197 protein-coding genes, 4 tRNA genes and 1 riboswitch (1 of these 202 cut by a window edge) are annotated in these 230,686 nt (G+C 38.8%); of the genes, 139 read left to right on the top strand and 62 right to left on the bottom strand.

Annotation, left to right across the window (positions count from 1 at the left end; translation table 11 throughout):
- From polA to L659_RS0105845, 3 genes are all read left to right on the top strand, one after another.
- Positions 1-280, top strand: the 3' portion of a protein-coding gene (gene polA / locus L659_RS0105855; RefSeq protein ID WP_024589911.1) for a DNA polymerase I. 2,456 nt of this gene lie to the left of the window's left edge; only the last 280 of its 2,736 coding nucleotides appear in the window; its start codon lies beyond the left edge, outside the window; its stop codon occupies positions 278-280.
- Between the two features lie 490 nt (positions 281-770).
- Positions 771-1,358 carry a YceI family protein gene (locus L659_RS0105850; protein WP_007582084.1) on the top strand — a complete coding sequence of 196 codons (588 nt, stop codon included), beginning with the start codon at positions 771-773 and terminating at the stop codon, positions 1,356-1,358.
- On the top strand, positions 1,355-1,873 hold the full coding sequence (locus L659_RS0105845; protein WP_024589910.1) for a DUF1285 domain-containing protein: 519 nt from the start codon (positions 1,355-1,357) through the stop codon (positions 1,871-1,873). Before L659_RS0105850 ends, L659_RS0105845 begins: the two co-directional genes overlap by 4 nt.
- Positions 1,874-1,882: 9 nt before the next feature.
- On the opposite strand, the gene yihA is transcribed toward L659_RS0105845, so the two are convergent.
- Positions 1,883-2,551 carry a ribosome biogenesis GTP-binding protein YihA/YsxC gene (gene yihA, locus L659_RS0105840; RefSeq protein ID WP_007377272.1) on the bottom strand — a complete coding sequence of 223 codons (669 nt, stop codon included), beginning with the start codon at positions 2,549-2,551 and terminating at the stop codon, positions 1,883-1,885.
- A 281-nt stretch (positions 2,552-2,832) separates the two neighbouring features.
- Between yihA and L659_RS0105835 the strand changes: the two genes are divergently transcribed.
- The 3 genes from L659_RS0105835 (at position 2,833) to L659_RS0105825 (ending at position 5,342) form a co-directional block, all read left to right on the top strand.
- On the top strand, positions 2,833-3,465 hold the full coding sequence (locus tag L659_RS0105835; protein WP_024589909.1) for a c-type cytochrome: 633 nt from the start codon (positions 2,833-2,835) through the stop codon (positions 3,463-3,465).
- A 752-nt stretch (positions 3,466-4,217) separates the two neighbouring features.
- A complete protein-coding gene (gene yihI, locus L659_RS0105830; RefSeq protein ID WP_024589908.1) occupies positions 4,218-4,814 on the top strand; it encodes a Der GTPase-activating protein YihI in 597 nt (198 codons plus the stop codon).
- 12 nt (positions 4,815-4,826) lie between these two features.
- Entirely contained in the window at positions 4,827-5,342 is a 516-nt protein-coding gene (locus L659_RS0105825; RefSeq protein ID WP_024589907.1) for a DUF2489 domain-containing protein, read from the top strand.
- A 94-nt stretch (positions 5,343-5,436) separates the two neighbouring features.
- Here the strand turns inward: L659_RS0105825 and hemN are convergent, their stop codons facing one another.
- Positions 5,437-6,810: an oxygen-independent coproporphyrinogen III oxidase gene (hemN, locus tag L659_RS0105820; RefSeq protein ID WP_024589906.1), complete on the bottom strand. Its 1,374-nt coding sequence runs from the start codon at positions 6,808-6,810 to the stop codon at positions 5,437-5,439.
- A 124-nt stretch (positions 6,811-6,934) separates the two neighbouring features.
- Positions 6,935-7,468: a ribosome biogenesis factor YjgA gene (gene yjgA / locus L659_RS0105815; RefSeq protein ID WP_007582068.1), complete on the bottom strand. Its 534-nt coding sequence runs from the start codon at positions 7,466-7,468 to the stop codon at positions 6,935-6,937.
- Between the two features lie 144 nt (positions 7,469-7,612).
- Here yjgA and pmbA point away from each other — a divergent pair, with 144 nt between their 5' ends.
- The 3 genes from pmbA to L659_RS0105800 all read left to right on the top strand — a co-directional run bounded on the left by pmbA (position 7,613) and on the right by L659_RS0105800 (position 12,011).
- Complete coding sequence (gene pmbA, locus L659_RS0105810) at positions 7,613-8,962, top strand: metalloprotease PmbA (protein ID WP_024589905.1); 1,350 nt, start codon at positions 7,613-7,615, stop codon at positions 8,960-8,962.
- A gap of 72 nt (positions 8,963-9,034) precedes the next feature.
- Positions 9,035-9,520: a DUF721 domain-containing protein gene (locus L659_RS0105805; RefSeq protein ID WP_024589904.1), complete on the top strand. Its 486-nt coding sequence runs from the start codon at positions 9,035-9,037 to the stop codon at positions 9,518-9,520.
- Between the two features lie 415 nt (positions 9,521-9,935).
- The gene (locus L659_RS0105800) at positions 9,936-12,011 is read left to right on the top strand and encodes a M13 family metallopeptidase (protein WP_010553817.1); all 2,076 of its coding nucleotides are present in this window, start codon (positions 9,936-9,938) and stop codon (positions 12,009-12,011) included.
- A gap of 75 nt (positions 12,012-12,086) precedes the next feature.
- Here L659_RS0105800 and L659_RS0105795 read toward each other — a convergent pair whose 3' ends face one another.
- The 4 genes from L659_RS0105795 to L659_RS0105780 all read right to left on the bottom strand — a co-directional run bounded on the left by L659_RS0105795 (position 12,087) and on the right by L659_RS0105780 (position 18,758).
- Entirely contained in the window at positions 12,087-13,154 is a 1,068-nt protein-coding gene (locus L659_RS0105795) for a phosphotransferase enzyme family protein (RefSeq protein WP_024589903.1), read from the bottom strand.
- 23 nt (positions 13,155-13,177) lie between these two features.
- On the bottom strand, positions 13,178-13,576 hold the full coding sequence (gene mutT / locus L659_RS0105790) for an 8-oxo-dGTP diphosphatase MutT (protein WP_007582062.1): 399 nt from the start codon (positions 13,574-13,576) through the stop codon (positions 13,178-13,180).
- A 68-nt stretch (positions 13,577-13,644) separates the two neighbouring features.
- A complete protein-coding gene (gene secA, locus L659_RS0105785; RefSeq protein ID WP_007582061.1) occupies positions 13,645-16,359 on the bottom strand; it encodes a preprotein translocase subunit SecA in 2,715 nt (904 codons plus the stop codon).
- 371 nt (positions 16,360-16,730) lie between these two features.
- Positions 16,731-18,758, bottom strand: a complete 2,028-nt coding sequence (locus L659_RS0105780) for a methyl-accepting chemotaxis protein (RefSeq protein WP_024589902.1) — start codon at positions 18,756-18,758, stop codon at positions 16,731-16,733.
- A 116-nt stretch (positions 18,759-18,874) separates the two neighbouring features.
- Between L659_RS0105780 and L659_RS0105775 the strand changes: the two genes are divergently transcribed.
- Complete coding sequence (locus L659_RS0105775; RefSeq protein ID WP_008137681.1) at positions 18,875-19,645, top strand: NADP-binding protein; 771 nt, start codon at positions 18,875-18,877, stop codon at positions 19,643-19,645.
- Here the strand turns inward: L659_RS0105775 and hutH are convergent.
- The 3 genes from hutH to hutC all read right to left on the bottom strand — a co-directional run bounded on the left by hutH (position 19,642) and on the right by hutC (position 23,627).
- Positions 19,642-21,177 (bottom strand): histidine ammonia-lyase, encoded by a 1,536-nt coding sequence (gene hutH, locus L659_RS0105770; protein ID WP_024589901.1) that lies wholly within the window; start codon positions 21,175-21,177, stop codon positions 19,642-19,644. The two genes, L659_RS0105775 and hutH, sit on opposite strands and share 4 nt — an antisense overlap.
- A 2-nt stretch (positions 21,178-21,179) precedes the next feature.
- Positions 21,180-22,853 (bottom strand): urocanate hydratase, encoded by a 1,674-nt coding sequence (gene hutU, locus L659_RS0105765; protein ID WP_024589900.1) that lies wholly within the window; start codon positions 22,851-22,853, stop codon positions 21,180-21,182.
- Between the two features lie 66 nt (positions 22,854-22,919).
- The gene (hutC, locus tag L659_RS0105760; RefSeq protein ID WP_007582045.1) at positions 22,920-23,627 is read right to left on the bottom strand and encodes a histidine utilization repressor; all 708 of its coding nucleotides are present in this window, start codon (positions 23,625-23,627) and stop codon (positions 22,920-22,922) included.
- A gap of 119 nt (positions 23,628-23,746) precedes the next feature.
- On the opposite strand from hutC, the gene hutI reads away from it, so the two are divergent.
- The gene (gene hutI / locus L659_RS0105755; RefSeq protein ID WP_024589899.1) at positions 23,747-24,994 is read left to right on the top strand and encodes an imidazolonepropionase; all 1,248 of its coding nucleotides are present in this window, start codon (positions 23,747-23,749) and stop codon (positions 24,992-24,994) included.
- A 120-nt stretch (positions 24,995-25,114) separates the two neighbouring features.
- Positions 25,115-26,779, top strand: a complete 1,665-nt coding sequence (locus tag L659_RS0105750) for a bifunctional diguanylate cyclase/phosphodiesterase (protein ID WP_024589898.1) — start codon at positions 25,115-25,117, stop codon at positions 26,777-26,779.
- On the opposite strand, the gene L659_RS0105745 is transcribed toward L659_RS0105750, so the two are convergent.
- Entirely contained in the window at positions 26,776-27,825 is a 1,050-nt protein-coding gene (locus tag L659_RS0105745) for a formimidoylglutamase (RefSeq protein WP_024589897.1), read from the bottom strand. The genes L659_RS0105750 and L659_RS0105745 overlap by 4 nt on opposite strands.
- 1 nt (position 27,826) lies before the next feature.
- Positions 27,827-28,324: a ribonuclease E activity regulator RraA gene (gene rraA, locus L659_RS0105740; protein WP_002959955.1), complete on the bottom strand. Its 498-nt coding sequence runs from the start codon at positions 28,322-28,324 to the stop codon at positions 27,827-27,829.
- Positions 28,325-28,525: 201 nt separating this feature from the next.
- On the opposite strand from rraA, the gene L659_RS0105735 reads away from it, so the two are divergent.
- The 3 genes from L659_RS0105735 (at position 28,526) to L659_RS0105725 (ending at position 32,083) form a co-directional block, all read left to right on the top strand.
- Complete coding sequence (locus tag L659_RS0105735) at positions 28,526-29,065, top strand: phosphatase PAP2 family protein (protein WP_024589896.1); 540 nt, start codon at positions 28,526-28,528, stop codon at positions 29,063-29,065.
- Positions 29,062-30,093 carry an MJ1255/VC2487 family glycosyltransferase gene (locus L659_RS0105730; protein WP_002958362.1) on the top strand — a complete coding sequence of 344 codons (1,032 nt, stop codon included), beginning with the start codon at positions 29,062-29,064 and terminating at the stop codon, positions 30,091-30,093. The genes L659_RS0105735 and L659_RS0105730 overlap by 4 nt, the downstream gene beginning before the upstream one ends.
- A gap of 109 nt (positions 30,094-30,202) precedes the next feature.
- Positions 30,203-32,083: a methyl-accepting chemotaxis protein gene (locus L659_RS0105725; RefSeq protein ID WP_024589895.1), complete on the top strand. Its 1,881-nt coding sequence runs from the start codon at positions 30,203-30,205 to the stop codon at positions 32,081-32,083.
- A gap of 29 nt (positions 32,084-32,112) precedes the next feature.
- Here the strand turns inward: L659_RS0105725 and L659_RS0105720 are convergent, their stop codons facing one another.
- The 5 genes from L659_RS0105720 to priA all read right to left on the bottom strand — a co-directional run bounded on the left by L659_RS0105720 (position 32,113) and on the right by priA (position 37,222).
- Positions 32,113-32,487, bottom strand: a complete 375-nt coding sequence (locus L659_RS0105720; protein WP_002958364.1) for a gamma-butyrobetaine hydroxylase-like domain-containing protein — start codon at positions 32,485-32,487, stop codon at positions 32,113-32,115.
- A 62-nt stretch (positions 32,488-32,549) separates the two neighbouring features.
- Positions 32,550-33,878, bottom strand: a complete 1,329-nt coding sequence (gene hslU, locus L659_RS0105715; protein WP_024589894.1) for an HslU--HslV peptidase ATPase subunit — start codon at positions 33,876-33,878, stop codon at positions 32,550-32,552.
- Between the two features lie 11 nt (positions 33,879-33,889).
- Complete coding sequence (hslV, locus tag L659_RS0105710; RefSeq protein ID WP_002958366.1) at positions 33,890-34,408, bottom strand: ATP-dependent protease subunit HslV; 519 nt, start codon at positions 34,406-34,408, stop codon at positions 33,890-33,892.
- A gap of 79 nt (positions 34,409-34,487) precedes the next feature.
- Complete coding sequence (locus L659_RS0105705) at positions 34,488-35,015, bottom strand: SPOR domain-containing protein (protein ID WP_007582031.1); 528 nt, start codon at positions 35,013-35,015, stop codon at positions 34,488-34,490.
- 20 nt (positions 35,016-35,035) lie between these two features.
- Positions 35,036-37,222: a primosomal protein N' gene (gene priA / locus L659_RS0105700; protein WP_007582030.1), complete on the bottom strand. Its 2,187-nt coding sequence runs from the start codon at positions 37,220-37,222 to the stop codon at positions 35,036-35,038.
- A gap of 230 nt (positions 37,223-37,452) precedes the next feature.
- Here priA and rpmE point away from each other — a divergent pair, with 230 nt between their 5' ends.
- Positions 37,453-37,668, top strand: a complete 216-nt coding sequence (rpmE, locus tag L659_RS0105695) for a 50S ribosomal protein L31 (RefSeq protein WP_007582029.1) — start codon at positions 37,453-37,455, stop codon at positions 37,666-37,668.
- A 688-nt stretch (positions 37,669-38,356) separates the two neighbouring features.
- The gene (locus L659_RS0105690; protein ID WP_007582028.1) at positions 38,357-39,598 is read left to right on the top strand and encodes a malic enzyme-like NAD(P)-binding protein; all 1,242 of its coding nucleotides are present in this window, start codon (positions 38,357-38,359) and stop codon (positions 39,596-39,598) included.
- Between the two features lie 82 nt (positions 39,599-39,680).
- On the opposite strand, the gene metJ is transcribed toward L659_RS0105690, so the two are convergent.
- A complete protein-coding gene (gene metJ, locus L659_RS0105685) occupies positions 39,681-40,001 on the bottom strand; it encodes a met regulon transcriptional regulator MetJ (protein ID WP_007586263.1) in 321 nt (106 codons plus the stop codon).
- 289 nt (positions 40,002-40,290) lie between these two features.
- On the opposite strand from metJ, the gene metB reads away from it, so the two are divergent.
- Both metB and metL read left to right on the top strand, forming a co-directional pair.
- Positions 40,291-41,538, top strand: coding sequence for a cystathionine gamma-synthase (gene metB / locus L659_RS0105680; RefSeq protein WP_010553801.1), 1,248 nt, complete (start codon positions 40,291-40,293; stop codon positions 41,536-41,538).
- A gap of 5 nt (positions 41,539-41,543) precedes the next feature.
- The gene (metL, locus tag L659_RS0105675; protein WP_024589893.1) at positions 41,544-43,889 is read left to right on the top strand and encodes a bifunctional aspartate kinase/homoserine dehydrogenase II; all 2,346 of its coding nucleotides are present in this window, start codon (positions 41,544-41,546) and stop codon (positions 43,887-43,889) included.
- 64 nt (positions 43,890-43,953) lie between these two features.
- Here metL and L659_RS0105670 read toward each other — a convergent pair whose 3' ends face one another.
- Positions 43,954-46,446, bottom strand: coding sequence for a penicillin-binding protein 1A (locus L659_RS0105670; protein ID WP_024589892.1), 2,493 nt, complete (start codon positions 46,444-46,446; stop codon positions 43,954-43,956).
- Between the two features lie 130 nt (positions 46,447-46,576).
- Here L659_RS0105670 and L659_RS0105665 point away from each other — a divergent pair, with 130 nt between their 5' ends.
- From L659_RS0105665 to L659_RS0105625, 9 genes are all read left to right on the top strand, one after another.
- The gene (locus L659_RS0105665; RefSeq protein WP_024589891.1) at positions 46,577-47,656 is read left to right on the top strand and encodes a pilus assembly protein PilM; all 1,080 of its coding nucleotides are present in this window, start codon (positions 46,577-46,579) and stop codon (positions 47,654-47,656) included.
- Positions 47,644-48,216, top strand: a complete 573-nt coding sequence (locus tag L659_RS0105660; RefSeq protein WP_007586268.1) for a PilN domain-containing protein — start codon at positions 47,644-47,646, stop codon at positions 48,214-48,216. Before L659_RS0105665 ends, L659_RS0105660 begins: the two co-directional genes overlap by 13 nt.
- Positions 48,206-48,811, top strand: coding sequence for a type 4a pilus biogenesis protein PilO (locus L659_RS0105655; protein ID WP_007586270.1), 606 nt, complete (start codon positions 48,206-48,208; stop codon positions 48,809-48,811). The genes L659_RS0105660 and L659_RS0105655 overlap by 11 nt, the downstream gene beginning before the upstream one ends.
- Positions 48,808-49,347 (top strand): pilus assembly protein PilP, encoded by a 540-nt coding sequence (locus L659_RS0105650; protein WP_007586272.1) that lies wholly within the window; start codon positions 48,808-48,810, stop codon positions 49,345-49,347. Before L659_RS0105655 ends, L659_RS0105650 begins: the two co-directional genes overlap by 4 nt.
- Entirely contained in the window at positions 49,334-51,439 is a 2,106-nt protein-coding gene (locus tag L659_RS0105645; RefSeq protein WP_024589890.1) for a type IV pilus secretin PilQ, read from the top strand. Before L659_RS0105650 ends, L659_RS0105645 begins: the two co-directional genes overlap by 14 nt.
- 184 nt (positions 51,440-51,623) lie before the next feature.
- Positions 51,624-52,142: a shikimate kinase AroK gene (aroK, locus tag L659_RS0105640; RefSeq protein ID WP_004589350.1), complete on the top strand. Its 519-nt coding sequence runs from the start codon at positions 51,624-51,626 to the stop codon at positions 52,140-52,142.
- A gap of 27 nt (positions 52,143-52,169) precedes the next feature.
- Positions 52,170-53,240 (top strand): 3-dehydroquinate synthase, encoded by a 1,071-nt coding sequence (gene aroB, locus L659_RS0105635; RefSeq protein WP_010553793.1) that lies wholly within the window; start codon positions 52,170-52,172, stop codon positions 53,238-53,240.
- Complete coding sequence (locus L659_RS0105630; protein ID WP_024589889.1) at positions 53,241-54,584, top strand: AAA family ATPase; 1,344 nt, start codon at positions 53,241-53,243, stop codon at positions 54,582-54,584.
- A gap of 53 nt (positions 54,585-54,637) precedes the next feature.
- The gene (locus L659_RS0105625) at positions 54,638-55,495 is read left to right on the top strand and encodes a Dam family site-specific DNA-(adenine-N6)-methyltransferase (RefSeq protein WP_024589888.1); all 858 of its coding nucleotides are present in this window, start codon (positions 54,638-54,640) and stop codon (positions 55,493-55,495) included.
- On the opposite strand, the gene L659_RS1000000123370 is transcribed toward L659_RS0105625, so the two are convergent.
- Entirely contained in the window at positions 55,452-55,637 is a 186-nt protein-coding gene (locus L659_RS1000000123370) for a DUF2970 domain-containing protein (RefSeq protein ID WP_081709141.1), read from the bottom strand. The genes L659_RS0105625 and L659_RS1000000123370 overlap by 44 nt on opposite strands.
- Positions 55,638-55,640: 3 nt before the next feature.
- Positions 55,641-55,943 carry a hypothetical protein gene (locus tag L659_RS0105620; protein WP_024589887.1) on the bottom strand — a complete coding sequence of 101 codons (303 nt, stop codon included), beginning with the start codon at positions 55,941-55,943 and terminating at the stop codon, positions 55,641-55,643.
- A 161-nt stretch (positions 55,944-56,104) separates the two neighbouring features.
- Between L659_RS0105620 and rpe the strand changes: the two genes are divergently transcribed.
- The 3 genes from rpe to trpS are packed head-to-tail and all read left to right on the top strand — an operon-like array spanning position 56,105 to position 58,490.
- Positions 56,105-56,788, top strand: a complete 684-nt coding sequence (gene rpe, locus L659_RS0105615) for a ribulose-phosphate 3-epimerase (protein WP_024589886.1) — start codon at positions 56,105-56,107, stop codon at positions 56,786-56,788.
- The gene (locus L659_RS0105610) at positions 56,788-57,453 is read left to right on the top strand and encodes a phosphoglycolate phosphatase (protein WP_024589885.1); all 666 of its coding nucleotides are present in this window, start codon (positions 56,788-56,790) and stop codon (positions 57,451-57,453) included. Before rpe ends, L659_RS0105610 begins: the two co-directional genes overlap by 1 nt.
- Positions 57,454-57,485: 32 nt before the next feature.
- A complete protein-coding gene (gene trpS / locus L659_RS0105605) occupies positions 57,486-58,490 on the top strand; it encodes a tryptophan--tRNA ligase (RefSeq protein WP_024589884.1) in 1,005 nt (334 codons plus the stop codon).
- A 115-nt stretch (positions 58,491-58,605) separates the two neighbouring features.
- Here the strand turns inward: trpS and L659_RS0105600 are convergent, their stop codons facing one another.
- Together L659_RS0105600 and L659_RS0105595 are read right to left on the bottom strand one after the other, a co-directional pair.
- Positions 58,606-59,526, bottom strand: a complete 921-nt coding sequence (locus tag L659_RS0105600) for a TraB/GumN family protein (protein WP_024589883.1) — start codon at positions 59,524-59,526, stop codon at positions 58,606-58,608.
- A 36-nt stretch (positions 59,527-59,562) separates the two neighbouring features.
- Entirely contained in the window at positions 59,563-59,928 is a 366-nt protein-coding gene (locus tag L659_RS0105595) for a hypothetical protein (protein ID WP_024589882.1), read from the bottom strand.
- A 288-nt stretch (positions 59,929-60,216) separates the two neighbouring features.
- Here L659_RS0105595 and L659_RS0105590 point away from each other — a divergent pair, with 288 nt between their 5' ends.
- Positions 60,217-62,358, top strand: a complete 2,142-nt coding sequence (locus tag L659_RS0105590; RefSeq protein ID WP_024589881.1) for a winged helix family transcriptional regulator — start codon at positions 60,217-60,219, stop codon at positions 62,356-62,358.
- A gap of 405 nt (positions 62,359-62,763) precedes the next feature.
- Here the strand turns inward: L659_RS0105590 and uvrA are convergent, their stop codons facing one another.
- On the bottom strand, positions 62,764-65,589 hold the full coding sequence (gene uvrA / locus L659_RS0105585) for an excinuclease ABC subunit UvrA (RefSeq protein ID WP_024589880.1): 2,826 nt from the start codon (positions 65,587-65,589) through the stop codon (positions 62,764-62,766).
- 162 nt (positions 65,590-65,751) lie between these two features.
- Between uvrA and L659_RS0105580 the strand changes: the two genes are divergently transcribed.
- The 3 genes from L659_RS0105580 (at position 65,752) to L659_RS0105570 (ending at position 70,832) form a co-directional block, all read left to right on the top strand.
- Positions 65,752-67,119: an MFS transporter gene (locus L659_RS0105580; protein ID WP_010553785.1), complete on the top strand. Its 1,368-nt coding sequence runs from the start codon at positions 65,752-65,754 to the stop codon at positions 67,117-67,119.
- Positions 67,120-67,139: 20 nt separating this feature from the next.
- The gene (ssb, locus tag L659_RS0105575; protein WP_007586300.1) at positions 67,140-67,862 is read left to right on the top strand and encodes a single-stranded DNA-binding protein; all 723 of its coding nucleotides are present in this window, start codon (positions 67,140-67,142) and stop codon (positions 67,860-67,862) included.
- Positions 67,863-68,102: 240 nt separating this feature from the next.
- Positions 68,103-70,832, top strand: coding sequence for a response regulator (locus L659_RS0105570; RefSeq protein WP_024589879.1), 2,730 nt, complete (start codon positions 68,103-68,105; stop codon positions 70,830-70,832).
- Between the two features lie 228 nt (positions 70,833-71,060).
- Here L659_RS0105570 and pntB read toward each other — a convergent pair whose 3' ends face one another.
- The 4 genes from pntB to L659_RS0105550 form a co-directional block, all read right to left on the bottom strand.
- On the bottom strand, positions 71,061-72,455 hold the full coding sequence (gene pntB / locus L659_RS0105565; RefSeq protein ID WP_024589878.1) for a Re/Si-specific NAD(P)(+) transhydrogenase subunit beta: 1,395 nt from the start codon (positions 72,453-72,455) through the stop codon (positions 71,061-71,063).
- 10 nt (positions 72,456-72,465) lie between these two features.
- Entirely contained in the window at positions 72,466-74,004 is a 1,539-nt protein-coding gene (locus tag L659_RS0105560; protein ID WP_024589877.1) for a Re/Si-specific NAD(P)(+) transhydrogenase subunit alpha, read from the bottom strand.
- 118 nt (positions 74,005-74,122) lie between these two features.
- A complete protein-coding gene (gene adhP / locus L659_RS0105555; RefSeq protein ID WP_196812465.1) occupies positions 74,123-75,142 on the bottom strand; it encodes an alcohol dehydrogenase AdhP in 1,020 nt (339 codons plus the stop codon).
- A 58-nt stretch (positions 75,143-75,200) separates the two neighbouring features.
- The gene (locus tag L659_RS0105550; RefSeq protein ID WP_024589875.1) at positions 75,201-76,592 is read right to left on the bottom strand and encodes an NAD-dependent succinate-semialdehyde dehydrogenase; all 1,392 of its coding nucleotides are present in this window, start codon (positions 76,590-76,592) and stop codon (positions 75,201-75,203) included.
- A 386-nt stretch (positions 76,593-76,978) separates the two neighbouring features.
- Between L659_RS0105550 and L659_RS0105545 the strand changes: the two genes are divergently transcribed.
- From L659_RS0105545 to L659_RS0105535, 3 genes are all read left to right on the top strand, one after another.
- On the top strand, positions 76,979-79,270 hold the full coding sequence (locus L659_RS0105545) for a PAS domain S-box protein (RefSeq protein WP_081709140.1): 2,292 nt from the start codon (positions 76,979-76,981) through the stop codon (positions 79,268-79,270).
- Positions 79,260-79,874: a response regulator transcription factor gene (locus tag L659_RS0105540; RefSeq protein ID WP_024589873.1), complete on the top strand. Its 615-nt coding sequence runs from the start codon at positions 79,260-79,262 to the stop codon at positions 79,872-79,874. The genes L659_RS0105545 and L659_RS0105540 overlap by 11 nt, the downstream gene beginning before the upstream one ends.
- Positions 79,875-80,095: 221 nt before the next feature.
- Positions 80,096-81,778, top strand: coding sequence for an EAL domain-containing protein (locus tag L659_RS0105535; RefSeq protein ID WP_024589872.1), 1,683 nt, complete (start codon positions 80,096-80,098; stop codon positions 81,776-81,778).
- Here the strand turns inward: L659_RS0105535 and L659_RS0105530 are convergent.
- Positions 81,775-82,683, bottom strand: a complete 909-nt coding sequence (locus tag L659_RS0105530; protein ID WP_024589871.1) for a 1-aminocyclopropane-1-carboxylate deaminase/D-cysteine desulfhydrase — start codon at positions 82,681-82,683, stop codon at positions 81,775-81,777. The genes L659_RS0105535 and L659_RS0105530 overlap by 4 nt on opposite strands.
- Before the next feature lie 76 nt (positions 82,684-82,759).
- On the opposite strand from L659_RS0105530, the gene L659_RS0105525 reads away from it, so the two are divergent.
- The 25 genes from L659_RS0105525 (at position 82,760) to tldD (ending at position 111,953) form a co-directional block, all read left to right on the top strand.
- Positions 82,760-83,683: a hypothetical protein gene (locus tag L659_RS0105525; RefSeq protein ID WP_024589870.1), complete on the top strand. Its 924-nt coding sequence runs from the start codon at positions 82,760-82,762 to the stop codon at positions 83,681-83,683.
- Positions 83,680-84,279 carry a PilN domain-containing protein gene (locus L659_RS0105520; RefSeq protein ID WP_225305713.1) on the top strand — a complete coding sequence of 200 codons (600 nt, stop codon included), beginning with the start codon at positions 83,680-83,682 and terminating at the stop codon, positions 84,277-84,279. The genes L659_RS0105525 and L659_RS0105520 overlap by 4 nt, the downstream gene beginning before the upstream one ends.
- The gene (locus L659_RS0105515) at positions 84,276-84,971 is read left to right on the top strand and encodes a hypothetical protein (protein ID WP_010553778.1); all 696 of its coding nucleotides are present in this window, start codon (positions 84,276-84,278) and stop codon (positions 84,969-84,971) included. Before L659_RS0105520 ends, L659_RS0105515 begins: the two co-directional genes overlap by 4 nt.
- Entirely contained in the window at positions 84,949-85,272 is a 324-nt protein-coding gene (locus tag L659_RS0105510) for a hypothetical protein (RefSeq protein WP_007586318.1), read from the top strand. The genes L659_RS0105515 and L659_RS0105510 overlap by 23 nt, the downstream gene beginning before the upstream one ends.
- Positions 85,256-86,914, top strand: coding sequence for a pilus (MSHA type) biogenesis protein MshL (gene mshL / locus L659_RS0105505; RefSeq protein ID WP_024589868.1), 1,659 nt, complete (start codon positions 85,256-85,258; stop codon positions 86,912-86,914). Before L659_RS0105510 ends, mshL begins: the two co-directional genes overlap by 17 nt.
- A gap of 2 nt (positions 86,915-86,916) precedes the next feature.
- Positions 86,917-87,819, top strand: a complete 903-nt coding sequence (locus L659_RS0105500; protein ID WP_007586321.1) for an ExeA family protein — start codon at positions 86,917-86,919, stop codon at positions 87,817-87,819.
- Complete coding sequence (locus L659_RS0105495) at positions 87,816-88,958, top strand: tetratricopeptide repeat protein (RefSeq protein WP_024589867.1); 1,143 nt, start codon at positions 87,816-87,818, stop codon at positions 88,956-88,958. Before L659_RS0105500 ends, L659_RS0105495 begins: the two co-directional genes overlap by 4 nt.
- Positions 88,955-90,682 carry a GspE/PulE family protein gene (locus tag L659_RS0105490; protein ID WP_024589866.1) on the top strand — a complete coding sequence of 576 codons (1,728 nt, stop codon included), beginning with the start codon at positions 88,955-88,957 and terminating at the stop codon, positions 90,680-90,682. Before L659_RS0105495 ends, L659_RS0105490 begins: the two co-directional genes overlap by 4 nt.
- Entirely contained in the window at positions 90,669-91,889 is a 1,221-nt protein-coding gene (locus L659_RS0105485; RefSeq protein ID WP_024589865.1) for a type II secretion system F family protein, read from the top strand. The genes L659_RS0105490 and L659_RS0105485 overlap by 14 nt, the downstream gene beginning before the upstream one ends.
- A gap of 1 nt (position 91,890) precedes the next feature.
- On the top strand, positions 91,891-92,475 hold the full coding sequence (locus L659_RS0105480; protein ID WP_024589864.1) for a pilus assembly FimT family protein: 585 nt from the start codon (positions 91,891-91,893) through the stop codon (positions 92,473-92,475).
- Positions 92,476-92,497: 22 nt separating this feature from the next.
- The gene (locus tag L659_RS0105475; RefSeq protein WP_024589863.1) at positions 92,498-93,025 is read left to right on the top strand and encodes a prepilin-type N-terminal cleavage/methylation domain-containing protein; all 528 of its coding nucleotides are present in this window, start codon (positions 92,498-92,500) and stop codon (positions 93,023-93,025) included.
- A gap of 10 nt (positions 93,026-93,035) precedes the next feature.
- The gene (locus L659_RS0105470; protein WP_024589862.1) at positions 93,036-93,524 is read left to right on the top strand and encodes a pilus assembly FimT family protein; all 489 of its coding nucleotides are present in this window, start codon (positions 93,036-93,038) and stop codon (positions 93,522-93,524) included.
- Complete coding sequence (locus tag L659_RS0105465) at positions 93,511-94,062, top strand: type II secretion system protein (RefSeq protein WP_024589861.1); 552 nt, start codon at positions 93,511-93,513, stop codon at positions 94,060-94,062. Before L659_RS0105470 ends, L659_RS0105465 begins: the two co-directional genes overlap by 14 nt.
- Positions 94,062-94,901 (top strand): PulJ/GspJ family protein, encoded by an 840-nt coding sequence (locus tag L659_RS0105460; RefSeq protein WP_024589860.1) that lies wholly within the window; start codon positions 94,062-94,064, stop codon positions 94,899-94,901. The genes L659_RS0105465 and L659_RS0105460 overlap by 1 nt, the downstream gene beginning before the upstream one ends.
- Complete coding sequence (locus L659_RS0105455) at positions 94,891-95,382, top strand: hypothetical protein (protein WP_024589859.1); 492 nt, start codon at positions 94,891-94,893, stop codon at positions 95,380-95,382. The genes L659_RS0105460 and L659_RS0105455 overlap by 11 nt, the downstream gene beginning before the upstream one ends.
- Positions 95,379-99,119: an H-type lectin domain-containing protein gene (locus L659_RS0105450; protein WP_024589858.1), complete on the top strand. Its 3,741-nt coding sequence runs from the start codon at positions 95,379-95,381 to the stop codon at positions 99,117-99,119. The genes L659_RS0105455 and L659_RS0105450 overlap by 4 nt, the downstream gene beginning before the upstream one ends.
- A gap of 121 nt (positions 99,120-99,240) precedes the next feature.
- Positions 99,241-101,289 carry an SUMF1/EgtB/PvdO family nonheme iron enzyme gene (locus L659_RS0105445; RefSeq protein ID WP_007586336.1) on the top strand — a complete coding sequence of 683 codons (2,049 nt, stop codon included), beginning with the start codon at positions 99,241-99,243 and terminating at the stop codon, positions 101,287-101,289.
- Positions 101,290-101,423: 134 nt separating this feature from the next.
- Positions 101,424-102,467, top strand: coding sequence for a rod shape-determining protein (locus L659_RS0105440; RefSeq protein ID WP_007586338.1), 1,044 nt, complete (start codon positions 101,424-101,426; stop codon positions 102,465-102,467).
- Positions 102,467-103,309: a rod shape-determining protein MreC gene (mreC, locus tag L659_RS0105435; protein ID WP_010553767.1), complete on the top strand. Its 843-nt coding sequence runs from the start codon at positions 102,467-102,469 to the stop codon at positions 103,307-103,309. The genes L659_RS0105440 and mreC overlap by 1 nt, the downstream gene beginning before the upstream one ends.
- Positions 103,302-103,781, top strand: a complete 480-nt coding sequence (mreD, locus tag L659_RS0105430; protein WP_007586341.1) for a rod shape-determining protein MreD — start codon at positions 103,302-103,304, stop codon at positions 103,779-103,781. Before mreC ends, mreD begins: the two co-directional genes overlap by 8 nt.
- Positions 103,781-104,350, top strand: coding sequence for a Maf family protein (locus L659_RS0105425; RefSeq protein ID WP_007586343.1), 570 nt, complete (start codon positions 103,781-103,783; stop codon positions 104,348-104,350). Before mreD ends, L659_RS0105425 begins: the two co-directional genes overlap by 1 nt.
- Before the next feature lies 1 nt (position 104,351).
- Positions 104,352-105,824, top strand: a complete 1,473-nt coding sequence (gene rng / locus L659_RS0105420) for a ribonuclease G (RefSeq protein ID WP_007586345.1) — start codon at positions 104,352-104,354, stop codon at positions 105,822-105,824.
- A complete protein-coding gene (locus L659_RS0105415; RefSeq protein WP_024589856.1) occupies positions 105,824-109,681 on the top strand; it encodes a YhdP family protein in 3,858 nt (1,285 codons plus the stop codon). Before rng ends, L659_RS0105415 begins: the two co-directional genes overlap by 1 nt.
- Complete coding sequence (locus L659_RS0105410) at positions 109,678-110,517, top strand: carbon-nitrogen hydrolase family protein (RefSeq protein WP_024589855.1); 840 nt, start codon at positions 109,678-109,680, stop codon at positions 110,515-110,517. The genes L659_RS0105415 and L659_RS0105410 overlap by 4 nt, the downstream gene beginning before the upstream one ends.
- A complete protein-coding gene (tldD, locus tag L659_RS0105405; RefSeq protein ID WP_024589854.1) occupies positions 110,514-111,953 on the top strand; it encodes a metalloprotease TldD in 1,440 nt (479 codons plus the stop codon). The genes L659_RS0105410 and tldD overlap by 4 nt, the downstream gene beginning before the upstream one ends.
- Positions 111,954-112,285: 332 nt before the next feature.
- On the opposite strand, the gene L659_RS0105400 is transcribed toward tldD, so the two are convergent.
- The 3 genes from L659_RS0105400 to gorA form a co-directional block, all read right to left on the bottom strand.
- Entirely contained in the window at positions 112,286-113,122 is an 837-nt protein-coding gene (locus L659_RS0105400; protein ID WP_024589853.1) for a mechanosensitive ion channel family protein, read from the bottom strand.
- Positions 113,123-113,228: 106 nt separating this feature from the next.
- Positions 113,229-113,861 (bottom strand): hypothetical protein, encoded by a 633-nt coding sequence (locus tag L659_RS0105395; RefSeq protein ID WP_024589852.1) that lies wholly within the window; start codon positions 113,859-113,861, stop codon positions 113,229-113,231.
- Positions 113,862-114,125: 264 nt separating this feature from the next.
- Positions 114,126-115,487: a glutathione-disulfide reductase gene (gene gorA / locus L659_RS0105390; protein WP_024589851.1), complete on the bottom strand. Its 1,362-nt coding sequence runs from the start codon at positions 115,485-115,487 to the stop codon at positions 114,126-114,128.
- A gap of 78 nt (positions 115,488-115,565) precedes the next feature.
- On the opposite strand from gorA, the gene L659_RS0105385 reads away from it, so the two are divergent.
- The 13 genes from L659_RS0105385 to L659_RS0105325 all read left to right on the top strand — a co-directional run bounded on the left by L659_RS0105385 (position 115,566) and on the right by L659_RS0105325 (position 128,651).
- Positions 115,566-116,240, top strand: a complete 675-nt coding sequence (locus L659_RS0105385) for a DUF2461 domain-containing protein (protein WP_024589850.1) — start codon at positions 115,566-115,568, stop codon at positions 116,238-116,240.
- Between the two features lie 86 nt (positions 116,241-116,326).
- A complete protein-coding gene (gene prlC / locus L659_RS0105380; protein WP_024589849.1) occupies positions 116,327-118,366 on the top strand; it encodes an oligopeptidase A in 2,040 nt (679 codons plus the stop codon).
- Positions 118,367-118,505: 139 nt separating this feature from the next.
- Entirely contained in the window at positions 118,506-119,684 is a 1,179-nt protein-coding gene (locus tag L659_RS0105375; RefSeq protein ID WP_024589848.1) for a response regulator transcription factor, read from the top strand.
- 57 nt (positions 119,685-119,741) lie between these two features.
- Positions 119,742-120,497 carry a class I SAM-dependent methyltransferase gene (locus L659_RS0105370; RefSeq protein WP_024589847.1) on the top strand — a complete coding sequence of 252 codons (756 nt, stop codon included), beginning with the start codon at positions 119,742-119,744 and terminating at the stop codon, positions 120,495-120,497.
- Between the two features lie 157 nt (positions 120,498-120,654).
- Positions 120,655-121,380 (top strand): tRNA (cytosine(32)/uridine(32)-2'-O)-methyltransferase TrmJ, encoded by a 726-nt coding sequence (gene trmJ, locus L659_RS0105365; RefSeq protein ID WP_024589846.1) that lies wholly within the window; start codon positions 120,655-120,657, stop codon positions 121,378-121,380.
- Between the two features lie 236 nt (positions 121,381-121,616).
- Positions 121,617-122,108, top strand: a complete 492-nt coding sequence (gene iscR, locus L659_RS0105360) for a Fe-S cluster assembly transcriptional regulator IscR (protein WP_007586371.1) — start codon at positions 121,617-121,619, stop codon at positions 122,106-122,108.
- Positions 122,109-122,132: 24 nt separating this feature from the next.
- Entirely contained in the window at positions 122,133-123,350 is a 1,218-nt protein-coding gene (locus L659_RS0105355; RefSeq protein ID WP_002958425.1) for an IscS subfamily cysteine desulfurase, read from the top strand.
- Between the two features lie 41 nt (positions 123,351-123,391).
- Positions 123,392-123,775, top strand: a complete 384-nt coding sequence (gene iscU, locus L659_RS0105350) for a Fe-S cluster assembly scaffold IscU (protein ID WP_007377675.1) — start codon at positions 123,392-123,394, stop codon at positions 123,773-123,775.
- 12 nt (positions 123,776-123,787) lie between these two features.
- Positions 123,788-124,111 carry an iron-sulfur cluster assembly protein IscA gene (gene iscA, locus L659_RS0105345; protein WP_007377674.1) on the top strand — a complete coding sequence of 108 codons (324 nt, stop codon included), beginning with the start codon at positions 123,788-123,790 and terminating at the stop codon, positions 124,109-124,111.
- A gap of 82 nt (positions 124,112-124,193) precedes the next feature.
- Complete coding sequence (hscB, locus tag L659_RS0105340) at positions 124,194-124,721, top strand: co-chaperone HscB (RefSeq protein WP_007586374.1); 528 nt, start codon at positions 124,194-124,196, stop codon at positions 124,719-124,721.
- A gap of 41 nt (positions 124,722-124,762) precedes the next feature.
- The gene (gene hscA, locus L659_RS0105335; RefSeq protein WP_024589845.1) at positions 124,763-126,625 is read left to right on the top strand and encodes a Fe-S protein assembly chaperone HscA; all 1,863 of its coding nucleotides are present in this window, start codon (positions 124,763-124,765) and stop codon (positions 126,623-126,625) included.
- An 11-nt stretch (positions 126,626-126,636) separates the two neighbouring features.
- A complete protein-coding gene (fdx, locus tag L659_RS0105330) occupies positions 126,637-126,975 on the top strand; it encodes an ISC system 2Fe-2S type ferredoxin (protein WP_007586379.1) in 339 nt (112 codons plus the stop codon).
- Positions 126,976-127,223: 248 nt separating this feature from the next.
- Positions 127,224-128,651 (top strand): NAD-dependent succinate-semialdehyde dehydrogenase, encoded by a 1,428-nt coding sequence (locus L659_RS0105325; RefSeq protein WP_024589844.1) that lies wholly within the window; start codon positions 127,224-127,226, stop codon positions 128,649-128,651.
- A 648-nt stretch (positions 128,652-129,299) separates the two neighbouring features.
- Here L659_RS0105325 and L659_RS0105320 read toward each other — a convergent pair.
- Positions 129,300-129,375, bottom strand: a tRNA-His gene (locus L659_RS0105320).
- 284 nt (positions 129,376-129,659) lie between these two features.
- Here L659_RS0105320 and L659_RS0105315 point away from each other — a divergent pair.
- The 16 genes from L659_RS0105315 (at position 129,660) to L659_RS0105240 (ending at position 148,266) form a co-directional block, all read left to right on the top strand.
- Positions 129,660-130,478, top strand: a complete 819-nt coding sequence (locus L659_RS0105315; RefSeq protein ID WP_024589843.1) for a mechanosensitive ion channel family protein — start codon at positions 129,660-129,662, stop codon at positions 130,476-130,478.
- A gap of 185 nt (positions 130,479-130,663) precedes the next feature.
- A complete protein-coding gene (locus tag L659_RS0105310; RefSeq protein WP_007582317.1) occupies positions 130,664-131,446 on the top strand; it encodes a DUF481 domain-containing protein in 783 nt (260 codons plus the stop codon).
- 122 nt (positions 131,447-131,568) lie between these two features.
- Positions 131,569-134,247: an SLBB domain-containing protein gene (locus L659_RS0105305; protein ID WP_024589842.1), complete on the top strand. Its 2,679-nt coding sequence runs from the start codon at positions 131,569-131,571 to the stop codon at positions 134,245-134,247.
- A gap of 7 nt (positions 134,248-134,254) precedes the next feature.
- Positions 134,255-135,175 carry a Wzz/FepE/Etk N-terminal domain-containing protein gene (locus L659_RS0105300; RefSeq protein ID WP_024589841.1) on the top strand — a complete coding sequence of 307 codons (921 nt, stop codon included), beginning with the start codon at positions 134,255-134,257 and terminating at the stop codon, positions 135,173-135,175.
- Between the two features lie 74 nt (positions 135,176-135,249).
- Positions 135,250-136,458 (top strand): oligosaccharide flippase family protein, encoded by a 1,209-nt coding sequence (locus L659_RS0105295; protein WP_165721195.1) that lies wholly within the window; start codon positions 135,250-135,252, stop codon positions 136,456-136,458.
- Positions 136,459-137,331: a hypothetical protein gene (locus tag L659_RS0105290; protein WP_024589839.1), complete on the top strand. Its 873-nt coding sequence runs from the start codon at positions 136,459-136,461 to the stop codon at positions 137,329-137,331.
- Between the two features lie 61 nt (positions 137,332-137,392).
- Positions 137,393-138,463: an EpsG family protein gene (locus tag L659_RS0105285; protein ID WP_024589838.1), complete on the top strand. Its 1,071-nt coding sequence runs from the start codon at positions 137,393-137,395 to the stop codon at positions 138,461-138,463.
- 1 nt (position 138,464) lies between these two features.
- Positions 138,465-139,250 carry a glycosyltransferase family A protein gene (locus L659_RS0105280; protein ID WP_024589837.1) on the top strand — a complete coding sequence of 262 codons (786 nt, stop codon included), beginning with the start codon at positions 138,465-138,467 and terminating at the stop codon, positions 139,248-139,250.
- Complete coding sequence (locus L659_RS0105275; RefSeq protein WP_024589836.1) at positions 139,247-140,506, top strand: protoporphyrinogen/coproporphyrinogen oxidase; 1,260 nt, start codon at positions 139,247-139,249, stop codon at positions 140,504-140,506. The genes L659_RS0105280 and L659_RS0105275 overlap by 4 nt, the downstream gene beginning before the upstream one ends.
- Positions 140,506-141,261: a glycosyltransferase family 2 protein gene (locus L659_RS0105270; RefSeq protein ID WP_024589835.1), complete on the top strand. Its 756-nt coding sequence runs from the start codon at positions 140,506-140,508 to the stop codon at positions 141,259-141,261. The genes L659_RS0105275 and L659_RS0105270 overlap by 1 nt, the downstream gene beginning before the upstream one ends.
- Before the next feature lie 77 nt (positions 141,262-141,338).
- The gene (gene pseB / locus L659_RS0105265; RefSeq protein WP_024589834.1) at positions 141,339-142,352 is read left to right on the top strand and encodes a UDP-N-acetylglucosamine 4,6-dehydratase (inverting); all 1,014 of its coding nucleotides are present in this window, start codon (positions 141,339-141,341) and stop codon (positions 142,350-142,352) included.
- Between the two features lie 10 nt (positions 142,353-142,362).
- A complete protein-coding gene (gene pseC / locus L659_RS0105260) occupies positions 142,363-143,523 on the top strand; it encodes a UDP-4-amino-4,6-dideoxy-N-acetyl-beta-L-altrosamine transaminase (RefSeq protein WP_024589833.1) in 1,161 nt (386 codons plus the stop codon).
- 2 nt (positions 143,524-143,525) lie between these two features.
- Positions 143,526-144,212 carry a pseudaminic acid cytidylyltransferase gene (gene pseF, locus L659_RS0105255; protein WP_024589832.1) on the top strand — a complete coding sequence of 229 codons (687 nt, stop codon included), beginning with the start codon at positions 143,526-143,528 and terminating at the stop codon, positions 144,210-144,212.
- Entirely contained in the window at positions 144,206-145,729 is a 1,524-nt protein-coding gene (gene pseG, locus L659_RS0105250; RefSeq protein ID WP_024589831.1) for a UDP-2,4-diacetamido-2,4,6-trideoxy-beta-L-altropyranose hydrolase, read from the top strand. Before pseF ends, pseG begins: the two co-directional genes overlap by 7 nt.
- Positions 145,730-145,736: 7 nt before the next feature.
- Positions 145,737-146,798, top strand: coding sequence for a pseudaminic acid synthase (pseI, locus tag L659_RS0105245; RefSeq protein ID WP_024589830.1), 1,062 nt, complete (start codon positions 145,737-145,739; stop codon positions 146,796-146,798).
- A 241-nt stretch (positions 146,799-147,039) separates the two neighbouring features.
- Positions 147,040-148,266 carry an exopolysaccharide biosynthesis polyprenyl glycosylphosphotransferase gene (locus tag L659_RS0105240; RefSeq protein WP_024589829.1) on the top strand — a complete coding sequence of 409 codons (1,227 nt, stop codon included), beginning with the start codon at positions 147,040-147,042 and terminating at the stop codon, positions 148,264-148,266.
- A gap of 780 nt (positions 148,267-149,046) precedes the next feature.
- On the opposite strand, the gene L659_RS0105235 is transcribed toward L659_RS0105240, so the two are convergent.
- A complete protein-coding gene (locus tag L659_RS0105235; protein WP_024589828.1) occupies positions 149,047-150,417 on the bottom strand; it encodes an MBL fold metallo-hydrolase RNA specificity domain-containing protein in 1,371 nt (456 codons plus the stop codon).
- Positions 150,418-151,507: 1,090 nt separating this feature from the next.
- Between L659_RS0105235 and rfaH the strand changes: the two genes are divergently transcribed.
- The 22 genes from rfaH (at position 151,508) to L659_RS0105120 (ending at position 179,621) form a co-directional block, all read left to right on the top strand.
- Positions 151,508-151,993, top strand: a complete 486-nt coding sequence (gene rfaH / locus L659_RS0105230; protein WP_024589827.1) for a transcription/translation regulatory transformer protein RfaH — start codon at positions 151,508-151,510, stop codon at positions 151,991-151,993.
- A gap of 659 nt (positions 151,994-152,652) precedes the next feature.
- Positions 152,653-153,768: a polysaccharide export protein gene (locus L659_RS0105220; RefSeq protein ID WP_024589826.1), complete on the top strand. Its 1,116-nt coding sequence runs from the start codon at positions 152,653-152,655 to the stop codon at positions 153,766-153,768.
- Positions 153,769-153,780: 12 nt separating this feature from the next.
- Complete coding sequence (locus L659_RS0105215) at positions 153,781-154,215, top strand: low molecular weight protein-tyrosine-phosphatase (RefSeq protein ID WP_024589825.1); 435 nt, start codon at positions 153,781-153,783, stop codon at positions 154,213-154,215.
- A 15-nt stretch (positions 154,216-154,230) separates the two neighbouring features.
- On the top strand, positions 154,231-156,480 hold the full coding sequence (locus tag L659_RS0105210; protein ID WP_024589824.1) for a polysaccharide biosynthesis tyrosine autokinase: 2,250 nt from the start codon (positions 154,231-154,233) through the stop codon (positions 156,478-156,480).
- A gap of 305 nt (positions 156,481-156,785) precedes the next feature.
- The gene (gene wecB / locus L659_RS0105205; RefSeq protein ID WP_024589823.1) at positions 156,786-157,904 is read left to right on the top strand and encodes a non-hydrolyzing UDP-N-acetylglucosamine 2-epimerase; all 1,119 of its coding nucleotides are present in this window, start codon (positions 156,786-156,788) and stop codon (positions 157,902-157,904) included.
- Between the two features lie 128 nt (positions 157,905-158,032).
- The gene (gene wecC / locus L659_RS0105200) at positions 158,033-159,304 is read left to right on the top strand and encodes a UDP-N-acetyl-D-mannosamine dehydrogenase (protein ID WP_024589822.1); all 1,272 of its coding nucleotides are present in this window, start codon (positions 158,033-158,035) and stop codon (positions 159,302-159,304) included.
- Positions 159,297-160,691, top strand: a complete 1,395-nt coding sequence (locus L659_RS0105195; protein ID WP_024589821.1) for an O-antigen polymerase — start codon at positions 159,297-159,299, stop codon at positions 160,689-160,691. The genes wecC and L659_RS0105195 overlap by 8 nt, the downstream gene beginning before the upstream one ends.
- Entirely contained in the window at positions 160,681-161,868 is a 1,188-nt protein-coding gene (locus L659_RS0105190) for a lipopolysaccharide biosynthesis protein (protein ID WP_024589820.1), read from the top strand. The genes L659_RS0105195 and L659_RS0105190 overlap by 11 nt, the downstream gene beginning before the upstream one ends.
- Entirely contained in the window at positions 161,861-162,967 is a 1,107-nt protein-coding gene (locus tag L659_RS0105185) for a polysaccharide pyruvyl transferase family protein (protein WP_024589819.1), read from the top strand. Before L659_RS0105190 ends, L659_RS0105185 begins: the two co-directional genes overlap by 8 nt.
- Positions 162,964-164,139: a glycosyltransferase gene (locus L659_RS0105180; protein WP_024589818.1), complete on the top strand. Its 1,176-nt coding sequence runs from the start codon at positions 162,964-162,966 to the stop codon at positions 164,137-164,139. Before L659_RS0105185 ends, L659_RS0105180 begins: the two co-directional genes overlap by 4 nt.
- Entirely contained in the window at positions 164,126-165,274 is a 1,149-nt protein-coding gene (locus tag L659_RS0105175) for a glycosyltransferase (RefSeq protein ID WP_024589817.1), read from the top strand. The genes L659_RS0105180 and L659_RS0105175 overlap by 14 nt, the downstream gene beginning before the upstream one ends.
- Positions 165,271-165,783 (top strand): acyltransferase, encoded by a 513-nt coding sequence (locus tag L659_RS1000000124035; protein ID WP_024589816.1) that lies wholly within the window; start codon positions 165,271-165,273, stop codon positions 165,781-165,783. Before L659_RS0105175 ends, L659_RS1000000124035 begins: the two co-directional genes overlap by 4 nt.
- Position 165,784: 1 nt before the next feature.
- On the top strand, positions 165,785-167,200 hold the full coding sequence (locus L659_RS0105165) for a mannose-1-phosphate guanylyltransferase/mannose-6-phosphate isomerase (protein ID WP_024589815.1): 1,416 nt from the start codon (positions 165,785-165,787) through the stop codon (positions 167,198-167,200).
- Positions 167,201-167,207: 7 nt separating this feature from the next.
- Positions 167,208-168,617 (top strand): phosphomannomutase, encoded by a 1,410-nt coding sequence (locus L659_RS0105160; protein WP_024589814.1) that lies wholly within the window; start codon positions 167,208-167,210, stop codon positions 168,615-168,617.
- A 37-nt stretch (positions 168,618-168,654) separates the two neighbouring features.
- Entirely contained in the window at positions 168,655-170,793 is a 2,139-nt protein-coding gene (locus tag L659_RS0105155; RefSeq protein ID WP_024589813.1) for a bi-domain-containing oxidoreductase, read from the top strand.
- Positions 170,790-172,427 (top strand): heparinase II/III family protein, encoded by a 1,638-nt coding sequence (locus L659_RS0105150; RefSeq protein ID WP_024589812.1) that lies wholly within the window; start codon positions 170,790-170,792, stop codon positions 172,425-172,427. Before L659_RS0105155 ends, L659_RS0105150 begins: the two co-directional genes overlap by 4 nt.
- Before the next feature lie 2 nt (positions 172,428-172,429).
- Positions 172,430-173,599, top strand: a complete 1,170-nt coding sequence (locus tag L659_RS0105145) for a glycosyltransferase family 4 protein (protein WP_024589811.1) — start codon at positions 172,430-172,432, stop codon at positions 173,597-173,599.
- Positions 173,596-174,537: a UDP-glucose 4-epimerase family protein gene (locus L659_RS0105140; protein ID WP_024589810.1), complete on the top strand. Its 942-nt coding sequence runs from the start codon at positions 173,596-173,598 to the stop codon at positions 174,535-174,537. Before L659_RS0105145 ends, L659_RS0105140 begins: the two co-directional genes overlap by 4 nt.
- A gap of 11 nt (positions 174,538-174,548) precedes the next feature.
- A complete protein-coding gene (locus L659_RS0105135) occupies positions 174,549-175,097 on the top strand; it encodes a sugar transferase (RefSeq protein WP_024589809.1) in 549 nt (182 codons plus the stop codon).
- Positions 175,098-175,406: 309 nt separating this feature from the next.
- The gene (locus tag L659_RS0105130; RefSeq protein WP_024589808.1) at positions 175,407-177,353 is read left to right on the top strand and encodes a polysaccharide biosynthesis protein; all 1,947 of its coding nucleotides are present in this window, start codon (positions 175,407-175,409) and stop codon (positions 177,351-177,353) included.
- A 266-nt stretch (positions 177,354-177,619) separates the two neighbouring features.
- The gene (gene glmM, locus L659_RS0105125) at positions 177,620-178,975 is read left to right on the top strand and encodes a phosphoglucosamine mutase (RefSeq protein WP_024589807.1); all 1,356 of its coding nucleotides are present in this window, start codon (positions 177,620-177,622) and stop codon (positions 178,973-178,975) included.
- A gap of 361 nt (positions 178,976-179,336) precedes the next feature.
- Positions 179,337-179,621: a hypothetical protein gene (locus L659_RS0105120; RefSeq protein ID WP_024589806.1), complete on the top strand. Its 285-nt coding sequence runs from the start codon at positions 179,337-179,339 to the stop codon at positions 179,619-179,621.
- Positions 179,622-179,963: 342 nt separating this feature from the next.
- On the opposite strand, the gene L659_RS0105115 is transcribed toward L659_RS0105120, so the two are convergent.
- Complete coding sequence (locus L659_RS0105115) at positions 179,964-181,406, bottom strand: capsule assembly Wzi family protein (RefSeq protein ID WP_024589805.1); 1,443 nt, start codon at positions 181,404-181,406, stop codon at positions 179,964-179,966.
- A 93-nt stretch (positions 181,407-181,499) separates the two neighbouring features.
- Here L659_RS0105115 and L659_RS0105110 point away from each other — a divergent pair, with 93 nt between their 5' ends.
- Positions 181,500-181,904: a hypothetical protein gene (locus L659_RS0105110; RefSeq protein WP_024589804.1), complete on the top strand. Its 405-nt coding sequence runs from the start codon at positions 181,500-181,502 to the stop codon at positions 181,902-181,904.
- 150 nt (positions 181,905-182,054) lie between these two features.
- Here the strand turns inward: L659_RS0105110 and L659_RS0105105 are convergent, their stop codons facing one another.
- The 8 genes from L659_RS0105105 to lptD all read right to left on the bottom strand — a co-directional run bounded on the left by L659_RS0105105 (position 182,055) and on the right by lptD (position 191,774).
- Positions 182,055-182,507, bottom strand: a complete 453-nt coding sequence (locus L659_RS0105105; RefSeq protein ID WP_024589803.1) for an REP-associated tyrosine transposase — start codon at positions 182,505-182,507, stop codon at positions 182,055-182,057.
- A 528-nt stretch (positions 182,508-183,035) separates the two neighbouring features.
- Positions 183,036-185,051, bottom strand: a complete 2,016-nt coding sequence (locus tag L659_RS0105095; RefSeq protein ID WP_024589802.1) for a methyl-accepting chemotaxis protein — start codon at positions 185,049-185,051, stop codon at positions 183,036-183,038.
- A 137-nt stretch (positions 185,052-185,188) separates the two neighbouring features.
- Entirely contained in the window at positions 185,189-186,007 is an 819-nt protein-coding gene (locus L659_RS0105090) for a symmetrical bis(5'-nucleosyl)-tetraphosphatase (protein WP_024589801.1), read from the bottom strand.
- Positions 186,008-186,015: 8 nt separating this feature from the next.
- Positions 186,016-186,405: a Co2+/Mg2+ efflux protein ApaG gene (gene apaG, locus L659_RS0105085; RefSeq protein WP_002960839.1), complete on the bottom strand. Its 390-nt coding sequence runs from the start codon at positions 186,403-186,405 to the stop codon at positions 186,016-186,018.
- Entirely contained in the window at positions 186,389-187,195 is an 807-nt protein-coding gene (gene rsmA / locus L659_RS0105080) for a 16S rRNA (adenine(1518)-N(6)/adenine(1519)-N(6))-dimethyltransferase RsmA (RefSeq protein WP_002960838.1), read from the bottom strand. The genes apaG and rsmA overlap by 17 nt, the downstream gene beginning before the upstream one ends.
- Positions 187,192-188,184 carry a 4-hydroxythreonine-4-phosphate dehydrogenase PdxA gene (pdxA, locus tag L659_RS0105075; RefSeq protein WP_024589800.1) on the bottom strand — a complete coding sequence of 331 codons (993 nt, stop codon included), beginning with the start codon at positions 188,182-188,184 and terminating at the stop codon, positions 187,192-187,194. The genes rsmA and pdxA overlap by 4 nt, the downstream gene beginning before the upstream one ends.
- 2 nt (positions 188,185-188,186) lie before the next feature.
- Entirely contained in the window at positions 188,187-189,482 is a 1,296-nt protein-coding gene (surA, locus tag L659_RS0105070) for a peptidylprolyl isomerase SurA (RefSeq protein WP_024589799.1), read from the bottom strand.
- A 39-nt stretch (positions 189,483-189,521) separates the two neighbouring features.
- The gene (gene lptD / locus L659_RS0105065) at positions 189,522-191,774 is read right to left on the bottom strand and encodes an LPS assembly protein LptD (RefSeq protein ID WP_024589798.1); all 2,253 of its coding nucleotides are present in this window, start codon (positions 191,772-191,774) and stop codon (positions 189,522-189,524) included.
- Positions 191,775-191,885: 111 nt separating this feature from the next.
- On the opposite strand from lptD, the gene L659_RS0105060 reads away from it, so the two are divergent.
- Genes L659_RS0105060 through djlA form a run of 3 tightly spaced genes read left to right on the top strand, consistent with a single transcriptional unit; the run spans position 191,886 to position 194,438 of the window.
- Positions 191,886-192,887: an aminoglycoside phosphotransferase family protein gene (locus L659_RS0105060; protein WP_024589797.1), complete on the top strand. Its 1,002-nt coding sequence runs from the start codon at positions 191,886-191,888 to the stop codon at positions 192,885-192,887.
- Positions 192,884-193,540 (top strand): N-acetylmuramate alpha-1-phosphate uridylyltransferase MurU, encoded by a 657-nt coding sequence (gene murU, locus L659_RS0105055; RefSeq protein ID WP_024589796.1) that lies wholly within the window; start codon positions 192,884-192,886, stop codon positions 193,538-193,540. The genes L659_RS0105060 and murU overlap by 4 nt, the downstream gene beginning before the upstream one ends.
- Positions 193,541-193,571: 31 nt before the next feature.
- Positions 193,572-194,438 carry a co-chaperone DjlA gene (gene djlA, locus L659_RS0105050; protein ID WP_024589795.1) on the top strand — a complete coding sequence of 289 codons (867 nt, stop codon included), beginning with the start codon at positions 193,572-193,574 and terminating at the stop codon, positions 194,436-194,438.
- On the opposite strand, the gene L659_RS0105045 is transcribed toward djlA, so the two are convergent.
- From L659_RS0105045 to rsuA, 3 genes are all read right to left on the bottom strand, one after another.
- Positions 194,421-195,368, bottom strand: coding sequence for a DUF3530 family protein (locus L659_RS0105045; RefSeq protein WP_024589794.1), 948 nt, complete (start codon positions 195,366-195,368; stop codon positions 194,421-194,423). The two genes, djlA and L659_RS0105045, sit on opposite strands and share 18 nt — an antisense overlap.
- Positions 195,369-195,460: 92 nt before the next feature.
- Positions 195,461-196,114 carry a bifunctional tRNA pseudouridine(32) synthase/23S rRNA pseudouridine(746) synthase RluA gene (rluA, locus tag L659_RS0105040; protein WP_024589793.1) on the bottom strand — a complete coding sequence of 218 codons (654 nt, stop codon included), beginning with the start codon at positions 196,112-196,114 and terminating at the stop codon, positions 195,461-195,463.
- 119 nt (positions 196,115-196,233) lie between these two features.
- Positions 196,234-196,932 carry a 16S rRNA pseudouridine(516) synthase RsuA gene (gene rsuA / locus L659_RS0105035; RefSeq protein WP_024589792.1) on the bottom strand — a complete coding sequence of 233 codons (699 nt, stop codon included), beginning with the start codon at positions 196,930-196,932 and terminating at the stop codon, positions 196,234-196,236.
- A gap of 59 nt (positions 196,933-196,991) precedes the next feature.
- On the opposite strand from rsuA, the gene zapE reads away from it, so the two are divergent.
- Entirely contained in the window at positions 196,992-198,101 is a 1,110-nt protein-coding gene (gene zapE, locus L659_RS0105030; protein WP_024589791.1) for a cell division protein ZapE, read from the top strand.
- A gap of 513 nt (positions 198,102-198,614) precedes the next feature.
- Here zapE and L659_RS0105025 read toward each other — a convergent pair.
- Genes L659_RS0105025 through L659_RS0105000 form a run of 6 tightly spaced genes read right to left on the bottom strand, consistent with a single transcriptional unit; the run spans position 198,615 to position 203,585 of the window.
- Positions 198,615-200,027, bottom strand: coding sequence for a tetratricopeptide repeat protein (locus tag L659_RS0105025; RefSeq protein WP_024589790.1), 1,413 nt, complete (start codon positions 200,025-200,027; stop codon positions 198,615-198,617).
- 19 nt (positions 200,028-200,046) lie between these two features.
- Positions 200,047-200,703 carry an energy transducer TonB gene (locus L659_RS0105020; protein ID WP_010555258.1) on the bottom strand — a complete coding sequence of 219 codons (657 nt, stop codon included), beginning with the start codon at positions 200,701-200,703 and terminating at the stop codon, positions 200,047-200,049.
- A gap of 1 nt (position 200,704) precedes the next feature.
- Positions 200,705-201,109 carry an ExbD/TolR family protein gene (locus L659_RS0105015; RefSeq protein ID WP_024589789.1) on the bottom strand — a complete coding sequence of 135 codons (405 nt, stop codon included), beginning with the start codon at positions 201,107-201,109 and terminating at the stop codon, positions 200,705-200,707.
- Between the two features lie 4 nt (positions 201,110-201,113).
- Positions 201,114-201,494 carry a MotA/TolQ/ExbB proton channel family protein gene (locus tag L659_RS0105010; RefSeq protein ID WP_002960812.1) on the bottom strand — a complete coding sequence of 127 codons (381 nt, stop codon included), beginning with the start codon at positions 201,492-201,494 and terminating at the stop codon, positions 201,114-201,116.
- Positions 201,487-202,812: a MotA/TolQ/ExbB proton channel family protein gene (locus L659_RS0105005; RefSeq protein ID WP_024589788.1), complete on the bottom strand. Its 1,326-nt coding sequence runs from the start codon at positions 202,810-202,812 to the stop codon at positions 201,487-201,489. Before L659_RS0105005 ends, L659_RS0105010 begins: the two co-directional genes overlap by 8 nt.
- The gene (locus L659_RS0105000; protein WP_024589787.1) at positions 202,812-203,585 is read right to left on the bottom strand and encodes a DUF3450 family protein; all 774 of its coding nucleotides are present in this window, start codon (positions 203,583-203,585) and stop codon (positions 202,812-202,814) included. The genes L659_RS0105005 and L659_RS0105000 overlap by 1 nt, the downstream gene beginning before the upstream one ends.
- Positions 203,586-203,802: 217 nt before the next feature.
- Here L659_RS0105000 and L659_RS0104995 point away from each other — a divergent pair, with 217 nt between their 5' ends.
- Together L659_RS0104995 and L659_RS0104990 are read left to right on the top strand one after the other, a co-directional pair.
- Positions 203,803-205,983 carry a TonB-dependent receptor gene (locus L659_RS0104995; protein ID WP_024589786.1) on the top strand — a complete coding sequence of 727 codons (2,181 nt, stop codon included), beginning with the start codon at positions 203,803-203,805 and terminating at the stop codon, positions 205,981-205,983.
- A 77-nt stretch (positions 205,984-206,060) separates the two neighbouring features.
- On the top strand, positions 206,061-206,741 hold the full coding sequence (locus L659_RS0104990) for a Fe2+-dependent dioxygenase (protein WP_007585050.1): 681 nt from the start codon (positions 206,061-206,063) through the stop codon (positions 206,739-206,741).
- A gap of 190 nt (positions 206,742-206,931) precedes the next feature.
- Here L659_RS0104990 and galE read toward each other — a convergent pair whose 3' ends face one another.
- On the bottom strand, positions 206,932-207,948 hold the full coding sequence (galE, locus tag L659_RS0104985; RefSeq protein ID WP_024589785.1) for a UDP-glucose 4-epimerase GalE: 1,017 nt from the start codon (positions 207,946-207,948) through the stop codon (positions 206,932-206,934).
- Between the two features lie 279 nt (positions 207,949-208,227).
- Between galE and L659_RS0104980 the strand changes: the two genes are divergently transcribed.
- Positions 208,228-208,719 (top strand): DUF3016 domain-containing protein, encoded by a 492-nt coding sequence (locus L659_RS0104980; RefSeq protein ID WP_010555263.1) that lies wholly within the window; start codon positions 208,228-208,230, stop codon positions 208,717-208,719.
- A gap of 55 nt (positions 208,720-208,774) precedes the next feature.
- On the opposite strand, the gene L659_RS0104975 is transcribed toward L659_RS0104980, so the two are convergent.
- The gene (locus tag L659_RS0104975) at positions 208,775-209,065 is read right to left on the bottom strand and encodes a hypothetical protein (protein WP_007585044.1); all 291 of its coding nucleotides are present in this window, start codon (positions 209,063-209,065) and stop codon (positions 208,775-208,777) included.
- 71 nt (positions 209,066-209,136) lie between these two features.
- On the opposite strand from L659_RS0104975, the gene L659_RS0104970 reads away from it, so the two are divergent.
- Positions 209,137-209,346 carry a hypothetical protein gene (locus L659_RS0104970; RefSeq protein WP_002960797.1) on the top strand — a complete coding sequence of 70 codons (210 nt, stop codon included), beginning with the start codon at positions 209,137-209,139 and terminating at the stop codon, positions 209,344-209,346.
- Between the two features lie 8 nt (positions 209,347-209,354).
- On the opposite strand, the gene epmB is transcribed toward L659_RS0104970, so the two are convergent.
- A complete protein-coding gene (gene epmB / locus L659_RS0104965) occupies positions 209,355-210,368 on the bottom strand; it encodes an EF-P beta-lysylation protein EpmB (protein WP_024589784.1) in 1,014 nt (337 codons plus the stop codon).
- A 41-nt stretch (positions 210,369-210,409) separates the two neighbouring features.
- Between epmB and efp the strand changes: the two genes are divergently transcribed.
- Positions 210,410-210,976 carry an elongation factor P gene (gene efp / locus L659_RS0104960; protein WP_010555265.1) on the top strand — a complete coding sequence of 189 codons (567 nt, stop codon included), beginning with the start codon at positions 210,410-210,412 and terminating at the stop codon, positions 210,974-210,976.
- A gap of 56 nt (positions 210,977-211,032) precedes the next feature.
- Entirely contained in the window at positions 211,033-212,007 is a 975-nt protein-coding gene (gene epmA, locus L659_RS0104955) for an elongation factor P--(R)-beta-lysine ligase (RefSeq protein ID WP_024589783.1), read from the top strand.
- 480 nt (positions 212,008-212,487) lie between these two features.
- Here epmA and L659_RS0104945 read toward each other — a convergent pair whose 3' ends face one another.
- Positions 212,488-214,605: a TonB-dependent receptor gene (locus L659_RS0104945; protein ID WP_196812462.1), complete on the bottom strand. Its 2,118-nt coding sequence runs from the start codon at positions 214,603-214,605 to the stop codon at positions 212,488-212,490.
- 84 nt (positions 214,606-214,689) lie between these two features.
- Here L659_RS0104945 and L659_RS0104940 point away from each other — a divergent pair, with 84 nt between their 5' ends.
- The 8 genes from L659_RS0104940 (at position 214,690) to L659_RS0104905 (ending at position 222,372) form a co-directional block, all read left to right on the top strand.
- Positions 214,690-215,088 (top strand): acyl-CoA thioesterase, encoded by a 399-nt coding sequence (locus L659_RS0104940; protein ID WP_010555268.1) that lies wholly within the window; start codon positions 214,690-214,692, stop codon positions 215,086-215,088.
- A gap of 126 nt (positions 215,089-215,214) precedes the next feature.
- Entirely contained in the window at positions 215,215-215,613 is a 399-nt protein-coding gene (locus L659_RS0104935; protein ID WP_032826923.1) for an META domain-containing protein, read from the top strand.
- A gap of 107 nt (positions 215,614-215,720) precedes the next feature.
- Positions 215,721-215,835: riboswitch (TPP riboswitch) on the top strand.
- A gap of 140 nt (positions 215,836-215,975) precedes the next feature.
- Positions 215,976-217,928 carry a phosphomethylpyrimidine synthase ThiC gene (gene thiC, locus L659_RS0104930; protein WP_024589780.1) on the top strand — a complete coding sequence of 651 codons (1,953 nt, stop codon included), beginning with the start codon at positions 215,976-215,978 and terminating at the stop codon, positions 217,926-217,928.
- 118 nt (positions 217,929-218,046) lie between these two features.
- Complete coding sequence (locus tag L659_RS0104925; RefSeq protein ID WP_024589779.1) at positions 218,047-219,057, top strand: FAD-dependent oxidoreductase; 1,011 nt, start codon at positions 218,047-218,049, stop codon at positions 219,055-219,057.
- A 7-nt stretch (positions 219,058-219,064) separates the two neighbouring features.
- Complete coding sequence (gene thiS, locus L659_RS0104920; protein ID WP_002960781.1) at positions 219,065-219,259, top strand: sulfur carrier protein ThiS; 195 nt, start codon at positions 219,065-219,067, stop codon at positions 219,257-219,259.
- A 5-nt stretch (positions 219,260-219,264) separates the two neighbouring features.
- Positions 219,265-220,056, top strand: a complete 792-nt coding sequence (locus tag L659_RS0104915; protein WP_024589778.1) for a thiazole synthase — start codon at positions 219,265-219,267, stop codon at positions 220,054-220,056.
- 10 nt (positions 220,057-220,066) lie between these two features.
- Positions 220,067-221,602 carry a thiamine phosphate synthase gene (gene thiE, locus L659_RS0104910; RefSeq protein WP_024589777.1) on the top strand — a complete coding sequence of 512 codons (1,536 nt, stop codon included), beginning with the start codon at positions 220,067-220,069 and terminating at the stop codon, positions 221,600-221,602.
- 20 nt (positions 221,603-221,622) lie between these two features.
- Positions 221,623-222,372, top strand: a complete 750-nt coding sequence (locus L659_RS0104905; RefSeq protein ID WP_024589776.1) for a HesA/MoeB/ThiF family protein — start codon at positions 221,623-221,625, stop codon at positions 222,370-222,372.
- A 394-nt stretch (positions 222,373-222,766) separates the two neighbouring features.
- On the opposite strand, the gene asd is transcribed toward L659_RS0104905, so the two are convergent.
- Complete coding sequence (gene asd / locus L659_RS0104900; protein ID WP_024589775.1) at positions 222,767-223,633, bottom strand: archaetidylserine decarboxylase; 867 nt, start codon at positions 223,631-223,633, stop codon at positions 222,767-222,769.
- A 15-nt stretch (positions 223,634-223,648) separates the two neighbouring features.
- On the bottom strand, positions 223,649-224,707 hold the full coding sequence (rsgA, locus tag L659_RS0104895; RefSeq protein ID WP_024589774.1) for a small ribosomal subunit biogenesis GTPase RsgA: 1,059 nt from the start codon (positions 224,705-224,707) through the stop codon (positions 223,649-223,651).
- A 121-nt stretch (positions 224,708-224,828) separates the two neighbouring features.
- On the opposite strand from rsgA, the gene orn reads away from it, so the two are divergent.
- From orn to L659_RS0104875, 4 genes are all read left to right on the top strand, one after another.
- Positions 224,829-225,374 carry an oligoribonuclease gene (orn, locus tag L659_RS0104890; RefSeq protein WP_024589773.1) on the top strand — a complete coding sequence of 182 codons (546 nt, stop codon included), beginning with the start codon at positions 224,829-224,831 and terminating at the stop codon, positions 225,372-225,374.
- A gap of 183 nt (positions 225,375-225,557) precedes the next feature.
- Positions 225,558-225,633: transfer RNA gene (locus L659_RS0104885), tRNA-Gly, on the top strand.
- Between the two features lie 96 nt (positions 225,634-225,729).
- Positions 225,730-225,805: transfer RNA gene (locus L659_RS0104880), tRNA-Gly, on the top strand.
- Between the two features lie 43 nt (positions 225,806-225,848).
- Positions 225,849-225,924: transfer RNA gene (locus L659_RS0104875), tRNA-Gly, on the top strand.
- 231 nt (positions 225,925-226,155) lie between these two features.
- Here L659_RS0104875 and L659_RS0104870 read toward each other — a convergent pair.
- From L659_RS0104870 to L659_RS0104860, 3 genes are all read right to left on the bottom strand, one after another.
- Entirely contained in the window at positions 226,156-226,584 is a 429-nt protein-coding gene (locus L659_RS0104870; protein ID WP_024589772.1) for a secondary thiamine-phosphate synthase enzyme YjbQ, read from the bottom strand.
- Positions 226,581-227,048, bottom strand: coding sequence for a chemotaxis protein CheX (locus L659_RS0104865; protein WP_007580265.1), 468 nt, complete (start codon positions 227,046-227,048; stop codon positions 226,581-226,583). Before L659_RS0104865 ends, L659_RS0104870 begins: the two co-directional genes overlap by 4 nt.
- Positions 227,049-227,123: 75 nt before the next feature.
- Positions 227,124-227,561: a transcriptional repressor gene (locus L659_RS0104860; RefSeq protein WP_007580267.1), complete on the bottom strand. Its 438-nt coding sequence runs from the start codon at positions 227,559-227,561 to the stop codon at positions 227,124-227,126.
- A 95-nt stretch (positions 227,562-227,656) separates the two neighbouring features.
- Here L659_RS0104860 and L659_RS0104855 point away from each other — a divergent pair, with 95 nt between their 5' ends.
- Together L659_RS0104855 and dusA are read left to right on the top strand one after the other, a co-directional pair.
- On the top strand, positions 227,657-228,277 hold the full coding sequence (locus L659_RS0104855; RefSeq protein ID WP_024589771.1) for a MarC family protein: 621 nt from the start codon (positions 227,657-227,659) through the stop codon (positions 228,275-228,277).
- A gap of 123 nt (positions 228,278-228,400) precedes the next feature.
- Positions 228,401-229,333, top strand: a complete 933-nt coding sequence (dusA, locus tag L659_RS0104850) for a tRNA dihydrouridine(20/20a) synthase DusA (protein WP_024589770.1) — start codon at positions 228,401-228,403, stop codon at positions 229,331-229,333.
- Positions 229,334-229,387: 54 nt separating this feature from the next.
- Here dusA and L659_RS0104845 read toward each other — a convergent pair whose 3' ends face one another.
- Positions 229,388-230,683, bottom strand: coding sequence for an IS4 family transposase (locus tag L659_RS0104845; RefSeq protein WP_032826755.1), 1,296 nt, complete (start codon positions 230,681-230,683; stop codon positions 229,388-229,390).
- Positions 230,684-230,686 lie beyond the last annotated feature (3 nt).

Raw genomic sequence — 230,686 nt, 5'->3', positions numbered from 1 at the left:
AGGAGCCGAACGTGCTGCTATAAACGCACCAATGCAAGGTACTGCCGCCGATATTATTAAAAAGGCAATGCTGAGCGTTAACCGCTGGGTACACGAACAAGCGCCAAATACAATTAAGCTGCTTATGCAAGTGCACGATGAATTAGTATTTGAAATCAAAACAGACTGCGCACCACAGTACACAAAACACATCTGTGAACTGATGTCGCAAGCTGCTGCGCTAGATGTACCACTTATAGTTGAAGCTGATGAAGGTGACAACTGGGAACAAGCTCATTAATGCAATTTGAGCATTTTAATTAAAGCGCCTTTTGGCGCTTTTTTTATGTTTAATAAAAATGGCGAATAACAGCGATTCAATCAGGTATATGCAAGCTTTAGTTAAAATAAGGTTAATTTAAGCAACTATTTGTATTAAATAGTTATATGTTCGTCAATTCGAGCTGTTTTACAGGAATATGATTGTATTTTAATGCGTGCTTTTGTTAAAGTCCCGCCTGTCCTATCCTGTAGGACATCCTGTTGATGATGCATCTGAAAGGGTGCAACAAATTGATAGCTTCTCCCCAGTTTGCTATACCGGCCTACCAACTTGTTTGGTGGGCCGTTTTTTGTTTTACGCCTGAAAATCCTATCTAATTAATTCTTTATTGCGCTATATCAATTGTATTATTCATTCGTCATTTCGAGGTGGTTTGGGTACATCGCAGGTGATACCATCGAAGTGATATTATTTTTATTCTTTTCATTTTATTACTAAGGAGTGCGTTATGTTTAAAGCATTAGCTATTGCAGGTTTTTCTTTATCAAGTTTAGTTATTTCTAATGTTGCTCAGGCCAATTGGCAGCTAGTGAATGATAAAAGCCAACTAAGCTTTGTTTCAATTAAAAAAGATTCGATTGCTGAAGCTCACCATTTTACTAACCTTGAAGGTATGCTTTCTGATAAAGGCGAGTTTAGCGTTAATGTTGATTTAACATCAGCCGAAACTCTAATTCCTATTCGTAATGAGCGTTTAACGACATTTTTATTCGAAGCGGCTAAATTTCCAAATGCTGTTTTAACTGCAAATTTAACTAAAGAACTGAGCAATATTAAAAAGCCTGGTCAATATGTATTGAAGGGTATTAAAGCTGAGCTTGATTTTCACGGTAATAAAAAGCCATTGGCAATTGATGTACTCGTTAACAGCACGCAAAGTGGTGATTTAACGGTATCATCATTAACACCTATTATTATTAATAGTGATGATTTTGGTGTAACTGAAGGCGTTAAAAAGCTGCAAGAGCTAGCGGGCTTACCTTCAATTGCAACAGCAGTGCCTGTTACATTTGCAATTACACTTAAAAAACAGTGATTTCTTTAAGTGAGCTTAGCAAGCAATTAAGCGAGCCAAGCAAACCTTTTGATAGTTGGCAGCCTAATCATTGTGGTGAACTGCCAATTGTCATTAATCATGAGGGGAAATGGTTTTACGATGGCAGCGAAATAACACGCCCAGCCATGGTGAAGCTGTTTGCTTCTGTTCTATGTAAAAAAGGTGAGCAATTTTATTTAAAAACACCTGTCGAAAAAATAACAATAACGGTTGAGGACGCGCCGTTTATTATTGTTGATTGGCGTTTTGAAAATACAGTGCAAGGGCAGGTGTTGTGTTGTATTGATAATTTAGCTAGGCAGTGGTTGGTGAGCGCTCAGCAGCCTTTAGTTATAAAAGATTATAAAGGGTCAAAAGTGCCTTATCTAAAGCTACCTTATGGCTGTAGTGCGCGTGTTGCGCGAAGCGTATTTTATCAGTGGGCTGAAAAAGCCGAGTCTGATAAGCTCGGCTATTTTATTAAATCTGCAGGAAAGCAGTTTTATTTATCGTAACGCCAGCGTTTAAGCCTCTGGGTTTGTTTCGTCTGTGATTGTTTCATCGGTAGGTGGTACAGCAATAACAGGACCTAAAAACCATTCATCTAGTTTTTTAGCTACTTCTGGTAAACCCGTGCCTTTTAATGATGAAAATGCATGAACTGTAATATCCCCATCAAGCGTGCTTAATTCACGACGAACTTGCAGTACTTGTGATTTACGAGGGCCTTGCTTTAATTTATCGGCTTTAGTTAATAGTGCCAATACTGGAATTTCACTACCAATAGCCCAATTAATTAAATCGCGGTCTAAATCTTTTAATGGATGACGAATATCCATTAAAATAACAATACCTTTTAAGCTTTGACGCTTTTGTAGGTATTCGCCTAGCGATTTTTGCCATTTCTTTTTCATTTCGATTGGTACTTTAGCAAAACCATAGCCTGGTAAATCGATAAGGCGCATATCGTCAACATCAGCTAAATCGAATGTATTGATTAGCTGAGTACGCCCAGGTGTTTTACTTGTACGTGCTAGCTTCTGATCGGTTAATGCATTTAATGCACTCGACTTACCTGCGTTGGAACGACCGGCAAACGCAACTTCAATTCCCGTATCAGCAGGTAATTTAGTAATGTCGGGAGCGCTTGTTACGAAAGACGCAGTATTATATTTGATACGAGATTTGAGCACAGGCTCTCCTAAAACTTAAATAAATAACGTTGAGTAAACCAAATTCACTCAGGGCGCGTATTTTATACTATAAAGGATGTATTAAAAAGCGTATTTAACCACCTAAAAACAGCACCTATGGTACATTTAAAACATGTTAAAGCTTAATCTAAGTCAAAACCCTGTAAATTATAAGCTTAATATGTGTAGAAAACGTGCCAGAGAATTTATTATCGTGTAGAATATATGTATTACAACATCACGATTGTAGATGATACAGGGTCGGAAACAGAGAATTCACCATGAAAAAAATAGCACTATCTTTAACAATATTGCTTGGTGCGTTGTCAGCAAGCAACGCAACAGCATTTGATGGCGATGTAAACGCAGGTAAAGAAAAATCAGCAACGTGTGCGGCTTGTCACGGCCCAGACGGTAATGCGCCGGTTAATATTTACCCTAAAATTGCAGGTCAACATCCAGATTATATCCTTAAGCAACTTCAGGATTTAAAATTAGGTATGACGTCAGGCGGCAAAGAAGGGCGTATGGATCCAGTAATGAGCGCTATGGCTATGCCACTTAGCGAGCAAGACATGAAAGATCTAGCTGCTTATTTTTCTTCAATGAACATGTCTGAAGGTGCTACACCTAAAGATGTTGTTGAAGTTGGCGAGATGCTTTTTAAAGCAGGCGATGCAGAACGTGGAATTCCATCATGTGCAGCATGTCATGGCCCACGTGGTAATGGCTCGTCACTTGCTAAGTTTCCAAAAATTTCTTTTCAGCATCCAGGATATATCAAGGCTCAACTTGAAAAATTCCGTGATGGTACTCGTCATAATGACTTAAATGGCATGATGGGCGATATTGCAAAAAAATTAACAGATAAAGACATCGAAGTACTTTCTCAGTATTTAGGTGGCTTACACTAAAGTCGTATTTATTTAGCAGTTAATAATAAATAAACTACAATGTGTTAAAAAAAGCAGCCCAGGCTGCTTTTTTTGTGTCAAAAATTAACGACATCGTCCGTTTCAATGTAAGACATTGACCATATCTGGTTGTAGGAAAAGTCTTCTTTTTATTTTTGATTATAGATTAACTTATTGTAATTTATGTTTATTTTAATACCTAGATGTAATAAATATAATAAAAGTTATATAAACCAGTTGTAACAAAATCATTAACGAGTAAATTAACCACTGTCGTAAAACAACAATAACAAAACGGAAATAACTATCAAGGAAAGTAACGCGACATGACTACATAGCACAAGATTAGTGCTACTAAAGGAAATAATAAAAAAGTGTCAGGATGACCGAAAATAATAAAAAACTCATGGAAGTTTAATAATAAAAACAAAATGGAATGTAACAAGGAACGTAAAAATAATAACAATACGGACTGATAATAATAAAAATAATAAAGACTAAAAAAAGTCGAAGGGAGAAGTGTCCAGATAATGGCGCTCAGATTAGCAGGCGGTAGAGATGTTTTCTCTACCGCCTTTTTATTTGTCCTGTTACAATACCCACCGTTTAAAATTAGCGATTAATTAGCTAAGGCGCTTTTAAATGAGAGACCCAACCTCTAAGCGCAAACTGAATTCTTCTGGCTAGGCCAGCACTGCGATGCCCATTAATTTGCGCTTCGCTCAAAACCTCTTAAGTGAGATGATCAAGATATGAGTAGAACTAAAAAGTCACGCAAAAGCCCAGCAAACGGACCTGTTCGTTTAAGCCAAGATAAGCTTAAAGAAATGCGCGCATTAAAAGAGCAGCGAGTTAAAAAAACCAAAGGCGCTAAGCCAGGTTCTCGTAACGCGCCAGATTTACTAGATAGCGAAAGCCATAATGGTGGTCACGCGCCTAAAGATAAGCGTGTAGGCAGTAAAAAGCCGGTACCATTAATTGCAACTGCGCCTGAACCTAAAGTTGAAATGAAACGCAACTTAAAGCCAACTATTGAGCTGAAAAAGGTAATCGAGCCTGAATTTACACCTGAACAAGAGCTAGAAGCACTTGAGAATGACGAGCGTTTACTTAAATTAGTAGAGCGTCATGAAGAAGGTGAAATGCTAACTGGTAAAGATGCTAAGTACTTTAATAGCCGTATTGCTCGCCATCAGGCGTTATGTGAAATTCTTGGTATTGAAGACGAGGATGAAGACGAATTTGAAGATGACCTTGACGATGATATTGAAAGCAAAGGCAATTCTGATTTCGATCAATACTTATCTGACGATTTAGCCAACGAATGGTTAGATGAAGACGACAAATAGTAAGGATAAATAATGAGTACCGCGGTAATTTTAGCCTTACTTTTAGGCGCTGCTATAATAGTTGGTCTGGCATTTTATGCGGGTCAGTTGCTGTATAAGTTAAATGCGCAAAAAAAGTTAATTGCTAAAACGCAGGCTGAACAAAAGCAAAAGCTTGAGAAGTCGCGTTTAAAGCGAAATGCCAAACTAGCCGATAGTATTCATTTAATTGCGCGTGCAATGAATGAAGAGCAGTGTGAGTTTTCTGAAGGCTGTTTACGTATTTGGGTACTTATGTCTCAATATGGCTTTGAGAGCGAGCGTGATTTAACGACACAATATCCTGGCATTTATAAAATGTACCAGGTAGTTAAAGAAATGCCGACACACGATGCACGTAAAAAATATGCTAAAAAAGAGATTTTCAAGCTAGATAAGGCTCGTTGGCAAGCTGAAGAAACACTTAAAGATGAAGTTAAAGTCGATTGCGCTAAAATTATCATCGAGTTTAAAGCCGCTCCTGGCAGCGATAAAGTGGTTTTTAATTAGCTTTAATTTATCGAGTACTCAAAAAAAGCAGACCTTGGTCTGCTTTTTTTATGCGTAAAAATTTTCATACTAATTGCAATAAATTAGTGATCTGCTAAATCACTCGTGAAAAACGCGTCGCATTTATTTGTTTTTGTAAATGAGCGTCAAAGCACATGCAAATAATACGAATGAATAAGTTGCCGCGTGGTGTTACGCTAATTCTATTATTAATTATAGTGACTAGTTCATCTTTTATAAGTGGCGCGAGCGCAATTAACGCATCCTCAAAGTAGTCATTAAATATAAGCGCATGCTTTTCGCTAAAGTCTTGTATATCTAATTCAAACTGGCAAATGAGTTGCTTAATTGCATCAGCACGAATTACATCATCATGTGTTAAGTGCATACCTTTATTAAGTGCGCAGCCGCTTTGTGTTTCTACGCTGTGGTAATAATGTTTTAATTCTTTTTGATTTTGTAAAATAGCAGTGCCAATTTGCGAAATTGATGACACGCCTAAGCCTAATAAATCACAATTTCCATGGGTTGTATAACCTTGAAAATTACGATGTAACTTGCCTTCATTTTGCGCAATAGCTAGTTCGTTATCGGTTTTTGCAAAGTGGTCCATACCAATAAATTGATAGCCTGCTTGCGTCATCTGCTCCAGCGTGTTTTTAAACATAGTGAGTTTGTTATGTGCACTGGGTAAATCTGCATCTTTAATCTTACGCTGTGCGGCAAAGCGCTCTGGTAAATGCGCGTAGTTAAACACCGATACTCGGTCAGGGCTTAACTCAATAAGTTGCTCTATAGTTTGCTTAAAGCTCTCTGGCGTTTGCAGAGGAAGCCCGTAAATCATATCTGTATTAATAGATTGAAATCCCAGCTCGCGAGCTTGTGTAATTAATTGCTTAACCGTATCTGCATTTTGCGGGCGATTAACAGCAAGTTGCACGTCGTCGTTAAAGTCTTGAATCCCAAATGAGACACGGTTAAAGCCAAGCATTCTTAAATCAACAAGCATATTATCGGCAAGTGAGCGTGGGTCTATTTCAATGCCGCGCTCTGTTGTGCTTGTAAAATTAAAGTGCTGCTCTAAAAGCTTAATTAGACGAGTCATTTGTTTTGCGGTTAAAAAGGTGGGAGTACCGCCACCTAAATGTAATTGCTCAACCGTGTAGTTTTTAAATAAATGAGCTTGGGCAGTAATTTCTTTTGCTAAAAAGTCGAGGTACGTATCTGCCTTAGATTGATGGCGGGTAATTATTTTATTACAACCACAGTAGTAGCAAAGCTGGCTACAAAACGGGATATGAATATATAGAGAAAGTGAACGACTCGTTGACGATTCTACAGCGCTTAGTAGGTCTTGTTGTTGATATCCATCACGCAGTGATAGAGCTGTGGGATACGAGGTATAACGCGGGCCAGACACATTATATTTGTTTATTAGGGTTTGATCCCATTGTGGAAGTTTAATCATCACGCGCACCTAAGTATTTATTTAGGGAGTGATTATAAAAAAGTACGCAGTGAGGCGGTTTGATCTGTAACAAAAAAGGTGCCGAAGCACCTTTTTTAATAAAATATCAATTAATGCGGTCTAATTAATACGTAACGGTATGGGCATCTTTGAGATATTGAAATAACTCTTTATAACCTTTACCCGGCTTTTCAGCTTTCGCTTCTTTTGCCGCATTACGAACCAATTGACGCATTTGCTGACGATCAAGAGACGGAAACTGTTCAATAGTCTCATTGATAAGGTCATCACCTTGTTCAATTAGGTCTGAACGTAATTGCTCAATTTTTTTGACCAATACTTCAGCTTGGTTATTTTTATTAAGCATTACATCGATAATCGCTCTAATAGCGTCAATGTTTTCTACAGTACGCAACGTTTTAGCGATGTAGTTTAAGTGACGGCGGTACGCGTCACTTTTATTACTTATTTTATCAGCAACAACCATTGCCGCTTTTAAATCGTCATTTAATGGCAGGCGTTCGCGCTGTTTTTTACCCATTTTGGCAATTTCAGTACCTAACTGATGAAACTCTTGCGCTTCGCGTTTAAGCTCCGTTCTTGATACATATTCAATTTCTTCTTCAATTTCAGCAGGCTTGCCTTTTTTCTTTGCCATGGGGTGCTCTTAAATAAAAATAACTTTTGCCATTATACATGAATATGATACTTAGGAATATTAGCTGATGTGATGCATTGAGTGTGTTAGCATTTAAATATAAGAAATGCGTGCATTATGCCTCTAAGGCTCAGGACTTAATTTATGAAAAGCCAACAAAACGATCCAATTTATTCTCAAATATCGCAAGTTAAAGATGCGGTAGCAGAAGTACTCGAACATGCTAAAAAATTAGGCGCTACAGCTGCAGAAGCTGCCATGTCTAGCACGTCTGGTTTATCGGTTAGTACACGAATGGGTGAAGTAGAAACCATTGAGTTTAACCAAGACGGCGGCTTAGGCATTAGTGTATATGTTGGTAATAATAAAGGCTCAGCATCGACAGCTGATTTAAATCCAAAAACATTGCGCACGGTAGTCGAAAAAGCGATTGATATAGCCAAATTTACATCGGATGACCCATTTAACGGCGTTGCTGATAAAGAATTGCTTGAATTTAATCCTAAAGATTTAGATTTATATCATCCTTGGGATGTAAGCCCTGAGGAAGGTATTGAGCTTTGTCATGCTGCTGAGCAAGCTGCATTAAATGCAGATGAGCGTATTGTTAACTCAGATGGTGCGAGCTTTTCATCGCATCAGGGGCTACGTGTTTATGGTAACAGCCATGGTTTGATAACCGGTTTTCCACGTACTCGTCATAGCATTAGCACTATGGTAATAGGTCAAGATGGCGAACACATGCAACGCGACTCTGCTTATACTGTTGCACGCGATCAAGCGGGTTTAAATGACGCAGCGGCAGTTGGGCTTGAAGCAGCAGCTGAAACATTAGCTAAATTAAATAGCCAAAAGTTAGGCACAATGAAAGTGCCTGTTATTTTTAGAGCCGATATTGCAAATTCATTGTTTGGTCACTTAGTGTCGGCAATTGGTGGTGGCGCACTTTATCGTAAATCAAGTTTTTTACTTGATAGCTTAGGCACACAAGTATTTAGTAATTGTGTAAATATTGCTGAGCGCCCACATATTTTAAAAGGGTTGGCATCATCACCGTTTGATAGCGAAGGTGTTAAAACATTCGATAGAGAAATTATTCAAGGCGGCGAGCTACAAACTTATTTATTAGCAAGTTATGCCGCGCGTAAAATGAATATGACCCCAACAGGGCATGCTGGCGGTATACATAACTGGCTTGTTGAGCAAACTCATAACGATTTAACTGCACTATTAAAAACGATGGGCACCGGCTTATTAGTTACAGAGCTAATGGGGCAGGGCGTAAATACCGTAACGGGTGATTACTCTCGTGGTGCTGCTGGTTTTTGGGTTGAAAATGGTGAAATCCAATATCCTGTAAGCGAAATTACCATTGCTGGTAATTTAAAAGATATGTTTAAAGGCATATCTGCTATTGGTGGTGACATAGAACGCCGTGGTGGTATTCAAACTGGCTCAGTATTAATAGAGCAAATGCAAATAGCCGGCGCGTAGTATTAATACGCAGTGTATACTTAGACCTAGAGTATTATCTCTGGGTCTAAGTGAGCTTTTACAAGGTGTAAAATGGCTAAAGATAGATATGCACCAAAACCGCTAACCGATATTATGGCGGGGTTAAATAATCGTTTATCAGCTTATGCAGGCAAAAGCCAAGCACTTGATACACAGCAAACCCTATTAAAAGATTTTTTGGGTCCTAAGTTGGGTGATAAATGCCGAGTCAGTAATTACCGAGACGGCACGCTAATGATAGAGGCGGTATCTGCACCTATCGCGCTTAGGCTTAATTATTTAAAAATGGATATGCTTTCACATTTTAGAGCTGCCGGAATGGCAGAGCTCGGGCAAATAAAAATAACTGCAAATCCTCAAGCAACTCAGAGATTAAGTACAGCGAATAAGTCGGGCAGTCCTGCAGTTACCAACTCACGTAAAATGAGTGAGCAAACAGCTGATTACTTAAACGCGATAGCATCTTCTGCACCCCCTTCTTTAAAAGAAAAACTAGAGCGTTTAGCGCTTCACGGAAAAAATAAAAGTAAGTCTTAACTACCCACCATCTTGTTATTGGTGGGGCTAATTTGGCAGCTCACCGCATTCAAAATACTTTGTTACATATTCCATTTTATTGTTGGCTTAATGAGGTTTATGATACTGCGTGGGCTTTATATTGATCGAAAGCTCTTTGATACCCATTCCATTAAGTAAAAGCGTGTAGGCAGTGCTATTTTTACTCCTGCTATATTCAAGAATTTAATGGAGTTGGTATGTGATACCAACCTGCATAAGTCTTTGATCAATTTAACGAATTAAATTGCACTATAACGTTGTTAAAAATTTTTTATTTAGAGCAACTAGATACAAAAACCTTTGCCTGGTTCTAGCGTAATTTTCTTAACGTTAAATAGACCCCATATATAAGCAGATTGGTATGATTCAATTCTAACTAACAAACGGAATAATTATGAATAAAGTAACAATGGCTGCTGCAAGTATCGCACTTGCGCTTGGCTTGGTAGGTTGTGGTGAAAAACAACAAGAAACTAAAGTAACCGACACTCCAGTAGTAACAGCACCCGCTGAAAAACCACTAGAGCTTGGTATTGAATTAGCTAATATGGATAGTTCAGTACGCGCACAAGACGATTTTTACTACCATGTAAATGGTCAGTGGTTAGCTAAAACTGAAATACCAGGTGATAAATCTAACTACGGTTCTTTTTCGCAGTTATATGATGAGTCGCAAAAAGCGATGAAAATAGCCCTTGAAAGTGCAGCCGCAAACAAAGCCGCTAAAAAAGGCAGTGATGAGTATAAAATTGGTGCATTTTATAAAAGCTATATGAATAAAGATGCGCGTAATGAGCTAGGTATTACGCCATTACAACCGTCATTAGATACAATTGATAGCGTTAAATCTAAAGCTGATTTAGTGGGTTTAATGGCTAAAATTCAAAAACAAGGCGGTACTTTACCGTTTGGTTGGTTTGTAAATAACGATGCTAAAAACTCAAGCGAGTATGCATTGTATTTATCTCAGTCGGGTCTTGGTTTACCAGATCGTGACTATTACTTAAAAGATGACGAAAAATTCACTAAAATTCGCGCTTCTTACGAGCAATACATCACTGATGTTTTAGCAAAGTCAGGCGTTAAAAATGCAGCAGAAGCTGCTAAGAGCGTACTTGCATTTGAAAAAACACTAGCTGATGCTCAGTGGAGCCGTGTGCAAAGCCGTGATGCAACTAAATCTTATAACAAGATGACAGTAGCAGATGCAAGCAAGCTGATGGGTGACCTTGATTTAGCTGCATTCTTTAAAGATGCTGGCGTGAGTGCAAGTGACATTATTGTACGCCAACCTAGCTATTTAGAAGCACTTGCTACTATTTACAAAGACACTGATTTAGCGACGTGGAAAAACTACTTAAAATTTCATTTTGTAAGTGGTTATGCAGAGCTACTTAGTGAAGATTTAGTTAACCTTAACTTTGACTTTTACAGCACAACACTTCGTGGCGTAGAAGAACAAGCACCTCTTTGGAAGCAAGCGGTTGATGCATCTAACAGTGTACTTGGTGAAATTTTAGGTAAGGTATACGTTAAAGATAACTTCCCGCCAGAAGCTAAAGCACGCATGGAAGAATTAGTTGATAACGTAATTAAAGGTTACGGTGTTGCTATCGAAAATCTTGAGTGGATGAGCCCTGAAACAAAGCTTGCAGCGAAAGAAAAACTAGACAAATTTACGCCTAAAATTGGTTACCCAGACACGTGGAAAGATTACTCAGAGCTAGATATCAACTCAGATGAGCTAGTAGGTAACTACATTCGTTATAGCGAATGGGCATACGCAGACATGATTGCTAAATTGGGTAAACCAGTTGATCGCTCTGAGTGGCACATGACTCCGCAAACAGTAAATGCGTATTACAATCCAGTAAACAACGAAATTGTATTTCCAGCAGCTATTTTACAACCGCCATTCTTTAATTTAGAAGCGGATGATGCTGTAAACTACGGCGCAATTGGTGCAGTAATTGGGCATGAGCTTGGTCATGGTTTTGACGACCAAGGTGCTAAATACGACGGTGATGGCAACTTACGTAACTGGTGGAGTGAAACTGACCTTAAGCAATTTGAAGAGCGTACAGCGGCTTTAGTTGCACAGTATAACGAATATAAACCGTTTGAAGATGCAAGTGTTAATGGCGAGCTAACGCTTGGCGAAAACATTGGTGACTTAGGTGGCTTAACGGTTGCGCATAAAGCGTATATGCTGTCTTTAGGTGATAAAAAATCACCAGTGATTGATGGTTACACAGGCGATCAACGCTTCTTTATGGGTTGGTCACAAATTTGGCGTCGTAACTATCGCGATGAAGAGTTACGTAATCGTTTATTAACAGACCCTCATTCACCAAGTCACTACCGTGTAATCGGTATCTTGTCGAATATGCCTGAGTTTTACGAAGCGTTTGACGTAAAAGAAGGTGATAAAATGTATATCAAACCAGAAGATCGCGTAAAAATCTGGTAATTGCATATAAATAACAAAAAACCAGTAAGTTTTTAGCTTACTGGTTTTTTTGTATCTTGAATTTGTTCATTAATGCTAGCTCATTAAGCACTGGAGCATCCATTTTTCGTTACTGAGTATGTTTTTATAAAGCGCGAGTTGGCTTTGTGCTCGCTCTAAATTATGCTCTGGATGAGCCACTTTAAAGTACACATCATTATTTAAGTAATCAGTTAAAAAGCGCACACTTAACATGAGCGGCATTATTTTAGCGCCTAGCAGCAGGCTTTCTTGCTCTTTTGTACTCATGCTACTTTTTAATGGCGTTACATAGCCTTTAACAATGGCTGAAAATATATCTTTTCGAATAATAACGTTGTGTAAGTTTGTTGAATCCTCGGCTTCGGGGGAGCAGAAAGTGCGTACCATGTCGCCAAAATCATAAAGCCTAAATCCCGCCATGCAGGTATCTAAATCAATCACTGCTTTTGCTTTGTGAGTTGCACTACAAAACAGCATATTATTTATTTTTGTATCGTTATGACACACTCTAAGCGGTATCTGCTTAGCTATATTACTAAGCTCAGTAATTAAATGCTGCTGTGATAAGCAATATTCTATTTCGTCAGCGCAGTGCTTTACTCTATTTACAGAGTTATTTGTGATTGCGGTATTTAATTGCTCAAAGCGCATCGCTAAGTTATGAAAATCAGGAATTACAGTATGTAGTTGTTGTGTATCAAAATCTTGTAATGCATGAGCAAATACGCCAAAGGCGTAAGCCGCTTGCTCGCTCTGTTGCGCATTTTTAACAACGTCTTCGCTGTAACTGTCACTAATATAGTTGAGGACGCGATAATGCGCGCTATCAATTTCTATTAAGTGTTCGTTGTTTTGTATGGCTATATGCTTAACTGTTTCAAGGGGGTAATTATTTTGCAGTTGTTTAGCATTTAAATGCTGCTCAATTAGTTTTGCATTACTTACTAACTGAGCAGGGTATTTAAATACCTCAGTATTAAGTTTTTGCACAATAAACTGTTTATCAATACACGTAAGTAGCCATGTACTATTTATATGGCCGCTACCAATCACACTAACTTGAGTTAACTCAGGATTTAATGCTAATTGTTCGCTTAGCTTATTTTGTATTGAGATGTTCATTGCGCTCACTTGTACCTATTTTGTTATGCGTATCGGGCTACTATTTTCTCGATAATTTCAGCATTAGCTTCAGGAAAATCATAATTTTCTAATTCACTAATTGCTACCCATTCACTAGGTTGTCCTTCAGCGCCATGTGCTTCACCGCTAAAGTTACTCACTACGTGTACATCTAATTTAACGCACTTATCGCCGTAGTCATGTTCAATCACCATAAGTTGACTAGAGCTGTGAATTGTTAATCCAACTTCTTCAATAAGCTCGCGTTTAAGTGCAACAAAAACACTTTCACCTGCTTCTACTTTGCCACCAGGAAATTCCCATAAACCGCCTTGATGTTGTTCATCTGCACGTTTACAAATGAATATAGCGTTATTTTTCTTAATAACACCAACAGCTACATGTACAATTTCTATAGTCATTACTTTAAAACTCCATAAAAAAAAGCGACGCTAGCGCCGCTTTTTAATAAGCTAATAACAATATTGGGCTATTTTAATTTACCGCAACATTGTTTGAATTTTTGACCTGATTTACAAGGACAAGGGTCATTACGACCTACTTTTGGTTCTGTACGAGCCATTACAGTAGCTGTTTCTGGTGCTGGCGCTTCGCCACCTACTTGCTCAGCTTCTTCATGTTGGTATTCGCGAGGAGCATTTTCACTTTTACGGTGTTGCTCTTCTACTTTTTCAACATCTTCTTCTGCGCGTACTTGTACTTTACTTAGGATGCTTACAACATCTACTTTCAAGTTTTCAAGCATTTCAGAAAACAGCTCAAACGATTCACGCTTATACTCTTGCTTAGGATTCTTTTGCGCGTAACCACGTAAATGAATACCTTGACGTAAGTGATCCATAGCAGCAAGGTGATCTTTCCAATGCTGATCAAGACTTTGTAGCATAATCGCTTTTTCGAATTGACGTAAAACAGAATCGCCAACTTGCTCTTCTTTTTGCTTGTATGACTGCTCAACCGCCTGCTCAATACGCTCACGAAGTTTTTCTTCGTATAGTTTATTGTCATCTGCTAACCATTGAGTGATTGGCAACTCAAGTAAGAAGTCTTGTTTTAAACGCTCTTCAAGGCCAGGAATATCCCACATTTCAGCAAGGCTTTGCGGTGCAATGTACTGATCAATTACACTAGCAAGAACATCACCACGAATTGCTGTGATAGTCTCTGAAATATCGCCTTCTTCAAGTAGCTCATTACGTTGAGAGTAAACAACGCGACGTTGATCGTTTGCTACATCATCGTACTCAAGCAATTGCTTACGAACATCAAAGTTACGTGCTTCTACTTTACGCTGTGCATTTTCAATCGCACGGTTTACCCATGGATGTTCAATTGCTTCACCGCGTTGCATACCTAGTTTACGCATCATGTTAGTCATGCGTTCACCAGCGAAGATACGCATTAGTGCATCGTCCATCGATAGGTAGAAACGGCTAGAACCGGCGTCACCTTGACGACCAGAACGACCACGTAATTGGTTATCTATACGACGAGATTCGTGACGTTCAGTACCAATGATATGTAAACCGCCAGCATCAATTACCGCATCATGGCGAATTTTCCAAGCTGCTTTAATTTCAGCAATTTGCTCAGCAGTTGGGTTTTCAAGTTTTTCAACTTCACTGTTCCAGTTACCACCTAACACGATATCGGTACCACGACCGGCCATGTTGGTTGCAATTGTTACTGTACCTGGTAGGCCAGCATCTGAAACGATATCTGCTTCTTGCGCATGAAATTTGGCATTAAGTACGTTGTGCTTAATTTTTTCTTTGCGTAAAAACTGTGATAAATACTCAGAGCTTTCAATTGAAATAGTACCTACAAGTACCGGTTGTCCGCGGTCTTGACAGTCTTTAATGTCAATTAAAATTGCTTCGTATTTTTCTTCTTGCGTTAGGTAAACTAAGTCGGCGCGATCATCACGAACCATTGGCTTATTAGTTGGCATAACAACAGTATCTAGGCCGTAGATAGATTGAAACTCAAAAGCTTCAGTATCGGCAGTACCTGTCATACCTGCTAATGTTTCGTATAAACGGAAGTAGTTTTGGAACGTAATAGATGCAAGTGTTTGGTTTTCGTTCTGAATATTTACACCTTCTTTAGCTTCAACAGCTTGGTGTAAACCTTCTGACCAACGACGACCTTCCATTGAACGACCAGTATGCTCATCGATAATGATTACTTCGTTTTCTTTTACTACGTAATCAACATCTTTTTGGTATAGCTTGTGGGCACGAAGGGCCGCATAAACGTGACTTAGTAGCGTAATGCTTGCTGCTGAGTAAAGCGAATCGCCTTCTTCAATTAAGCCGCGTTCAGTAAGTAGCTCTTCTACTTTAATTTGACCACGTTCTGTTAAATGAACTTGCTTAGACTTTTCATCAATAGTGTAATCGCCGTCGCCTTCAACACCTTCTTCGTCTTCTTTTTCTTGAAGTTCAAGTAAAGGAACGATGGTATTTATTTCAGTGTATAGCTCAGAGCTGTCCTCAGCTGGGCCTGAAATAATAAGCGGAGTACGCGCTTCATCAATTAAGATTGAATCCACTTCATCGACTACGGCATAAAATAATGGACGCTGAACACGTTCATCAATGCTAAAAGCCATATTATCGCGAAGGTAGTCAAAACCAAATTCGTTATTTGTACCGTACGTAATGTCAGCAGTATAAGCTAGCTTCTTCTGCTGTGGCATCATACCCGGTACGTTACAGCCTACAGTAAGGCCTAAAAATTCAAATAACGCACGGTTGGTTTCAGCATCACGTTTAGCAAGGTAGTCATTCACAGTAATTACGTGAACACCTTTGCCTGTTAAGCCGTTTAAATAAGCTGGTAGGGTAGCTGTTAGTGTTTTACCTTCACCGGTACGCATTTCTGCAATGCGACCTTGATGTAAAACCATACCACCTAATAACTGCACGTCGAAATGACGCATGCCATTTACACGCTTTGACGCTTCACGTACCACAGCAAAAGCTTCAGGTAGGATATCGTCAAGGCCTTGTCCGTTATCGTAACGTTCTCTAAACTCAGCTGTTTTAGCTCTTAAATCTTCATCAGAAAGCGCTTCAAGTTGCGTTTCTAGCGCATTGATTAGCGCGACCGTCTTTCTTAAGTTTTTAATAGTGCGGTCATTGCGACTACCAAAAAGCTTGGTAAATAAATTAGATATCATGATAAAACCGTTACAATGTATTCTTTGTCAGCCGAGTATCGGCTAACCCATTTTTAACAATTGGTAATTAATATGTGCTTTTAAATAACACTTAGAACATATTAATTAGCAATATTGTATTAAACCGCTCAAAAAGCACTGTTTATTACGTGCGCTACTATACCAGACTCTGCCAAACAACAAACTATCTCAATAAAAAGATCTGTGTATAAAATCGAAAAATTTGATCTGGTTCGTAAAAATAACTTTGTATTACTCAATTACAGTAAAAATAGTAGCGAACTGTAAAGATATGGTGCTAAATAAATTAAAAACAAGGGTTATAGCTGCGCTTAAGTTTGACGCTTAAACACAGCTATTAAATGAGTGTTTTATAATTTAAATTGGTTAACCGTTTTGTTAAGTGCTGCAGCTAAATCACTTAAGTCACGAGCTTCGTCAGCGAGGGTGTGCGCATGGTCAGCGGTACTGTTCACTAAGTTATTAATTGCCGAAAGGCTCGTATTAATATCTTCAGCAACGACTGTTTGCTCCTCAGTTGACGTGGCTATTTGATGACTTTGGTCTTGTACTTTAGTGACCGACTGCGCAATATTGTGAAGTGAGCTAAGTACTTCTTTAGTTTGCAGTACTGAGCCCTCGGTTTGATCTTGTCCTTGTTGCATCATCACTGAGGCCTGTTGAGCTATTTGCTGCAAGCGCGAAATCATATTACGAATATCGTCTGTTGATTCTTGTGTGCGACTTGCTAGTGAGCGTACTTCATCAGCAACAACGGCAAAGCCTCGACCGTGTTCACCGGCACGAGCTGCCTCTATAGCCGCATTCAGTGCAAGTAAGTTGGTTTGATCGGCAATTGAATTAATTACGTCGACTAGCGCACCAATGTTATTACTTTCTTGTTCAAGGCCTGCTACCACTTTAGATGCTTCGCCAATATGCAACGCCAGCTCAGTCATTACTTTTTGCGCCTGTGTAGAACGGCTTGCACCTTCAGCTGTAATTGCCTGAACTTCTTCAGCTGCGTTATTTGTATGTTGTGCATTACGTGATATTTCAAGCACAGTAGTCGCCATTTCAGTTACCGCAGCGCTGACGCTATCAACTTGCTGCTTCTCTTGCTGAATTTCAGAATTAGTTTGCTCAGAAACATGTCTTAGCTGAGCTGCTGCATTACTTAGCTGTTCTGCTTGCGCTGCGGTTTCTAGCATCATGGCGCGTAACTTATCAATAAAAGTGTTCATATGATTGGCCAGCTGTCCCACTTCATCTTGACTATTAATATCAATTTTTTGAGTAAGGTCGCCTTCGCCCGATGCTATATCACGCATAATGTGCGTAAGTGTTGTGATGGGTTTTGAAATCATATGGGTAGCCCATAAAATCATGGCTAATATAATAATTAAGATAATAACTACTGCAGTTGTTGTTGCGGTTACTGCGGCATTTACGGGCTCTTCAATCATGCTAGTAGGAATAAGTAGACCTACATACCAATCTATATAAGGCTGCTCTAGCTGCAGACGATGGTAAACCACATAAAACTGCTCACCTTTAAAAGTAACCATTTGGCTGCCTTTAAGGTTATTTCGCATTTGTGTATTTAATTCTTTAAAGCCTGCTGTATCTGTAAACTGTTGCTCAAGCGCATCGAGTCCTTCTTTACCGTTTGCACCTTCATCTGTAATTGAAAGTTTGTGTCCTGTGGCTTTTGAAAAGTGAACTACTTTTTGATTTCCATCGAGTAAAAATCCATAACCTTGGCCGTTAAAGCGAATATTTTCGACCATGTCGTTAATTTTGTTTAGTTGTAAATCAACACCGCCCATACCAATGAGTTTACGCTGTGCGTTATAAACAGGTTGTTGTACTACTGCGGATGCTACGCCTGTGGTTAAATCAACAGAGATTGGACCTACGTAAAGTTTGTTAACTTGCATGGCTTCTTGCCACCAACCACGCTTGTAGGCGTAATAAGGCTGGCCGTTGTAGTGACTTGTACGTTCATTTTCTTTAAAGTATTCACCGGTGGTTGCTGAGGCAAAAAAGGCCGATAAAATGTTTTCGTCATTTGAGCTTAAACGGACAAAGTCTTGGTTTACTTCGTTGTAGCCAGGGGCGCTTTCAAGTGCTTGATCGCGAGTATCCCAATTTTCAAAAAAGTTGATTAAATGTGGGTTATTAACAAAGGTTGATACCATTTTTCCGTACATCGCAAAGTAACTTTGCATTGAAAGTTGCTCGGTCTGTAGATAACTTTGCGCTTCATTTTCTATGTTTTCTCTAGAGAGGTTGGCAATGTGTTTAACAAAAAATGTTGAGGCAATAATTAGTAAAACGGTAATTGTTCCACCAATCAATAATAATATTTTCTTCCGTAATGATAAATTATTTAGCATGAGTACGCATATTTTTATTATTTATGAAATTATATCTAATCATATCTTACTTAAAATCTCTATAAAGTTAGATAGAAAGAACTAATTATGCGTTTAAAATAAAGGCTTATACAAAAATGACAAATAAAAGTAATAAATTAGTAGTATTAGGTGCAGGTTGGTTAGGACATGCGTTATGCGTAAGTGCGCAAAAAGCTGATTGGCAAGTACAAGGAACGCATAGAACAGATATACACGAGTTTGACTTTGAGCGTCAGTTTACACTTGAAGATGGGCAATTAAGACATCAAGTTGATTTACAAAATGCTTATTGGGTATGTGCTATTCCACCACGTAGCAGGCACAGTGAAAGTAATTATCCTGAAACACTCACCGCAGCGCTTAAGCTTTCAAAGGAGTTAAACGCAAAGGGCTTTTTATTATGCTCGTCAACCGGGGTATACGATCAAGAGCCTGGTGTATATAGCGAAAGTTGCGATATTTCATGCACAAACGAGCGCCAAATAAAGCTCTATGAGGCAGAAGAGCAAGTACTTGAGCAAGACGGGAAAGTGCTGCGTTTAGCTGGATTACTAGGGCCTAATAGAGAACCTGGTCGTTTTGTGGCAGGCAAAGAGCTTAATACATCAAGTGAGCAAGTAGTAAATATGGTGCACCAACAAGATGTAATTAATGCTATCTTTGCGGTGATAGAGCACTGGCAAGTAGGGCAAAATATTTATAATGTTGTTAATCCTGCGCACCCGACAAAAGCTGAATACTACGCAGTGAAGTGTGCAGAACATGGTGGCGAGTTACCACGCTTTACCAGTGATGATAAAGCTGAGCGCAAAGTTATTGGCTCAGCTATTGAAGCGCTAGGCTTTACTTACCAATATGGTATTTAATATGCTGAAGGCAGGGGACTGCTCTCTATGAAGTCGCATAGCTTACCTTCACTTAGTAATGTATTAGCAGCTTCGATATCGGGAGCAAAGTAGCGGTCTTTATCATAATAACTCACATGCTCGCGTAATAACGCTTTAGCGCTTTGCACTTTATTTGATGGTTCAAGCGGCTTTCTAAATTCTAGCCCTTGAACCGATGCTAACCATTCTATTGCCAAAACACCTTGGGTATTATTGGCCATTTCATCTAAGCGCCTTGCTGCAAAGGTTGCCATAGATACATGATCTTCTTGATTTGCAGATGTAGGCAAGCTATCGACCGAAGCCGGATGTGCTAATGATTTGTTTTCTGACGCAAGCGCAGCAGCGGTTACTTGAGCAATCATAAAACCTGAATTTACCCCGCCGTTTTCAACCAAAAATGGCGGTAACTTAGATAGGTTTGAGTCAATAAGTAATGCAATTCGTCTTTCTGCTAAAGCACCAATTTCGGCAATCGCAATAGCGAGGTTATCGGCAGCCATTGCAACGGGTTCTGCATGAAAATTCCCTCCAGAAATGATGTCGCCTACATCGGCAAAAACTAGCGGATTATCGGTTACACCGTTTGACTCGCATAGCAACACTTCTGCGGCTTGGCGTATCTGAGTTAGGCAAGCACCTAGCACTTGAGGTTGGCAGCGAAGGCAGTATGGATCTTGTACTTTTTCACAATTGACGTGGGAATCACTAATTTGAGAGTGCGTATCGAGTAGCTCTCTAAATACTTGAGCGGTGTCTATTTGTCCGCGCTGACCACGAATATCATGAATACGTGCATCAAATGGCGCGCGACTGCCCATTGCAGCTTCTATGCTTATCGAGCCGATAACGCAGCTTTGTGCATATAAGTTCTCGCTTCTAAATAGGCCTTGTAGTGCAAACGCAGTTGACGCTTGTGTGCCATTTAATAATGCTAAGCCTTCTTTAGCTGCAAGGGTAAGAGGTTCAAGCCCCGCTATTTTTAACCCTTGTGCTGCACTAATTATTTTTCCTTTATGTCGCATTTGACCTTCAGCTAATAAAGGTAGGCACATATGCGCAAGAGGGGCTAAATCCCCCGATGCCCCCACGGAGCCCTTTTTAGGCACGCACGGATATACTTCGCTACTAAGCAGCTGCATAAAAAATTGGATTACTTGCAGGCGAATACCCGAGTAGCCGCGCGAAAGCGAGTTTACTTTTAAGGTGATCATTAACCTTACTGTGCTGTCATCCATGTATTCGCCAATGCCCGCAGCGTGTGAAAGCACAATGGAGCGCTGTAATAATTCAAGTTCGTCGTCGGCTATTTTGGTATTAGCTAATAACCCAAAGCCGGTGTTAATCCCGTATACAGTGCGGTGCTCATTAATAACGTTTTGAACGGTTTGTGCGCTGGCAGCTATTTGTGATTCAGCATGCTGTACAAGGCTTAACTTTACTGGTGAATTATTAATTTTTCTTAGCGTGTTTAAATTAAGTGAGCCTGGAGTGAGAGTAAGTTCGAACATGATTATTCCTTGTCTAACATTGGTAGGTCTAAATTTTGTTCTTTAGCGCAGTTCTTTGCTATGTCGTATCCAGCATCAGCATGGCGCATTACACCCGTTGCAGGGTCGTTCCAAAGTACGCGAGCAATACACTCTTTAGCTTCATTTGTACCATCGGCAACAATAACCACACCAGAGTGCTGACTAAAGCCCATACCTACACCGCCGCCATGATGAAGGGACACCCAAGTAGCGCCACTTGCTGTATTAAGCAGTGCATTGAGTAATGGCCAATCCGATACCGCATCAGAGCCATCTTTCATACTTTCTGTTTCGCGGTTAGGGCTGGCAACTGAGCCAGAGTCGAGGTGATCGCGACCAATAACGATAGGGGCTTTAAGTTCGCCATTTTTAACCATTTCGTTAAAGGCCAATGCAAGGCGTGCTCTATCTTTTAAACCTACCCAACAAATACGTGCAGGTAGCCCTTGAAATTGAATGCGTTCACGCGCCATATCAAGCCAGTTATGCAAATGTGCATCATCAGGAATAAGCTCTTTTACTTTTGCATCGGTTTTATAAATATCTTCTGGATCGCCCGATAATGCTACCCATCTAAATGGTCCAATACCTTCACAAAATAAAGGGCGAATATAGGCGGGTACAAATCCAGGAAAATCAAACGCGTTGGTAACACCTTCATCAAACGCCATTTGACGAATATTATTTCCGTAATCAGTAGTGGCGGCACCCGCTTTTTGCAGCGCCAGCATGGCTCTAACTTGGACTGCCATTGATTGTTTAGCAGCTTTTACTACCGCTTTTGGATCTTGCTCACGCATTTTTGCTGCGTGCTCCATTGTCCAGTTTTGTGGTAAGTAACCATTTAATGGATCGTGAGCTGATGTTTGATCTGTGACTACATCAGGTGTAATACCTGTTTTAACCAGTGTACTAAATACATCGGCAGCGTTACCAAGTAAGCCAACTGATAGGGCTTCACCTTTTATGCACGCGTCGGTTATTAATTGCAGTGCGTGTTCAAGGTTCGTTGCTTTTACATCAACGTAACCTGTTTTTATACGAAAATCGATACGGCTTTCATCACATTCAACAACTAGCGCACTAAACCCTGCCATTGTAGCGGCAAGTGGTTGCGCACCGCCCATACCACCAAGGCCACCCGTTAATACCCACTTGCCTTTAGCACTGCCTGAAAAATGTTGCTTTGCCATGGCTATAAAGGTCTCGTAAGTGCCTTGTACAATGCCTTGCGAGCCAATATAAATCCAAGAACCCGCTGTCATTTGTCCGTACATCATCAAGCCTTTTTTATCGAGCTCGTTAAAGTGCTCCCAATTCGCCCAGTGTGGAACAAGGTTTGAGTTGGCAATAAGTACACGAGGGGCATTACTGTGGGTTTTAAATACACCAACGGGTTTTCCTGATTGTACAAGCAGAGTTTCGTCGTTTTCGAGTCTATCGAGGGTTTCTATAATTTTGTCATAACTTGGCCAATCACGAGCTGCTCGGCCAATACCACCATATACAACAAGTGCATGAGGATGTTCTGCAACTTCAGGGTCTAGATTATTCATTAGCATGCGCTTAGCAGCTTCAGTTTGCCAGCTTTTAGCACTTATTTTATCGCCATGAGGTGCACGTATTACGCGACTTGTGTCGAGTCGGTTGTTCATGTTTTGCTCCTGTTGTATATACAAGGTGATTTGTTATAAAAAAAGCGCAGTAAGCGCTATTGTTTGTTATTTTTTAAATGTTAAGTGTCCACCTAAGCGATATTTACTGCCTGGTGATACAAGGCGCGCAAAGCTTACAATGCCGTTAATAGACCATGTGCGTCGAATAACTTGTAAGCATGGCTCTTCGTTATATAAATTTAACCATTGGCACATTTCGCTGTTTGGCATAATAGCCTCTACGGTATGCCTCGCTTGGGTAAGTGGTGCAACACTAGATAGATACTCATGAGGTGTAAGCGTGCTAAAGTCTTGTTGTAAGTAACCAGCCGCAAGCGCAGGGTTTACAAAACGCTCTTCTAGCTGCAAGGGGCTGTCGTTTTCGTTATGAACGAGTACACTTCGATATACAACACTGTCAATCTCAACACCAAGCGCAATGGCAATAGGTGCGACTGCATTTATTGATTCAAGTATAAGTACACTACAGGTGTAGTTGCCGTTACGTTCTTTTACTTCATCAGCAATGTTTTTTATTTCGAGTAACGATGACTGCGATTTAAATGTGGCTACAAATGTACCTAACCCTTGGCTGCGGGTTAAAATACCTGCCTCGGTTAACTCGCTTAGTGCTCGGCGGGCTGTCATTCTGCTGACACTAAATTGACTACTTAGTTCGTTTTCAGAGGGAACACGTTGGTTTTCTTGCCACGTACCGCTGCGAATTTTATCAACAATGAATTGTTTTATTTGCGCAAATTTAGGTGTCGTCATTAAATTTATGGTTACATTAAAAATAAACTATATAAATAAGATGACACAATTGCCTTGTATATACAAGGTGGGTTGTTAGACTATATTTTCATCACTCTCGGCGTAAAAAGGGCTGTAAAATGCAAAGCACAACAAAAAATTATGAGTTAGAAGAAATCGACTTACTTTTAACTGATGCCAATATTGCCACTATGGATAGCAATATAAATGCCCCTTATGGCGCAATCGAAAATGCTGCTATAGCTATTAAAAATGGTAAAATTGCGTGGATTGGAGAGCAAGCAACGTTGCCCAGTTTTGATGTGTTTGCAACGCCGACATTGAGTATAAAAGGGCAGTGGTTAACGCCGGGCTTAATAGATTGTCATACGCATCTAGTGTTTGCAGGTTCAAGGTCGCAAGAGTTTGAGCAGCGCTTGCAGGGTGTAAGTTATGAGCAAATTGCGGCACAAGGCGGTGGCATAGCAAGTACGGTTAAAGCGACGAGAGCAGCCGACTGTGAGCAATTATTTGTTGATGCAAAAGATCGCTTAAATACGTTGTTAAAAGAAGGTGTAACCACTGTTGAAATAAAGTCAGGCTATGGGCTAGATACTGAAAACGAGATAAAAATATTAGAAGTAGCTCGTTTATTAGGTGAGCATCATCCTATTGATATTAAAACTACTTTTTTAGGGGCGCATGCTCTACCGCCTGAATACAAAGGCCGTGCTGATGAATATATTGATTTGGTATGTACTGACATGCTTGATCAGGTAGTGGCTAATAATCTTGCTGATGCAGTCGATGTATTTTGTGAAAATGTAGGCTTTAGTTATTCGCAAACCAAACGTGTTTTTGAGGCGGCTAAAAAGCATAACCTCCCAGTAAAATGCCATGCTGAGCAGTTATCTAATCAACATGGTGCTGAGCTGGTGGCGCAGTTCAATGGCCTTTCGGCAGATCATATTGAGCATCTCGATGAAGAGGGTGTAAAAGCCATGGCAAACGCTGGGACGGTCGCGGTGTTATTGCCCGGTGCATTTTATTTTTTAAGAGAAACTAAATTCCCACCTATTGAGTTACTTAATCAATATAAAGTACCTATAGCTATTGCGAGTGATTTTAATCCTGGCACTTCACCGCTGTGCTCAGTGCACTTGATGATGAATATGGCATGCACATTGTTTAGATTAACACCCGAGCAAGCATTGGCAGGTGTTACTCGCAATGCTGCTAAAGCACTAGGGTTAGACGACCGTGGTATTTTAAAGGTTGGTGCAAGAGCTGATATTGCGCATTGGCAAATAAGTCATCCATCACAATTAAGTTACCAATTTGGCGTAAATAAACTGTTAAATTTATGGATTTTGGGTAGAATTAACTAATTTGTATTATTTTTACCCACATATAACCTGGTTTAAACTTTTTTAGCGAATACGGATGCCGTTAATTTGAACATACTAACCGACAGTAATTTCCCAATTTTTTTTAGTGGTGCACTATTGATGGCGATGATTGCCACTTTATTTGCCGTTAAAAATGCCAGTATTAAATTTAGCTATTTATGCACAGCAGCTGTTGGTTTGGCTATTTTGAGTACGGGCGCAGCTTGGCTTGCCATTTTACTTGCCTTTGGATTTTGTTTTCATTTATGGCAAGCCTTCGAGCGAAATAATTGGAGCATGATTATTACCAGCTCAATGGCTGGTCTTTTATTTGTTGTTCTATTTTCAGCTCATTTATTATTGGAAGTTCCGTTATTTTGGGTTGTGTTAGCGATATTATTATTAGCTATTGTTGGTTTTTTAAATGATGAAAGCGCTGAAATAGAAGTAGTGATAGAGCCAGAACCTACAGGTGATGCATTTATTGAAGAGTCTCCGCTTTCGGTTTTTGCAGATAGAAAACAGTTACGTCAAGGTTACTATGCATGGTGCGACAATAAGCAAGTAAGTGCAGCGTTAATCGTTATTCGTCTTGAAGGATTTGAACAAGTTAACCAGCACATTGGACGTGACTTTGGCGATATACTGTTAGCACAATCGGCTAATCGAATAAAAGAACTGCTTTCAAGTGACGAAATAGTGACTTTAGTTGGGCAAGAAAAGCTAGCCCACTTAGGGGGCCTTAACTTTGCATTTATTTGTAGTTTTGCGAATCAAAAACATTTGCATGAGTTGGTTATTGAACAAATACTGGGTGCAACGCTTAAGCCATTTAATGTTGCTAACTGCACTGTAGAGGTAAAAGCGAGGGCGAGCTATGTTGATTGTAATGAGCAAGACAATAACTTTGATAATTTAATATCGTACGCATACCTAGCACTCGATAGCCATCCAAATCGCAAGGTTGTGCCTTATCATCAACAAATGATGATTGAACTGCGAGAGCAACAAGCGCGACTAAAAGAATTGGCAAATATTGATTTTTCGAGCGAATTAGAACTCTATTTTCAACCTATAATTTGTAACGAAAACGGTCAAATTGAGTTTTTAGAATTACTACTGCGTTGGCAGCACCCTAAGCAAGGAATTTTATCTGCTAATCGTTTTATTGACGACATAAGAATAGCAGGGCTTGGTTACCCGCTTGCTAAATTTGTAATGGAGAGAGCCGCTGAGCTTGCAATGGCGCTTAGAGTAGAAGGTATTTCTATACCGCTTAGCATTAACGTATTTGGCCCTGAAATGCTAAATGAAGAGTTTGTTGAATTTGTTGATGTTGTTATAAATGAACATCACTTAGAGGCGGGAGACTTAATTGTTGAATGCCCTTTACATATTTTTGCTGGTTTAGATGACAAAGGCCGAGGCATGATCGCAAGACTTAATAACATAGGCTTAAAAGTATGTGTGGATGGACTTGGTGATAATCCAGTACTACTTTCTAAGTTACCAAGTTTAGCGGTTGAGTATATTAAGGTTTCACCTTCACTTACCGCTGACTTTAGTAATCAAAACAATATACGCAGTTTAGTTGGTGGAATGGTTGATATGCATAGCCAACAAAAAACAAAAGTAATTTTTGAAGGAGTAGAAACACTTGAACAACTTAAGTTTGTAAAAAGCTTAAAAGGTTATGCTGCACAAGGTTATTACTTTGGTCATCCGCTAAGTAGTATCGGTTTAATGAGCTGGCTAAAAGAGTGGCGATCGGTTCAACAACGTTAAGTGTTTTCTTTGGCTTGTAGGTAGCTATTTACAAGTGCACTAATCACTTGCCCTACATGGGCAGATCCGGCCTCAACTCCGTTAGGGTGCTGGCTAGGCGCTGCTTCACATAAGTGTAAGTACTTAGAGTAGCGATGGCTTGCAGCTAAATGCACAAAGTGCTCAGTGTCACTCACACTAAATCCGCAATATGTATACGCACTAACTGGCATATAAGTAATACTATCTAAATCAACTTCAACACCCAGCGGTAAATCATTAAAATTACTTAGTGCACTTTCAATTGCCTGCGTTAGTGTAATTTTTCGCTTAACTTGTATAGATTGATAGCTATCAAATTTAAAGTTAGCTTCACTCATTGCATCTATAATTGCTTGATTGTTTTTTAATTCATGTAAGCCAATAACATGGTAATTACTTAGATGTTGCTCGTTATACGCGTAGCGAAAGCCATTACCACTATGGCGACCTTCACATTCTCTAAAATCGGCATGAGGGTCAAAATTGATAGTATTAACAGGCGTGTTTTTTGACTTACTTAGCGCGCGAATAATACCTAAGCAATTATTGTGACCTCCGCCAATGACGATTGGCTCAAGCCCTGCTTTAAAAATAAGGCTTAATACTGACTCTACGCGTTCATCAAGTTGTTGGCATAAATCTCGTAATTGAGTTAACTGCTGGGCTTGCTGATTATTAAGTTGGTTGCTTTGCGCCATTAAATCATCAGTATTTACTTCACCCAATAAAAGTACTTTTTGAGTGGCAATAAATTGATTATGAGGTTGGTTTAAAAAACGTTTTAAAAAAGCAGGCCATGCTTCGTTTGCACCGCCATTTCCTAAATTGGCTTTTGGGCCAATATCTTCGCAAATACCAAGAAGTACGTAGCGAATGCCAAATTGAGCTGCGTCAATAAGTGCTTGTTGCAGGTTTACTTGAGTGTCTAGCAAGGCCATTGATTGCCATGCTTTTTTTTCATTTACGCGGTTAGAGCAAAGTGCTCTAACCGCGCTTTCATCATATACTTTTAAATGGGAGGTCACGTTATACTTCTACAACTTCCAATTCTAATTCTTCTGCAGATAAAACAATGCCAGTACTATCGGCATAAATAAAGTCATCATCAAAAAATGATACACCGGCAAAGTTAACGCCTATAGCATCCTCGCCAGCACCTTCACTGTCAGCTGCAACAGGGATAGAAGCAATTGCTTGAATGCCTAAATCAAGTTCTTCAAGCTCATCAACGTGGCGTACTGCGCCGTAAACAACAATACCATTCCAGTTATTTTCAAGTGCAAGTTCGGCCAATTCAATATCAATAAGTGCACGGCGAGTTGAGCCACCACCGTCAATAAGAAGCACTAAGTCTGTACCGTCTTGAGAAAGTAATTCGCGGATCAGTTCATTATTTTCAAAACATTTAACCGTTTTAATGCGGCCACCAAAGCTGTGTCGACCACCAAAGTTGATGAACATTGGCTCTAGCACGTCAACCACGTCAGCAAAGTGGTCGCATAAATCAGAAGTGCTGTAATCCATTATTTTATCCTCAAAAGGTACATTAATTTATATCTCAGTATACCCTCCTTATAAGCAATAACAACGACTTAATCGCAGTAAATTTAGGCAAAACAAGCGCTAAATCATTAATCGCAATAATAGTGTATTAAAAGCGTCACTCAATTGTTATTTACAACACATAAGCTAAATCGGTGTTCATATGTTATGCAATGAGGGATGGTGATGAATAATAATATGCTTAAAAAGGTAACTCAGATAGATGAGCAATTATTTTTAACTTTGTTTAATTGCAATTTACCGAGGTGGTTTAAAACAATGGCCTTTGGTTTGTCTAAAAGCGGTGATGGTGAGCTTTATATATTAATATGCTTAGCAGTGTGGTGGCTTAGTAATAATGAACAGCATCAATTATTGCCTGTTACTATATTAATTGGTTTTGCTATAGAAAGACCTATTTACCTACTAGCTAAAAATAGATTTGCTCGGATCCGTCCATGCGACTGCTTAGTAACAAATGCCTATATAGTACCAAGCGATAAATTTAGTTTACCATCGGGTCACAGTGCAGCTGCCTTTTTAGTGGCAATTATATTAAGCCATTTTTTTCCAGAATATGCGTTACTACTATTTAGTTGGGCTACCGGCGTTGCTATGTCTCGTGTGGTATTGGGTGTGCACTTTCCTGCTGATATTATAATAGGCGCAACGATTGGTAGTTTTTGTGGTTTATTTGCGTTAGCACTTGTGGTGCCTGCATGAAAATATTGTATGGAGTACAAGGTACCGGTAATGGTCATATAACGCGCGCTCGGGTTATGGCAAGCTGCTTTAATAAGCTCGGTATTGATGTTGATTATGTGTTTTCAGGGCGCGCAAATAAAGATTACTTTGATATGCACGAATTCTCAGATTATAAAGCGTATCGTGGTTTATCGTTTAGCACTGAAAATGGGCAAGTTAAAAATTTAAAAACACTTAAAAACATGCGAATTTGTAAGTTGGTGAGTGATATAAAATCGCTTGAGATAAAACAGTACGATTTTGTACTTAATGACTTTGAGCCAGTCACAGCATGGGCTGCAAAACGGGCAGGTATACCCGTTATTGGCATTAGTCACCAAGCAGCATTTTTGTCAGATAACGTACCTATGTTTGGTCGTGGCGTCCTGAGAAAATCACTTATCAAGCATTATGCACCAGCGACTACCTACTTAGGCGTGCACTGGCAACCATTTGCAAATAATATAATACCGCCTTTTATTGCTCATCATAATCACGACAACCCTGTAGCAGTAATGAACAAGGTATTGGTATATTTACCTTTCGAAAACTTAGATAGCGTTGTTGATTATTTAAAAGACTTTCCCGAAAAAGAATTTTATTGCTATCACCCAAATGCCAGCAATCAGTCTTTTGGACATATACATTTACGAGCCCCTTCACGTTCTGGCTTTTTAAACGACTTAGCAAACACAAGTGGTGTTATTGGTAACGCGGGATTTGAGCTTGCCAGTGAAGCGCTTAAGTTAGGTAAAAAGTTACTATTAAAGCCTTTAGATGGTCAGTTTGAGCAAGCAGCAAATGCACAAACTTTATTTGCCATGGGCATGGCGCATGTTATGAACTATTTAAACCCACAAGCCCTTGATGATTGGAATAGCGCGCCGCAAAACAAGCAAATAAATTACCCCAGCGATCCCGCGCCTTTAATTGATTGGTTGGTTAAACAACAATGGAATAACACACAATCGTTACATAAAGGTTTGTGGGATAGTGTCGCCTTATAGCCATCACATTTAAACTGTTTAGAATTACCAATAATAAAAAGTTAAATTAATTAGTCGCTTTTGATCTATTAGCTATAATACAAATGCATATTTAAAAAAGGCGTTAGCGATGAATTTTTTACAAAACTTAACAATTAAACGACGTTTACAACTAAACGCAGTCGTTGTTGGTTTAGCAATGGTGGTCCTTTTATGCGTGATTATTTTTGAATCACGTACAACCTTGAGCTTAAACAAGACTATTCAATTAGCAGAAGAGCTCAACGTACATGCATTAGCATTGCGTAAACATGAAAAAAACTTTTTGTTTTATAAACAAGAAGACGCGTTAACTGCATTTGAAACGGATTTTGAGCAGTTAAGTGATATAGTAAAAAAGTTACAACAGTTAATGGCTAACCAAGGTATTGCACAGGAGCAGGTCCAGCGCTTTGAGCAACTAATAAATAGCTATAATAATGATTTTGATACTGTTGTTAAGCTTCAAAAAGAGATTGGTTTAACCCCGACCGACGGGTTATATGGCAAGCTTAGAAGCTCGGTTCATGAAGTTGAGCAACTATTAAAAGAGCAGCAAAATTACCAACTGCTGTCGTCAATGCTGCAACTAAGACGCTCAGAAAAAGATTTCATGCTGAGATTTGATATTAAGTACCTAGGGCGTTTTAATGAGGGAATTAATACATTTAAGCAGCAGATAGCTGCAGCACAGCTGCCAAGCGACTATAAAGCACAAATTAATCCTTTGATTGATATATACCAAAGCGAATTTCAAACACTTGTGCAGGCGCAAACTAAGCTAGGGCTAGATCTTGAGTCAGGCGCACTTGGAGTAATGCGTGACAGTGTAGATAAAAGCGACGCCATTGTTTCTAAAATCGTTAAAGACACTAAGTTACAAGTAGAGCAAAGTGTAGAGCAGGCTCAATTTTTAGCTATTTTGGTATTTGTGATTGCAGGTGTGATTGTATTAGCGCTCGTTTATTTTACAAGCCACTCCATTATTGTACCTATTGAGCGGGTTTATCACACCATTAACGATATTCGTCGTAATAATGATTTGAGCGTGATGATAGAGCAAACTGGTAAAGACGAAATTACCACCATGACGGTCGACTTTAATAGCTTAATAGGCGATTTTAAGAACTTAATTAACGAAGTTAATGGTGCTTTAAACACGCTTAATGTAGCAACAGAGCATTTATCACAAAGTACCGCAGCAACAAGCTCTGGTATGCAAGAGCAACTACATGAAGCCGACATGGTTGCAACGGCAGCCACCGAAATGCAGGCGACGATTCAGGATATTTCACATAATACTGAAGCGGCTGCGAAAAAAGCAGAGTCAACAAATTTAAGTGCACAACAAGGGCGTAGTGAAGTAGATTCTACCGTTAAGCACATTAGGGCCCTATCTGATTCGCTGGGGAATGCATCAAATGTAGTGTCGCAACTTGAAAAAGATGGTGAAACAATTGGTTCAGTGCTTGATGTAATTCGAGGGATTGCAGATCAAACAAATTTACTTGCACTTAATGCGGCAATAGAAGCGGCCCGTGCTGGTGAGTATGGTCGTGGTTTTGCTGTTGTTGCAGATGAGGTTCGTTCATTAGCAAAGCGTACTCAAGAGTCTACAAGTGAGATTGAAGGTATTATAAGTACCTTACAGCAGCGTACTCAAGAAGTGGTGAGTATTATGCACAAATGTCGCTCTCAAGGTGATGAAAGTGCCTCGCAAGCAATTAAAGCAGGTGAGCTATTAGGCGCAATTACTGAAGATGTACAAACAATAATGGAAATGAGCTCTCAAATAGCAGTTGCTATTGATGAGCAAAGCCAAGTGGCATCAGAGGTTAATAAAAATGTAGTAAGAATTCGCGATATTGCACAAGACGCAACTGAACATGCTGCTAACAATGCGCAAACAAGTGAAGAGGTCTCTGAGCAGGCTCGCGTTCTGTTCACTGCAATTGATAAATTTAAGGTTTAATAACGCTTAATAGAACGGGCCTATAAAGTTTAAGGAACAAATTTTATAGGCACGCTATCTTTACTTTTTTCGTGTTCAGTTACCCGCGCTAAATATTCACTCCACAATGTATCTTGTTGCTGTTGTAGTTTTTCAAAGTAGCGCCAGCTAAATAGTCCGCTGTTATGGCCATCGTCAAAATCTAAACGAAGTGCGTAATGCCCAACAGGTACAATACTTTTTATTCCTACAGCTTGCTTATTAAGTACTAGCTTCATTGGGCCAGAGCCATGGCCCTGCACTTCAGCTGAAGGGGAGTGTACACGTAAAAACTCACAGCTAAATACAGCTTTACTGTCATCATCAAAGTAAACATCTAGATTTTTACTTACACTGTGGTAATGCACTTTTGTTACGTGTTTCATTTAATATATCCCATTAAAAAGCCCCCAATCTGGAGGCTTTTAGTATAACGTTTATATTCGTTTTATAGAATAAAGCGGCTTAAGTCTTCATCTTCAACAAGTGCACCTAAGTGTTTTTCAACATAAGCGGCGTCGATTACTAATGACGAGCCTGCTTTTTCAGAAGCGTCGTATGAAATTTCTTCCATCAATCTTTCCATTACAGTGTGTAGACGACGAGCACCGATGTTTTCGGTTTTCTCGTTAACTTGCCACGCTGCTTTGGCAATACGCTCAATTGCATCGTCGCTAAACTCAATCGATACCTGCTCAGTTTTAAGCAGCTCTCGTTGTTGCTCGGTAAGCGATGCATGAGGCTCTGTAAGGATGCGTTTAAAGTCATCTGCAGTAAGTGCTTCAAGTTCTACTCGAATCGGTAAGCGGCCCTGTAGCTCTGGGATCATATCTGATGGCTTTGCCATCTGAAACGCACCAGAGGCAATAAACAGCATATGGTCAGTTTTAACCATTCCGTGCTTAGTATTTACAGTGGAGCCTTCAATTAGCGGTAGTAAGTCGCGCTGAACACCTTCTCGGCTCACATCAGGGCCTGAAGAATCACCACGTTTACAAATTTTGTCTATTTCATCTATAAACACAATACCGTTTTGCTCTACTGCAAAAATAGCTTGTTCTTTTAGCTCTTCAGGGTTTACTAATTTAGCGGCTTCTTCTTCCGTTAATAGTTTGAAGGCCTCTTTAATTTTTAACTTACGTTTAGTGCGTTTATCGCCGCCCATGTTTTGAAACATGCTTTGTAACTGGTTGGTCATATCTTCCATACCAGGAGGCGCCATAATTTCTACGTTTGATTGAGCTTGCGCTAATTCAATCTCGATTTCTTTATCATCTAATTGACCTTCACGTAATTTTTTACGAAATGTTTGGCGAGTAGATGAAGTATCGTCGCGTTGGCTTTCGCCATATTGATCTTTAACCGGTGGTAAAAGTGCATCTAAAATACGCTCTTCTGCTGCTTCTTCGGCGCGATGTTTAAACTTTTTAGTTTGCTGTTCGCGAGTCATTTTAATTGAAACATCAACGAGGTCACGTATGATCGTATCTACTTCTTTACCAACATAACCAACTTCAGTAAATTTAGTCGCTTCTACTTTAATGAATGGTGCGTTAGCAAGTTTTGCTAAACGGCGGGCAATTTCTGTTTTACCTACGCCTGTTGGACCAATCATTAATATATTTTTTGGGGTTACTTCACTGCGTAAATCTTCATTTAATTGCATGCGGCGCCAGCGATTACGAAGCGCAATAGCGACTGCTTTTTTAGCTTTAGCCTGACCTATAATGTGCTGATCTAGCTCGTGAACAATTTCTCTTGGGGTCATATCAGACATAATAGTTCCTATTATAATTCTTCGATTGTTTGGAAGTTATTAGTAAATACGCAGATGTTGCCTGCAATAGTTAAGCTTTTCTCTACTATTTCACGAGCGCTTAAATCTGTATTTTCTAAAAGGGCGGTTGCAGCTGATTGCGCAAAGTTACCACCACTACCAATTGCAATTAAATCGTTTTCTGGCTGAACTACATCGCCATTACCGGTAATAATTAAAGAGGCTGTTTCGTCTGCTACAGCGAGCAGCGCTTCGAGTTTTCGAAGTGCACGGTCACTTCGCCAATCTTTAGCCATTTCTACTGCGGCTTTAGTTAGGTTACCTTGGTGCATTTCTAATTTGCTTTCAAAACGTTCGAAAAGAGTGAAGGCATCAGCAGTACCGCCGGCAAAACCAGCGATTACTTTGCCATTATAAAGACGTCGAACTTTGCGGGCGTTGCCCTTCATTACGGTGTTACCAAGTGAAACTTGGCCATCGCCGCCAATTACAACTTTGTCGCCGCGGCGAACACTTACGATAGTAGTCATGTTATTCCTCATCATCGAGCTGCAGAGGCAACTCGTAAAAAACGATTATGATGAGGTTATATGGGTGAATGGTTTATTTTCAAGTCCAGCCCCAAATTCCGCAGCCGACTATTTTTACACGTTTAAGTTTGTTTTTATCGCTTTCGGCTTGGCGTTTGGTTTTATAAGGGCCTAAACGTACTTTATACCAAGTGCCATTGCTGCCTTCAGCCTGTTTGATCTCAGAAATGAGCCCTGCAAATGCGATTTTAGCTTTTAATGATTCAGCTTGTGCATGAGTTCTGAACGAACCGCATTGCATAACATAAGGACCTTTTTGCTCAAGTTCTTTTACTTCAACTTGAATCTCGTGGTTTCTAATTTCTTTAATAAATTCCGGTGTACGTGGAATAACAACTTCTACTTTTGCGGGTGCAGTTGGGTTAGCTTGTTTTTCGACAAGCTTTGGATCGGCATTACTTTTTATAAACCATAGTGTGTAGGCAAAACCACCTACAAGTAAGATGGCTATAACGGCTAAAAGAATAGGAAATGGTTTTTTAGCGGGTGCGTTTTTTTTACTGTTTCTGCCTGCAGGCTTTTTATTAATATAATCGTGCTGTGCCATGGTGTTATTTTGGCCTTAACCTAAATCATGTCTATAGGGTCTACGTCTAAGCTCCAGCGTACTTTTTGTGCAAGTTTACTGGTACTTAAATAATCAACCATTTGCGCAAGGTACTGATGTAATATGCGACGATCTTGCGCTTGAATATGCAATTGAAAACGATACATACCTGCGACTCTTTCAAGTGGGGCAGGGATCGGACCGAGCAATTGTATACCAGATACCCCATTCACAGGAACCAAATCCGTCAAAAAATCGACGACTAGTTTAATACTATGTCCTTGTGCACGCACAATGGCCATATTTGTAATGGGCGGTAAGTCAGCATCATCGCGCTCACTAAGAGCAAAGCGGGCAAAGTCTTGGTAACCATTATTAACTAAGTCTTGCAAAAGAGGGTGTTCTGGAAAGTGTGTTTGTAATAACACTTGACCAGGCTCACCTGAACGTCCAGCACGCCCCGCTACTTGGGTGACTAATTGCGCTAAATGCTCTGTCGCTCTAAAGTCGCATGAGTATAAGCCGCTATCTACATCTAAAATTATAACAAGGCTTACATCTGCAAAGTGATGGCCTTTGGCAAGCATTTGTGTGCCCACTAAAATGCGTGCGCCGCCTAGGTTTATTTCATCAAGTGCTTTTTCAAGGCTACCTTTACGGCGAGTTGAATCGCGGTCTATACGAGTAACAGGTGTATCAGGGAATTCGGTCGATAAAAACTCTTCAATTTGCTCTGTGCCTTTACCGTTAGGAAATATTTGCGTACTTCCACAGTCAGGGCATTGGTGAGGGACAGGGTACTGGTCGCCACAGTGATGACAGATCATTTGCCCAATCGCTTTATGAAATGTAGCGCTGGTACTGCATCGTTTACACTCGCTCAACCAACCGCACTCATGGCAAATAAGGGTGGGTGAGAAACCTCGGCGATTTAAAAATACCATAACCTGTTTACCGCGATTTAAGTGCTGACGCATAGTAGCAAGACTTGCATGTGCAATACCTGCTTGGTCGGGCTGACCTTTCATATCGAGTAACTTAAACTGATTGTCAGTCGCTGTTTGCGCGCGCTCGGTTAAACTTAATAGCTGGTATTTGTTATTAATTGCTTTGTGAAGTGTTTCAAGCGCGGGTGTGGCGCTGCCTAATATAAGCGGAATTTTATGCTGAAAAGCTCTGTAAGCGGCTAAATCACGAGCATGGTAACGAAGGGTATCTTGTTGTTTAAATGATGAATCGTGTTCTTCATCAACAACAATCATACCGAGTTTTAAAAATGGCAGAAAAATACTCGAACGCGTGCCAATAACTATCGCGCAACTGCCTTTTTCGCAAAAACGCCATGTTTGTAAACGTTCGTTGTCGGTAAGTGCTGAGTGCCAAAGCATAATGGGTGTATCAGGAAAGCGGCGGCGAAAACGGTTTACGGTTTGTGGTGTTAGGCCGATTTCGGGCACGAGTACGAGGGCTTGCTCGCCACGTTTGAGTACTTCTTCTAGGCACTGTAAATACACTTCGGTTTTACCGCTGCCCGTTACGCCTTCTAATAAGAAGCTGCTAAAGCCAGTACTTTGATTTATAGCTGTGCAAGCAACCGCTTGTTCTTTATTAAGTACTGGTTTACTACCGACGGTTGGAGCAACACTTTGCCATTGGTTATCGTGCTCAATAGTTTGTGTTATGAGTTCTTTATCTATTAAGCTATCTATTGTTTTTTTACTAAAGCCCAGTGCTTTTAACTCAGTTAATGATGACTTACCTGATTGCGATAACTGCTTTAATAGGTTGAGCTGTGTTTTAGCTTTTAATGACGGTACTTTTGCACCTTTTTCTGTCAGGGCAACCATATTAATACTGGTTTTATCAGGCGATTCACCTTGGCGAAGTGCACCAGGTAGCGCTATATGAATAGTTTCGCCTAATGGATAGCAATAATAGCGGGCAGTAAAGCTAAGGAGTTCTAAATGCTGGGCACTTAAAATAGGGGCGTCGTCTATTACCTCTATAATATTTTTAATTTTATTTAAAGGGACGTCGGTACTGCTTTTAATACCCAAAACAACCGCTACTTTTTTTTGATTACCAAAAGGTACCAAAACTCGCATGCCAGGTAGTAAGGGAATTGATAAGCCACTGAGCTGTTCTTCTATTTTATAATCAAAGGTGCGTGGAAGCGGGACTTTAATAGCAACTTCAACAAAACTCATAACAACTCAACCCGTAAAATTAATGCTGTAATGTACTAAAAATAACGCTAAAAACCTACTAGCAATAGTGCTTGAGAAAGAGATTGTTCACTTTTTTGGCAAAAATATAAATAAATACTTGTGTGGGGGGAGGTTGTTGGATAAAATCCGCCACCAACAAATTTGTTTTAACGACGTATGGTGCCAAACTCCGGGTTTGGAGAGCGATGCGGCCTTAACTAGAGGTTCCTATGAAAGAAGGTATTCACCCTAAGTACGAAGTAATTTCTGCAACATGTTCATGTGGAAATAAATTCGAAACTAGCTCAACTCTTTGTAAAGACATTCACTTAGACGTATGTTCTGCGTGTCACCCGTTTTACACTGGTAAGCAAAAAGTTTTAGACACTGGCGGACGTGTTGATCGCTTCAACAAGCGCTTCGGTGCACTTGCCAGCAAGAAGTAATTATTGCTGTTTAGTTAAAAAAAGCACCTTAGGGTGCTTTTTTTGTGCCTAAAATTTGTTATTTATTATCTTAAGCCAACCTACATAAATCTTTGAGCAATTTAACGAATTAAATTGCACTATAACGTCGTTAAAATTTTTTTATTTAGAACAACTAGATACAAAAATTTTTGCCTAGTTCTAGCGTAATTTTCTTAACGTTAAATAGACCCCATATATAAGCAGATTGGTATTATTTCGTTGATTTTAACTATCCCCTCCTTTTGCATAACTATTTCCTATTCTTATTCTGAGTATGCATAATCCTTTACAGACAAATCGATAGATATTCTCTATATTTTAAATAGTACAATTTTTAACTAGGTTGATAAAAGTAGCTAACGTGGGCTTATCTGTTTTTAAAGTAGGGTAGTAGGCTGTTATTCTAAGTTTATGCTGATACTTTAAGTATACATTTTATAAGATTTTGATAGGCATAAAAGCACCTTAAAACTTACTTTTTAGGTGAATTTTTATTTATTAAATGTTGATATAATCCTGCAAAGTTACTGAAAAACCTCTTAAAATTAAAGGATATAGCATATAACAGGATAGACCTGATATTGCTTGGAATTTAAAAATAATAAGGGTATCGTACCCCAAGACTCCATCTCTCACTTTAACTTAAATTGCAGGATACCATCGCGTTATGTCTGACTTTCGTGAACAAGCACTACATTACCACTCACATCCCGTACCAGGTAAAATTAGCATTGAGCTTACAAAACCAGCTGAAACGGCTCATGATCTTGCACTTGCGTATAGCCCAGGTGTTGCCGAACCTGTACGTGAAATAGCTGCAGATCCTGCAAATGCTTATAAATATACTGGTAAAGGTAACATGGTTGCGGTTATTACTAATGGTACTGCAATTCTAGGCCTTGGTAATTTAGGTCCTTTAGCGTCTAAGCCTGTAATGGAAGGTAAAGCGCTATTGTTTAAACGTTTTGCAGGGCTTGATTCTATCGATATTGAAGTTAAGCACAAAACAACAGAAGACTTTATTAATACGGTTGCCAACATTGCCGACACATTCGGTGGTATTAACCTTGAAGATATTAAAGCACCAGAGTGTTTTGAAATAGAAAAAGCATTAATAGAGCGTTGTAGTATTCCTGTTTTTCATGATGATCAACACGGTACTGCCATTGTTACGGCTGCTGGTATGTTAAATGCGCTAGAAGTACAAGGTAAGTCAATTGAAGATGCAATTATTGTATGTTTAGGTGCAGGCGCTGCCGCTGTTGCGTGTATGGAGCTGTTAATTAAGTGTGGTGCACTGCGTGAACACATTTATATGCTTGACCGCAAAGGTGTTATTCATACCCGCCGCGATGACTTAAATGAATACAAACAGCTTTTTGCTAACAATACCGATAAGCGTACATTGCAAGATGTAATTGCAGATGCTGATGTGTTTGTGGGTGTTTCTGGCCCTAACTTATTAGCGGCTGAAGATTTAAAGCTAATGGCTGCAAAACCAGTTGTGTTTGCATGTTCAAATCCAGATCCTGAGATTGATCCTGCACTTGCGCACGGCGCACGCAACGATTTAATCATGGCAACAGGGCGCTCTGATTACCCTAACCAAGTTAATAATGTTTTATGTTTCCCGTTTATTTTCCGTGGTGCGCTTGATGTACGTGCAAGTGCTATTAACGATGAAATGAAAATTGCTGCAGTAGATGCTATTCGAAGTATTGCCAAAGAGCCAGTACCTGCAGAAGTTTTAAAAGCCGCTGGAGTAGATAAACTAGAATTTGGTGCGCAGTATATTATTCCAAAACCAATGGATCCACGTTTACTGCCGCGTATAGCAAGAGCTGTTGCACTTGCTGCTATTGAGTCAGGTGTTGCACAAATTGAGCTACCTGAAAACTATATGCAGTAAATCTATACAGTAGAGCTATGCAATAAAATTTAGACATAAAAAAACCTCAGTAATTACTGAGGTTTTTTTGTCTTTGTAATATTTATTCTTCGTTTAAAACGGGTACTTCTAGACCCATTTCTTGCATTATTTTTTTAACTTCTTCTGGCACTTTTTCGGCGTTATCTTTACGTAAGTCATCGTCATTTGGTAAAGGTTGGCCAGTAAAAGCATGCAAAAATGCCTCACATAGCAATTCACTATTTGTAGCATGGCGAAGGTTATTGATTTGACGACGTGTACGTTCGTCAGTTAATACCTTTAATACATTTAGCGGGATCGAAACGGTGATCTTTTTAACTTGCTCTGATTTTTTACCGTGTTCTGCGTATGGGTGAATATACTCACCATTCCATTTAGCCATAAGATGTATCGTTGCCTCAGATTATTAATTTCTCACACGGTATAAAAAGCGTGTAAATATGCGTGAAATTCTATCGATTTAAAAAAGATAGTCAAATAATAGATACAGATCTATCTTAATAAGCCTATTGTAGGTGTAAAGATAAGCACACTTTTGTGAGCTAAAATGTGTTATTCGCAGAGGCCTCTTCTACTTTTAGCCATCTAGAGCTTTAAAATACTTTGACTTATCAAAACGGATAACTTACTCTTTTAGACGTCTAAACATCCAAATTAATCAGGTGACGAATATGAGCGAAAAAAACAAAGCGACCATTGCTGTACGTAACGGCGTTGATGCTGATAAACATCATGGTGCGGTGGTACCGCCAATTTATTTATCGACTACTTATTCGTTTGCCGACTTTGATACTAAGCGTGAGTATGATTATGGTCGTAGCGGTAATCCTAATCGTGATATTTTAGCTGAGACGCTTGCTAAGCTTGAAGGTGGCGCTCGTGGCATAATTACAGCTACAGGCATGGCTGCCGTGCATTTAGCTACTCAGCTACTTAATAGTGACGATACGTTAGTAATTCCACATGATTGTTATGGTGGCAGCTATCGTTTATTTACATCTTTACAAAAACGCGGACTACTAAAGCTCGAAATATTAGATTTAACAAAAGAAGAAAGCCTTCAACAAATTTTAGTAATTAAACCTAAGCTTATTTGGATAGAAACCCCAAGTAACCCAGTACTTCGTTTAACAGATATTAAAGCGGTTACCGATGTTGCAAAGCAATGCGGTGCATTGGTGGCTGCAGATAACACGTTTTTGTCGCCTGCTTTACAAAACCCTATTAAGTTTGGTGTAGATATTGTGGTGCATTCAACCACTAAATACATTAACGGACACTCAGATGTAGTAGGCGGCGCTGTTATTGCCGCAACACAAGAGTTAGGCGATGAGCTTGCTTGGTGGGCTAATAACATTGGAATTACGGGTGCGCCTTTTGATAGCTATTTAACGCTTCGTGGTTTACGTACTTTAAATGTGCGCCTAAGGCAGCATCAAGAAAATGCACTGGCAATAGCTAAGTATCTTGAAAGCTCTGAATATGTAAGCCAAGTTTACTACCCAGGTCTTGAGTCACATCCTCAACATGAACTGGCTAAAGCACAGCAACTTGGTTTTGGTGGCATGGTTAGTTTTGATATTAAAGGCGATATAAATGACGCTGCGGCATTTTTAACTAGTCTTAAAACGTTTAGTTTAGCTGAGTCACTAGGTGGCGTAGAGAGCTTAATTTGTCACCCTGCAACTATGACGCACGCAGGTATGGAGGCAACAGCACGTTTAGAAGCGGGTGTGGGCGATACGCTTATTCGTATTTCGGTAGGTATTGAAGATATACACGATTTAGTCGCTGATTTTGAGCGAGTGTTTGAACTTGTAAAACCAGGGCAAAATAAAAATGTTGGCCGTGTAGGCAAAGGTGCAGGCACTTCTGGTGGGAACGTTAAATTAAGTGCAGCCCGTCCGGCGCTTTGGTGATTAATATGGTCAATTGTGTACATAAATTTGGTGGTTCAAGTTTAAGCTCAAGTGAGCGATACCAAAGCGTAGCAAAAATAATAATTACACATACTCAACCGGGTGATTGTGTGGTGGTATCGGCTGCGGGTAAGACAACCGATACGCTAGTATTACTTTGGCAAAGCTATCAAAAACAAGATACTCAAGCAGTAGCTGATATTTTACTGCAGTTAAATAACCATCAAAGTGATTTAATAAAGCAGCTATTAGAAGCCGATTTCAAACGAAGTGCACTTAAAACACTAAGTATCGAACTTAGCTATATTGCAGAACTTGCTCAAGCTGAGCAGCTAAAAGAGGCTGCATTACTTGCACATGGCGAACTGTGGTCAGCACGTTTACTCGCTACTTATTTACAGCAGCTAAATATTGAGGCATGCGCTCAAGATGCACGTACTCTTTTTACCTTAAATGATGGCGAATTAATGCATGCGCAAAATGCGCAGCAATGTGGGCAGTTAATTTTGCCTAATAAAATAAATGTTGTTACTGGGTTTATTGCCGCAGATATCAAAGGCGAGACTGTAACACTTGGCCGAAATGGCAGTGACTACAGTGCAACACTACTTGCAAATTATTGCAATGCTAAGCAAGTATGTATTTGGACTGATACACAGGGGGTGTATAGCACTGATCCTCGCAAGGTACAAAAAGCGATTAAATACGGCAAAATTTGCCGTGGGCAGGCTAATTTATTAGCTCGTTTGGGTAACCCTGTATTACATGCAAAAACACTATCGCCTCTTAAAAACACAGATATTAAGCTAGCTGTTCGCAGTAGTTTTGACGTACAAGCAAGTCCAACAGATATAGTAAAAGAAGGTTCAGCGAAGAAAAAGCGCTTTATAACTACGTTGCAAAATGTTGACCTATTAATGGTTGAAGGATTAAGTGAAGGTGAGGTTGCAAGTGTTAGTCAGCTTATTCAGCATAGCCTTCATCACTTTAACCATAATGGTGAAGTGTATTTAGTAGTACCTGCAGCACAAACTTATCTGGTTATTAATTATTTTGCGGGTAGGGCAAATATTAGCGAGTCAAATTTAAACGGTTGTGCAATTGTAGCGCCTGAGCAAGACGTTAATACATTAAGCTTACAAGCATTAGATTTATTAAAACTCCACAGCATAAAACCTCGTTTTGTCCATCAAGATACTGGCTATGCTTTATTGCTTACCGATCAATTTATAGATAGTGATATACAAAGTGACTTACACGATAAGCTAATTAATAAAGGCCAAGAAATCGCAATTATAGTTGCGGGGCTTGGTAACGTTGGCGACGTTTTCATTAAACAGTTATCGGCACAATTTGAGCGTTTATCGGATGACTTTAGTATTAAATTAGTCGGTCTAATTCGCTCTAAAAAAATGCTGTTTAATGCAAGTGGTATTAATACACAGCAATGGAAAACTCAATGGCAGCATGAGGCAAATAGCTATCAATCTGCAGATTTACTGAATGCTATAAATGAGCTCGATTACGAGCATAAAATTGTAATTGATATTACCGCAAGTGAACAATTTAGCTTGTTATATCCAGACTTTGTAGATAGAAACTGTCATTTAATTAGTGCTAATAAATACGCTGGAACAGCACCGACTACTTGGTATAAAGCACTTCGTAGTAATATTACAGAACGTAATTTACATTGGCGATATAACACCAGTGTAGGCGCTGGCTTACCTATTAACTTTGCTTTGGCTGATTTGCAAAATAGTGGCGATAAAATAACACGTATAGAAGGTGTTTTCTCAGGCACGCTTTCGTGGCTATGCAGTAAATATGATGGAACAAGGCCATTTTCTGAGTTGCTACTGGAAGCTCAGAAAATGGGATTCACAGAGCCAGACCCTCGCGAAGATTTATCTGGGCGAGATATGCAGCGTAAGCTACTTATTTTAGCCCGAGAGCTAGGTGTTGAGCTTGAACTTGACGATATTAGCTTATCAGCATTGATGCCAGATGAGCTTGCGCTGGGAAGTTGGGATGACTTTTTAAATAAAAAAGCACAGCTAGACGCGTTCATCGAAGAGCATGCAGTGACAGCAAAGTCTAAAAATTCAGTACTTAGATATACGGGCTTGTTAGAAATCACACAAGGTGAAGTAATTGCTAAAGTGGGAATAGCGTATGTGCCTAATGGCGATGCGTTAGCAAACCTTACACCTGGCGATAATATTTTTGTAATTAATAGCAAATGGTATAGCGATAATGCATTAGTGATTCAGGGGCCAGGAGCGGGTAGGGAAGTGACCGCTGCGGGTGTGCACTCTGATTTATATTGGCTTGTTCAAAACTTAAAATAAAACTTTGGTTTAAACAAAAACGGCAGCTTAAATAAGCTGCCGTTTTTGTATTACATACATATTATTAAAATAGCTCTTCTTCTGTTTTAGTGTCTTCTTCAAATATATCGTTAGGCTGAGATAGCACATACTTTGTAGGTGCAGTACCTTTTTCAAAATATTCAAATCGACTCGTGTAGTCATTTTTATGGCTTAATAAACCAGTAGCTAAATCAATACGAATAGAAACAAGTCCCTCAGGCGGCTCAATTGGGGCTTCAGGCTTGCCTTCAAGTGCCGCTTTCATAAATTCAACCCATGCTGGCTGCGCGGTTTTAGCGCCAGATTCCGCACCTGATATTTGGCTGCTATCTAGGTTGTTATTATATGTAGAGCGACCAAGAGCGTTGCCCGGATTATCAAAGCCAACCCAAACTGAGGTCATCACATTACTATTAAAGCCGCTAAACCAGGTATCTACTGAGTCATTAGTTGTGCCTGTTTTACCCGAAATATCGCGACGATCTAGCGCTTGTGCTCGCCAACCGGTTCCACTCCAACCTGTTTTATGAGCCCAGCTACCACCCCCCCAAATTGCACTATTCATAGCGTCAGCAATTAAAAATGCATTTTGCTTAGAAATAATTCTCGGCGCACATTTTTTCGTTTGCTCCATTTCATCATCACTATTATGCATCGAGAGTACATTGTGTGTTAGCAAAGGCTCTTCGTCACAGGCAAGAGCAGGGTTTGCTTTAAACAATACATTGCCGTAAGCATCTTGAATTTCTGAGATAAAGTAAGGTTCAATTAAGTGACCACCGTTGGCAAATGTGCTCATGCCTCTTGCAAGTTCAAGCGGGGTAATAGAAGCACTACCCAGTGCTAATGATTCACTACGATTAATGTCAGCGTCTTTAAAACCAAATTTTAGTAAGTGGTCAGCTGTACGTTGCAATCCAACACCACGTAGTAAGCGCACCGAAATAACGTTTTTAGACTGTGCTAAAGCACGGCGAATTCGAATAGGACCATTGTAAACAGCAGGGCTGTTTTTAGGACGCCATGCTACGCCTTGGCTCTTATCCCATTGGTTTATAGGTGCATCATTTAATATAGACGCAAGCGTGTAACCTTTTTCAAGTGCTGCCGAATATATAAAAGGTTTTATATTAGAACCCACTTGACGCTTAGCTTGTATCGCTCGGTTGTATTGACTTTGCTCAAAGCTGTAACCCCCTACAATAGCTTTTATTCTACCGTCTTGTGGATCGAGGGATACAATAGCGCTTGATGCTTCTGGTATTTGGCTTAATAAGTAGCTGTTATCTTCGTTTTGACGTACCCATATTTGCATACCTGGCGTTAAAATATCAGTAGCTGCTTTTGGAGCAAAGCTTTGGCGGTAGCGAGTAATATACTTACGCGCCCATTTTAAACTATCCCAAGTGAGGGTTGTTTGCTCACCGTTTTTAAGTAATACAGTAGCTGTTTTATTATTAACACTGAGTACTGCTGCAACTTTTAAAGTGCCTAACTCATTTACGCTCTGTAATTTACTGAGTATTTGCTGCTCAGTTAAAGCTGGTTGTGTTTCAGGATTCCATAAAACATCAGTTGGACCTCTAAAACCATGACGCATATCGTAACTGTGTAAGTTATTTACAAGTGCGTTTTGCGCTGCTTTTTGAACCTTTGACTCTACTGAGGTAAAAATTTTAAAACCTGAGTTGTAGGCTTTATCTACCCCATAGCGCGAAACCATTTCAGCGCGCACCATTTCAGAGATATACGGTGCGTATAAGTTTATTTCTGCACCGTGAAAATAAGCTGTAATAGGTTGGCTAGTTGCTTCGTTATATTGCTCTTGTGTTATATAGTCTTCGGTCAGTAAACGGCCTAAAACTACATTTCGGCGTGCTTTTGCACGCGTTGGGTTACGAATTGGGTTTAAAGCTGAAGGTGCTTTAGGTAAACCTGCAATCATCGCCATTTGTGCAAGTGTTAAATCTTTTAGCTCTTTACCGTAATAAACTTGCGCTGCTGCACCAATACCGAAAGCACGATTACCTAATTCTATTTTATTAAGATAAAGCTCTAAGATTTCGTCTTTTGTTAACACTCCTTCAATATGAAGCGCTATAAATATTTCTTTAACTTTACGGATATATGCTTTTTCGCGTGTTAAAAAGAAATTACGAGCAAGCTGCATAGTAATAGTACTTGCACCTTGTTTTTTCTCGCCAGTAGATATAAGAACAACAGCCGAACGTACTATACCAATAGGGTCTATGCCTATATGATCGTAAAATCGATTATCTTCTGTCGCTAAAAATGCATTAATGAGTGTTTGAGGAATTTCATCAATAGTCACTGGAATACGACGTTTTTCACCAAATTGATTGATTAAAAGCCCATCTTTAGTGAATACTTGCATAGGAGTTTGTAATTGCACGTCTTTTAAAACTTGCACACTGGGGATATCAGGTTTAACGTAGTAATAAAGGCTGACCAAAGTAATCAGACCAATTAACACACAAATGATAAAAAATTGTAAAGTTCGTTTTAATAAAATCACTTATATTTCCCTAAATGGACTCCCAATTGCGAGTTTTGACTGCTAGTATATATTGATTAAAAAATGAATAATATTTTTTCATATAAAAATTATAACTTGTTTATTATTAAAACAAAGGCCAAGTTGAAACATGCTAAGTCAACTATTTCAAAAACCGTCCCAAATGATGGTAGGAATTGATATTGGATCGCACTCTATTAAGGCTGTGCTTTTACGTGAAATTGAAACTGGATTTCGACTCGAAGCACTTGCAATTGAGCCGATGCCAAAAGGCGCTATGAGTGAGCGCACAATTCAAGATATTGAAGCGATTGGTAACGTAATTACAAAATTAAGAAAAAAATTACCAAAGTCGTTAAAATCTGCAGCAGTGGCTGTTTCTGGCCAAACAGTCATTACAAAAGTGATCTTCATGGATGTATCGTTAACTGATGCTGAACTTGAGTCGCAAATTGAAATTGAAGCCGATAGTTTAATTCCATATCCTCTTGATGAAGTGAGCCTCGACTTTGAGAAGCTTTCGACGAATGAGGCCGATCCTAGTAAAATGAATGTTTTGCTTTCAGCTGCTCGTACTGAGAGTGTAGAAGCGCGTGTTGGCGCTTTAGAAGCTGCAAATTTAGAAGCTAAAATAGTTGATGTAGAAAGCTATGCATTAAGTCGTGCAATGGATGTGTATTACCAACAATTACCTAGCGACGCATTTAATAAATGTGTGGCTGTGGTTGATATTGGTGCGGTTTTAATGCTCGTGAGCGTTGTTCAAGCAGGGGAAACAATTTATACACGTGACCAAGTTTTTGGTGGCGACCAATATACAAATAGTATCGTTGCTTATTATAATAAAGGATTTGATGAAGCTGAAATTGGTAAAACATCAGGTGATTTACCGCCAAACTACACCTTTGAAGTATTAGCCCCTTTTCAAACTTCGTTACTTCAACAAGTGCGACGCGCGGTGCAAATGTTTTTAACAACCAGTGGCAAAGAGCAAATCGACTATATTGTATTAACGGGTGGTACATCGATGATTAAAGGTATTGACCGATTACTCATTGAAGAACTAGGTATTCACTCTGTCGTTGCTGAGCCTTTTGAAAATATGGAAATTTCTCCAAAAGTAGATCGTAATGTAATGCAGCGTCACAAAACGCAGTTTGCAATTGCGACAGGGTTGGCATTAAGGAGCTTTTCAACATGCCACATATAAATCTACTTCCTTGGCGTGAATCGCAGCGCGAAGAATCGAAAAAGAAATTTGTAACTATACTTATTGGTGTCGTTATACTTTGTTTTGCGAGTATGTACTTATTAAGCTCTTTTTATAGTGCATTAAAAGACGGTCAAAACTTAAAGAATAACTATTTAAGCTCAGAAATTAGCATGCTAGATAAAAAAATAAGTGAAATTAGAAGTTTAGATAAAAGAAAAGAAAACTTACAACAGCGTATGAGACTCATTGAAGAATTACAAAGCAGCCGTAATTTGGGTACGCAAATAATGGATGAAGTTGCCAAAATAGTGCCGGGTGGGGTTTACTTAACAAAACTCGAGCGCAGAGGCAGCCAAATACATGTATTGGGACGCAGTGAATCTAATAACCGTTTATCAACAATGCTGCGCCAAGTACAAAGCTCATATTTACTAGAGAATCCTTCAATGCAAGGTATTGTTGCAGGCGATCAATCTTCGCGTTTACTTAGTGATTTTAATATGGAATTTTATGTAAAACCATTTGATAAAATTGGTGAGGTTAGCGATGAGCCTTGATTTTAAAGCACTGAGTGAAATTGATTGGAATGAAATAGAGCTCGATAACATTGGCGATTGGCCTATTGCAGTTAAAGCAATTTGCTGTACGTTTGTTGCCGGACTTGTATTGTTTTTTAGTTATAGCCTATTAGTTTCTGATGAAATTGATAGTTACCACAGTGCAGTTGCGAAAGAGGTCGAGTTACGCACAACTTATCGCACTAAATACGCAGTCGCGAGTAAGCTTGAGATCTACCGTCAACAAATGATTGAAATGGAAGATAAGTTTTCACAATTATTAAAACGTTTACCTACCTCTAACGAAACCCCTGGTTTACTTGATGATTTGTCGTATGTTGGCACAACAAGTGGTCTGACTTTTTTAAAAATAGGTTGGTTACCAGAAGTCGAGAAAGAATTTTATACTGAATTACCGATTAAAATAGAAGTGATAGGGACCTACCATGAATTTGGTGAGTTTGTGGGTAAAGTAGCTCAGTTACCACGAATTGTAAGCTTACATGACTTTTCTATTTTATCATCGGGCGATAAACAGTTAACATTTAGTGTTGTTGCAAAAACATATCGCTATGAAGAAGGGGTTAAAAAATGAAGCTCCTTCGCGTAGTACCTGTAGTAATGGTGTTTGTTTTGAGTGGTTGTAATGATGATACGTCTGAGCAAAAAGAATTTATTGATCAGGTAAAAGCAAGCACAACACCAAAGGTTGAATCAATTCCTGAGCTGACAAAGTTTGAAATATTTGAGTACAGTGCTGGTCAGCTACGTAGTCCGTTTGTAGCGCCTCAGCCTGAGATAATCCAAAATAAATTAACGCAAGTAAAAAACTGTTTGCACCCAGATCAAGAGCGTCGCCGCGAACCGTTAGAAAAATACCCGCTAGATAACTTAGCAATGAAAGGCACAATTGGTTCTAGTGGACAAATATGGGCATTAATAACAGCAGCTGACGCTACTTTGCATCGTGTAACGGTAGGGAATTACCTTGGTAGTTATGATGGCAAAGTAAAAACAGTAAGTAACGACTATATAGAGTTAGTGGAATTAATCCCTGATGGGTCTGGCTGTTGGAAAGAGCGCTTGACTAAATTAGAAATGTTAGAGGCGGCAACAGATGGCGCAAATTAATAATAAAAAAGGTAAAAATAGCATGCATAAGGATGTACTTTGGCTTCATCGTATTTCACGAACATTACTGGCTGCTGTTGCTTTAGTCACTGTAAATTCAGCCGTTGCAGGGCCGTTACTTTATGATGTTCGTTATAATCCATTACTTAAAGGCGAAACTGAGTTACAGCTTGTTTTTGATGAAGAGTTAACGCTTGAGCCAAAAGTTCAGGTGTTTAATAGCCCAGCCCGAATCGAAATGTTTTTTGATACCGCAGAGTTAGAGGTTGGTTTAAATGATGTTGAAGTTAATCAAGCTGGAATTAGCAGTGTTACTAATGTTTTAACTAACAGTGGTTTAAAGGTAACGGTAAACTTAGATAGATTAAAAATTTATGAAACTGAAGTTCATAACAACTTAGTATCAATACGCGTGTCTGATAATCCTCTTACAGAATCTGAAAATGAAGATGTAGCGATGGACTCAGGTGACGTAAGTGGAAATTACATCAACCGTATCCAGTCAATTGATTTTAGACGTGGTGAAAAGGGTGAAGCGAAAGTACTCGTATTTCTACAAGACACTCAAGCTGCAATTGAAGTCCATGAAAGTGGCGGGAAAATTTACGCTGACTTTCATCACACCGATATTTTAGATGACCTACTTTATGAATTAGATGTATTAGATTTTGGTACTGTTGTAAGTAATATCGAGACTTTTAAAGAAGACGGATTAAGTCGTGTCGTTATTGAGCCAAATGCTCAGTTTACATTTACGTATCAGCAAATAGATAATATTTTAACGCTGACGGTAGAAAAAGATGAAACGCAAAACGCCTATTTAGATGGTGGAGTTGAGTATCAAGGTCGCCCTATGACCTTAAATTTTCAAGATATCTCTGTGCGAGCAGCACTACAAATTATTGCGGGTTATAACGATTTTAACTTAGTAACCAGTGATTCAGTGACAGGTAATATAACACTGCGTTTAGATGGCGTACCATGGGATCAAGCGCTTGACGTAGTACTGCGTATTAAAGGGCTAGACAAACGCATGGATGGCTCTATTTTAATGGTAGCGCCTGCAGAGGAGCTTGCGGCACGTGAAGCCAAAGATTTAAAAGCTAAACAGCAAGTTGAAGACTTAGAGCCACTCTATAGTGAATACATTCGATTAAACTATGCTAAAGCCGAAAATTTTGCTGACTTATTAAAAACAGATACGAACAGCATCATAACTGCCCGTGGTAGTGTTTCGGTTGATCAGCGTACAAATACCTTATTAGTAAAAGATACTGTAAAGAGTATAGAAAACATTCGCCGGATGATAGAAACGCTCGATATTCCGGTACAGCAGGTTGTAATTGAATCTCGAATGGTAACTGTGCGCGATAACGTTACTGAAGACTTAGGCGTACGCTGGGGCTTTAGTGATCAAGGCAGTAGTGTTGGTATTTCAGGCTCCCTTGAAGGCGCAGAAGGTATTTATAATGCGACATCTACTTCAAATGCACCAAGTATTTCAGACCGATTAAATGTAAATTTACCTATTACTAACCCTGCGGCTAGCATTGGCTTACACATAGCAAAGCTGGCTAACGGTACGCTGATTGATTTAGAACTAAGTGCTCTTGAAGAAGAGAATAAAGGCGAAATTATTGCTAGCCCGCGTATCATAGCGGCTAATCAGCAAAAAGCGCGAATAGAGCAAGGTACTGAAATCCCTTACACTGAGTCAGCTTCAAGTGGTGCTACTACTGTAAGCTTTAAAAAAGCGGTACTAAGCTTAGAAGTAACACCTCATATCACACCTGATAATAAAGTAATTCTAGACTTAATTATTACTCAAGATACTCGTGGTGATACTGTACAAACGGGAACAGGTGAAGCAGTGTCTATTGATACCCAAGAGATTCAAACTCAAGTGTTAGTTGAGAATGGACAAACCGTAGTACTCGGTGGTATTTTCCAGCAGCAGATCATTAATACTACGAGTAAAGTGCCAATTTTAGGTGACATTCCTTACGTAGGAAGACTATTTAAAACCACAAGTGAGTTTAATGAAAAGCGTGAATTACTTATTTTTGTGACACCAAAAATACAAATTGATTAAAATACAGTGGTTTTATGTTAACCAACGGGTGATTATTTAGATTAATTGCTCGTTATATGGCTTTTTATGCTAATTGACTTGAAATACCCCCGCAATTACTGAGATAATCCCCTCCTTAATTTTGGGGCCAGGTCGTTAGGCGGGGTTTTATTTCAAATTTTAGAGTTTGTTTGTACTAAAAGATATGGCTGAGAAACGTAATATATTTCTAGTTGGCCCCATGGGGGCTGGCAAAAGCACGATTGGTCGTCACATCGCTGACCAATTACACCTTGAATTTGTTGATTCTGATCAAGAAATCGAACGCCGCACAGGTGCAGATATTGCATGGGTATTCGATCTTGAAGGTGAAGAAGGCTTTAGACTTCGAGAAGAGTCTGTTATTGGCGATTTAACCGAGATGCAAGGTATTGTACTTGCTACCGGTGGTGGTTCAGTAATGAGCAAAGAAGTTCGAAACAAGCTTTCGGCTCGAGGTATCGTTGTATACCTAGAGACACCTATAGAGAAGCAAGTTGCACGCACGCAACGCGACAAGCGTCGCCCATTACTGCAAACTGAAGAAGCACCTCGTAACGTACTAGAGCGCTTAGCAGAAGAACGCGAGCCACTATACAAAGAAGTTGCTGATTTTGTTGTACGTACCGATGAGCAAAGCGCTAAAGTTGTTGCTAACCAAATCATCGAGAAATTAGATTTTTAAAAACCAATAATAAAGGAATAGCCAAGCATGCTTAAATTAACTGTTAATTTGGACGAGCGAAGTTATCCTATTTATATTGGGCAATCTGCACTTCAAGATAATGGCCGCCTGGTTCACCACATTGGTGATTGTCGGCCTATCATCATTACTAATGACACAATAGCGCCTTTATATTTGCAAAGGTTACTTGATTCATTAGCTGATCTAAATCCGCTATCTTTTATTATTCCTGACGGTGAGCAATATAAATCATTGGAATGGTTTGAAAAAATATCAGCATTTTTACTACAAAATAACTGTGGCCGAGATACGTGTTTAATTGCGTTAGGTGGCGGTGTTGTAGGTGACCTAACTGGTTTTGTAGCGGCTTGTTATCAGCGCGGCGTACCGTTTATTCAAATACCAACGACAGTGCTTTCACAGGTTGATTCATCGGTAGGTGGAAAAACGGCAGTAAATCATCCGTTAGGTAAAAATATGATAGGGGCATTTTATCAGCCTCAAGCGGTTTTTATTGATACGCAAACATTACACACTCTACCTGCACGAGAGTTTGCAGCAGGTATGGCTGAGGTAATTAAGTATGGTCTGATTTACGATACCGAATTATTTGCCTATTTAGAGCGAAATGTGACTAATTTACAGCAACTAGATGAAGCATGCTTACAGCATATCATTTTTAGATGTTGTGAAATAAAAGCGCTTATAGTTGCTCAAGATGAAAAAGAACATGGCTTACGGGCTTTGTTAAACTTAGGCCATACATTTGCCCATGCAATTGAGGCACAGATGGGTTATGGCGTTTGGTTACACGGCGAAGCTGTTGCAACAGGAATGGTATTAGCAGCTAAACTTGCCAAGACACGCCAAGATTTAAGCGCAGATGAAGTTGATCGAATTATTAAGCTGCTTGAGCTATATAATTTACCAACAGAAATTCCAAAGCAAATGACTAGCGAGCAGTTTTTAACGCATATGCGTAAAGACAAAAAGAATAAAAAAGGCACTATCCGCTTTATTCTACCTACCCAATTTGGCCAGTGTGCATTAGTTGATAATGTATCTGATGATCAAGTTAGAGACTTAATCGAGCAGTAAATGCAGTCACAAATTTTACCAAGCCGTGCGGCTTTGGTGGATAGAATCGCACTGCAATTTGAGTACGGGCAAAATTTAATTGTTTTACTTGGCACTTCTGGGCTAGGTAAAAGTTATATGCTCGAAACCTTCATTACAGATAAATACAACGACTTTAATAAAGCCTTTGTGCAAGTAAGTGCACAAATGACTGACGCTCAGCTAATGAGTGAGTTATTAGAGCAAAGCTTTAACTCTCCCCTGATTGATCATAACTTAAGTTTACCTGAAAACTATTACCAATTACTGCAGCAGCAACCATGCGGGCCATGTTTATGGGTACTTGATGGCGGTAGGCAATTATCTGATGAGATGTTAATTGAGCTTGAGTTACTTTCTAAAAACAGCCCAAATACGCTATATATTATAATAGCTTCACAGTCTAAACTGGCTTTAAATAACGCTGTTGAAATTTATTTGGAGCCGCTAACGCTTCGAGAAAGCAAGATGTTATTGCAGTGGTACTTTACAGACTTACCCTATGATGAAGACCCTGTATTTAGTACTTTTTTAGCTGAGGCTCACGGTAATCCCAGCTTATTGCTTGCTTGGCAACCTAGTGAGCACATAGCCGATATTATTGTAAAAGACAAAGTGTCTTGGCGATTACACTTATTGATTTTGATGTTGCTGATTATGTTTTTAATTATTGGTCTGCTTTATAAGTCGGATATGACACAGTGGTGGCAACAGTATTATCAGCAAGAAGAAACACAAGTAATAAATACAGCAATATCTATAGAGCAAGTAAGTGAGCCGGCTATAAAGAAAAATGACTCAATAATTAACTTAAATGACCCCAAAGTTGTTGAGCCAGATATTAAAGCAGAGCGTGTACACATTAATGATGTGCCTGCCATCATGCAAAGCCTTACCGAACCTACGAATACCGTTAACGTATTAGACAATGATGTTGATGATAGTACTAATAATAAAAGCAGTGTATCAAGTGACGTTAAATCTGAAGCTCTAAAAGTAAATACAGCAGAGCAAACCCAGAGTAGCCAAAATAATATATGGTACATGCAGCAAATAGATACAAATAGTGTTATTCAATTATTAGCCGTAACTCAGCAGGAAGTTAGCGATAATTTTATTGCTCAATTCAATCTACAGCAGCAAACTCATACTTACCAAACAAAGCGAAATAATAAAATATGGTGGGTTGTTACATTTGGCAGTTTTGAAAGTATAAACGAAGCAAAATCAGCAATGGATACTTTATCTGCTGAGGTTAGAAAAAATAAACCTTTCTATAAAAAAATTAGTAAAATAAAGCAAGAAATAGCACTCGTTGATCAGTAAAACACACTGCTTTAGTGTAAAATCGCGCAACACCAGATTGAAGTAAAGAGCCAATGCAGCAAAAGAGTAGAGCCTTCCTTAAATGGGCCGGCGGAAAATACAGCCTAGTTGAAAATATTAATGCGCGATTAAACCAAGCTAGCAAGCATGCTGATACGTTGGTTGAACCTTTTGTTGGTGCAGGCTCTGTGTTTTTAAATAGTGACTTTAAACACTATATTCTCAACGATATAAATGCAGACTTAATTAACTTATACAAAGAGCTAAAAAGCTCTCCAGATGAGCTGATTAGTGACGCTAAAAAGTTATTTGTAGATTTGAATAATCACGCAGATGCTTATTACGAATATCGTGTGCAGTTTAATCAAAGTCGTGATGTATATGAACGTTCAATATTGTTTTTATACATGAACCGCCATGGTTACAACGGACTTTGTAGGTATAATTTAAAAGGTATTTTTAATGTGCCTTTTGGTAAATATAAAAAGCCTTACTTTCCTGAAAAAGAAATGTATTTTTTTGCTGAAAAAGCACAAAAAGCAACCTTTACCTGTTTAGATTACGATGACGTTTTTAAGTTAGTGCCTAACAATGCAGTTATTTATTGCGACCCACCTTATGTACCATTAAGTAAAACAGCTTCTTTTACGTCTTACGCTAAAGGGGGGTTTAATTTAGATGATCAGGCTAATTTGGCTAATCTGGCTGAGAAGGCTGCCTTTGAAAATGATACACCAGTGCTTATCTCTAATCACGATACCGTATGGACTCGAAAAATTTATAGCCAAGCATCACTTGATCAAATTCAAGTAAAGCGCACTATTAGCCCCAAAGGTGGCTCTAGAAATAAAGTTGACGAGTTGATGGCTATGTATTTAGCACCCAAGCAACCACTGCGTAAATTGCGATAACAAAAGCAATAAATAGTACAATCGCAATTAGGATGATAGAGATAGGAGAGTGTTGTTTAAAATCGACTTGGCGTTTATTTTCAGATTGAACACCAAAAAATGCTGCTAGCACACTTTGCAACGCACTAAAAAATTGCAGCATTATTTAAAATAAAGGTTTTAAAGATGGAGTGTTTTTAGAATCATCGGAGCTAGTAAGTAGCTCTAGTAAATCGAGGTAATGAAACTGAGCACTACGGCTATCGCCAGTTAACCACGAAAACCACGATGACTCTTCTTCAGCTTTAATACACGTGATTGTAGTTAATGTGTTTTGAGGACTTACCACTTGTGTATTATGACAATTACCTACTGAGCTTAATTCTTGCTCAGAGCTTGAACCAAAGCTAAACGCCCCGATAAGCAGTAATGCCGACGCAATTAATATCCCAGTTTTAAAAGCACGCATGATGAAATCCAATAATTTGTTACTTTTTTAATCATAGCAAATATTGATTAAAAATCAAACTTAAAGTTACCTGAAATAGGGGCTATTACGCCATATTACTTGGGTAACATCTTCAATTAAGTTACATTAACGCAATACACTATTTATTGATGGAGTTAATCATGTTTAACCCAGAGCAAAAATATTTAATAGCCCCTTCTATTTTGTCTGCTGATTTTGCAAAACTAGGCGAAGATGTTGATAAAGTACTCGAAGCGGGCGCTGACGTGGTTCACTTTGATGTAATGGATAATCACTATGTACCTAATCTCACAATTGGTCCTATGGTGTGTAAAGCACTAAGAGGTTACGGCATTACAGCACCTATCGACGTACATTTAATGGTTAAGCCTGTAGATAGTCTTATTCCATTGTTTGCAGAGGCTGGCGCATCAATTATTACTTTTCATCCAGAAGCTAGTGAGCACGTCGATCGTACAATACAGTTAATAAAAGATCACGGCTGTAAAGCAGGCTTAGTGTTTAACCCAGCAACAAGCCTAAGTTATTTGGACCATGTTATTGATAAGCTAGATACCATTTTACTTATGTCGGTTAACCCAGGTTTTGGCGGGCAAAGCTTTATACCTCATACGCTTGAAAAATTACGCCAAGCAAAACAGCGTATTATTGAGTCAGGCCGAGATATTCGCTTAGAGGTTGATGGGGGTATTAAAGTCGATAATATTGCTGCAGCAGCACAAGCGGGTGCTGATATGTTTGTTGCAGGCTCAGCTATTTTTAATCAACCAGATTACAAGGTTGTGATTGACCAAATGCGTAAACAGCTTGGAAGTGTAAAATAATGAAGTACGACGTCGCTTTATTTGATTTAGATGGTACTTTGGTTGATAGCGTTTACGACTTGTATATTGCTATTAATTTAACCTTGAGCAGTCTTGCTTTCCCTATTGTTAGTCAACGCTTGGTTGAAAGCTGGGTCGGTAATGGGGTTGAAGTCCTCGTTAAACGCGCTTTGAGTGGCGATATGCAAGTGAGTGCACATCTAGATGAGTCACTTAGTAGTAAAGCAATATTACAGTTTTATAAGCACTATGAACAACAAGTTGGTGAGTATAGTGTTTTGTACCAACATGTAGAAACCGGGCTTGCAGCACTTCGTGGTATGCCTAAAGCATTAATCACTAATAAGTCTCGAATATTCACAGAAAAACTACTTGATAAACTGGCACTAACGAGTCATTTTGATGTGATTGTATGCGGTGACGACATGGCAAAAAAACCATCGCCAGAGCCATTGCTATTTGCCTGCAAAAAACTAAATGCAGAGCCTAATAAAGCAATAATGATAGGTGATTCTAAAAGCGATATACTTGCAGCTAAAGCCGCTAATATAGACGTAATTGCACTTAGTTATGGCTATAACCAAGGTGAAAATCTTGAGGATTATAATCCACAGTACCTATGCGATCACTTCTTAGATATAATACCTGTTCTAACGCAGCGTTAAATATTATTAATTAAGCAAAATAAAGGAAAATCATGAGTAAACCAGTAGTTTTAAGCGGCATTCAGCCAACCGGTGGTATGACAATAGGCAACTATGTTGGCGCTATTAACCAGTGGCTAAAGTTACAGGAAGACCACGAAAGTTTCTTTATGTTAGTAGACTTACACGCTATTACGGTTCGCCAAGAGCCTGAGTTACTGCGCTCTCGAGTGTTGGATGGTATTGCTCTTTACGCGGCATGTGGCATTGATCCTGAAAAATCTGCGTTATTTGTACAATCACAAGTACCTGAGCACGCACAGTTAGCGTGGGTATTAAATTGTTACGCGCAAATGGGTGAGCTTAATCGAATGACTCAGTTTAAAGACAAGTCATCTAAGCATGCAAATAACGTAAACGTGGGCTTATTTTCATATCCGGTATTGCAAGCTGCGGATATTTTATTATACCAAGCTGATCAAGTACCCGTTGGTGAAGATCAAAAGCAACACTTAGAGCTGACTCGCGATATAGCCACACGCTTTAATAATTTATACGGCGACGTATTTAAATTACCAGAGCCGTACATTCCTGAGTTTGGTGCACGCGTAATGAGCTTGCAAGACCCACTTAAAAAGATGTCTAAGTCTGACGAAAACCCAAATGGTTATATCATGTTATTAGATGAGCCAAAGCAAATTGTGAAAAAGCTTAAAAAAGCAGTAACTGATTCAGATGAACAAGCACGTATTTATTTTGATCGCACAGAAAAGCCTGGTGTATCAAACTTGCTTACTTTATTGAGTGTTGCAACTAAGCGCTCAATAGAAGACCTAGTTCCTGAGTATGAAGATAAAATGTATGGCCATTTAAAGAAAGATACAGCAGATGCAGTTGTAAATATGATTGAGCCAATTCAAGCCCGTTTTAAAGAGATCAGAGAAGATCAAAACCTACTTAATAGCATAATGAAATCAGGTGCTGAAAAAGCAAGTGTACGTGCTGAGAAAACATTGAAATCGGTATACGATGCGCTTGGTTTTATTCCTCGCGGGTAAGTTTATTAAAATAAAAAAATGCCGCTTGTTAGCGGCATTTTTTATATAGCACATATCAACATGATAGACCCAAATAGAAACAGTAGCGATATCGCTAGTTTATCTGTTTTATCCATTATTCAGCCCCTCTTACTGTTATATCTCCCGTGCTATCAATATCAACTAGAGAAACTTTATAGCCCTTGTTTTCAAGTAAGGTAAGTAAACTATCTTGTCCTGCAAGGTGGGCAACTCCAACAAGTACAAACTCATTTTTGTCGTTGTTAAACATGGCTTCTACTTTTGGTAACCAATCATTATTTCTATCTGTAATGATTTGTTTATAGCTATTCGGATCATTTTGCTGCATATCTTCAAGTGCCACTTTATTCAGTGTGTCTGTATCACCTTTGCGCCAGGCAGCTAAAAGTCCTTTAAACATATCGCCATAGTTGTGAAGCTCGGCTAAGTTACGTTTAATGAAATCGTTTTCGTTGCCTTGACCCATTGTTTTAAAAAACTCTAACTGAAATTCGATTGTTTCTAAGTAATTTTTTGTTTTGTTATCTTCAGTCGCTTTTTTAGTAAAGTAAGCATCAACCCCTTCACCCATTAAATTTTGCTTTTGAAGCTCCATCGACATTAAGACAATACTAACCATAGCAGGGCGAAAACCGTCTAACTTAGCTAGGTTAGCGCCAAACTCGCTAAGCTTATTTTCAAGTAAAGCCTTAATCTCGGGTTCTAGCTTTTGACTCAACGTTTCGTTATTTGTATACGATAGCGCACCTAACATTTGCATTTGTGCATTGGTGTCGGCTGGGTCAGGTAACGGTGCTTCTAAAATAATTGTATCTGCTTGTTCATAAGCATGGTTAAACTCAGCGGGTAGTGGCATTTCAGCTTTAGGTAGTATGTGAACTGTACCGCCAATAAATAGTGAGTCATTACCATTGCTTACTTGCCATACAGAGCTTTGAGCCTGTGCTGTATTTGCTAAAAGGCTGCAACTAATTAATACGCTGGCAGATACTAATTTTTTTGTGAACTTTTTCATGATAATTCCTTAATGTAACTTTTAATTTTATTGTTTTTAGTTCGATAACACATTGCTGAAATATGTAGTGATTGACGATGTTACCTTTGAAAGATTTTTATCAATTTGCGAGTTTATTTTGCTCATTGAAGAGTCAAGCTCAGCTGATATTTTTTTATCTATTGAAGAAAGTAATGTCTGCTTATCAACATTACTTTTTAAAGACTCAGAAGCGTCTATTTTGTTTGTTTTTTGTAGTTTTTGATTAACAGGGTTAATTGCCTTTATGCTTTCACCAATCATGCATTTCTCAAAATTATTTTGAACGGTGTTTTGTTTAGTGTCAGCTGCAATAACTGAAGTAGTATTAAAAGCAGTTGCTAGTAGTAAAGCCGGTAGTACTTTTTTCATTGTGCTGTTCATAATTAAACCTTTTATATTTTTTGCTGCAGCCAATTTAGAATCACAAATGATTTTTTACTAAGCTGCTTGTTGATGACGGTTTAAAGAATATCGCTGAATTTATTAAGAGTCGCTTATCTAGTTATGAGCAATTAATAGATAAGGTTTTAAAGCTAAATAATTGTTTAAATTTAGTATGTTAGCTTTAAACCTTATAACGCTAATATAAGGTTTAAAATGCTTTTTCTATAAAAGAAAGTGTAGATGTGATACGGTTTATAAAAATAAAAATAAAAATACGTAAAGACTATGAATTATCAAATCGGACCTTGGCAATTTATTAGTAATCGCTGTGTGATTACTTCAAACCATTTAGAAAGGGAATTAGATCCACTTTTAGTAAAGTTATTACTCCACTTTATAGATAAGCCTCAACAAATCGTTTCCCGCCAAGAGCTTATTGAGAGTGTGTGGCAACAAAGCTTTGTTGACGATAATGCGATTAACCGTGCAATCTCAGAGTTAAGAAAGCAGCTTGCCCACCCAATTGAAAAAGCGCCGCTTTTAAAAACGCATTACCGTAAAGGATATAGCCTAACGGTAATACCTGAGCGTTTAACGCAAGCAAACGTTTCGAAAGAGCCTGCAAACATTTTGCCTGACTCACCGGGTATTTCTGCCAAAAATGAAGAGATAGCTACTGCAACTATTTCGCAACCAGTTCAAAGAACGAATAGTAAAAAGTTTTTGATTTATTCTTTATTCGCCATTATTTGCCTGTGCTTTTTAGTATGGTTTGGGTTGTTTTTTATTAATACACCTTCTAGTGAAAAGATTAAACAGATCACGGTTAATAAGGTAGCAAGCACGTGGAATATAGGCAGTGAGGTTCATCCTGAGATGTCCTCAGATAAACAATATTTAGCTTATACAAATGTTGAACCTGAAAATGACGTAATGCATGCATTTGTAAAACGACTATCTGATCAAAGGGAAGTTGAAATTACCTATCCTGGCTTTCAAGTATCCATTTTATCGTGGCAGTTAAATCAGCACTCTGTGTTGTTACAAGCGACAAACTTAAAGCAGCAAAAGTGTGAAATGGTACTGGTTGATTTAAGCCAGTTTCCTGTTATAGGAAAGGCTACATTAATTAAAAAGTGCGACCTTAGATACACAGGTTATGCGCAAGTAGACGAAAGTGGTGAGCATATTTATTACACCGAATATAAAAATGAGCATGAGGGTTCAGGTTTATATAAATATGATTTAGAACTTAAAAAAGAATTCATAGTGATCCCACCACCAGGCGTCATGTATGGCGTAATCATGCCTCGTTTATCTCATTCTGGTAGTAAAATAGCATATGTACTTAGTCAAAAGGGTAAGCCTTTTTCTGTATTTAGCTACAACTTTGAGACCCATGAAACCAAGCGGTTATTTAAAGCAAAGAAAAGCATAATTAGCTTCGCGTTTGATTGGCTTGCAGACGATAAAGGCGTGATTGTTTTTGAAGACTCTGATCTTTCAACCATTGTGTTTGATGAAAATAATATTATTAAACGCACACTAACGGTTACCCCAGCAATTTCACCTTATTATATTGCAGTTCAATCTGCTAATAGCCTTTTTTACTCAGCAAATAAAACACAAACATTTTCGTTAATTAAAGCGACTAATCTTTTTAGCGATACTCCTGAGTATGAAGCACTCTACAAAAGTGATGAAGACGACTACATCATTGCAGAAGTCATTAATGAGAAAGGGCCAGCGCATATTTTTGTATCCGAGCGCTCTGGTAGCAGTCAGTTGTGGTTATCTCAAAATGGACTTACAAAGCAACTTAGTAACTTTACTTATGAAGGTAAATCTACCTTTGCTATTGGCGGACTAAGGGTATCGAGTAAGCAAGATCGTGTTTTATTAAGAGTTAATAGTGATATTGCATTTTTTGACGTTATGTCGAACAAACTCTATACCATAGCTGAGTTTGAAGGGCGAAAAATACTAAGCTATGTATGGTCTAAAGATAATGAAAGTATAATTTATTTAGAGCGAAGTGGTTCAGAAAATCTATTTGCTCAGTTTAATTTATTAACCCGAGACACAACTATATTAGAGGATGTTAAAGCCAACAAATTAATTTCAGGCGCTGACGGTACTAATTATGCAATTACTAATAATCAGTTAATTAAATTATCAAATAAACAGAGTTGGGAATTGCCTAAAGACGCGCGACAAGCACAAGTTTTTGCCATTAATGGTAATTACCTTTACTACTCTGATGCAATTTCAAGAGTTGCTAGGCTTAATTTAGAAGATAAAACAGTAAAAGATGTGCACGTGGATTTTAAACCCATCGCATTTTTTATTAGTAATAACAATCAGATTTTATTTACAGAATCGAAATATAAAGACATGCAAATAATACAGATAAGTTGGAACGACTAGGGCGTGTCTATCTTTTTAGATTAAGTTTGTAGCAGTGTGTTGTTTTTCTTTAATAACATTTTCGATTGTTATACCAATTCGCTTAATTAAGTGATCTATTTTGAGGATGGAAAAACGTGTTGATAGCTAGGCAAAAAATTCGCTATTTAGTTGCTCTCGGCAATTGCTCCTGCATTGCTCTACCTTCTGCATCCATGCAGTCGTAAATGAGAATTTTTTAACACAGGTAGCGACACGTTTAGCCCCGCAAAATGATTAAGTATTATTGCGGATTGGTATTATGTTGATAAAAGAAAAGTTAGAGCAAAAAAATAGCGAGAAGTGAATCTTCTCGCCATTTTTAATCAAGTGTAATCTCGACAGTTAAATAACCTTAATACCGATTGATTTGTAACAACCGAACCTCTATTTATTTAATAGAGGTTTTAAGTAATGCCCAGTATGTGAACGCTCACATTCGGCTACTTCTTCTGGCGTGCCTGCAATGAGTATTTCACCACCGCCAGCTCCGCCTTCAGGTCCTAAATCGATAACCCAATCTGCTGTTTTAATTACATCGAGGTTGTGCTCAATAACAACAATTGTATTGCCGTGATCGCGCAAGCGATGAAGTACAACAAGCAGCTGTTCAATGTCAGCAAAGTGTAAGCCTGTTGTTGGCTCATCTAATATGTAGAGCGTTTTACCAGTATCACGCTTTGATAGCTCGCGTGCTAATTTTACACGTTGCGCCTCACCACCAGAGAGAGTAGTAGCGGCTTGACCTAAACGCACGTACGACAAACCAACGTCCATCAGCGTTTTAAGCTTACGCGCAATAGCCGGTATTTTATCAAAGTAATCATGCGCGTCTTCAACAGTCATCTCAAGTACTTGGTGTATGTTTTTACCTTTGTATTGTACTTCGAGTGTTTCGCGGTTATAGCGTTTGCTCTTACATACATCACACGGTACATACACATCAGGTAAAAAGTGCATTTCAACTTTAATTAAGCCGTCACCTTGGCAAGCTTCACAGCGTCCGCCTTTAACGTTAAAGCTAAAGCGACCTACTTTGTAGCCACGTGAGCGCGCTTCTTGTGTACCTGCAAATAACTCACGAATACCGGTAAATATACCTGTGTAGGTTGCCGGATTTGAACGCGGAGTACGACCAATCGGGCTTTGATCAATATCGATCACTTTATCAAAATGATCTAAACCACTAATTGATTTATACGGTGCCGCTTCGGCAGTTGTTGCGCCATTTAGCTCTGTATGAGCAAGTTTAAATAAGGTGTCGTTTATTAACGTTGATTTACCCGAGCCCGATACACCTGTCACACACGTCATTAAACCAAATGGGATTTTTAAATCCACATTTTTAAGATTATTACCCGTTGCGCCAAATAGCTCTAGCCATTTGTCGTTTGTTGGGTGACGTTCTTTTGGTATTTCTATTCTACGTACGCCTGATAAAAATTGGCCCGTAACAGACTCTTTGCTTGCTAAAATATCGTCGCGTGTACCTTGCGCAATAATATGCCCACCATGAACTCCCGCGCCTGGACCAATATCAATAATATGGTCAGCGGCACGAATAGCATCTTCATCGTGCTCTACCACAATAACGGTGTTACCTAAGTCGCGTAAATGGACCAGTGTTTGTAGTAAGCGGTCGTTATCGCGCTGATGTAGCCCAATTGATGGCTCATCTAGTACGTACATTACACCTACAAGGCCTGCACCAATTTGACTCGCTAAACGAATACGCTGAGCTTCACCACCTGATAGTGTGTCGGCGCTGCGCTCAAGTGATAAGTAATTTAGGCCAACGTTAATTAAAAACGATAAACGGTCGCGAATTTCTTTTAGTATTTTTTCAGCTATTTGGCCTTTTTGTCCGGTTAGCGTTAACCCTTCAAAAAACTCCATAGCTTCACCAATACTCATGCACGTGATTGCAGGTAAGTTGGTTTTTCCAATAAATACATTTCGAGATTCTTCGCGTAAACGCGAGCCATTACAGCTAGGACATGCTTGGCTTGTTTGGTATTTAGCAAGTTCTTCGCGTACTGAGTTTGACTCAGTTTCGCGGTAGCGGCGATTCATGTTGTTTAACACGCCTTCAAACTCATGATTGCGCGTAATTAAATCGCCACGGTCGTTACGGTAATTAAATGCAATTTTAGTGCTACCAGAGCCATCTAAAATAATTTTTTTCGAGTCGCTGTCTAAATCTTGATAAGGCACATCTAAATCAAAACTATAATGCTCAGCAACGGCTTGTAGCATTTGATAGTAATAAAAGCTGCGTTTATCCCAGCCTTTAATTGCACCGCCAGCAAGGCTTAACTCTGGGTTATGCACTACGCGATTAGGATCAAAATATTGACGTATACCTAAACCATCACAGGTTTGGCACGCACCAGCAGGGTTATTAAACGAAAACAAACGCGGTTCTAGCTCAGTCATTGCATAGCCACATGTAGGGCAGGCAAAGTTTGCTGAGAATAGAATTTCTTCAGCGCTGCTATCATCCATGTATGCTACATGTGCAACGCCGTTAGACATTTCAAGCGCGGTTTCAAACGATTCTGCTAAGCGTTGTTGTAAGCCATCTTTTACTTTAAATCTGTCTACAACAACTTCTATTGTATGTTTTTTATGAAGCTCAAGTGTTGGTGGATCAGATAAGTCACATACTTCACCGTCTATACGGGCGCGAATATAACCTTGACTTGATAGCTGCTCTAATAACTTAACATGCTCACCTTTACGCTCTTTTACTATTGGCGCAAGCAGCATTAATTTACTGCCCTCAGGCAGTGCCAAAACAGTATCTACCATTTGACTAACTGTCTGCGCAGCAAGTGGTAAATCATGTGTAGGGCATCGTGGTTCGCCAACGCGGGCAAACATAAGTCGTAAATAATCGTAAATTTCGGTAATAGTACCCACAGTTGATCGTGGATTATGAGACGTTGATTTTTGCTCAATAGAAATTGCAGGAGAGAGGCCTTCGATGTGATCTACATCAGGCTTTTCCATAAGCGATAAAAATTGTCTTGCATACGCAGAGAGTGATTCAACATACCGGCGTTGTCCTTCTGCATAAAGTGTATCAAATGCAAGTGATGACTTCCCCGAACCAGATAGACCAGTAATAACTATTAATTTATCACGTGGGATGGTTAGGCTGATGTCTTTTAAATTATGCGTACGGGCGCCTCGGACTTCAATGTTTTCCATGCTATCTCGTTTATTACCAAAATTATTTACTCAGTATCGCATAATACGAAGCAATATTAATCCTTGATCAATGAAAAATCCTTACTTATAGGCGATTAATTATTGCTACGCTTATGGTAGAATCTCAACCTCAATTTTTCATAGAGTAAGATCTCGCAGATAATGACCGCATCTTCACTTAATTCACGAGAAAAACGCGCCGCAGTATCGCTGGCGAGTGTGTTTGCATTTAGAATGCTCGGCTTGTTTATGCTGATGCCTGTATTGGCTATTTATGGACAATCGCTTGAAGGTTTTTCGCCTATTTGGATTGGTTTTGCCATTGGTGCGTATGGTTTAACGCAAGCCGTATTGCAAATACCTATGGGTCGATTATCCGATAAAATTGGTCGTAAAAAGGTTATTGTTGGTGGCTTAGTCGTATTTGCTATTGGCTCTGTAGTTGCTGCATTAGCTGACTCTATTCAAATGGTTACTGTAGGCCGCGCTCTACAAGGTATGGGTGCAATAGCCAGTGCACTACTCGCGTTTGCTTCAGATTTAAGCCGCGATGAGCAACGACCAAAGGTAATGGCCGTTATTGGTATGAGCATAGGAATGAGCTTTGCCTTTGCTATGCTACTTGGGCCAATTGTTGCAGCTTCGTGGGGTATTGCGGGTGTATTTTGGTTGACTGCTATTTTAGCTGTTTTTGGTATATTTATAGTGACTATGCTAGTGCCAAATGCGGTAAATAAAGCGCCCAAAGGCGATACATTAGCAAGCTTTAGCGACATTAAAAAACTAATTAAGCACCCTCAGTTAGCACGATTAAATGCAGGTGTATTGCTATTACACTTAACGCTAACCACAATATTTGTCGTACTGCCGAGTCAATTAATTAAAGATGGCTTAGTTGCCGACCATCACTGGTATCTATATATTCCAGTGCTATTTTTAGCATTTTTATTAATGGTACCAATAATGATTGTGGCCATTAAAAAAGAGAAAGAAAAACAAGCATTTATTGGCTCAGTAGCCTTGTTAACTATTAGCATGCTAGCAATGTCGGTATGGGTTAATAGTGTAGTAGGCATTGCTGTGTGTATGCTGCTTTATTTTGTGGCGTTTAACTTTTTAGAAGCCACTATGCCTGCGCTTGTATCGCGAATAGCACCTGCAAGCCAAAAAGGTTCAGCAATGGGTGGCTACTCATCTAGTCAGTTTTTAGGCGCCTTTTTAGGCGGTATGTTAGGTGGTTATGTAGCACAAACTACAACGACGCAAGCTGTGTTTGCGGCAGCGGCACTTGTTGGGTTAATATGGCTTATTATTGCGTGGAAAATGCAAGTCCCACCCAAAAGTAAAGTTATTAGTTTAATGACCAAATTAGATTCTGAAGAGCATGCTCAAACACTTGCTTCTCAGTTAGTTGCTTTACCAGGCGTAATAGAAGCAACTGTGGTTCGCGATGAAAGTCGCAGCTATTTAAAGATTAATGATAAAGAATTTGACCTAGACCAAGCACGTAAAGTAGCTGGTTTAATCTAACATTTATAGGAGATGGTTCCATGGCACGCGGTGTGAACAAAGTAATTTTGGTTGGTAATTTAGGGCAAGATCCTGAAGTTCGTTATATGCCTAACGGCAATGGTGTAGCAAATATTACCTTAGCAACTTCGGATAGCTATAAAGATAAAAACACTGGCCAAATGGTTGATAAAACTGAGTGGCATCGTGTTGTGTTCTTTGGCAAATTAGCTGAAATTGTTGGTGAATATTGTCGTAAAGGTTCACAAATTTATGTTGAAGGTAAACTTCAAACACGTAAGTGGACCGATCAACAAGGCCAAGAAAAATACACTACAGAAATAGTTGTAGATGGCTTTACTGGTCAAATGCAAATGTTAGGCGCACGTGGTGGCGATCAGCAAAGTGGTGGTTACCAAGGTAATCAGCCGCAAGGTGGACAACAAGGTGGTGGTTACCAAGGTAATCAGCCGCAAGGTGGTCAACAAAGCGGTGGTTACGGTCAAAATAACCAAGGCCAAGCTGCACAGCAAAGTGGCTATAATCCGCAGCAACAAGCCGCACCAGCAGCACAACCAAAACCGGCTCCAGCACCACAGCAGCAAAGTAATCAATATCAGCCGCAAGGTGGTTATGCACCACAGCAAAAAAGTGCACCACAACAGCAAGGTGGTTTCGCTCCTAAACCACAAAGTGCTCCGCAAGGTGGCGCATCAAACCCAATGGAACCAACCATTGATTTTGACGACGATATCCCGTTCTAAATGATATAAAGTTATTAGTGTAATACTCATATTAGACCTCGTTTTTACGGGGTTTTTTTATACGAGTTGTGTAGTGAGGGCAACCCAGAACTATCAATGAATATCGTCATTAAGCAATAAAATGAAATAGTATTAGTAAACATGTTAAATTATGGTGGTATTTACATTTTATTTAATTGATATATATATCGTTAACACTTACCATTAAAGGACTTTCACCTTGATTACACAATGAGAAACATGAAAACTAATATCTTATTTTTATTTCTTGTTTTTCAATTTGTGAGTCCAATTTCAAACGCTCAATCTTCTTCAAATGTTACTCATGTTTTATTTATAAATTCAACAAACCAAGATATGCCTTGGCACAAAAGTGTTGATTCTGGACTGCGTAAAAAACTTATAGAACGTTCTTTTAGTTATGAACTCTTCGTTGAAAATATGGATGTAAACCGATTCGATGAAGCAAATCAAAAACAGTTAATGAAGGACTACCTCAAACAAAAATATAAAAATAAGCACATCGATATCATTGTTACTCAGTCTCCTTCTGCTGCAGTACTTTTATCGCAATTAGATGACTTTTTTATAAATGCTCCAAGAATATATTTGGAACCAGGCGCTCAATTTAGTTTGCCTAAAAATACTAACGGAGCAGTGATCCAAGCTAAATTAGATTACGCGCAAGCAACAGCAAGCGCTGTTAATTTAATGAAGCCTAAAAAATTAATCGTTATATTAGATACAAAAAACGATATTGGAATGAGCTTTTATCGAGGGCTCTTTTCGGTTATTAACCGTGACTTTTCGTATTTAGACGTAGAGAAGTGGTTTGATCTTTCAATGCCAGAGCTGCTCACTAAAGTAAAAAATGCGCCAGATGATTCAATTATATTGTTTACTCCCATTTTCAGGCATTACGACAATAAATCCCTTAGCCCTTATCAGCTCGTAGAGCAATTAGCAAAAGCAAGTTCTGCGCCCGTTTTTAGTTATTGGGAGGTACTATTAGGCTCAGGTGTTGTTGGTGGATATGTGTTGTCGGGTGAAAAAATAGGCGAACGTATTGCCGATTCGATAATTTTATACAATGAAAATAAAAGTTTAAGTGAAATCAGTGGTGAAGGGCTAAGTGTTTACGCTTATGACTGGCGTCAATTAAACAAGTTCGATATAGCTCCACAAAGCTTGCCAGAAAAGTCGATCATATCTTATTACGAGCCAACCTATTTTGAGCAAAATAAAACATTAATTTACAGCGCTACTGCGATTATTTTTATTCTTAGCAGCTTTTTAGTTTTCGTATTGTTTTTAAATCAACGGCGCATTCAACTTTTAAAAGAGCTTGATGAAGAAAAGCAAAGATTAGAGTCTCGCGTTGATCAGCGTACTGAAGAACTGTTGCAAGGCAAAGAAGAGGCCGAAAAGCTGACATCCGCTAAGTCTGAATTTTTAGCAAATATGAGTCATGAAATTAGAACCCCTATGAGTGGGATTATTGGCTTAACCAACATTTTGCTCGAAAAAGGTTTGCCCGGGGAATATGAGCATTATTTAAATAAAATTAAATATTCTTCAGATCAACTCCTTGTAGTTATTAACGATATTTTAGACTTTTCAAAAATTGAGTCTGGAAATATTAACCTTGAGGAATTTCCTTTTTCTGTAAATTCGGTTGTTGACTACATCAAAGCAACTTTTGATGAGCTAGCTCAAAGCAAAGGGATCACATTTGATATTGTCATTGGTAAAGAGGTTAAACTCGATTTAATAGGTGATGTAGTTCGAATAAACCAAGTACTGCTAAATTTATGCTCTAACGCAATTAAATTTACTACACAGGGCTTTGTATCGGTATTAATAGAATCAAAAAGATCGTTAGCTGATCCTAAGAGCGTTTGTTTGTATTTCATTGTTAAGGATTCCGGTATTGGGATTGCCGAGCAAAGCCTTACCGATTTATTTGAATCTTTTACTCAAGCTGACAGCTCTACAACCAGGAAGTTTGGCGGCACAGGTTTAGGTTTAACTATAAGTAAGCGTTTATGCCAATCGATGGGTGGGGATATAACGGTAAAAAGTACTCAAGGTATAGGTAGTGAATTTATAGCTTCGATTAAGGTGAAATTGAATAACCAAGCGTTGATTGATAACACTCCCGACCTAACTTTTACTGATTCGTTTGAGGTATTAATTATAGATGATAATGAAGATGATCTTAAGGTAATTGAAAATCAGCTAACGGCTATGGGGCTAGTATGTACGGCCTGTCAATCTGCTAAACAAGCTATTGATATTATTGAACACAATAAAGATAAATTTAAAGTTATTATTGTCGACTGGGCAATGCCATCAATGAGTAGCGAAGCTTTTTTAATACGCATTTTCAATATTAATCCTCAACTTTATAACAACACGATTGTGCTTATAATGAGTGACGAAAGTTTACTTAATAATGCAGCCAAAAAAGTAAGTATAAAAACTATTTTGCAGAAACCTGTATACACGAGTGTTTTGTATGAGGCGATTGAAAGTAAAGTAGTAGACTCTCTTAATGAAGTTCCTATAGTAAACACCGTAAGTGAAGCGTCGCTGGCAGGTATAAAAATATTGGTTGTGGAAGATAACTCGATCAATAAACTAATCGTTACAAACATACTAGAGAAGGCTGATGCTCAAATTTACTTGGTCGACAATGGATTAGAATGTATTCAAGCCGTGAAATTACAATTGTACGATATTATTTTGATGGATATTCATATGCCTATTATGGACGGGGTTGAGGCGAGTAAAATTATTCGTAGCGATAGTGACAAAGCAATCGCAAATATTCCAATAATTGCTTTAACAGCTAATGTTATGAAAGATGATATTACACGATACTTATCCATTGGCATGAACGCCCATGTTGCAAAGCCTATTAAAGCGCAAAATCTACGTGAAACTATAATCCGCTGTTTAAATAAATAGCTGAGCCATTAAAGTGATTTAATAATTATATATATCAAATGCCTGTCGTAATATCTCCCGTTGCTTGAGCCTGTTTTGAATAACTTAAAATAGAATTTGACTCAAAGGTTTAATAGGTAGTTTAACTAGTTATAATCACGGCAATTAAGCGGATCTCAAAAATATAAAATCTAAGTAATGCAAAAATAACAAAGCCATGGAATCCTCCACGGCTTTGCAACGTTACTTTTATAGTGCAGCAACAACTTCGACTAACGTGTCTTTGGCATCTCCAAAGAGCATTTGTGTATTATCTTTAAAAAACAATGGATTTTGTACCCCAGCATAACCAGTTGCCATACTGCGCTTTAAAACGATAGACGCTTTACCATGCCAGCATTCAAGTACTGGCATGCCGGCGATAGGGCTATTTGGTTCATCAAGTGCTGACGGGTTTACAATATCGTTTGCACCAATCACAAGTGAAACATCAACTTGTGGAAAATCGTCGTTTACTTCATCCATTTCAAAAACAATGTCGTAAGGAACTTTAGCTTCAGCTAATAATACATTCATTTGTCCAGGCATTCGTCCTGCAACAGGGTGTATTGCAAAGCGCACGTTAATGTCTTTTTCACGTAATTTACTTGTGAGTTCAGAGACTATTTGCTGCGCTTTTGCAACGGCCATTCCGTATCCAGGAATAATCATTACTTCTTTTGCGCTCATGAGCAGCTCTGCTGTTTCGATTGCACTGATTGTTAGTACTTCACCTTGTTCTTGATCCCCTGCAGGTAAAGCTTTTACATTGCTACTACCGAATCCACCGGCAATGACTGATAAAAAATTTCGGTTCATAGCTTTGCACATTATATAGCTCAAAATAGCTCCGCTTGAACCAACTAATGCACCAATTACAATGAGTAAATCGTTATTTAGCATAAAGCCTGTTGCGGCAGCGGCCCAGCCTGAATAACTATTAAGCATAGATATAACAACCGGCATATCGGCACCGCCAATTGCCATCACCATATGAATACCAAAAACTAAAGCAAGCGCTATCATAATAATCAGTGGGAACATGCCGTTACCAACAGCAGACTGCACAACGAATTGCTGCCCAAGCCACGCTACAGCAACTAATAAAACAAGGTTAAATATGTGTCGCCCTGGTAGTGTTAAAGGTTTACTGCCTATTCGACCAGATAATTTACCAAAAGCGGTAATTGAACCTGAAAATGTAATAGCACCAATTAAAACACCTATATAGGTTTCAATATCGTGAATGGTCAAATCAATTCCTGAAAAATGACTAGAAGCATCCGCAAAGTTAGCATACCCAACCATTATAGCCGCGAGTCCGACTAGACTGTGCAAAATAGCAATCAGCTCTGGAATTTCAGTCATTTGCACTCGTTTTGCTACAAGTAAGCCAATACTGCCACCCACTAATAATGCAATCATCAACTCAATATAATTATTGGTAACAACACCTAAAACAGTCGCCAAAAGCGCAATAACCATGCCTGAAATACCATACCAATTACCTTTACGGGCAGTTTCTTGATTGGATAGGCCGTTTAAAGCCAAAATAAAAAGAACCATCGCAGCAATGTATGCCACGGTTACAATACCAGTACTGATCATGACAACCTCACTTACGGAACATTTTGAGCATGCGATGTGTTACAGCAAAGCCGCCAACAATATTAATACTCGCAATTAACACGGTAAAAACGGCAAACCATTTAATGGTGTCGTCTGTTGAGCTTATTTGAATTAAAGCACCGATAACAATAATGCTTGAAATGGCATTGGTTACACTCATTAAAGGCGTATGTAGTGCAGGCGATACACTCCAAATAACCATATAACCTACAAAGCAGGCTAAGACAAAAACGGTAAAATGAGACATAAAATCAGCGGGTGCAACGCCACCAAGCCCAAGCAATGCTAATGCACCGATAGCGGCGCCAATTATAGGCCCAAATACCGATTTCTTTTTCTCAACAATAGTGGGTTTAGGTTTAGGTGTAGCCGCAACCTTTTTAGGGGGGGCAGATAGTGTGGGCGCTGGTGGCGGCCAAGTTGTTTTTCCTTCAGTACATATAGTTGCACCTAAAACAACGTCGTTTGTCATATCAACAAAGAGTTTGCCGTCTTTTTCTGGGGTCATTTCGGCTAACAGGTTGTATAAGTTATTACTGTATAATTGGCTCGATTGTGCAGCAAGGCGACTTGGTAAATCGGTGTAACCAATAATCGATACACCATGGCATACGGCAACCTTACCCGGAACTGTTAATTCACAGTTTCCACCTTGTTCGGCTGCAAGATCGACTATTACGCTGCCGCTCTTCATTGATGCAACCATCTCGCTGGTGATCAACTTAGGCGCTGGTTTTCCGGGTATGAGTGCGGTAGTAACAATTATATCAACGTCTTTAGCTTGCGCTGCAAACAATGCCATTTCGGCTTCGATAAATTCATCGCTCATTACTTTAGCGTAACCGCCTTCGCCTGAGCCGTCTTCATCTTTAAAGTCGAGCATTAAAAACTCAGCGTCCATGCTTTCAATTTGCTCTTTTACTTCAGCACGCGTATCAAATGAGCGAACAATTGCGCCCATACTTTTTGCAGCCCCAATAGCGGCTAAACCAGCAACACCGGCACCAATTACAAGTACCTTGGCGGGAGCAACTCTTCCTGCCGCTGTAATTTGTCCGGTAAAAAACCGGCCAAAATGTTGAGCTGCTTCTACAATTGCACGATAGCCTGATATGTTGGACATTGAGCTGCGGGCATCCATTTTTTGTGCCCGAGAAATACGAGGAATGCTATCTATTGCAATGGCGGTGATACCACGCTGAGTTAAATCTTTTAGCATCTCTGGGTTTTGTGCCGGCCATAAAAAACAGATTAATGTTTGTCCGCTTTTTAGTAATGTATTTTCATCACCTTCAGGTGCTTGTACTTTTAGTACAATATCAGACTGTGCCCATACATCTTGTGCTGAGTTAACTATTTTACAACCAGCTTCACCATACGCATCATCGGCGTAATTAGCCGCCATTCCTGCACCAGTTTCAATGACAACATCAAAACCAAGCTTTGTTAATTTACTTACTACATCAGGGGTCGTCGCGACTCGTCGCTCGCCAGTGTGGATTTCTTTTGGAACACCAATTTTCATTGTCGAACCTCGATTTAAATGCCATGAAGAGGAATTAATATGTATCTAGGCGTTATGGAATTAGCGATACGATGAAATATGTTATTTACTAACATGAATCCACCGTATTTATTACTGTTTAAAGTGTAAAATCAATAACTACACGAGATGGTACTTTGCCATGTTCGAGTCTTTCAAATATTTCATTAATAGCGCTTAAAGGCTGTAATTCAATATCCGCCTTAACTTTGCCTTGTGCCGCAAAAGCGAGCGCTTCGGCCATATCTTTGCGGTTCCCAACAAATGATCCTTTAATAGTGATGCAATTTGCTACTACATCAAATAATGGCGTCGGAAACTCACCAGGCGGTAAGCCAACTAAAACACATGTACCGTGTTTACGGGTCATATTAACCCCTTGCTCAAATGCTGGTAGGGAAGGAGCCGTAATCAGTACGCCATGGGCGCCACCTTGCGTTATTTCTTTGACGGTGTCTGCTGCATTATCTGTTTTAGCATTTACGACTGCATCGGCGCCAAGTAAGGTTGCGTGTTCAAGCTTACCGTCATCAATATCTATAGCACACACTTTAAGACCCATCGCCTTGGCATATTGAATCGCTAAATGACCAAGTCCACCACAACCTGAAATTGCTACCCACTCACCTGGTTTAGCATCGGTTTCTTTAATACCTTTGTAAGTTGTAATACCAGCACAAATTATAGGGGCCGCTTGTACTGCTGATAAGCCATCAGGAATAAGTGCAACGTACTTAGGATCGGCAATAATATACTCGGCAAAACCACCATCTTTAGTGTAGCCACCAAACTCAGCATCAGGACATACTGGTTCATAAGCACTTAAGCAAAATTCACAGTGTCCACAAGCTGAATATAGCCACGGAACACCGACTCTATCGCCTACTTTTACGCTTGTAACACCTTCGCCAATTTTGGTAACTAGCCCAATGCCTTCATGGCCAGGAGTAAATGGTGGAGTTGGTTTTAATGGCCAATCACCGTTTGCTGCATGTAAATCTGTGTGGCATACACCGCAGGCTTCTGTTTTAACTAATATTTGCCCTGCATTAGGTGATGGAATATCTAAATCGCGTAGAACTAAAGGTTTGCCAAATTGCTCAACAACGGCTGCTTTCATTTTGTTATTCATAATCGTTCCTATTAATATTTAAGGGGTTTTTATTAAACTGCGCTATTTAAAATGGCGCATCAATGTCAACAACGTCGATTAGTTTGTGGTTAACAAACTCTTTAATACCCAAGCCAATTAGTTCACGACCATAACCAGAACGGCGAACACCACCAAATGGTAAGTCGGCTTTTACCATCGTTGGATGGTTTACAAACACCATGCCGGTAGATATTTTTTTGGCAACTTCTAAGCCATGATCAGGGTTTGACGTAAATACAGAGCCACCTAAGCCAAATGGAGAGTCGTTCGCAATTCTAATTGCGTCATCTTCATTTTTTGCACGAAATAACATAGACACAGGACCAAAGAATTCCCAGTTGCGAGCCGGATTATCTTCGCTAATATTCTTTAAAATAGTGGGTTGTACAAAGGCGCCTTGACTAGGTACTTTAGGACCCACTTCAGTGGCTGTTGCACCAAGCTTGATCGCTTCGTTAATTTTAACTTTTAGTTCATCAGCTGCACCTTGTGATGACAATGGCGCCAAAGTTGTAGTGGGATCAAGCGGATCACCTGCTTGCAACTTAGCAATACCAGCAGTATAAAGTTCAACAAACTCATCATAAACTTCATCTTCGATGATCATTCGTTTAGACGATACACATACTTGCCCACCGTTCCAGTGACGACCAAATACTGCCCAATTAACCGTTTTTTCCATTTCAGCGTCAGCAAGTACAACAAATGCATCTGCACCACCAAGCTCTAATGTAGACTTTTTAAGTGCTTTACCAGCGGTAGAAGCAACGATTGCACCAGCGCTTTCAGAACCGGTAAGTGCAACACCACGAACTAATGGATGAGAAATGATCATTTCTGTTTGGGAATGTGCGGCGTATAGGTTTTTAAAAGCGCCTTTTGGCAGACCAGCTTCGAGCATAAGTGCTTCAAATGCTGCTGCACATTGTGGAACAATACCCGCATGTTTTAGTAGCATAGTGTTACCCGCTGACAATTGCGGCGCAATAATACGAGCAACTTGATAATACGGAAAATTCCATGGCTCAATGGCAAGCAATACACCAAGTGGTTCATGGATAATAATTGCCTCGCCCTCAGCTGGATCTGCAACGGGTAATTTTTCTGATGCGAGAAGTCTCTCAGCATTATTCGCGTAGTACTCTAAAATAGCTGCGGATAATTCAACTTCAGCCTTTGCTTCTGATGTTATTTTACCCATTTCTAAAGTTAATAAGTTGGCGTAACTAACTACATCTTTACGTAATAAGTCAGCCGCTTTTTGCATTATTTTAGCGCGAGAAGAGAAAGGTGTTTTTTTCCATGATTGAAATGCAGAATCGGCATTTTCTATTGCTTGAGTAATTTCAGCATCAGTAGCATCAGGAAAAGTTTTTATAACCTCACCTGTATATGGATTTGTTGTTGCATAGCTCATGATAATATCCTCAGTTAAATTAAATAAGACTCTTATTTTAAAATTAATAACGCTTAGAAGCTGCGTGTATAATTATGGTAAAACAAGTACTAAAGTGAGGCTATTCGTGGTGTTACGTAAATACATGTGGGAATCCACATCTTGAAAGTATAACTGTTTGATTTATTTATTTTTAATCACTCAGTTAATCCTTGACGCGGATGGGAGTGATAACGGATTATAAAATAATGCAGTGCGTAGTGGGTAAACGCACTAGTTATTAATCAACGAGGCGCTAGTTTAAATTCATCATGAATTACAGTGATAAAAAATCGAAAGTATTTTCCTCATCCCAATTAGCTATTTTATTGTACGCAATAATGGTAGGAATACTGGTTACGTGTTTAATGATTTTTGTAGTATTTCATATAGATTCCCAAGAGCGAATCCATATTGAACGAGTAACGCAAAATACTGCCCAAGGTATTAAAGCACTGCTTAAAGATGATTTGGAAGGGCGAATAACATCACTGTCAGAGTTATCTAAGTTGTCTTCTATATCAAGCGATATGCCACAAGGTGATTGGGAAGTAATCAGTAAAACATTGTACGATTCGCAACATGGCTATCAAGCCATAGGTTGGATTGATAGATCATTACATGTGCGAAGAATAATACCAAAGCAAGGTAATGAGATCGCCATCGATTTTAATTTGGCATTAAATCTGCCTGCATTGTTAGCCGCAATAAAAGCACAAAATACAGAACAAGCAGTCGTCACAACACCTTTGCAATCTATTTATGGTGGAGAGGGTATCGGAATATATATTCCTGTTTTTAACACCAATAAAAAACTAGAGGGTTTTATTGCAAGTGCGTTGATTTTTGAACCTTACATTAAGACAGTTGTACCTGCATTTTTACTTAAGGAATATCATTTTACGCTGTTTATTGATGGGCAAAAAGTATATTCAGATCAAACAAATTCATTTCCTGTTACAAGCATTTGGGATAAAAAAGCATCCTATGATTTACAAGGTCATAAGTGGGAGATAAGCATATCGCCCAGTGATGAGTTTTTGTATATTGCTCACTATAAAATCATGAGAATTTTAATTTCACTTGGTATTTTTATTGCTTTTTTAATTGTGTTGGCTGCTTATACTTATTTATTTGCACGCAGTAAAATAAAAGACGGGCGTTATAAGATTGAATATTTATTAAAAAATCTTCCCGGCATGGCATATCAGTCTTTTAATACTATGAGCTGGCCTATGATACTGGTTAGTGATGGGTGCGAAAGTTTAACTGGTTATTCTCGAGCTGAGTTTAAAAAAAATAGAATGCTGTGGAGGGAAATAATACATTCAGGTGATTATGAGCGAGTACAGGCGTCACTTACAGAGGCTGTCAAAGAAAAACGCTCCTTTGAACTTGAATATAGAATTAATACCAAAAATAGTGGGATCAAATTAGTGTGGGAAAAAGGAGGACCGGTTAGTTCTATTTTTAATGGTGAAGTTATTATTGAAGGATTTATTAATGATATTACCTCTATTAAGCAGGCTGAAGCTGACCTAATTAGTAGTTATGCTTTCTCTGATGCGGTAGTAAATTCAGTTGTTGAAGCCGTTATTACCATTGATCAATACGGGCTTATACAAAGTTTTAATTTTGCTGCGCAAGCTATGTTTGGTTATGCCTCAGATGAAGTAAAAGATAAAAACGTAACAATATTAATGCCTACATCATTTAGTAAAAACCATGACCAGCATTTAGCTCAATATTTAAAAACGAAGCAGACGCATATTATTGGTGTGGGTCGTGAGCTTGTAGCTAAGCATAAAGATGGCACAACATTTCCAATTCACTTATCTGTAAGTGAAATACAGAATCATGAAAGTACAATGTTTGTAGGTTTGATTCGAGATATTACCAAGCAACGTGCGTCAGAAGACCAAGCCCGGCTTCATACTGAACAATTAGCGCATACCGAAAGGGTCAATGCATTGGGTGAAATGGCAGCAGGAATTGCACATGAAATAAATCAACCTCTGACGGCTATTTCTCTTTTCTCTCAGACGGCAAAAAACTTTTGTGAGAAAGGGAGGTTTGACAAACTCCCCTTAATATTTGAAAAACTAAGTTTACACTCTCGTCGAGCGGGAGCCGTTATTGAGCGTATGCAGTTAATGACCAAAAAAGGGCAACGATCAAAAGAAGTCATTGATTGTATATTTTTAATAAAAGAAGTAACAAACCTAGCAGAATCAGAAGCGCGACTTCGCAATATTACTGTCAGAATAATTACATGTGATGAACAAATTGATGTGTTTGTTGATCGGGTGCAAATAGAGCAGGTTATTCTTAATTTATTACGCAATGGTATGGAAGCTATGCAGTTAAATGCTTATAAAAATGATTCAAAAATAGAGCTCGAAATAAAATTGAATGAAGATAAATATGTTGAGATATCAGTGGCTGATACCGGTGTAGGGTTACCTGAAGAAATTAGAGAGAAGTTATTTAAACCATTTTCATCAACCAAAGAAAATGGCACAGGCATCGGTCTATCTATATCTAAAAGCATTGTTGAAGAACATGGTGGGCATATTCACTTTTATGACAATAAGCCAACAGGAGCTATTTTTATGTTTACTTTGCCAACACATAATAGAGGAGTCGTTTATGAGCGATAAGCAAAGCGTTTTTATAATTGATGACGATGAAGGTATTCGTGAAGGGCTTGAAATACTACTAGACTCTATTGATATTGACGCTCAGAGCTTTAGTTCAGGCGCTGCGTTTTTGGATGTATATAATGAAACCATGGCTGGTTGCTTAGTATTGGATATACGTATGCCTAAAATGAGTGGTTTAGAGCTACAACAAAAACTTAAAGATTTAAATTGCTCATTACCAATAATATTTATTACCGGGCATGGTGATATCCCGATGGCTGTAGAAGCGATGCGTTTAGGAGCAATTGATTTTATTAGAAAACCATTTAATGAACAGCACTTGATTGACCGTATTAATGAGGCATTGGTACTTGATGAAAAACAACATGAAAAATCACTCGATAAGCATAAAAATAAGATTAATGTTGAATCGTTGTCGAGTCGAGAACGTGAAGTGTTTGAACGAGTGACTGATGGGGCAATGAATAAAGTAATCGCGTGCGATCTTAGTATTAGTGAACGCACCGTTGAAGTTCATCGCTCTCATGTAATGGAAAAATTAGGTGCTAAAACACTCGCTCAATTAGTGCGAAGTAAAATTATGTATGAGCAATTAAATTAATTATCAGTCCATCTATTTAATAATGTTGAAATGACACAGACTTTTAAACAGCCCCCATGTAGGCTTTTATCTAATACCTAACTAATTTAAACTATTATGTCTCGTTTATCAGAGTGTTTTTTGTTTAGCGCTATTAATAAATGTTTAAACTTGCTTTACGACCTTGTACTTCTATAGATATTGAACAACACTTTAGTTAATAATTTAACGGGTGGCAGGCTATGCAAAAGAGTAAACTCTGGCTTTTAAAGTACTTCAAAGGTATCTTTTTTGTCTTATTTTTAATGATACTTGCTAGTTTTAATTTCGTTTTAAATGATGCATTACATCAAAAAGTTCATGCTTCTGGCCAGCAGTTCGTTAAATACGTTTACGAGCTGAATTTATCTCCTTCTATAAACAATAGAGTGTTGGCCGCATTAGCTAAAAGTGAAGGTTTTGTGTTGGAGGTGCCAGAGCCTGCAGAGCATTTTAGGCATTTAGTGAATATAGAGCGCGAAGTTTTTTCTTACAAAACATTAAGTTTGGGTCTCTATCACTATCCTGCTTGGGTAACACAAAGTTACTTATTTATATTGCTAAACTTGATTATATTAGGCGCCGCTGGCTGGTCTTATCGTTGGTGGGGCTTATTGAATGTAAGCCGTAGAATTACGCCCAAAAATACAATGATACAACCTACTAAAATTATTAAACAAAAACAAAATAAAATACGATTAATTAAACAAGTAAAAAAATGCGAATTAAGTTCGTTGTATGGGGTTAATAGAGCATCACATAGCTTATTTTTACTCATTGAATGTGACTTTGACAAGAAAACCGATAAAGAAGCTATTTTTAAAGTGTTAATCACTAGAAAATTGACTGAATTTAAAGATGTGTCGGTAAAAATACTAAATTCCAGTTACTTGGCCGTCACCTTGCCACATATACTTACTCCCGAGTTAGACAGCTACGTTGAAAAGCTCCATCAGAGCGTGTTTTTACTATGCCAAAATTATCAAAAAAGTATGACTCATAAAAACATTAAAATAGGTGCGTGCGACTATCGATTAGGCGCAGATAAAATTGCGGTTTATCAGTTAGCAAAATCAGCACTTATGCTATCGCAAAACAGCTCAGTACAGCACTCTCACCGCTTAGCGTTAAATTACTGTCAAGAAAAACCACTTTCTAGTAAGCAAGTTATCGAAAATATTAAAAAGAACAAATTTATATTATTCTTCCAGCCTTTATTTGAGCTCTCTAGCGGGGAAATTTTAGAACATGAAGCTCTTATTAGGGTTAGGCATAGCCAACTTGGTTTACTAGCTGCTCGTTATTTTATTAATCAGGTTTATAGTAATCAAGACGCTTTAATATTAGATAAAGCAGTAATAACACAAGTTAAAAAGCTAATGCTCAGTGAGTCTTCGGCTTTAACAGTTAGTGTAAATCTACACCCTAAAAATTGGTTTAATAATGTATTTTGGGAATGGTTACCTAGTCAAATAGCAGAGCTTAAATTAAGTACTAAATTACAATTTGAAATAAGTGAGACCGAATTTTTTATTCATAGAGAATCGATAACTAATGCACTAAATATAATTAAAAAAAGCCGTTCACAAGTTGTGATTGATAATGTAAAAAGTAGTGAAAAAGTAGCTGTATTAGCTAATTATAACCAAGTATGCGGGCTTAAATTATCATACGAACTAATTCATTTATTAAATGAAAAAACTCAAAATCAAAGGCAAATAAAAAAGATAGTTGAAGCCGCAAACCTTTTAAATTTACCTGTGTATGCAGTTGGCGTAGAGACTCAAAAAGAGTTGTTTACGCTTGCCAAATTGGGAGTGGTGGGAGCTCAAGGGTTTTACTTTTCAGAGCCACTTCAAGAGTTTACGCAAGCGGTATTTAATTAAATTAACCCTCTATATTTAAGTCCATTCAAGCCCTGAAGCCCGCCAGTATGAACCGCAATAATTTTACTCCCAGATGGGAAATAATCTTGCTCGATAAGTTGCCACAATGCATACATCATTTTTCCGCTATAAATAGGCTCAAGCGGTAGATTATGTGTGCGGCTCATATCTTGGCAAAACTGCCATAACTCAGGTGAAAACTTACCATAGCCACCACCATGAAACTCTGTGAGTAACTGCCAGTTGTTTTGATTATTAGCTTTAGCGCTCAGCTTTTTTATTTCTTCATTTAAATAATTAGCTTGTTTTAATACTGCTACACCAATCACTTGTGTTGTTGAAGCACTGCCTTCTATTAATCCAGCAAGCGTGCCACCACTACCGGTAGGGCACACTAAGTAGTTATGCTCAGGTAAGCTTTGTACTAACTCTTTACATCCTAATAAGGCGTGCTCGTTTGTACCACCTTCAGGAATAATATAAGCATTTGGAAAGCGCTCTTGCAGTGCATTAAGGTAATCGGTGTCGTGGCGTTTTCGATACTCTATACGATTAACTACATGTAGGTTCATACCACAATGTTTTGCAAATTGGATTGTTGGGTTGTTGTTATCCAGTTCAGGTCCGCGAATAATCGCGCGAGTTTTTATATTAAATTCTTTTCCGGCAGCTGCACAGGCGTGAATATGGTTTGAAAACGCACCACCAAAAGTCAGGAGTTCTGTTTTATTTATCTTTTGCATGTACGCTAAATTATATTTTAATTTACGCCATTTATTGCCACTTATTAGCGGATGGAGCAAATCATCACGTTTTATACCTAAATAAATATTTCTCTTTTTTAGAAACGAGCTATCTATTTGTTGAATATAGTTATTTTCATCTATTTTGAATGTTTCATGCATTTTGTTGGTTTTCAATTTGGCAAAGTAGTTAAAATGTACGACACTTATTTCATACATAATTAACAATAGTAGCTATATGAAAGAAAAGCTGTTTTCATGGTTAAATCGTAGTTTAGATCCAAATACAGCTATTGGTGTTGCAACTTACGCAGATACTGTTAACGCAGTATGTTTAAAAAAACAACGCGACCAATGGATGGTTCACAGTTCTCACAGTGTAAATGTGTCTGAGCAAACCGATTATACCGCTGCAATTGTTGCTTGTACAAATGAGGTTTCTACTGATATTTGTGCCGTTAATTTAGTCATACCGCACTACTTTTATCAAATAGTGCAAATGGATAAACCAAACCTTAGTGATGAAGAAATTATTCAGTCACTCCCTTGGACTACAAAAGATTTAGTTGATATAGCTTCTGAAAATATTGTGGCTGATTTTATCGATTATCCAATAACATTACCGATGCAAAGCAGCAAAATGAATGTGTTTATTACGAATAAGCTGCAACTACTTCCGTTTATAGACAGTTTTGAACAAACTAAACCTGTTTTGCGTGCAATGACCTCTGAAGAAATGGTTTTAGTTACCTTGTTTGGCTCATACAAAGAGGCGCATATGCTGATTGTGCAACATGCTAATCATGAACCTCGAATCTTAATTATTCGTGATGGGCAATTAGTATTAGCTAGACGATTAAATGGTTTTTTAGGTATTTCTGATAAAGATCAAAATCAAGAATTGATAGAAGCGTTAGGATTAGAAATTCAGCGTTCTATGGACTTTTTTGAAAGCCAGCTCAAGCAACCACCAATTCGCAGCATTCAGTTACAGTGCGATGATTTATCTTCATTAACTCTTAGAGCCGGGCTTGCAGAGTTTTTACAAGTAAAAGTTGTAGATTTTGAGCCTAACTTAGAATTAGCGCAGCAATTAGAGCCAAATTTTTATTATGCGCTTGGGGCAGCCTATCAATTAACAGATCCTGAGTCTGTGCTATGAAAACCCGGATTAACTTTTATCAAAAAACCTTACGCGTACGGCGAGACCCAGTCCCTTTGTCTGGAATGATTACGTTGTGGTTAGGTGCGCTATTAATTATTGCAATCACGTGGGCTTTTTACAGTTATAAAACATATTCTAGTGAGCTTGATTTAGAACAAAATAGGCAATACCTCAAACAAGGAAAAGCTCAGTTAGAAGTTGTAAAACAGCAGTTAGCAGAGAAGCAAAATAAAACACTCTTTATTAATGAGCTAAAAACACTTCAGCAAGAGGTTTTGCACAAGCAGCAAATATTTAGCTATTTAGAGCAAAGTTCAGATCAGTCTGCAACCGATTACGCACAGGTAATGCACGATTTAGCGAAGTATCATGAACCTAATATTTGGCTGACCCACATTAAGTTTGTAGGGCAAAGTGTGACGCTTCAAGGTCAAACATCGCAATCAAAATTCTTACCAATTTGGTTTGATAATTTAAAACAGTCGCCATTTTTTATTGATAAAGAGTTTTCAGTTTTAGAGTTATCTACGCAAGCAGGTGTGAGTGAATTTAATGTAGCGACAGACCTTAGTGATGAGGGCGATAAACCATGAGCCAAACAACAAGTAGCCAGAATAATAAAAATAAAGGTTGGCCATTATGGGTCAAATACCAAGCTCAGTTTGCATCGCTGCAAAAACGTGAGAAGTATTCCACCTTATTTGTTGGTTTGTTTATAGTGATTTACCTCGGTCTCTGGTTCGTTATTTTTCCACAGCAAGATGAAGTTGCCAACATACGTTCAAAGCACAATACAACGCTGCAAGAGTTACAGCAGATAAATGCGCAACTCTCCATGTTAAACCAAGCACTAAACTACGACTACACTAAGGTTTTACGCGGTCAAATTGCGCAAACCAGAGATGAATTAGCCGAAATAAATAATCAACTTAATAGTTTTAGCCAAGGCTTTGTAGCTGCTAAAAATGTACCTGCCGTTTTAAAAGATTTGCTCGTAGATAGTAGCGACGTAAAAGTGAGTAGCTTTAATGTAAAACCAGCACGGGCTATCGATGTAGAAAAACTAGGTGAACATGATACGCAAACATTATTTTTTGAGCATCAGATGGTAGTTACTTTGCAAGGTAGCTACTTTAGCTTACAAAAATATTTAGCCGCATTAAAAAATAATCAAGATAAGTTATTAATACAAGAGTTTAGTTATCAGGTACTAGAGTACCCTCAGGCTGAATTAACTTTACAAATTGCTACAGTGAGCGCTAATGAAAAATTTATCGCGTTATAGTATTTGTACTTTGGCTTTTTACATTATTGCGCCGAGTGCGCTTGCGCAACTTCGCGATCCGACTCAGCCAAATATGTTTGTGAGTAACAATAGTCCAGTTAAGCAAAGTACAGAACTTAAATTGCAATCTATTATTAAAAACAGTACAGCATTTAAGGCCATTATTTCAGGCCATATTTATCGAGTTGGTGATGCTGTAGATGATTTTCGGGTGCTAAGCATTAACTCAAAACAGGTTGTGTTAGCAAATGATGATAAACAAATAAAATTAGAATTATATGACTATGAAATTAAAAAATAATTTATCTCATCCGTGGCTTGTTCTTCTATTGTTACCTACATTTTTAACTGCGTGCCATAGCTTTAAACCAGGTAAAGAGGTTAAAAATCATATAGAGCAAGAGTTATCTGAAAGACCTACAGAGACTAAAGTAATTGTGCCTTTACAAATGCCAAGCGAACTTACACAAAGCTTATTGTCATCTATAAATAATGAGCAAACTATAAGTGATGATTTATCTATCAAGCGTTTTGATGTCGCTGCAAATGATGTTGAAATAGGCGCTTTTTTTGCAGGCTTAACAGACGATACCCCTTTTAGTGTTGCTGTGCATCCTGAGGTAAATGGCACAATTAATTTAAATCTTAAAAGCGTTACGTTTAATGAAGTCATTAATGTTATTAAGCGTATGTATCCTTTAGATATTGTTAATGAAGGACGAATTGTACAAGTACTACCAGCCAAAATGCGCACAGAAACAATACCTGTAAATTATTTAATGATGCAGCGCCATGGTCAGTCTACAGTGAGTGTTGTTGCTGGTGGGGTTAGTCAATTTGCACAAAGTGGCAGTGGTTCGAGTGGTTCAAGTTCAGGTAGTAGTAACCAGCAAAATAGTGAGTTTGGCGGCGATAATCAAAGCTTAGATTTAAACGGTTCTCGAATCCAAACAATTAATAAAAATGATTTTTGGAAAGAATTAGAAGTCGCCCTTAAGTCTTTAATTGGCGCAAGCGATGGGCGCTATGTTGTTGCAAGCCCACAAGCTAGTTTGGTAACCGTAAATGCATTACCAAGCGAAATTAGTCAGCTAAAAGAGTTTTTACGTCAAAGCCAAGAAAACCTGCAACGCCAAGTTATTCTAGAAGCGAAAATAATAGAAGTAACCTTAAAAGATGAGTACCAACAAGGTGTCAACTGGGAGCGCATAGCCAGTGGTTTAGAAGGCGGTATTTCGTTTGCTACAACAGCGGGTTCTACAATTAGTAATAGCATTTCGGCTGCCATTGGCGGAGCGTCATCGCTGACAATTCAAAAAGGTGACTTTAACGGGGTTATTAATTTGCTAGAAACCCAAGGTGATGTGCAAATGTTATCCAACCCTCGCGTTACGGCTACAAACAACCAAAAAGCAGTTATAAAAGTAGGGCAAGACGAATACTTTGTTACCAATGTATCAAGTACGACGGTAACAGGTACTGCTACAACTACCTCGCCTGAGATTGATTTAACGCCGTTCTTTTCTGGTATTGCCCTTGATGTAACGCCGCAAATTGACAAGTACGGCTCAGTTATTTTGCATGTTCACCCTTCAGTAACTGAAACAGAAGAGCAGCTAAAGGTAATTACTTTAGACGATCAACGTTTTGAGTTACCTCTAGCGCAAAGCAACATTCGAGAGTCAGATACCGTTATTCGCGCTCAAAGTGGCGAAATAGTGGTTATTGGTGGTTTGATGCAAACGTCAACACAGGATGAAGAATCAAAAACACCCGTGCTGGGTGATATCCCCATATTTGGCAACTTATTCAAAAGTATTCGTAAACGCCAAGAGAAAAAAGAACTAATTATTTTAATCAAACCAACCGTTGTTATGCCCGATACTTGGAAAAAACAACAAGGTGAAAGCCGTCAGCTTTTAAAAACATGGTATGAAAACTAACTATGTATTTAAGCTTTTTTAATTTAAGTGAAATGCCTTTCACGTTAACCCCTAACACACAATTTTTTTGTGCACTTGAACCGCACCACGAAGCGATGCAAGTGCTAACAACAGCCATTGAAATGGGTGAAGGGTTTATTAAAGTCACCGGTGAAGTTGGGACAGGTAAAACGTTGCTTTGTAGAAAGCTATTAAACCAACTTGAGCCAGATTACATTGTGGCTTATTTACCTAACTCTTATTTAAGTCCTGAAGAGCTTAGATGGGCGATTGCAATTGAACTGGGTATGGATGTAGATAAAGCATTGGATCAACAAGCACTAGGGCAGCTTATAAATCATCACTTACTCGACTTACAAGAAGATAATGAGCGCGTAGTGCTTTTGATTGATGAGGCGCAATGCTTGAGTTGGGAGACTCTAGAGGCGTTGAGATTATTTACAAACTTAGAAACAGAAAGCGAAAAGTTGATTCAAGTTGTGTTATTTGGGCAACCTGAACTTGATGAAAAACTGGCAAACAATAAAGTAAGGCAGTTACGCCAACGTATTAGTTTTTCGTATAAGTTACGGGCGATGACTGGCGCTGAGGTTGTTTATTATATTAATCATCGCTTACAAGTTGCAGGATTTAATAGGCCTCCTTTATTTAATAATAGTATGGGGCTTAAGATTGCCAGAGCAAGCCGTGGAATTCCTAGATTAGTTAATATTTTATGCCACAAAGCACTATTACAAGCGTACGGTGAAGGGTTAAATACAATAACAAATCGCCATATTCAGCTTGCCATAAAAGATACCGAAGACTGCGCAAAATATCGAACCGGTCAATATTGGAGCTACAGCGCGTTAATGTTTAGTGTTTTAGCTATTGCTGCCATATGGGTATGGAGGCAGTGGTTATGAGCGTTATAAATAATATGCTTAAAAATATTGAGCAACGTGAAGCTAAACAAGTGAATATTCAAGAAGGTATAAGCGTAAAGCCAATATATGATGTAAAAAACATTGTATTTAAAGCCGCAATTTTACTTATTATGCTAAGTGTCATTTTTTTAGCATACCTGTATTTACCGACCGCCGACAAAAAAGAAACTCAACGTGAGTCTGTGCTACCACAGCAAAAAATGGTCGCGGTTTTGAGCTCTAATTTATCTGATTCTCAAGATGAAAAAAGCACTGTAGAGCCTTTAGTTGAGCAAGAAGTTGTGAAGAAGGCTGTGCAAGTTGAGCAAATAAAACCGGAAGTGAATGATTTAGCTGAATCCAAGTTGAGTGAAGCAACATCACTGGTTTCTCAACCAACGGCTGAGCCGGTTGTAATTGCCGAGGTTAAACAAAGCCCTGCACTAGCTAAAGGTAATATGTTAGTGGCTAGCAAAGTTATTGTCAGCAAGCCAAAAGTTACTTCAGTGACTAAAACTAAGCCACAAAATACTATGATCAAAAGTGCAGCAGAAACTAAGTCACCACAGGCTTTATTAGTCGAGCAATTAGCAGCAGCTAAACAGGCAATACAGTTTGGCTTATACAACGAAGCAATTAGTGATTTAAACATTATTTTAGCGCAATCGCCTTTACATGTTGAGGCCCGAAACTTACTGGCTGCAACTTACTTTAAACAGCAAGATATAAATTCTGCGCAACAGGTTTTGCAAGCGGGTATTCGCCAAAACCCTGACGTACTTGAATGGCGTGTAATGCTAAGCAAAATACTCATTATGCAACAACAGTATGAAGGGGTATTACTACTTTTAAGTGATGAATTTGAATCCCAGGCGAATCTTGATTTTTGGGTGCTGCAAGGTACTGCTGCGCAAAGTGCGAGTAAGCACCATAAAGCACTTGAAAGCTTTAAACATCTTACACAGCTCCAGCCTAGCCAAGCCAAGTGGTGGCTTGCACTTGCAACCTCAAAAGATGCACTAGGAGAGTACCTCGATGCTAAACAGCTTTATAAAGTAGCTCTAGATTTAGGTGGGTTAAATACCGCTATGACCCAGCATGCATTACAGCGTTTAGTTGCACTAAAGGAGGCCGTATGAGACCTAGTTTAAAAATGCGCTTAGGCGATTTACTTGTCCACGAACACATGATCACTGAAGCGCAACTAAGTGAAGCATTAAATGTTCAAGCTGCAACGGGCCGTAAATTAGGTTCGACACTTATTACACTTGAGTTTATTAGTGAGCCACAATTATTACGCTTTTTAGCGCAGCAATTACAGGTACCTTTTTTAGATATATCACAGCGAAAAATATCACACGATGTGTCTAAGCTTTTATCTGAGGTATATGCGCGTCGTTACAGAGCACTAGTAATCGAAGACAATGGTGACTCTGTTTTGGTCGGGATGAGCGATCCTGCTGATTTAAGGGGGCTTGATCAACTTGCGACTATGCTTGCTCCTAAACGAATAGATTTAGCTGTTGTACAAGAAAGCCAAATCATGGCTGCATTTGATAACGTATATCGTCGTACAGATGAAATTACCAACTTTGCAGCACAACTCCATGAAGAATACCAAGACGTAGAAGAGTTTGATTTAAACTCTTTAGGTGATGAGACATCTGATGCAACCGTCGTAAAGTTACTGCAATCAATATTTGAGGATGCTGTGCAAGTTCGCGCATCTGATATTCATATTGAGCCAGATGAAGGTTTGCTTCGCATTCGTCAACGTGTAGATGGAATATTACAAGAGCACACTCTTAACCAAGTAAAAATAGCATCGGCACTAGTGCTACGTTTAAAGCTTATGTCGGGATTAGATATATCTGAAAAACGCCTCCCTCAAGATGGCCGGTTTAATATAAAAGTGCGCAGTCATAGTATTGATGTGCGCCTATCTACTATGCCGGTTCAGCATGGTGAATCAGTTGTAATGCGTTTGCTTGATCAATCTGCAGGATTATTATCGTTAGATGAAACAGGCATGCCGGCACACATATTAAAACGTGTGCGCAGTATTATAAAACGCCCACATGGCATGGTTTTAGTTACTGGGCCAACAGGCTCGGGTAAAACAACCACACTTTATGGTGCATTGAGTGAGTTAAACCAACAAGAAAGTAAAATTATTACCGTAGAGGATCCGGTTGAGTATCGTATTGGACGTATTAACCAGGTACAAATAAATAATAAAATAGGGCTAAGTTTTGCCAGTATTTTACGGACCGCTCTAAGGCAAGATCCTGACATTATAATGGTTGGCGAAATGCGTGACCAAGAAACCGTAGATATTGGATTAAGGGCCGCTTTAACAGGCCACCTAGTACTATCAACGTTACATACCAATGATGCAATTACCAGCGCTATGCGCTTAATCGACATGGGTGCACCGGCTTACTTAGTGGCAAGTTCACTGCGAGCGATTATTGCTCAGCGATTAGTAAGGCGAGTATGTAATGACTGTAGAGTACCGTACTTGCCAGATCGCCAAGAAATAAGTTGGTTAAAATATTTAGGCGAAGAGATTACAGATGCTCAATTTTCTAAAGGGCAAGGTTGCACAGCATGTAATCACACTGGTTATAAAGGACGTGTAGGTATTTTTGAGTTGCTCGAAATGGATGATGCAATGATGGATGCCTTACGAGTTAACGACACACAAGGCTTTGCAAAGGCTGCTAAAAATAGTGCTAACTTTTCGCCGCTCTCAGCAATGGCATTAAATTACGCTAAGAAAGGTATTACCTCTTTAGATGAAGTATTTAAAGTGGCTGAATATATCCCAGAAATAGTAGGGGATATTGATGCAACTATATAGCTATAAAGCGAAAGACAGCAAAGGTGTTTTGGTAAAAGGCCAATTAGAAGCGAGTAACCAAGCTGGCGTAGCTGATAGTTTAATGAAGCGTCAATTTATACCAATATCAATTTCTTTAGTTGAAACAAAAAATAACATTAAAATTTTCGATAATTTATTTGTCGAAAAAATAACGCTAGACGACATGATTATGTTTTCTAGACAAATGTATTCGCTACTAAAAGCGGGTATTCCAATTATACGAGCAATGATTGGATTGGCAGATACAACACAAAATAAAGAATTTAAAAATGTATTGATGGAAGTTACCAGGCAACTTGAGCAAGGCCGGGACTTATCCAGTGCAATGGCAATTCATAACGAGGTATTTAGCCGCTTAACCGTGTCAATGGTAATGGTTGGTGAAGGTTCTGGCCGATTAGAAGATGCATTTTATCAACTCGCTATTTACTTTGAAAAAGAACAGGAAACTCGCAAACGAATAAAAGCAGCTATGCGCTACCCTACTTTTGTTATTTTGGCTCTTGTAGCAGCTATGGTTATTTTAAATATTTTTGTAATTCCTACCTTTGCGAGCATGTTTGCCAAATTCGATGCCGAATTGCCGTTAATGACTCAAATATTAATTGGTACTAGCAGCTTTTTTGTTAATTACTGGTGGTTATTGTTGGTAATGGGTATTGGGGCGGTATTTGCGTGGAGGCGTTATTTAAATACAGATGCTGGGCGCTTCAAGTGGGATCAATATAAATTAAAAATTCCATTTATTGGAGATATTTTAAAACGCACATTGCTTGCGCGCTACAGCCAAAGTCTAGCTATGGTATTGCGCTCTGGCGTACCTATGACCACGGGGTTATCGCTAACAGCGCATGCCGTAGATAATAGCTATATGGAAAAAGCGATTATTACTATGCGCCAAGATATAGAAAAAGGCGATAGCTTACTTAGAGCCTCAAAAAGTTCTGAGCTGTTTTCTCAGCTTGTATTACAGATGGTCGCCGTAGGTGAAGAAACCGGTCGGGTTGATGAGTTACTTCAAGAAGCAGCTGATTATTATGAGCGTGAAGTTGATTATGACTTACGAAGCTTAACTGCAAAAATAGAACCTATTTTAACTGTGTTTGTTGCCATTATGGTGCTGATTTTAGCATTGGGTATTTTTATGCCTATGTGGAACATGATGTCGGCAATTAAAGGGAATTAAGGTGAACACAACAATAGCTTACTCAAAAGGTTTCTCATTATTTGAGTTAGTTATTGTTGTTATTTTACTGGCAGTAATTTTGAGCTTTGCTATACCTCAATATATAGGTATTAAAAATCAAGCGCATAATGCAAGCGTAGATGCTATCGCAGGTGGTTTTTCATCGGCTGTTGGCATGGTTAGAGGTCAATGGGAGTTAGAAGGGAGACCAAATAGTAAGTCAAATAAAACATTTGTTAATTATGGAGGAGTAATAGTTGGTGTTGATGGATCGTTAGGTACACCAACGAGTGACGAAACAGAAAAAAAAGATACTCGTGCAGAGTCTATAAATGCTCATAAATGCCGCCAAGTATTAAATGTAATTTTACAAGATGCACCAAGTAGTACCTCAAGTAGTGAAATATCGATAATAAAAAGTGTAAGTTTTTTAGTTAGGTACAATGCAGAAAGTACGCAATGCGTCTATTATTTAACTCATACCATTGATATTAAAAGTATACCTACCAATACGGGTGAAATATCAGGTTTAACAGGTTTTTCATACTTTGCTAAAACAGGCAAAGTAAAAATATTTAAAAACTAAGTAATTAAAAAGAGGCTTATTTATGAAAACGCAATCGTTAAAAAGTTTACAAATGAATAAACAAGCAGGTTTTACACTTGTTGAATTGATCATCGTAATTGTTATTTTAGGCATTTTAGCCGTTACCGCAGCCCCTCGTTTTTTAAACTTGCAAGGTGATGCAAATGCTTCAACACTCGAAGGCTTACAAGGGTCTATTCGCAGTGGTATGAATATTGTAAATGGCAAATCTATTATTGCTAGTGATCACAAAAAGGCAACGGCTGAAGTTACTGTAGATACAGGGGATGCAGTCGATACAGTTTATGGTTACCCAGCAGCAACACTTGCTGCATTTGAAGCATTTTTAGATGTTAGCTTTGCTCCATCTACAGCACCAGACACAGATGACTTTAATATTGATGCGACAACAACTGGAACAGTTATTATATACCCTAATAGTTACATTGCTGATGATGAGTGCAGAATTGAATACATACAAGCAACTGCAACTACAGGGCCTGTTGTAGTAACGCCTCCTACAATTAATATTTTTACTGATGAATGTTAATTAATATTAAATGATAAGTAGTAAGCAACGATTGCGTGGCTTCACACTCATTGAGTTAATTATTACTCTAGTGATATTGGGAATACTGTCGGTAACGGCAGTTCCCAAATTTCTGGGCAGCTCAACAGAAGATGCATACTCATATCGAGACCGTACTTTAAATGCACTTAGAACAGTGCAGTTACGTGCAATGCAAAATACAGCGACAACAAGTTGCCATACTCTTTATATAACCTCCACACTTATTGCTCCCCCCACACCTGATACATGTATCGGTGGCGCTGATACCAACAACACCGATCATTTAGTGGTACAAATAAACACGCAAAGAAGTGATATAACATTTAGCGCTTTAGATAGTAACGCGAATATATTTACCCAAATTAGTTTTGATCCTTTAGGTAAATCAAATCAAACCTGTACTTCGCAGTGTCGAATAGATGTTGGATTAGCTGGCGTATGCATAAGTGGTGAAGGGCTTATCTATGCGTGCCCTTAAAGTAAAAGGTTTTACTTTAATTGAGCTTATTATTGGCATAGTGATGTTTGCTATTGCATTAAGCATTATTACCGCGCTCATTGCCCCACAAGCCAAAAAAAGTGCAGAGCCAATTATTGCTTTAAGAGCCTCTGAATTTGGTCAATCATTAATGAACGAAATTCAAAGTAAATCGTTTGATGAGCACAGCGATAGAAGTGCACCTTTTAGGCGTTGCGGCGAAACAACCTTGGGTGCTGAGCCTTGTACCGCAGAGGGCGATTTAGGCGTCGATAGCTTAGGGGCAGGCCTAGAAACCCGAACCAGTTATAACGATGTAGATGACTATATTGCACTGTCTAACCAGCCTATCACCAATAGCTTAGGTGAGGTGTTAAGCCAATACAGTGACTTTAACTTAGTTGTTACTGTTGAGTACGATAGCGACTTTAACGAATTGACCATCAATGATGGCACAACCTTTAAGCGTATTACTATTGAAGTAACATCACCCTTAGGCGAAGTTTACGGATTTAGTGCATATAAAGGGAATTACTAATGCAAAGAGCTAAATACCAAAATGCATTTACCCTTATAGAGCTATTACTTGTCATGGTTATTATTGGTATTTTAGCCGTAAGTGCATTTTCGTTTATTGGTGCTGGGGTCAGTATTTACTCACAAGGGGTTGAACGCCAAGAAGCAGTAGCCCAGGCCCGCTTTTTAATAACGCGACTTAGTAAAGAGCTTCGCCACGCTACGCCAAATTCATTAAGGCTTTCTTGCGATAATAATACTAGCGGGGCCTGTAGTGCTCAGCAGTGTTTAGAATTTACGCCGTTTTTATCGGCCACTCACTATACAAATTACCTACCTACCGTAGCGCCTTTTAATGTTAGCGCTGTTGATTTTGAACTTAATAACTTAACGCAGCCGCAAGCTGGAGATTGGGCAGCTATTTACCCATTAAGCAGTGCTGATATATACGATGAAAACAATAATAAGCGCTTGCAAGTATCAGCATTTAATAGTTCAGCGAGTGAAATTGATGAGTGGCAATTTAGTAAAGCATTTGCCCAAGAGTCGCCGAGTAAACGCCTTTATTTACTCTCTCAACCTGTAAGTTTTTGCGTTGAAGGGCAGTATTTATATAGATATACCAATTACGGTTTTACTATTAATCAATCAGATGCTGTGAGCTTACAAATAAGCAGTGGTGTTAAACGTGATTTATTAGGTATTTACATTGCTAACAATTTAGCGAGCGATTTATTTTTTACTCTTGATTCACTCTCTCTACAAAGAAACGCTGTGCTTAATGTGAATGCGCAAATGCAATTTAACGATACTGAAGTAATGAACTTTAACCATGAGGTACATATTCCTAATGTACCTTAAAAAAAATCCTCACGGAAAAGCCTTACCCAGTAAACAAAAAGGGAACTTAATAATTGTTTCTTTGGTAATTATTGTTGCTTTATTAGCACTAGGATTAGCATTAGTTAAAGTGCTTTCTGGTGCATCTCAACAAAATACAATTGAGTATTATGGGGCTCGCGCTTTTATGGCAGCACAAAGCGGCCTAGAAAGTGGTTTAACGCAACTATTTCCAATAAATAGCTCAGTTCAAAGCTGTACATCAGTTACTACTGATTTAACCTTCCAAACTGCATATTTAGCTAACTGTAAAGTAGTGGTGAGTTGCGATGAATATATAGACTTACCTGATAGCAGTACAACCAACGGGCTTGTGAATATATATTACTTACAAAGCAGTGCAACGTGCGCCGCAATTGATTGCCCTGCAGGGAGTAGCTGCAGAAAAGATTATTGGCAAACACAAAGAACGCTCAGTCTGGAGGCTAAAACTTTACCATGATGAAAAATGCATTGGTCACTATATTTTTTAGCTGCGTGTTACTTTGTAATTACGCAAATGCAGTGCCTCCAAAAATCGAAGGCCGTTATATAGAACTGCAAGATACATATACATCGCCTGTTTGGACAAAAGTTAATTTTCAACAGCAATATATAACGCCTCCTGCTGTTTTTATGCTCTCAACAAACCAAGGCGGAAACCCTGCAATAATAAGAATACGTAATATAACCACAACTAGCTTTGAGGCCTTACCGCTTGAACCTTCAGGAGAGGATGGCGGGCATATTAGTATGGGAGCGCACTATTTAGCTATTGAGTATGGTGTGCATCAATTTCCAGACGGCACAATTATGGAAGTAGGTAATACTGATCTATTACTCGAATTACAGTATGGCTCTAAGTCTGGTTTTGCTCCACTAACACCTAAAGGCTATAAGCCTTTAACATTTGCTGAACCGTTTACTCAAAGGCCAAACTTTTTTCATTCGTTACAAACACTCAATAGCATAGACAGCAATCCACCAACGCAAGCATTAATACCATTTTTAACAGTTGCAGTAGAAAGTAATTCTCTATCTGCCAGCGGCGTTAATATTGCTTTAGAAGCATCTGAAACAGCACTTGGGCTTATAAAAACCGAAACTGTTGCCTATATGGCTGTGGAACCCGGAAGTAACCGCACATTTTCTGACGATAATGGCGTTGAGGTATCGTGGGAAACTTTTTTCACAGGCTTTGAAGTTGACGGTTGGAGCAATGGCTGTAATTACTTTAGTTTTACTAATAATTTTAGTGTGGCTCCGTTAGTTGTAGCAAGTAAAAACTCACGCCAAGAAGATGATGGCGGGTGGCTACGCAGCTGTAACCTGCGAACTGACAGGTTAGGACTTGTAGTTGACGAAGATCGTGATGGCGATAACGAGCGCCGTCACGTAAACGAGGAAGCATCAATACTCGCCATGACTAGTACCTTTGTATTTAATGGTGATATTTTAGATTGTGATACGCTATTCCCAGGCGCTATTTCTACTTATAACAATGGTGAAGTGCAGCTGGTGCAGGGAGTAGAAATAACCGATGGTAATGCGCAGTTTGTCACCACCACAAGTTTAATTTCTACAGCGCTGACGAGCCCTCCTTTGTGTAATGGTCAGGCGTGTGTTGCTGGTGGTTATAACTCTTTAGAACCGAATCAAGCGGCGCAGGTGCCAACGGTTACAAATGATGGTAGCTCAACAGGGCCCGTACCTACTTCTTTAGCTGGCGACTATTATTACGATGAGTTGCAGTTAAGTATGCTGGAAACAGAGTACAGAGTAACAGCGCCTACACGTATTTTTTTAAAAGACACAACCTCACTTCTATCAACTTCATTTTTGAATATAGGTAAAACAAATATAGTAGTAGAAACTGGCGCGTACTTGGCTATTTATGTGGATGGTGCGGTTGCTATTGCAGCCGATGCAAATATTGCGGGCTATATTGTTGCAACTGGTGAGGTAAGAATCGCTCAAAATGTAACGTATCAGGGATCAATTACATCGGCTACTCAAATTATTACCGAAGGGAGTTCAACGTTTGACGCTCTACCAGTACCCGAAAGTATCCCTGGTTTTTGTGGTATTTATACACCAGAAACACTGGATCATTATCGTTTAACAATAAGCGATAACAAAGGTCTAACGTGTGAAGCTAAAGAAATGACACTAACAGCCTGCGCTAATGATGCCTGCGACTTATTATTTGCGGAACCATCTAGTTTAAACCTTTCTCCAGATAATAGTGGTCAGCAAAGTTGGGTTACGGGGGAGAATATTAATTTTACAGGATCAGCGGTTGTCGAATTTGCTAAGCGCACCACAGGCAGTGTTACATTTGGATATAACACTGCTGATCCTTCTGCACCTCTTCGTTGTTATATCGGTGGTAATAATGTTGGTTTGAGTGGCTGTAAAGTTACGTTTTCTGATGCTGGATTTATTTTTAATAATGATACAGATGGAAATACTACAATTCCTACTCAGTTATCAGCAAAGCCTTCAAATACTGGATTTAATGCAAAAGCGCTATCTATTCAAGCGGTAAAAACAAATACCACTACGGGCGTATGCGAAGCTGCATTTCCCGCTGGTGGCGATGTAAGCTTAGATTTATCGTATACATGCAGTGCTGGTGCAAGTTGCTCTAATACGGTTTCACTTAGTAACAACAATAATACCTTTGCGGTCGAGCAAGCAGTTAAATCGTTAACGCTAAACTTTGATAGTGAGTCTAAAGCCCCGATTGTTATAAATTATCCTGATACAGGAAAGTTGAGTTTAAATGTAAATACCAATTTAATTTTAGACCCACTAACTAATTTATCAGTAAATTTAACGGGTAGTTCAAATGAATATGTCGTAAAACCATTTGGATTAGCCATGGAGGTAGCAAGTGATGGTTATGCAGCAGATGCCAATGGGAGCTTATTTAGATTAACGGGCGAAGCATTTGATTTAAAAATGAATGCGGTGCAGTGGCAAACAGGGCAAGACACTAACAACGATGGTTTCCCAGACAACTACAGCAATATTACAAATAACACCATTGCCAAGCATTTTATTACAGAGCAACCACTTGTAGAGGCATTACTTAAAGCGCCTACGCCAGGCATTCAAGGTACGCTTGAAGCTATGAGTACTGTTGCCTTTAATGACACAGGTAGTTTGAGTGAATCTATATCGCAATATAATTACGACCAAGTTGGCATCATTGATTTAACAGCAGGCCTTCAAGATGCCGATTATTTTGGTGCGGGAGATGTAAAAGGTGAGCTATATAACGTTGGTCGTTTTGCACCTTCGCAGTTTCAGGTAGTGGGGGTTCAAGCCGCCGCGCAGTGCACGCAATACGGCAGTAATTTAACTTATCTTGATCAACCTTTTGAACTTGGCTTTACAGTACAAGCACAAAATCAAAATGGTGAGCTAATGGCTAATTATAAAGAGGGCTTTGATAAGTCCAGTGTAGACGTTAATGCCGAAAATAATGAAGTAGGTAACTATGTACCTGCAACTAATTTTACTAGCCGCTTAGTAAACCTAGGAAATAACAACTGGGGAGATACAAGCGATGGTCAATGGCAAATGAGCCAACTCAACACGACACTTAAAAGATTAGGTGTAGGGCAAACAGACGGACCGTTCGCTATGGTGAGCTTAATGGCAACGCTTTCTGACATAGAAGGGGCAACACTCATTGATGCAAATGATAAACCTAATACACAAACAGCATGCTCGGGTGGTTGTAATAGCGTACGGCTAAATGCATTACCAATAGAGTTTAGATTTGGACGTTTAGTCCTTGGTAATAACGCAGGCTCCGATCTCGACCCTTTACTTATTCCTATGCAGGCTCAGTATTACAACGGCAGTGGATTTGTAAATAACGCTGAAGATAACTGTAGTGTATTTGATCATACCCAAATTACTCAAATATCACCTAGCAGCCCACAATTAACCTATAAATATGGGACTGGTGTATCTGGCCAGCTAGAAGCGGGAGTATATCCGCCAGATAACGGTATTTATGCACAGCCAAATGGTTTGGGTGAATTTACCTTAGAATATAATACTTATGATTGGTTAAAGTGGGATTGGCAGGGCGATGGAACACAGCTTGATCCTCGTACTATTTTACAATTTGGACGCTTTAGAGGAAATGATCGGGTTATTTACTGGCGTGAAACACGCGAATAGTTGTAAACTAATATAATAATTGAACAAAGCTTGTGTTTTGTGCTGCAAGTACATAGCATAAGGCTTTAATTATAAAAAATAATAACGACCAAATAATTGCCGCTTTTTGGGACTGGAATATATGCGAATTACTCCTTTATCTCTGTTAATTTCAGCTAGTTTGTTAGCTAGTAGTGCATTTGCACAAGACACAGCTACAGTGACTGGAATTGACTCAGAGATTAGTGTTAAACAGACAGAATACGATAACTCGACAAGAATACTTGAAAAACATCTTAAAGAAGAAAGTCAGTTACAAAATCAATTAGAGCTACTTCGTTCTCGTTCTACAGAGCTAGATAAAGAAAAAAACCAAGCGCTCGATGCGATGAACGAAATGTACCGTCGTTTAATTGACGATCCCACTATTAATATTAGTGCGGCTCAATCACGCTATCAAAAAGCGGTGATTGATCATAAGCAAAATAAAGATGACATTTCTATGCAGTTGGCGGCAATTGCATCCCACCGTAAAGATATAGAACAAATTCGTGTTGCTAAGCATACGCTTTTAAATACATTAGAAAGTTTAAAAGAACAGTTAACGACAGCCCGCGTAGAGCGTTTACGTAACGAGTTTACACGTGAAGGTACGCTTGAGGTTAACCACACTATTAACTGTAAGCGAACAGAAACGCTAGCAGCATGTGAGCAACGCGGTCAGCAAATGGGTCTACAAAAAGCAACTAAACGCTTTGTTGATCAAATTTTTGCAAATCTAACAGAAGAGCGAATTGTTGAGCCAAAACGTAATTTGGCGGGCGCTCAAGTACAAATATTAAGTAGCCATGTAGTTAACAGTGCATTTAGCGGCCAAGGTAATTACAACGTTAACTTAAGTGTAACTATGCGCGGCGAAGTTAATAGCAGCCGTTTATGTAGCTTATTAAGCATAGATAACCGCTATTGTTCTGAGTACGGCACGCCACTTACGGCTGCTTATCAACCAGCGTATAACAATACATTTACTGATAGTCAGTTGACATTCAGTAATAGCGCGGATAATAGCAACACAGTGTCGGTTTCTCGTTTAAATGAGCAGCCAGTGCGTGATTATTCAGTTAAACCTGCATCGGTGAAAAAAGATTACCCTTCTATCCTTAATAAGAAGAAGGATCAATCGGTAGAGCTAACATTACGATCAAACGTATACGACGATGAAGTGTTTATCGATGGTGTAAGCTTTGGCTCAACACGCTTGATTACACGTTTACCGCCGGGCATTCATAACATTGAAATACGTAAACTTGGTTATAAACCTTATCAAGCACGTGTTGATTTGAATAAAGCGCAAACAATTAATGCAAATTTAGTAAAAAAGCCTAAGTCGATTGCTGCACCGACCTATACTCGAGAGCAACCAGAAGTAACAACACGCCAGGTTAGTGAAAACGTTAATGTATTAAATGCAAACGTTGAAACGCCGGTTGTCGTTATTCCTGCAGGCAAATTTAAAATGGGCGATATTAACGGCAATGGTTTAGCTAATGAACGTCCAGTAATTGAAAAAGTAATAGCAAATTCTTTCGCTATGCAAAGTAAAGAAGTAACCGTGGGTGCCTACGAAAAGTTTGTAGCAAATACAGGTTATAAAACTCAAGCGGAAAAAAATAAAGGGTGTGCGTATTATTTAAATGGCGAACCAGTATGGGAAGCAAATTTAAATTGGCGTAATCCTGGTTTTGAGCAAGGCAGTGACTTTCCTGCTGTATGTTTAACTTATAACGATGCAAAAGCTTATGCTGAGTGGTTATCTGGTCAAACAGGACAGCAATTTCGTTTACCTAACGAAGTTGAGTGGGAATACGCAGCACGTGCAGGAACTGAAACAGAATACCCTTGGGGTAACGAAATTGGTAAAAACCTAGCTAACTGTGGTTGGTGTGGTAGTGAATGGTCAAACAGACGTGCATCACCAGTAGGTTCTTTTTCTCCAAATGCATTTGGATTATACGATACCGTAGGCAATGTATGGGAATGGACCGATAAAGAATCAGGTGAGTCTGATGTAGCAGTAAGAGGCGGAGCGTGGAACTTTGCACCAAGCCTTGCTCGTGCATCTACGCGTTTAATTTTAGCGCCTGATTTTAGATCTAACTACATTGGTTTTCGCTTAGTTCGCGAACGATAAAACTCAATTAAGGAAGCTTTGCTTCCTTTTTTCACAAATTCACAAAGGCGCTGCGCTTTATATTGCTCATATAGTTGAGCATGTTAAAGTGAGGCAGCTAATATAAGAACGTATTTCAAAGGTCATCCAGCCTCATGTTTAAAAAACTCCGTGGTATTTTTTCTAACGATCTATCGATCGACTTGGGTACAGCCAATACCCTAATTTATGTAAAAGACGAAGGCATTGTATTAAATGAACCTTCTGTTGTTGCTATCCGCCAAGAGCGTGCTGGTGGACCTAAAAGTGTTGCATCTGTAGGTACAGAAGCAAAGCTTATGTTAGGTCGTACACCGGGTAATATAAAAGCGATTCGTCCAATGAAAGACGGTGTTATAGCTGACTTTTTTGTAACAGAAAAAATGTTACAACACTTCATTAAACAAGTGCATAACAATAACTTTATGCGTCCAAGTCCGCGTGTACTAATTTGTGTACCGTGTGGTGCTACTCAAGTAGAAAAACGTGCAATACGTGAATCTGCAATGGGTGCAGGTGCTCGTGAAGTTTACTTAATTGAAGAACCAATGGCAGCAGCTATTGGCGCAGGCTTACCAGTATCAGAAGCAACAGGTTCTATGGTTGTTGATATTGGTGGTGGTACAACTGAAGTTGCTATTATTTCACTTAACGGCGTTGTTTACTCATCATCTGTTCGTATTGGTGGTGATAAGTTTGACGAAGCTATCATTAATTATGTACGCCGTAACTTTGGTAGCTTAATTGGTGAAGCGACAGCTGAAAATATTAAGCATCAAATTGGCTCTGCGTTTAAAACTGATGAGCCAATCGAAATTGAAGTGCGCGGTCGTAACCTTGCAGAAGGTGTTCCGCGTTCATTCACACTTAACTCACACGAAATCCTAGAAGCTCTACAAGAGCCATTAATGGGTATTGTGAGTGCAGTAATGGTTGCGCTTGAGCAATCACCACCAGAGCTGGCATCAGATATTTCTGCGCACGGTATGGTACTTACTGGCGGTGGCGCATTGTTAAAAGATTTAGACCGTTTATTAATGGAAGAAACGGGTATTCCGGTTGTTGTTGCTGATGATCCACTTACATGTGTTGCACGTGGTGGTGGTAAAGCACTTGAAATGATCGATGTTCATGGTGGTGACGTTTTTAGTTACGACTAATGAAATTAATGTTTGGACGCACAGTCTCTTTGCAACTGCGACTTTTTGTCGCAGTGCTTTTGAGTATCGTACTCATTGTTGGAGACAGATATACGCAAGGTGGTACCGTTGTTCGTACCAGCCTCAATACCTTAGTTAGCCCACTAATTTATGTTGCCAATTTACCCTACGAATTATTTAGCTTAAGTGCTAAAAGCCTGCATACGCGAGAGCAACTTCTTACTGAAAACGAAGCGCTGAAAAAAAAGCAAATGCTACAAAGCGAGCAACTTCAGCAGTATCAATTTCTAGCCAGAGAAAATCAAAAACTACGCGCCTTATTAGGCTCATCTGCAAAACAATCAAATCGTAAAATTATTGCTCAAGTACTTTCTGTGCATTCAAATCCGTATAGCCATCAAGTTGTTATAAATCGTGGTACCACCGATGGACTTAGTGAAAGCCAAGCCGTAATTGATGAGATGGGTGTAGTAGGGCAATTAACTAAAGTAGGGTCAACTACGTCACGCGTATTACTCATGACCGACACTACGCATGCCACACCTGTGCGTATACTGCGTAACGATGTACGAACGGTTGTTGAGGGCATAGGTAAAATTAACGTCGTTAAGCTCTCTCACGTTCCGCACAGCTTAGATGTGCGAATTGGCGATGTACTTGTTACATCAGGATTAGGTGGCACATTCCCAGAGGGATACCCGGTGGCTGTAGTAACCGAAATAAATCGTGATGAAGGCCGCCCGTTTGCACAAGTTTTTGCAGAACCTATTGCGCAATTAGATCGCATTCGTTTGCTGGTTATTTTATGGCGTAATCAACAGGAGCAAATCAGCGATGATTAACCGTTATTCATTGTTAATTGCGCTAAGCATCTTTTTTGCGTTAATAATGGCATTAATGCCGCTCCCTTTTTCGTTTGAACCATTTAGACCTGACTGGGTTTTACTTGTACTTATGTATTGGTCGTTGGCAGTACCGCATCGTTTAAATATTGGTACTGCTTGGGTTGTTGGTTTATTAATAGATTTAGCATCTGGCTCACCGCTAGGTGTGAACTCGCTTACATTTTCAATATGTATATTTGTAACCGCGAGCAACTTTCAAAAAATTCGTAACTTTTCGCTTTGGCAACAAAGCTTATTAATTGGTTTGTTTTTAACGCTGTATCATTTAATGCAGTTTTGGCTAAATCACTTTTTGTTAGGGGTTTACTTTAATCCACAGTATTTATGGCCAGTAGCAACCGGAATGGTTAGTTGGTTTTGGGTGTTTTTACTACTTCGTAAATATCGCAGACATTTTAGGATCAGGTAATGACTACCGCAGTATATTTGGCATCAGCCTCTCCCCGTCGTAAAGAGTTATTAAGCCAATTAGGTGTCGAATTTACACAATTTAGTGTTGATGCAGATGAAAGCCCACTTCCAAACGAGCAACCTAGAGCACTTGTTGAGCGTTTAGCTCGCTTGAAAGCCCAAAGCGGTGTAGAGCTTGGATATACTGATCGCCCTGTACTTGGTAGTGATACCGTGGTTGTTATCGATAATGAATCACTGGGTAAACCTCGTGATAAAAACGATTTTATACACACATTAAAACGTTTATCAGGTAACACACATCAAGTACTTACCGCAGTTGCATTTGCGACGCAAAATGATGTGCTTAGCTGTGTTGTAAGCACAGATGTCACCTTTAAAACTTTAACTGATGAAGAAATAAATACCTACTGGGATTCTAATGAGCCACAAGATAAAGCCGGTGGCTACGGTATCCAAGGTTTAGGTGGTCGCTTTGTAACTCACATTGCGGGTAGCTATTTTTCTGTTGTAGGCTTACCTTTATATGAAACCGAACAATTATTAAAAACATTCTTAAGAAGGTAACATGAGTACAGAATTACTGATCAATGTCACACCGAGCGAAAGCCGTGTTGCCCTAATAGAAAACGGTGTACTGCAAGAAATACAGCTAGAGCGAATTGGTAATCTAGGTATTGTAGGCAATATTTACCTAGGAAAAATAAGCCGTGTACTTCCGGGTATGCAGGCTGCTTTTGTTGATATCGGCCTTGAAAAAGCGGCATTTTTACATGCATCCGATATTGTAAATAGTGCCTCTATTGTTGAAGGCGTAGACGACGTACCAATAAAAAAAGTACAAGACATTAGAGAGTTAGTTCGTCAAGGCCAATACATTATGGTGCAAGTGGTAAAAGATCCGCTAGGCACTAAAGGCGCAAGACTCACCACAGATATAACTATTCCTTCTCGCTATTTAGTGTTTATGCCAGATGCGACCCATGTAGGGGTTAGTCAGCGTATTGAAACTGAAGAAGAGCGCTCACGCCTTAAAAAAATAGTCGCAGAATATGGCGATGAAAATGGCAGCTTTATTGTACGTACAGCAGCCGAAGGCGCTAGCGAAGCAGAATTACGACACGATGCCGGTTTTTTAAGAAAACTGTGGGAAAAAATTACAGCTCGTCGCAAAAAAACCAGTAAGGCCAGCATCCTTCACGAAGATTTAACGCTTGCCTTTAGAACCCTACGTGACTATGTAGGCGAAGATATGGAACGCATTCGCGTTGACTCTAAACTTACTCATGAAGAGCTAAAGTTATTTACTGAAGAGTTTGTTCCACAACTGTCTCAAGTACTCGAATACTATCCAGGTGAGCGACCTATATTTGATTTGTTTGACGTTGAAAACGAAATTCAAAAAGCACTACATCGTAAAGTCACACTAAAATCTGGTGGTTATATAATTATTGACCAAACAGAAGCAATGACGACTGTTGATGTTAATACTGGTGCATTTGTGGGACATCGTAATTTAGAAGAAACAATTTTTAATACCAACGTAGAAGCAACCTCTGCAATTGCGCGCCAGCTTAGGCTGCGTAATTTAGGCGGTATTATCATTATCGACTTTATTGATATGGTAAGTGAGGATCATAAGCGCCGAGTATTACATTCACTTGAATCGGCACTCGCAAAAGATCGTACTAAAACGAATATTAATGGGCTTTCAGCGCTTGGGCTTGTTGAAATGACACGTAAACGTACACGCGAAAGCTTAGAACATATTTTATGTGATGTATGCCCGGCGTGTTCTGGTCGTGGTTCGCAAAAAACAGTTGAAACGGTTTGCTACGAAATACTACGTGAAATAGTGCGTGTTAACCGAGCATACGCTGCCGACAAGTTTATGGTGTATGCGGCGCCTGCTGTGAGCGAAGCCCTACTAAACGATGAGTATCATAACCTTGCCGAGCTTGAACTATTTATTGGTAAGCAAGTCAATATTCAAACAGAGAGCTTATACAGCCAAGAACAGTTTGATGTGGTAATGATGTAATGAAAGCAAAAGCGGTCTGTTTTTTTTGTTTTAGAAAGTTATGGCAGACCTGCGCCATAATTTTGGTATTACTGGCCGTTATTGTTTCAATTTTAAAATATACCCTCCCGTATGCAAACGAATACAAAGGTAATATAGAAAGCTATTTACACGAAAAGTTTGAAATAAGCTTATCTATCGGTGAAATATCAGCTAGTTGGCAGGGCAGTGGTCCTGCATTAGTGCTAGAAAATTTATCGTTTAAAGATAACGAAACCGCGCCAATATCACTCACCATTGCTAAAACCAGCTTAGAGCTAAATCTATGGGAAAGCTTAAAAGCACTGCAACTTAGATCTAATTATTTTGTTATTAATGGTTTTCATACCAGTGTAAATATCACCAACTTATTTAAAACCGGTGACAACGATGAAGTCTCTTTTGAGCAAAAAGAGCTGATTGAAGAACTGTTTTTGGGTAAAACGGGTCATTTTGCAATAGAAAATTCCAGTATTAACTTTGTTCTAGAAGACGGTAAAGAACGTAAGTTACTTCTCAAAAATATTGTTTGGCAAAATGAAGATGAGCAGCATCTTGGTAGTGGGAGCTTAGCACTGCCGGGTATTTCGGTCGGTGATTTTGATGCGCGCATAGCACTCACTGGCGATACCCTAGAGCAAGTTGCGGGCGACATTTATGTGCAGGCTAACAAAGTCGATGTATCTAACTGGTTAGCGCAATATATAAATACGCAAAAGCAACAACTGCATAGCGATATTAATTTACAAGCGTGGCTAAAACTAGATAAAGGTTTTGTAAGCGATATAAAAATGCAGTGGCTACCAAGCTTTGTGCGTTGGCAGCGAGAAGAGCAAAGCCAACAAGTTAGCTTGAGTGAAGGTGGATTCCATCTATATCCCGAGCAAAATAGATGGCACTTAAAAAGCACCGGTTTAACATTTAATAGTAACGATAAAGCATGGCCAAGTTTAGAGTTTGAAGCTCAACTAGGTGCGACAAATGAAGTGTGGCTCCATCAAGTTGATTTTGAGTTACTGAGTAACCTAGCAGGGCTAAGTAATTTTAATGCACTTGAACCATTTTTAGAGCGCCAACCTAGCGGGCAAATAGATCAAGCTTATTTAAATTTTTCTAATGCACAGCAATGGCAATTATGGTTTGAGGCTGACAATATTGGTTGGCAAGAATTAAGATCGGTACCTGCAGCACAAGGACTTAGAGTAAATGGTTTACTTAATCAAAGTAGTGGTCGAATAAATTTATTTGGCGAAAATGGCACATTAGTTACAGGCGAAAGCTTTAGTAACGACATAAATTATAATCAGCTAAATGTAGAGCTAGATTTAGCTAAGCGAGATGATGGCTGGCATATAAGTAGTGACAATATATGGTTTGATAATGATGAAGTCACTCTTGCTGCAGAATTAAAAATTAGTCTAACAGATGATCCTCGATTAGATCTTTACGCTGAAGCCTTCGCCCCAGATGCCAAAATTGCAGGTCATTACTTCCCATTAAAAGCGATGAGCCCTGAGCTCGTTAGCTATTTAAATGGCGCAATTAAAGGCGGAGAAGTATCTAAAGCACAAGTCTTATTTGCAGGTCCTTTATCTGGTTTTCCATTCACCGATGGTAGTGGCCAGTTTGGTGTATTAGCGCAAATAGACAACGCAACCTATGAGTTTGATCCTGATTGGCCTTTGGTCACCAATGCCGATGTACAGCTACATTTTGATAATGAGCGTATGGACATATATAGCCAGCAAGGTAAGTTGGTTAATTTAGATATTGGTAATAGTGTACAGGTAAGCATTGCAGATTTAATGCATGCTGATGAACTTATTGTGCAAATTGATAAAAAAGCACAAATGGAAAAGTTACATGACTTTTTTGCAGCGACACCTATTGCTAAACCTCTTGCTGAAATTTTTAAAGTTGTGCAGGGCAAAGGCGAAGCCGATGCCAGTATTGAGCTTTTAGTAGGCTCAAAATTTAAAGGTGGAGCCAGTGTTAGCGGCAAGGTTAATTTAAATGACTTGCCAGTATTTATAGCAACACCAGGTATTGAATTTAAAAACTTAACTGGCGAGCTTAATTTTAAAAACGACAATATCACACTTAAAAATGCGACTGCGAAGTGGTTGGGCATGCCGCTAACTATTAATTACAGCAGTAAAAGTGATGCAAAAAATTACCAAGCAAACATAGATATAAACGCCAAAATTGACGCCGATACACTAATAGATAGTGGACAAGGTATATTAAAAAATTATTTAAGCGGGCAAAGTGATGTTGATATTGGCTTAGTACTTAATTTTACCGAGCAAGGCTTTAATTACCGTGCACAGGTAAACTCAGAACTACTTGGCTTAACGAGTAACTTACCCGCACCTTATAATAAAAATAGCGAACAAGTGTGGGCGCTTGATGCAGTAGTACAAGGTGATGATATTTCTAATCTCTTTACAGCAAACGCTAATCAACAGTTTTACTTTAATGCTATTTTAGAAAATGGTAAATCACAGTTTAGTAATGTCCATTTTGTGCTCGGAAAACAAGATTTAGGATTAAACCAAAAAGATTTAAGCGTAAATATAAATCTTGAACAGAGTGAACTAGTGCCTTGGTTTGATCTGATTGATCAAATAATTAAAGCGGGTAAAGCAAACCCAGATCAAGAATCAAAAGGGATTATGCCACCACTTAATGAGGTGGTCGCAAATATAGGTTTACTTGATGCGAGTAACATCATTTTTAATGATTTTGAAATGCGTTTAGCACCATCAAAAGACGATTTATACCTAAAGTTAAATGCTAAAGAACTTAGAGCTGGGGTTTTTATCCCTATATCACAGCCTAGCCAGCCCATACGAGTTAATGCCGATTACTTAAGGCTTAATTTTGCACCGCACAATGAGCAAGCACTTGAAATAACAGATGTACTTCCTGAGAAAGACTTGAGCTGGCTTACTAAAATACCTGCCATTGAGTTTGAATGTAGTGATTGTAAAATTGACCGCTACCAACTTGATAAAGTGAGTGCGTCATTATTAGGTGATGGAGAGCGTTTATCAATATCAGAACTTGTAGTCGATAAAGGCGATCATGTACTGCGCACTAAAGGGCAGTGGCAAAATGGATTAACAACGCTAAGTGGCGAGCTTAAAAGTGATGACATAGGCGCACTGTTTGGTGAGTTTGATATAACCTCCGCGATTAAAGATTCAAAAGCCGATCTAAATTATGATCTTACTTGGCAAGCAGCACCTTATGATTTTGATGTGAAAAGTTTAAGTGGCGAGATAGCTTGGGATTTAGGAGAAGGTCACTTAACTGAAGTTAGCGATGGCGGGGCACGCGTATTTTCGCTGTTGAGCCTTGATTCATTAGTACGCAAGCTGAAACTTGATTTTAGAGATGTATTTTCAAAGGGCTTCTTTTACAACAGCATGCAAGGCTCTATGCAGTTAGAAAACGGCATTGCTTACACTAAAGATACCAAAATGGACGGCGTACCCGCCGATTTAACCATTAAAGGTTATGCAAATTTAAACACGCTTGATATAGATTACGACCTTGCTGTAGCGCCACAAGTAACTTCAAGCATTCCGGTTATAGTTGCATGGATGGTAAACCCAGTAACTGGGCTTGCTGCCTTAGCGATTGATAAAGTTATTCATTCTGCGCGCGTCATCTCAGAGATCAATTTTAAAGTAACGGGTAAAATGAACGATCCTATTGTTCAAGAACTCGACAGAAAAAGTCGTGAAGTTACACTACCTCAAGCTGCGCAAAATCAGCCACAAGCATCAGTCGATTTAAAACTTAAAGATGCACAAGTAACAGTAACGCAATGAACAAAACAGCAAGCATAAGCACACCCACAATAGTTGCCCTACAAATGTGTTCAGGGCTAAACCCTGATGACAACATAACAAACTTAAAGCGCGCACTTAAAACTCTGCCAGCAACAAGACCATTACTTGTTTGCTTGCCTGAGGCTTTTTTAGTGTTTAGTAAAACTGGTAACGATACGTTACGTGTTGCTAAGCAAGTTGAGCAATACAAATTACAACTTAGTGAATTGTGCCAACACCATAATATTTGGTTAAATGCAGGCACAATGCCTGAGCCATTTAACGAACATAAGTATTACGCAGCATCGCACTTATATAATAATCAAGGCGAGCTGGTTGCAACGTATAACAAAATACATTTATTTGATGTAACCGTAGATGATAAAACAGGTAGCTATCGAGAGTCAGATTTTACCCAAGCAGGTCGCGATGTAGTGGTTGTCGATTCTCCCTTTGGTAAAATTGGCTTAACAGTATGTTATGATCTGCGCTTTAGTGGCTTATTTAACGAACTAGTACGCCAAGGCGCCGATATTATTTTAGTACCCAGTGCATTTACAGTCCCTACAGGGCAAGCGCATTGGCAACCGCTATTAGCAGCTCGCGCAATAGAAACACAATGTTATGTAGTTGCAGCAGCTCAGTACGGTACACATGAAAATGGCCGACAAACATATGGCCACAGTATTATTATTTCACCTTGGGGAAGTATCCTGAGTGAATTGCCAACAGGCACCGGTTTTATAAGCTGCAACGCAGATTTAGACCAGTTACAAAAAATTAGACGAGATATGCCCGTGCAGTCTCATCAACGATTTAGAGAGCATTTATTATGAATTCGGTTGAACAGCATTTACTACACGACAGCCAGCTAAATAGAGAAGAGCTCGAAAAAACGCTCGCTTACATACATCAGCATAAAGTGGATTACGCCGATTTATATTTTCAATCTAGCCACCACGAATCATGGGTGCTTGAAGATGGCTTAGTTAAAGAAGGCTCTTATAACGTTGAACGTGGAGTTGGTGTACGTGCTGTAAGCGGCGAAAAAACAGGTTTTTCTTACTCTGATGCAATAAATCTTGAAGCACTTAATAAAGCGGCTACAGCGGCTCGTAGCATCGCAGATGCTGGCGAAGATAGAGCGATTAAAGTATTTAGTGATGTTAAAGCTAAAGAGCAGTTTGCACCGCATCAGCCAATTTCGAGTATGAGCGATACCGACAAGGTGAGTTTATTACGCGAACTTGAAAACTATATTCGTGAACTAGCACCCGATGCAGAGCAAGTAATTAGTTCAATGTCGGCGGTATACGAAGAAGTATTAATCGCAGCAAGTGACGGTACGTTTGCCACCGATATTCGCCCGCTTATTCGTTTAAACTGCTCAGTGCTGCTTGAAAAAAATGGTCGCCGTGAACGCGGTGGCGCAGGTGGTGGTGCACGTTTAGATTATGGTTACTTTAAAGAGCTTGTTGATGGTAAACCACGTTGGATGGAATTTGCTGAAGAAGCTGTACGCCAAGCTAAAGTAAATCTTGAAGCTATTGATGCACCTGCAGGCACGATGGAAGTTGTACTTGGTAATGGTTGGCCTGGCGTGCTTTTACACGAAGCAGTAGGGCATGGACTTGAAGGCGACTTTAACCGCAAAGGCGCGTCTGCGTTTAGTGGTAAAGTGGGCCAAAAAGTAGCATCTGAGCTGTGTACTGTTGTTGATGATGGCACCATGGCCGATCGCCGTGGGTCACTTAATGTGGATGATGAAGGCACACCAGCCGCTTACAACGTACTCATCGAAAACGGTATTTTAAAAGGCTATATGCAAGATAAGCTAAACGCGCGTTTAATGGGTGTAAATCCTACCGGTAACGCACGTCGTGAGTCTTATGCGCATTTACCAATGCCTCGCATGACTAACACCTACATGTTAGGTGGTGAGCACAGCCAAGCCGATATTATCAGCTCAGTAAAAAAAGGTGTATTCGCGCCTAACTTTGGCGGCGGACAAGTTGATATAACGTCAGGTAAGTTTGTATTTAGCGCATCAGAAGCGTATTTAATCGAAAATGGTAAAATTACCCAACCAATTAAAGGCGCAACGCTTATTGGTAATGGCCCAGAAGTAATGCAGCAAATATCTATGGTTGGTAACGACTTAGCACTTGATAAAGGTGTTGGTGTTTGTGGTAAAGATGGTCAAAGCGTACCGGTAGGCGTAGGCCAACCAAGCCTTAAAATTGATCAGTTAACAGTCGGTGGTACAGCTTAAATATTACTCAAGCGCGAAGTGAATTCGTACCTACGTGCTTGATGTTTATTGTAGGTGAGGTTTTACACCTCGCTTTTTACTTTTAAGCAGGGCTCTATACGCGAAGTTAATTCGCACTTATATGCTTGATGTTTATTGTAGGTGAGGTTTTATACCTCGCTTTTTAAATATAGACTTAGAAATAGAGCGCGAAATAAATTCGCACCTACGATTTGCATTCTTACTTTGGGTAGGTGAGGTTTTACACCTCGCTTTTTAAATACAGACTTAGAAATAGAGCGCGAAATAAATTCGCACCTACGATTTGTATTTTTACTTTGTGTAGGCGAGGTTTATGCCTCTCCTTCACCTTCTTTATTTTTTTCAGCCTCTTTGTACCATAACGCAAAAAAGCACTCTGTTAATTTATGCTCTATCTCAAGCGCTTTTTCTGTCGGGCAAAACAAGGTAAAGCTTGCTTTAAATTCACCTAAATCGGTTGTACCAAAGTGAATTACCGGCTCTGGGCCAGATATTTTTGCATCAAGTTTACGCTCAATCATCGAATTATAACGGCTTGCTACTTCTTGAAACTCTTCGCAATACAGCTTAGCTTGCTCAGTTAATGTGTCGTGAATAGGGTACGGGTTAAAGCTCTCTCTTCGGACAATAATAAAATGATGTGTAACAAAGCGTTTTACAAAGTTTAAGTTTTTAATAGAACTGGTAATCAGCTTATTATTAGGTATGTATATGGTTTTTCTCGAAAATTGATAAGTATGTATATCAATTTCATGCATGGTTGTTTTAATCCAATCAGTTTCAGCTACTTCACCAAAGTAATCACCTACTTGTATCCAATCTCCGACTCTAAACGGGCGGGTTGTTACGAGGTAAAAAAAGCCTATTACACACTGAATAAACTCACGCGTTGCAAGCACAATCGCCACAGCAAAAGCAGCAATAGAAAGTGCAAAGTTTTGAATTTCGGTAGACCACACAAACAGCAGCGATATCATCATTACAAAATTAATAAAATGCTTAATATTGTGTGCGATATAACGAATATCTTTTTCTTTTTTTTCTGCGCGATTTTTAGCCAGCTTATCAACAAGTACTTTTAGTACAAATGCAATTGTGATCATTACAATTGAAAGAAGAAACGGATGCAGCAATATATCTTTAGTCATAATATCCAATTAAACGCGAGTTGATAAAAACAGGCTCAGTATATTGATTTATTAAACCAATTAGCAAATTTAGTGCAAAAAAGTAACCAATAAAAATGGAGCGACGCTATTGAGTTACTTCATCAGTGCAATGTTTGTGATTTTTAGCCATTCTTTTTCGGCATATGAGTACAAGCTCAATGGCTGAAATAAGGATTAGAGTATAGCCAAGCGTTTCTATACCTTCTTCAACAATGTTTTTTACCGCACGTACATAGTCATCACCCATTACTGAATGCCAAAATGCGCCTTTGCCCATCATTCGCGAAAATGCGAGTAAAGTAACCATGCCTGATAAGCAAATTCCATAACTAGGAGTGAGGCTATAGGCTTTTAAAGAGTTAAAAATACTTCCTCTGTTTGTTATTAAATAAACAAACACGCCAGCTAAAATTGAATAGACGATACTTTGCCAAGCGCCATCAAAAAAGTATAAGTCGAGGTAGGTATCAAACTCTCTTACAAACATCATTGCCGATAACGCAGCAAGTAATACTGCCGGTATTTTGAGTTGAAAGTTAATTCGCGAAGCATAGAAAAACAAAATACAGCTTAAAAAAGTTAAAACATCTTGCATATGTTCAGTAAGAGTTTCTTCACTGTAAAGTGCATACTGTTTTAATTCAAAGCCTTCAAGTTGAATTAAATGAGCAACACCCGCTAGGCATAATAAATAAATAAAAGATCGCAGTAAAAACATAAATAACCAAGAGAAACTATAAATGCGCGGGATTCTAATCGTTAAAATGCTTTAAAGCCAAAACAAAATTTAAACTTTTAATCTTTTTATCGGTCTAAAATTTTTACTGTTAAAATAATGGCTTAGATGTTTTTTTAATGTTGAATGGATGTTTTTAATGTGACGTTCTAAGTAGTTTGTTGTGCAAAATATAACAAGCATTAAAAAGCCCTTACTATTTACTTAGCAAGGGCTTTTTATAATTGAGAACTTAGAGTTTAGCGCCTAGCGCATCGTTACAAATTCTTCCGAGCCTGTCGGGTGAATAGCCACAACGGCATCAAAATCAGCTTTAGTTGCGCCCATTTTCATGGCAACGGCAAAACCTTGAATCATTTCATCAACCGCAAAACCAATACCATGTAGACCAACTACTTTTTCGTCAGGGCCGGCACATACAAGTTTCATTTTACAAGGCTGGCGATGTTTAGTTACCGCTGTGTACATAGCCGTAAAACCAGATTGGTAAATTTTAACGTTTTCTTCGCCGTACTGAGAAATAGCTTCTTGCTCAGTTAAACCAATAGTACCAATAGGTGGATGACTAAATACAACAGTAGGAACTAAGCTGTAATCCATTTTTAAATCATCTGGTAGTTCTTTATTAAATAAACGCTCAGATAAAGTACGCCCTGCTTTAACTGCTACCGGTGTAAGTTCAATACCATTTTCGATGATATCGCCAACCGCGTATACATTTTTAGCTGTGGTATTTTGATACTCATCAACTTTTACAAAACCACTGCTGTTTACTTCTACGCCCGCTGCTGCAACGTTAATAGCATTGGTTGTTGGCTCGCGGCCAATGGCCCAAATAACTTGATCAACGTTATGAGTTTTGCCGTTATCTAAATGTAGTGTTACAGAGCCATCATCTTCTTTTACCAATTTATTTGGTACAGAGTGAGTATGTAAAGTAGGGCCTTCGGCAGCCATTACTTCAACAAGCGTATCTACAATATATGGGTCAAAACTACGAAGTGGTGCATGCTTACGTACAAATAAATGTGTCTCAGTACCTAAACCATGTAATACACCAGCAAGCTCAACGGCTATGTAGCCTGCGCCTATTACTGCAACGCGTTTAGGTTGCTCTTTTAATTCAAAAAAGCCATTTGAATCGATACCGTGTTCAGCACCTTCAATATGCGGAATGCTTGGGCGACCACCTACTGCAATTAATATATGATCGGCTGTGTAGTGCTCGCCGTTTACTTCAACTGTTTTATTATCTACAAATTTAGCAAAGCCTTTAATTACAGTAACGCCATTGCTAGCAAGGCCACTGTCGTAACCTTTATGAATTCGGCCTATGTAGGCTTCACGGCTTTCTACTAACTTGCTCCAATCAAAGCCTTTAACTTCAACATTAAAGCCGTAATCTGGGGCATATAAATTAATTGCTTCAGCAACCTGAGCACCGTGCCACATTACTTTTTTAGGTACACAGCCCACGTTTACACACGTGCCGCCCATGTGTTTTGCTTCTATAAGTGCTACTTTAGCGCCACGCATTGCCGCTCTATTTGCAGAGGCAATACCACCACTGCCACCACCGATTGCAATATAATCAAAGTGTTGTGTCATTTTATGTCCTTAGGCGTTGAGTTTTATGCGCATTAGCATAACATTAAGTTTTAAAAATAAAGAGTGTTTAGGTGACCTATGTTTAGTAAAAAAACATTCGAATTTCTTGCCCAGCTTGATCAAAACAATAATAGAGACTGGTTTAACGACCATAAATCACAGTATGAGGAATACGTAAGAGAGCCCGCTTTAGATTTCATTAAGCAAATGCAAGCACCACTTGCTGAGGTTTCTAGCCATTTTGTCGCATCAGATAAAAAAGTCGGCGGTAGTTTAATGAGAATCCATAAAGACGCGCGTTTTAGTAAAGATAAAACCCCATATAAAATTAATGTAGGAATTCAATTTCGCCATTTTATGGGAAAAGACGTACACGCCCCAGGGTTTTACTTTCACTTAGCAAATGACGAATGTTTTGTAGGTGCTGGTATTTGGCGACCAGAATCAAAGGCGCTTAACGCAATTAGAACCTGCATAGATGAAAACCCAAATAGCTATAAAAAAGCAATTTATGATGAGCAATTTAAATCTATATTTGAAATGTCAGGAGAGTCGCTAAAACGCCCACCAAGAGGTTTTGAAAAAGAGCACCCCTTAATAGATGAGCTCAAACGAAAAGACTTTATAGCCATTAGCCCACTTACTCAAAAGCAAATATGCAGTAATAACCTAGTTGATACGGTGTTAGAACGTTATAAAGTGGCCGACTCATTAATGGGTTATTTGTGTTTTGCTCTGGAGCAACCTTATTAAAATTACACAACTTAAAAGCGGCTGAGTTGTTTTTTTACTTTTAGACCCAATTTAAAACGTAATGCATTAACGCAAAGAGAGTATTTATGAGCAACCCACTAATTGGCCTTGAAGGCTTACCACCATTTTCAAAAATAAAGCCTGAGTACGTAGTACCAGCACTAAAAGACGGTATCGAGCTTTGTCGTAAAGCCATTGATGACGTGTTAGCTAAAGGCTCGTACACGTGGGATGACTTAGTATTACCCCTTGAAGAAGCCGACGATAAATTATCGCGCATGTTCTCCCCTGTATCGCACTTAAATTCAGTAATGAATAACGACGAATTACGCGAAGCTTACGAGCAGTGCTTACCGTTAATATCTGAATATTCAACATTTGTAGGTCAGCATCAAGGTTTATACAACGCGTATAATACGCTTTATAACAGTGACGAATTTAAAACGCTGACTACAGCACAACAAAAAACAATTACTAATGCGCTACGCGATTTTAAATTATCGGGTATTGCTCTGGCGGCAGAGCAGCAAAAACGCTACGGCGAAATTAGCGCGCGTTTATCAGAACTTGCCTCAAAATTTGGTAACAACGTAATGGATGCCACACTTGCTTGGCACAAACATATTACTGATGAGAGTGATTTAGCAGGCTTGCCAGAATCTGCTTTAGCACTTGCAGCTGACACAGCAAAAAGTAAAGAATTAGATGGTTGGTTATTTACACTCGATTTCCCGTCGTATTTACCAATAATGGCTTACGCAGATAACCGCGAATTACGCAAAGAAACTTACACCGCGTTTTCTACGCGCGCATCAGATCAAGGCCCTAACGCCGGTGAGTTTGATAACTCTGATATTATGAGCGAGGAGCTTGCGCTTCGTCATGAACTTGCACAGTTACTAGGGTTTAACAGCTACGCTGAAAAGTCACTGGCGACTAAAATGGCCGAAACACCAGAACAAGTATTCTCATTTTTAGAAGACCTAGCAGCTAAATCAAAACCACAAGCAGAGCAAGAAGTGGCCGAGCTAAAAGCCTATGCTGAGCAAAAACACGGTATTTCTGAATTAGAAGCATGGGATTTTGGTTACTACAGCGAAAAGCTTAAGCAAGAAAAGTATGCAATTTCAGACGAAGTACTACGTCCTTACTTCCCAGCAAATAAAGTGCTTAGCGGCTTATTCGAAACCGTTAATCGCTTATTTGGTATTAGCGTAAAAGAAGTTACTGACTTTGATACTTATCACAAAGATGTACGCTTTTTTGAAATTGTAGATAGTAGCAATACTCTACGCGGACGTTTTTATCTCGATTTATATGCACGCGACCACAAACGTGGCGGCGCGTGGATGGATGACTGTATGGGTCGTAAAGTACGCGCTAACGGCGAATTACAAACTCCAGTGGCTTATTTAGTGTGTAACTTTAATAAGGCGGTTGGCGATAAACCTGCGCTGTTTACTCATGACGAAGTAACTACTTTATTTCATGAGTTTGGTCATGGTATTCACCACATGCTTACACAAGTTGATGCCGCGCCAGTGGCTGGCATTAATGGTGTAGCGTGGGATGCGGTAGAGCTTCCTAGTCAGTTTTTAGAAAACTGGTGTTATGACGAAGAAGCCCTGAGCTTTATTTCAGGTCATTATGAAACGGGTGAGCCGTTACCTAAAGAGTTACTTGATAAATTACTAGCGGCTAAAAACTATAACTCAGGCGTACAAATGCTACGTCAAATTGAGTTTTCGTTATTCGATTTTAAAATCCATAACGATTACAAAGTGGGTGAGCAATGCCAAATTCAAGCAGTACTAAACGATGTACGTAGCCGCACATCAATCGTTAAACCGCCTGAGTTTAACCGTTTTCAAAATGGTTTTAGCCATATTTTTGCCGGTGGTTATAGTGCAGGTTACTACTCGTATAAATGGGCTGAAGTACTTTCTGCTGATGCATTTTCTAAATTTGAAGAAGAAGGTATTTTTAACGCTGAAACAGGGCAAGCCTTCATGCAAAATATTTTAGAAAAAGGCGGCAGTGAAGAGCCAATGGAATTATTTAAAAAGTTCCGTGGTCGTGAGCCAAATGTCGACGCGTTACTTCGCCATAGCGGTATTGCTGTTTAAAAATTAATATTTAGCACAAACCAAATTAAAGCGCCTTAATGGCGCTTTTTTATTATTTTAAAATTATTATCTAATAATTTTTAGTAATTTTATCCTACCGTACTATGCTTTTAGCACACCTAATAAAATGGACTAAGGCATGGCAAAGTTGGTATTGGCAATTGATGACGACAAGTATGTTCATCATATAATTGAAGAGTCTTTAGCAGGGTTTTGTAAAATAATTCATGCAAAAGATGGCGATGAAGGATTAAGGCTAACCAATAAATACAACCCAGATATTATTTTACTCGATATTGAAATGCCAGGTATGTCAGGTTATGACGTATGTAAAACAATAAAGCAAAGTCAAAATACTCAAGATATTCCCGTTATGTTTCTCTCATCTAAAATAGAGCTAAGCGATCGGGTAAAAGGTTATAGCGTCGGCGCATCTGATTACATTACAAAACCTTTTAATGCAGAAGAGCTAATAGCGCGAATAAAGGTACTTTACGAATATAGGCAAAAATGCGCAAAACTAAAATTGGATATAGTAAAAGCGAATAAAACAGCTGAAATGGCAATGACAGAGTCAGGCGATATGGGGCGTATAATGCGCTACGTTGGACAAAGTTATCACGCTAATAACTTTCAATCGTTGAGTGAATACTTTTTTACCTTTTTTGCTCCTTTAAATTTAGATGTTGTGATGGTGTTTTGGTATCAAGGAAAAGGTATTTTTTACAGCCAGCAAAGTGGTGTTTGCCCGTTAGAGCAAGAGCTGCTTGAGCAACATCGAAATGCTCAACGATTTGTTGATATTGGTAGCAGCACTATCATTAATTACCCCAAAGTGTCCCTTTTGATAAAAAATATGCCAGTTGATAACGATGCTTTGTATGGGCGCTACAAAGATCTGTTCCCGCATATATTAGAAGTAACCAACGAGAAGGTTGTTACCATGGAAAGAAGCGAAAGCAGTTATGAGCAGGCAGCTCAAATAAGTACAGCCCTTCTAGATATTGTTAAGCAGTTAACTACACAAAATATAGAGCAAAACAAAAGTACTAAAGTATTTATAGAGCAGCTACATGAGCTTGACTGCGCCATTAAGCTACAACAAACACAAGCAAATCCTGCCGATCTCACCTTATATATATCTCAATTAGATCAAACAATGCAGTTATTTGTATCGGCTAATAGCGATTTAGCCTTTATCAAATATCAGCTTAAACAAGTTGCCGAAAGCCGCAATGAACTTATATCTAATTTACGTACTAAAACGGAAGCCGCAAAGGTTAATCCGAATCATCATAGTGATATAGAGCTATTTTAGTGCTTTAAAGTAAAGCGGTTGATATACTACAGACGTATTTTATCGTCGGAGTTTATTGTGGTTATTCAGTGTGCTTTTAAAGAGTTACGTCCTTATTTAAATGAATTAGAAACACGCTTTGGTTTAGCCCAATGGGCGCAAAATTGCAGTGGCTTTAGCTTACATTACGATGATAAAGGGTTAAGCCTATTTAAAACCGACGAGCCTAAACTAGGCGCAATTAATGTTGATTTTGTAACCGGTGCTGCCGCCCATAGGCGTAAGTTTGGCGGTGGTAAAGGGCAAGCTATAGCTAAAGCGGTTGGCTTAAACAAAGGTGCAACACCTGTTGTACTTGATGCTACCGCAGGCCTTGGGCGAGACGGCTTTGTACTTGCCTCGCTAGGGTGCAAAGTCATATTACATGAACGTCATCCGGTTGTTGCAGCCCTTTTATACGATGGTTTAAAGCGAGCCTATAGCGATATTGAAATTGGTTTGTGGATGAAAGAAAACATGAGCCTAATATTTGGCTCAAGCCATACTTTGCTCTCTCAATGCGAAAGCATGCCTGATGTTGTTTATTTAGATCCCATGTTCCCGCATCGCGAAAAATCAGCATTAGTCAAAAAAGAAATGCGCGTGTTTCAAGAGCTTGTTGGTGCAGACAACGACGCTGACGACCTACTTAATTTTGCCTATCCACTTGCCAGTAAGCGTGTCGTTGTAAAGCGCCCCGATTACGCTCCATTCTTAAACGAAAAAACCCCAAGTATGCAGATCAAAACCAAAAAGAACCGTTTTGATGTCTATGTAAAAGCGGCAATGGTTTAAGCATCAAAACAAATCGGCGTTATATCCCTAGAACTTATCCATGTAAGAATCGTTATATTGGGTTTGATCATAGGATCTAGCCTTTTGAATCTAGGATCTTATTACATTTTCATGTTAGAATTTGCGCAATTTTTTGGCATAGCAAAGTAGCACAGTAATGATCTTAGATGATATTCGCATTGTTTTAGTTAACACGTCACATTCCGGCAATATTGGTTCGGCGGCTCGCGCCATGAAAACCATGGGTTTATCAAAACTTTATTTAGTTGATCCTGCTTGCGAAATAGACAGCCAAGCAAGTGCATTAGCTGCAGGCGCAACTGATGTTTTAGGCAATGCAGTTATTGTAGGAACCGTTGAAGAAGCTATCGCTGACTGTACATTAACGATTGGCACAAGTGCGCGTTCTCGTACGCTTTCGTGGCCAATGGTTGAACCACGTGAATGTGGTGAAAAGCTCGTTGCTGAAGCCGTAAATGGTCCTGTAGCGCTAGTATTTGGTCGTGAAAACAGTGGTTTAACTAATGAAGAATTACAGCTTTGTAATTACCATGTATGTATTCCTGCTAACCCAGAGTACAGCTCGCTTAATTTAGCTATGGCCGTACAAACACTTAGCTACGAAACTCGCATGGCATTTTTAAATCAACAACCTAAAAAGGTTGAAGAAGACGATGCAGTTTACCCAAGCTCAAAGCAAACTGAGCTGTTTTATGATCACCTTGAAGACACGTTGTTTAAAACAGGTTTTATCATCAAGCAACACCCTGGTTTAGTTATGACTAAATTGCGCCGTTTGTTTAACCGAGCTCACCCTGAAGATGCTGAAATGAATATTTTACGCGGTATTCTCACCTCAATTAATAAGGCTATCCCTAAGTAACTTAGGTATAGCTATTAGTTATAAAAGACCTAGACTAATTAACGCGCTAATACTTGACTAAATTACTCAGGTAATTACAATGGCTGTAATACTTGACCAAAGAGGTCAAGTATTGAAAATTTGTTAACTCTACAATTTAAAAGTAAGAGTTTCTAAATCAAATTTTTATCAAGTGATAATACTTGACTAATTTACTCTGGTAATTAAAATTTGCACTCTTTTGTGCAGGGGGCGTTATGAAGTTAACATCAAAAGGCAGATATGCCGTTACAGCTATGCTGGATGTTGCACTACACACAGGTGTAGGTCCTGTAGCCCTTGCTGATATTTCACAAAGACAAGAAATTTCTTTGTCTTACCTTGAACAATTATTTGCTCGTTTACGTAAAAATGGCCTAGTAAGTTCTGTTCGTGGACCTGGTGGTGGTTATTTACTAGGGCGTGAAGCGAGCGTTATCTCTGTTGGCGATATTATTAGCGCCGTAGACGAATCGGTCGATGCAACACGTTGCCAAGGTGCCGATACCGGCTGTCAGAGTGGTATGCGTTGTTTAACACATAATTTGTGGTCAGACTTAAGCGCACGCATAGAAGAATTTTTGAATAATATTACCCTTGCTGAATTGGTGGAAAAATCAGATGTGAAAGAAATAGCATCGCGCCAAGATAACAGTATTAATAATGCAATTAAGCAGTTGGAAAACATTCAAGTAAGCTGTCAACTTTAAGGTTGACCTGCAGCGGAGAGAGAAATGAAGTTACCGATTTATTTAGATTACGCAGCGACCACGCCTGTTGACGAACGTGTTGCTAAAGAAATGATGCAATGCCTGACAATGGACGGTAAGTTTGGTAATCCTGCGTCACGCTCACACCGTTTTGGTTGGCAAGCAGAAGAAGCTGTTGACCAAGCACGTACAGATATTGCTGATTTAATTAATGCAGACCCACGTGAAATTGTTTTCACATCGGGTGCAACAGAATCAAATAACCTTGCTATTAAAGGTGCAGCACAGTTTTACAAGAAAAAAGGTAAGCACGTTATTACCGCTAAAACTGAGCATAAAGCTGTAATCGACACATGTCGTGAGCTTGAGCGCCAAGGTTTTGAAGTAACTTACATGGACGTTGAAGAAAACGGCCTACTTGATTTACAAAAACTTGCCGACACAATGCGTGACGACACAGTACTTGTAAGCATCATGCACGTTAATAACGAGCTAGGTGTAATTCAAGATATCGCGACTATTGGCGAAATGTGTCGCGAACGTAAAATTATGTTCCACGTAGATGCCGCGCAAAGCGCGGGTAAAGTATTAATCGACGTGCAACAGCTTAAAGTTGATTTTATGTCGTTCTCTGCACATAAAGTGTATGGCCCTAAAGGTGTTGGCGCACTTTACGTTCGTCGTAAACCACGTGCTCGCCTTGAAGCGCAAATGCACGGTGGCGGACATGAACGCGGTATGCGTTCTGGTACACTAGCTACTCACCAATTAGTGGGTATGGGTACTGCGTTTAAAATTGCTAAGCAAGATTTCGAAAAAGATCACGCACACATCAGCGCCTTACGTAATCGTTTAATCGACGGCATTATGGCTGATATGGACGAAGTATACTTTAACGGCACGCAAGACCAATCAGTACCTGGCATTGTAAATATCAGCTTTAACTTTGTTGAAGGTGAGTCGTTACTTATGGCAGTAAAAGACATTGCAGTATCGTCAGGTTCAGCCTGTACATCTGCAAGCTTAGAGCCTTCTTATGTATTACGTGCACTTGGCCGTAACGACGAATTAGCACATAGCTCAATTCGTTTTAGTATTGGTCGCTTTACTACCGAAGAAGAGATTGATTACACCGTCGAATTAATGAAAAACTCTATCGGTCGCCTACGTGAGATGTCTCCACTTTGGGAGATGCATCAAGAAGGTATTGATTTAGATTCAGTTGAATGGGCTCACCACTAATAGTGTGAGCACATACCCTAGCAGGTAATGAGGATAGAATAATGGCTTATAGTGATAAAGTAATCGACCACGTAGAAAACCCACGTAACGTAGGTACTCTAGATAAGAATGATCCGTCAGTGGCAACGGGTATGGTAGGCGCACCAGCATGTGGTGACGTAATGAAATTGCAAATTAAAGTATCTGCCGAAGGCGTTATTGAAGATGCAAAATTCAAAACCTACGGTTGTGGTAGCGCAATTGCTTCATCTTCACTTGTAACAGAGTGGGTTAAAGGCAAAACGCTAGACGAAGCAGCTACAATTAAAAACACTGATATCAGTGCAGAGCTTGAATTACCACCAGTGAAAATTCACTGTTCAATTTTAGCCGAAGACGCAATTCAAGCAGCAATTGCAGACTACAAAAGCAAACAAGCGAAGTAAGAAGAGAAACTCATGGCAGTGACATTGACAGATGCGGCAGCAAACCGCGTACAATCATTTTTAGCAAACCGCGGTAAAGGTTTAGGCCTGCGCGTTGGCATTAAAACGACGGGCTGTTCAGGTCTTGCTTATGTACTTGAGTTTGTTGACGATTTAAACGAAGACGATGAAACTTTTGCGGCTAAAGGTGTAACATTAATTGTTGACGCTAAAAGCTTAGTTTACATCGATGGCACAGAGCTCGACTACACTAAAGAAGGCTTAAATGAAGGGTTTAAATTTAGAAACCCTAATCAAGCAGATGAGTGTGGTTGTGGCGAAAGCTTTACCGTTTAAGCTTAAAATATCTTTGTAGTATAAATAAGCCCTGCCAGTTAATGTAGGGCTTTGTTATTTCTGAATATTATTGGTTGAAGTTATGCGTTACTTTGAATTATTTGCAGTCCCCGTTGATTACAATATTGATTTAGCAACGGTTAACAAGCACTACTTGGAATTACAGCGTACTGTACATCCAGATCGCCACGCTAATGCGAGCAGCCGCGATAAGTTAATGGCAGTGCAAAGCGCCGCCGAAATTAACGATGCGCTACAAACATTAAAGCACCCAGTAAAACGTGCTGAATATATGTTGAGCGAGCTAGGCGTTGATATTCGTGCAGAGCAGCAAACCTTGCAAGATCCAATGTTTTTAATGCAGCAAATGGAACTTCGCGAAGAGCTTGAAGAGCTAACATCGTCGCGCGATCCTGATACTGCGATTGCAAATTTTGAAAAACAAATTAAGCAACTAAACACGCAGTACAGTGCACAACTTGCCGAGCAACTCGCAAGTAACGATGAGCAGCAATATCAACTTGCCGCAGATAATATTCGTAAACTGAAGTTTGTTTATAAGTTACGTGACGAACTAGAGCGTATTGAAGACAGTTTATTTGACGATTAATTACTTGCTGCAAAGCGAGCAACACGAGTTTAAAGAGCATTATGGCATTATTGCAAATTGCTGAGCCGGGGCAGAGCGCGGCACCACACGAACATAAACTAGCTATTGGTATTGATCTTGGTACAACTAACTCATTAGTTGCAACAGTACAAAGTGGCGAAGCCCGCACGTTAACTGATGATCTTGGCGCGGCTATGTTACCGTCGGTTGTTCGTTATCAAGCAGGCGGTATTACTGTTGGCGCAGAAGCTGCACAAGCAGCAACGCAAGACCCTGCTAATACACTTATTTCGGTTAAGCGTTTTTTAGGTAAAACTCAGGCTGAAATAGAGCAAAGTTATGGGCAACTACCGTATGAGTTTTGTGAGCACAATGGTGCGCTAGCAATAGAAACTGCGGCAGGTAAAATCAGTCCAATTAAAGCATCAAGCCATATTTTAGCTGCATTAAAAGCACGAGCTGAGCAAAGTTTTGGCAACCAAGAAATTTTAGGGGCTGTAATCACAGTACCAGCGTACTTTGATGACGCACAGCGCCAAAGTACTAAAGATGCCGCAGAACTTGCTGGTATTAACGTACTACGTTTATTAAATGAGCCAACAGCAGCAGCTGTTGCTTATGGTTTAGATTCTGGCCAAGAAGGTATTATTGCTGTTTATGATTTAGGCGGTGGTACATTTGATATATCAGTACTTAGATTACACCAAGGTGTGTTTGAAGTAATGGCAACCGGTGGCGACTCAAGTCTCGGTGGTGATGACTTTGACTCACTACTTGTTGATTACTTTAAGCAGCAAACTGGTGTGTCAGCGTTGTCACCTTCAGTTTTACGTTTATTCATCAATAAAGCAAAAGCCTGTAAAGAAGCATTAAGCCAATACGCTAAAGTAAACGTGGGTCTTGAGTTTGACGATCAAAAATACACAGTAGAAGTAACACGCGAAACGTTTGACGAAATGGCTATGCCACTCGTTAAAAAAACGCTGCGTTCGTGTCGTCGTGCTGTAAAAGATGCTGGCATAGAAAACGACGAAGTACTGCAAGTTATTATGGTAGGCGGCTCAACTCGTATGCCACTGGTACGTAGCCAAGTAGAAAGCTTTTTTGATAAAGAGCCGCTAACTTCAATCGACCCTGATCGTGTTGTAGCCCTAGGTGCTGCGCTTCAAGCCGACGTGTTAATTGGCAATAAGCCAGATTCTGACATGCTATTGCTTGATGTATTACCGTTATCGCTAGGTCTTGAAACTATGGGTGGTTTGGTTGAAAAAATCATTCCGCGCAATACGACGATTCCGGTAGCACGCGCGCAAGAATTTACGACGTTTAAAGACGGCCAAACAGCTATGTCATTACATGTGCTGCAAGGCGAGCGTGAGCTTGTTGATGATTGTCGTTCGCTTGCTAAGTTTAGCTTAAAAGGTATTCCACCAATGGCGGCAGGCGCTGCGCATATTCGTGTAACCTTTAAAGTTGATGCTGATGGCCTATTAAGTGTTTCAGCTATGGAAAAATCAACAGGCGTACAAGCTGAAATTCAAGTTAAGCCTTCGTTTGGTTTATCTGATGACCAAGTAGCTAACATGCTAAAAGAGTCAATGAGCAACGCTAAAGGCGATATGCAAGCACGTATGCTTAAAGAGCAACAAGTAGAAGCTCTGCGTGTAATAGAAGCGCTTAATGCATCACTTGCAGCCGATGCTGCATTACTTGACGATATGCAACTTGCTAACTTACGCGCTGAAATTGCAGAACTGGTAAAAGTGCGCGAAAATGCACAAGAGCCTAGCGAAATTAAAGCAGCTATCGAAAAAGTCGATAATGCGAGTAGCGACTTTGCATCGCGTAGAATGGATGCATCAATTAAAAAGGCCCTTACAGGGCAGTCAGTAGACAACATTTAAGAGAGATTAGAATGCCACAAATTGTTTTTCTTCCACATCCTGAATTATGTCCTGACGGCGCTGCAATTGAAGCTCCTACAGGCCAAACGGTACTCGACGCTGCACTTAAAAATGGCATTAGTATTGCACATGCCTGCGAAAAGTCGTGTGCATGTACTACGTGTCATTTAGTGATTCGTGAAGGATTTGATTCACTACAAGAGAGTGATGAGCTAGAAGATGACATGCTAGATAAAGCATGGGGTTTAGAGCCTGAGTCACGCCTTGGTTGTCAAGCAATTATAAGAGATGAAGACTTAGTGGTTGAAATACCTAAGTACAATCTCAATATCGTTAATGAAGAGCACTAGTTTTTAACGATGTATATATTAAAAGCCGCTGTTTGATACAGCGGCTTTTTTGTTTCAAAAAAGCATTTATAAACACATAGCAGCGACTTTATGTCGCGTTTTTAAATCTCAAACGTTTTAAGTTAAATTTTTCTAATCTCAAACTTGAACATCAAAATGATCACGTATTTTTCAGATTATATAAACGCGGGGTAAACCCGCTGCTACGAGTTCAACCCAATCCCTAAAATCTATTTCGGAGGTGTATTTTGAGTAATCTTATTTTTTCTGACTCATTTATTAACGGCGAGTTTTATAAAACAGACACGCACTTTAGCGTTAACGATCCCGCGACCGAAAAAAGTATTGTTGATGTAAGCGATATTGACGAGCAGGGTGTAAATAGCGCAATAACCGCAGCTCAAGGGGCTTTTGTTAAGTTAAAAGCGACGAATGCCACCGAGCGAAGCGAAACGTTGATGCGCTGGTATGAGCTAGTTATAAAACACAAACAAACACTTGCAGAGTTAATGACCAAAGAGCAAGGCAAGCCGCTTAAAGAATCGCTTGGCGAAATTAACTACGGTGCAGGTTTTATCAAATGGTTTGCAGAAGAAGCCAAACGTAGTTACGGCGATGTAATTCCGCCAACAGATAACTCACATCGCCTAACTAGTTTTAAGCAGCCTGTAGGTGTTGTAGCTGGTATTACGCCGTGGAACTTTCCTGTTGCTATGGTTACTCGTAAAGTAGCTCCAGCTTACGCTGCGGGCTGTAGCTTTATACTTAAACCTTCTGAACATACGCCACTATGTGCTATCGCACTTGCTTATTTGGCCGATCAAGCTGGTTTTGTTAAAGGTGCATTTAATGTACTGGTTTCACAAGATGCCAAAACAGTAGGTAAAATGCTGACTGACTCAGAAATCGTGCGTAAGTTTACATTTACCGGCTCTACCGGTGTAGGTAAGCAGTTGCTATCACAATGTGCAGACACAATTAAACGCACCTCGATGGAGCTTGGCGGTAATGCGCCTTTTATTATTTTTGATAATGCCGACTTAGATGAAGCTGTTGAAGGGCTAATGGCGGCTAAATTTAGAAATAGTGGGCAGGCATGTGTTGCTGCAAACCGTATTTTTATACAACGTAATATTCTCGACAAAGTACTGTCAAAAATCACGCCAAAGGTTGCAGCGCTAAAAGTGGTAAATGGTTTTGAAGACGATGTTGATATTGGCCCACTCATTTACCCTAAAGCCAAAGAGAAAGTACAACAGTTAGTACAAGACGCACTCGATAAAGGTGCGACGTTGATTGGCGATAATAGTGACTTAGGTGGCAGCTTTCAAAACCCATTAATAGTAAACAACGTAACGACAGAGATGGATATTTACCACGAAGAAGTATTTGGTCCAGTATTAACGGTTATTCCTTTTGATGAAGAAAGCGAAGTGCTTGCCCTGGCTAACGATGTACCATTTGGTCTAGCAGCCTACTTTTACAGCCAAAATATTAAGCAAATTTACCGAATTAGTGAAGGGCTTGAATTTGGTATGGTCGGCGTAAATGAAGGTGTTATATCAAACCCAGTAGTGCCTTTCGGTGGCGTTAAACAATCTGGTTTGGGCCGAGAAGGTGGGCATCAAGGGCTGGATGAGTACCTAGAAGAAAAATACGTGTGTATTAAAATATAACCGCAGTTAAGTATACGAGCGCGAATTTACTTCGCGCTTTTTTATGACGTTAATATGGCAGATATATGAACTTTACCTTTTACTATTGCTACCCAAAGCGCTAAATGCTACCTTTGGAAACATATTTTTTGTTAATAAAACAACATAAAAAACAAATAAAAAGTAAAAGGATTTCTATAAGTAGAAATAACCCCGTGTGTAAATGCCACCTTATTTAAGGTGGCATTTTTTATAATTCATTATAAATTATATGCAAGGGCTTACCTCGCGAAAATAAAACTCTAAACCAACGCAAAAGCGCGGCATAAAGCTCCGCCTACGAATAAAACTGGTGCTCATGATAAACCCTTTTATACCTCAATATATCTATTTTCTTCTTGAGGTCCTCAAATTGAGGGGGGGGGCTTAAAATGGATTGTAACTACATACTTTTTATTCTGGAGGATCTTGGTTTATAATTTAAAAATGCACAATAAAATTAAGCCCCGCAGTTTTATTCATTTTAATTGTTATGAACATAGAATATAGGGTAGCTAAATAATTGTTGTAAATAAGAGATATAATAATATTTGGATTAAAATGGAATATTGATAGGTGTATTAAGTATTTTTGAAATATGTTGAAATGAAATATTACTAGGAGAAAAAGTGGGGCGATTGACGGGGCTTGAACCCGCGACAACCGGAATCACAATCCGGGGCTCTACCAACTGAGCTACAACCGCCACTACACACACCTCGTTTGGTGTGGCGCGCATAATACATAAAATAATAATTGTTGTGAAGCCTAAAAGTGAAATAAATTAAAATAATTTAAATCACGCAAATATAATTAGCATTTGGTCGTTAATATTTTTCCAAAGTAGGCTACATTTTATCGCATAATTGCCTCTGAAAAATCGAATATAGTTGCATTTAATAGTATTAATTCATTATTCTATGAGAATAAATTGTAAATTAATGTATAATAATGCCCGAAAACGCTTAATAAAAAACATTTGGAGTAAATATGGATTCAGTACTTAATTGGCTTAACGAAAACTCAGGCCTAATATTACACTACGGTATTCAAGCGGTTGTTGCGCTTGTTATCTTTTTACTTGGTAGTCGTATTGCCAAGTTTTGTTCTAACTTAACTGAAAAAGGTTTTGCTAAAAAGAAAGTAGATAAAGCTGTAGGGTCGTTTGTTTCAAGCATTGTGTACACACTTGTATTTGCTGTTACTATTTTAATGGCACTTTCGCAAATTGGTATTGAAACAACTTCGTTCATTGCTATTTTAGGTGCTGCAGGCTTAGCTGTTGGCTTAGCATTACAAGGTTCATTATCTAACTTCGCATCAGGCGTACTTATTATTTTACTTCGCCCATTCAAGTCTGGTGACTTTGTTGAAGCAGGTAATAAAATGGGTACTGTTAAGAAAATCGAAATATTCTCAACTGAACTACGCACTCCAGATAATAAAGTAATCATCGTACCAAACTCTCAAATAATGTCAGGCGCTATTACTAACTTCTCGCGTGAGTCTACTCGCCGTATCGATTTAGTTATTGGTGTTAGTTACGATGCTGATTTACGTCAAGCAAAAGAAGTATTAAAATCTGTATTAGATGCAGAAACACGCATACTTAAAGATCCAGCTTATACCGTAGCTGTAAATGAGCTAGGTGATTCTAGCGTAAACTTTGTTGTTCGCCCTTGGGTTAACGCTGCTGATTACTGGCCTACTTACTGGTCATTAATGGAAAATATTAAAATTGCATTAGATGATGCAAATATTGCAATCCCATTTCCACAAATGGATGTTCATTTACACAAGCAAGACTAATTTTAAATAGTTATTTAATTAAAGTTTTCTTTAATTGTTGTAGTGATAAAACGGCTATTAGACATAAAATTTCATGCAGTATTTGCTGCATGAAATTTTTTACATTATTACTTAGCTGTTTTGCTTGCTCTAACAAGTAACGCTTTAATAAAATAGATATACATTTATACAAAGGTTATTTTTTAATGAAATTAAAGCTTTTATCAGTTTTAGTTGCAGCATCTGCTGCAACAAATGCATTCGCTGCAGACGCAGATCAAAAAACGTGGGAAGTTACCAGTGAACTTGGTGCTATTATCACAAGTGGTAATACAGAAACGACCACACTCAAAGGTGGTATTAAAGTACAGCACAACCTTGAGCACTGGAACAACGAATACAAACTAGACGGCATCTATAAAGAAGATGAAGTTGAAGATGCTAATGGCGACAAAAATAAGCAGCGCACTAATGAAAAGTACTCGATTTCAGCGCAAGGTAATTATAAATTAAATGAAGATCATTCTCATTTATTCATTTATGGTTCACACGTTTCAGATTATTTTGGAGCATATAGAAGTGAGTCAGTAATTTCTGCAGGTTACGGTCTACGTTTATTAAACGAAAAAACAATGTGGTTAAGTGCCGAAGTTGGTCCTGGTTATAAATATTTTGAATACCCAGATGACAGCACTGAAATAGATGATAACGGTAACTCTCTTGCTGGCGAGTTTGAAGGCGAAGTAATTGCCTTAGGTAAATTAGATTACAACTGGCAAATTTCTGAGAGTGCACGTTTTACTCAATTAGTTGCTGTAGAGTATGGTGATACAAACACTAAAACTCGTTCAGAAACTGCATTGCTTGCAAAAATAAACGGCTCATTACAAATGAAAGTCGCTTTTAATGTCACTAACAACTCAGATGTTGCTGACGACAAAGAAAGCACTGACACAGAAACATCATTTACTCTGGTTTACAGTTTTTAACCAATGTAACTAAGTTAATGACACTAAAGTGACAAAAGGGACGAAAGTCCCTTTTTTATTTGCTCAAAATTAATGTATTATAGCCACCAATTTTGGTTGTAGACCTAGGGATATACCTACTCGTGAAAGTTTTTACACAATTTATTAGTGCTTTTATTCTACTTTGTAGTTTTAGTACTTTGGCTTTTACGCCAACAGCATCTCAAATTGAGCAATTTAAAAAGCTGCCAAAAGCTCAACAAGAAGCTCTCGCAAAACAGTATGGTGTTGATATATCAACGATCACCGGTACAAACCAATCTAATAATCAAAATAATACAGAGCAACAAAATAGTATTGGTGAGCGCGCAGAGCCAGAGAAAGAGCAGCTTACAGATGAAGAACGCTTTAAACCAAAAACAGACGATCTAAAGCCATATGGTTACGAATTGTTTGCCGGTGAACCCACTACATTTATGCCAAGTGAAAATGCCGCGGTACCCGATACGTACATTGTAGGCCCTGGCGATCAGTTAAAAATTAACTTTTACGGAAAAGAAAGCGAAAGTTTTGAAGTCATAGTTGATCGTGAAGGACGTATTAGTATTCCTGATCTAAGCCCTGTAGAAGTTGCAGGTTTAACCTTTGCTGAAATTAAAGAACTAATAAAAGTAAAAGTAGAGCAAGAAGTTATTGGCGTAAAAGCTTTTGTATCGCTTGGTCAACTTCGTAGCATGCGTATTTTAGTGCTAGGAGAAGCGTATAAGCCGGGTAGCTACAGTGTTTCTTCATTAACAACTGTTTCGCACGCATTATTTGTAAGTGGTGGTGTGTCTGACATTGCCTCTCTTCGTAATATTCAAGTTAAACGCGCAGGCAAGGTCGTTGCAAATTTTGACCTTTACGACTTACTTATTAATGGCGATAGCAGTAACGATATCGCATTAAAGCCGGGCGATGCTGTATTTATTCCATCAGTTGGCGCTCAAGTAAGAGTTGAAGGTGCGGTTAAACGCCCAGCTATCTTTGAACTTAAAAAAGGTGAATCTGCTAAGCAGTTATTAGCAATGGCCGGAGGCCTTAAACCAAATGCATATGCCAAAAGCGCAATTGTAGAGCGCTTTAACTTCGATCGTAAAGAAGTACTCTCGGTAGATTTTTCAAAATCGCAAATTAACTATATTCCACAAGATGGCGACCGTATTCGCTTTAATTCAGTTAGCTCGCAATATCAAAATTCAGTTAGCTTAATTGGTGCAGTAGCGCGCCCAGGTAATTATCAGTGGCACCAAGGCAAGCGCATTTCAGATGTACTTAAATCAGTACGTGGTGACTTACTACCGCAAGCCGATTTAAGCTACGGACTCGTAATCCGCGAAATAAATATAAACGGCGATATAGAAGCACACCAATTCGACGTTGCTCAAGCGATTATTAAAAACCCTGAGAATAACTTACAACTTCAAGCTAATGACAAGATAGTTGTATTTAGCCGTTTTGAAGAAAAAGAATTAGAGCAATCAACTCTAGCAAATATGGCCCTTAGTCAAGAGCAGCAAGAGCAGCAACAAAAAGCAGAGCAATGGCATAAGTTTGAACAAAAAGAGTTCGAAAAATACATTGGCGTTAATCAAGAAGACGAAGAACTTGTTCTTGAAGACAATAAAATACTCACTATTGCTGAAATTTCTAAGCGCAAAGCAAAAGAAGAAGAAGACCAAGAACTCAAACCTGAAGATTACGCGTTATTTAGCCGCCATAATTTATTAGCTCCAATTATTGCTAAATTTAAGCAGCAAGCATCAGTGCAACAAGCAATGCAACTTGTGGAGATCAGTGGAAACGTTACTTTCCCTGGTATTTATCCATTAATGATTGGCGGTGAAGCAAAAGACTTAATAATAGCTGCGGGTGGCTTGTTAGAGTCAGCCTACGTGAAGCAAGCTGAAATTACACGTATTGTAGCCAGTGATGGTTCTAAAATAGAACACCTACGGTTTGATCTTGAAAGCGCCATGAAGGGCGATCTTCAAAGTAATATTACATTACAAAGTAAAGACAGCATCAACGTTTTTGCAATTCCAAATTGGCAAGAAAATGTAAAAGTAGAGTTAAAAGGCGAGCTTAGATTCCCGGGCACTTATACAATACGCCGTGGTGAAACGCTTACTGAACTACTTGAACGCGCGGGTGGCTTTTCAAAATTTGCAGAGCAAAAAGCAGCTGTATTTACGCGTACATCGATAAAAGAGCAAGAGCAAAAGCAACTAGCGCGTTTATCTACAGAGCTTCGTCGTGATATAGCTTCAAAAAGCTTTCAGAACTCGGTAAGCAGTAGTACGCTTTCATATGAAGAGATGAACAAGCTGTTAAACGACCTCGCGAGTGTTGAAGCCGTAGGCCGTTTAGTAATTGATTTACCTTTAATCGTAAATAATCAACAAAATTTAGTATTACAAGATGGCGATACACTATATGTACCAAGCAAGCGCGATTCAATTAGTGTAATTGGTGAAGTTAACTACTCAACATCGCATCTTTATAAAACAGGTGTAAGTGTTGATGATTATATAGCGCTAAGTGGCGGGCTCAAAGAGCGTGCCGCTGAAGATCGAATTTACATTATTAAAGCTAATGGTTCAGTGAAAATACCAAATACAGGTGGCTGGTTTGCAGCAAATAATGCTGACCAGTTAGAACCAGGGGACACAATAGTAATCCCAATGGATGCAGGGCATATGGATAAGCTAACGCTTTGGAGTACAGCAACGCAGATTCTTTATCAGCTAGGTGTAGCTGTAGCAGCAATTGGAAGTCTTTAGGTGAAAAATGAATAATCAAGATTATATAGAAGTGGATTTCCGAACTTTAATTTCTATATTATGGAAAGGGCGTATATTAATTGTAGGTATTACAGCTTTATTTTCTGTAATAGCCGTTTTATTCTCACTGTCTTTGCCAAATATTTATCGTTCTGAGGCATTGATCAGTGTCGTTGAACAGGGACAGGACTCACCTTTAAGTGGATTATCCTCCACATTTGGAGGACTGGCTTCCATCGCCGGAATAAATTTACAAGCTGGAAGTGGTAGTAAACGTGATATAGCAATCGAAACACTGAAAAGTAGGACGTTTATTAGTGATTTTATCAATATTAATGAGCTAAAGCCCTTACTAATAGGTGTTGAGGGCTGGAATGCTGAGAAAAACGAACTTATTTATGATTCTGAAGTTTATGATATAGAAAATAACATCTGGGTGCGTGAGGTCAGTTACCCTAAAACAAAAACACCTAGCGACTTAGAAGCATACCGCTACTTAATAAAGGAAAACTTGTCTATTTCGGAAGATGAAGACACTGGTTTTATTCGTGTATCTATAAAACATTATTCACCATATATAGCTAAAAGAATCTTAGATAGCCTTATTAACTCTATAAACAATAAATTACGAATGATCGATATTGAAGAAGCCAATAAAAGTGTAGTTTTTTTACAAAGTAAACTTAAAGAAACTAAGAATGTAGATATAAGAAAAATCATGTTCGATATGATTGAAGGGCAAGTGCAAAATCAAATGCTTGCAGAGGTAAGGGATGAGTATGTGTTTAAAACTATCGATCCTGCAATTGTTGATGAAGTTAAGTTTTCACCTAAAAGAGCCATTTTAAGTATTATGGGTGCAATTTTAGGTTTTTTTATAGCTGTATTCAGTCTTTTAGTGTTTTTTATATATAAACGACAAAAGTAACTAGTGTTAAACCTTGAATATTACTTTTTCTTTTCTATATGTCGCTTTTTAGCATTTAATCAGAGATCAAAAATTTGTCAAAAATAATCTTAAAAGAGTCATATTTATACCTTTTAGGAGAAGTAATAAGTAAAGGTATACCTGTTTTTTTACTTCCTTATATGGCTAAAAAAATGGGAGTAAATGAGTTAGCTAATTTTTCTTTGTATCAGTCAATTATCGCAATAGCCTCTGTAGTTATACTATTGTCAATGGATGGTGCAATTGCCCGCTATTATCACAGGTATGGTTTCAGGTCGATCAGTATACTCAGACGTATTGCTGTAACTATAAGTGCAGCACTATGTTTAGTAATTATTACAATCTCCTTGTTATTAGGTGAAAACCACATAGCAATATCGGCTTTAGCATCATTTTGCTATGTGTTACTTATGCTTAACTTCTCTATAGCTCAAGCTTCTAGGCAAGTACATAAATACTTTTTAGCACAAGTGATTAGTGGTGTGACTTTGCTATTTAGTATTATTATTTTATTCGAGTTTACGCAAGCAACATCACAGACCAGAGTTTATGCCGGGGCACTTTCTTGGTTTATTCCTTCTCTCTGGCTATTTTTTACGTTAAAAACGTATACGAATAGAATCAATAAGAAAATAAATAAAAAGCATATTTTATATTTATTTTCTTTTGGTTTACCTCTCTTACTACATGCTCTATCAGGTGTGATTAGAGGACATGTCGAAAGGTTTATCATCAATGACTCTTTTTCCAAAAGTGCTCTTGCGGAATACTTTTTAGCAATTCAAATTGCAAGTATTTTTTACCTGCTTTTACTGGCACTAAATAGAGCTTTAGTACCTCATTTTTATGCGAAAATGAAAAATAGGGCCCTTAACACAATAGAGGTAAAGCAACTTGTTTTAAAGTCATTCCTAATTGTGCCTTTGTTTCCTATTTTTGTTTACTTAATTCCAGACTCATTATTTGTTTATATTTTTGGTGATGAGTATACAAACCTAGGTCAGTGGGTTGCTGTTCTAGTGTTAGGATACTCTTTAATGATCCCATACTTCATTCTGGTAAACCTTTTGTTTTATCAAGCAAGAAATAAGTTAATCTCATCGGTTAGCATTTTTGTCGCTTTGATACATATAGGGATATCTTGCATATTCTCATTATATTCAATGGACTTGTTGGTTTACTCATTGTTTTTTTCATCAATATTACAAATATGCATAATGTATTTTTGTACATTTAAAAATATAAGTAAGGTCAAACAATAAATGGAACTTTATATTGCCTCAAAACCCATGCAAATCACGGTTTCTAGTATAATTGCCGGTTCTAAAAAAGAAGGTAGTTGTTTAATAATTATTGATATGTTTCATGATGCAGAAGCTGTTTTTAATAATATTAAATCTGCAGGTGATTGGAAAAAAGTACTGTTTGTAAAAAATCGATTCATGTCATTTGTTAAAGGAAGTCGTTTAAAACCGACAAAAACTTATATCGATGGTGACATAGGTACTAGGTTAGCCTTATACCTCGCTTACTTCAAACTTATATCCAGAACAAAGCAGATTTATGTTTACGAAGAAGGAATTGGTACATATAGAAATGACATATATGTACCTAGCTATAAAACTAAAATTTTTGATGTGTTAGGTATAAGTACTGTATTTGGAGGAAGTTGGTTCTGTAATGGGGTTTATGTATTTGAACCAAAAGAGTATGCAGAGCGAATTAAAATAAAAAAGAAAAACTTTTCTATCTTAAAAATCACTAAAAGTATGAAGAGTTACTGCGAAGAAAACGTAGCTTATTTAAATAAAATTTATAACTTTGATCCAGCAAGTGTCGGTGAGGGGAATAAGTGTTTTATATATATAAGTGACTGGAGTTTTGATAGTCGTTTCATCGATATTGCAGATAGAGTTTATGATAAAAAGTTAGTTAAATTACACCCGAATATCAAAAATAGCTTAGGGCTTGAAGGGGCACTCGGTTTTGAGGTTGTTGAGAATAAAGTGCCTGCAGAGATTTTAATAAATGCACTTTCAAAGAGTTACTCACAAGTTCAAGTTTTACATCATGGTTCGAGTGTCGCGCACTATATGAAGTACGATAATGTGTCTTATTTAAAAGTTTCCAAGTGAGTTATTTTTGAGCAATGTTGATGTGTGAACCTTTTAACAATCTATCATTTAAGGCGTTTAAGTGAATTATTATACAATCGCTAATTATGGGTTGCTACTCATTGCGCTACTGCTCATTTTACTTATTGCTTACAGTGATATTTTGGGAAAAGTTAGTTTTAAAAGCTCAAGTGCGTTGTTATCTATTTTATTTTTATTAGTGCTTTTGATTTCCCGTGATAAAGGCTGGGATTTAGAGTTATATGAAAATATTTTTAATAATGTTAATGATATTGGAATTGGTGGGTGGATAGAGCCAGGTTTTCAGTTTTTAATATTAGCGGTTAAATCAATCAATGGGAACTTTCTCTTATTTAATACTATTTACTCATTGATTATATGTTGTTTTTTATATTCTATTGTAAATAGAGACTTAAGATATGCATCAATAGCAGTATTAATGTTTTTCTTTCTTTATTATTTTAGAGGACCATATGGGCAAATAAGGCAAGCATTAGCAATGCTGATCTTCTTATACTCGCTGAGATTTATTGTTGATAGAAAGATGCTATACATTTTTCTTAACTTTATAGCATTAATGTTTCATAGCGTTGCTATATTTAGTTTTGTTTTTTTAATTTTGGCCAGTTTCTTTAATTTAACAAAGAAGAGATATTTAATATTAATTTCTTTATTTTCAATTTTTTATCTTGCGGGGGTCTTTAGTAACCTCCTAACATACTTAATCGGATTAGATCCAAACCCAGTTTTAATGAAAGTACAATTTTATATTGAAAATGCTAATGTTCAGGGTGGCTGGTTAACGCCTGAATTTCTTAAGATATGGGTTATCTCTATATTAGTTTTGTTGATTGTCCCCGAGTTTGATAAACTTAACACATACCGCAAAATCTTAATTTTGAGCTTTCTTACTGGTTCATGTTTATACATGCTTTTAAGTTTTGATTTAAGGCTTGCATCACGTTCAAGTCGGCTTTTCCTGATTTCTGAATTTTTAATCATTGCTATGTTATTTGAGTATGTGAAAAATAGAGGAAAGCTATTCTTATTTATACTTCTTTATGGTTCTTTCTTTTTAATTTGGGAGTTCTATATTATGTCAAAAGCAGAGGTTATTTACTCGTGGAGTTAAAATGAATATTCAAATTTTAATGGCAACTATGGCTAAATCGTGTATCGGTGATATCGATTGGAAAAATAAATGCATAGTTTCACCGTTATTATTAATCAACCAATCAGATTTCGAAGGTACCGAAACTTTAGATGATATTACTATGATATCAAAAAAAGAAAGAGGCTCCTCAAAAAGTAGAAATCTCGCTATTGAGAATGCAAGCGGTGATATCTGCATCATTGCTGATGACGATGTTAGTTATTTAGAAAACTATGAGAGCATAGTCAAAGATGCTTATATTAAGTATCCAGACGCTGACATTATAACTTTTCAGATACAAACAACAGAAGGTAAGCCTTTTAAACCAAATTACTCTAACGAAGAGTATTATCACACTAAGATGAGCATTCTAAAATGCGCATCTATTGAGATTACGTTTAAAAGAGAATCGATTATTAAAAGTGGTTTGAAACTGGATCTAGAATTTGGCTTAGGTAGTAAATATCGTGTTCATGATGAGATTATTTTTTTGAAAGATGCACTAGATAATGGCCTTAAGTGTGTTTATATCCCATTACCTATAGTTATTCATCCACCAGAAAGTTCTGGTACAGATTATAATGAGCAATTGTTGTTTTCAAAAGGTGCTGCATTTTACCGTCTGTTTGGCATTTCAGGACTTTTATATGATTTAGCTTTCTCAATCAAGAAATATTCAGAGTACAAAAATGTATTTAGTTTTATACAGTGTTTGAGGCTTATGGTTAAAGGTACATTGAGTTATTCTAAGGAACAAAGTAAATGACTAAAGTGAAATATTTAATTTTGGGTGGCGGTGTTTCAGGGCTAGCCTTCGCTAACTTTGTAAATTCAGAGGATTACCTAATTATAGAGAAAGAGCCTGAGTTAGGTGGTTATTGTCGAACTATTTACCAAGATGGTTTTGTTTGGGATTATGCAGGTCATTTTTTTCACTTTGCAACTGATCAACTAAAAAACTTTTTTAAAAACAAGATTGATGATGGTAAACTTGTTGAAAGAACTAAAGTCACAAAAATTTTCTTTGATGATGAGCTTATAGACTTTCCTTTTCAGTCTAATATACATCAGCTTAAAAAAGATAAATTTCAAGAATGTTTGTATGATCTTTATTTCCGTTCAGACAAAGAAAGCTATAATTCTTTTTTAGATATGCTTTATTCGAAATTTGGTAAGGCTATAACTGACTACTTTTTGAAACCTTATAATGAAAAGCTATATGCTTGTGATTTGAATACACTAGATGTTAATGCCATGGGGCGATTTTTCCCTTATGCTAACTTAGATCAGGTTATCAAATCTTTCAAAAAGCAGTCAGTTGAAAGCTACAACTCAAGTTTTCTTTATCCAAAAGAAGGGGCAAGGATTTTTGTTGATGCTTTAGCTGAGTCAGTCCCAACAACGAAAATTTCACTAAACGAAACTGTACAAAAAATTTGCTATGAAGAAAAGCTCGTTGTTACAAATAAAAGAACAATAGCATTTGATTATTTGATAAATAGTTCGCCTTTGAAAATGTTTTCTAAGCAATTAGATGTAGATAGAGTAAACCTGCTAGCTGATGATTTTAGCTATAACAAAGTACTAGTATTTAACTTAGGTTTTGATAAAAAATCACCTAACCAGGATACGCATTGGTTATATTTCCCAGATAAAAATATCAACTTCTACAGAGTTGGCTTTTACGATAATATTTTGGGTAGTGATAAGCTAAGTATGTATGTAGAGGTTGGTTACTCACCCGAAGATGACGTTGATATAGAGACACAACTACAATTAACGATAGATAATTTGAAGGCTGTGGGTATTATTGATGACCACAAATTGATTTCTCATTGTTCCATTGTGATGGATCCTGCGTACGTACATGTTAGTGACAAATCGAATTCTTCAAAACAAGAAATATTAGAAATTTTGTCTCAAAAAAATATTCATTCCATAGGTCGTTATGGAGACTGGAAATACTGTTCTATCGAGGACTCAATGCTTGACGCAATAAACCTAGCAAGTGAAATTAGCTAATGTTTAAAGAGCACCTAGTTAGTATTATAATGCCAGCTTATAACTGCGAGGCTTTTATCAAAGAAAGTATCGAATCTGTGATGGCTCAAACATATACACACTGGGAACTAATCATTGTTAATGATTGCTCAACAGACAACACTCTAGCAGTGGTCACTGAGTTTTCAGATCCTAGAGTTACTTTAATAAATAATGAAGTAAACTTAGGTGTAGCAAATAGCCGAAATGTTGCGATAGAGAAAGCCGAAGGGCGTTTTATTGCCTTCTTAGATAGTGACGACCTTTGGTATAGTACTAAGTTAGAAAAACAAGTAATAGCTCTATGTAAAGCGGGTGAAAATACTGTCTGTTCCCACTCTTCATATGAAAGAATTGATGAATTTGGCAGTGTATTAACTCGAGTTAGTATAAAAAATAGCGTTAATTTTAAAACTCTTTTAAAGAGTAACTTTATTGGTAATTTAACAGGTATAATTGATCGCTCTAAAGTTGTATTACCTAAACAAAAAGAGGTAAAACACGAAGACTATGTAATGTGGCTCGAGATTTTATCTAGTGGGCAGGATTTTTACTCGTTAGGAGTACCTGAAGTCTTGGCAAAATACAGAGTTAGAGCTGGTTCCATATCGGCTAATAAGCTTAAATCACTGACTTGGCATTGGCATATACTTCGTTACCATATGAGGTTGAATATATTTCAAAGCTCATTATTTATATTAAATTATTTATATTTTGCTAGCAGAAAGCGAGCATGATCTATCGTAAAATTATTTTTTTAGGTGAAATTACGCTTTAGTAATAGCTCTTAAAATAGTCTCATATTGGAAAAGTTATGTTAAACAATAAAACAGTTTTAATCACGGGTGGCACTGGGTCATTTGGTAAGAAGTTTATAGAAACTATTTTAGCGCGTTACCCAGATGTAAAAAAAATAATCATCTATTCGCGCGATGAATTAAAGCAGTCTGTAATAAAACAAAAGTACCCAGCATACGATTACCCGCAATTACGTTTTTTTATTGGTGATGTTCGCGATAAAGAGCGTTTAACGCAAGCGTGTGAAGGTGTTGATGTCATTATTCACGCAGCAGCAATTAAGCAGGTTGATACCGCTGAATACAATCCAACAGAATGTATTCGTACAAACATAGATGGTGCTGAAAATGTTATTCATGCCGCATTAGCGTGTGGTGTAAAAGATGTTGTAGCGCTATCGACAGATAAAGCATGTGCACCAATTAATTTATACGGTGCCACTAAACTTGCATCAGACAAATTATTTGCTGCTGCTAATAACATTCGCGGCTCGAAAGACATTAAATTCAGCGTTGTTCGTTATGGTAATGTAATGGGTTCTCGTGGCTCTGTTATTCCTTTCTTTTTAGAAAAACGAAAAGAAGGTATTTTACCAATCACACACAATGAAATGACTCGTTTTAATATATCGCTTCAAGACGGCGTTAATCTAGTTATGTTTGCCTTGGGTAATCATCTTGGTGGTGAGATATTCATCCCTAAAATCCCATCATACAAAATTTTAGACATCGCAGAAGCCGTAGCACCTGAATGCGAAACGCGTGATGTAGGTATTCGCCCAGGTGAAAAACTACATGAAGAAATGATTACAGATACTGACTCGTTAAATACGATTGATTTGGGTCCTTACTACGCAATTTTACCCTCTGTATCGTATACATATACCGAAGAAGAATACCTTGCTCACCATAAAGCTGAAAAAGTACCATTTGGTTTTAAATACAACTCAGGAACAAACACTGAGTGGGAAACAATTGAAGGCTTGCGTGAGCTTATTGTTGAACATGTTGACCCATCGTTTGAAGTATAGAGATAGCTAAATGATACCGTATGGAAAGCAAGATATAACTCAAGCAGATATTGATGCTGTGGTTAATGTATTAAAGTCGGACTTTTTGACGCAAGGGCCACAAGTCCCTGCGTTTGAACGTGCACTGATGGATTCAAGCGGCGCCAATCATGCCTTGGCTGTTAATAGTGCAACGTCAGCTTTGCATATTGCTTGTTTAGCGCTTGAATTAGGGGCCGGTGATATATTATGGACAACACCTGTCACTTTTGTAGCCTCAGCTAATTGTGGTTTGTATTGTGGCGCATCAGTAGATTTTGTTGATATAGATCCCGCAACTTATAATCTTTGTCCTGTAGCATTAAAAGAAAAGCTTATCCGTGCTAAAAAAGAAGGTGTTTTGCCTAAAGTTGTAGTTGCAGTGCATTTATGTGGTCAGCCATGTGACATGAAAGCAATCCATGCGTTATCTATAGAATATGGCTTTAAAGTCATTGAAGATGCTTCACATGCAATAGGTGGACGTTATTTAGAACTACCAATTGGCTCATGTGAATACAGTGATATTACCGTGTTTAGCTTTCACCCTGTTAAAATTGTTACCACTGCAGAAGGTGGTGCGGCATTAACTAATAGCAAAGCACTTGCAGACAAAATGGCACTTTACCGAAGCCATGGAATAACACGTGACGAAGCATTAATGGAAAATGCATCGCATGGTGGTTGGTACTATGAGCAAGTGGATTTAGGTTTTAACTACCGCATGACGGAGCTGCAAGCTGCACTCGGTGTTTCGCAAATGAGCCGCTTAAGTGAGTTCGTTTCCGCACGTCATGAATTGGCAGTGCGTTATTACGATAAGCTGGCCAGTTTACCGATTGTACTGCCTTACCAGTTGCCTAACACTTATTCTGGCTTACATTTATATGTTATTCGTCTAAACCTAAATGAAATTAGCAAAACGCATAAAGAAGTGTTTGACGAGCTAAGAGAAAACGGTATTGGTGTTAACCTGCATTATATTCCAGTGCACCTACAGCCTTATTACCAAAAAATGGGCTTTAAACAAGGTGACTTTCCAAATGCAGAGAGTTATTACAGCAATGCTATTTCATTGCCGATGTTTCATGGTATGACCCATGAGCAGCAAGACGAAGTTATCAGTAAGCTAACACTAATATTAGAAGCCTAATCATGAATATAGCAATTATTCCTGCTCGTGGTGGAAGTAAGCGTATACCTCGCAAAAATATCAAAGAGTTTCACGGTAAGCCAATGATTGCTTATTCGATTGAAGCGGCTTTAGACAGCAAGTGTTTTGATAAAGTAATTGTCTCTACAGATGATACTGAAATAGCTGATATTGCAATACAATATGGGGCAGAAGTGCCATTTATGCGCCCTGCTAATATTGCGGATGATTATGCAACTACGCTTGATGTAATAAAGCATGCTGTCGAGTATACCGAGTTACAGGAATGGGGTGTTGAAAATGTATGTTGTATATATGCAACCGCTCCTTTTTTAATACCTGAGTTTATCCAGCGCGGATTTATAGAGCTGACATCGAGTAATATAGATTACGCCTTCAGTGCAACAAGTTTTCCTTTTCCAATTCAAAGAGCTTTAAAGCTTAATGATGCACAATGTGTTGAAATGTTTCAGCCAGAACATTTAAATACTCGTTCGCAAGATCTCGAAGAAGCATACCATGATGCCGGGCAGTTTTATTGGGGCACTGCGAAGGCATTTATAGCAAAAAAAGCTATTTTTGGGACAAGGTCGAAGGCTGTTTTGTTACCACGTAAACGAGTACAAGACATAGATACACCTGAAGATTGGGAATTGGCAGAAGCTTTGTTCCGAGCGATTGAATGCTAAAGGTCGTAATTAGGGCTGATGCATCTTCTTACATAGGCAGCGGCCATATCATGCGTTGCTTAGTATTGGCTGATAGGCTAAAACTAGATGGTCACGACGTTTTATTTGCCACCCGCCCGCAAAACGGTGATTTAGTCACATTTATAAAGCAGCGTGGTTTCTCTATTTATGAATTACAGCAACCTGCAGATTGGCTAGTACCAACCTCGACTGCGGATTATGCCGCGTGGTTGCAAGTCACTGAGTGTGATGATGCCCAAGAATGCGCTACTGCATTCGATAGTCCTGATTTAGTTATTACAGACCACTATGGTATTGGTGCACAGTGGCATAAGGTAGTAAAAAAAGCGTATAACTGTAAAATCATTGCAATTGACGACTTAGTAAGAGAGCACGCTGCAGACTTGATTATAGATCAAACATTGCTTAGAGAGCCAAGCGAGTATCGTTTATTAAACTCTAAGGCCACCGTCTTAACGGGCACGCAATATGCAATTATAAATACTCACTTTTCGCATCGACATTCATCACAATTGATAGCTTTAAATACATTAGCGAATACACCGCGTTTATTATTATCTATGGGGGGTATAGATGCCCCCAATGCAACATTGCATGTACTTGATGTTTTAAAGAAAAGCGTTAATCCGCCAATAACGACTGTATTGCTTAGCCCTAAAGCACCTCACTATAAAAGTGTTACAGAGTTTGCTATAAAGCATAGCGCGTGGTTGACTCACATCGATTTTGTAGATGATATGGCTACTCTCATGAGTGAGCACGATATTGCCATTGGCGCGCCAGGTTCAACGTCATGGGAGCGTGCTTGTGTCGGGTTACCGAGTATTGTTATTCCGCTCGCAGATAACCAGCAGACTATTTGTAGAAATTTAGAAGCAGTTGGTGCTGCAATTAGCGTTGAGTTAGAGGCGATTAGTAAAAACTTAATGAAGGCGTATGAGCAGTTAATTACAGACTATTCAAAAATGCGAACAATAAACCTGCAGTTATGTGATGGGCAAGGTGTTAAGCGATTAATGAAGCATATTACTCAATTATTTAGCGGTTCACTAACCCTAAGATTAGCGACACAGCTTGATGTTGAACAGGTGTATGCTTGGCAATGTAAACCCGAAACACGTCGTTATGCACTTAATAAAGACGTTCCGAGTTTGGCTGAGCATCGGGCTTGGATGACTAAAAAGCTAGCAAGTAAAAATGACTACTTTTATGTCATTGAGCTAACCAATAGCACAGATGAAAAAACGACTCCTGTAGGTGTAGTCAGGTTAGATATGACAGCCGTAGATACGTATACCATTTCCATCTTTATAGCACCAGAGCACTTTGGTAAAGGGGTTGCGAAACTAGCTTTAAAACAAGTAGATATATTACATCCTACAAAAATTATACATGCTGTTGTACTAAAAGAAAATGCAGCATCACAAGCTTTGTTTAGCCGAGCTGGCTACCAACGAATTAATGAAGAGCAATTTACTCGACAACCTGTGGAGTGAGGGATTTATGAATAAATTTATTACTATCGATAACAGAAAAATTGGCCCTGGCTATACGCCGTATATCATTGCTGAAATGTCAGCGAATCATAACGGTGATATCGAAAATGCCTACAAAATAATGGAAATGGCAAAAGAGTGTGGTGCAGATGCAATGAAGCTGCAAACTTATCGCCCTGATACCATAACAATGAAAAGCGATAACCCTGAATTCTTAATTAAAGGTGGGTTGTGGGATGGTAAAACACTGTATGACTTATATGAAGAAGCGCACATGCCGTGGGAATGGCATAAACCTTTATTTGAAAAAGCCAAAGAGTTAGGTATCACTATTTTTAGCTCGCCGTTTGACTTTACTGCCGTTGATTTACTCGAAGAGCTTGGTGCTCCTGCGTACAAAATAGCGTCATTTGAAGCCATCGATTTACCATTAATCGAGTATGTTGCGAAGACTGGTAAGCCAATGATTATCTCAACGGGTATGGCGAACGAAGAAGAAATACGTGAAGCAGTAGAAACAGCAAAAAATGCAGGGTGTAAAGAGCTTGTTGTACTGCATTGTGTAAGTGGTTACCCAGCGCCATCAGGCGATTATAATTTGGCGACTGTTGCAGATATGGCCACACGTTTTGATGTATTAACGGGTCTATCAGACCATACTATTGATAATACGACGGCTATTACATCAGTGGCGTTAGGCGCATGCTTAATAGAAAAGCATGTAACGCTTAATAGAGATGGTGGTGGACCGGATGATAGTTTCTCACTAGAAAAGCCAGAGTTATTACAGTTATGTAGAGACTCTAAAATAGCATGGGAAGCGGTTGGTAAAGTAAATTACGAGCGCAAAGAGAGTGAGAAAGGAAATGCAATATTTAGGCGCTCACTGTATGTGGTAAAAGATGTTGCTGAAGGCGAGTTATTTACACATGAAAATGTAAAAAGTATTAGACCTGGTTATGGTTTAGCTCCCAAGTACTTACATGAGGTACTTGGAAGCGTAGCCACGCAAAGTATTAAAGCTGGAACAGCTTTAAAAAAATTGTATGTAGAAAATAGAAAAAAATAATCTAACATACTTTCTTATGCAATTATTTAAGCTATTTCATGCTAATGGTTATCAAATGATGAAAGGTTTTACACAGAATTTATAATTCTGGTTACAAATAATTGCAAAGTTTTTTATAGCTAGATTGCTCATCTGACTCTACTTCAAGTATAATACTCAGAGAATCAAGCCGTTAATGCTAAATTCTACAAGGATGGTGCATGTCAATGTATATTATTTTTATCAACCAAAAGATTTCAACGTGAATAAACTTTTTTCTAATTCATATATTTGCCATTTTCTTGGTATCGTTTTCACATCAATATGTGTTGTTTTATCTTCAATGTATCCAATATCTGAAGAGTCTGTTAGAAACTCGCTTATTTTAGTGTGTGGGAGTTATTTGGCAACGGCATTCGCTTTACCTTTAGTTGCAAAGTATCTATTAGTTGATCGTAAATATTATATAATACCTGTAATATTTTCTGTTTATGGTATCTCTTTATCTCTAATATTATTATTACGGTTTGATTATTCTTTATATCTTTTAGCAATAGGAGCGGCTTTTAGTTTTGTTTGGCTTTTTATTACTACTATTTTGAGAACAGGACATAAAAAGCTTACTTTACATGTAATAGATAACTTTGACACGCAAGATCTAATTGACCATGAAAACCTCGACGTTTACTTTTTAACTGAACCATATAGGCAATCTGCAATTAAGGATGGCTTAGTTGTTGATCTCCACAAAAATATTACTCATCATCAAGAGAAGTTTATTGCTGATTGCAGCCTTAATAACATCCCAGTTTTCCATGCGGATAGTATCAAAGAGATGATTGATGGAAAGGTGCAAATAAAACATTTATCTGACAATTCAATTGGTACCTTACAGCCTAATCCAATTTATCAAATATTTAAACGCCTTTGGGAGACTGTAATTATTGTTTTAACACTCCCCCTAACTCTTTTAATTATGGTTCTTACAGCTATTGCTATTCGATTAGAAAGTCGAGGCCCTGTTATATTTACGCAAGAACGTGTAGGACAAGCTGGTCGAGTTTTTAAAATTTATAAATTCAGAAGTATGACGGTAAAAACTAGTTGTGCAGAGGATAAGTTTGCTACTGAAGAGCATGCTAGAATAACTCGTATAGGTAAGGTGATTCGAAAAGTAAGAATTGACGAATTACCACAGTTTTTTAATGTTCTAAAAGGTGATATGGCATTAATTGGCCCACGGCCTGAACAAGAATCTTTTGTTAAGCTATTTGAACAAGAAATTCCATTTTATGGCTATAGGCATATAGTAAAGCCAGGTATAACTGGTTGGGCGCAAACTGTACAAGGTTATGCTGATGATACGGATTCAACAAAAGAAAAGTTAGCATATGACCTTTATTATATTAAACACTTATCTTTTTGGCTTGATCTTAATATTGTATTTAAAACCATCAGGACAATGCTAACGGGGTTTGGTGCAAAGTAACCAACTAGAAAGTGTGGAAAGACGTTAATATAAAATTTTGATATTCATATTTAAAAGCTCAATCGTTAAATAAATGGAAGAATCTCCGGTTTGAAATTGCAGCTATTGGTAATAGAAATTTTTAGTTATATATACCGATAGCTGGTATTTAGTAAGCCTCGACAGAAAGGGGTGATTAATATTGTCTTAAAATCACATTTTATCTGCTCGACTAAAGTTTAATATCTGTTAAGTACTGCCGTATTTTTAAATTGCCAGCGTTATCTCTGCCAAAAAGTCACTTTAACATGGCGATTATTTTTAATACCTAAATTTAATAGTGAAAACATAAAACGAGTCATCGATTAATACAATAATGATTATTTATATAGTAACTTAAGCTTTGTGACTAAACTGAATAACCCAAGTCGCTACTCAGCAAGTAAAAAAATTAGGTAATTACTTACAAAGTGAATTTAAATTTTTGAAATGAGAAGGTGGCTGGACAGTCCACGCTGTTAATAATTTAGCTTAAGACGATAGCTCACTTAAAAATTCAGTTAATCGAAGAACTCTCACAATTGCACCAATATAATTGCCTTCTTAGTGCTAGGTAAACTTAATTTATTATTTAAAAGTTATTAGCCACCGCACTGGTGTAGGAGCTATTACGGGGATTTACTTTAGACTACCACTTCAAATTTCGATATACATACTGCGTAATTACCTTGATTACATTTAATTCAACTCAAAAGTTGTACTTACAGTAAAAATAGATCTATAAATATTTACTGTTATAAACTACTTTCCAATTTCTATAATTGCACCTCGGTCCAAAACAGCCCTGTACTTATCTGCCAAAGCAGCTTTAGCATCATCATCTCCATGCACAATTTTTATCAGGCTTGGCTTTTTATGCATACCCGTAACAAACTTAATTAATCCGTTTTGATCGGCATGGGCGCTGTACCCGCTAATTGTATGTACTTTTGCGTTTATAGTAATGCGAGCATCATTTATAAAAACATACCCATTACGTGGTCCATATGTTTGAATTTCACGGCCTAAAGTTTTATTACCTTGGTAACCTACAAATAATACATCGGTGGTTTTATCATTTAAAAATCGCTCAAGATAATTAACTATTCGGCCACCTGTGCACATACCGCTTGCCGCTAATATTATGGCTGGTGTTTGCCGCGAACTTAAATAATTAATAATAGCCATGTGCTCTTTGTGTGAATCAACCGTAGTTAGATTTTTAAAATCGAGCGGGTGCCTACCATTTGCAACTTTGCGTTTGGCCTCGCTATCCCATAAGTGCTTAAACTTTTTGTATTGCTCAGTAAAATTGGCTGCCATAGGGGAGTCGAGTATTACGTGAATGTCTCGCCACTTAGACTTTTTAGATGAGCTATGTATGAGTTGCTCAAGCTCATATAGCAGCTCTTGTGTGCGGCCAATACTAAAAGCAGGTACTAAAACAACACCATTGTCGGCTACGGCGCGTTCAATAATGTTTTTTAACGTTTGAGTACGCTCTTTACGGCCTTGATGATTTTTATCACCGTAGGTTGATTCAATAACTAGAGTATCGGCTTTATAGGGCGGCTTAGGCGAAGGGAGTAACGGGGTGTATGGCGCACCTAAGTCTCCTGAAAACACAATACGGTGTTTGTTGTTATCACTATTTGTAACATCAATTTCTACATAAGCAGAACCTAATATATGGCCTGCACGCTGAAACCTCGCTTTAGCTTTATTGAGTCCTTTGCAAGGTAGTTCAAACCACGTTTTATAATCTACAGCAACTATACGTTTATTTAATAAGCTTAAGCAGGCAGCTATAATTTTAGGGTCGCGGGTTACACCCACTTTTAAAGCATCTTCAATTACTAACGGTAATAAACTGGCCGATGCAATACTTGTAAAAATAGGGCCTTTAAAACCGGCAGCTAATAAGTAAGGAATTCTACCAACATGGTCAATATGGCAATGGGTAACAATAAGGGCAGTAACATGAGTAATATTAAACTCAATTGAAAGGTCGGCTTTAGAGTCTTCGCCTTGAAATAACCCGCAATCAATAAGCACACTTGTTTGCTCGTTAACTACCAGCTCGTGGCACGAACCAGTAACGCCGTTAACCGCTCCGTGGTGAAGTATTTGCATTGTGCTTCCTTGTCATCAATTTGTTACATTGAATTTTAAGGTAGAAGTAAAGCCATAATTATTCAAGGTTTTAACGCTTGGGCTAAATTAATAACCTCACCTTCAGCATATTATCTGTAGGTGCGAATTTACTTCGCGCTCAACCAACCTAGCGTTACCAAAAGCGAGGTATAAAACCTCACCTACAAACATGTACCAACCAGTAGGTGCGAATTTATTTCGCGCTCATGTTTTAACACCTAAAAAGCGAGGTATAAAACCTCACCTACAAAATGTACCAACCGGTAGGTGCGAATTTACTTCGCGCTCATACTTTAACTCCTAACAGCAAGCGAGTTATAAAACCTCACCTACAAACATGTACCAACCGGTAGGTGTGAATTTACTTCGCGCTCATGTTTTAACACCTAAAAAAGCGAGGTATAAAACCTCACCTACGAACACGTACCAACCGGTAGGTGGGAATTTACTTTGAGCTCATGTTTTAACTCCTAACAACAAGCGAGGTATAAAACCTCAGCTACAAACATGTACCAACCGGAGGTGCGAATTTACTTCGCGCTCACGTTTTAACTCCTAACAACAAGCGAGGTATAAAACCGAACCTACAAACATGCACTAACCTGTAGATGCGAATTTATTTCGCGCTCGTGTTTTAACTCCTAACAACAAGTGAGGTATAAAACCTCACCTACAACATGCGCCAACCTGTAGGTGATAATTTATTTCGCGCTCATGTTTAAATCCAAAAAAGCGAGGTATAAAACCTCACCTACAAATATGCACCAACTTGTAGGTGCGAATTTACTTCGCGCTCTTATTTATATATTTATTAAAAAATATTAATTAAAGTTTTTAATAAATTTTCGCGGCTAAACTTTTGTTTAGCCCAATCTAAACATGGCTTTATAGGTACTAAACTAGCGTCAAGGCCTTTACTCCCTTTAAACTCAATAACAATATTTGTTAAAGTGAGTGGCTATTAACCGCTAAGGCTTATTTACATAGGTACTCTATGTTGGCTATAATGCCGCCGTTGTTTAGTTTGGAATTGTATTTTTTGCAATTTAGTTATGTATTAAGGGCTACTATGGAATGTTGGTATTTAGTCGTATGCAAACCTAAGCAAGAAGAGCGAGCTAAAACTAACTTGCAAAATCAAGGGATTGAAGCGTTTTACCCCCAATTAACTACCGAAAGGTTGGTTAAAGGTCGTCGGACCGTCAAACACACCGCTTTATTCCCTAATTATTTATTTGTATGCCTTGAATCAAAAAATGGTAACTTTTCTGCTGTAAAAAACACCCGTGGAATAGGTGGTTTTGTTTCTTATGGGGCAAGTTATCAGTTGGTTTCTAAGCACATAATTGACCATTTAAAAAATGAACGTTCACACACTACTGAATCACAAATACCAAAAACAGGTGATGTAGTCAGTGTGAATAACGATTCATTCAGTAATATACAAGCAATATACAAAGAGCCCGATGGCGACTTGCGCAGTATTTTACTAATTAACTTACTTAATCAAAAAATTGAAGTAAGTGTAGATAATAAAGATATTAAACAACAATAACTAAAAGCGTAGCAGCGGCTTTATGCCGCGTGAATTAAAACGTAGCAGCGGCTTTATGCCGCGAAAAAATAGTTTTATATCAGTAACTAGGAACTGTGACCTAAGGGCGGAAGCGTGCCCAAAGCACTTAAACCTACGTGGCTAAGTTCACTTGTAGACGCGCAGCTTGCTGGCGTGACGAGCAAAGCTCGTAATAAGGTCTATTCACAAAGAGGTTAAGAGGGCGCTACGCTTTAGAGAAGTAAACAGCCATAAAGTACTTGTTTAAATGTCTTCTCATTTACTCCTCATTCGCTTCTCTTTGTGCAATAAAGCTTTAAGTGGTTAATCTGAAGAGGTCGAGCACACTGCGCTTTAAAGAAGTAAACAGCCATAAAGCACTTGTTTAAATGGCTTATCATTCACTTCTCTTTGTGCAATTGGTGATGAATGCGTTAAGTGTTTTGCTAAAAACGGCTATCAATTAAATTTATTCATAAAGACCTTATGAAAATACTGATATAATTTCAGTGTTAATTAAAAACTTAGTTACAAAGCTTTTACAAAGCAAAGACTATTGCTTCACAATAGTGCACATGCTTTAATTAGTCGGCTAAAATACAAGTGCTCACCAAGGTTGGTGAGTAAGTGCAATATTTAAATAATTTTGGGATTCTACAATGGCGTTAAGCTGTAAATCACTCGCATCAATACTCGCAATACTAAGCATGACCGGCTGTACAATAGTACCAGGCAGCCACTTTGAAGGTATAGACTCAGGCGAGCAAACACAAAACCTCGAACAAGATCTCGAAAAAGTAAACATTCAAATAATCGACTCGCTACTAATAAATAAACAAAATCAAGCGCGTATAGCAGCTAAACCAATTTCAAGCACCGATGGTTTAAACGTAAGTAACTACGAATACAAACTAGGTGTTGGCGACGTACTAACAATAGGCGTATGGGATCACCCTGAGCTAACAATACCCGCAGCAGTACAACGTACCGCAGAGTTTGACGGCTTTAGAGTACAACGAGACGGCACCATTACTTACGCCTACGCACCAAATATACCTGCTGCTGGTAAAACAATAAGCCAAGTACGTAATGAGCTTGTTAAACGCCTAAGCCGAGTAATAGAAGACCCACAAGTAGACGTAAAAGTAGTTGGCTTTAGAAGCCAAAAAACCTACGTTACCGGCGAAGTAAAACAACCTGGCGTATACCCAGTAACCGAAATCCCACTTACCTTAATTGATGCCTTAAACCAAGCAGGCGGCTTAACTGATGCAGCCGATTGGCGCACAGTAACATTTACCCGTGGCAACAAAACAGAAGTTATAAAACTTGATGACTTTTATGCCCATGGTGACATTTCGCAAAACCGTTTATTGCAACATGGCGACATAGTGCATGTAAACCGTAACGATGCACAAAAAATATTTGTATTAGGTGATGTTAAAAAAGCAGGTTCAGTAACGCTTAACCGTTATGGTTTAAACTTAGCCGAAGCGCTAAGCGACTCAGGCGGCTTAAACGAAAATACAGCCGACGCTAACGGTGTATTTGTACTGCGTAAAAGTGACCTAGAGCAAACCGGTATTATTGCAAACGTATACCAATTACACGCTAAAAATATAGCAGCAATGGTATTAGCTGAACAGTTTGAACTACAACCGCGCGATATTGTATATGTAACATCGGCACCACTTGCCCGTTGGAACCGTGTAATAAGCTTACTATTACCGTCAATTGCTACTGTAGATAGTGTTGACGATATAACTGCAAACTAAGGGTTTTTAAAAATGTTTGATTCAGTTTTAGTGGTGTGTGCAGGTAACATTTGCCGCAGCCCAACAGGTGAGTATGTTTTAAAGCAAAAGCTTGAAGGCAAAAATATTAAAGTATCGTCTGCTGGGTTAACAGCACTTGAAGGCAAACCAGCAGATGCAAAAGCAAAACAAATAGCGCTCACACATGGTGTTAATATGGATGCTCACCAAGGCCAGCAGCTTACATCAAGCTTAGTAGCGCAAAACAGCGTAATACTCGTAATGGAAGAACGCCATTTAAACGACGTACATGCTCGCTACCCAGAGGCACGCGGTAAAACGTTTTTACTCGGTAAGTGGATTAATAACGCTGAAATACCAGACCCGTACCGCCAAAGCCAAGAGGCTTTTGAACACGTTTACACATTAATCGACAGCGCATGTAGCGCTTGGCAAAAGTATTTATAAGGAATGGCTAATTTAATGAATACCCAGCCGAATAATAGCGCTAGCAGTGCTAATAATAAAAGCACTAATAATACACAACCAACGCAAGAAATTGATTTAATGGCGCTACTTGGCGCATTGCTCGATCGCAAATATTTTATAGTAGCCGTAACGGCGCTGTTTATGTTTGTAGGTGTTATTTATGCAGTATTAAGTACCCCTGTTTACCAAGCAACAGCCATGATACAAGTTGAAGACGGCAGCGCATCAGTTCCTGGTTTTGACGATATGGCAGGCATGTTCGAAAGTACATCGGCCGCAGTAACCGAAATAGAGCTACTAAAGTCGCGCAGTATAATAGGCGAGGCAGTAGACACTTTAAAGCTTGATGTAACAGCAGAGCCTAAGCTCTTCCCGTTTATAGGTAGCCGAGCTTATCGTAAATTTACCCCAATGGAAGATGGCGACTTAGCTGAGCCAAGTTTTGGCGCTAATAGCTACGCATGGGGTGGTGAGAACATAAATGTATTTAGATTTGATGTACCACGTACTGCTGTTAATCAATCATTTACTTTGGTCGCACAAGCTAACAACAGCCTTGCACTTTTAAATGGTGACGGCGAGAAAATATTATCGGGTAAGGTGGGCGAGGAGCTTACAAACGGTAAGTTTAACTTAACCATTCGTACTTTAAATGCACGCCCTGGTACAGAGTTTACAATTACCCGCAAAGATCGCCTTAATACTATTTTGGATTTGCAAACAGCTATCGGCGCAAGTGAAAAAGGTAAAGATTCAGGCATAATTAACTTAAGTTTACAAAGCACTAAACCAAGCTACGCTGAAAAAGTACTCGATAAAGTGGCCGCTATTTATGTACGCCGTAATGTTGAGCGCAATAGTGCCGAGGCACAAAAGTCGCTGGAATTTTTAGAAGTACAATTGCCTGAAATTAAAAAACAGCTTGAATACGCAGAGCAACGCTTTAATGACTACCAAATAAAACGCCAATCAATAAATATAACGCTCGAAACACAAGGCGTGCTTGAACAAGTTGTAAAGCTTGAAACTAAATTACAAGAGCTAAACCTAAAGCGTTTAGAGCTTGGCCGTAAGTTCAAAAAAGATCACCCAACATACCAAGGTATACTTGAGCAAATAGAGGCGGTTGAAAGCCAAAAGCAAGAGCTTGTAGGTGAGGTAGGTAATCTGCCAGAAACTCAACAAGAGCTGCTACGCTTAAAACGCGATGTTGAGGTAAGTAACCAAATTTACACCTTACTGCTTAGTAAAACACAAGAGCTTGATATCGTTCGTGCAGGTACCGTAGGTAATGTACGTATTATTGACTACGCTGAGGTAAATACCAGCAAGCCAGTTAAACCTAAAAAAGCATTAATCGTGGTAATGGCCACTATGCTTGGTGGCATGTTAGCCGTGGCTATTGTGCTTATACAAAAGGCAATGCATAAAGGGGTTGAAGACCCTGCTGAAATTGAAGCACTAGGCCTACCTGTATACGCAAGTGTACCGCATTCAGATTATCAAGATAAACTAAGTGGCTTTGCTGAGCGAGCCCGTAAAAACAAAACAAATAAGCCTAAAAGTATACTAGCGTTAGATAACCCCGCTGACCTAGCAATAGAGGCATTACGTAGCTTACGTACCAGTTTGCACTTTGCGATGATGGAAGCTAAAAACAATATTATTGCTATATCGGGTCCAAGCCCAAGCGTAGGTAAATCGTTTATATCGGTTAATTTAGCCTCGGTACTTGCGCAAAGCGGCAAAAAAGTACTTATTATTGACGCCGATATGCGTAAAGGCTACTTGCAAACCCAGTTTGGTTTAAAGTGGGACGATGGCTTAAGTGATTACCTATCGGGCCGTTTAAACTTAGAGCAAGTTACTAAACCAACCAAAGTTGAAGGTTTAAGTGTTATAACGCGCGGTCAAATACCGCCAAACCCTTCTGAGCTATTAATGCATAGTAACTTTAGTAAATTAGTTGAAGAAGTAAGCGCTGCTTACGACATTATAATTATTGATACGCCTCCAATACTTGCAGTAACCGACCCCGCAATTGTAAGTGCGCATACGGGCACTACATTACTTGTAACGCGTTTTGGGCAAAATCATGTGCGAGAAATAGAGTTAACCCGTAATCGCTTTGAACAAAATGGTATCGATGTAAAAGGCGTGGTATTTAACGGTGTTGTTAAAAAAGCCAGTAATGCATACGGCTATTACGGGTACTACAACTACGAATACAAAAGTGATGAATAATTTATAAAGGGCCTATTGGGCACTTTTAATAAAATTACAAAAACAAGGTATTACAATGAGATAGTCTAAATTGACTGTCTCAATTTAGAAAAAAGTGTCTCAGTGGATTAAATAAGCACTGAGATATAAAACTGCTAAAATACAACTTCATACTGGCTGAATGGTTACTCATAATGTGAATGCTGGGATGTTTTAAAGCGTAAAATAGTGAAAATTAACTCCCATGCCCCTATGAAGTTGATATATAAACGTAACTAAATTTGGTTACGTTTATAGCTGAATTTTATTTATTAAAGGATATAAAAGTGAAAGTATTAACGGTCTTTGGTACTCGCCCTGAAGCTATTAAAATGGCTCCACTGGTTCATGCCCTTGCCGCAGATGAGCGCTTTGAATCAAAATGTTGTGTAACAGCGCAGCACCGTGAAATGCTAGATCAAGTACTTGACCTATTTAAAATCACGCCTGATTACGATTTAAATTTAATGAAAGCTGGGCAAACATTACCAGAAATAACTAGCCGTATTTTACTAGAGCTAACTCCGGTACTAAAAGAGTTCAAACCCGATGTAGTGCTAGTGCATGGTGACACGGCAACAACGTTTGCAGCAAGTTTAGCTGCGTATTACGAGCAAATAGCAGTAGGTCACGTTGAGGCTGGTTTGCGTACAGGTAATATTTATTCTCCGTGGCCGGAAGAAGGTAATCGTAAACTAACTGGCTCTTTAACAAAGTTTCATTTTGCGCCAACAGAGACTTCGAAAGCTAATCTTTTAAAAGAAAACTACGCGAGTGAAAATATATTTATAACAGGCAATACGGTTATTGATGCTTTACTACTGGTTAAGCAACAAATAGAAGATGATGCAGAACTGAGTAATACACTATCATCACAATTCCCAATGCTCGATAAAAGTAAAAAGCTTATTTTAGTAACAGGTCATCGCCGTGAAAGTTTTGGTGGTGGATTTGAGCGTATATGCGAAGCATTAGCGCAAACAGCTAGAGCGCACCCAGATTGCCAAATACTTTACCCTGTACACTTAAACCCAAATGTACAAGAACCTGTAAGGCGTATATTAAAAGACGTTGATAACGTGCATTTAATAGAACCACAACAATATTTACCGTTTGTATACTTAATGAACCGGTCACACATTATTTTAACGGACTCCGGTGGCATTCAAGAAGAAGCGCCAAGTTTAGGCAAGCCAGTACTTGTAATGCGAGATACAACTGAGCGCCCTGAAGCAGTAGACGCCGGTACAGTTAAATTAGTTGGCACTGACGTAGCAAAAATAACATCAGCACTAAATGAGTTATTAGCTGACGATACTGCCTACAAAGAAATGAGCCGCGCACATAACCCATATGGCGATGGCAAAGCATGCCAACGCATTTGCGATATTCTTGCAAAAAATTAATTTGTAGCAGCGATTTTATATCGTGTTGTAACATTATAAAAATAAACTCTCAAACTTAAAAATATATAAATAAGTTTGTGTTACGAGATTTAAAATTAAAGTTATAGAACCTATTTAAAAGGACTACCATGTCATTTAATACGATTTCAGTTGTTGGTTTGGGCTATATTGGCTTACCGACTGCAGCCATGTTTGCATCACGAAAAATAAAAGTAATAGGGGTTGATGTAAATCAACATGCAGTTGACACAATTAATCGTGGTGAAATTCACATTGTAGAGCCTGATCTAGATATTATAGTTCATGCTGCAGTTACTGAAGGTTATTTAAAAGCGACGACCATACCTGAACCTGCTGATGCATTTTTAATAGCCGTACCAACTCCATTCAAAAGCACTTTAAATACAGAAAATGACTCAGCAATACCTGAGCCTGATTTAAGTTATATTAAAAAAGCCAGTGAAGCTATTGCGCCAGTGCTTAAAAAAGGTGACTTAGTAATACTGGAGTCAACATCACCAGTGGGTGCTACAGAGCAAATGGCCGAATGGTTAGCAGCAGCGCGCCCGGACTTATCATTTCCACAAAATGCAGGTGAAAATACTGATGTGAATATAGCACATTGCCCTGAGCGTGTATTACCAGGGCACGTAGTACGTGAACTCGTTGAGAATGATCGTGTAATTGGTGGGATGACTGCAAAATGTTCAGCTCGTTCAGTAGAGCTTTATAAAATATTTGTACAAGGTGAATGTGTAATAACAAATTCACGCACAGCTGAAATGGCAAAGTTAACGGAAAACTCATGCCGCGATGTACAAATTGCATTTGCTAATGAGCTTTCAATAATTTGCGATAAACTAGATATAGATGTATGGGAGTTAATCTCACTTGCGAATCGACATCCACGTATTAATATTTTGCAACCTGGCCCTGGTGTTGGTGGGCATTGTATAGCGGTAGATCCATGGTTTATTGTGAGCAAAACGCCAGAGGAAGCCCAATTAATACACACCGCACGTAAAGTGAATGACGCTAAACCACAGTGGGTAATTAATAAAGTAAAAATAGCAATTTCTGATTTTCTGCAAGCTAACCCAACTAAAACGGCAAAAGATATCACTATTGCATGTTATGGCTTGGCATTTAAGCCCGATATAGATGATCTTCGTGAAAGTCCAGCTTTAAATATTACTAATATAATTACTAAGCTACACTCAGGAAAAGTGCTTGCGGTAGAGCCGAATATCAGTAGCTTAAATAAAGATGCAAGGTTTAGTCTTTCAAGCTTGGAGGGGGCTATTGACTCAGATATTAAGATAATATTGGTTTCGCACAAGGAGTTCAAAAGAGCTGATTTTTCAGGAATCGTATTGGATCTAGTTAATTACAATGAATGAAAAGTTTTTGGTCATTAGGGAGCGGTTTAATATATTGCTTTTCCTTGGATATTTGCTTTTTTCAATTCTCATAGCAAATGTTCCACTAGGTAACGAGGAGTTATTTTTAATATTAAGCTATTACACGTTTTTTTTCTTTGTTTTATTTATCTTAAATGCAGTAATGCCTTTTAAGAATATGAGATTAAGCGGAAAGATAGTGATCGGCTATGTTTTTTTTGCATACGTTATAAAATCACTGTATGTTTTGTTTTATACAGAGAATGTCAAGGCTTTTAATCAAATATCTATAGATGCGGTGATGAGTAACTATACACTACTGTTACCAAAAATATTAATACCTGCATTGAGTTTAGTCATCGTAATTTGGATTACATCATCGATTAAAAAACGAGCACTGTACTTTGGTCAAAATTTCGATTTAAAGATGAATAAATTTTACTTGTTTATTATTACGGTATTGTTAGGTAAATTTTTTATTCATAACTACTTGGGTTGGGGCGTCCCTGGCGTTGAGCCTAAAAATGTGATTCCAGGAATAACTGGTCTTTTAACTTTCTTTGTAAGATTTCCATTGTTTTGTATTGTTAATGTCTTTTTTATTTTTTCAATACAAAAAAAGAGTAGGTTATACTGTTCGCTTTCTTTTTTCGCTATTTCTTTATATATCTTAATTGATTTATTGAATGGCTCAAAGTATTCGTTGATATATGAAGTCTTCTTCCTGATATTTGCATTGTATTATTCGTTTTTATTAGAGTTAGTTCGCTCTAAAACTATTTTTATTTTTATAGCTATTTGCATTGTTATCCTACCTATTTATAAATATATTAATTATATAAGATTTGCAACTATGGAAGGAGTAGATATAATTACTGCGATAGAAGTTGCTACTATAAATGTTGATGAAAAAAATATAACTTTTCTAGATGAGTTTATAAATAGAATTAATGGGATTGAACATTCAATTTATGGACTGCTCTCAAATGTTTCTAATTTCAATTTTGATCTAACGTCTCTTTTTACAGATCAATTAGCAGTTATCTATACTGAAAGCGTCACAGGAATAGGTGGAATTGTGAATAGTGTAGGTGCTAGTCAGATTGCAGTTATAATACTGAATAGTAATAACTATATAGATTCTTTTTTATTGTCTTTAGTATATTTTAGCCTATCTTTTATAATACTTAGAAAAATGTTTTTTTATTTTACTTCTAAAATTTTATTTACCAAGCTGCAATCACTTTGCCTTGAAGTAATGTTTTCTCTGTTCTATATATATTTTCTTTTTGGGACAGGTAATTTTATATTCTTTTTAAAAGAGATGGTTGTTATAACCTTCTCCTTTTTTATTTTGAGATTGTTCATAATTAATAATGAAAATTAACAGTACTGCATTAAAAAACATAGCTCTAGTATATGGGGGCTCTTTTTTTGGCTTTGTTTTTGTACTTATTCTAGCTAAAAAAATATCAATAAGTGATTTCTCAGATTATGCTTATGGAGCTGCACTAGGTTCTTTACTTATGTTAATAATTAACTTTGGCTCTGACAGGAAACTAATTTTTGAGCTGGTAAAATACAAAGATACTCAAAAAAGGCTTATAAATTATAATTTCACATTAAGAATGTCTCTTTTTCTTGTTTTTAGTTTTTCCTTATTCTTCTTAATTCCATTCTTTTCATATTTGGTGTGTTTGTGGTACATGGCTTTAGGCCTTGTAACAAAAGCTGTATTTGATTACAAAGGTGAAACTATAATAATAAATAGATACTTGTTCCTCGAAAGAGTAATATTGGTAATCCTTTCTTTTTTATTGTTTATTGACTTTTCGTTAGTTTCTCTTTTTATGATTTTACTGATTTTAAGGTTTTCTTTTGTTGCTTTCACAAGTTTAAAAATATGTGTATCATTTTCTTTATCTGATTTATTTCTTTGGTTCCAGTTGCATAGGAAGGAAGTGATAAATAGCTTTTTATTTGTCTTAGGTAGTGTTTTCTCATCTTTTCAAATATTAGGTTCTCAAGTTATAGTGAAACAAATTTTGGGTGATAGTTCAGTTTCATTTTTGAATATCGGTTTTCAAATCGCTATGTTAGTGCAATTGGCCCAAGCACAAGTTATTCGAATGAAAAGTCGAGCAATTTCAGAAAGTATTTTAAGTGAAAAAAATAATAACTTAATGTCTTTAAATAAAGAAATATTAAAGTCATTAATTATATCAATCCCATTTGTTCTTATTTTCAATATTTTGGCTTTTCTTTTGGAAATGTATTATTTACCTGAAAGTTGGCTCGGCGTTTTCGAGTTATTATATAAGTTCAGCCCTTGGTTGTTGGTTATGGGCTCTGGGATGTACATCAGTCAATATTTTATAAATATATTCCCTTCAAAAACATATCTAAAAATTTATACGGTAAATTTAATTTTTACGTGTGTATCCCTCTTATTTCTTTTACCTGTTTATGGAGTAGTAATAGTTCCATATTTGATTTTCCTCATCCATGGGGCATCGATTTTTATGATGTACACACTAATTAAGAATAAGGCAGAAAATGACTAAAGCAACAATCTTTGGCTATCATGGTATGAAAAATTATGGCGATGATTTCTTTTTGGATTACATTACTAGTTTTTGCAATGTAAATAAAATAGAAGAGTGCTTTTTAACGTCTCGGAGGGGCTCGCTAACAATATTGCAGAAAGCTAAATATCATCTTGAAATTAATGAATTTTTACCTAATAAAAATTTGATACGTGGTTATGATAAATGGTTTTTACTATTTTTATATGCTTTGAAAAGTGATTATCTGATTTTTTGTGCTGGTTCTATTTTTACAATTTTACCTGAACGCTTATTTTTAAATATTATTAAGTTACTTAAGTTTATAAAGCCAAAATTAAAGATTGTAGCTATTGGTGTATCTATCGGCCCTTTTAAGGACGAGATAAAAGGCAGGCACGTACTTGACGGATTAGAATTATTTGATTTGGTATTAGTTCGTGACCAAAAGTCTCTTCTATTTAGAAAGCTAAAAAATGTTCAATTTATTAATGATCTTGCATTTACTCATAGACCAAACTTTAAAGTCAAGTCATCAGGACTTGGTATTGCATTAAATCCTTATATTTCAGTTTTAGATAGATCAAAGATAGATTTTGAGTTCAAAAGAAATGATTTACTTGTCGATTGTATCTTACAATCAAAAAATAACCTGTGGGGTCCAATAAAAATCTTTATTACCTGTGATGATAAATTATATGGGGATAACCAGATTTCTTTTGACTTGCAAAAAAAGCTAGAAAGTCAGAACTTTGAGGTTGAGGTAATAAAGTATGACGGCGATATAAGTTATTTTGAGTCTGAGCTTGCTCATGTTGAAAAACTTATCTCGTCTAGGCTACATTCTGGCTTTTTTGGTTTGTTGAACGGGGCTCAAGTTTTTCAACTCAAGTATGCTGAAAAGATTTTCGAGTTTTATAAAGGTCTTTCATTAGAGAGTATTACTTTTCATGAAGCCTACGATTTCAATAGTAAAGATCTAGATGATTTTTTATCAACTCCCTACAAACACAGTGCAGCGGACTTCGAAAAGTTAACCGAACTTTCATGCACTGTTTCTGAAAAATATAATAACGCATTGTCGGATTTGTTCTTATGAAAATACTATGCCTCCTTACTGAAAACCCTGTTCCTGCTAGGAATGGAATTACAATACCTACATACAATCATTTGAAGATATTAAAGTCGAGTGGTGCTGATCTTACTATATTTATTGATGATGAAGTGAATGATGGTTTATTAGATATAGGGGATGTATACCATATGCAAACTTTACCTAGGGGAGGGGTAGAAAAAGTTTTCTCAGAGTTTACTCTACAGAATGCATTCTATGATATTTTAATTGACATTGAGCATGTATTATCAAAATCATTAAATATCGACGCTATTTATTATTCCCCAATATCACTCGGTTATTCGGCTAATAAGGTGGCTCTAGAAATATTTAATCGGACAGGAAAAGAAATAAAAGTATTGGCTTCAATCAGTGATTGTTATACAGGTGTTTTGAAAACTAGTATTTCCTCAAGAAAGTCTCTCCCAAAAGTTAGGGATGTTATAAATTATCTGAGAAGTTACCTCATTTCAAATTTAGAATCTAAGGTGTTGAAGTTTGCTGACACTATTTTCGTACAAACTGAAAAAGATAAAGCTTGGTTATCAAAAATAGGTGTAGAAGGTGAAAATGTTGTAATTTTACCTAACGGAGTCTCTGATGTTTTATTTAATATAAACTCCTCACTCAGTACAGATCTTATTTTTGTTGGCAATTTCAGGTCTGATTATTATATAGAAAAACTAAATTGGTTTGTTGAATCTGTGTTTAATAAGCTTCTGTTATCTGAAAATAATATAAAGCTTCATGTTTACACATCGGGGGTGAGCCATACTCGGTTGGATGAAATTCAGATAAATAATAAAAACATCATATTATATAATGGATTTATAGATGACATAAAGGATGTTTATTTAGGTAAGGGTATTTGTATAGCCCCTATATTCAAGTCTTACGGATTTATTAATAAAGTTGCAGAATCAATGTCTTCAGGATTGATAGTTGTTGGAGACGAGTCCGCCTTTAATGGTATGTCTGTAGAAAATGCCCATAATTGTTTTATAGCTAACGACCAGATTGATTTTTATGAGGCAATTTGCGCAGCAATAAAAAACATTAAAAACGGGAACAGCATTGGGATGAATGCTCAATTATATGCTAAAAAGCATTTTTCGTGGAATTCAAGAAAAGAGAGAGTGTTAAATGCTATCCGATAAATCTCTTTTACTAAATTTTTTACCTGTCAAAACAGGCGGTGGCCTTCAAAACTCTTTAAGCTTCCTTTCATTCTTAAAAAACGATTCTGACTTGAAGGACGTTGCTACTGTTTTGACATACAAGGGAAGCGAAATATATAAGGTTTGTATTAATAATAATATTAGAGTGCATTCCATAAAGCCAGGCCTTTTATCAAGATTAAAATTTGAGATTTTTTTATCCCGGAGGCTAATTAACTCTGACACTGTTATCTTTACTTTATTTGGGCCACCATTAATTACAAAAAAAAAATCTGTGACTATAAATGGATGTGCTTATTCAAATTTATTCTATCCTGAAATCGGTTTTTGGAGTTTCTTGCCATATCCTCAAAGATTTTTAAAATATTGCATAGACTTCTATAGGAAAGTTAGTTTATCAAAGGCACAAGAGATTATTTTTGAAACTAAAATTTTACTTGAAAGAGCTTCTAAAGATAAGTTATTTGTAAATAAGAAGCTTCACTTAGTTCAAATGTCTCCAAGTTCACTGGTTTGTGAGTCTAATGTTGATGCTTCTGTAGCTTTGCAATATAAAGCAAAGTTAAATTCAGGGTATATTAATTTATTATATATATCTGGACCTCATCCGAATAAGAGGCATTATCTTTGGCCAAGAATAATTAAGTCTTTAAAAATGAAGGGGCTAAAAGTTTGTTTGGTAACGACTTTACCAACGGGTGACTATCTAACCTCTTTAAGTGAGCGCTTCAGTGAATTGGGTCTTAATGAACACTTGGTTAATGTTGGCCCTGTTAAATCAGAACATGTTGCTTCGCTTATAAGCATAGCAGATGGCTTAACTAACTTGGCTTTACTAGAAAGCTTTAGTAATAATTTTGTCGAAGCATGGGAGATGAAAAAGCCTCTCATAGTTACCGATGCAGACTGGAGTCGAGGGTGTTGTGGTAAAGGCGCAATTTATATAGATCCACTTGAAGCTGAGCTTTCAGCAGACAGGTTGCTGTTTAGTTATACTAATGTAAGTAGTATTAATTTTTCAGTGCAGAATGGATCTGAACAGTTAAGTCATTTACCCTCAAAAATTGCAAGGTATAACCAATTCAAAAGTATAATAATGGATGCCTTAAAATGAAGTATTTTCTTGTTGTTTCTGCTGAAAGTATTATGCAAATAATATTCTTATTACCTAGATTTAGGCTTCTCAATGGTTTAAAAAGTTATTTTCTTAAATTAATGGGAGCTAAAGTTGCTAAAGGTGTGGTTTATTACTCTGGTGTTTGGATTTTTCCCTGTCGAGGATTGGTATTAGGGAGAAATGTGGATTTAGCTAAAGATGTTTTAATAACAACTAGCGGTGGCGTTGAGATTGGAGATAACTCATTAGTCGGCTATCGAACTCAGATTCTATCTTCAAATCATGTAATACCTCCTAATAGAGGGAAAATATTTGTTGGTGGACATCTTCACCAAAAAGTTTGTATTCGAAACGATGTTTGGATAGGAGCGAACTGTATAATTTTACCAGGAGTGACTATTGGTGAAGGTGCTGTTGTTGCCGCTGGTTCAGTTGTAACTAAAGATGTCGATGATTTTACAATTGTTGCTGGGGTTCCGGCTCGTATGATAAGAAAGAGAGATTAATGTGATTTTACCAGTAATTATGGCCGGTGGTTCCGGTACTCGTTTATGGCCTCTCTCTAGAGGAAACTACCCAAAACAGTTTTTAAAACTTATTGGTAACGAAACAATGCTACAACAGACAGTCGGTAGGTTGAACGGTATTGAACACAAACCGGCGATGCTCATTTGTAATGAAGAGCATCGATTTATCGCTGCTGAACAATTACGTCAAAAGGGCGTTAAGCACAGTGGAATCTTTTTAGAACCAGCCGGACGTAACACTGCACCTGCTATTGCGTTAGCTGCATTTAAAGCACTAGAAAATAGCCAAGATCCATTGTTACTTGTTTTAGCCGCTGACCATGTTATTGAAGACCAACACGCTTTTCAACACGCTGTAATAGAAGCTACTAAACTTGCTAATCAAGGTAAATTGGTGACCTTTGGTATTATTGGAAATAAGCCAGAGACCGGATATGGATATATCAAACGTGGCATGCCATGTGGTACAGGTTTTGTTGTTGATGCTTTCGTAGAAAAACCAGACCTAGAAACAGCCCAGCAATACATTCAGAGTGGCGAATATTACTGGAATAGCGGTATGTTTTTATTTAAAGCGAGCCGCTATTTAGATGAATTAAAGACTTATCGCCCTGATATTTATCAAGCGTGTTTCAACTCGATGCAATTGCAAAATAATGATTTAGACTTTATAAGGGTTGATAAAAAAGCATTTGAAGCTTGCCCTGATGAATCTGTAGATTATGCAGTGATGGAGCACACAAAGGATGCAGTTGTTGTCCCTATGGATGCGGGCTGGAGTGATGTTGGTGGCTTTTCGGCGCTTTGGGAAGTATCAGAACAGGATGAAAAAGGTAATGCATTTACAGGTGATGTGAAAGCGGTTGATACTAAAAACACCCTTGTGTTTGGGGAAGACAAGTTAATAGCCACTGTAGGTGTAGAGAACTTAGTTATTATTAACACAAAAGATGCCGTTTTAGTTGCCCATAAAGATAAATCACAAGAAGTAAAATCAATTGTGAGTCAGTTAAAGGCTGAACAACGTTCCGAGGTCACATCTCATCGCGAGGTTTACCGCCCTTGGGGTAAGTATGATTCAGTTGACACTGGTGAACGATTCCAAGTGAAACGTATTACTGTTAAACCTGGGGCTAAATTATCTGTACAAATGCATCACCACAGAGCTGAACATTGGATCGTAGTGTCTGGTACAGCTAAAGTACAAATTGACGATACGGAGCAGTTTGTAACAGAAAATGAATCGGTTTATATTCCAATTACAGCTGTTCATGCTTTGGAGAACCCTGGCAAAGTAGACTTAGAGCTTATTGAAGTTCAGTCAGGGTCATACTTAGGTGAAGATGATATTGTTCGGTTTGAAGACCGTTATGGCCGAATAGGGAATAAGGAATAGTTAATAAATGCAAGCAAATCAAGTTATTGCGCAAAGTGGTATTTCATTTGGTACAAGTGGAGCTAGAGGCTTAGTTGAAGACTTTTCACCTGATGTGTGTGCCGCATTTACGTTAGCATTCTTAGAAGCCATACAAGGAGGATTCACATTTAACCGCTTAGCAATTGCAATCGATAATCGTCCCAGTAGTTACCTAATGGCTCAGGCGTGCGCTGCTGTATTAAAACAGTTTGATATTGAGGCTGTTTATTATGGAGTGATCCCTACACCGGCTTTGGCATATAAAGCAATGCTAGATGGTATGCCAGCAATTATGGTTACTGGTAGCCATATTCCATTTGACCGTAATGGCTTGAAGTTTTATAGACCTGATGGGGAGATTAGCAAAGATGATGAGTTAGCAATTGTCAGTTCGTCTGCAAACTTCACCTCAATTGAATCTTTGCTAGAGCCTCTGAGCGCTGATGACAGTGCTGCCGAAGCTTATATAAAACGTTATTCAAACTTATTTAGTGTCGATGCTTTAAAAGGTAAAAAAATAGGTATTTACGAACACTCAAGTGCAGGACGCGATATTTATAAGCAATTATTTGAACTCCTAGGTGCTGAAGTTATGAGTTTAGAGCGTACAGATATTTTTGTACCCATAGACACAGAGGCTGTATCTGCTGTAGATCAGAAAAAAGCACTTGATTGGTCTACAGTGCATAGGTTTGACGCTATCTTTTCAACAGATGGTGATGGTGATAGACCATTGATAGCTGATGAAAATGGACGGTGGCTAAGAGGTGATGTGCTAGGGTTGCTATGCAGTCAATTATTGAAAATAGAAGCGTTAGCCGTTCCAGTAAGTTGCAACACAGCAATAGAAAAGTCATCAAGCTTTAAAGAAATACTTCGTACAAGAATAGGCTCACCTTATGTGATAGCTGAATTTCAACGGTTGGCGGTATACGACCGTGTGGCTGGTTTTGAAGCTAATGGTGGGTACTTGCTTGCGACAGATATTACTATAGGCAACGGTATTTTAAAGGCTTTACCTACGAGAGATGCGTTGTTGCCGGCTCTTGTAGTGATAACCCAAGAAAGTACATTGTCTGAGCTGGTCGCGGGATTACCAACAAGGTATACGGCAAGTGATCGTTTGCAAAATTTTGATCGTGCTAATAGCTTGGTTTTAATCGAAAATCTAAAAAATGATGCCAGTGACTTTTTATCAGAGTTAGACTATGACGGTGCTTATGATTTAGATATTACAGATGGATTGCGTATAATATTACATACAGGTGATATTTTACATTTAAGGCCTTCTGGTAATGCACCTGAATTAAGATGTTATGCAGAGAGTTACTTACAAGAAAAAGCCACCCTCATTGTCAGGGATACATTGTCATTAATCACTAGGTTATATAATTAACTCGTTATATAAATACAAATAAAAATTAAGGTTAAAAATGAAACAAGTACTTCAAGATATGGCTAAAGGAGGTTCGGCCATTGTTGAAGCTCCGGCTCCATCTGCAACTAAAAATAATGTTGTAATCAACACATCAACAACGCTTATTTCTGCTGGAACTGAAAGGATGTTGGTTGATTTTGGTAAAGCTAACTTAATTGATAAAGCTCGTTCCCAACCAGATAAGGTTAAAATGGTACTTGAAAAAGTACAAACAGATGGCCTGATGACAACGGTTGATGCTGTTAAGTCCAAGCTTGCTCAGCCATTGCCGTTAGGCTATTGCAATGTAGGTGTTGTGGAAAGTGTAGGGAAAGGTGCTGAGGGTTTTAAAGTTGGTGACAGGGTTGCTTCTAATGGTCCTCATGCTGATGTAGTACGTGTTGCTAAAAACCTAGTTGCTAAGATACCTGATAACGTAAGCGACGAAGAAGCGTCATTTACTGTTGTTGCAAGTATAGGTTTACAGGGCATTCGTTTAGCTAATCCTACTTTAGGAGAATGCTTTGTTGTTACTGGTGTTGGCTTGATTGGTTTGTTAACTGTACAAATGCTACGTGCCCAAGGTTGCCGAGTGTTGGCAATTGATTTTGACCAATCTAAACTTGATTTAGCCAAGCAATTTGGTGCTGAAATATGTAACCCTGGTAATGGTGAGGATCCGGTAGCCGCAGGTATGGCATTTAGCCGCGGTGTTGGTGTTGACGGCGTTATTATTACAGCATCAACTAAATCAAATGACCCTGTAACGCAAGCGGCTAGAATGAGCCGAAAGCGCGGTCGCATTATTTTAGTAGGTGTAATTGGCCTTGAACTAAGTCGTGCTGACTTTTATGAAAAAGAACTAACTTTTCAAGTATCGTGTTCTTATGGCCCAGGTCGTTATGATCCAAGTTATGAAGAGCAAGGTAATGACTATCCATTAGCATTTGTTCGCTGGACAGAGCAGCGTAACTTTGAAGCAATACTCGATATGATGTCGGGAGGCCAAATTGATGTTAAGCCTTTAATTACACATCGGTTTAAATTTGAAAATGCTAGTGATGCTTATGACTTATTAACAACAGATAAAAGTGCTTTAGGCATTTTATTACAGTTTGAATCTGAAGTAGTAAGTCGCCACGAGAAAAAAATAACACTCAAAACTGCGCCCATATATCAGGCTAATGACCCTGTAGTTGGTTTTATTGGGGCTGGCAATTATGCATCACGCGTTCTGATACCTGCATTTAAAGGAGCTGGCGCACGACTTGATAGTATCTCTACATCTGGTGGCATTAATGGTGTGATTCATGGTGAGAAAGCTGGTTTTAGCGAGGCAACCACCGATACACAAAGTATGATCGAAAACCCAAATATTAATACAATCGCTATAGTGACTCAGCACAATAGCCATGCATATTTTGTTCAACAAGCACTTAAAGCGGGTAAAAATGTATTTGTTGAAAAACCATTAGCTATTACTCATGAAGAGCTAGCCGAAGTCAAAGCTAGTTATGAAGAGGCAATTAAAACCGAAAAAGCACCTAAGCTAATGGTTGGTTTTAATCGACGTTTTGCACCACAAATACAAAAGATGAAAGCGCTATTAGCTCCTATTAAAGAACCTAAATCATTTATCATGACGATGAATGCAGGGAGTATTCCTTGTGATCATTGGACTCAAGATAATAACGTGGGTGGGGGACGTATAATCGGTGAAGCATGCCATTTTATAGATTTAATGCGCTACTTAGCTGATAGTGAAATTGTAAGTGTGCAAGCTCGAAGAATGGGCGATACGGACTCAGTTGATATTACTGAAGATAAAGCTGCAATTATTCTTGGTTTTGCTGATGGGTCGTTTGGAACTATTCATTACTTAGCAAATGGTGCTGCGAGTTTTCCTAAAGAGAGAGTTGAAGTGTTTGTCGAAGGTAAGGTATTGCAATTAGACAACTTCGTAAAATTAAAAGGCTTTGGTTGGAAAGGCTTTAAAAAGCTTAACTTATGGAAGCAAGATAAAGGACAAAATAACTGTTCTAAGTTATTTTTGGATTCAATTAAAAGTGGTACTGCTGCACCTATTAGCGCTAGCGAAATATTTGAAGTGGCTTCTATTTCAATCGATATAGCACAGCAGTTACGCAACCAATGAAATCTGTATTAATCAAATTTTCTAGGGTATTTCATACATTGAAATATCTTAGATTTGAACAGTTTTACTACAGGGCGTTATATAAGTTTAAAAAGCCAAAAATGTCTGATTTAAGTGTTGATGGCATTAATGCTTGGTGCTGGAGTGGTCCTTGTATTTTTAAACAATCGCTTTTTAAAAATAATAAAGTTTTGTTTTTAAATGAATCTGGCTTAGTTGAAGACATTGGTAGTTGGAATTCCGCTGAACATACAAAACTATGGTTATATAACCTCCACTATTTTGATGATTTAAGCTCTACTAGTAATTCAGAAAGAGAAGAGCTGCATTACTCTTTTATAAATCGCTGGATTGACGAAAACCCGCCTTTCATAGGAAATGGCTGGGAACCTTATCCTTTATCTCTTAGGTTGGTAAATTGGGTTAAGTGGTTTAGTGAAAAAGAAAAGGTTGAACAAAAATACCTTAATAGTATTGCTCAACAGGCTGGTGCCTTGTCTCAACAGCTAGAGTATCATATTTTAGGTAATCACTTATTTGCAAATGCGAAGGCTCTAACTTTTGTTGGTGCTTATTTGAAAGGTGATAGGGCTAATAATTTTTTAAACTTAGGTTTAAAATTGCTAGATAGAGAAATAAAAGAGCAATTTTTAAGTGATGGAGCCCACTTTGAGTTATCGCCAATGTATCACGAAATTCTACTTTGGGATCTACTTGAGCTAATTAATCTAGCTGAAACAAGTCAGAATGAGAAGTTACTTAAACGCCTTAATAACTGGAGAAATATAGCTGAAAACGCCTTATATTGGCTGAAAACAATGGTTCATCCAGATGGTGAGATTAGCTTTTTTAATGATGCTGCTATCGGTATAGCTGCAAGTCCAAGAGATATTTTTAGTTATGCAAGTAAGCTAAAGCTTGACGTTTCAAAACCGCTATCTTTACTCTCAACAAATAAAGAAAGTGGTTATAGCCGAGTCCAGAATGATAATTATACTCTTTTATTTGATCATGCGAATGTTGGCCCTGATTATTTGCCAGGGCATGCGCATGCTGACAGCTTAAGTTTCGAAATGTCAGTTGGCTCTCAACGTGTTTTTGTTAATTCAGGTACATCGCTTTATGGAGTTAGCCCTGAACGTTTACGGCAACGAGAAACCGCTGCTCATAACACTGTTGTTGTTGGCGGGCAAAGCTCATCAGAAGTTTGGTCTGGTTTTCGTGTAGCGCGAAGAGCCTATACAAAGCTACTTAAATCCAACGAGTGCTCCGTTGGGGTTACTTTATCGGCCAGTCACAATGGTTATAAACGACTCACCCCCAAAGTGACTCATACGCGAACAATAGATGCTCATGTCAACTCCTGCATAATTACAGACAATTTATCGTGCAAAGCTCTTGCAGAATTTAATCTACATATACATCCAGATATAGAAGTTAAGCAGCTTGATAGTACAACTATAGAGTTAAGTTTACCGTGTAATAGTAAGGTGCTTTTTAATAGTACGGATGCTTGCTTTGTAATTGAAAGTACTTGGCATCCTGAATTTGGTGCAGCGACCCCCAACAAAAAAATCGTTATACCATTCGACAGTGGTAAATTAGTTACAACAATAAATATTATTAAGGAATAGCTTTGAAAGTATTGGTACTCTCTTTTTACTATGCCCCTGACTTGTGTGCCGGCTCATTCAGAACAACAGCCTTAATTGAACAGCTAAAACAACAGCCTAATCTCGAAGTGGAAGTTATTACAACTATGCCTAATCGATATGCGAGTTTTGAAGCTGGTGCTCAGGAGTTTGAACAAACTGAAAATGTAACCATTAGACGTATCGCCTTACCTTCGCATAAAAGTGGTATGCTCGACCAAATAAAATCTTTTAGTGCTTTTTATAAGCAAGCAAATAAACTTGTTAGTAATAAAAAATATGATTTAGTATTTGCAACTAGTTCTCGTTTATTCACCGCTTTTTTAGGCGCTAGAATTGCAAAAAGAATAAACGTACCACTTTATTTAGATATTCGGGATATTTTTGTTGATACATTAAAAGATGTTTTGAACCCACAACTTACCTTTTTATTAAAACCTTTTTTAACTCTAGTTGAGAATTATACTTTTTCATCAGCAAAGCATATTAATTTAGTCTCAAAAGGATTCGAAAGTTACTTTGTTAAACGATTTAAGCAGCCAATCTTTTCATGGTTTACTAATGGGATTGATAATGAGTTTTTATCTGCGAGCGCTAAAATTGGAAAAGAGAAAAGTGAGAATTCGGTATTGACCGTGCTATACGCAGGTAATATTGGTGAGGGACAAGGGTTAAATACTATTATTCCAAAGTTAGCCCAGCTTGCTGGTCAAGCATATCAATTTAAAATTATAGGCGATGGTGGTAGAAAAGACTCTTTAGTTGAAGCAAGTAAAGGTATTACTAATATTAGCTTTCATCCGCCTGTGAATCGTGAGCAACTTATTCAAGAGTATTTAAACGCTGATATTTTATTTTTGCATTTAAACGATTATCCTGCATTTGAAAAGGTTTTACCTTCAAAAATCTTCGAATATGCGGCGATGGGCAAACCAGTTTTAGCCGGTGTAGGTGGCTATGCTGCCGAGTTTATCAACAAAGAAGTAGATAATGCACAGGTGTTTTATCCAAGCAACCCTCAGCAAGCAGTTACTTCTCTTTGTAGCCTTAAACTTGGTCAAACAAATAGAGATAACTTTATCAACAAGTATACTCGCGTAAATATAATGTCTGAAATGGCTACTTCTATAATAAGTTATGGTGGTAAAAAGTGAAGCGGTTACTTATCACTGGTTACTCAGGTTTTGTTGGTAATAATTTAGTCGAGCAATTACAAGGCAATTATCAATTAAATCTACTTGGCAGAAAGCAATCTAGTTTTGGAAATGTTTTTACACATAATTTGGACTCGAGTTCACTTTACAACGAGGCGCTAGAAAATGTTGATGTTGTGGTGCACTGTGCTGCAAGAGTTCATATTATGAATGATTTTTCTAGTGATCCTCTTGATGAATTTAGAACAGTGAATACACAAGGTACACTTAATTTAGCTAAACAAGCCGTACAGGCCGGTGTTAAGCGCTTTATATTTTTAAGTTCAATAAAAGTGAATGGTGAAAGCACTAGTAGTAAAGCTCCTTTCAATGCAAGCGATAAAACTGCCGCCGAAGATCCTTATGGCATCTCGAAAGCAGAGGCGGAACAGCAATTGTTGGAACTTGGTAAGCAAACAGGAATGGAAATAGTGATTATCCGCCCACCATTAGTTTATGGTGAAGGGGTTAAGGCTAATTTTGCATCATTGATGAGGCTTGTTTCTAAAGGATTACCTTTACCGTTTAGGTATATAAAGAATAATAAGCGCAGCTTAGTGTCGGTTTATAATTTGGTTGATTTAATAAAGGTATGTATTGAGCATCCAAAAGCAGCTTACCAGGTGTTTTTAGCAAGCGATGATAATGATTTATCAACTGCTGAAATGATAGCATTAATGGCTAAAGTACAGCATAAAAAAAACTTGGCTTTACCAGTACCTGTGTGGTGTTTTAAATTAGCAGGTAAATTACTTAATAAAAATGATGTGGTAGATAGGCTTATAGGCTCACTTCAGCTAGATATTACTCATACAAAAAATACTCTTGACTGGAAACCGCCATACTCAGTTGAGCATGGTTTTAAATTGGCTGCTAAGAAGCCTTCAAAAAATAATTAATGGGTTTATAAATGATACGTTTACTCGACTTTCTGTTTTCACTATTTGGTTTGTTGTTCGCATTACCATTTTTAATTATTTTATATATTATTGGCTTGTTTGATACAGGTTCTCCTATTTTCACACAAGAACGTGTTGGTCGAAATAAAAAGCCATTCACTTTAATAAAATTTAGAACAATGACTGTTGATACCGCATCGGTAGCAAGTCATTTAGCAAGTACTGCATCAATAACACCCTTTGGTGGTTTTTTACGTAAAACAAAGTTAGATGAGCTACCGCAACTATGGAATGTATTAAAAGGTGAAATGAGCTTAGTCGGCCCTCGCCCTGGTTTGTTTAACCAAGAAGAATTAACTAAAGCGCGCGATGCTAAAAATGTATTTGCAGTACGCCCTGGTATTACCGGTTTAGCTCAAGTTAACGAAATTGATATGTCTACTCCTGAACTACTTGCTAAAACCGATTGTGAAATGATTGATACACTCACTATAGGTAACTATTTTAAATATATACTAATGACAGTGACTGGTAGTGGTAGTGGTGACAGGGTTAAGTAGGGCACGCTATGCCTAGCCTATTGGATATTCTTTTTGACGTTTTTAATGCATTAATTTAAATAGTGATTTACTTAAGATGTGCCTTAACTGAGGCGCATTCTACCATTGGCTATTACACCAATAATAACCTATTAGCTCATTTTAACCTCTAAAAGCGAGCTTTGGCATAGCAACTGCCAACTGAGCTTTTAGCGAATAAACCTCGCTAAAAGCTAATTACACTAGTTTGTTTTTGTTATAGTTACCATATTGTTAATTTTAAATACGATACAGGGTTAGCTCTGTACTTAAACCGTAAAGGAACGTGTCTTGGATAGTTTTATACGCTCTATTTTAAATGCATCACGCGCTAAAAAACGCCTTATTACTTTGTTTATCGATACGTTATTTATTGTAATCGCTTTTTGGTTAGCCCTTATTGTAAGGCTTGATAGCTTTGAACCACTGCAGCGTTTAGATAATTGGCTTTTATTAGCGGTGTTGATACCTGTAAGCTTATATACATTTATAAGTTTAGGTTTGTATCGTGCAGTACTTAGGTACATGAACTCTCAAGCCATATGGGCAATAGTATTAGGTACCATTATAACTACCGTTAGTTTGGTTTTAATTGCCTTTTTGATAGGTATAGATATACCCCGTACTATGCCGTTTATATTTGCTTGGCTGTGTTTACTAACCGTAGGTGGTGCCCGTGTATTGGTACGTGCGATTATTGGCAAAATGACTACGAGTAAAAAAGAGTCTGTGATTATTTATGGGGCGGGCTCTGCAGGGCGACAACTAGCCACGGCTTTAGGTGCTGGCCCTGAGTATTTTGTTAGTGCATTTATTGACGACGATGCTACTAAACATGGCTCAATAATTCAGGGTATACCTGTTGTATGTTTTAAGGGGATTTACGAATTAATTAATAAACGTAAAGTTAGCAAGGTTTTATTAGCATTACCTAGTGCAACACGTGCCCGCCGAAAAGAAATACTAGCCCAATTAGAGCCGCTCACCATTAAAGTGCTTTCAATGCCAGGAATGGCTGATGTTGTTGAAGGTAAAGCCAAGCTTGCTGAAATAACAGAAGTGGGTGTAGAAGACTTACTAGGTCGTGACCCCGTAGCCCCTAAAGTGGATTTAATGACGGCCAATATTACTAAAAAAGTAGTTATGGTAACTGGTGCAGGGGGCTCTATAGGTTCGGAGCTCTGTAGGCAAATAGTTAAACAACAACCCACTAAATTAATTTTATTTGAACAAAGTGAGTTTGCTTTATATTCAATAGAAAAAGAGCTTAACGAGTATATTTGTAATAACGCTTTAGAATTAGAGTTAATTCCTATAATGGGTTCTGTTCAGCGCATTAACCGTCTTGAAACAGTAATGAAAACCTTTGGCGTGCATACAGTTTATCATGCAGCGGCTTATAAGCATGTACCGTTAGTTGAGCATAACGTTGTCGAAGGTGTACGTAATAATGTGTTTGGTACTTATTACTGTGCTAAAGCAGCCGTTAATGCTGGCGTTGAAAATTTTGTACTTATATCTACCGACAAAGCAGTGCGTCCTACTAATGTAATGGGGGCGACTAAACGTATGGCCGAATTAGTACTGCAGGGCTTAACGCAAGAGCAAGGTGTTAAGCACAAAACACGTTTTTGTATGGTTCGCTTTGGTAATGTACTTGGTTCTAGTGGCTCTGTTGTGCCGCTATTTCGCAGGCAAATAAAAGAGGGCGGCCCAATAACGCTTACACACCCTGATATAACACGCTTTTTTATGACGATTCCAGAAGCTGCTCAATTAGTAATACAAGCAGGCGCTATGGGTAAAGGCGGCGATGTGTTTGTACTTGATATGGGCGAACCAGTTAAAATTAAAGATCTTGCGACTAAAATGGTACGACTTTCTGGTTTTGAAGTTAAAAGCGACACTAATCCACATGGTGATATCGAGATTAAGTGTACGGGCTTGCGCCCAGGCGAAAAGCTTTATGAAGAACTGTTAATTGGTAATAACGTGGGTGAAACAACACACGAGCGCATAATGACAGCCAGTGAAGTAATGCTACCTTTAGCTGAGCTTAATGTGTTTATAGAAGCGTTAGATATTGCGTGTCATAACTTTGATCATGAAACAATTCGTCAATTGTTGCTAGATGCACCCACTGGTTTTAATCCAACTGATGGTATATGTGATTTGGTGTGGAATGCAAAAAAGGATCTAACCAAGGGAAACAAGCAGAATGTTGTAAATATTAATTAAGTTATTATTTTACACACTAAGTTGAGTGACATTGTATTTTAAAGTAACAAATAACGGTCAGGCTGAGTAAGGTTGTTGATAATAATTTATTCAATATTCTGACAAATTAAAGCTATGTATTTAGTTTTTATATTTAATGAAATTTAAAGCGTGAGTTTAACTCGCGCTTTTTGCTTTTTGAAATAAAGCTATGTTTTTAAGATAATAGAGCTAACAAATATTAATTATATGTGCACTGCGCATTTAACATTTTAAAAGGAATAATTATGCCACGTAAATACTTTGGTACCGATGGAGTAAGAGGTAAGGTGGGTACTTTTCCTATCACGCCTGATTTTGCAATGAAATTAGGCTGGGCCGCGGGTACTGTTTTAGCCTCTAGTGGTACAAAAGAGATTCTAATAGGTAAAGATACACGTAACAGTGGTTATATGTTTGAGTCAGCCATAGAAGCAGGCCTTTCAGCTGCAGGTGTTAATGTAGCATTTGTTGGCCCAATGCCAACGCCTGCTGTTGCTTATTTAGCATCAACCTTTAGAGCGGATGCCGGTGTTGTTATTAGTGCATCGCATAATCCATATTACGATAATGGTATTAAGTTTTTTAATAATTCTGGTACGAAGTTAAACGATGAGCAAGAGCTTGAAATTGAAGCTTTACTTGAGCAAGCATTAAATAACAACGCAATGCAGTGTGTAAGCTCAGAGCGCTTGGGTAAAGCAAGACGCATAAACGATGCTGCTGGACGATACATTGAATTTTGCAAAGGCATATTCGCTAAAGATTTAACGCTTGAAGGTTTAAAAATTGTTGTCGATAGTGCTAACGGGGCTGCATATCACATAGCGCCTAATGTTTATGCAGAACTAGGTGCTGACGTTATTAGCATTAACGATAAACCAAATGGTTTAAATATAAATGAGCAATGTGGTGCTACACATCTAGATAGCCTTCAAGCAGCTGTACTTGAACATAAAGCAGACTTAGGTATTGCGCTTGATGGTGATGCTGACAGATTAATGCTTGTTGATGATAGTGGCGCTGTGATTGACGGTGACCAAATACTTTATATTTTAGCTAAAGCAGCAAAGCTGCAAGGCAAAATGCAGGGTGGTGTTGTTGGTACACTAATGTCTAACCTCGGGTTAGAGCTAGCGCTTAAGGAAATGGATATACCATTCAAGCGCGCTAAAGTAGGTGATCGCTATGTTGTTGAGCAGCTTAAAAATACTGGCTGGAAACTTGGTGGTGAAGGTTCAGGCCATATTCTACATTTAGATTATGCAACCACAGGTGATGGCATTGTCGCTTCTTTATTGGTATTAACAGCGCTTATTCAGCAAAAGCAATCATTAAAGAACTACGTAGCAGGTATGCAAAAATTACCTCAGGTGCTTCTTAATGTGCGTTTAACAAAAAATAATGCGAATGAAATTCTAAATACTGATTCGGTAAAACAAGCAGTAGCAGAAGCTGAAATAGTATTGGCAGATACTGGTCGTGTTTTACTACGTAAATCAGGCACTGAGCCATTGATCCGTGTCATGGTCGAGTCAACTGATTCTGTAGCATCACAAGAGCAAGCCGAGCATATAGCTAGTTCAATAAAAGCGTTATTGTAGAAGTATGTTTTTTGTCGGTGATGAATCACATTAGCGCGAAGTAAATTCGCACCTACAGGGTGTATATATTGTAGGTGAGGTTTTATACCCCGCTTTTTGTAGAGTTAAGTTACATAAGCGCGAAATAAATTCGCACCTACAGGGTGTATATATTGTAGGTGAGGTTTTACACCTCGCTTTTGGTAACGTTAGGTTAGATGAGCGCGAAGTAAATTCGCACCTACAAGGTGCATATATCGTAGGTGAGGTTTTATACCTCGCTTTTTGTAGAGTTAAGTTAGATGAGCGCGAAGTAAATTCGCACCTACAGGGTACATATATTGTAGGTGAGGTTTTATACCTCGCTTTTGGTGAAGTTAGGTTGGCTGAGCGCGAAGTAAATTCGCACCTACAAGGTGCATATATTGTAGGTGAGGTTTTACACCTCGCTTTTGGTAAAGTTAAGTTAGATGAGCGCGAAGTAAATTCGCACCTACAGGGTACATATATTGTAGGTGAGGTTTTATACCTCGCTTTTGGTGAAGTTAGGTTGGCTGAGCGCGAAGTAAATTCGCACCTACAAGGTGCATATATTGTAGGTGAGGTTTTACACCTCGCTTGTGGTGAAGTTAAGTTAGATAAGCGCGAAGTAAATTCGCATCGATAGGGTGTATATATTGTAGGTGAGGTTTTATACCTCGCTTTTGGTAAAGTTAAATTACATAAGTGCGAAGTAAATTCGCACCTACAGGATCCATATATTGTAGGTGAGGTTTTATACCCCGCTTTTGATAAAGTTAAGTTAGATGAGCGCGAAGTAAATTCGCACCTACAGGGTGTGTATGTTGTAGGTGAGGTTTTATACCTCGCTTTTGGTAAAGTTAAGTTAGGTGAGCGCGAAATAAATTCGCATCGATAGGGTGTGTGTATATTGTAGGTGAGATTTTACACCTCGCTTTTGGTAAAGTTAGGTTAGATGAGCGCGAAATAAATTCGCACCTACAGGGTGTTAAAAATTGGCAAATACACCTAATCTAGCAAACGTTTCCCCGTATACATCCTTTCCTTGATACAGCTCAGCTCCCCAACTTTTAGCACCCATTATTGGTTTACTCAACTTGCGTGTATACGCTGTTTGCAGTTCGTAACTTGTTTCATAGTCTTCGGTTTTATTTTTAAGCATACGAATAGTGGTATTTAAGCTTTCTATTTTACTTAATTGCCAATGCCAGTTTACGCTCATAGATTTTGCAGGGGTGTAGTCGGTGTAGTCGTGCTCATCGCCCGCCCAGTGACCAATTACATTGCCAGAATTACGGTTACCATCTTGATATAAGCTATTTGCGTACCAACCTTTTTGCCAGTTACTGTGTTCGAAGCGTAAACTGTGGTTGTTAGCAATAAAAGGTAAATATAGCCCAATGCTGTATGCATTATTGCGAGAGCCACCTAGGGTGTCTTCAAGTGCTACCTCACCGTATAGCTCATAAGGAAGTGTATAAATACTATTGTTATACGCAAAAGTAATTGAGCCTAGTTGATCCCCAAGCTCAAAGTCTGCATCAACTTCGTCGGCATCTGAGCGAGTTATATTATCTTTACTGCCAGGGGTAAAAAAACCTTCCGCAAAGTCTTTTAAAGTAACTGTTCTAGGGCCGCCTCCGAACTGCATTAAGCGGCTTAAGCCTATTGTTAAATTATCGGTTGCAGCAAAACTAGTGTGCAAGCCAAATAAATATGGCTTACCTGGTTTGTACTCACGAATAACACCTGTCTGCTTAGTGCTTTCAAGGATCCCACGTTGCTCTGTCATTTTACTAATAAACATATCGTAACGAATATTAAAGCTGGTTATTGGCTCTACATTACTAAGCGTTATAGAAGGCGTTGTTTTAGCTTGTGTACTTAATAGCATGGCACTATCGTTAAAAGGTGAGTACCAATGCTCTCGGTAACCTACATCTAACTGCGCGTATTTATTACCTAGGTAAAAAAAACTTTGTGTAGGTAATATTTCGTCTTCGTTGGCTATGCCTACAACACTTACACCAAAGTAACGCCCGAAGTTAGCGTAAGCGCCACCTTCAACAATTAAGTTGGTTTTAGTGGTTTGGCCGCGTTGGTTCGGCAGTGTTTTATCTTTTGTACCAGCAGCAAGCGTTACTTTTGCAAATGTACCCGCGTCGCTTTGAATGTAAGGGCTAAGTTGGTACGAAAGTGTTTGATATAGTTCTGGGTAAGTATGCCTAACAGTTTGCAGCACTCTATAAATATCGTGCGCTTTATAAGGCTTGCTCATAATATGTGTGTTTTTACTTACGGCTAAAAGTCGTTGTACTTGGTGCTCAAGTTCTGGGGCTTGATTTAAAGGTAAATAAGGTGACACGCCACCTTTAGCAACAGCATTTGCACTGATTGCCATCCCGATAAACAGTGATATTTTTTTGAGCATAATTATTCCGTTAGCAAAAATTTGTTTAAGTAAAAACATTAACGCGAGGTTAGCAATAAACGCCTAAGTAAGGAAGAAAAAAGCGATATATTAGTGGTTAGTAATTGGCGTATATATATCGTAGGTGAGGTTTTATACCTCGCTTTTGGTAACGTTAGGTTAGATGATCGCGAAGTAAATTCGCACCTACAGGAAGCATATATTGTAGGTGAGGTTTTATACCTCGCTTTTGATAAAGTTAAGTTAGATGAGCGCGAAGTAAATTCGCACCTACAGAGTACATATATCGTAGGTGAGGTTTTATACCTCGCTTTTGGTGAAGTTAGGTTGGCTGAGCGCGAAGTAAATTCGCACCTACAGGGTACATATGTTGTAGGTGAGGTTGTATACCTCGCTTTTGATAAAGTTAAGTTAGATGAGCGCGAGGTAAATTCGCACCTACAGGAAGCATATGTTGTAGGTGAGGTTTTATACCTCGCTTTGGTAAAGTTAAGTTAGATGAGCGCGAAGTAAATTCGCACCTACAGGAAGCATATGCTGTAGGTGAGGTTTTATACCTCGCTTTGGTAAAGTTAAGTTAGATGAGCGCGAAGTAAATTCGCACCTACAGGGTGTGTATGTTGTAGGTGAGGTTTTATACCTCGCTTTTTATTTTATATAAATACAATCCCAGTAAGGGTATGAAGCAATTTTATCGACAATTTTAGCCCGCAAAGGGTTAGCAATAATATATCTAGCATTGTTCAGTAAATCATTTTCATTTCTAATCATGTGATCATAGTAGTTACGTTGCCATAATTTATACATACCTAAGTCGTCACGGGTTACTTTAGAACAACGGCCTTTAAATAACTTAATTACATCGGACAGCGCTTTTTTATTTCCTAATTGAATTAGCCAATGTATATGATTTGGCATAATTACAAATGCTATTGTTTTAGCTGCTTCTTGCGTTTCTATCTTTTTCATTTCTGTGATTATCAAACGATTAATATCCATAGAAATAAATATGTTTTCTCTTTTGTGCGCCACTAGTGTGATTGAGTAAAATCGATTTGTTAATGATACTCTGCCTTTTCGCAATAAATCTGAACGATACATTTTTACAGGCCTTCAGTACTTTTATTAAAGGTAGCAGATATTTCAAAATAAGAGAGCGCGAAGTAAATTCGCACCTACAGGTGGCATATATCGTAGGTGAGGTTTTATACCTCGCTTTTGGTAAAGTTAAGTTAGATGAGCGCGAAGTAAATTCGCACCTACAGGGTGTGTGCATGTTGTAGGTGAGGTTTTATATATCGCTTTGGTAATGTTAAGTTGGATGAGCGCGAAGTAAATGCGCACCTACAGGGTGTGTGCATGTTGTAGGTGAGGTTTTATTACCTCGCTTTGGTAAAGTTAAATTGGAAGAGCGCGAAGTAAATTCGCACCTACAGGTGGCATATATTGTAGGTGAGGTTTTACAACTCGATTTGGTAACGTTAGGTTAGATGATCGCGAAGTAAATTCGCATCGATAGGGTGTGTGTATGTTGTAGGCAAAGTTTTACATCTCACTTTTAAAGTCCTGATAAATAAAAACCCCGATGGTGCATAGTACCATCGGGGTTTTTTAATCGTTTTAGTAAACCTAAACTTTAAATTCGTCTACCGACAAGCGAAGCTCTTCGGCAAGTTTTGCTACTTCTGAACTTGAAATGTTGGTTTGGTTTGCGCCTTCGGCTGTTTGCTCTGCGATGGCTACAATCGACTCAAGGCGTTCGCTAATTTCTTGTGCTACTTGTTGTTGCTCAAGTGCGGCGGTCGAAATTTCTTCACTTACGTCGTGAGCTTGCGAAACCGCAAATGTAATTGAATCAAGAGCGCTACTTGCTAGGTCTGTTTGCTCAACACACGATACCGCACGTTGCTTACCTTTACTCATAGCAGTTACTGCGGCTTCTGCGCCTGTTTGTAGAGACTCAATCATTGATTGTATCTCTTGGGTCGACTCTTGAGTTTTACTCGCAAGAGAGCGTACTTCATCTGCTACAACCGCAAAGCCACGGCCATATTCACCTGCACGTGCAGCTTCAATTGCGGCATTTAGTGCAAGTAGGTTAGTTTGATCCGCTATTCCGCGTATTACATCTAATATGCTGCCAATTGATGCGCTATCTTGATGCAGCTTATTAATTACTTGAGAGGCGTCGTCTACTTCACGTGCTAATTGCTCAATCGTTGCTTTGTTGTTATTCGAAATACCTTTAACACGCTCAGCTTCTTTATCAGCGTTTTTAATTTCGCTAAGTGCTTGTTGAGCGCTGTTGCTAACCGTTTGCGATGTACTGCTCATTTCGGTTGTTGCAGTGGCGGCTTGTTCAACTTGTGCTTGTTGGTTACGAATTGCTTGGCTTGATTCTGCGGTAATTGCAGATGTTTGTTCTGATGCTGCAGCTAGCTGAGTAGAGCGCGAAATAATGCCTTTAATTAGGCTGCGTAAGTTATCAATTAAGGTGTTACAACTTTTAGATAATTCGCCAAATTCGTCTTTAGCGCTGTCGTCTAAACGTTGTGTCATGTCGCCACTGGCAACAATATCTAAAATTCGGTTAACTTCAGCAAGTGGTTTAGTAATGCGGCTAACAGTAATAATGGCAATCACAATTGCTAAAAGAGTGGCTATAACCATGCCAACCCACGTCCATAAATTAGCTGAGTCAACGTCGCTGCGCACACCTTGTTGTAATTTAAACGCAACGTCACTCGCTTGATTAACTAGTTCGTCAATTTGGTTAAGTGCCATTTTGGTGGCTTGTTCTGACTGTGCAAGCTCTGATTGCGTAAGCGTAATCGAATCAATTAAACGTTTTTTGTTTGCTGCTAAGCTGTTACTGCCCTTTATGTTATTTTCTAAAATATCAACATATTCTTTTAGGCTTGAATATAAGTCGCTATGCGTTTGCTCTATTGCTGGCTTAATTAAATCAACGGTGCGTACTACTTCTTCAAGGTAATACGTTTGCTCGTTTTTAACAATATCGAGAGTGTTAAGCGTTTTAACAGTTAGCATGTCGGTGCTGTTACTAACTACCGACATAAAGTTGTTTTCTAAATTATTTGCAGCTTGATAAGCGCGAGGGTGGTTTTGTTCAAATCCGTCAATGTCGATAATGTCGAGTACAACAGAGTTAGCATCTTCTGCACTTAGTTCTATGTTTTCTAATTGTGCTTTTAATGCTTTATTTAATGCTAGTTGCTTGCCTTTATCTGCTAATAAATTTTCAACGGTGCTTAAAAAGCTTAAATAGGTTTTTTCTACGTTTTGGCTGCTTTGATTAAGTGCAGCATCGTTTTTTACTACATCTTGAAGCTCACGGTGCAGCGTGTTGAATTGCTGTTTTTGCTCAAAGACCTGTGCTTTTATTGGTGCAAGCTCATTGGCTGATGTAGTGTAAAAGCTCGCTTGTGCGGCTTTACTCATTAAAATAAATTCGGCTTGTAGCTCAGAGCTTTTATTTAATGCTGGGAGTGATAGTTGGTTCACTTTTTGAGTGGAACGGTCAATATTTGCAATTTTTATTAAGGAATTACCACCAATTATTAGTAATAATAGTGTGATAAATATAAAACCACCCCAAATACGCTGGCTTACTGTCAGGTTCATAAGATTTCCACTCAAAAAGTACTTCAATTAAGACTTATCGGCGTTTGTACCAATAAGTTAAGTAATTAAAATCAATTACTTTAATTAATTTTAACTATTAATTGATAAATCTAACAGATGTATTGTTTTTTTTCAGTTTATTTAGACGAAAGGTGGGAATTTTCTACAATTACTTTTTTAGTACTCAGCTCCATTAGGCTCATGGTGTTACCCCATACGCAGCCTGTATCTAGGGCGTGAACCCGTGAATTACCTGTTCTACCTTCAAGTGCGGCCCAGTGGCCAAAAATAATATCGTGTTTAGATTTAGCTATATTGGGGTGGTTAAACCAAGGAGTGAGAGTTTCGCTGTCGGTTATTGCACCCTTTGCATTAAGCTCGAGTTTGTTATCACTTGTTAAAAAACGCATGCGGGTAAAGTAATTAACTATGTATCTAAACTTTGCAAAGTCATCAAGGGTGTTAGACCACCTAGCGGGGTGAGCCTGGTACATGTGTTCAAAAAACGCTTTTGCGTTACTTGATTGATAACAGCTTTGTGCAAATTGAGCTTGTTTTAGCGCATCTTCAACAGACCAATCGGGATTTAACCCCGCGTGAGATATAAAGCAGTTATGTTTTTTAAGCTCTAAAGCCAAAGGCTGGGTTTGTAAAAAAGCGATGTAGTTAGCCAATTTAGGGCTTTCAAATATTGAGTTTAATTTATCTTTTGGATTAGTGGGTTTGTTAAGAAAGTAGCAGGCAACCATGTGAAGGTCGTGATTGCCTAAAGTAATGGTCATGCTATTTTGGTGTTGGTAAATATAGTCTAAGCAGGCTAGGGAGTCTGGCCCGCGAGCAACTATGTCGCCAACTAAATATAGGTGATCTTTACTTGGGTTAAAATCAACCCGTTGTAAAAGGGTGTTAAATTCACTAAAACACCCTTGTAAATCACCTATCGCATAATCTGCCATCTAAGTGCTTAATGCAAAATGTTAGGGCAAGCCAAACGAAACACATTAATAGGCGCCTGAAACTCAGAGCCAAACTCGTTGCGTAACGTGTAATGGCCTTGCATAGTGCCTACAGGTGTATCTAAAATTGCACCGCTGGTGTATTTATAGCTTTCGCCTGGGCCAATATCTGGCATTTCGCCAACAACGCCTTCGCCTTCAACTTCTACTTGTTTGCCATTTGCATCGGTAATTAACCAATAGCGGCTCAGTAATTTTGCACTGCATAAACTATGGTTTTTAATTGTTACCGAGTAAGCAAATACGTATTTTTCAAGCTCAGGTTGAGATTGGCCTTCTACGTAAAATGTTTCTACAGATACCTTTACAGGCGATCCAATGTTACTGCTTGTTGTCATAAATCCAGTTAGCTATATCAATAAATTGTTGTAAAGATAAGCGCTCAGCACGCAGCGTTATATCAATGCCAATGCTAGTTAGTTCTTCTGCGGTAAGTAAGTTACCTAAACTATTTCGTAGCGTTTTACGGCGCTGGTTAAATGCTTCTAAACACACGGTGTTTAAAATTTTAACGCTTTTTGCTGTACGTTGCTCTGGCTTTTTAGGTATTAAACGAATAACAGCAGAGTCAACTTTTGGCGCTGGTTTAAAGCACTCAGGTGGTACTTCAACAACCGGCATTGCATTACAGTAGTATTGAGTCATTACGCTTAAGCGACCAAATGTTTTACTACCTGGGCCTGCTACCATGCGTTTTACTACTTCTTTTTGAAGCATAAAGTGCATGTGCTCAATATGATCTGAAAATTCAAAAAGGTGAAACAATAACGGTGTCGAAATATTGTAAGGTAAGTTACCAAACACTTTTAATTTTTTGTCATCGCGAACCAAGCTTGCAAAGTCAAACGTCATTGCATCGCCTTGGTTAACGGTTAATTTAGGACCCAAAAATGGGTGTTCAATTAATCGTTGTGCTAAGTCTTTATCTAATTCAACAACCGTTAAATGGCCGCTTAAGTCGGCTACTGGCTCAGTAATTGCGCCAAGGCCTGGGCCAATTTCTACTAAGTTGTCTTCTGGTTTAGGATCAATCGCAGAGACTATTTTATCGATGATAGATTCATCAAATAAAAAGTTTTGCCCAAAACGCTTACGAGCGCGGTGTCCTAAATGTACTTTATCGGTCATTGATTTTGTGCTTTTTCTTGGGCGAGCTTAATTGCTTCGCGGATCGCTAATTCAAAACTGCCAACGTCAGCTGTACCAGTCCCTGCTAAATCGAGAGCAGTACCGTGGTCAACTGAGGTGCGGATAAATGGTAAGCCAAGGGTAATATTTACCGATTTACCAAATCCTTTGTATTTTAGCACAGGTAATCCCTGATCGTGATACATAGCAAGTACTGCATCTGCTTCAGATAGGTATTTATGTTGAAATAAGGTATCGGCCGGTAGTGGGCCAATTAAATTCATCCCTTCGCTTCTAAGTATTTCAAGCGTTGGGGTGATTGTTTCTATTTCTTCACGGCCTAAATGGCCATCTTCACCTGCATGTGGGTTTAAGCCACACACTAAAATACGTGGTTTTTCTATCCCAAACTTAGTTTGTAAGTCGTGATTTAAAATACCCGCTACTTTAGTTAAGCGCTCAGGAGTAATGGCACGCGACACATACGCAAGTGGAATATGCGTGGTTACAAGTGCAACGCGTAAACCTTCAGTTGCAAGCATCATAACCACATCTGCAGTATTTGATTGCTGCGCAAAATACTCAGTGTGTCCGCTAAATGAAATGCCCGCTTTGTTAATAATGCCTTTGTGAACAGGGCCCGTAACAACCGCATCGAACGTGCCATCCATGTTTTTTTCGCTTGCTATACGCAAGGTATCTAACACGTATTGGCCGTTACCGTCGTTTAGTACGCCAAGCTCTACATCCGCACCTAAATCAACCTGATGAATATACAAACTGCCCGCAGGTGCTGCTATGGCGGGGGCATTATCATCAAATTCAATTAAATTTATTGTTAAGCCTAAATGCTTTGCACGCTCTTTTAATAGTTTGCCATCAGCAATCGCTATTAGTTGAGCGTCCCACGCTTGCTGAGCAAGCGTGAGTAGCAAATCTGGGCCAATACCGGCTGGTTCACCCGGTGTAATAGCAATTCTTAGAGTCATATTTATTGGTCTATAGGGAAAATTTCAACGTGAGCTTGCTCGCGCATTTCTTGCTGCCAGTTAAAACTTTCTTCCTTAAATTTACGGTTAAACAACATGCCATGAGCACGGTTACGTTTAGCTAGTTCAGTTTTATCAGCTACACGTTTGCCAAGTAACTGCACAATATGCCAACCAAACTGTGTTCTAAACGGTTCGCTTATTTCGTCTTGCTTAAGAGAAAGCAATGTATCTTTAAACGCAGGTACGTAGGTAGTTGGATCTGTCCAATCGTACTCACCACCTTTAAGTGCAGAACCTGGATCTTCTGAGTACTCTTTAGCTAACTTTCCAAAGTCAGCAGTTCCTGCGCGTAAGTCTTTTGCAAAGCCAGCAAGCATAGAGCGTGCTTTTTCTTCACTTAAAATAATTGAAGGTTTAATTAGTATATGGCGTGAACGCACTTCAGTTGTTTCTACAACTTGTAAACCACGAACGTCTTGTACTTTAATGATATGAAAACCAGCACCAGAGCGAAGAGGGCCAACAATAGCGCCTTTCTTTTGGCCTTTTACTGCTTCAGCAAAAAGCGATGGCATTTCGTTAATACCCATGTAACCAAGCTGTCCACCTTCAAGTGCTTTAGAGCCGCTTGATGATGAAATAGCAATACGCTTAAATTCTTGGCCATCGTTTAATAGCTCAATAACTTTATCTGCGCGTGTTTTTGCGCCAGCAATTTCGTCAGCGTTCGCATCGTTAGGGATATCTATTAAAATATGACCAATGTCGTACTCTTCAGCACTTTGACCTTGGGTTTCCATAATTTTTAAAAGGTTATCAACTTCTTGCTCGCTAATATAAATACGGCGATCGACACTTGCACGTGTTACTTGCTGCGTTGTAATTTCTTTACGAATTTCTTCACGGTAAGCTTGAAAGCTTTCGCCCGAACCTTCAATAGTACGGCGTAAATCGGCAATTGTACCGCCTTGCTCTTGTGCCATGCTTGCAAGAGTTTGATCAAGTTGGCTGTCTGAGATTTGTAATCCCATACGTTCAGCCATTTGTATCATAAGGGCTTGATTTACTAAACGCTCAACAGCTTGTACACGAAGAGTTTCATCTTTTGGTAATTGCTGGTTTTGTTCTTGTGCTTGCTTTTTAACACGATTAATAATGGTGTCTACTTCGCTTTTTAAAATTACGCCTTGGTTTACAACGCCAATAACTTTATCTATTTCTACTGGTGCGGCCATTGCACTTTGACAAAGGCTGGCACTTAAAACTGCTGATGTTAATAATTTTTTTAAATTCATATTCTTTTTACTACTCTTGCTGATAGTACTGTTGTGATACTAGTTACTAAGAAAATACGGTCTACGATAGCCAAAAATACCTTGTTGTAATAATTTTTGTGCATCATAACGGCTTTTACTGCCAAGTCCTTTTAATACAAAATTCAAACTAATACCTGAATCAAAAGTTGCTTGTTCTTGGCCTATTGATTGATTTAAATCTGTTTCAATTTGGCGGTGCCCAGTAATTTGGATAGCCCAACAGCATGATTCATACTGTAATCCGCTCAATACTTCGATACTTCTGTTGTTTTCAAGATCTCGATGATAGCTTGCAATAAATTGCCATTCGTCGCTAATAGGAATACTTGTAAATACACCTGCTTGCTCGATTGTATTTCCTGAGACATCATTTGCATAGCGATGGTTCAATTGTACTAGCTGATTATTATCACCTTTATAATCAAGTGTTACATTTGACTGTACCATTTGCTTGCCATCTGTATCGTATTGAATACCTCCAGCGAGGTACCAACGGCGGTGCCAATGTAACATGGTTTGAGCTGCAAATAGTGCATTATAATTAGTGTCTGAGTTTAAGCCCTGCTCTGTTGGCTTGGCGTCATCACTTAAATAAAATATTTGGCCGGCACTAAAATTAAATACTTCTTCTTGTTTTTTATCAAATAGGCGCGTTGTAGCACCTAAAGTAAACTGATTCGCTGCTGCTATGCGGTCAACACCCGAAAAGCGCACGTCTCTAAATAAACCATAATAATCGTCTTGTAGCTTAGTTGTATCAAATAAGCCAATGTCTGACTGGTCTTTATTAGGTGTATATAAATATTGAATTTGCGGCTCTAGTGTTTGTATAGCATCTTCAAAAAAGTAAGATGCGTCGCGCTCAAAATTAAGCTGAGAATACAAACGTACTTTAGGAATAGTACGCGATACGGTATCGCTGTATTGCGTGCCTGTTAAGTTTCCGCTTTGCTTATAATTAGTTTGCAATAAGCTCACTTCAGATAAAAATGACCACGCATGCGTTGCGTAGTTGTAGCGGGCTTTTGGCTCTACGTGTACACGAGTTGCGCTGTCTATGGCCACTTCTGATGAATCATTAGTAAAATGGCTAATCTCGCCCGACACACTAAAGTCAAAATTATCGAAACGCCAAGGCGCAGTTTGCGTAAAATTAACTTGCGGTATAGCAGTGTATGACTCTAAGTGATCGCCCAGTACTTCAAAGTTTTGTACTTTAATATCGGTGCGCCATGTATCACCCAAATGAGTAAGTGAGCCAGTACGATACAGCTGTGTATCGGTTTTACTGGCATAATTTGAGCTTAAATCGGTGATGTAGTTATCATCGCTTACATTGGTTACATCAACGTTTGCACGCCAGTTTTCACCTAGGTAGCTTTGCTGTTGCCAATGAAACATGTAGCGTTCATTTAAGTCTGGCTCTGAATCATCACTATCTAAATATTCAATCCCTACTAAGCCTTCATGTTGCTCTGTTAGGTATCTAAATTCTGTTTGTAATTGCAGCCCTTTATTAGACATATAACGAGGCGTAATAGTGGCATCAAAATTAGGTGCAATATTTAAATAGTACGGCGTAATTGTTTCAAGGCCGTATTTGTCAGAGCTCGAAATAGTCGGGGTAAGTAAACCCGATTTACGGCGCTCATCTAGCGGAAATGTAAAATAAGGTAAATATAAAACTGGTGTATCGAGAATACGTAATACGGCGTTATATGTTTCGCCCCAGCCTTCTTCGCGTGAAAGGTTTATTTCGTCAGCTTCAATTTCCCATACTGGGGTGTCACTTGGGCAAGTAGTAAAGCTTGCATTCATGAGTAATAGGCCAGACTGATTAACAGTGAGCTTTTCAGCGCCGCCTTTACCTTGTTGTTCGGTTAGGCTGTAGTCGGCGCCTAACAAACTGACTTCTGAATTATTTAAATCGGCATTTAATCCGGTGCTGTTTACTTTACTTACGTAATCTTGATAAGTAATTGGCCCCGTTGCATTTAATAAACCACGCTGTTTGTCTATCAACGCAGTTTGTGCGGACAAACTCATCTTAAGGGTGTTAATATCAACATTGCCGGTAAATTCAGCGCTTTGAGTGCCAAGTAGCTCAACATCATCAGCTTGAATATCAACTTCACCAAGGTTAAGGCCTTCAAGTGGTTGCCAAGCTCTGGTTTGCATTGAAATGCCACAAAGGTTGTGTGCCAGTTCAGTTTCGGCAAGCGATGGTGCGCTAACTACGCTTAGCATCAATATGCCCCAGGTTTTGCTCATTTATCGACCTTAATACTGTGTGTTTAATATAATATACACATAATAAAGGAAAATAATGGCAATTACAGTAATTGACCTAATTAACTTAGTGAAAAATAGATATCTTATAAAATGACACGCTTTGAGAATTTACAACAATTTATAAACACACAGCTTAATGCCAAGTCGCATACTTTAAACGCGATCACGGGTGATGCTAGCTTTCGCCGTTATTACCGTTTAAATCACGATAATAAGCATTTAATAGTGATGGACTCAGATCCGCAAAAAGTGAATAACGAACCTTATATTTCGCTAAACCAGGTGTTTGTTGAGCAAGGTTTTTTACTTCCTACTATTATTGCAAGTGATGAAAAGCAGGGCTTTTTTATTCTCAGCGATTTAGGGAGTACGCACCTAGCTGACATGCTTGATGATGCAAACCGCACCGAGCACTATCAAGCACTAATTAGCTTAAGTGCTCAGTGGGCAAAAACGCCGGCAGCTTCTGCTATGCAAGCGTATAACGCAGACTTTATAAAGCTAGAGCTTGATATATTTAGCCAGTGGTTAGTGAGTGACTTTATTAATGAGCCACTCAGTGCAGAACAAAAAATAATGTGGCAAACAAGTTCAGATCTATTAATAAAGGCCATGCGTGAGCAACCTACGGTTACCGTTCATCGCGATTACCATAGCCGTAATATTATGAACAGTAACGGCCAGTGGGCAATTATAGATTATCAAGATGCTGTACGCGGGCCGCTTTGCTACGACTTGGTATCGCTACTGCGCGATTGCTACTTTAAATTGCCTGAACAAGAATTAACAAGCTTGCTTGATTTTGCTTATCAAGAATTTACAGCTCAAAATTTACTGGCTAATACTTCATTTGATGAGTTTAAATATTGGTTTGATTTAACCGGATTACAGCGCCATTTAAAAGCTGCGGGTATATTTTGTCGATTATATTTGCGCGACGGTAAAACAGGTTATTTAGATAATATTTTACCGACACTTGATTACATTATTGAAGTAGCGGCAAATTACCCAGAGCTTAAAGCATTGAGTGAGTGGACAAAAAATACCATAGTGCCAAAAGTGACTGAAAAGTTAGCAAAGGAGCGCTCATGAAAGCGATGATTTTAGCTGCAGGGCGCGGGCAAAGAATGATGCCGCTTACGCAAAATATGCCAAAGCCAATGTTAAAAGTGGCAGAAAAACCACTTATTGAGCACCATATAAATAACCTTAAAGCTGCCGAAATTACCGATATTGTAATAAACCTTGCGTGGCAAGGTGATAAAATAAAAGACTACTTTAAAGATGGCAGCCAATTTGGTGTAAATATACTTTATAGCCAAGAAGTTGAAGGTGGCCTTGAAACGGCTGGCGGTATAATTGAAGCGTTACCGCTGTTGGGCGACTCGTTCATTGTAGTAAATGGTGATGTATACACCGATTATGATGTAAGTGCGCTAATGCAAATTCATTTACAACCCGGTGAGGCGCACATAGTGCTTATAGAAAATCCGCCACATAATCCTAACGGCGACTTTGCATTGAGCCATTTATCGGCCGAGAGTCAAAAATATACATTTTCGGGGATTGGTAGATATCAGGCTGATTTTTTTAAAGGATTAACGCAAGGTATTCGCCCTTTAGGGCCTATTTTACGTGAAAAGCTAAATGAACATTTAGTCTCAACTGAGCTCTATATAGGGCAGTGGGATGATATTGGTACACCAGAGCGTTTAAACCAATTAAACAAGCGCCTTGAGGCGTAATAACTCAATTTTTAAGAAGGCAGTATTATAGATGTGGGGAAAAATTCTCGGTTTTTGTTTTGGCTTTATGTTTGGCAAAATATTTGGTGCCATTTTAGGTTTATACCTAGGTCATTTATTTGATAAAAGCTTAAAAAATAACTTTGATAAAGCAGGCGGCTTTTCTAGCTTATTTAGTGGTGACGATGTTCACGAGCGCCAAGCTTTATTCTTTTCAAGCTGCTTTGCTGTCATGGGGCACATTGCGAAGTCGAACGGTCGAGTCAGCGAAGTACATATAAAAGCGGCTAACTTGTTTATGGATGAAATGGGCTTAAAGGGCGAAGAACGCCGCGAAGCACAGCATGCATTTCAGTCAGGTAAAGAGAGCGACTTTTCACTTAAAGAAACAGTATACGATTTTAAAGAACGCTTTGCTAAACGAAACGATCTAATACAGTTATTTTTAGAAATACAAATTCAAATGGCGTTTTCTGATGGAGTGCTAGCCGAACAAGAAAAGCAACTATTAGCAGAAGTAAGTAAACAGTTAGGTATTTCTAAAACACGCTTTGCATTTGTATTAAAGCGCTACCAAGCAGAGTTTAACTTTAGAAAGCAACAACAGCAGTTTAATCAGCAGCAACAAAACCAAGGTCAAAGTAGTAGTTACCGTGAGGGTTCTGGCCACCATGTACCGCCAAATAATAATATGAACCGTGCGCAAGCATTGGCGTTATTAGGCTTAAGTAGCGATGCAACGCAGCGTGATATAAAAGTAGCGTACCGTAAACTTATGTCGCAACATCATCCAGATAAATTAGTATCGCAAGGTTTGCCAAAACACATGATGGAACTAGCTGTTAAAAAGAGCCAAGATATTCAAGCTGCTTATGAGTATTTAAAAAAGTCGGCGTAAAAAACCGTCTATTTCTTTTGTTAGGCGTGCGTGTTGATCGGGTTGATCGGGCAGGCCAAACAACTGGCGTTGGCGGTAATCAAATTTTGCATTTCGGTCAACCCAGCGCTGACGATTTTTAAGGCTCATTAAAATGTCTGTGCTGTCATTTGCATAGTAAATATCAAGTAAGGCGGGTGTAACAAGTGATGCTGTTTGGCTCAAACTTTCGTTACGTTTAGTATTAGGTAAGTAACTGCTTAAACTTATAAAGGCATCCAATCTTTCGTCCGGAAAATCTGCATAGTACTCCAACAACACACCAGCACTTGTACCTTGTGCAATAACCACTATATTACTCGAATCTTCCATAGCGGTTTGATACAGCGCATTAAACCGAGAAATGAGATTTATTTTATAGTTATCAAGTATGTCGTCAGTTATTTTTTCAATTGCATTAACGTAATGAGGTTCTTCTTTTATTTTTGCAGGCTGTGGTTGTGCGTTTGTTGTATCGGGTGATGCAGGTTCTTCGTTTTTGCTAGGCGCAACTTCAGCCTCATTTTGCGTTGTTTTTGCCATTTTACTTGCTTGCCAATCAATGTCGGGTACTGTCATTGCGTAGGTGCTGTAACCTAGATTATTAAGCTCTTTGCGCAAGTAGCTCATACCTGAATTATTGGTAGGTGAAGAATGCCAGTCGGGTATAAGTATTACTATACCTCTAAAATTACTACTCATATACTCGCTGTAAAGGCTTAAAAATTCTGTTTCACCCGCTAATATTGGTTTGATTTCATCGCTTGGAAGTAGTCGCTCAATGTCGCTATTTTCAATACTTGAAAAAGTAGGTGGAGTAATATGTTCTGCCGCGCTGATAGGGTTAGCTAAAAGTAGCGCACAGCTGAGCTGTATATAAAAAGCCCTGTTTAAAAACCGTGGAAATAGCATAACTCACCTAACTAATGACAATTAGTTAGGTATCGGCAAGGCTATCTAAAAGTTTAATGTATAGAGCGAATTAGCTAGTAAATTTAAACCTGTTAAAACTCTAATTCCGCTTCAAAAGTAAGTACTTGCTCAGTTACGGGGTGCTTCAATTGCAGCATTTGAGCATGTAATTGTAAGCGAGGAGCAGCAGCAAGTGCCTCCTTATGGGCGTAAAGTCTATCACCTAAAATAGGATGACCAAGGCTTAACATATGCACACGTAGTTGATGTGAGCGACCAGTGATGGGGGTTAGCTCTACACGGGTTGCATTTTCTTCACGCTCAAGTATTTTAAAATGCGTAAGCGAAGGTTTACCTCTGTCGTGATCAACCATTTGCTTAGGGCGATTAGGCCAATCACAAATAAGGGGTAAATCTACTGAGCCTGTTTCAGCTTCAAGTTGTCCGTATACACGTGCTATGTAACGTTTAGCTGTTTCGCGCTCTTGAAACTGCATACTTAAATGTCTGTGCGCTGCTTTATTCATGGCAAGGCACAGTATGCCAGAAGTCGCCATATCTAAGCGGTGCACTATTCTTGCTGTTGGAAAAACACGATTAACGCGATTAATTAAGCTGTCGGCATGTTTAGGATCTTTACCTGGGACAGTTAATAACTCACTTGGCTTATTAACGATAAGTAAGTCGTCATCCTGAAAAAGTATTGTTAAATAGGGGCTCATAGGGGGATTGTAGTTAACTAACACGGCCGACCTTAGTAAATTGGAAGGGCACTATTTTAGTGGAGCAAGTTAAAAGGCTCAAGTAAAAGTTTGGCTATATTGTTTTAACTAATAATCCAAGCCTTAGCTCCTTTAAAGCACTTTTATAGCTTAATTTCTTGCGCTGTTAATAATCGATATTCACCACTAGCCAAGTTTTCATCTAGGGTAATTTCCGCAATTTGCTCGCGATGCAGCTCAACTACTTTGTTATCTACCGCGTAAAGCATACGCTTAACTTGATGATACTTACCTTCACTTATTGATAAACGCAGGCCGTAATTAGCAAGTCTCTCAGCTATAGCTGGGCGAGTTAAATCTTTTTCGTTATGCAGCATGACACCTGTTCGTAATTGCTCAAGGGCTTCATCGGTAATCGGCTCTTGGGTTTCTACTAGGTAGGTTTTAAATTTATTGCTTTTAGGTGACGTAATTTTATGTGACCAATCGCCATCATTAGTAATAATAACTAAACCTGTGGTATCTATATCAAGGCGACCTGCTACGTGAAAGTCGCTCATATTTGGCTCATCAAGTAAGTCAAAAACGGTTTTATGAAGCTCATCGCTGTTAGCGCATACATAGCCAACAGGTTTATTTAGCATGTAATAGCGCTTACCTAAAAATACCAAAGGCGTACCTTGGTGCAGTACTTCATCTTGCTGGGCTAGCTGAAAATTATGTGATGTGATTACTTCACCATTAACGCTTACTTCTTTTCGCTTAATACTCGCGCGAGCTTGGGTACGCGGTATTTCGGCTAAGTGGCTAATAAATTTATCTAAGCGGCAAGGGAATTTCATTTTGGTTCACATTTTTAGTCGGCTACAATGGGCGCGATTATAGCCGATAGTGAAATACCATGACAGTGCACAGCACACAAATTTTAAGCCTTTACCAAGCAAAAATAGACACAGGTGAACTGTGTTTTGATGCTGCGCAGCAAAATGCAGTGGAAGCTTTAAATACGCTAAGCGAGCAACTTCAAGCTCACACATCATGGTGGCAAAAAGCGCCCTTAATAAAAGGCATTTATTTATATGGACCCGTAGGACGCGGTAAATCCATGTTAATGGATTTATTTTATAAAAACCTACCTATTGAGCAAAAACAGCGACTGCATTTTCATCATTTTATAGCACAAGTGCATACCCAACTTTCGCAGCTACAAGGTCAAAAAAATCCACTAATCCTAATTGCAAAACAGTGGGCTAAAAGTATTCGTGTATTGTGTTTTGACGAGTTTTTTGTGAGCGACATTGGCGATGCCATGATTATGGCCAGATTGTTCAATGCGTTGTTTGAACAAGGTGTTGTGCTGGTGGCCACATCGAACGCAAAGCCAGAGCAGCTTTATTACAACGGCCTGCAACGGGCGCGATTTTTACCTACTATTGATTTAATTAATAACCATTGCCATATAATTAACGTGGCAGGGGAGGACGATCACCGCTTTAGATATGGTAAAAACAGTCGTCACTATTTTATTAATTTATCAAATCACGATTTTGAAAGTAAGTTTTTAGCTTCGTATCCGGCTGTAACATGCAGCAATACAGTTAGTGTGCATGGGCGCGATTTACCTTATTTATTAAGAGCCGATAACGCCTTGATGATTGATTTTATGGCGCTATGCTCAGGCCCACGCAGTGCTAACGACTATATGTTTTTAGCAACCAAATTTGATGTGTTATATGTATCGAACGTGCCGCAAATGGGTGTTAAAGCAACGGGTAAAGTTATTGTTCACGGTATAGAAGATAGCTACCAACGCGAAAAACAAACACTTGATGAGCATACTTTTGACGACGAAGCACGGCGCTTTATTGCCTTAGTAGATGAGTTTTACGATTGCCATAAATTGCTAGTGATAAATGCGCAAACCGACATTGAACATTTATATAAAGGTAAAAAGTTGAGCTTTGAATATGCACGAACGCAATCGCGCATAGTCGAAATGCAAAACTGGTAACGCTTTAATATATATTGTAAACGAGCTTGCTCACGCGAAAAGCGCAGCTTTTAATATTTATAACTGATACTTTATTTACTTATTGGTTTCTCTAAAGCGTAGCGCCCTCTAAACCTCTTTGTGAATAAATCACTTAAGATCTTATTGCACAAAGAGGAGTAAATGAGAAAACATTAAAGCATAGAAATTACGAGCTTTGCTCGTCACGCCAGCAAGTTGTGCATCTACAAGTCAGTTTAACCACGGCGTCAAATTTTACCGTTAGGCGTAGAGCTTGCTCACGCGAAAAGCGCAGCTTTTAATATTTATAACTGATACTTTATTTACTTATTGGTTTCTCTAAAGCGAAGCGCCCTCTAAACCTCTTTGTGAACAAATTATCTAAAAACTTATTGCACAAAGAGAAGCAAAAGAGGAGTAAATGAGAAGACATTAAAACATAGAAATTACGAGCTTTGCTCGTCACGCCAGCAAGCTGTGCGTCTACAAGTAAATTTAACCACAGCGTTAAACTTATCCTTCTTGGCGCACTATATTCTCAAGGGCGCGAATATTAGTAATTAAGTCCTGGCGTTGTGGGTTAGCTTGTAATGCTTTTCTAAGATGCTTTAGCGCGCTCGGGTAGTCTTTAGAATCAATCGCTATTTGCGATAATCCAAGCCATGCCGATAGTTGGTAATCAGGTAGGGCTTGTGCACGAACGTACATAAGTTTTGCTTGGGTAAGTTGGCTTTTACTGCGATAAATACTCGCTAAACTAAGTAGGGCATCACCTAAATTCGGGTTTATTTTAAGTGCATTATTTAAGCTTTTAAGAGCACGTTTAGTATTACCTTGTTGCATAGCAATTTGTGCGCTGTATACAGAAAACTGGGCTTGTTCATCACGGGGTAGCTGCTTAGTTAATCTTTTTGCGCTGCCTATTAGCTCTTTAGCTAAATCCCATTTTTGTTGAGATACAAGCCAGCCTAAAGTTTGCATCGTGGTATTAATAACCTCAACTTGCTGCTGTTTAGTGGCGTGTTTTAAACCTTGCTTTAATAAACTTACAGCGCGTTCACTGCTACCTTCACTTAAATGCAGCTGGGCTGCTAAAAGCTGGTTACTGGTATCTTTAGGGTTGATTTTTAGGGCCACTTCAATAGCAGCAAGCGCTTGCTTTTTTTGATCAAGTTGTAACGCTATTTGTGCACGTTGCAACCAAATTTCAGCTTTATCAGGGGTTTTATTGAGTAATTCTTTTAATAATGCACTTGCCTGGCTTAAATCACCCGATTCAATTAACGCAAACAATAGCCCTTGTTGGTATTGGCTTGTTTTTGGCGCTAGCATCAGTGCTTGGCGGTACGCCGCTACTGCGCTCCAAGGTTGGCTATGCTGCACGTGTATATAAGCAAGTTGCGCATAACTTTGTGCATCAGCTTGGCCAAGTTCAATAGTGCGTACTAAGTGTGTTTGTGCTTTGTCATACTTTGCTTGTTGCATGTATAAAAGGCTCAAACCTTGGTGTGCTTTTACTAAATCAGGTGAGGCTTTTAAACACGCTAAGTAAGCTAGTTCAGCGTTGTTAAAGTCTTTTGTTGAAAGCAGTACTTGTGCACGTAATAAGTTTAAAGCAGTGCTATCTTCGCTTATATCACGGCCTTTAAATAGCGCAGCGACTTCACTGTAATTACCGGCTTGTAAGAGTGGTTGTACTTGGCGAGCAAAACCGCGCTCGTTAGGCTCAATCAGAACTTCTGTAGGGCCCAGTAATTTATTATTTATAGTTAACTGCCATGTTGGATCGCTAGGCGATAAAGTTACTTTTAGAGGCGTACTCATGGCACTTGCATGCACGCTAGTTACACCTAATAAAGGGAATGAGCACATTAAAGTAGTGATAACTGCGCGAGTTAATGGTTTTAGCGTTTTAAATATATTCATGTTTTTCATTTTAATAGGCTTAAGGTTTAAATTCGATTGGCCAAATAAAGCGAGCGCGTACGGTTTCACCTTCTTTTTTAGGTGCACTAAAGCGGCTTTGTTTAATAATTTTGTCGATAGCTGGTTTAAGTTCAGGGTATGGATTTTGTACTACTTCAATTAAACTTACCTTGCCACTTTCATCAATAAATACATCGAGTTTTACAGTAAATACATCAACACCTCGGCGGGTTAAGCTTTTTGGTAAAACGGCCTTGACGGGAGTAAGCAAAGTGGGGAGACCATCGAGTTGATTTAAGCTAAATGCATCCCAATTTACACTCATTGATTGCCATTGTGGCGCGCTTACTTTTACGCTAGGTGTATCGGGTTTTACAATACTTAAATTACTGTTGATCTTAATTTTTACGGCTTGAATAGACGCGCCTGCACCTTCTACCGCTAAGCTTTGCATTGGCTCACTTGTTTGCTGTTGCGATATCGATGGAGGAGGGGGCGGTGGTAGTGCCACCATGGCAATCTCACGTACAACCACTTTGTCTTGTATATGATGTTCAGCAAGTTGCCCAAGCCATAAAAGCAGTAATGCAGCACTAAGTACAATGAGGCTAAGGCCAAATGCAAAAAGTGGATGGCGATTGTTTTTTGTTTTTTGAGGCGAGTCAATCGTGTGCATATTATTGCTTCGTAGCTAAGTTAACTTTCGCCGCACCTGCCAGCTTTGCTTCGTCAATTACTTGAACAAGTAACTCTGTAGGTACTGTTTTATCAGCTTGAATTACCACAGGGCGTTGTTGCTGTTTTAACATTTGCTCGACACTACTACGTACACCAGCAACACCAATTTGGCTACCATCAAAAAATACTTGTTGGTTGTCGGTTATTGCTAAAAAAATGACTTGCTGCTCAAGACGACTGGCCGATACGGCTTGTGGTTTATCAACCTCAACACCGCTTTCGCGTACAAATACGGTTGTAACAATAAAAAATATTAGCAATATAAATACCACATCAAGTAGCGGCGACATATCAATATGTTGCCCCGCTTCTTGCTCTAGCTTGTGCTTTAATCGTGATTGCATAGTGTTACCCTAACTGTTTACTTAACGTATGTAATTTAGGATTACGCTGCGAATACGCTAAATACGCTTGCATTAACCACGCGGGAATAGCGCACACAAGGCCCAATTGAGTTGTTAGTAATGCATCACCAATGGCGTCACTCATTAACTCGTTATGGCCCAGCGCCATTACTTTAAATGTATCAAGTAAACCAACAATGGTACCTAATAAACCAAGTAGCGGAAGAGCGGCAGTTAAAATAGAGCTTACCTCTTGCCAGTAACCTTTACGCTGCGCTTGGTATTGTTTAAGGTGCAGCAAGTCATGAAAAATCAGCTGGTATACAAATAAAGCGAGTAAAAGAATACACCAGCAAATAGGGTTACTAACGATTTTCTCAAACATTGGTTTCTCCTTTTTCTAGTTGACTAAGCTGTAATGCAAAGCCTTCTAGTTGGCTGTAGTACGCTTTTGCTTTACGCGATAACAGTGCATTTAATACCAATGCAGGTATGGCCACGACTAAACCCAGTTCGGTTGTTATAAGTGCTTGTGCGATACCGCCCGATACAACTTCTGGGTCGCCTGAGCCAAATAAAGTCATCATTTTAAATGTTTCGATCATGCCGCTAACAGTGCCTAATAACCCGAGTAATGGGGCTACTGCAGCCGTAACGGCAATAGCGCCAATAAAGTTATCGAGTTTATGCTTATCGTGAATTAACTGATTAAATAACTGATCGTCTCGTACTTGGCCTTTTTCGCTTTGCAGCGTTAAGTTAAATAGCTGCTGCTGCATACCTGCAAATTCACTGCTATTTTCAGCTTTAAAAAATTGCTGTAATTGCATTTGAGAGTGCATTTTAATTTTACTTAAACGCAGTAGTTGTGCGGCTTTTAATAGCGCAATGGTTAGTGCAAAGCAGGCAAATAAAATAATAGGGATAGCCCATAAACCGCCTTTTTCTAGGTGTTCAAGCGGACTTTCTTGTTGGGCTTGGCTAGTTACTAAGTGCGTTAAACTAGGATCAAAAGTAAGTAATGTTGAGCCTACACCGTTTTGCTTTAAAGTATTATCGAGTGGGTTGTCGTCACTTGTTGATTGTACTAACGCTACTTTTAATGCATTAGATTCATCATCCAAATCTAATAAACCCATAAGTTTAGGTGTTTGCGTACTAAACCATGCAACAGGCCCGACTTGAAGGGTATTAGCTTGGCTTAATTCGCCATTACTTAGCACAACCGATTGCTTTTTAAACTGTGGATAAAGTGCCTGTTCTTGATTATTAATTTGCGATATAACGCGGCTTAATAACTCGTTTTGGTTATTAGTCGACTCGTTACTGCTCGCACTATTGCTGGTATTTTGGCGTACAAAACGGCTAAGTAAGTTTAATTGGTATTGCTGCTGCTGTTGCCAAGTGTCTAATCGGGTTTGTAACTGATCGAGGCTTAATGTGTTTTCGTCAGCTAGGCGGCGATTAACTGCGGCTTGTTCGCGTAATTTACTGAGCGATTGCTGCTTGGTAAAAATTTGCTTTGCAAGGGTAGCTTGCTCTTTTGAAATACTATTTTGAGTTTTATTTAGAGTACGTTGCGCTGTTTTTATATCACTTAAAATACTTTGTTTAGCATCATCACTGCTAGCTGCAAAAGAAATGTTTGCACTAAAAAGTAACACTGTGGCGCTAAATACTTTAATTATGCTGTTAGTAGCCATTATTTAGCCCCTTGCTGGTTTTTATTTACATAACTTAATATTGGGAGTGTTACCCAATCAGCAGCGCGCTTTTTTTGCTGTACAGCAATACCCAGTGCAACTTGCTCAGCATTAATGCTTGAGTCAAATTCCCACTGCCAACCTAAGTCACTTGGAAAACCAATACCTACGTAACTTAAATCTTCGCTTACAAACCATGCTTGTGCTGCACCTAAATAAAGCTGCTTTACCCACACTTCTTGCCCGTCAGGATGCTTAATAGCCATTTCGTGAATTGAAATACGTTGTTGAAAATCATTAAGTAGAGTCAGCATTTTTAGCGCTGTTTGTAATTTGTCAGTTGTACTGAGCTGTGAGTCGCTTAAATCACTAGTGTTTTTCCAACTACTTAAAAGTGGCGGGGGGAGTTGCACTTGTAATGAAAGTAATTGCTGAGAAATACGCGCTAGTTGATCATTTAATTGCTGTTGCTCATTTTCAAGTTCTGATTGCTTAGTAACAAGCTGTTCGCGTTTTTGGGCAAGCTCACTGGTGCTTTTTTTTCTACGCTGATTAAGCTCGCTAAGTTGCTGCTGCTCAGCATTTAGAAGCGTTAAGGTTTGCTCCATGCTGCTTTTTTGTTCAAGCCAATGAGTATTTAATTCTGTGTTTTGATTTTCTATTTGTAGCCATTTATTAACGAGTTGTTCTAGCTCACTAACAGTGTCGGCTTTTACTGCCATGGTGCTACAAAGCGCGATAACTACGCTAATTGGTTTAATTAAGCTTCGCATTACTTAACAACAATCCTGAAAGTTACGACAAGCAATTACAGGGACGTAATTACTGTTAATTTTTGAGTGTGTATACAATATAGGAATTCACATAACAATGCAATTGATAACAGTTATCGTTTACATTGCGTTGTTTGAGTGGTAGGATTTCGCCGAAATTAAATATGTACCTTAAATTAACAATAGTTAAGTGCTTAATAAAAACTACGGAGTAACCATGAGTAAGCCATCGAATAAAGGGAATGCCTACATAAAGCCAATTGCAGCGGTTGTTACGGCAACGCTTTCAACTTGGGCAAGTGCACAGGATGTCCAAGAACTATCGGTAACTAAAGCAGAAACTAAAACTGAGTCTAGCTATGTTGTTGAAAAATCAACGTCGCATAAATACACTCAACCGCTACTCGATACAGCTAAAACTGTAACGGTAATTAACCAAGCGGTAATGAAAGACAGAAACGTAGATAGCCTACGTGATGCTTTGCGTAATGTTTCAGGTATTTCTTTAGCAGCAGGTGAGGGGGGCTCACCTACTGGCGATAGCATGTCGATTCGTGGTTTTAGTGCTACAAATGATATTTTTGTAGATGGTATTCGTGATGTTGCAGGTTACACACGCGATATTTACAACATTGAAGCCGTTGAAGTTGCAAAAGGCCCTGGCTCAGCAGTTTCTGGTCGTGGCGCAACAGGTGGTAGTGTTAATTTAGAAAGTAAAAAGGCGAAGTTAGACAGCTTTAACGACGTTTCGCTACGTTTAGGCACAGAAAACGATTACCGTGGTCGTTTTGATACTAACATTCAAGTAAACGACACAAGCGCACTACGTATAAACCTTCTTACTGATAAAGGTGATGTTGCAGGTCGTGACCATGTTGAAAACGAAACAAATGCTGTTGCGTTTGCATTTGCAACAGGGCTTGGTACAAACAGCCGTTTTGATTTAAACCTAGAGTATCAACGCCAAGATAATTTACCAGATTACGGCATTCCGTGGGTTTACAGCGATACGCCTGTAGCTGAACTTGCAGATAGCGCGCGCTCACCTTCTCCTGTCGATTTTGATAACTTTTACGGTAATATTTATCGTGATTACGAAGATATTGAAGCCTACTCAACAACAGCTCGTTATGAGTATGATTTTTCTCAAAATACTACGTTACGTGTTCAAGGTCGTTTAGGTAAAGTAAAACGTGAATCAGTAACAACTGCACCGCGTTATTTCTCGGTTACAACAGACACTGATATTACCTTTGCAGATGAAAAAACACGTGATACTGAAAATTCACTTGCTGCACTTCAAGTTGATTTAATTGGTAACTATGAGTTTGCTGGCTTTACTCACGACGTAGTAGTGGGTGTTGAACTTGCAAACGAAACGTTTACACGCCATAACTTTGTTGCAACTACGCCTGATAACCTAATTGAAGATGGAATACGCAACGACTTATACAACCCTGATGCAACAATTGCATTTACGGGTGTGTACGGCCGTGACGGTACAAGCATTGAAGCTAAAGCTAAAAACCAAGCTATTTATGCATTTGATACAGTGACGCTTAACAAGCAATGGGAAGTTACAGGCGGAATTCGCTTTGATAGCTTCACTACGGATTATCACAACGATTACAATGATCCAAGCGCTTTAATTTCTACAAGTGACGATTTATTTAGCTGGAATGCAGCTGTAGTTTATAAACCTACAGAAAATGGCAGTGTATATTTTGGCGCAGGTAATTCATTCAATCCATCAGCGGAAAGTCTAACGGTATCTACGCGTTCAAATGCAGCTGATTTAGACGCAGAAGAAAGCCGCAGTTATGAATTAGGAACTAAATGGAGCCTAATGGATGGCCGCCTGCAAACTAATGCTGCACTTTTCCGTACTGAAAAAACCAATGCCCGTACTGATGACCCATTTGTAGATAGCTCAAGTGACGAAATACTCGGTGGTGAGCAGCGCGTTCAAGGTTTAGAGCTTTCAGCAACGGGCCTAATTACTAAAGAGTGGACTGTGATTGCTTCATACACTTACCAAGATAGCGAAGTAACTGAAGCATTAGGCGACGACGCAACTCAAATTGGTAACGAGCTTGCTCGTACGCCTAAAAATAGCGCAAGTGTTTGGACTACGTACGATATGTCGGATAAATTATCGTTTGGTTTAGGTGCGCAATATGTAGGTGAGCGTTATAACGGGACTACGTCAACACGCTCTCGTGCGCCAGGTTATACTATTTTTGACCTGATGGTTGCGTATGACATATCAAAAGATTTGAGCCTGCAGTTTAATGGTGAAAACTTAGGTGATAAAGATTACGTTGATCAGTTAGGTGGTGGACACTTTGTACCAGGTGATGGTCGTAAGTTTAGCTTAACAGCGAGCTACTCTTTCTAAGAGTAAAATAAGTACGGCATAAAAGGGCAGAGTTAACTCTGCCCTTAATTATTTGATGAAAATGTGAGAGGGCGCACATGCTAGTTAAAATTCCAGAGCTACTAACGAAAGAAGAAGTGGCGTATTGTCATGAGGTTTTGCTTAAAGCGCAGTGGGCCGATGGCAGTATTACCGCAGGGCATCAATCAACCAAAGCAAAAAATAACTTACAGCTACCTGAAAATAGCCCTGAATGCCAAGAGCTTGGCGACATTATTATGGCAGCACTTGCGCGTAGTAATTTGTTTATGTCGGCAGCGCTCCCCGCAAAAATTTTTCCTCCGCTTTTTAACTGTTATCAAGGTGGGCAATCGTTTGGAGTGCATGTAGATAATGCGATTAGACAAGTGCCGGGTACGCCAGTAAAAATTCGTACAGATGTATCAATGACGTTATTTATTAATGACCCCGAAGACTATGAGGGCGGTGAACTTGTTATTGAAGACACTTATGGCTCACACAGCGTAAAGCTGCCAGCAGGCAGTATGGTGTTGTACCCTTCAACGAGTTTACATCGTGTAATGCCAGTAACAAGTGGGCGCAGATTAGCCTCATTCTTTTGGTTACAGAGCATGGTAAACAGCGACGAAAAACGTGGTTTACTCTTTGATTTAGATATGTCGATTCAAAGTTTGCGCAGCAAAGTAGAAGATAGCCCAGAGATTATTCAATTAACAGGGGTTTATCATAACTTGCTAAGACAGTGGGCGCAGACATAACGAAGATACTCGTTATTAAATATTAAATATTAAATATTGGATATTAGATATAAGTAATTAAAAGCTGCGCTTTTCGCGTGAGTAAGCTCTACGCCTACGACGCAGCCATAAAATTGAATTCGGTGTTTAAAATACTCGGTATGCGCGGCTTGATGCCGCGCACTTATTGTAAGCGCAAAGCTTGTTTTACTTAACCCTTATAACCGTTAGGGTTATTTGACTGCCAGCGCCAGGTATCTTGCATCATTTCATCAATACCGCGCACTGCTTCCCAGCCAAGTTCATTAAGTGCTTTTTCTGGCGCTGCATAACACGCTGCAATATCACCCGGGCGGCGAGGTGAAACCTGATAAGGTACAGCTTGATCGCTTGCTTTAATAAATGCATTAACCATTTGTAGTACAGAGTAACCATTACCAGTACCTAGGTTATAAACTAATGCACCCGTACTGCTGGCAATTTTATCAAGCGCTTTTAAATGACCAATAGCTAAATCTACAACGTGTATATAGTCGCGTACACCTGTGCCATCAACTGTGTCGTAGTCATCACCAAATACAGCGAGTTGCTTTAATTTACCTACCGCTACTTGTGCGATAAACGGTAAAAGGTTGTTTGGAATACCATTAGGATCTTCACCAATTAAGCCCGACTCATGTGCACCCACTGGGTTAAAGTAACGCAAAATAGCAAACGCAAAGCGCTCATCTGATTTGGCGATATCTTGTAGCATCATCTCAACCATCAGCTTAGATGTGCCGTACGGGTTAGTAGTACCGCCTACAGGAAAGTCTTCTTTAATTGGTAAGCTTGCAGGGTCGCCGTATACTGTGGCTGACGAGCTAAATACTAATTTAAATACACCAGCATCGCGCATTGCATCAACAAGCGTAAGCGTACCTTGTACATTGTTTTGATAGTACTCAATGGGCTTTGCAACCGACTCGCCTACTGATTTTAAGCCCGCAAAATGTATAACACTATCAACCGTGTGTTTTGCAAATACTGAATCTAAAAAGGGTTTATCGAGAATATCGCCTTGGTAAAAAGTGGCCTCTTTGCCTGTAATATTCTTTACGCGCGCAAGTGATTCTTGTGATGAGTTACTTAAATTATCAATAACAACAACATCGTTACCTTGCTGTAAAAGTTCTAAAACAGTGTGCGAGCCAATATAGCCAGCGCCACCGGTTACTAAAATAGTCATGAAAGCTCCGTGGGTACCTTTTATCAATTGAGTTAATTTCACCATAAATAGAGGTGATTTACATGCTTTATCTGTAATTTCTATAGTTTAAATAACATCTTTTTTTAATAACGGTAAATTAATCACTTTTGATTACATTTTACTCAGTACAAGTAACACTTTATACGTAAGATTAAGTTATAGTTAATAAACAAGTGCTAAAATGAGTCTAGTAATAGCTAATGCTAGGTTTACTCCAATCTACACTTTTGTGATTGGTCTACCTCTTTGGAGAAAGATATGAATTTAGTTAAAAAAATAGCAACAACAATGTGTATCGCATTACCTGCGCTTGCCCATGCTGGTGAGTCTGTTGTTAAATGGCATGACTTTAATGATTATCGTGATGTGCGAGCGTCAAACCAAACAAAGAGCTCATATCACAAAAGTGTGGCAGCAAGTTTCGAAAAGCATATGGCTAAACTAGCCGAGCAATTGCCAAAAGATTATAAATTAAACGTAGAGTTTACAGATTTAGATTTAGCAGGTGATGTGCGTTATGGCGGTATGGACGAAATTCGTGTAGTAAAACCAATTTACTTTCCACGCATTAAGTTAAATTATTCGTTAACCGATAACGACGGTACAGTGCTAAGTAAAGATACTGATGTGGAGCTTAAAGATATGGGCTTTATGGATAAAATTAAAATGGGCCGCGACGAATCATTTTATTACGAAAAACGCTTACTAACAGAGTGGTTTGGTGAACAAATATTACCAAGTTTAGATTAACTGAAAATAAAAATGCCGCTAAATAGCGGCATTTTTATTTTTAAGCTGATTGGTATTACTTAAAGGTAGCTAACAACGTGAGTATTTGTTGTAACTTAATAACGGTTGTTTTCAGTTTTTCTTCTTCAAAACCATCGTTAGATAAGCTTTCAACATCAGCGGCTACGTCGAGTACGTAAGGCTTAAAACGTTTAGCTTCAAAGCTAAAGCCTGAATCGGCAGTAAATAAGGCTTTAAACTTACCGTGACCTTGCTGTTGAAGCTCGTCGAGTTTTTTGTCAGCATCAAGTGCCTGACGATAAACAATTTTTAAGTTGGCATTGAGTTGTTCAATAATAGAATCCATGGTTTTCCTAAAGCTTTGCACTGCATTGCCGACATAATACTTGGATTACATTTAAAAGTCAGGTTTGTTATATGAATATATCAGGCACAAGTTTACCCGCTGTTTCTGGCTCAGGCCAAGGCAGTGAGCTTTACAGCGCTGCTTTATCTAAAAAGCAGCAGTTAGCAGATGGCGCGGCGGCTCTTGCACTTATTGAAGGTGCTGCACAATCGTCAAGTGCGCAAACACCGGCTAAATCGGTAACAGCATCATTGGGTAACAACGTAAATATATACGTTTAAATGCTGTTTTAAATTAGCTTAAGATCGATAGGTGTTTTGCTTTTTTGACCACCGATCTCTCTTACTAATTTAGGCACTAAAAATCCAGGCAGAGCTTTTAATAGCTCTGCCATTATTTCAATTGCTTGCGCTTCATTAATATCAAAGTGGCTCGCCCCTTCAACTTTATCTAGCAAATACAAATAATACGGCAATACGTCTGCGTCAAATAACGCTTCGCTTAAATTTATTTGCGCATCAACCGTATCGTTCACATCTTTTAAAATTACAGCTTGGTTTAGAAGCGTTACGTTTGCTTGTTTAAGCTTTTGCATGGCAGCTTTAAAATCAGCATCTATTTCGTTGGCGTGGTTTATGTGATTAATAAAAATAATTTTTAATGGCGACTTTGCTAATCTCTCACATAACTCATCGGTAACTCGCGCAGGTATAACTACTGGCAAACGGCTATGAATTCGCATTCGTTTAATTTGTGGTAATTGCTCAAGCTCATCTAAAAACCAGCTTATTGCGTCGTCTTTGGCCATAAGTGGATCGCCACCACTTAAAATCACTTCGTTTATATTGCAATCTGATTTTATATAGCTCAGTGTTTCTAGCAGGCTTTTTTTATTGAGCTGATTTTCTTGATACGGAAAATGCCTTCTAAAGCAGTAACGACAATTGACAGCACAGCCGGTTTTAAACATCACCAAAACACGTGATTTATACTTATGTAAAAGGCCTGGTTGGTCGTTATCTTGCTCAAGTAGGGGATCTTTATTAAAACCCGATTTAGTCAAAAATTCTTGATGGCGTGGCATAACTTGTAGCAAAAGAGGATCGTTTGGATCGCCTTTGCGTATTTTTTTTATAAAAGGGATAGGCACGCGTACCGGAAATAAACTACGGGCTTTTAGGTCGTTTTCATGGACTTGGCTCGATAAACCGACCATTTCAAGCAAGGTTTTTGGGCAGGTAACTACATTTGCTAATTCTTTTTGCCAGTTTTTATGCAAATTTGCTTCATTTCTTTGTATCATTGGCATGTAGATTACTCGAAAAAATATAAATAGAGGAAACGATGGCGAATTATAGCACCAACGAGTTCAAGGGCGGCCTAAAAATTATGATGGACGGCGAGCCTTGCAGTATCTTAGAAAATGAAATGGTAAAACCTGGTAAAGGCCAGGCGTTTAACCGTGTTCGTATCCGTAAACTTATCTCTGGTAAGGTGCTTGAAAAAACCTTTAAATCGGGTGAATCAGTTGAAGGTGCTGATGTAATGGATACTGATTTAGCGTATCTATACACAGACGGCGAATTTTGGCATTTCATGAACAACGAAACATTTGAGCAAATTGCTGCTGACGAAAAAGCATTAGGCGATTCAGTAAAATGGTTAGTTGAAAATGATTTATGCACAATTACATTATGGAACGGCAGCCCTATTGCTGTTACACCACCTAACTTTGTTGAGCTTGAGATCACTGAAACAGATCCTGGCCTTAAAGGCGATACAGCGGGTACTGGTGGTAAACCAGCAACGCTTAGCACAGGCGCTGTGGTACGAGTTCCATTATTCGTACAAATTGGCGAAGTAATTAAAGTAGACACTCGTAACGGTGAATACGTAAGCCGTGTTAAGTAAGCTTTAACATTGTTTATAAAATCCCAGCTTACGCTGGGATTTTTTTTGGAGAAAATATGTCAGCAGATCTTTGGGCCCCAAGCGCAAGCATTGAAACACTAAAACAACGCGCATCGATATTACGTAGCATCCGTGAATTTTTTTATGTACGTGATGTTTTAGAAGTAGAAACGCCAAGCTTAAGTGCTGCCAGTGTAACCGATGTGCACTTAGCTAGTTTTAATACCAAATTTGTAGGTCCAGGGCATGCTGGTGGGCTTCCTCTGTTTTTACAAACATCTCCAGAGTTTGCCATGAAACGCTTGTTAGCAGCAGGCTCAGGCGCTATTTTTCAGCTTTGTAAGGCATTTAGAAATGAAGAAGCGGGTAGCCATCATAATCCTGAATTTACTATGCTGGAATGGTATCGCCCAGGCTTTGATGAATTTGCACTTATGGATGAAATGGATGAGTTAATGCAACTTGTTTTAGGCGTCGAGCCTGCAACTAGACTTACCTACCAGCAAGCGTTTGAAAAAGCACTCGGCCTCGATCCGTTAACAGCAAGCATAGAGCAATTAAAGCAACTAGCGTGTAAGCAGGGGTTTGCTGATATAGCCCAAAATGAAACGCATAAAGATACCTTACTGCAATTATTATTTTGTATGAAAGTGGAGCCAACAATAGGACAAGAAAAACCGTGTTTTGTTTATCATTTTCCAGCTTCTCAAGCGGCACTTGCACAAATTTGTGAACATGATGCACGCGTAGCAGGGCGCTTTGAGCTTTATTACAAAAATATGGAATTGGCTAACGGCTTTAACGAACTCACAAATGCCAGTGAGCAAGCTAAACGTTTTAATGAAGATAACACATACCGCGCTAACAACGGTTTAAAGCAAGTACCAATGGATACACGTTTAATTAAAGCGCTAGAACATGGATTACCACAATGCGCAGGGGTGGCTTTGGGGATTGATAGGTTGGTAATGCTCGCAACAAATAAAGAGAAAATTAAAGACGTAATAGCTTTTGATGTTCAAAGAGCGTGATGCTTAGCCTGTAGGTGCGAATTTATTTCGCGCTCATGTAATTTAACTTTATAAAAAGCGAGGTATAAAACCTCACCTACAATAAACATCAACCCCAACAACATACGCCAAACCTGTAGGTGCGAATTTATTTCGCGCTCGTGTAATTTAACTTTATAAAAAAGCGAGGTATAAAACCTCACCTACAATAAACATCAAACCCAACAACATACGCTAAACCTGTAGGTGCGAATTTATTTCGCGCTCGTGTAATTTAACTTTATAAATAAGCGAGGTATAAAACCTCACCTACAATAAACATCAAACCCAACAATATACGCTAAATCTGTAGGTGCGAATTTATTTCGCGCTCATGTAATTTAACTTTATAAAAAGCGAGGTATAAAACCTCACCTACAAATAAAAACACCGCGTTTAAATTAAACGCGGTGTTTTTATTTGCTTGCAGAAAGCTTTCATTTGAAAGCCAACGGCTGTGTTTTACAGATTAAGCGTAAACGTAACACCTGCTACGCGAGGCTCACCTAATTGTGTGTAGGTATGCGTTGCGTAACCATCTTGTGGATCGTTACCAAACTCAAAGCCACGTGTAGGGACTGTTTCGTCAAACACGTTACGAGCCCATGCGCGAACTGCCCACATGTCTGCTTCGTAGCCAAAGCTTAAATTAACTAAGTTGCTGCTTGGTGCTTGTGAATTGTGACTATCTGAGAAGTAGTAATCGTCCTTACCTTCAATACCAACCATGCCGTAAAATGCATTAGTAAAGTTGTAACGTGCAGTAAATGCATACTGGTATTTAGGTGACTGTGCTTGCTCACGACCGTCTTGGTTTAAGCCAGACTGCGTTACAAAGTCATCTATTTCAGTGTTTAAGTAACCAGCACTACCCGTTAAAAATAGATTATCAGTTAGTTGGTAACTACCTTCAACTTCTAATCCGTAGTTGCTACCAGAACTTGCGTTATCAACATAACCGGTAAATTGCTGACCTTCTACTTGCCATGCTTTTAACTGAATATCGTCGCGGTGCATGTAAAATGCAGCTAAGCGAAGCGTAAATTTGTCATCAAGCGATGAGCCTTTAACACCAAACTCGCCACTCCATAAATATTCAGGGTCGAAACTGGTGTGTTGCTGGAAAAAATCAGCGCTTAGGTTTAAGCCTTCATCTTTGGCTTTAGCAAGCGCTTCTGAGTTAATACCGCCAGCTTTGTAGCCACGCGTAATGCTGGTGTAGATCATCGTACGATCAATTACCTGATACTCTAGCGCAATTTTACCGCCAACCATTACATCGTCAGTATCTTCTATAAAGCCATTGCTATCGGTGTAGTCACCTTGGTATTGCTCTACACGTAAACCAGTAATTAATGTTGTTTTAGGGCCAATTGGAGTCGCTACTTGACCATATACTGCAACGTTACTCGTTTCGTAAGTTGAAGAAAATGGGCTTGCTAACCATGTGTATTGGCGCTCTAAATCAACGTCACGGTTTTGGTAATAAATACCCGCAACCCAGTTACCCGTTTTAGAATTAAACTGTAAATCTACAGACTGATCGTCGCGATCGCGGCTGTAAAGATCGGTTGAGCTGTATCCATCTGGATGTAAGCCAGCAGCACATAACTTTGGCTCACTTGTATCGTTACATACCCAGTCTTCGTCAAAGCTGTAAAGTAATTCGGTATCAATAGCCGACAGGTTTAGATTTACATCAAAAGCGTCAAAACCCGTGTAAGTATTCTTGACACCTATAGCGTAGCTTTCTTGATTATCTTGGCCTGGTTCATCGGCAACACTATTGCGGCTGTTATCAAGCGTAAACGCATCGTAACCATTGTTTATGTCAATATAGTGAAGGTTTAACTCAGTATTTAAATGCTTTGTAAGCTGACTGTTTATTTTAAAGCGGGCTACTTGTTCGTCTTGATTTTGTGTTTCGTCATTTAAGTACAAGTTATCTACGTAACCGTCTGACTTTCTGCGAAAGTAGCTAACGCGTGCGCTAGTGTCATCTGTTAAGCCTGTGCTTGCTGCAATGCCTGCTTCGCGGGTGTTGTATGTGCCAGCACCTACTTGTAATTTTAAACTTGGATCGCTCGTGGCTTTAGCTGAACCCATTTGGATCATACCGGCCATACCATCTGCGCCAAAGCGTGTACCTTGTGGGCCACGATAAATTTCTACTTGGTCTATATCAAATAATAATGAGCTGCCACCAAGACCAGAATAGTTAATACCATCAATAACTAAGCCTACAGATGGGTTAATAGGGTCTACAAATTGTGAGCGAAGTCCCACGCCACGAATTTGGATGTAACGACCACGCGACGCACCAGATGCAAAATTTACATTGGCGGCACTGCCTAACATTTCGTCTAAGTAACTTGCACCACGTTGATTAATTTCATCTTCGCTGAATAAGCTCGCACTCGCGCTTAAAGTTTGAATGCTTTCGCGCTGAAAATCGCCGGTTACAACAATTCTTTCTAGGTCGCTATCATCAGCGTTAGCTGCAATTGGTGCACCAAGCAGCGGTAAAAGTGCGGCAGTAATTAAAGACAAACGTAAGTTCATTGGGTTACTTAACTCCATTTTAGGGACTCGTATGGTAGCAATTATTTAAACACATGTGCTATAAACGCGGCAATTATACGTTAAATAATCAGGATTACTAATATGACCTTTAAAGTTGACTTCAAAGTACGTGATTACGAATGTGACTTACAAGGTATCGTAAATAACAGTGTTTATTTTAATTATTTAGAGCATGCTCGCCATGAATTTTTGTACGCACACGGTATTGATTTTGCTCAATTAGCGAAAGATAAAATTAACCTAGTCGTGATGCGCAGCGAAATGGACTATAAACATTCACTATTACCAGGTGATGAATTTTATGTGGCTGTGGAGCCGCAGCGTATTAGTCGTTTAAAATTTGCGTTTAAGCAAACGGTTATACGCAAAAGCGATGAAAAAGTAATGCTCAATGCACTGGTTATAGGAACGTCTGTTAATGAAAAAGGTAGACCGTTTTTACCAGAGCAAATAGATAACGTGTTCAAAACTACAACTTAGTACTTAATCGCATAACTTTTGAACTATCATAGAACAAAAATTTACATTTAAAACATGCATTTTTAACGGATAAAGGGCATAAATATTGTTACAATTACATTAATTAGACAATTAGTTAGTAGTAACATGAAATTAGCAGCAATACCGATGCTTATAGTCGGTTTATGTGTTGGTTGCGCATCAACAGGGACGGTTACCAGTGAGCAGCTTAAATACACCCAATGGCAATTATCACGTGTTGATGGTTTAGCAATTCCACCTTCGTTTAATGCATCAATGAGCTTTATTGAAGCGCTGCAAGTAAACGGTTTTGCTGGCTGTAACAAATTTTTTGGTGAGGGCTCGCTTGAAGAAAGTAACCTTACCGTAAGTAAATTAGGAATGACGCGCAAGTCGTGCGGCGAAGAGCTTGATGAGTTTGAGCAGCAGTTATTGCAAGCCTTAAAGCAAGGTGCCGAGCTTAAAATGCAAGACCAGCAATTAGTCATGCAAGGCGAGCAAACATTTGTGTTTATTCCTAAATAATTTTAAGTTTTTGAAAAACAGCCCCTTGCGGGCAGTTTTTAACTGACGTACACTCATCGCAGATTTGATGGATAACAACTTCAAATTAACGAAAAGAATTTATATATCAATACTTGTCGGAGTGCCAAAGCTAAGTAATTAGTTTTTGGCTGAGATCGCGAAAGCGGGATCCGTGAACCTGATCAGGTTAATACCTGCGTAGGGAACAAGCTGCCTAAAATGGGACGCTTGTGCGTCTTTTTTTATGCGCACAATAAAGTGATTTATTTTTTAGGCTGCAAAGTAGCATGTACGCTACTTTACGATCTTTCTCTATTCCTCGGAATATCTGACAAGACAACCCTTAAGCAATGAGGCAAGTCATGTCAAATACTACAAATAAAGCGTCACGCCGAGAAACTCGTGCTGCCGCGTCTGAATATATTTATAACTTAACGGGTCAACCGTTCCCAAACTCTCATAAAGTATACGTTGAAGGTACTCAACCTGGTGTGCGTGTTGGTATGCGTGAAATCACATTAAGTGATACGTTTATTGGTGGCACAGATGAAAACCCTGTTTATGAGTCAAACGATCCGCTACGTGTTTACGATACGTCGGGCCCGTATACCGATCCTAATTTTGAACTTGATGTACGCAAAGGCTTACCAAAATTTCGTGAACAATGGATTGAAAGCCGTGGCGACACCGAGGTTTTAGAATCAGTGACGTCGCAGTTCTCGCAGCAACGCATGGCAGATGAAGGGCTGGATCATATTCGCTTTGATCACCTTCCAAAAATTCGCCGTGGTGTCGCTGGTAAAAACGTAACGCAAATGCACTACGCACGCCAAGGGATTATTACTCCTGAAATGGAATACGTAGCCGTTCGCGAAAATATGGGACGTGCAGAAATTCGTAAAGAATTATTAGCAGCGCAGCATAAAGGCGAGTCGTTTGGCGCGAGTATTCCTGAATTTATTACCCCAGAATTTGTACGCGATGAAATAGCCCGTGGTCGCGCTATTTTACCAAATAATATAAACCATCCAGAAACAGAACCTATGATTGTAGGCCGTAACTTTTTAGTAAAAGTTAATGCCAATATTGGTAATTCATCGGTTAGCTCATCTATTGAAGAAGAAGTAGAAAAAATGGTGTGGTCTACCCGCTGGGGCGCAGACACCGTGATGGACTTATCAACGGGACGTTACATTCACGAAACGCGTGAATGGGTTGTACGTAACTCGCCTGTACCTATTGGCACAGTACCGATTTATCAAGCGCTTGAAAAAGTAAATGGTGTGGCTGAGGATTTAACGTGGGAGATTTTCCGCGATACGCTTATTGAACAAGCCGAGCAGGGTGTTGATTACTTTACTATTCATGCCGGTGTACTGCTTCGTTACGTACCAATGACGGCTAAACGTGTAACCGGTATTGTGTCGCGCGGTGGCTCAATTATGGCTAAGTGGTGTTTAGCGCATCATAAAGAAAACTTTTTATACACGCACTTTGAAGACATTTGCGAAATTTTAAAACAATACGATGTGTGTTTTTCACTCGGTGATGGACTTCGCCCTGGTTCGATTGCTGACGCCAACGATGAAGCACAGTTTAGTGAGCTGCGCACATTAGGTGAACTGACTAAAATTGCGTGGAAGCACGACGTACAAGTATTTATTGAAGGTCCTGGACATGTGCCAATGCACATGATTAAAGCCAATATGGATGAGCAATTAAAGCATTGCGACGAAGCACCTTTTTATACTTTAGGCCCGCTAACGACCGATATTGCACCAGGGTATGACCATATTACTTCTGGTATTGGGGCGGCTCAAATAGCATGGTACGGTTGTGCAATGCTTTGTTATGTAACACCTAAAGAGCATTTAGGTCTGCCAAATAAAGAAGATGTTAAAGAAGGCTTAATTACCTACAAAATTGCAGCGCATGCCGCCGATTTAGCAAAAGGTCACCCAGGCGCGCAAGAGCGCGATAACGCCTTATCAAAAGCACGTTTTGAGTTTAGATGGCATGACCAATTTAATATTGGTTTAGATCCAGACCGAGCTCGCGAGTATCACGACGAAACCCTTCCGCAAGAATCAGGTAAAGTTGCTCACTTTTGTTCTATGTGTGGTCCTAAATTTTGTTCGATGAAAATTAGCCAAGAAGTACGCGATTACGCTAAAGATTTAGAAACACGCGGTATTGATCCTAATAACGCTGGCGACGCTATTGAAATAAAAATGGTTGATGTAGAAGCCGAAATGAAAGCTAAATCGGAAGAGTTTAAGCAAACAGGCTCAGAGATTTATCACAAAGCGGTATAAAACAATTATTGCTAGAAGCTAGATACAAACGTAGGTGAGGCTTTGTGCCTCGCTTCTTTAAATAATAGAAGAAGTGCGAAGTAAATTCGCACCTACTAATAACTGCTTTGGAGGTTTTATGTTTTATAACATTGCTGTGGTGGGTTTTGGTTTAGCAGGGCGCTTAGCTGCCCTTGAGCTAAGTAAGTTGCACCATGTTACTGTGTTTGAAGCCGACGACGAACATACTCAAAATAGCGCCGGTAAAGTCGCTGCAGCAATGCTTGCCCCGCTTGCTGAGTCGGTGTTATGTGAGGCTGATTTAGCTTTAATGGGTCTTGATTCAATGAAGCGCTGGCCCAGCATTATTGCAGAACTTGAAAGTGAGGTTTTTTTTCAGCAGCAAGGCACTTTGGTCATTGCGCATCAGCAGGACAAAGGCGATTTACAAAGCTTTGCACAGCGTATAAAACCGCTAGCTGATCACACTGCCGAGCATATAAATGCCCAACAAATTACAATGCTTGAACCTGAACTTGCTGGGCGTTTTAACCAAGGCTTATTTTTACCTTGTGAAGGGCAAATAGATAACCAAGCATTTTATAAAGCCAGCTTTGCACAGCTCAACAAACGCAAAGTAAAATTTGTATTTAATCAGCGCGTAACCATTAGCGACAATAAAATAAACAATCGACCATTCGATTACATTATTGATTGCCGTGGGCTTGGTGCTAAAAATACTCAAGATGATAAACCGCTTAGAGGTGTGCGCGGCGAAGTAGCAAGGTTATACGCACCAGAGGTAAGTTTAATCAGGCCCGTGCGCTTAATGCACCCGCGTTATCCAATTTATATAGCGCCTAAACCTAACAGTGAATATGTAATTGGTGCGACCGAAATAGAGTCACAAGACAATGGTGCCGCAACAGTGCGCTCAACTCTTGAGTTACTTTCAGCGGCTTATACCGTACACAGCGGGTTTGCCGAAGCACGACTACTTAGTATTCAAACCGGATTACGCCCCGCATTTAGCGATAACCGCCCAGAAGTATCACAAGTTGGTAATGTAATTAGCATTAACGGTTTGTATCGACATGGTTATATGTTGGCGCCGGCATTAGTGGCGCAAGCAGTTTCACGAATAGAGTGAGAGTAGAATGAATATTACAATTAATGGCGAGCTACTTAATGTTAATAGCAAAGCACTCGTTGAGGTACTTCAAAGTTTTGGTGCAGTCGCGCCTTTTGCTGTGGCTGTTAATGGCGAATTTATTCCACAAAGTCGGCACAGTAACTATGTACTTAATGAAGGCGACAGTGTTGAGTTGCTGTCACCCATTCAAGGTGGATAAAGCTCATGCAAACTAAAGACTGTTTAACTATTTATGGAGAGCAAATAAATAGCCGCTTATTAATCGGCTCTGCGCTTTATCCGTCGCCCGACATTATGACCCAATCGATAGTCGCCTCTGGGGCTGAAATTGTAACCGTGTCGCTTAGGCGCCAACAAAGTGCAGCAGCCGGTGATGACTTTTGGCAGTTAATAAAAAATACAGGCTTAAAAATACTCCCTAATACCGCAGGGTGCCACAGCGTTAAAGAAGCTATAACGCTTGCAAAAATGTGCCGAGAGGTATTTGCCACCGACTGGATTAAGCTAGAGCTGATTGGCGATGATTACAATTTACAGCCAGACCCTTTTGCGCTACTTGAAGCCACAAAAATATTAATTAATGATGGCTTTAAAGTATTGCCTTATTGCACCGATGACTTAGTACTTTGCCAGCGCTTAAATGAACTTGGGTGTGAGGTACTTATGCCATGGGGGGCACCAATAGGCACCGGTAAGGGATTGTTAAATAGCTATAATTTAAAAACTATTCGAGAGCGCTTACCCAATACCACATTAATAGTAGATGCCGGTTTAGGTTTGCCATCGCATGCCTGCCAAGCACTCGAAATGGGGTATGATGCGGTATTATTAAATTCAGCCATTGCAGGGGCGGGTTGCCCAATTACTATGAGCCGCGCATTTAAAGCCGCAGTTGAAGCGGGGCGCTTTGCATACAAAGCAAAAGCGATGCCGGAAAAAGACGTTGCAGCCCCATCAACCCCAACAATGGGTATGCCATTTTGGCATCAGCAGTGAAGGAAAGAATATGAATAACGTAGTATGGACAATTGCCGGTTCTGATTCTGGCGGCGGTGCCGGTATTCAAGCTGATATAAAAGCAATGCAAAGTTTTGGTGTACATGGCTGCACGGCAATTACGGCGCTTACTGCACAAAATAGTTTAGGTGTAGAGGCTATTAATGCAGTGTCTACCGATATTATTGAATCGCAGTTACTTGCACTTGAAAAAGACATGAAAGCCAAAGTGATAAAAATTGGCATGTTAGCCAATGTGCAGCAAATTCAGTTGATCAGCGAACATATAAGTCACTATAAAGCTAAGTGGCCTGTGCCCCCCGTTATTGTATATGACCCTGTCGCTATTGCCTCAAGCGGTGACTTACTAACAGAAGAAGACACGGTAAGCGCAATAAAAGAATGTTTACTGCCGCTGGTGGATGTAATAACTCCAAATACACACGAAACACAGTTATTAACCGGTGTGTATTTAATTGGCCCGGCTGCAATAAAAGAAGCGGCTAATAAGCTATTAAGCTGGGGCGCAAAAGCCGTTGTTATTAAAGGCGGACATTGGGATTACCCAAGTGGCTACTGCATTGATTATTGTATTGATAGTAATACGCAAAGTGGTGAAGAATATTGGTTAGGCAATCAAAAAATACAAACACCGCATAACCACGGCACCGGGTGTAGCATGGCTTCGGTAATTGCTGCGTGTTTAGCTAAAGACTACCCATTAAAAGATGCCTTTATTTTAGCTAAGGCATATATAAACCAAGGGCTAAAACAGTCTGTTCGATACGGCGAGGGGATTGGACCGGTTGCTCAGACCTCGTTTCCCACTAATTTAGCTGACTACCCACAAGTAATTGAGCCAGGTAGCTGGCTGGGCGATGAACTAGATTTTGATGTGCCGCTTGATTTTAATATGGCTGCTGATTTTGCACCTTGTGAAAGTAAATCGCTGGGCTTATATGCGGTTGTTGATAGCACCGATTGGTTAGAAAAGTGTCTACAACAAGGCATTAAAACAGCGCAGTTACGCGTTAAAAATAAAACGCAAGACGAGCTGAATGAGCTCATTAAGCAAGCTGTTGAGCTGGGCAAGCAATACAACGCACAGGTATTTATAAACGATTACTGGCAGCTAGCTATTAAGCATAGTGCGTATGGTGTGCATTTAGGGCAAGAGGATTTAGACATTGCTAGTTTAGCCGCTATTAAAGACGCTGGGCTAAGGCTTGGGCTTTCTACTCATGGCTTTTATGAAATGCTGCGTGCGCATAATTATCGCCCTAGTTATATGGCATTTGGTGCTATTTACCCAACCACAACAAAAGATATGACAGGGCAAATACAAGGTCTTGAAAAGCTGATTAAATTTGTACCGCTTATGCAAAGCTATCCAACAGTGGCAATAGGCGGTATTGACTTAAGCCGTGCTGAGCAGGTAGCGAAAACCGGCGTAGGCAGTGTTGCCGTAGTGCGTGCGATTACCGAGGCTGATAATTACGTAGAGGCTATAAGTGCTCTGCAAGTAGCCATAAGCAGTGCAAATTAATACTAACAAGGCTGGTAAACGTGAATGAGCTAAGCGAAAAAGAAACCCTTCGTTATAGCCGCCATTTGTTGCTTGAAGAAGTTGGGCTTGAAGGGCAGTTAGCACTTAAATCCTCAACGGTTGCAGTAGTGGGGGCTGGTGGTTTAGGTAGCCCAGCACTTTTGTATTTAGCTGCGGCGGGCATTGGAACGCTTATTTTAATTGACGATGACGAAGTTGAGCTTTCAAACTTACAGCGCCAAGTGCTTTATAAAATAAACCACTTAGGGCAAAACAAGGTCGCTGCAGCGGGTAAAGTATTAGCGAGCCTGAATAATCAAATAGACATAGTAACGCATTGCCAAAAGTTAGATGAGAATAATGCAGTTAACATTTTAAAAGGTGCTGACATCGTACTTGATTGCTCTGATAACTTTAGCACTCGCTATTGCGTTAATCGTTATTGTATTGCTAATAAAACACCGTTAATTTCTGGTGCTGCATTGGCAACTAAAGGGCAGTTAATGGGCTTTGATTTTAGGCAAAGTGATAGCCCATGTTATGGCTGTGTTTTTCCACAAAGCGAAGCTACACCAGTTATCAATTGCAGTAACGCAGGAGTGATTAGCCCGCTACTGGGTGTAATTGGCTCTATGCAGGCGCAACTTACGCTCAACTTATTAATGGGGCATGCAGAGGGATGTGTATTTATAACGTTTGATGCACTTACTTTAAAGCAGCAGCACTTTAAAGTGATTAAAGATTCAGAGTGTAAAGAGTGTGGTAAATAGGTTTTTGAGGGGCTTGTGCCTGTTATTACATGTGGCGTTAAAGAATTAAAAGCTGCGCTTTTCGCGTGAGCAAGCTTCACGCCTACAGTACATCAAAATTCTTACACCAAATTTGTATACGCACAGCTTGCTGGCGTGACGAGCAAAGCTCGTAATTTCTATGCCAGATGTCTTCTCATTTACATCTCTTTTGCTTCTCTTAGTGCAATAAGATCTTAAGTGATTTATTCACAAAGAGGTTAAGAGGGCGCTTCGCTTTAGAGAAGCCAATTAATAGTTATCAGTTATAAATATTAAAAGCGGCGCTTTACGCGTGTGCAGGCTTTACCCCTTCAAAAATAAAAAACCGCGTTAATTAAACGCGGTTTTTTTAATTTCGAATTAACGATTTATTTTAGTCGTTAATTTTTGCAAACGCAGTACCTAAGCGAGTAACCACTTCAGGTAGTTGATCGTCCAATATTTCAGCTTTATCAGCACCCCATGCAAGTACCACAGTAGAGCCTAATTTAAAGCGACCCATCTCTTCACCCTTTTTAAGCGTGATAGCGTTATCGCCAGTGGTTGGGTATTTCCAAATAAATACATCACTACCTGCTGGTGGCGTGACAGTACCTGCCCAAATAGTTTCTATACTGGCTACAATTGTTGCACCAACAAGTACCATAGCAAGCGGACCAATCTCAGTTTCAAAAATTGCTACTACCCGTTCGTTACGTGCAAACAAGTTAGGCACGTTTTGCGCTGTAAGTGGGTTTACTGAAAATAAATCACCTGGCACGTAAATCATTTTGCTTAGTGTGCCATCAATTGGCATATGAATACGGTGGTAATCTTTAGGCGCTAAATAAATAGTGGCAAACTTACCGCCTAAAAATGGTGTTGTATCATCTTGTGAGCCGCCTAGTAGCGCTTGTAAGCTGTAATCGTGACCTTTAGCTTGTATTAGCTGTCCGTCAACAATATCGCCTAGCTGGCTGATTGCGCCATCCACTGGATGAATGATGATATTGCTATCTTCTACCATTGGGCGCATGCCGTCTTTTAAAGGGCGAGTAAAAAATTCATTAAAGCTTTTATAATGAGCCGGATCTGGGTATTGGGCTTCGCTCATATCTACTTTATATTGCTTAATAAATAGTTTAATTAAAGTAGTTGTTAAAGCACCCGCTTTTGCAGCAGCTAATTTTCCGACTACGCGTGAAATAAAATGTTTTGGCATTGCGTACTGCATTGCGATTTTAAATTTGTCTAAACTCACAGTATTTTTCCTAAATTATACGCGAGGCGCACGGGCGCCTGCACGGCCATCGGCCATTGTTTCTAAAATTCGGTGGTAGCTGTCAAAGCGCAATTGAGAAATTCTTCCATCGGCTACTGCTTCTTTAACGATGCAACCCGGGTCGTTTAAATGTTTACAGTCTCTAAAGCGGCATCCGCCTATAAATTCTCTAAATTCTTTAAAACACCACGTTACACGCTCAACATCTAAATGCCACAAACCAAACTCACGAATACCTGGCGAGTCGATTAGGTTACCGCCACTTGGTAAGTGGTGAAGGCGTGAAACAGTTGTTGTGTGCTGGCCTAAGCCGCTGTTTTCAGATACTTCTTTAGTTAATATTTCAGCGTTAGGCAATACAGTATTAACGAGGGTTGATTTGCCCACACCACTTTGGCCAACAAAAATATTATTTTTATCAACAAGTACTTCTTTTAATTTATTAATACCATCGCCTGATATATTACTAACAAGAAGTACTTGGTAATCAAGTTTACGATAGATATCGAGAACTTTTTGTATTTCGTTAAGGCCTGCTTCGTCAATTAAATCGGTTTTATTGAGCACTAAAATTGGCTCAATGCCCATATCTTCACAGGCTATTAAATAACGGTCGATAATACTGGGTGTAAATTCGGGTAATACCGCCGATACCATGAGTATTTGGTCAATGTTGGCTGCAATAACTTTAACACCGTCGTAAAAGTCAGGGCGGGTAAGTTGCGAGCGACGCTCTTGCGTGGCTTCAATTACACCGGCTAAATCACCCTCACTTACTTTGGCACGGCGAAATAATACTTCATCACCACATACTAAATTAGACACAGTACGGCGTATATTACAGCGGAGTACATCGCCATTTTCAGTTTCGACATCGGCGTGTTGGCCAAAACGACTGATCACAATTGCGCTCTCGACCTGACCTAAGTTATCGGTTTGCCATTCTTGCGCCCCTTTTTTAGCCGGTCTTGAGTCTGCGCTATTAATGCGCTTTTGGTGATTGGCCTTGATCTGACGCGATTGGCCTTTACTTAATTTTTTTTGTTTTGCCACTGGAGGCCTATAACCTTAGTTAAATGTCGCTTTTCCTAAAAAAAGCTTTAGCTCGACGGTTGATGCTAATATGATATATCGAAATGCGTTGGATCTAAAGGAAAGCACCGCTTAGGTAATTATGACTATTAATAAATCAAATTTAATTTGGCTCGATCTTGAAATGACAGGGCTCGAACCAGAGACCGATAAAATACTCGAAATTGCGACGGTTGTCACTGACGCAGACCTGAATATATTAGCCGAAGGGCCAACTATAGCTATTCATCAAAGTGATGAATTACTAAATGGCATGGACGAGTGGTGTACTACTCAACATGGTAAGTCGGGTTTAACAGCGCGCTGCAAAGCAAGTACCTTTGATGAAGCCTATGCTGTGGAGCAAACTTTAGCGTTTTTAAAGCAGTGGGTACCAGCAGGCACTTCGCCAATGTGTGGTAATTCAATTGGTCAAGACCGCCGCTTTATGAATAAATATATGCGCGAGCTTGAAGACTTCTTTCATTACAGAAATCTTGATGTGAGTACTATTAAAGAATTAGCACGTCGCTGGAAACCAGAAGTGCTTGTAAAAGTGAACAAAAAAGGCTCACACCTTGCTTTGGATGACATTAAAGATTCGATTATGGAATTAAAAGTCTATAGAGAAAATTTCTTTAATTTGTAAAAAACACTTGCAAACAGACTGTATTATTGTAGAATCCTGCCCCGCTCAAGACGATAACCCACGCGGGGTTAGTGTGTTTGAGTGATTGAATTACCATCAATAAATGCGGTACTAGCTCAGTTGCTAGAATGTTGAACGCGACCTGTCGCGCACCAACGTAAAATAACTGAAGAAATAAAAAATGCGGTACTAGCTCAGTTGGTAGAGCGCGACCTTGCCAAGGTCGAGGTCACGAGTTCGAGCCTCGTGTACCGCTCCAATTTCTAACCAAAAGAAATTGAAGTGAATAAAAGCTAGCTCAGTTGCTAGGATGTTGAACGCAATTTATTGCGCATCAATAAAATAACTGAAAAATGCGGTACTAGCTCAGTTGGTAGAGCGCGACCTTGCCAAGGTCGAGGTCACGAGTTCGAGCCTCGTGTACCGCTCCAATTTCTAACCAAAAGAAATTGTAGTGTTGAATGAAAATATAATGCGGTACTAGCTCAGTTGGTAGAGCGCGACCTTGCCAAGGTCGAGGTCACGAGTTCGAGCCTCGTGTACCGCTCCAATCTTTTTATATCCTTTCAAAATTTTCTGCATTAAAAATCATAAATAAAATTATAATTTAAAATCTCTCTTATCTACTTTATTCTATGTGCAATATTCAGCATTGAAGCTTTGGTTGTTAGAAGCTATCGCTTCGCGCGAGCTCTGCGCCTACAAGAAAGGTGTCGTACTTTGAAGTTATGAGATATGAGTGAGGTAGGAAGAGTTAATACTTTGAAACCGAGAGCTTTTATTAAAATAGCTCCCCTTGAATAGTTGCTATAACTCGTCTAGAGCCACCAGAATCACGATGTTCACCTAAATAAATGCCTTGCCATGTACCTAACGCTAAATAACCATTTGAAATAGGAATACTTAGCTCGCAGCCTAACGTACTGGTTTTTATGTGTGCAGGCATGTCGTCGTCACCTTCATAATCGTGGCGGTAGTAAGGTTGACGCTCAGGAACGAATTTATTGAAATGGCTTTCCATGTCCATACGAACAGTGGGATCTGCATTCTCGTTTATGGTAAGGCTCGCTGAGGTATGCTGAATAAATAAATGTAACAAGCCTATTTTGTAACTCGCCAGTTCAGGAAGTTGAGATAATATTTCGTCATCAATTATATGAAAACCTCGCGGGCGAGGTTTTAATGTAATTTGCTTTTGCTGCCAACTCATAGTTTATCGAAGCTAACTTCAATGTTTGCATTACCAGCATCACAACTAAATGGCATGATGATTTTTTTACCTTGGCTTTTATGAGTAATTGTATGACCTTTACCCGATACCACAATAGGCGTTGCCATATCAAAGTCGAAACCTTTCTCGCCAAGTAAATTTTTAGCACCACCAGTTACCATGTTGGTTATTTCGCCAACCATATCGGTAACTTCTTCATCTATGGTATCAGGGCGTTCGCCAAGCATACGCTCCATGATGGTTAATGCTAATCCTTCATCAAATGTAATTGAAAATGATCCACGCGTTTGCGGGCCAACCATACCAATCAAACCTGATACATCACCACAGGCTATCTCATCAGTTTTAATGCGAGGTTTACCCGGCTTCAATTGAGTTTGAGCCATAGTGCTTAAAACATTAATTAAAGAAGATAAAAAAGGATTGATGAATTCTACATTCATAGTGGCTACTCTTAAATTTGTTCTGTGAAATGACTATATAGTTTGAGTATAGTCACTAAGGATAACTTTGAAGGATTATGATGCTCTGCAAGATTCACATTTACCATGTGCTTCTATTGTTTGCCCTGATACGACAAAGCCACCTTCGGCAGCTAGATTATTAAGCTCATGCGAAATTACACTCGAGTGTAATTCTTTAACAAAGCCACATGTATCGCAAATTAATAATTGTACCGGGTGAATATGATCAAAATGATGGCACAGCATAAATGCATTTGTGCTTTCAATTTTATGAATAAAACCTAGTTCAGCTAAAAAGTCTAATGCACGATAAATAGTTGCAGGTTTAGCACCTGTTTCAGTTACTTTTAATTGCTCAAGCAAATCGTATGCACCAACACCACCTTGTGCACTGGCTAATAGACGAAATACTTTCTCGCGGATAGGCGTAAAACGCGCACCACGGTTGTCACAAACTTGTTTTGCTTTACTTACGAGTGATTCTATATTCATCATTACTCTTATCCTTATGCTACCGTGATATACTAACATACTGTGTTGTAGTTGCAGCGTTTTTATTAAGCGCTTTTTACCTAGGAAACCCAGTAATGCACGAACTATTGGCTATATTTATTTTCTTTTTTGCGGTTATTGACCCCATTGGCACTGTACCTGTATTTATTGCAGTCACACGTGGTGATGATGAGAAATTTAAACGTAAAGTTATATTTAAAGCGGTAGGTGTATCTGCATTAGTGCTCTTATTTTTTGTACTCGCAGGTGAGCAATTACTTAACGCAATTGAAATTCCACTTTCGGCTTTTCAAATAGCCGGCGGTATCATATTACTTATTTTTGCACTTTCAATGATATTTGGTGAAAGTAAACCAGAAGCCGAAATTAAAAGTGTACGCGACAGCACTGAAACCGCTATTTTTCCGCTTGCGATTCCGTCTATCGCGAGCCCTGGCGCTATGTTAGGCGCCGTATTAATGACTCGTAATGAAGAGTATACCTGGGTTGAGCAGTTACTAACGTCTTCAATGATGCTTGCTGTATTAGCAGTTGTACTGGTTTTGTTACTACTTGCAACGCATGTACATAAATTAATTGGTGACAGTGGCGCAAGTATAATAAGTAGAATTATGGGGCTTATTTTAAGCTCGGTTGCCGTTACTAATATTTTAAATGGCATAGCCCATTATTTTGGCTTGCAGGTGTTCTCTTAACATTGATGCCTGCCAGGCTTTTGTGTAAAATGCAGCGCCTTTTAAGCTGTGCTTAATAACTTTAATACCCTGAGGTTTGCTTTGAATAAATGTACTTTGGATAGACGCTTTTCTGTGGCACCAATGCTTGATTGGACTGATCGCCATTGTCGTACTTTTCATCGCAAAATGACTAAACATACTGTGCTTTATACTGAAATGATAACCACAGGGGCTATTTTATTTGGTCGAGGCGACTACTTACATTTTAATAAACACGAAGGCCCAGTTGCACTGCAACTTGGTGGCTCTGATCCTAAAGCGCTTGCGCAATGTGCAAAACTGGCAGGTGAGCGTGGCTATGACGAAATAAATTTAAATGTAGGTTGCCCGTCAGACAGAGTTCAAAATGGTCGATTTGGCGCATGCTTAATGGCTGAGCCTCAATTAGTTGCTGAGTGTGTTGCAGCAATGAAAAGCGAAGTAAGTATTCCTGTAACTGTTAAAACGCGTATTGGTATTGATGAGCAAGATTCGTATGAGTTTTTATGTGCGCTTATTGAAGCGTCTCATAAAGTAGGGTGTGATGATTTTATTATTCATGCTCGTAAAGCATGGCTCAATGGTTTAAGCCCGAAAGAAAATCGTGAAGTCCCACCGCTTGATTACCCACGTGTTTATCAACTTAAAAAAGATTATCCGCAGCTAGACTTAAGCCTAAATGGCGGCGTTAAAACAATTGAGCAGAGCCTAGAACATCTACAACATATCGATGGTGTAATGATTGGGCGTGAAGCTTACAGTAACCCATTTATGCTCAATGACGTTGATGAGAAAATTTATGGTGATGCTGCAAACACACAATCACGCCACGACGTAGTGCGCTCAATGTACAGCTACATTGAAGAAGAAATGCGTTTGGGTGCTAATTTTTGGCATATTGCACGTCACATGCTCGGTATTTTTCAGGGGCAGCCTGGTGCACGCGGTTTTAGACGCCACCTCTCTGAAAGTGGTCATGGTAAGCAAGCTGATTTATCGGTAATGGATAAAGCATTAAGCTTTGTACCAGAATAAAGCTAAGCTTTTAAAATTCTAAACTTAAGCCACTTTCGAGTTAACACCATTCAGTTAAGCATGCTTTGACTTAATGGTGTACCGAGTTTTTGAAATTCGAACGGTCCTACTTTTGGGCCGTTTTCTTTTTTCTGGAAGAATATAACGTTTCACTCGTTCTCGCATTGCCCTTAATTTCTTTGGAATTGAACCTGGCGAAGCGATGGCACACCAGAGTATTTCATCCTGTATATCCCGCAAAGCCATGACAAAACTAATTCTCAGCGGGGAGACTTTAGCCTCTTTGGCTATTCGACTTATCTCTACTCGAATTAAATTGTAGGCTAGCAATATACCCCATAGCTCTTGATTGACTCCATCCACAGTCTGACTACGCAAAAGAATACTATCCTCAAGCATCTGGTGTTTTATTTCTCCATAGCTATTTTCAATTTCCCAGCGCTCGAAATAGACATCAAGAATGGCCTGTGCACCAAAAGCCTGTTTATCATCCAAAGAGCACAGCAGACCTTTTATTTTTCCAGGCCCCATTGGCTCAGGATAAAGAACCAGTCTGGCCTGCCAGCACTCAGGAAGCGAAGGGTCTTGTTTTCTGGCATGCGCAGATACACTCATCTCTACTTTGAAGTCATGCTCAGAGTAAGATTCAATGACGGTGTATTGCGTGTTGCTTTTAATCGGGACCATCCAGTGCGACTGTGGGTGTTGCTTACGCCAATTAATCAGTAGCTCAGCGCTGAGATAACATCGGTCAAAAATAGTTAGACTGTTATCACTTACATGACCAAATAACTGCTTTGCGTAGTTCACCTCACCTTGATAACTGGGCCCGAAGGCAACGTGGTGTATCAACCGGCTACGCAAGGAGCTTAAGGCGCATAGGCGTACAATAGGATATTCTGTATGACGGTTTTTACTGTGCTTAATATAGTGAAAGTGCTCAGCAAGAGCAGGTGTATCAGGTGCACGAAATTGCGTTCCATCAACAGAAAATAACCGGAGTCCATACCACGTATCATCAGCATCTTCTTCTTGTGTCCAACGGGCTGCACATAGGTGAAATAAGGCTTGGAGGGGGTCGCTACTCAGGCGCTGTCTCGCTTGAGGAATAGCACTTGGAGCAACCGTATCGCCCAGGGTATCAGTGAGTGTTAAATCTAACTTCTCAACAACGTCACTAATAGAGCGGTCGCGAAAAAGACCCATTGCAATGATAAGCCAGACGACAAGCTCAGCAGGTAACTTACGTTTGCGAATACTTGCTTTATCGGTCTGCTCGAGCACATTAGAAATCCACTCAAGAGGGATATGTTTCTGAAATGTAGATAAAGAGTCAGGAGTGGCGAATATATC

The organism is Pseudoalteromonas sp. S8-8 (assembly GCF_000497875.1).
Taxonomy (GTDB): domain Bacteria; phylum Pseudomonadota; class Gammaproteobacteria; order Enterobacterales; family Alteromonadaceae; genus Pseudoalteromonas; species Pseudoalteromonas arctica.
This window is presented reverse-complemented; position numbering and strand designations above follow the sequence as displayed.

Bases quoted from the DNA above. Each gene is read 5' to 3' on its own strand.
- L659_RS0104970 (WP_002960797.1), top strand. From the start codon at position 209,137: ATGAATATATCAGGCACAAGTTTACCCGCTGTTTCTGGCTCAGGCCAA.
- priA (WP_007582030.1), bottom strand. From the start codon at position 37,222: ATGAGTTTTGTTGAAGTTGCTATTAAAGTCCCGCTTCCACGCACCTTT.
- apaG (WP_002960839.1), bottom strand. From the start codon at position 186,405: ATGACAACAAGCAGTAACATTGGATCGCCTGTAAAGGTATCTGTAGAA.
- epmB (WP_024589784.1), bottom strand. From the start codon at position 210,368: ATGATACAAAGAAATGAAGCAAATTTGCATAAAAACTGGCAAAAAGAA.
- uvrA (WP_024589880.1), bottom strand. From the start codon at position 65,589: ATGGAAAACATTGAAGTCCGAGGCGCCCGTACGCATAATTTAAAAGAC.
- L659_RS0105045 (WP_024589794.1), bottom strand. From the start codon at position 195,368: ATGCTATTTCCACGGTTTTTAAACAGGGCTTTTTATATACAGCTCAGC.
- rpmE (WP_007582029.1), top strand. From the start codon at position 37,453: ATGAAAGAAGGTATTCACCCTAAGTACGAAGTAATTTCTGCAACATGT.
- L659_RS0105275 (WP_024589836.1), top strand. From the start codon at position 139,247: ATGACTAAAGTGAAATATTTAATTTTGGGTGGCGGTGTTTCAGGGCTA.
- zapE (WP_024589791.1), top strand. From the start codon at position 196,992: ATGACAGTGCACAGCACACAAATTTTAAGCCTTTACCAAGCAAAAATA.
- mshL (WP_024589868.1), top strand. From the start codon at position 85,256: ATGAAATTAAAAAATAATTTATCTCATCCGTGGCTTGTTCTTCTATTG.
- pseI (WP_024589830.1), top strand. From the start codon at position 145,737: ATGAATAAATTTATTACTATCGATAACAGAAAAATTGGCCCTGGCTAT.
- L659_RS0105290 (WP_024589839.1), top strand. From the start codon at position 136,459: ATGGAACTTTATATTGCCTCAAAACCCATGCAAATCACGGTTTCTAGT.
- thiE (WP_024589777.1), top strand. From the start codon at position 220,067: ATGAATAACGTAGTATGGACAATTGCCGGTTCTGATTCTGGCGGCGGT.
- L659_RS0105515 (WP_010553778.1), top strand. From the start codon at position 84,276: ATGAGCCAAACAACAAGTAGCCAGAATAATAAAAATAAAGGTTGGCCA.
- L659_RS0105395 (WP_024589852.1), bottom strand. From the start codon at position 113,861: ATGTTTTTACTGCGATCTTTTATTTATTTATTATGCCTAGCGGGTGTT.
- L659_RS0105720 (WP_002958364.1), bottom strand. From the start codon at position 32,487: ATGAAACACGTAACAAAAGTGCATTACCACAGTGTAAGTAAAAATCTA.
- L659_RS0105510 (WP_007586318.1), top strand. From the start codon at position 84,949: ATGAAAAATTTATCGCGTTATAGTATTTGTACTTTGGCTTTTTACATT.
- L659_RS0105315 (WP_024589843.1), top strand. From the start codon at position 129,660: ATGGATTCAGTACTTAATTGGCTTAACGAAAACTCAGGCCTAATATTA.
- L659_RS0105185 (WP_024589819.1), top strand. From the start codon at position 161,861: ATGACTAAAGCAACAATCTTTGGCTATCATGGTATGAAAAATTATGGC.
- thiC (WP_024589780.1), top strand. From the start codon at position 215,976: ATGTCAAATACTACAAATAAAGCGTCACGCCGAGAAACTCGTGCTGCC.
- L659_RS0105535 (WP_024589872.1), top strand. From the start codon at position 80,096: ATGCAAAAGAGTAAACTCTGGCTTTTAAAGTACTTCAAAGGTATCTTT.
- L659_RS1000000124035 (WP_024589816.1), top strand. From the start codon at position 165,271: ATGAAGTATTTTCTTGTTGTTTCTGCTGAAAGTATTATGCAAATAATA.
- hutI (WP_024589899.1), top strand. From the start codon at position 23,747: ATGCAAAGCACAACAAAAAATTATGAGTTAGAAGAAATCGACTTACTT.
- rpe (WP_024589886.1), top strand. From the start codon at position 56,105: ATGTTTAACCCAGAGCAAAAATATTTAATAGCCCCTTCTATTTTGTCT.
- L659_RS0105115 (WP_024589805.1), bottom strand. From the start codon at position 181,406: ATGCTCAAAAAAATATCACTGTTTATCGGGATGGCAATCAGTGCAAAT.
- L659_RS0105160 (WP_024589814.1), top strand. From the start codon at position 167,208: ATGCAAGCAAATCAAGTTATTGCGCAAAGTGGTATTTCATTTGGTACA.
- L659_RS0105650 (WP_007586272.1), top strand. From the start codon at position 48,808: ATGAAGCTCCTTCGCGTAGTACCTGTAGTAATGGTGTTTGTTTTGAGT.
- L659_RS0105560 (WP_024589877.1), bottom strand. From the start codon at position 74,004: ATGAAAATTGGTGTTCCAAAAGAAATCCACACTGGCGAGCGACGAGTC.
- L659_RS0105530 (WP_024589871.1), bottom strand. From the start codon at position 82,683: ATGCATGAAACATTCAAAATAGATGAAAATAACTATATTCAACAAATA.
- gorA (WP_024589851.1), bottom strand. From the start codon at position 115,487: ATGACACAACACTTTGATTATATTGCAATCGGTGGTGGCAGTGGTGGT.
- L659_RS0105400 (WP_024589853.1), bottom strand. From the start codon at position 113,122: ATGACTAAAGATATATTGCTGCATCCGTTTCTTCTTTCAATTGTAATG.
- L659_RS0105665 (WP_024589891.1), top strand. From the start codon at position 46,577: ATGCTAAGTCAACTATTTCAAAAACCGTCCCAAATGATGGTAGGAATT.
- L659_RS0105175 (WP_024589817.1), top strand. From the start codon at position 164,126: ATGCTATCCGATAAATCTCTTTTACTAAATTTTTTACCTGTCAAAACA.
- L659_RS0104945 (WP_196812462.1), bottom strand. From the start codon at position 214,605: ATGGAGTTAAGTAACCCAATGAACTTACGTTTGTCTTTAATTACTGCC.
- epmA (WP_024589783.1), top strand. From the start codon at position 211,033: ATGTCAGCAGATCTTTGGGCCCCAAGCGCAAGCATTGAAACACTAAAA.
- L659_RS0104980 (WP_010555263.1), top strand. From the start codon at position 208,228: ATGAATTTAGTTAAAAAAATAGCAACAACAATGTGTATCGCATTACCT.
- L659_RS0105010 (WP_002960812.1), bottom strand. From the start codon at position 201,494: ATGTTTGAGAAAATCGTTAGTAACCCTATTTGCTGGTGTATTCTTTTA.
- hemN (WP_024589906.1), bottom strand. From the start codon at position 6,810: ATGATTAAACTTCCACAATGGGATCAAACCCTAATAAACAAATATAAT.
- L659_RS0105090 (WP_024589801.1), bottom strand. From the start codon at position 186,007: ATGGCAGATTATGCGATAGGTGATTTACAAGGGTGTTTTAGTGAATTT.
- aroB (WP_010553793.1), top strand. From the start codon at position 52,170: ATGCTTAAATTAACTGTTAATTTGGACGAGCGAAGTTATCCTATTTAT.
- L659_RS0105580 (WP_010553785.1), top strand. From the start codon at position 65,752: ATGACCGCATCTTCACTTAATTCACGAGAAAAACGCGCCGCAGTATCG.
- hutH (WP_024589901.1), bottom strand. From the start codon at position 21,177: ATGTTCGAACTTACTCTCACTCCAGGCTCACTTAATTTAAACACGCTA.
- L659_RS0104865 (WP_007580265.1), bottom strand. From the start codon at position 227,048: ATGAATGTAGAATTCATCAATCCTTTTTTATCTTCTTTAATTAATGTT.
- L659_RS0105540 (WP_024589873.1), top strand. From the start codon at position 79,260: ATGAGCGATAAGCAAAGCGTTTTTATAATTGATGACGATGAAGGTATT.
- L659_RS0105835 (WP_024589909.1), top strand. From the start codon at position 2,833: ATGAAAAAAATAGCACTATCTTTAACAATATTGCTTGGTGCGTTGTCA.
- L659_RS0104975 (WP_007585044.1), bottom strand. From the start codon at position 209,065: ATGGATTCTATTATTGAACAACTCAATGCCAACTTAAAAATTGTTTAT.
- iscR (WP_007586371.1), top strand. From the start codon at position 121,617: ATGAAGTTAACATCAAAAGGCAGATATGCCGTTACAGCTATGCTGGAT.
- L659_RS0105300 (WP_024589841.1), top strand. From the start codon at position 134,255: ATGAATAATCAAGATTATATAGAAGTGGATTTCCGAACTTTAATTTCT.
- L659_RS0105235 (WP_024589828.1), bottom strand. From the start codon at position 150,417: ATGCAAATACTTCACCACGGAGCGGTTAACGGCGTTACTGGTTCGTGC.
- rsuA (WP_024589792.1), bottom strand. From the start codon at position 196,932: ATGAAATTCCCTTGCCGCTTAGATAAATTTATTAGCCACTTAGCCGAA.
- L659_RS0105385 (WP_024589850.1), top strand. From the start codon at position 115,566: ATGTTTAGTAAAAAAACATTCGAATTTCTTGCCCAGCTTGATCAAAAC.
- L659_RS0105485 (WP_024589865.1), top strand. From the start codon at position 90,669: ATGCAACTATATAGCTATAAAGCGAAAGACAGCAAAGGTGTTTTGGTA.
- trpS (WP_024589884.1), top strand. From the start codon at position 57,486: ATGAGTAAACCAGTAGTTTTAAGCGGCATTCAGCCAACCGGTGGTATG.
- hscB (WP_007586374.1), top strand. From the start codon at position 124,194: ATGCGTTACTTTGAATTATTTGCAGTCCCCGTTGATTACAATATTGAT.
- L659_RS0105190 (WP_024589820.1), top strand. From the start codon at position 160,681: ATGAAAATTAACAGTACTGCATTAAAAAACATAGCTCTAGTATATGGG.
- L659_RS0105500 (WP_007586321.1), top strand. From the start codon at position 86,917: ATGTATTTAAGCTTTTTTAATTTAAGTGAAATGCCTTTCACGTTAACC.
- L659_RS0104940 (WP_010555268.1), top strand. From the start codon at position 214,690: ATGACCTTTAAAGTTGACTTCAAAGTACGTGATTACGAATGTGACTTA.
- hutU (WP_024589900.1), bottom strand. From the start codon at position 22,853: ATGAACAACCGACTCGACACAAGTCGCGTAATACGTGCACCTCATGGC.
- lptD (WP_024589798.1), bottom strand. From the start codon at position 191,774: ATGAGCAAAACCTGGGGCATATTGATGCTAAGCGTAGTTAGCGCACCA.
- L659_RS0105705 (WP_007582031.1), bottom strand. From the start codon at position 35,015: ATGGCACAGCACGATTATATTAATAAAAAGCCTGCAGGCAGAAACAGT.
- L659_RS0105210 (WP_024589824.1), top strand. From the start codon at position 154,231: ATGAATACCCAGCCGAATAATAGCGCTAGCAGTGCTAATAATAAAAGC.
- L659_RS0104915 (WP_024589778.1), top strand. From the start codon at position 219,265: ATGCAAACTAAAGACTGTTTAACTATTTATGGAGAGCAAATAAATAGC.
- L659_RS0105520 (WP_225305713.1), top strand. From the start codon at position 83,680: ATGAAAACCCGGATTAACTTTTATCAAAAAACCTTACGCGTACGGCGA.
- L659_RS0105150 (WP_024589812.1), top strand. From the start codon at position 170,790: ATGAAATCTGTATTAATCAAATTTTCTAGGGTATTTCATACATTGAAA.
- L659_RS0105410 (WP_024589855.1), top strand. From the start codon at position 109,678: ATGAACAAAACAGCAAGCATAAGCACACCCACAATAGTTGCCCTACAA.
- L659_RS0105135 (WP_024589809.1), top strand. From the start codon at position 174,549: ATGATACGTTTACTCGACTTTCTGTTTTCACTATTTGGTTTGTTGTTC.
- wecC (WP_024589822.1), top strand. From the start codon at position 158,033: ATGTCATTTAATACGATTTCAGTTGTTGGTTTGGGCTATATTGGCTTA.
- L659_RS0105795 (WP_024589903.1), bottom strand. From the start codon at position 13,154: ATGAACATCTCAATACAAAATAAGCTAAGCGAACAATTAGCATTAAAT.
- L659_RS0105060 (WP_024589797.1), top strand. From the start codon at position 191,886: ATGACACGCTTTGAGAATTTACAACAATTTATAAACACACAGCTTAAT.
- L659_RS0105180 (WP_024589818.1), top strand. From the start codon at position 162,964: ATGAAAATACTATGCCTCCTTACTGAAAACCCTGTTCCTGCTAGGAAT.
- L659_RS0105155 (WP_024589813.1), top strand. From the start codon at position 168,655: ATGAAACAAGTACTTCAAGATATGGCTAAAGGAGGTTCGGCCATTGTT.
- L659_RS0105490 (WP_024589866.1), top strand. From the start codon at position 88,955: ATGAGACCTAGTTTAAAAATGCGCTTAGGCGATTTACTTGTCCACGAA.
- L659_RS0105025 (WP_024589790.1), bottom strand. From the start codon at position 200,027: ATGAATATATTTAAAACGCTAAAACCATTAACTCGCGCAGTTATCACT.
- aroK (WP_004589350.1), top strand. From the start codon at position 51,624: ATGGCTGAGAAACGTAATATATTTCTAGTTGGCCCCATGGGGGCTGGC.
- L659_RS0105495 (WP_024589867.1), top strand. From the start codon at position 87,816: ATGAGCGTTATAAATAATATGCTTAAAAATATTGAGCAACGTGAAGCT.
- L659_RS0105270 (WP_024589835.1), top strand. From the start codon at position 140,506: ATGTTTAAAGAGCACCTAGTTAGTATTATAATGCCAGCTTATAACTGC.
- fdx (WP_007586379.1), top strand. From the start codon at position 126,637: ATGCCACAAATTGTTTTTCTTCCACATCCTGAATTATGTCCTGACGGC.
- L659_RS0105570 (WP_024589879.1), top strand. From the start codon at position 68,103: ATGAAAACTAATATCTTATTTTTATTTCTTGTTTTTCAATTTGTGAGT.
- L659_RS0105425 (WP_007586343.1), top strand. From the start codon at position 103,781: ATGACTACCGCAGTATATTTGGCATCAGCCTCTCCCCGTCGTAAAGAG.
- pseB (WP_024589834.1), top strand. From the start codon at position 141,339: ATGTTAAACAATAAAACAGTTTTAATCACGGGTGGCACTGGGTCATTT.
- L659_RS0105440 (WP_007586338.1), top strand. From the start codon at position 101,424: ATGTTTAAAAAACTCCGTGGTATTTTTTCTAACGATCTATCGATCGAC.
- pseG (WP_024589831.1), top strand. From the start codon at position 144,206: ATGCTAAAGGTCGTAATTAGGGCTGATGCATCTTCTTACATAGGCAGC.
- L659_RS0104860 (WP_007580267.1), bottom strand. From the start codon at position 227,561: ATGAATATAGAATCACTCGTAAGTAAAGCAAAACAAGTTTGTGACAAC.
- adhP (WP_196812465.1), bottom strand. From the start codon at position 75,142: ATGAAAGCAGCCGTTGTTGAGCAATTTGGCAAACCTTTAGTTCTACGC.
- L659_RS0105355 (WP_002958425.1), top strand. From the start codon at position 122,133: ATGAAGTTACCGATTTATTTAGATTACGCAGCGACCACGCCTGTTGAC.
- L659_RS0105850 (WP_007582084.1), top strand. From the start codon at position 771: ATGTTTAAAGCATTAGCTATTGCAGGTTTTTCTTTATCAAGTTTAGTT.
- L659_RS0105775 (WP_008137681.1), top strand. From the start codon at position 18,875: ATGACAAATAAAAGTAATAAATTAGTAGTATTAGGTGCAGGTTGGTTA.
- pseF (WP_024589832.1), top strand. From the start codon at position 143,526: ATGAATATAGCAATTATTCCTGCTCGTGGTGGAAGTAAGCGTATACCT.
- L659_RS0105550 (WP_024589875.1), bottom strand. From the start codon at position 76,592: ATGAGCTATGCAACAACAAATCCATATACAGGTGAGGTTATAAAAACT.
- secA (WP_007582061.1), bottom strand. From the start codon at position 16,359: ATGATATCTAATTTATTTACCAAGCTTTTTGGTAGTCGCAATGACCGC.
- L659_RS0104925 (WP_024589779.1), top strand. From the start codon at position 218,047: ATGTTTTATAACATTGCTGTGGTGGGTTTTGGTTTAGCAGGGCGCTTA.
- hscA (WP_024589845.1), top strand. From the start codon at position 124,763: ATGGCATTATTGCAAATTGCTGAGCCGGGGCAGAGCGCGGCACCACAC.
- metL (WP_024589893.1), top strand. From the start codon at position 41,544: ATGGTCAATTGTGTACATAAATTTGGTGGTTCAAGTTTAAGCTCAAGT.
- thiS (WP_002960781.1), top strand. From the start codon at position 219,065: ATGAATATTACAATTAATGGCGAGCTACTTAATGTTAATAGCAAAGCA.
- hutC (WP_007582045.1), bottom strand. From the start codon at position 23,627: ATGACGACACCTAAATTTGCGCAAATAAAACAATTCATTGTTGATAAA.
- L659_RS0105215 (WP_024589825.1), top strand. From the start codon at position 153,781: ATGTTTGATTCAGTTTTAGTGGTGTGTGCAGGTAACATTTGCCGCAGC.
- hslU (WP_024589894.1), bottom strand. From the start codon at position 33,878: ATGTCTGATATGACCCCAAGAGAAATTGTTCACGAGCTAGATCAGCAC.
- L659_RS0105725 (WP_024589895.1), top strand. From the start codon at position 30,203: ATGAATTTTTTACAAAACTTAACAATTAAACGACGTTTACAACTAAAC.
- L659_RS0105220 (WP_024589826.1), top strand. From the start codon at position 152,653: ATGGCGTTAAGCTGTAAATCACTCGCATCAATACTCGCAATACTAAGC.
- L659_RS0105805 (WP_024589904.1), top strand. From the start codon at position 9,035: ATGGCTAAAGATAGATATGCACCAAAACCGCTAACCGATATTATGGCG.
- L659_RS0105545 (WP_081709140.1), top strand. From the start codon at position 76,979: ATGATTTTTGTAGTATTTCATATAGATTCCCAAGAGCGAATCCATATT.
- efp (WP_010555265.1), top strand. From the start codon at position 210,410: ATGGCGAATTATAGCACCAACGAGTTCAAGGGCGGCCTAAAAATTATG.
- L659_RS0105280 (WP_024589837.1), top strand. From the start codon at position 138,465: ATGAATATTCAAATTTTAATGGCAACTATGGCTAAATCGTGTATCGGT.
- dusA (WP_024589770.1), top strand. From the start codon at position 228,401: ATGCTTGATTGGACTGATCGCCATTGTCGTACTTTTCATCGCAAAATG.
- L659_RS0105465 (WP_024589861.1), top strand. From the start codon at position 93,511: ATGCGTGCCCTTAAAGTAAAAGGTTTTACTTTAATTGAGCTTATTATT.
- L659_RS0104990 (WP_007585050.1), top strand. From the start codon at position 206,061: ATGCTAGTTAAAATTCCAGAGCTACTAACGAAAGAAGAAGTGGCGTAT.
- surA (WP_024589799.1), bottom strand. From the start codon at position 189,482: ATGAATTTAAAAAAATTATTAACATCAGCAGTTTTAAGTGCCAGCCTT.
- L659_RS0104935 (WP_032826923.1), top strand. From the start codon at position 215,215: ATGAAATTAGCAGCAATACCGATGCTTATAGTCGGTTTATGTGTTGGT.
- L659_RS0105015 (WP_024589789.1), bottom strand. From the start codon at position 201,109: ATGCAATCACGATTAAAGCACAAGCTAGAGCAAGAAGCGGGGCAACAT.
- glmM (WP_024589807.1), top strand. From the start codon at position 177,620: ATGCCACGTAAATACTTTGGTACCGATGGAGTAAGAGGTAAGGTGGGT.
- L659_RS0105095 (WP_024589802.1), bottom strand. From the start codon at position 185,051: ATGAACCTGACAGTAAGCCAGCGTATTTGGGGTGGTTTTATATTTATC.
- metB (WP_010553801.1), top strand. From the start codon at position 40,291: ATGAGCGAAAAAAACAAAGCGACCATTGCTGTACGTAACGGCGTTGAT.
- L659_RS0105630 (WP_024589889.1), top strand. From the start codon at position 53,241: ATGCAGTCACAAATTTTACCAAGCCGTGCGGCTTTGGTGGATAGAATC.
- L659_RS0105450 (WP_024589858.1), top strand. From the start codon at position 95,379: ATGATGAAAAATGCATTGGTCACTATATTTTTTAGCTGCGTGTTACTT.
- L659_RS0105470 (WP_024589862.1), top strand. From the start codon at position 93,036: ATGATAAGTAGTAAGCAACGATTGCGTGGCTTCACACTCATTGAGTTA.
- L659_RS0105445 (WP_007586336.1), top strand. From the start codon at position 99,241: ATGCGAATTACTCCTTTATCTCTGTTAATTTCAGCTAGTTTGTTAGCT.
- orn (WP_024589773.1), top strand. From the start codon at position 224,829: ATGACTATTAATAAATCAAATTTAATTTGGCTCGATCTTGAAATGACA.
- L659_RS0105800 (WP_010553817.1), top strand. From the start codon at position 9,936: ATGAATAAAGTAACAATGGCTGCTGCAAGTATCGCACTTGCGCTTGGC.
- hslV (WP_002958366.1), bottom strand. From the start codon at position 34,408: ATGACTACTATCGTAAGTGTTCGCCGCGGCGACAAAGTTGTAATTGGC.
- L659_RS0105415 (WP_024589856.1), top strand. From the start codon at position 105,824: ATGAAAGCAAAAGCGGTCTGTTTTTTTTGTTTTAGAAAGTTATGGCAG.
- L659_RS1000000123370 (WP_081709141.1), bottom strand. From the start codon at position 55,637: ATGCTGCAATTTTTTAGTGCGTTGCAAAGTGTGCTAGCAGCATTTTTT.
- L659_RS0105825 (WP_024589907.1), top strand. From the start codon at position 4,827: ATGAGTACCGCGGTAATTTTAGCCTTACTTTTAGGCGCTGCTATAATA.
- L659_RS0105310 (WP_007582317.1), top strand. From the start codon at position 130,664: ATGAAATTAAAGCTTTTATCAGTTTTAGTTGCAGCATCTGCTGCAACA.
- L659_RS0105460 (WP_024589860.1), top strand. From the start codon at position 94,062: ATGCAAAGAGCTAAATACCAAAATGCATTTACCCTTATAGAGCTATTA.
- L659_RS0104855 (WP_024589771.1), top strand. From the start codon at position 227,657: ATGCACGAACTATTGGCTATATTTATTTTCTTTTTTGCGGTTATTGAC.
- L659_RS0105455 (WP_024589859.1), top strand. From the start codon at position 94,891: ATGTACCTTAAAAAAAATCCTCACGGAAAAGCCTTACCCAGTAAACAA.
- mreD (WP_007586341.1), top strand. From the start codon at position 103,302: ATGATTAACCGTTATTCATTGTTAATTGCGCTAAGCATCTTTTTTGCG.
- L659_RS0104995 (WP_024589786.1), top strand. From the start codon at position 203,803: ATGAGTAAGCCATCGAATAAAGGGAATGCCTACATAAAGCCAATTGCA.
- iscA (WP_007377674.1), top strand. From the start codon at position 123,788: ATGGCAGTGACATTGACAGATGCGGCAGCAAACCGCGTACAATCATTT.
- L659_RS0105105 (WP_024589803.1), bottom strand. From the start codon at position 182,507: ATGTATCGTTCAGATTTATTGCGAAAAGGCAGAGTATCATTAACAAAT.
- L659_RS0105000 (WP_024589787.1), bottom strand. From the start codon at position 203,585: ATGCGAAGCTTAATTAAACCAATTAGCGTAGTTATCGCGCTTTGTAGC.
- L659_RS0105730 (WP_002958362.1), top strand. From the start codon at position 29,062: ATGAAAATATTGTATGGAGTACAAGGTACCGGTAATGGTCATATAACG.
- rraA (WP_002959955.1), bottom strand. From the start codon at position 28,324: ATGGATTACAGCACTTCTGATTTATGCGACCACTTTGCTGACGTGGTT.
- L659_RS0105645 (WP_024589890.1), top strand. From the start codon at position 49,334: ATGGCGCAAATTAATAATAAAAAAGGTAAAAATAGCATGCATAAGGAT.
- L659_RS0105590 (WP_024589881.1), top strand. From the start codon at position 60,217: ATGAATTATCAAATCGGACCTTGGCAATTTATTAGTAATCGCTGTGTG.
- djlA (WP_024589795.1), top strand. From the start codon at position 193,572: ATGTGGGGAAAAATTCTCGGTTTTTGTTTTGGCTTTATGTTTGGCAAA.
- pdxA (WP_024589800.1), bottom strand. From the start codon at position 188,184: ATGACTCTAAGAATTGCTATTACACCGGGTGAACCAGCCGGTATTGGC.
- mreC (WP_010553767.1), top strand. From the start codon at position 102,467: ATGAAATTAATGTTTGGACGCACAGTCTCTTTGCAACTGCGACTTTTT.
- mutT (WP_007582062.1), bottom strand. From the start codon at position 13,576: ATGACTATAGAAATTGTACATGTAGCTGTTGGTGTTATTAAGAAAAAT.
- yihI (WP_024589908.1), top strand. From the start codon at position 4,218: ATGAGTAGAACTAAAAAGTCACGCAAAAGCCCAGCAAACGGACCTGTT.
- tldD (WP_024589854.1), top strand. From the start codon at position 110,514: ATGAATTCGGTTGAACAGCATTTACTACACGACAGCCAGCTAAATAGA.
- L659_RS0105750 (WP_024589898.1), top strand. From the start codon at position 25,115: ATGGCGATGATTGCCACTTTATTTGCCGTTAAAAATGCCAGTATTAAA.
- L659_RS0105780 (WP_024589902.1), bottom strand. From the start codon at position 18,758: ATGCTAAATAATTTATCATTACGGAAGAAAATATTATTATTGATTGGT.
- L659_RS0105020 (WP_010555258.1), bottom strand. From the start codon at position 200,703: ATGCACACGATTGACTCGCCTCAAAAAACAAAAAACAATCGCCATCCA.
- L659_RS0105600 (WP_024589883.1), bottom strand. From the start codon at position 59,526: ATGAAAAAGTTCACAAAAAAATTAGTATCTGCCAGCGTATTAATTAGT.
- prlC (WP_024589849.1), top strand. From the start codon at position 116,327: ATGAGCAACCCACTAATTGGCCTTGAAGGCTTACCACCATTTTCAAAA.
- L659_RS0105625 (WP_024589888.1), top strand. From the start codon at position 54,638: ATGCAGCAAAAGAGTAGAGCCTTCCTTAAATGGGCCGGCGGAAAATAC.
- rfaH (WP_024589827.1), top strand. From the start codon at position 151,508: ATGGAATGTTGGTATTTAGTCGTATGCAAACCTAAGCAAGAAGAGCGA.
- L659_RS0105005 (WP_024589788.1), bottom strand. From the start codon at position 202,812: ATGGCTACTAACAGCATAATTAAAGTATTTAGCGCCACAGTGTTACTT.
- L659_RS0105610 (WP_024589885.1), top strand. From the start codon at position 56,788: ATGAAGTACGACGTCGCTTTATTTGATTTAGATGGTACTTTGGTTGAT.
- pmbA (WP_024589905.1), top strand. From the start codon at position 7,613: ATGAAAAGCCAACAAAACGATCCAATTTATTCTCAAATATCGCAAGTT.
- galE (WP_024589785.1), bottom strand. From the start codon at position 207,948: ATGACTATTTTAGTAACCGGTGGCGCTGGCTATATTGGCTCGCACACT.
- pseC (WP_024589833.1), top strand. From the start codon at position 142,363: ATGATACCGTATGGAAAGCAAGATATAACTCAAGCAGATATTGATGCT.
- L659_RS0104870 (WP_024589772.1), bottom strand. From the start codon at position 226,584: ATGAGTTGGCAGCAAAAGCAAATTACATTAAAACCTCGCCCGCGAGGT.
- rng (WP_007586345.1), top strand. From the start codon at position 104,352: ATGAGTACAGAATTACTGATCAATGTCACACCGAGCGAAAGCCGTGTT.
- L659_RS0105595 (WP_024589882.1), bottom strand. From the start codon at position 59,928: ATGAACAGCACAATGAAAAAAGTACTACCGGCTTTACTACTAGCAACT.
- ssb (WP_007586300.1), top strand. From the start codon at position 67,140: ATGGCACGCGGTGTGAACAAAGTAATTTTGGTTGGTAATTTAGGGCAA.
- L659_RS0105195 (WP_024589821.1), top strand. From the start codon at position 159,297: ATGAATGAAAAGTTTTTGGTCATTAGGGAGCGGTTTAATATATTGCTT.
- yjgA (WP_007582068.1), bottom strand. From the start codon at position 7,468: ATGGCAAAGAAAAAAGGCAAGCCTGCTGAAATTGAAGAAGAAATTGAA.
- L659_RS0105655 (WP_007586270.1), top strand. From the start codon at position 48,206: ATGAGCCTTGATTTTAAAGCACTGAGTGAAATTGATTGGAATGAAATA.
- L659_RS0105620 (WP_024589887.1), bottom strand. From the start codon at position 55,943: ATGCGTGCTTTTAAAACTGGGATATTAATTGCGTCGGCATTACTGCTT.
- iscU (WP_007377675.1), top strand. From the start codon at position 123,392: ATGGCTTATAGTGATAAAGTAATCGACCACGTAGAAAACCCACGTAAC.
- murU (WP_024589796.1), top strand. From the start codon at position 192,884: ATGAAAGCGATGATTTTAGCTGCAGGGCGCGGGCAAAGAATGATGCCG.
- L659_RS0105660 (WP_007586268.1), top strand. From the start codon at position 47,644: ATGCCACATATAAATCTACTTCCTTGGCGTGAATCGCAGCGCGAAGAA.
- L659_RS0105690 (WP_007582028.1), top strand. From the start codon at position 38,357: ATGTCTGACTTTCGTGAACAAGCACTACATTACCACTCACATCCCGTA.
- L659_RS0105475 (WP_024589863.1), top strand. From the start codon at position 92,498: ATGAAAACGCAATCGTTAAAAAGTTTACAAATGAATAAACAAGCAGGT.
- L659_RS0105525 (WP_024589870.1), top strand. From the start codon at position 82,760: ATGAAAGAAAAGCTGTTTTCATGGTTAAATCGTAGTTTAGATCCAAAT.
- trmJ (WP_024589846.1), top strand. From the start codon at position 120,655: ATGATCTTAGATGATATTCGCATTGTTTTAGTTAACACGTCACATTCC.
- rsmA (WP_002960838.1), bottom strand. From the start codon at position 187,195: ATGACCGATAAAGTACATTTAGGACACCGCGCTCGTAAGCGTTTTGGG.
- metJ (WP_007586263.1), bottom strand. From the start codon at position 40,001: ATGGCTAAATGGAATGGTGAGTATATTCACCCATACGCAGAACACGGT.
- L659_RS0105375 (WP_024589848.1), top strand. From the start codon at position 118,506: ATGGCAAAGTTGGTATTGGCAATTGATGACGACAAGTATGTTCATCAT.